The organism is Pseudomonas sp. GXZC (genome assembly GCF_026967615.1).
Classification (GTDB): Bacteria; Pseudomonadota; Gammaproteobacteria; order Pseudomonadales; family Pseudomonadaceae; genus Aquipseudomonas; species Aquipseudomonas azotoformans_A.
This window is the reverse complement of record NZ_CP114115.1, coordinates 6,480,123-6,702,887: the sequence shown is the minus strand read 5'-3', so window position 1 is coordinate 6,702,887 and position 222,765 is coordinate 6,480,123. Positions and strand designations below refer to the sequence as shown.

Below are 222,765 nucleotides of genomic sequence, written 5' to 3'. Positions count from 1 at the left end.
CGGCATAACAGATCAGGCTCCGCCTCGGCGACGATCCGGTAGTGCGCCTGGCAATGAACGCTGGTGACGGCCCACGCATCGACGCGGGTAACAGTGTGAGTGGTTTCGACGGCGTGCATGGGAAAGCTCCAGATTCGACTGGAGAAATTTTTACATTCGACAAAGGAGATTTCTTATCTAAGATGGGCCTGTTTGAAGGTTGATTGAATTAATCAATTCAAGATAAGCGTCATAGAAGGTATTTATATGCACAGCGAGTTGGACGTCTACGATCGCCGTATCCTGGCCCTGCTGCAAGAGGACGCCTCGCTGTCCAGCGCGCAGATCGCCGAGCAGGTCGGCTTATCCCAGTCACCGTGCTGGCGGCGTATTCAACGTCTCAAGGAAGAGGGGGTGATTCGCGGTCAGGTGACGTTGCTGGACCGCAAGAAGATCGGCCTCAACACGCAGATTTTCGCCGAGGTCAAACTCAACGCCCACGGCCGCTCCAACTTCACCGAGTTCACCGACGCGATTCGCGGGTTTCCGGAAGTGCTGGAGTGTTATGTGTTGATGGGGGCGGTGGATTTTCTACTGCGCATCGTCACCTCGGACATCGAGGCGTATGAGCGGTTTTTCTTCGAGAAGCTGTCGATGGTGCCGGGGATTCAGGAGGTCAATTCGATTGTGGCGTTGTCGGAGATCAAGTCCACCACCAGCCTGCCAGTATTGCGCTGACAGGCTGGAGACAGCGATTTTACAGGCGCAGCAGCGTTTTCCACGCACGGTTCTGATACACCGCAATCGCTTGATGCATCCGCGCATCCAGCGACTCATCGGTGATCGGCTGGTTGGCCAGTTGCGCCAACTTGTTCAGCTCGCCGTACAAACGGTCCAGCTCCGGGATGTCGACCACCTGACGTGCATGGTGCAGCCAGGCTTGGATGCGTTCGATGCGCGGCAGCTGCTCGGCCAGGTCTTCCGGCTGTTGCTGGTAACGCGGCAGTTGCAGGGCGACGGCATCGTCGGCCAGCAGGCGTGGCAGCCAGTTGGTGATTTGCGCAGCGCCTTGACGGTTGCCACGTACGTTGCGGTCGGCAGTCCAGGTACGGGCCATCAGCCAGCGCGAAGCGTTCAGTGAGAACAGGCCCCAGCGCACGTCATCCAATTCTTCAGCGAATTGTTCCGGTGCGGCTTTGCGGATGTCTTCGTCGTCGTCACCGGCTTGTACCAGTGGGCGCCAGTCTTCCAACAGGGCATCCAGTGCGCTGCGCAGTTCGCTGGTGGATTGACGCGGCGCGGCTTGGCCGAGGCTGCCGATCAGGGCGCGCAGTTCGCCAAGGTTATCGACCCAGTCTTGCAGCAGGCGCCAATGGCCATTAAAACGGTATTGCTCAGCCAGGCGCTGGCTGCTGCCCAGCAGGTGCCACATGATGGCGGCGAAGGCGTCGTCCAGCGGCATTTCAGCGTGGATCTGCGGCGCCGGCAGGCTCAGGGAATAGCTGCTGGCGTCGTACAGGCGGTAGCCGCGCTCGGCCTTGCTGATATCGCACGGCATCAGGGCCAGGGTGGCGGCCAGTTCGGCGGCCAACTCCAGCAGTGCAGCCGGTTCGCCTTCGCGCAGTTCCAGTTCCAGCTCGCAGATTTCTTCTTTTTGCTTGCCCACCACCACGTGGCCCAGGTCCAGAGCGGCTTCGATGACCACCTTGGCCTTGCCACGGCCCCAGGCGATTTCGGCGCGTTCACGCACGAAGTCGGTGGTGAAGATCGGCTTGAGAGTCTTTTTGTCCAGCTCGGCCAGTTGCTCGGGCCAGCATTCGCCGTCGAGTTTCTTCACGTCGAGCTTGGCTTTGGGCAATTCCCAGTTGTACTCGTTGCGTTCCGACAAGCCGGCGACGCTCTGGCCACGGGTCTTGAGGGTCTGGATGACGTCGTCACCGTCCTTGCGCAGGCGCAGGGCGACTTTGGCCTGGGCCAGGTCGCGCTCGGGGGTGTCGAAATACTGGTTCATCAACTCACGGCGTTCCCAGCCACTTTTGTTGCGTTTTTTCAGCAGCGGGTGCTCACGCAGCGCGGCGAGGGTCTCGCGGCTGACGCGAAGCTTGATTTCAGTTTCTTTTTGCATGGCCGGTACATCCAGGATCGGGAGCGCAGCCGGGGAAAAGAGTGGCTGCCAAGGTCGTGCAGTGTACAGGACTGAGCCCGGCAACGTGCCGCAACGGTTTATTGTGTCGTGCAGATGGCTCTATAGTGGGGCTCATCCGGGAAGTCGAGAGGCCGCGCATGCCATTACCGTCCATGAAAGAGCAGTTCGCCGCGCTGATTGCCGCGCCGTCGGTCAGTTGCACCCAGGCCTCTCTCGACCAGACCAACCGCCCGGTGATCGACTTGCTCGCCAGTTGGCTGGGCGACCTGGGTTTTGCCATCGACATCCAACACGTCAGCCCCGGCAAGTTCAACCTTCTGGCCAGTTACGGCAGCGGCCCCGGCGGGCTGGTGCTGGCAGGCCATAGCGATACCGTGCCCTATGACGCCGCGTTGTGGAAGACCGATCCGCTCAAGCTGACGGAAGTCGACGGTCGTTGGGTAGGACTGGGCAGTTGCGACATGAAGGGCTTTTTCGCCCTGGCCATCGAGGCGGTGCTGCCGTTGCTGGACCAGCCGTTCAAGCAGCCGCTGTTGATCCTCGCCACCTGCGATGAAGAAAGCTCCATGTCCGGCGCCCGCGCATTGGCCGAAGCAGGGCGCCCGCTGGGCCGCGCAGCGGTGATTGGCGAGCCGACCGGGCTCAAGCCGATCCGCTTGCACAAAGGCGTAATGATGGAGCGCATCGACATCCTCGGCCAAAGCGGCCATTCGTCGGATCCCAGCCTGGGCCACAGCGCTCTTGAAGCCATGCACGACGCCATTGGCGAACTGCGTGGCTTGCGCCTGGCCTGGCAGCGCGAATACCGCAACCCGCAGTTCAGCGTGCCGCAGCCGACCCTGAATTTTGGCTGCATCCACGGTGGCGACAACCCCAACCGCATCTGCGGCCAGTGTTCCCTGGAGTTCGACCTGCGGCCGCTGCCGGGCATGGACCCGCAAGTACTGCGCGACGCTATCCGGCAGAAGCTCGTGCCCTTGGCCGAGCGCCATCAGGTCAAGATTGATTACGCGCCGCTGTTCCCCGAAGTACCACCTTTCGAGCAGCCCGAAGATGCCGAACTGGTGCGGGTGGCGGAACGATTGACCGGCCATCGTGCCGAAGCAGTAGCGTTCGGCACCGAAGCGCCTTATCTTCAGCGCCTTGGGTGTGAAACCCTGGTGCTCGGCCCTGGCGATATCGCCTGCGCCCACCAACCGGGCGAGTACCTCGAAATGTCACGCTTGACGCCTACAGTGCGTCTATTGCGGGAACTGATCGAACATTACTGCCTGAAACCTGCATAAATTAACCCCAACCTGTTCGTACATAGAAAGGAGAGTGAGCGTGTCGCCAAGCCTGTTCCGACGATAACCATCAGCCCGCTGTGCGCTTTCACGATTCATCCTTTTTCGGCTGCTTTTTATTACAGGCCCAGGTTTTATGCCCGACTACGTTAATTGGCTTCGTCACGCGTCCCCTTACATCAACGCCCATCGCGACTGCACCTTTGTGGTCATGCTGCCTGGCGACGGTGTAGAGCATCCCAACTTCGGCAATATCGTCCACGACCTGGTGCTGCTGCACAGCCTGGGCGTGCGCTTGGTGCTGGTCCACGGTTCGCGCCCACAGATCGAAGTGCGCCTTGAAGCACGTGGCCTGATCCCGACTTATCACGAAGGCATGCGCATCACTGATGCGGCGACGCTGGAGTGTGTGATCGACGCGGTCGGCCACCTGCGCATCGCCATTGAAGCGCGCCTGTCGATGGACATGGCCTCGTCGCCGATGCAGGGCTCGCGCCTGCGGGTAACCAGCGGTAATTTCGTGACCGCACGCCCCATCGGCGTATTGGACGGCGTGGACTACCACCACACCGGCGAAGTGCGCCGCGTCGATCGCAAGGGCATCAACCGTCTGTTGGACGAACGCTCTATCGTGCTGCTGTCGCCGTTGGGCTACTCGCCGACCGGTGAAATCTTCAACCTGGCCTGCGAAGACGTTGCCACCCGCGCGGCCATCGACCTGGGTGCCGACAAGCTGTTGCTGTTTGGCGCAGACATGGGCCTGATCGATGAGAACGGTCGCCTGGTCCGCGAGCTGCGCCCCCAACAAGTGCCGGCTCACTTGCAACGCCTGGGCAGCAGCAACTATCAGGCTGAACTGCTCGATGCGGCCGCCGAAGCGTGCCGGGGTGGGGTAGGGCGCAGTCATATTGTCAGCTACGCCGAAGACGGTGCCTTGCTCACCGAACTGTTCACCCGCGACGGCGGCGGTACGCTGGTGGCCCAGGAACAATTCGAGCAGGTGCGCGAAGCCGCGATTGAAGACGTGGGTGGGTTGCTCGACCTGATCAGCCCGTTGGAAGAGCAGGGCATCCTGGTGCGCCGTTCGCGGGAAGTGCTGGAGCGTGAGATCGAGCAGTTCAGCGTGGTGGAGCGCGAAGGCATGATCATCGCCTGTGCGGCGCTGTACCAGATCGCGGATTCGGATGCGGGTGAGCTGGCGTGCCTGGCGGTGAACCCGGAATACCGTCATGGTGCGCGTGGCGATGTGCTGTTGGAGCGCATCCAGGCCCGTGCTCGTGCGCAGGGGTTGAAGACCTTGTTTGTGCTCACCACCCGCACCGCCCACTGGTTCCGTGAGCGGGGGTTTGTGCCGAGCAGCGTGGATCGTCTGCCGTCGGCGCGGGCGTCGCTGTATAACTATCAGCGTAATTCGAAGATTTTCGAGAAGGCCCTGTAACACTCCATTCTGTAGGCGCCATCCTGGCGCCTACAGATGTCAGGGCTTGATGAATTTATCGGTCACAAAGGCCGAATAGTCCGGCAACACCGCTTCAACCTTCCCCTGTTCCTTCAAGAACTTCGCCGTCTCCCCAATCGCCTTCGCCGTGCCGCCTTTGAGCAGCGCGTCAGTTTGCTGTGCCTGGGCATCGGGGAAGGTGGTACCGGCCAACAACTCCGGAATGTCGGCAGCATTCGAGCCTGTCAGTTTCGCGATTTTCTGCACCTGCTCGGAATCCACCGTCCACCCGTCTTTATGGGCCGCATACTCGGCAAACGAATCCAGGGTGACCTTGGCAAACTTGGCCACTACGTCAGGATGTTTTTCCGCGAAATCCTTGCGTGCTACCCACACTTCAAACGTCGGCGCACCCCACTGACCCACCTGGGCCGCGTCTGTCAGGGTCTTGCCGGTCTTGCGGATTTCGCCCAAAGCCGGCGACCACACGAAGGCACCGTCGATATCGCCGCGTTTCCACGCGGCGGCAATTTCGGCTGGTTGCAGGTTCACCACCTTGACCTGCTTGGTGTCCAGTCCCCAGTGCTTCAGCGCGCCGAGCAGGCTGTAATGAGAGGTTGAGACAAAGGGCGTGGCGATGGTTTTGCCGATCAGATCCTTGGGTGCGTCAATGTGGCTGCCGTTACGCACCACCAGAGCTTCAGAAGTATTGATCTGCGCCGATACGATGAACGCGACGATGGGTAGATTCCGTGAAGTCGCCGCCGCAAGGGGGCTGGAACCGAGGTTGCCGATCTGTACATCGCCGGAGGCAATGGCGGTGACGACTTCCGGCCCACTGTTGAACCGGCGCCAGGCGATTTTTTCACCGATGGCCTTCTCATAGAGGCCGTCGGCCTGTGGGACTTTGCTGGGGTCAATGCCGGTTTGATAACCGATGGTTAAATCGGCGGCTTTGACACCAAAAGAAAGTATTAGTGACACAAAAACTGTAACAAATTGACGGGAGGATGTGCGTTTGGCCATGATGGCGTCGCCTTTTTGATCGTGGGTGACGTATGCAACAGTACGGCCACACTAATCGATCTAAAAAAGCGCTAACAAATACCCTTTAGGAATTAGCTTATGGAGCGGTTCGTCTACCCTGACTTGTCCGCATCATGGAAAGGCTTATTCCCAAATCGTATGAAAAAGAATGAAACAATTCTTTTTGGGTGTATGAAAAACTCATTACCCTGCAGGGACCAAATCAACTGCGATTAGACGAAGGTAGTAGACACACAAGGTTACGATTGACTTGGTAGTCACTATCTGGCGCTAATCGCGCATCTGTGGATCGAGGGCGTCAGACCCGAGACCAAAGAAATACAAAAATTAGAAATGAGAGGAGCGGTACATGAAGAAGTCAACATTGGCGTTGGCCGTAGCTTTGGCTGCGGTTGCCCAGCAGGCAAACTCCGCCGGTTTCATCGAAGACAGCAAGGCAACACTGGGGCTGCGTAACTTCTACATCAACACAGATAACCGTGACGGTCACCGTGGCACTTCCAACTCGGCGAGCAAAAACGCTGAATGGGGCCAGGGATTCGACCTGCGTTTCATCTCGGGTTACACCCAAGGCACCGTCCAATTTGGTGTTGACGCTATTGGCCTGTACGGCGTGCGCCTCGACTCCAGCCATGCAGAACATGGTAACTACACCGGCACCGCTTCCGGCGGTACCGTGTTCCCAAGCGATGGCAACAAAGCCGTCAACGATTACGCCAGCCTGGGCGTGACCGGTAAGGTGAAAATCTCCCAGACCGAACTGAAGCTGGGCACCTTGCAGCCTAAGCTGCCGGTTATCGTGACCAACGATGGTCGTTTGCTGCCGCAAACCTTCCAAGGTGGCCAGATCACTACCAACGACATCAAGGATTTGACCCTGGTGGCCGGTCAGGTGGAGAAGGCCAAGGGCCGTAACTCCAGCAACAACGAAAACCTGTCGATCGGTGGCGCCAACGGTAGCTCCAACTACAACGCCGGCAAGTTCAGCAACAAGTTCTACTACGCCGGTGGTGACTACAAGCTGACCAAAGACCTGACTGCCCAGTACTACTACGGCAACCTGGAAGACTTCTACAAGCAGCACTTCCTGGGTCTGACCCACAACTGGTCAATCGGCCCGGGCGTTCTGAAGTCTGACCTGCGTTATTTCAACAGCTCGGATGATGGCAAGAACGGCAACACCGCCGCTTACTACTCCAGCGGTAACTACAACAACTTCAATGCCGGTAAAGGCAAGGTCGACAACAACCTGTACAGCGGCCTGTTCCTGTACACCGTTGCCGGTCACACCTTCGGTGGTGGTTACCAGGTCAGCAATGGCAGCAGCGACTTCCCTTGGTTGAACCAGGGTGACGGCTCGTCGGCTTACATCACTACCGACATGCAGATCCAGAAGTTCGCCCGTGCCGGCGAGCGTACCTGGCAAGCTCGCTACGCCTATGACTTCGCGAAAGTCGGTGTACCTGGCCTGACCGCTGGTGTTGTTTACCTCAAAGGTAGCGACATCGACACTATCGCCAACAACGCTGGTCGCGCCGAAACCACCGGTCAATCCGAGTGGGAACGCGACATCACCGTTGCCTACGTGATTCCAGAAGGCCCGCTGAAAAACCTCGGCTTCGCCTGGAAAAACGCTATGTGGCGTACCGATCTGGCGAACACCCGTTCCCAGGACGAAAACCGTCTGATCGTCAGCTACTCGCTGCCACTGTTCTAGTAGCGTGAAGCTGTTGTAAGTGTGTAATGCCTTGCCCGGTGCAACACCGGGCAAGGTGTTTTACTTTCAAGTCGGGCTAAACCCCCGCAAGCCCTTCCTGAACCCCTCTTTGTACAGCGTCTCAAGGCCTTCTCGAACCTTGGAAACGATGGTGCTCCTCGCCTTCGACTACGTCCAATGAACAGATTTTTAATATTCCTTTATCGTCTAGATAAATCGATATTTATTCTTTTTAAATAATCCCTATTGCATGCACAGTGGACTCCATAAGCACTCACCAGGAGCCACACCATGAGCCTAAGACTGGGCGATATCGCCCCCGACTTCGAACAGGATTCCAGCGCCGGCAAGATTCGTTTCCACGAATGGCTGGGCGATAGCTGGGGTGTGCTGTTTTCCCACCCGGCGGATTTCACCCCGGTGTGCACCACCGAGCTGGGCTTCACCGCCAAGCTCAAGGACGAATTCGACCAGCGTGGCGTCAAGGCCATCGCCCTCTCGGTCGACCCAGTGGATTCGCACCACAAGTGGATCGAAGACATCAACGAAACCCAGAACACCCTCGTCAACTTCCCGATCCTGGCCGACGCCGACCGTAAAGTGTCCGACCTCTACGACCTGATCCACCCCAACGCCAGTGACACCCTCACGGTGCGTTCCTTGTTCGTGATCGACCCGAACAAGAAGATCCGCCTGACCATCACCTACCCGGCCAGCACCGGGCGCAACTTCCACGAAATCCTGCGGGTCATCGACTCGTTGCAGTTGACCGACAACCACAAGGTCGCCACGCCCGCCAACTGGCAGGACGGCGATGAAGTGGTGATCGTGCCGTCGCTCAAGGATGAGGAGGAGATCAAGAAACGCTTTCCGAAGGGGTATCGTGCGGTGAAGCCGTACCTGCGCCTCACGCCACAACCGAATCGCTGATCACATAGCAGGGGTTTTGAGGCCGTTTCGACGGCCTTTTTTTTCGCCTGCGATTTCATATCTCGTATATGCAATTAAAGAATAAACACATGAAAAAATAAGATTTAAAGATATATGAATCTGCTGATAAGGTCTGTTCCATCTTGGCGCCATCGCCACACAGCGAACCGCCGACACCTGCTCAAGGAATTCCTGCATGTTGGTCGTAACACTTGGAGGCAGTCCCAGCCAGCGTTCCCGCTCCGGGGTGTTGCTGGATAAAACCCGTCAGTGGTTGCAAGACAAAGGCGTAGAAGTGGTGAGTTACCAGATACGGGACTTCCCGGCTGAAGACCTGCTGCATGCACGCTTCGACAGCCCCAAGGTTATCGACCTGTTGCAGCAAGTGGCTAACGCAGATGGCTTGGTAATCGCCACGCCGGTCTACAAGGCCTCGTTCTCCGGTGCGCTGAAAACCGTGCTGGACCTGCTGCCCGAACGCGCCCTGGCCCACAAGATCGTGTTGCCGATGGCCACCGGCGGCAGCATCGCCCACATGCTGGCGGTGGACTATGCCTTGAAGCCGGTGCTGTCGGCGCTGAAGGCCCAGGAATTGCTCCACGGCATCTTTGCCGAAGACAGCCAGATCGCCTACGGCGAAGGCAGCGCCCAGGCGCAACTGGTGCCGGTACTTGAACACCGTTTGCACGAAGCCCTGGAAACGCTCTACGGCGCCATGGCCCGTCGCCCGAAACCGCTGGACCCCCATGTGTTGAATGAACGTTTGTTGAGTGCTCGCTGGAGCATTTAAGCCACACCGAAACGTAAAAAACTCACCTTACTCAGCCGCCAACGGCCAAGCAGGTGCAGCCAACCCCCTGAACGCACTATTTGGAGAGAGCGCCATGCGCACTGTCATCTTGCGTCGTGGTCTGGTCGCACTGTTTGCTGCGGCTGTGTCCTTCGGCGCCATTGTTCAAGCTCAAGCCGCCGAAACCCTGCGGATCGGTTATCAGAAATACGGCACGCTTGTGCTGCTCAAGGCCAAAGGCACGCTGGAGAAGCGCCTGGCGGCCCAAGGCGTGAACGTGCAGTGGACCGAGTTCCCCGGCGGCCCGCAGTTGCTGGAAGGCCTGAACGTCGGCTCCATCGACTTCGGCGTGACCGGCGAAACCCCGCCCGTCTTCGCCCAGGCCGCCGGTGCCGACTTGCTCTACGTCGCCTACGAGCCACCCGCACCGACCAGCGAAGCGATCCTGGTGCCGAAAGACTCACCGATCAAATCCGTGGCCGAACTCAAGGGCAAGAAAATCGTCCTGAACAAAGGCTCCAACGTGCATTACCTACTGGTACGTGCCCTGGAAGACGCCGGCCTGAAATACACCGATGTGCAGACCGTGTTCCTGCCGCCCGCCGATGCGCGTGCGGCCTTCGAGCGCGGCAGCGTCGACGCCTGGGTGATCTGGGACCCGTACCAGGCCGCCGCCGAGAAACAACTGCAAGCGCGCACCCTGCGTGACGGTACTGGCATTGCCGACAACCACCAGTTTTACCTGGCGACCAAGCCTTACGCTGAAAAACACCCTGAAGTGGTCAAGGCGCTGATCGAAGAAGTGCGCGCCGTGGGCGAGTGGTCCAAGGCCAACCCGCAGGAAGTGACTGAACAAGTTGCCCCGCTGCTCGGCCTGCCAGCCGACATCACCCTGACCTCGGTGAAACGCCAAGGCTACGGCGCGCTGTTCCTGACGCCGGAAGTGGTGGCCGCCCAGCAGAAAATCGCCGACAGCTTCTACCAGCTCAAATTGATCCCCAAGCCCTTGAACATCAAGGACGTGATCTGGACACCACCCGCCGCCGTGGCCAAAGCGCCGTAATCCGACTTCTTCAGGAGACAACTCCATGAGCCTCAATATTTTCTGGTTCCTGCCTACCCACGGCGACGGCCATTACCTTGGCACCGCCGAAGGCGCTCGCGCCGTCGATCACGGTTACCTGCAGCAAGTGGCCCAGGCCGCTGACCGCCTGGGTTTCGGCGGGGTGCTGATCCCTACCGGTCGCTCCTGCGAAGACTCGTGGTTGGTGGCGGCCTCGCTGATCCCGGTGACCCAGCGTCTGAAGTTCCTGGTTGCCCTGCGCCCCGGGATCATTTCCCCGACGGTGGCCGCGCGTCAGGCCGCGACCCTGGACCGACTGTCCGGCGGCCGTGCCCTGTTCAACCTGGTCACCGGGGGTGACCCGGAAGAATTGGCCGGCGATGGTTTGTTCCTCAGCCACGAAGAGCGCTATCAGGCCTCGGTGGAATTCACGCGCATCTGGCGCCGTGTGCTGGAAGGCGAAACCGTGGATTACGACGGTGAGCACATCAGCGTCAAAGGCGCCAAGTTGCTCTACCCACCGATCCAGCAACCGCGTCCGCCGCTGTATTTCGGTGGTTCTTCCGAGGCGGCCCAGGACCTGGCGGCCGAGCAAGTGGAAATGGTGTTGACCTGGGGCGAGCCGCCTGCCGCGGTTGCGGAAAAGATCGCACAGGTGCGGGCCAAGGCCGAGAACCTCGGCCGTACCCTGCGCTTCGGCATTCGCTTGCATGTGATCGTCCGTGAAACCAATGAAGAGGCGTGGAAAGCCGCCGACAAATTGATCTCCCATGTGGACGACGACACCATCGCCCGCGCCCAGGCCTCGTTGTCGCGCTTTGACTCGGTAGGCCAGCAACGCATGGCCGCGTTGCACGGCGGCAGCCGCGACAACCTGGAAGTCAGCCCCAACCTGTGGGCCGGCGTCGGCCTGGTGCGTGGCGGTGCAGGCACCGCGCTGGTGGGTGATGGCCCAACCGTGGCGGCACGCGTGAAGGAATACGCCGCCCTGGGCATCGACACGTTTATCTTCTCCGGCTATCCACACCTGGAAGAGTCGTATCGCGTCGCGGAGTTGCTGTTTCCGCACCTGGATATCGAACGTCCCGAGTTGCCGAAAAGCGCCGGCTACGTCAGCCCGTTCGGCGAAATGGTCGCCAACGACATCCTTCCCAAAGCTGCGTCGGCGAGCTGAGGCAGCCCATGAACTATGAAAAATTGAGTCATCGCGTGGCGCCTTGGGTGCTGCCGATTTTGTTACTCGCGGTGTGGCAGCTGTCGGTGTCGGCGGGTTGGTTGTCGACCCGCATTCTGCCGGCACCCAGTGCCGTGATCGCCGCCGGTGTCCACTTGGTCGCCAGCGGCGAAATCTGGACTCACCTGGCCATCAGTGGCTGGCGCGCGGGCCTGGGTTTCGTGATCGGCGGCAGCATCGGCCTGGCCCTGGGCTTTATCACTGGCCTGTCGAAGTGGGGCGAACGCCTGCTCGACAGCTCGGTGCAGATGATCCGCAACGTGCCGCATTTGGCGCTGATTCCGCTGGTGATCCTGTGGTTTGGCATTGATGAGACGGCGAAGATTTTCCTGGTCGCCCTCGGCACGCTGTTCCCGATTTACCTCAACACCTACCACGGCATCCGCAACGTCGACCCGGCGCTGGTGGAAATGTCGCGAAGCTACGGCTTGTCCGGGTTCAGCCTGTTCCGGCAGGTGATCCTGCCAGGCGCGCTGCCATCGATTTTGGTGGGCGTGCGCTTTGCCCTGGGTTTCATGTGGCTGACGCTGATCGTGGCAGAAACCATCTCCGCCAGCTCCGGTATTGGCTACCTGGCGATGAACGCCCGCGAATTCCTGCAAACCGACGTGGTGGTACTGGCCATTGTCATGTACGCGATCCTCGGCAAGCTGGCCGATCTGGCGGCGCGCGGTCTGGAGCGTGTGTGGCTGCGCTGGCATCCGGCGTATCAAGTAAATAAAGGAGGTGCGGCATGACAGCTCAACAACCCCCGCGCCTGCTCAAGGGCATTCCCCTGGCGGTACGCAAGCTGCGCAAGGCCTTTGGTGCGCGCGAAGTGCTCAAGGACATCGACCTGCATATTCCGGCCGGTCAGTTCGTGGCTGTGGTCGGGCGCAGCGGTTGCGGCAAAAGTACTTTGCTACGCCTGCTGGCTGGCCTGGATAAGGCCAGCGGCGGCGAACTGCTGGCCGGTTCCGCGCCCTTGAGCGAAGCGATTGAAGACACGCGGTTGATGTTCCAGGAGGCGCGCCTGCTGCCCTGGAAAAAAATCATCGACAACGTCGGCCTGGGCCTTAAAGGCAACTGGCGCCCCAAAGCGTTGGAAGCCCTGGAAGCGGTCGGCCTGGCCGAGCGCGCCAATGAATGGCCGGCGGCGCTGTCCGGCGGGCAGAAGCAACGCGTGGCCTTGGCCCGTGCGCTGATCCACCAACCGCGCTTGCTGCTGCTGGATGAGCCGTTGGGTGCGCTGGATGCCTTGACCCGTATCGAGATGCAGCAATTGATCGAAAACCTCTGGCAGAAGCACGGCTTCACCGTGTTGCTGGTCACCCACGACGTCAGCGAAGCCGTGGCGATTGCCGACCGGGTAATCCTGATCGAAGACGGCGAAATCGGTTTGGACCTGATCGTCGACCTGCCACGCCCACGCGCCCGCGGCTCACACCGCCTGGCCGCGCTGGAAGCTGAAGTGCTCAACCGTGTGTTGTCCTTGCCGGGCTCACCGCCGGAACCTGAACCTGTTTCACCGCTGCCTACGCAATTGCGCTGGGCTCAATAACTCACTTGTCCTACGAAGAGAGAACGACATGACTATTAAAGCGATCAACGTGCGTAACCAGTTCAAAGGCACCATCAAGGAAATCGTCGAAGGTGACGTGCTGTCGGAAATCGACGTGCAGACTGCGTCCGGTATCGTGACATCCGTGATCACTACCCGCTCGGTCAAAGAGCTGGAGCTGGTGATTGGCAGTGAGGTGATTGCCTTTGTGAAATCGACTGAGGTGTCGATCGCCAAGTTGTGATCACGCTACCTCCTGTAGGGGCCGGCAAACCGGCACCTACAGTTGTGTGCGTTTGGACAGGTAGGGCGGCAGGTACAGCCCCACATACGCATCAAACACCCGCATCCCTTCCTCCGCCATACGCGGCGTGATCAACCCATGCTGATGCACCGAGCGTGCATACACGCGGTCGCTCAGCTCCAGGGCCAACGCAAACACGTCCACATCATTCGGTAGCGTCGGCACTTCAAAGTGACGGTTGAACACCGTGAGCATCAAATCGCCCAATTCCAGATCGTGCTGACGATCCGCCTGGGTCACTTCCGTCAGCCCATGCTGGGCCAGGATCAACTGGCGAGCAGCGGCATCCTGATCGTAGACCGTGAGCATGCGTTGCTCGACGATATAGGACAGGTCGCGCCAATGCTTGAGTGAGTCATGGTCGATGGGCGCCTGGATAGCGGCCCGAAATGCGCCGTGAACGTCAGCGGTCAAGGCTTCCAACAACGCCGGCACACTGGCGAAAAAGTGATACACCGACGACGGCGGGATCTGCGCCCGCTCGGCCACGCTATAGATCGACAAACTCGCCACGCCTTCGGCGGCCAGCAAAGTGCGGGCGGCGTCGAGGATCGCGTCGATCCGGGCCTGGCTGCGGGCGCGGGGTTTGCGAGGGGCGGCGGGGCGGGTGGTCATGGAAGTCTCCTACAAGGCAGCGGGCATTGTATTAGAGAACACCATAAAAAATGCCGCAGGCCATTCAGCCTGCGGCATTCTTTTATTGCAGCCGCCGTTTAGACGGTATGCAGGTACCAGTTGTACTCAAGGTCGGAGATGGAGTGTTCGAACTCCTCCAGCTCACTTTCCTTACAGGCGACGAAGATATCGATGTATTTAGGATCGATGTACTTGGCCATCACCTCGCTGTCGTCCAACTCACGCAGGGCATCGCGCAGGTTGTTCGGCAGGCTCTGTTCGTTCTGCTCGTAGCTGTTGCCTTCCACGGGTGCGCCAGGCTCGATCTTGTTGGTCAGGCCGTGGTGCACGCCTGCCAGGACCGAAGCCATCAGCAGGTAAGGGTTGGCGTCGGCGCCGGCCACGCGGTGTTCGATACGTACGGCATCGGACGAGCCGGTCGGTACGCGGATCGCCACGGTGCGGTTATCCAGGCCCCAGCACGGCGAGTTCGGCACGTAGAACTGTGCGCCGAAACGACGGTAGGAGTTGACGTTGGGGCACAGGAACGCCATTTGGGCGGGCAGGGTCTCGAGCACACCGCCGATCGCGTGACGCAATGCGGCGTTCTGCTCGGGATCCTCGCTGGCAAAGATGTTCTTGCCGTCCTTGTCCAGAATGGAGATGTGTACGTGCAAACCGTTGCCTGCCTGGCCTGGGTAAGGCTTGGCCATGAAGGTGGTGTCCATCTCATGGTCGTAGGCGATGTTCTTGATCAGGCGCTTGAGCAGTACCGCGTAGTCGCAGGCCTTGATCGGGTCGGCGACGTGGTGCAGGTTCACTTCGAACTGCGCCGGGGCACTTTCCTTGACGATGGCGTCGGCCGGGATGCCTTGCTCTTTGGCACCTTCCAGGATGTCCTGGAGGCAGTCGACGTATTCGTCGAGGTCGTCGATCAGGTAGACCTGTGTCGAGTGCGGGCGTTTGCCGGAGATCGGCGAGCGGGGCGGTTGTGGGCGGCCGTTCACGTTCTCCTGGTCGATCAGGTAGAACTCAAGCTCGAAGGCGGCGCAGATGGTCAGACCGAGGTCGTCAAATTTGCTTACAACTTGGCGGAGCACTTCGCGCGGATCGGCGAAGAAAGGTTCACCTTCAAGTTCGTGCATGGTCATCAGCAGTTGCGCGGTAGGGCGCTTTTGCCACGGCTCATTGCACAGGGTGTCGGGGATCGGATAACAGATTCGGTCAGCATCACCGATGTCCAGGCCCAGACCGGTGCTTTCCACCGTAGAGCCGTTGATATCCAGGGCAAATAAAGAGGCAGGCAGGTTAATGCCCTTCTCGTAAACCTTGTGGAGGCTGGTGCGTTCGATGCGCTTGCCGCGCACCACACCATTCATATCCGCAATTAGAAGGTCTACGTACAGAACCTCAGGATGATCCTTAAGGAACGCGTTCGCTTCGTTAAGCTGAACGGCACGCGGGGGTACCGACATGATGCAACACCTTTGTTGTTAAAAATATCAATCATTGATCTTTTCTGGTTTCAGTCAACCCGAACGGCATGCCGAAGTCAAGCGAGGCCTTTTTTGCCCTAAAAAAGCGCTGCGATGGCTTTTTTGGGGCTTTTTGGGGCGGTTTTTCGGGTTTGAGGGACTTGGGACTAGCAGGCTTGAGCGGCCCGTGTTGTATTTTTTACGGGGGTGTTGTGTAAAAAAATGAACAAGGCTAAGCTCGATTCAAACCCATAACAGCAATAATACCGGGGTGCTTCATGTTTCACCTGCCGCCCAACGGCGTCTTGGCCTGCTTCAGCCAGGCTGTGTCATCCGTCCATTCCTCCCGCGTGAATGCCTGCGCACCGGCCATTATTCTTGACGCCCGGGCCGACCTCTTTTTTGCCTCCTCATTTGCCACCGAACGGCCTGCGCCTCGCATGCTGCTCAAGATTGCGCACAACTTTGGCGTGAGGAATGCAACGCTGCAGCAAATGGCAGGTAAGCTCCTACCCTGAATGAAAAAACGACGCGGATGCTGCGTCAACCAACGCCTGGCCTTTAACGGACGCCAGGAAACCCAGCCCAGAGGCATTTATGAGTAACAACCTCGACCAGCTCACCGATTGGTTGAAAGACCACAAGATCACAGAAGTCGAATGCATGATTGGCGACCTCACCGGCATCACCCGGGGCAAGATCTCGCCGACCAACAAGTTCATCGCCGAGAAAGGCATGCGCCTGCCCGAGAGCGTTCTGTTGCAGACCGTGACCGGCGACTATGTCGAAGACGACATCTACTACGAATTGCTCGACCCGGCCGACATCGACATGATCTGCCGCCCCGACCAGAACGCGGTGTACCTGGTGCCTTGGGCCATCGAGCCTACCGCCCAGGTGATCCACGACACCTACGACAAGCAAGGCAACCCGATCGAGCTGTCGCCGCGCAACGTGCTCAAGAAAGTCCTCAAGCTCTATGCCGACCGCGGCTGGCAGCCCATCGTGGCGCCGGAGATGGAGTTCTACCTGACCAAACGCTGCGAAGACCCGGACTTCCCGCTGCAACCGCCGATTGGCCGTTCCGGTCGCCCGGAGACTGGTCGTCAGTCCTTCTCTATAGAAGCCGCCAACGAATTCGACCCGTTGTTCGAAGACGTCTACGACTGGTGCGAACTGCAGGAGCTGGACCTCGACACCCTGATCCACGAAGACGGCACCGCGCAGATGGAAATCAACTTCCGTCACGGCGATGCGCTGTCCCTGGCCGACCAGATCCTGGTGTTCAAGCGCACCATGCGTGAAGCCGCGCTCAAGCACAACGTGGCCGCCACCTTCATGGCCAAGCCTATGACCGGCGAGCCTGGCAGCGCGATGCACCTGCACCAGAGCATCATCGACATCGCCACCGGCAAGAACGTCTTTTCCAATGAAGACGGGACCATGAGCCAGCTGTTCCTCAACCACATTGGTGGCCTGCAGAAATTCATCCCTGAATTGCTGCCGCTGTTTGCCCCCAACGTGAACTCGTTCCGCCGCTTCCTGCCCGACACCTCGGCGCCGGTCAACGTGGAATGGGGCGAAGAAAACCGCACCGTCGGCCTGCGTGTACCGGATGCCGGCCCGCAGAACCGCCGTGTGGAAAACCGCCTGCCGGGCGCCGACGCCAACCCATACCTGGCGATTGCCGCCAGCTTGTTGTGCGGCTACATCGGCATGGTCGAAGGCCATAACCCGAGCGCGCCAGTGGTGGGTCGTGGTTACGAGCGACGCAACCTGCGCCTGCCGTTGACCATCGAAGACGCCCTGGAACGCATGGAAAACAGCAAGACCATCGAGAAATACCTGGGTCAAAAATTCATCACAGGCTACGTCGCGGTCAAGCGGGCTGAGCATGAAAACTTCAAGCGCGTGATCAGTTCGTGGGAGCGGGAATTCCTGCTCTTCGCCGTCTGATGCGCCGGGCGCGCCCTTTAAACGGCGCGCCCTTCACTGAAAAGTCTAGGAGATTGGTATGTCCAGCAACAACCCGCAAACCCGTGAATGGCAAGCCTTGAGCAGCGATCATCACCTGGCGCCGTTCAGCGACTTCAAGCAATTGAAAGAGAAAGGCCCGCGCATCATTACCAAAGCCCACGGCGTTTACCTGTGGGACAGCGAAGGCAACAAGATCCTCGACGGCATGGCCGGCCTGTGGTGCGTGGCGATCGGTTACGGTCGCGATGAACTGGCTGACGCCGCCGCCAAGCAGATGAAAGAACTGCCGTACTACAACCTGTTCTTCCAGACCGCTCACCCGCCGGTGCTGGAACTGGCCAAGGCCATTTCCGACATCGCGCCTGCCGGCATGAACCACGTGTTCTTCACCGGTTCCGGCTCCGAAGGCAACGACACCATGTTGCGCATGGTCCGCCACTACTGGGCGATCAAGGGCCAGCCAAACAAGAAAACCATCATCAGCCGCAAGAATGGCTACCACGGCTCCACAGTAGCCGGCGCCAGCCTGGGCGGCATGACGTATATGCATGAGCAGGGCGACTTGCCGATCCCTGGCATCACCCACATCGCCCAGCCTTATTGGTTTGGCGAAGGCGGCGATATGAGCCCCGAAGAATTCGGCGTGTGGGCCGCCAACCAGCTGGAAGAAAAGATCCTGGAACTGGGCGTGGACAACGTCGGTGCCTTTATTGCCGAGCCGATCCAGGGCGCCGGTGGCGTGATCGTACCGCCGGCCACCTACTGGCCGCGCATCAAGGAAATCCTCGCCAAGTACGACATCCTGTTCATCGCCGACGAAGTGATCTGCGGTTTCGGCCGTACCGGTGAGTGGTTCGGTAGCGACTTCTACGACCTCAAGCCACACATGATGACCATCGCCAAGGGCCTGACCTCGGGTTACATCCCCATGGGCGGCCTGATCGTGCGGGATGAAGTGGTGGACGTCCTTAATGAAGGCGGTGATTTCAACCACGGTTTCACCTATTCCGGTCACCCGGTTGCCGCCGCGGTGGCGCTGGAAAACATCCGCATCATGCGCGATGAAAAAATCGTTAACCGTGTCCACGACGAAACGGCACCGTATTTGCAGAAACGTCTGAGGGAATTGGCGGATCATCCGCTGGTGGGCGAAGTGCGTGGCGTGGGTATGCTTGGTGCCATTGAACTGGTGCAGGACAAAGCCACCCGCAAGCGTTACGAAGGCAAGGGCGTCGGCATGATCTGCCGTACGTTCTGCTTCGAAAATGGCCTGATCATGCGCGCCGTGGGCGACACCATGATCATTTCGCCACCGCTGGTGATCAGCAAGGCAGAAATCGACGAGCTGGTGACCAAGGCTCGCCAGTGCCTGGACCTGACTTTGGCGGCATTGCAGGGCTAAGTGCTAGGCTCAGAACGCAGCGGCTTCGGGCGCTGCGTCTGAGTGGTTATAAAAATGGGGGCATTGGTTGAAAGCCGGCCCTCGAACTTGCCAGACTGTCGCCCTGTTTTGTTGCCCTTTGGCTGGGCCTCGAAACATATGAAGCTTGTGGCCCAAAAAAGAAAAAATTGGAGCATCACCAAATGAAGGCATTAGGTTTGAAGAACGCTGGCAAGACCCTCCTCGCCTTGTCCCTGATGGGCGCAATGGCGGGCGCGGCCCAGGCTGACGATAAAGTGCTGCACGTCTACAACTGGTCCGACTACATTGCACCGGACACCATCGCCAACTTTGAAAAAGAGTCCGGCATCAAAGTGGTGTACGACGTTTTTGACAGCAACGAAACCCTGGAAGCCAAGTTGCTGGCAGGCAAGTCCGGTTACGACATCGTCGTACCGTCGAACAACTTCCTCGCCAAGCAGATCAAGGCCGGTGTCTACCAGGAGCTGGACAAGTCCAAGCTGTCCAACTACGACAACCTGAACAAATCCCTGCTCAAAGCCGTGTCGGTCAGCGACCCGGACAACAAGCACGCCTTCCCGTACATGTGGGGCTCGATCGGCATCGGCTACAACCCGGAGAAGGTCAAGGCCGCGCTGGGCGTGGACAAGATCGATTCGTGGGACGTGCTGCTCAAGCCAGAGAACATCGCCAAGCTGAAAAGCTGCGGCGTGAGCTTCCTCGATTCGCCAACCGAAATGCTGCCGGTAGCGCTGCATTACCTGGGCCTGCCGACCGACACCCAGAAGAAGGCCGACCTGAAGCAGGCCGAAGACCTGTTCCTGAAAATCCGTCCTTCGATCGGCTACTTCCACTCATCCAAGTACATCTCCGACCTCGCCAACGGCAACATCTGCGTGGCCGTGGGCTACTCGGGTGACATCGAACAGGCCAAGTCCCGCGCGGCTGAAGCCGGTGGCAAGGTCAAGGTGGCCTACGACATTCCGAAAGAAGGCGCTGGCAGCTTCTTCGACATGGTCGCCATCCCTAAAGATGCCGAGAACGTCGACGCCGCGTACAAGTTCATGAACTACCTGCTCAAACCGGAAGTCATGGCTGAAATCACCAACAGCGTGCACTTCCCGAACGGTAACGAGAAGGCCACCGCACTGGTCGACAAAGAAATCACCAGCGACCCGGGCATCTACCCGCCAGCGGACGTACAGGCCAAGCTCTATGCCATTGCTGACCTGCCGGCTGCCACCCAGCGTGAAATGACACGCAGCTGGACCAAGATCAAGTCCGGGAAATAACCGGTCTTTGTTAACCACCGCGCCTGGCGCGGTGGTTATCGAAACAATTAAATGACAGAAAGTTTTGCCGGATCGGTTTATCGAGGGTAAGTTGCGCGCCGGTTTTGTTGCCGGGCAACAACTTTGGGCCCAACTATTTAAGAGGACCTCCACTTGCCAATTTCTTTATTTCGCAAAGCCATGCTGGTGGGTGCAGGTATCACGCTGACGTTGAGCGTGCAGGCCGCACCGACGGTGCATATTTATAACTGGTCGGATTACATCGGCACCGACACCCTGGCCAACTTTGAAAAGGCCAGCGGCATCAAGCCCGTGTATGACGTGTTTGATTCCAACGAAACCCTGGAAGGCAAGCTGCTGGCCGGGCGTACCGGCTACGACGTGGTGGTGCCGTCCAACCACTTCCTGGGCAAGCAGATCAAGGCCGGGGCGTTCCAGAAGCTCGACAAGTCATTGCTGACGAATTACGCCAACCTCGACCCGGCGCTGCTCAAGCGCCTGGAAAAGAATGACCCTGGCAACCAGTACGCCGTGCCGTACCTGTGGGGCACCAATGGCATCGGCTACAACGTCGATAAGGTGAAGGAAGTGCTGGGCGTCGACCATATCGATTCCTGGGCGGTGCTGTTCGAGCCGGAAAACATGAAGAAGCTGGCGACCTGCGGCGTGTCGTTCATGGACTCGGCGGATGAAATGCTGCCGGCGGTGCTCAACTACATGGGCCTGAACCCCAACAGCACGAACCCGGATGACTACAAGAAGGCCGAAGAGAAGCTGCTGAAAGTGCGGCCGTACGTGACCTACTTCCATTCTTCCAAATACATCTCGGACCTGGCCAACGGCAACATCTGTGTGGCGGCGGGTTTCTCCGGCGATGTGTTCCAGGCCAAGGCCCGTGCGGCCGAGGCTGGCAAAGGCGTGAACATCGCCTACACGATTCCCAAAGAAGGCGGCAACCTGTGGTTCGACGTGCTGGCCATCCCCAAGGATGCCACCAACGTCAAAGAGGCCCATGCCTTCATCAACTATTTGCTGCAACCTGAGGTTATCGCCCAGGTCAGTGATTACGTCGGTTATGCCAACCCTAACCCAGGGGCGGACAAACTGATGGAGCAATCGATACGCACGGACGAAGCGGTTTACCCACCGCAGGCGGTACTCGACAGGACCTTTGTCAACTTCGAGCTACCCCCGAAAGTGCAACGTTTGATGACCCGTAGCTGGACCAAGGTCAAGACGGGCAAATAAAGCTTTAACGCTCAAACTATCCTGGGTTCGCCTGCATCGGGCGAACAGCAATTTTGTTGGGAGTTTCGTAAATGGCAGTTGCCTCCGGCGCCTATAAGAAAGCCCTCGAAGGGGACCAGACACCGAAGAAGGTGCTGGTCAAAATCGACCGGGTCACGAAGAAGTTCGACGAGACGATTGCCGTGGACGATGTGTCCCTGGAAATCAAGAAAGGCGAGATCTTCGCCCTGCTCGGCGGTTCGGGTTCGGGCAAGTCCACCTTGCTGCGCATGCTCGCGGGTTTCGAGCGCCCGACCGAGGGCCGCATCTACCTCGACGGCGAAGACATCACCGACATGCCGCCCTACGAGCGGCCGATCAACATGATGTTCCAGTCCTACGCCTTGTTCCCGCACATGACCGTGGCGCAGAACATCGCCTTCGGCCTGCAACAGGACAAGATCCCCAAGGCCGAGGTCGACGCCCGCGTGGCCGAGATGCTCAAGCTGGTGCAGATGAGCCAGTACGCCAAGCGCAAGCCGCACCAGTTGTCCGGTGGCCAGCGTCAGCGTGTGGCCCTGGCGCGTTCCCTGGCCAAGCGTCCGAAACTGCTGCTGCTCGATGAGCCCATGGGCGCCCTCGACAAGAAACTGCGTTCGCAGATGCAGCTGGAACTGGTGGAAATCATCGAGCGCGTCGGCGTGACCTGCGTGATGGTGACCCACGACCAGGAAGAGGCCATGACCATGGCCGAGCGCATCGCGATCATGCACCTGGGCTGGATCGCCCAGATCGGCAGCCCGATCGACATCTACGAAACGCCTACCAGCCGCCTGGTGTGCGAGTTCATCGGCAACGTCAACATCTTTGACACCCAAGTGGTTGACGACGCCGAAGGCCACGCGGTGCTCAAGTGCGCCGACCTGGACCGCGACATCTACGTGGGCTACGGCATCGCCACGTCGGTGGAAGACAAGTCGGTGACCTACGCGATTCGCCCGGAAAAACTGCTGGTCACCACCGAAATGCCGACCTGCGAACACAACTGGTCCAGCGGCAAGGTGCACGACATTGCCTACCTGGGCGGCCACTCGGTGTTCTACGTGGAGCTGCCGAGCGGCAAGCTGGTGCAATCCTTCGTCGCCAACGCCGAACGCCGTGGCCAGCGGCCAACCTGGGGTGACCAGGTCTACGTGTGGTGGGAAGACGACAGCGGCGTGGTACTTCGCTCATGAACATGAAGAAGCTCAAGCGCCGCCTGCAACGAATAACGCCCAGTGGCCGTCATGCGGTCATTGGCATTCCCTTCCTGTGGCTGTTCCTGTTCTTCATGCTGCCGTTCTTCATCGTCCTGAAGATCAGTTTTGCCGAAGCCGACGTCGCGATCCCGCCGTACACCGAGATCTACACCTTCGTTGAGCAGAAACTGCAGTTGGTGCTCAACCTGGGCAACTACGCGATGCTCGGCGACGACGAGTTGTACATCGCCGCGTACCTGGGCTCGCTGAAAATGGCGTTCTTCAGCACGCTGCTGTGCCTGCTGATCGGCTATCCGATGGCCTACGCCATTGCCAGTGCGCGCAAAGAGATGCAGACCGTGCTGGTGCTGCTGATCATGATGCCGACCTGGACCGCGATCCTGATCCGCGTGTATGCGTGGATGGGCATTCTCAGCAACAACGGCTTGCTCAACGGCTTCCTGATGTCCATCGGGTTGATCAACGAACCGCTGCAGATCCTCAACACCAATATTGCGGTGTATATCGGCGTGGTCTATTCGTACCTGCCGTTCATGATCCTGCCGTTGTACGCCAACCTGGTGAAACACGACCAGAGCCTGCTGGAAGCCGCATCCGACCTGGGTTCGAGCACCTTCAACAGCTTCTGGAAGATCACTGTGCCGCTGTCCAAGAACGGCATCATCGCCGGCTGCATGCTGGTGTTCATCCCTGTGGTGGGCGAGTTCGTGATCCCGGAACTGCTGGGCGGCCCGGAAACCCTGATGATCGGTAAAGTGTTGTGGCAAGAATTCTTCAACAACCGTGACTGGCCGGTGGCGTCTGCCCTGGCGGTGGTGATGCTGGCGATCCTGATCGTGCCGATCATCCTGTTCAACCGCAGCCAAGCCAAAGAGATGGAGGGCAAGATATGAAGCGCTTCAGATTCTCCAGCTTTATGCTGGTGGCGGGGTTGTTGTTCATCTACCTGCCGATGTTGATCCTGGTGATCTACTCGTTCAACGAATCCAAACTGGTGACGGTATGGGGCGGTTGGTCGATCAAGTGGTACGTGGGCCTGCTGGACAACACCCAGTTGATGGGCTCGGTGGCACGCTCCCTGGAAATCGCCTGCTACACGGCGGTGGCCGCGGTGGCGCTGGGTACGCTCGCGGCCTTCGTGCTGACGCGCATCAGCCAGTTCAAGGGTCGCACGCTGTTCGGCGGCCTGGTGACTGCGCCGTTGGTGATGCCGGAAGTGATCACCGGTCTGTCGCTGTTGCTGCTGTTTGTTGCCATGGCGCAGATGATCGGCTGGCCCCAGGAGCGTGGCATCGTCACCATCTGGATCGCCCACACCACGTTCTGTGCGGCGTACGTGGCGGTGGTGGTGTCGGCGCGCTTGCGTGAGCTGGACCTGTCGATCGAAGAAGCGGCAATGGATTTGGGGGCGAGGCCGTGGAAGGTGTTCTTCCTGATCACCATCCCGATGATCGCGCCGTCGTTGGCGGCGGGCGGCATGATGTCGTTCGCGCTGTCGCTGGATGACCTGGTATTGGCCAGCTTCGTGTCGGGGCCGGGTTCCACCACCTTGCCGATGGAAGTGTTCTCGGCGGTACGTCTTGGGGTTAAACCCGAGATCAACGCCGTGGCCAGCCTGATCCTGTTGGCGGTGTCGCTGGTGACCTTCCTGGTGTGGTTCTTCAGCCGTCGTGCCGAAGAGATGCGCAAGAAGGCGATCCAGCAAGCCATCGAAGAAGCGGCGGCGGATGGCTGGCAACAGCCGGACAAGCGCCGGGCGCCTGCACCGGTCTAACACCCACCTATGGGAGCAGGCTTGCTGTAGGAGAGGGCTTGTGTGGTGAGCGGGCTTGCCCCGCGCTGGGCTGCGCAGCAGCCCCAAAACCAGGCACCGCATTCGTTCTGAATGGATGCGATACCTAAGGAGGGGCTGCTACGCAGCCCAGCGCGGGGCAAGCCCGCTCACCACATTGATCGAGTTAGCCTTATTGGTTACGCAGTCCACGGCGATTTACGAATCACCTCCACAAAATTCATCGGCTTGAACCCCGGCTCCTGATCCACCAGCACATCCGTCTTCACGTTGCCAAACGTGGTCTGCGGACGATGACGCAAGCCGTCGGCAAACGCGCAGATGATGCACTCCTTGAACCCTTCGCCACGTGGATGCGCATGCACCACAGCTTCGCGCTGCACGGTGGAAAATGCGGCGTAGTCCATGCCCAGCACGTCCATTTCCACACCGGCTGTCACCAGCGCCACGGTCGGACGCAGATGCTGCGGCACGCCCGGTGTGGTGTGCAGGGCGATGGACAGCCACACCTGTTCGATATCGTCATCGCTCAGCCCGTAAGGCTTGAGAAAGGCCGCCGCCGCGTTGGCGCCGTCGACTTCGAAGCGTTCGTTTTCACTGCGGTGGCCTTCCACCAGGCCCAGGTCATGGAACATCGCGCCGACGTAGAGCAGCTCCGGGTTGTAGGCGAGCTGCTTGCGTTCGCCGCTCAACGCGCCGAACAGGAAGACCCGGCGGGAGTGGTGGTAGAGCAGGTCGGATTCGACGTCGCGAATGTATTCGGTGGTGGCCTTGGCCAGGGCGCTGTCCGGGATCTGGATGCCGGCGATGGTGGTGCTCATGGTCGTTCTCCTCAACAAAGCGCCGGGGGTGGCGCCGATGAGTCCAGTCTGGTCGCGTGCCCGCGAAGGGGCTATGGCGGCGAGGATGCGATCCCGGCCAATGTGCCGCTACATCGTGCCAAGTGGCATGTTGGTGGGTGATTCGCTAGGGTGAGGCGATCGTCTACCGTCGATTCATCACAAGGTTATTTCCGACCATGGGCAAAACCGTCGCCATCCTGATCTTCCCCGGCGTCCAATCACTGGACGTGACCGGCCCCATGGACGTGTTCTGCGAAGCCAACCGCTTTCTACCGTCGCAAGACCATTACCAACTGGAAGTAATCGGCTTCTGCCACGGCAGTATGGCCGCCTCAAACGGCCTCGCGTTGCAGGCCCACCGGCATTACAGCGAAGCGCTTGAGCCCTACGACCTGCTGCTGGTCGCCGGCGGCCCGCAGTTGCCCTTCGAAGACTTCGGCGTCGAGTTCGACGACTGGCTGCGCGGCGCCACTGACCGTGCGCAACGTTTCGGCTCGATCTGTAATGGCGCCTTCATGCTGGCGCGCGCGGGGCTGTTGGACGGCAAAACCGTGACCACCCACTGGAATGACGCAGCGGACCTGGCGCGCTTGTGCCCCACGGCCCAGGTCGACGCCGACCGCCTCTATGTGCAGGACGGCAATCTCTACACCTCGGCCGGGGTCACGGCGGGCATCGATCTGTCGCTGTATTTGCTGGCCCAGGATCACGGCCCGGAAGTCGCGTTGAGTGTGGCCAAGCGCCTGGTGGTGTTTACCCAGCGCTCGGGCGGGCAGTCGCAGTTCAGCCCGTTCCTGACACCCCACGCCGAAACCACTTCGGCGGTGGCGCTGGTGCAGTTGTACGTGTTGGCGAACCTGACGGGGGATTTGACCATTGCTGACCTGGCCAAGGCGGCCAATATGAGCGCGCGTAATTTCTCTCGGGTGTTTGCCCGAGAGGCGCGGATCACACCCGCGGAGTTTGTCGAGCGGGCGCGCGTAGACGCGGCGCGGGTCATGCTTGAAAGCAGCCCCGCACCGCTCAAGACTGTCGCCTATCAATGCGGCTTTCGCGACGCCCAGCACATGCGCAGTGTGTTCAACCGCCGGCTGGGCGTGACGCCGCAACAGTTCCGGCTTAACTTTGCGGCGCCGGTTTGAGGGTGTCGTAGGCTTCCAGGGCGCGCAGCGAGTAGATGTACGCCGCGCCCGCATTCAGCGAGATGGCGGTGGCCAGGGTTGCGGCGACTTCTTCACGGGTGGCGCCGGCCTTGATCGCCGCGTCGGCATGCACGCCGATGCAGCCATCGCAGCGGGTGGTGATGGCCACGGCGATAGAGATCAGTTCACGGGTCTTGGCGTCGAGCACGTTGTTTTCTTCGGCGGCTTCGCCCAGCGCCATGTAGGCTTTGACCATCTTCGGGTTGCTCTTGCCCAGCGCGCCAAAGGCTTTCTTCACGGTAGGCAGCAAGTCGGACCAGTTATTGAACATTGCGGTAACTCCTGAACAGGTGTGGTGGGTGTGAAGCCAGTCTCTTCCGTTCGGAGGTAGCGTTATTGTTCAATCCGCTCATCTTTTTGACCGATGCTCGCAAATGAATTCGATCGACACACTCATCGCGCTGGCCAACCTGCGCGGCAGTCTGGATCTACGCTGTCAATTCCAGGGGGACTGGGCCCTGGACCACGCGCCGGAGTGCCTCGGCGTGGCGCCTTACCACATTGTGCTCAGCGGCAACTGCCGCGCCGAGTTGTCAGGCGGGCAGCAAGTGACGCTGGAGGAGGGCGATATTCTGCTGATGCCCGGCGGCGCTACCCATTTATTACGCAGCCAGGGCGCGCGCATCCGGCCGATGCAGCCCATGGTGATCGAGGGTGGCCTGCTCCCGGTGCATCGCCTGGGCGGCGACCGGCCGGAGCTCGACATGCTTTGCGGCAGCTTCCACTACAACCGCCAGTCATTGCTGCTCGGCGCGTTGCCGGAGTACCTGGTGGTGTCCAGCCGCGAGTGGCAAGGCGACGGCCAACTGGCGGCGTTGATTGCGCTGCTGCGCAGTGAAGCGGACAGCCAGCAACTGGGCGCGCGCTCCTTCATCGATGCGTTGTCGTCGGCGCTGTTCACCCTGATCCTGCGCACCTGGCTGGCGCGCCAGGCGCCCGTGGCCGGCACCTTCGCGCTGCTTGCCGACAAGCGCCTGAGCAAGGCCTGGCAGGCGATGCTGGCCGATCCGGGGCATGAGTGGACCATCGACAGTCTGGCGTCGGCTGCGACGATGTCACGCGCCACCTTCATGCGTGCGTTCGTGAAAGTCGCGGGCGTGTCGCCGTGGGTGCTGCTGACCCAGTTGCGCATGGAACTGGCCTTCAACCTGTTGCGCCAGTCGCACCTGAGCCTGCTGGATATCGCCGCCCAGGTGGGTTACCAGTCCCAGGCGGCATTCAGTAAGAAATTCAAGGAAACCTATGGCGAGGCGCCGGGGCGCCTGCGGTCATCGGGCGGGTAGCAGCTTGAGGGTGCCACGGGTGTTGGCGGTGACTTCCTCGTCGGTGAAGTGCGCCTGTTCGTAGCCGCCTTCGATGTAGGTTTCTGCCTGGTCGCCGTAATGCCGGTCAAACGGCACCCCGCTTTGGCCGACCGGGTTGATGGTCAATGCGTGGGCCGCGTCGGCGAAATCGATCAGACGGCGGGTCGAAGGCCCATAGGTGACGGGCCACGGTGCCGGGCCGATGTTGGCCGATTGGTTATTTGGCACTTCGTGGGTGCCCGGCGCCGGGAACGGGCCGACATTGACGATCAGGTCCAAGGGTTTCTGCGAGCCCAGCGGGTGGCCGTGGGTCAGGGTATGGGCCTTGCCCCATTGCCATTGGCTTGGGTCATCGCCGAAGGTGGCCTTGAGGTGTGCGAGGCTGTTGTCCCAGGCGAGCTTGACGGTGTCGGCGCGCTTGCCGTCCCACCACGGCGAATCCGGCGCGGCGGCCAGGCGTGGCAGGGCGGCGTCGATCACGCGGGTGCCGAGCAGGGTCTTGAACATGCCGTCGCCGAGTTTCGGATGGAAGGCGGCGTCGGCCAGGTTGAACAGGAACTGATTGAACAGCGTGGCGCTGGTCGAGTCCAGCGGGTAGTCACCCTTCCAGCTTGCAAGCTGCTCCACCAGTTTCAACTGCGCCGGGTCCTTGACCACCTCACGCAGCACCGGCAACAGCGGCGCCAGCAGGCGCGGGCCGAAGGCGGTGGTGGTGCCGAGCTGCAAGGCCTGGCTGTTATTCACATCCCACTTCACGCTCTTGTCGCTCAACTGCGCGTTCAACTGTTGACCACGGTCGGCCAGGTTGTAGTAACCGGGAATCTCCATGCCGGTCGGTGAGACCGGCTGGGCATTGGCTGACACCACGTAGCCGCGCGCCGGGTTTTCTTCCTGGGGGTTGGCGCTGAAGGGATAGAAGCCCAGCTTGTCGGCCTGGGCGGTGCTGCCGTCAAGGATAAATCCGGCGTTGACGCCGGTTGGCCGGATCGGCAACTGCGCCGCCGCCCACCAGCCGATATCGCCCTTGGCATTCGCCCATACAATGTTCAGCCCCGGCGCCGACACCTTGGCCGCCGCCGCACGGGCCTTCACCAGCGTGTCGGCGCGGTTGAGCTGGTAGAAGCCCTCAAGAATCGGGTTCTGGGTATCGAGGAATGCCCACCACATGGCAATCGGCGTCTTGCCGGCGTTTTCGCCCAGCACATCATTGATGATCGGGCCGTGGGGCGATTGACGCAGGGTCAGCGTCACCGGCGCCTGGCCCTTCACTGCGATCTGTTGCTCGGTGCTGCTCATGTCGACCCACTGGTCGTGGTACCAGACCTGGTTGGGGTTGTCCGGGTTGACCTTCTCGGCGATGAGGTCGAGGTCATCGTTCTGGAACATGGTCAGGCTCCAGCCGAAATCCAGGTTGTGCCCCAGGAACGCCACCGGCACCAGTGCATTGTGATAGCCATACAGCTCGAAACCCGGCGCCGACAACTGCGCCTCGTACCACACCGACGGCACCGAGAAACGGATGTGCGGGTCACCGGCGAGCAAAGGCTTGCCGCTCTTGGTGCGGTTGCCGCTGATGGCCCAGGCGTTGCTGCCTTCGAACTGCGGCAGGCCGTTGTCGGCCAGGGCCTGTTCGCTCAGGGAGGCGAGGGCGCCGAAGGCCTGCCAATCGCTGGTGGCGAGGTTGAGGGCGCCTTTGGGTTGCCAGTCCAGGTCAAAGACTTTCAGGTAGTCGCTGCCCAGTTGGTCGCGGATGTAGGTCAGCACGGGCTCGGTACGAAACGCGGCGGCAAAGCTGTAGGCCATGTACCCGGCGACGCTGATGGTGTCCTCGGCGGTAAACGGCCGCCTGGGGATGCCCAGCACGTCGAACTCCATCGGGCTGGCGTGGCTGTCCTGATACTGGTTGATTCCGTCCAGGTAGGCTTGCAGCGCCTTCCAGTGCGCCGACTCGTGGTCGAGTTGCGCCACATAGGTGGCCGCACGGTCGCGAATGCGCAGGCTGCGGAACAGCTTGTCGGTCTCCAGCACCTTGGGCCCCAGCACCTCGGCCAGTTCGCCTCGGGCCAGGCGCAGCATGATCTCCATCTGGAACAGGCGGTCCTGGGCGTGCACGTAGCCCAGGGCGCGATACAGGTCGGTTTCGTTCTCGGCTTGGATGTGCGGCACGCCACGGTCGTCGTAACGCACCGTGACCGAGCCTTGCAGGTTGGCCAGTGTGACCGTGCCCTGGCGGGTGGGCTGCTTGCTGTAAACGTACCAACCGGCGCCGAGGGCGACCAGTACGACAAGAACCGCGAGAACCCGCAAGACGCGCTTCATGAACATTCCTTACCAAGAGTGGGGTGGCGAGTTACGAGCCTTTTGGCCACGAACAATAGCAGCCCACCGCCAGGGTGTGCGTGGCATTTACCTCACGTCCTGTTTCAAGGGCCTTCAAGATCGGCTCAATAAAACTGTTGCTGGAATTGCACGTGAGGCCTTCGCTGTAGGGCCCGAAGTACGCGAGCTTGCCGCTGCGATCCCAGATGCCCACGGCCGGGCTGGCTGGCACCTGCTCGGCGCCGGGCAGGGCGGTGAGGGTTTTCATGCTGCGCAGGTTGTCGGGCAGTTGGCCGTGGCTGCCGGGTTTTTGCAGCGCGTAGAACTCGACGCCTTGGGGCGCGTACTGCTCGATCAGCTCGCCCAGGTGCTGCTGGTTGCCGACGTTGCACGGGCACGCCGGGTCCCAGAAGTGCACCAGGCGGATCGGGCCGGGGCCGGCAAGGTCGGCGGGTAGCTTCAACGGGTCGCCGGAAAACACCGCCGTGTGCTCGCTGAAGGCGCGCAGGTAGCGGCCTTGGAACCAGTCATACGCCGCCCACAGCACGCCGGCGCAGATCACCAGGATCAGGCTCGCGAACAAGGCGGTGCGGTAGGGCTGTCGCATTCAGATGTATCCTCGAAGGTCGCGTAGCTTGCCATGCTTGTCCTGACAGATGAATATCGCAGCTCGATATTCATCTTTGCCGCAAGTCTGGAAGCCTTTATGCCCGTTACCTTTGACCCCGATCATCTGCGCGAAAGCTTGCGGCCCCTGGTGGATGCGCAACCGCTTTCAGCCGAGGCGCGGGTCTACCAGCGTTTTTACGGGCTGGACCAGGCCATGAGCCGCCTGGGGCGTTTCGAGGTGGAGGGGTTTGAGGTGGTGGCCCAGGTGTGGTGGCCGCAATCGCCGGTGGCGACGATGTTCATGTTCCACGGCTTCTACGACCACATGGGGCTGTACCGTCATGTGGTGAAGTGGGCGCTGGAGCAGGGCTTCGTGGTGATCGCCTGCGATCTGCCGGGGCATGGCCTGTCCAGCGGCGCGCGTGCCAGCATTGATGATTTTGCGGTGTATCAGCAGGTGGTGAAGGCGCTGTTTGCCCAGGCGCAAGCACTGCAACTGCCGCAACCCTGGCACCTGTTCGGGCAAAGTACCGGTGGTGCGGTGGTGGTGGATCACCTACTCAACCATGGCGCCGACAGCCCGGCCCAGGGAAAGACTTTTCTGCTGTCACCGCTGGTGCGGCCACGTGCCTGGGGGTGGTCGCAGGTCAGCTATTACCTGCTGCGTCCGTTCGTCAAAGGCATCGCACGGCGATTCAGCGAAAACACCCACGACCCGGCATTCAAGCCGTTCCTGGAGGCCGACCCGCTGCAACCGCGCCAACTGCCGACTGCCTGGGTGGGCGCTTTGGCGCGCTGGATCAAACGCATCGAAGCCGCACCGCGCAGCACCCGGCGGCCGGTGATCGTTCAAGGCGAGGAAGACATGACGGTGGACTGGCAGCACAACCTGCAGGTGTTGCGCGGCAAGTTCGACCAGCCCGAGGTGTTGATGCTGCCGCGTGGCAGGCATCACCTGGCCAATGAGATTCCGGAGATTCGCGAGGTGTACTTCAAGTACCTCACCGACCGTGTGTGATGGCGATCAGGGCGCCAGGCTTGAGGTGCTCTGGCCGACTGCCAGTCCGGCGCGAATGGCAGCGAGGGCAGCCTGGTAATACGCCTTACCTTCCGGCGACTCGGCAAACGTCGCGAATTCTTCCAGCTCCGGGTCGGACAAATCCCGATAGACGTACAGCAGCGTGTTGTTCAGATCCTTGTCGATCTGCTGCATCAACCGCTCACGCTGGCCGTTCAACATGCCTTGGGCCTGCCCACCGCCCAGCAGGCCGGGAATCATCTGGCTCAAGCTATCGGCCGCGACTCCGGCAATCGCCAGGCTGACTTCCGCACCGGCTTCTCGGGCTGGCAGGGCCTGGGCCAGGTGGCCGATGATCAGGCTGCGAGTCGCGTCGGCTTCGATTTTCGGCAGGCCCTGGGCGTTTTTCGCCAGTTGATCACGGCGCGTGGCGAGCAACTCGGCGGCGACAATCTTGCGGCCCAGGGGCGATTGGAAAAACGCCAGGGCCGGTTTGGGATCCGCCAGGTTCTTGCGCAATTGCGCTTCGGCACGCTGGTCCACAGCCTGGGCGGCGAAGCGTTTATTGCTGTTGTCCACCAGCGCCTGGTACACCGCCGGTGGCAAGCTGTTGCGGTAACGCTGCTGGGCGGCACTGAGGGCATCATTGAAATGCGCACGTTGTTCGGCCCAGCCGGCGACCTTGTACAACTGGTCATGGCCGTCTGCCCAGGCGGGCAAAACGCAGAACATCAGCAAGGAAAAAAACAAACGACGCATATGGACTCCTGTCAGTCGGCCACTATTGTCCGTGTCGGGCGTAGGATTTGTCGAGAAGTCCTATCAGTCACCTGACTAAAGTGCAGTCAGACGCTCGGCGGCTCTGTCGGATTCACAGGCGTATGGATACTATGCGCGCCATGCAAATACCCCTCGATCACCCCTTGCTGCAACGTATTGTCGACGACCTGGCCGAAAAGGGCTGGTCCCGGCAGGACGGCTTCCTGCCCCAGGCTCTGACCCTGGAACTGGCGGCTGAGTGCCGTAAACGTGCGGCCGAGGGTGAACTGGCCCCGGCGGCGGTGGGGCGCGGCCCGGCCCAGGAAATTCGCGAAGGCATTCGCGGTGACCATATCCAGTGGTTGGAGGACGGTGACGCGGCGGTCTGCGACACCTACATGGCGCTGATGGACAGCCTGCGTTTGGCGATGAACCGTGGCCTGTTCCTCGGTCTGGAAGATTTCGAAAGCCATTTCGCGATGTACCCACCGGGGGCGTTCTACCTCAAGCACCTGGACCGTTTCCGCGACGATGACCGGCGCATGGTCTCGGCGGTGATCTACTTGAACGATGCCTGGCTGCCCGAACACGGCGGCCAATTGCGCATGTACCTCAAGGACGGCGTCGAATACGATGTGGTGCCCACCGGCGGTTGCCTGGTGGTGTTCCTGTCGGGCGAAGTGCCCCACGAAGTCATGCCCGCCACGCGCGAACGCCTGTCCCTTACCGGCTGGTTTCGTCGGCGGGGCAACGAGCCGTTCTGAACATGGAAAAAATACTGATCAGCCGCTGCCTGCTGGGGCACAAGGTGCGCTATGACGGTGGGGCGAGCGGGCCGTTTGACCAACTGGCGGTGTGGCAGGCCGAAGGGCGGGTGGTGGCGATCTGCCCGGAAGTGTCGGGTGGTTTGCCGACGCCACGACCTGCTGCCGAAATTCCAGGCGGGCAAGGCGTGGATGTCTGGGAGGGCCGCGCCCAGGTGCTCACCGCCGAGGGCGAAGACTTCAGCGCGGCGTTCCTTGAGGGGGCGCGCCAGGCTTTGGCGCTGGTGCAGCGCCACCATATCCGCATTGCCGTGCTCAAGGCCAATAGCCCGTCGTGCGGCAACCTGCTCACCTATGACGGCACGTTTTCGGGTGTGAAAGTGAGTGGCGAAGGTGTGACGGCGGCGCTGTTGAGGCAGCATGGCGTTCAGGTATTCAGTGAATTGCAATTGCCCGAAGCCGCCGCCGCCCTGGCGCACCGCTGATTATTGGGCTTTGGCCACCGGCTCGGTTTCCAACCATTTCTGCGCCAACGCCTTCAACCGGCCATCCGCCTTCACGCGCTGCAAGGCCTTGTCCAGGCTCGCCTTGAACGCTGGATTGCCCTTCTGAAAGGGAATCGCCAGCGCTGGCTTCTCGTTGTAAAGCTCACTGAAATCGAACCGATCCTGCAGCGCGGCAGTCATAGCGATATGGTTGATGGCCACGTCGTATTTGCCGGTTTCCACGCCCGGGAGCAGGTCGGCGTCATCGGTGGTGATGAACGAGGGGCGCACGTCCATTTCCTTGGCCAGTTGTTCGCCCAATTCCACTTCGAAGCCGGTGAGTTTTTCGCCTTCCTTGAAGTTGTACGGTGGGGTGTTGGCTTCAAGGGCGATGCGCAGTTCGCCACGGTCGAACACATCATCGACCAGTTCGGCATGAGCCAAAGGGCTCAGAAGGGGCAGCAACAGTAACAGGCCAGGCGAAAAGCGCATGGTCACTCCTAGAGATTTTTAATGTGCGAGGCGCCGTTCAGCATCGCTTTGCTATGGTGTTGAGTGCCTTGGACAGCAATTTGTCGCGAAGTTGTCATAACCCTACAGATTTCACAGAAAAACTGGAGAAGCGAATGAAAGCCCTTTTGTCCCGTGCAACCCTTGCCAGCCTGTTGCTGGGTGCCTCGATGTTGGCGAATGCTGCTGATGTCCCTCGCACGCCTGCTCCCAAAGGCGCCGAGGTGTTTATCGTCTCGCCCAAAGACGGCGCAACCGTCGACAAAACCTTCACCGTCAAATTCGGCGTCAAGGGCCTGGACCTGGAACCGATCGACAAGCAAGTACCGGGCGCCGGTCATCATCACCTGCTGGTCGATCAGGACGTGACGTCGCTCAAGGCCGACGAAGCCATTCCAGCCACGGCCACGTCGATTCACTTCGGCAAGGCACAAACCGAGACCGAGCTGACCCTCGCACCTGGCAAGCACACCTTGCAGCTGGTGGCTGGCGATAACGTGCACCGCCAGTTCGAGCCCACTGTAGCCTCGAAAGTGATCACGGTTAACGTTAAGTAAGATTTGTTCAGATGCAAAAAAGGGAGCCCCGAGGGGCTCCCTTTTTCATGCTGCGGCGAAACCTTAGAACAACACGCGGCTACGAATCGTGCCGTTGATGTGCTGCAGCTTCTCTTGCGCCAGGTCTGAGTACTCGGCGTCGACGTCGATCACCACGTAGCCGACCTTCTCGTTGGTCTGCAGGAACTGACCGGAGATGTTGATGCCGTTTTCCGCGAAGACCTTGTTGATCTCCATCATCACGCCAGGGATGTTCTGGTGGATGTGCAGCAGACGGTGCTTGCCAGGGTGAGCCGGCAGGGCCACTTCCGGGAAGTTCACGGACGACACCGACGTACCGTTGTCGCTGTACTTGACCAGCTTCTCCGACACTTCCAGGCCGATGTTGGCTTGGGCTTCGGCAGTGGAACCGCCGATGTGCGGGGTCAGGATCACATTGTCCAGGCCACGCAGCGGGCTTTCAAAGATGTCGTCGTTGGAGCGCGGCTCCACCGGGAACACGTCGATGGCGGCGCCGATCAGGTGCTTGTCCTTGATCGCGTCGGCCAGGGCGTCCAGCTCGACCACGGTGCCACGGGCAGCGTTGATCAGGATGCCGCCTTTCTTGATGGCGCGGATTTCCTTCTCGCCGATCATCCACTGGGTCTCAGCGGTTTCCGGGACGTGCAGGGTCACGATGTCGGACATGCCCAACAGCTCGGTCAGGCTGGCCACTTGCGTGGCGTTGCCCAATGGCAGCTTGGTCAGGGTGTCGTAGAAGAACACCTGCATGCCGAGGCCTTCGGCCAGGACTGACAACTGAGTACCGATCGAGCCGTAACCGACGATACCCAGCTTCTTGCCGCGGATTTCGAAGGAGTTGGCTGCGCTCTTGATCCAGCCGCCACGGTGGCAGGACGCGTTCTTCTCAGGAATGCCGCGCAACAACAGGATGGCCTCGGCCAGCACCAGCTCCGCAACGGAACGGGTGTTGGAGTACGGTGCATTGAACACCGCGATGCCGCGCTCGCGCGCTGCGTTGAGGTCGACCTGGTTGGTGCCGATGCAGAAACAGCCGACCGCCACGAGTTTCTTGGCGTGATCGAAGATCTCTTCGGTCAGCTGAGTGCGGGAGCGAATGCCGATGAAGTGCGCGTCGGCGATCTTTTCCTTGAGTTGGGCTTCCGGCAGAGAACTGGTGATGTACTCAATGCTGGTGTACCCGGCGGCTTTCAGAACGTCGACAGCCGATGGGTGGACGCCTTCCAGAAGAAGGAACTTGATCTTGCTCTTATCGAGAGAAGTCTTGCTCATCTGCGTAAACCTGTATCCCGGAGAAAAATGGCAGGGAATCGGATCACGTAAGCTGACCCGGACGGCAGGAAAGCCGTCACCGCAGAAACGCCCTTGGGCTCTGTCCTGCGGGGGCGGTATGCTAGCATACGCGCCCCGCAAACACTCATTCCTGCGACGTGAAGCGTTCTCAGGATGACCATGAATTGTTCGAGAGTTCTGTCGATGACCCATCCTGCCCTGATTGATGAGCTAAAGACCCTGGTTGAGCCCGGCAAAGTGCTGACCGATGCAGACTCCCTGGAGGCTTACGGCAAGGATTGGACCAAGCACTTCGCACCCGCGCCGACCGCCATTGTCTTCCCCAAGACCACTGAGCAGGTCCAGGCCATTGTGCGTTGGGCCAATGCCCACAAGGTGGCGCTGGTGCCATCGGGCGGGCGTACCGGCTTGTCCGCCGCTGCCGTGGCGGCAAATGGCGAAGTGGTCGTGTCGTTCGACTATATGAACCAGATCCTCGACGTGAACCTCACCGACCGCACCGCCGTGTGCCAGCCGGGCGTGGTCACCAAGCAATTGCAGAACGTCGCTGAAGAAAAAGGCCTGTACTACCCGGTGGACTTCGCATCGTCCGGTTCCAGCCAGATTGGCGGCAATATCGGCACCAATGCCGGCGGAATCAAGGTGATTCGCTACGGCATGACTCGCAACTGGGTGGCCGGCATGAAGGTCGTCACCGGCAAGGGTGACGTACTGGAATTGAACCGCGACCTGATCAAGAACGCCACCGGCTACGACATGCGCCAGCTGTTCATCGGCGCTGAAGGCACCCTCGGCTTTGTGGTCGAAGCCACCATGCGTCTGGACCGTGCGCCGAAAAACCTCACCGCCATGGTGCTCGGTACGACCGACTTCGATTCGATCATGCCGGTCTTGCACGCGTTCCAGAGCAAGCTGGACCTGACTGCCTTCGAATTTTTCTCCGACAAGGCCCTGGCCAAGGTCATGGGCCGTGGCGACGTGCCTGCGCCGTTCGAAACCGAGTGCCCGTTCTACGCGCTGCTGGAATTCGAAGCCACCACCGAAGAAGTCGCCAATCATGCGCTGGAAACCTTCGAGCATTGCGTGGAGCAGGGCTGGGTGCTGGACGGCGTGATGAGCCAGAGCGAAACCCAACTGCACAACCTGTGGAAACTGCGCGAGTACATCTCCGAGACCATTTCCCACTGGACTCCGTACAAAAACGATATCTCGGTGACTGTCTCCAAAGTGCCGGCGTTCTTGAAGGAAATCGACGCGATCGTCGGCGAACACTACCCCGACTTCGAAATCGTCTGGTTCGGTCACATCGGCGACGGCAACCTGCACCTGAACATCCTCAAGCCGGAAAACCTGAGCAAGGACGAGTTCTTCGCCAAGTGCGCCACCGTGAACAAGTGGGTGTTTGAAACCGTCGAGAAGTACAACGGTTCGATCTCCGCCGAACACGGCGTGGGCATGACCAAGCGTGACTACCTGACTTACAGCCGCTCGCCGGTTGAAATCGAATACATGAAGGCCGTCAAAGCCGTGTTCGACCCGAACGGGATCATGAACCCTGGCAAGATCTTCGCTGTTTAATCGCCCTGAAGGAGTCGTTCCATGAGCTACCAGCACAAGTATGTCGACGGCACCAACATCCACTTTCCGGTCGGTAAAGTGGTGTGTATCGGGCGTAACTACGCCGAACACGCCAAGGAATTGGACAACCCGGTGCCGACCGAGCCGCTGCTGTTCATCAAGCCGGGCAGTTGCGTAGTGCCGCTGGAAGGCGGTTTCAGCATCCCGACCGAGCGCGGTTCGGTGCACTACGAGGCGGAAATCGCGGTATTGATCGGCAAACCCTTGTCGACCAAGCCCAGCCGTGAAGAAGTGCTCGACGCCATTTCCGGCTTCGCCCCGGCCCTGGACCTGACCCTGCGCGACAAACAGGCCGAGCTGAAAGCCAAGGGCTTGCCGTGGGAAATCGCCAAGTCCTTCGACGGTGCGGCGGTGATCGCGCCGTTCGTGGTGGGCAGCACCTTCCCGGACGTGACCGACATCGGCATCCGCCTGAGCATCAATGGCGAAGTGCGCCAGGATGGCAACAGCGCGCAGATGCTCAACCCGATCATCCCGATGATCCAGCACATGGCCGGCTGCTTCTCGCTGCAAGCGGGCGATGTGATCCTCACCGGCACCCCGGCTGGCGTGGGCCCGCTGAACGTGGGCGATGAGCTGGTGTTGGAACTGTCGGGTGTGAACCGCTTCGAAAGCAGCGTTCGCTGAACCCGTTCTTGTAGGCGCTGGCTTCTGTGGTGAGCGGGCTTGTCCCGCGTTGGGCTGCGAAGCGGCCCTAAAACCTGACGGCGCGGTTTGTCAGGAAGAATGCGCCGGCCTAATTGGGGCCGCTTCGCAGCCCAACGCGGGACAAGCCCGCTCGCCACAACAAGCCCGCTCGCCACGGGCGTTTGGGTGCTTTTGCATTTTTTTCACACGCCATCCGGATAATTCCCAGCCTCTTGCGCGCGGGCCTGTCATTCCTGTGCTATCACCTAACGCTGACTTTCCGGAAAAAGCGCCCAATGGCCGTGTCCTTGCACTCCGCTACACCCAAGCCGCGTTCTCGCTTTGCCTTACGCTGGTATTCCTGGCTGTTGCTGGTGGGGGTGATCTCCTATGGCGTTGCCTGGGCCATGCACTGGGATGATCGCGGTGTGCTGTGGGTGCTGGAGCGTTTTGAAACACCGGCCGAACGCCAGGAAAGCGTCTGGCTGCCGGACTACCAGGCTGTGATCGACGGTAAGCCTTTACCGGGTATGGAGAAGGACGAAGCGTCCGACGTCTCCTACAACCCTCAGACCAAAACCCTGTTTTCCGTGATGGGCAAGAACCCGTTCCTCGCTGAGTTGAGCCTGCAAGGCGACGTGCTGCGCAAGATGCCGCTCAACGGCTGGGATAACCCGGAAGGCGTGACGGTGATGGAAAACGGCCTGATCGCCGTGGTCGATGAGCGCCAGCACACACTGACCATCGTCAAGGTCGATGCCACCACCGTGGCGTTGAACAAGGCCGATTTCCCGAGTTATGACCTGGGCCCGTCCAAGGACCAGAACAAAGCCTTTGAAGCCATCACCTGGGACAAGCGCAACCAGCAACTGGTGCTGGGCGAGGAGCGCCCGCCGGCGTTGTTCACCTGGAAAAGCGACGGCGGCCCAACCCTGTCTGGTGATAAGCAGAAGCTGGCCAGCAAGGAATTGGACATGCGTAACCTCTCGGCCCTGGCCGTCGACCCGCGCACTGGGCATTTGCTGGTGCTGTCGGCCGACTCCCACCTGCTGCTGGAGCTGGACGAGAAGGGCGAGCAAGTCAGCTTCATGACCCTGCTCGGCGGTTTCAATGGTCTCAAACACACCATTCCTCGGGCGGAAGGCGTGACCATGGACGAGAACGGCACGCTGTACATCGTCAGTGAACCCAACCTGTTCTATCGTTTCGAAAAACAGAAATAGCGGACAATTTACGTCGGATATTTCTCTATCAGCGGCATTCGCCAGACACCGGGGCGCGTTTAAGTTTAAATTCAGACAGGCGTGATATTCATTCGCCACTTTTGAATTTGAGCCCCCCCTGATGCGACGACTAGCCCGCCCCAAACCTATGCTCTTTATGCTTGCGCTGATCGTCCTGATCGGCGCTGGGGTCGTTGCGCAGCACTTTCGGCTGTTCGAGCGCGCCTGGTTCAACTGGCAAGTGTGGCGCCAGCCGGCGGACGAACGCTCCATCGGTCTGGCGGATTATCAAGTCGCCGTGGAAGCCCGGGTGATCGACGGTCTCAATGACGATGTCTCAGCCCTCACCTATGACCCCATCCGCAAAAGCCTGTTTACCGTCACCAATCAAAACGCCGAACTGATCGAGCTGTCCCTGGAGGGCAAGATCCTGCGGCGCATTCCTTTGGTCGGGTTTGGCGACGCCGAGGCCGTGGAGTACATCAGCGAGAACATCTACGTCATCAGCGATGAGCGTCAGCAACGCTTGATCAAGGTGCATGTGGACGACGACACCCAATTCCTCGACGCCGCGGATGCGGAGCAGATGACCCTGGGCCTGCATGTGGGTGGCAACAAGGGTTTTGAAGGCCTGGCCTATGACTCGGTGGGCAAGCGCCTGTTCGTGGCTAAAGAGCGCGATCCGATGCTGATCTACGAGATCCATGGCTTTCCCCACTTCAAACCGGAAAAAACCTACTCGGTACACGTGGTCAACAACCCCAAGCGTGATGCCGGGTTGTTTGTGCGTGACCTGTCGAGCCTGCAATACGACGAGCGCAGCGGCCATCTGCTGGCGCTGTCGGATGAGTCATTCCTGGTGCTGGAACTGGATATCGACGGTCGCCCGCTGAGCAGTCTGTCACTGCTGAACGGGCGCCATGGCCTGAAAAAGCGGGTGCCTCAGGCGGAAGGGATCGCGATGGACGATGACGGTAACCTCTACCTCACCAGCGAGCCGAACCTGTTTTACGTGTTCAAGAAGCCTTGAGGGTTTTCACGCCTTCGGCGGTGCCCAGCAACAGCACATCCGCTGGGCGCGCGGCGAACAGGCCGTTGGTGACCACGCCGACGATCGCGTTGATCTGAGTTTCCAGTTCCACCGGATTAGTGATCTGCATGTTGAACACGTCGAGGATGATGTTGCCGTTGTCGGTCAACACGCCTTCGCGGTACACCGGGTCGCCGCCCAGTTTCACCAGCTCGCGGGCCACGTGGCTGCGGGCCATCGGGATCACTTCCACCGGCAGTGGGAACGCGCCGAGTACGGGCACCAGCTTGCTGGCGTCGGCGATGCAGATAAAGGTCTTGGCCACGGCCGCGACGATTTTCTCGCGGGTCAGGGCTGCGCCGCCGCCTTTGATCAGGTTCAGGTGTTCGTCGCTTTCATCGGCGCCGTCGACGTAGAACTCCAGGTCGCTCACGGTGTTGAGTTCGTACACCGGGATGCCATGGCCTTTCAGGCGCGCGGCGGTGGCTTCGGAGCTGGCCACGGCGCCGTCGAACGCGCCTTTGTGCTGGGCCAGTGCGTCGATGAAGCAGTTGGCAGTGGAGCCGGTGCCGACACCGACGATGCTCTTGTCGTCGAGTTTAGGAAGGATTAAATCGACAGCGGCCTGGGCCACTGCCTGTTTGAGTTGATCCTGGGTCATGCGGGCTCCGGAACGGGCGGGGAGTTAACGAGGGGCGCGAGTATAACCCAACAAAACCTCTGGATTCGTGTGGTCGCCCGGCCAAAAGCCGGGTTAGACTCCTTGGCCCTGCCAAACCGTGAAAGTAGATGCCCGCCAATGCTTGAACAGTACGTCAAAAAGATCCTCACCTCGCGCGTTTATGACGTTGCCGTAGAAACCCCGTTGCAGACCGCCCGCCAGCTCTCCGAGCGGCTGGGCAACCAGGTCTGGCTCAAGCGTGAAGACTTGCAGCCGGTGTTCTCGTTCAAGATTCGCGGCGCCTATAACAAGTTGACCCAACTGACGGCTGAGGAGCGCGCACGTGGCGTGGTCACGGCGTCGGCGGGCAACCATGCCCAGGGCCTGGCCCTGGCGGCCAAGGTGCTGGGGGTCAAAGCCACCATCGTGATGCCCAAGACCACCCCGGAGATCAAGGTCGAAGGTGTGCGCTCCCGTGGCGGCAAAGTGGTGCTGCATGGCGATTCCTTCCCGGAAGCCCTGGCCTACTCGCTGAAACTGGTCGACGAAAAAGGCTACGTCTACATTCACCCCTACGATGATCCGCACACCATTGCCGGGCAGGGCACCGTGGCGATGGAGATCCTGCGCCAGCATCCGGGGCCGCTGGACGCGATTTTCGTTCCGGTGGGCGGCGGCGGGCTGATTGCCGGGATTGCGGCGTACGTGAAGTACCTGCGTCCGGACATCAAGATCATCGGCGTCGAGCCGGACGACTCCAATTGCCTGCAAGCCGCGCTGGCGGCAGGCGAGCGCGTGGTGTTGCCGACTGTCGGTATCTTTGCCGATGGCGTGGCGGTGGCGCAGATCGGCCAGCACACGTTTGATATCTGCAAAGACTATGTCGACGAAGTGATCACTGTGAGCACCGATGAAATCTGTGCGGCGATCAAGGACATCTACGACGACACCCGTTCCATTACCGAGCCGGCAGGGGCATTGGGTGTGGCGGGGATCAAGAAGTACGTCGAGACCCGTGGCGTCACCGGGCAGACCCTGGTGGCGATCGACTCTGGCGCCAACGTCAACTTCGACCGCCTGCGCCATGTGGCCGAGCGCGCCGAGTTGGGTGAGGGCCGCGAAGCCATCATCGCCGTGACCATCCCCGAGAAACCTGGCAGCTTCAAGGCGTTCTGCGAGGCCGTGGGCAAGCGCCAGATCACCGAATTCAACTACCGCTTCCACTCCGGCAGCGAGGCGCACATCTTTGTCGGCGTGCAGACCCACCCGGAAAACGACCCGCGCAGCGCGCTGATCGCCAGTCTCACCAGTCAGGGTTTCCCGGTGCTGGACCTGACCGAGAACGAACTGGCCAAGCTGCACATCCGCCATATGGTCGGTGGCCATGCGGCCCACGTCAGCAATGAAGTGGTGTTTCGCTTCGAATTCCCGGAGCGTCCGGGGGCCTTGTTCAACTTTCTTAACAAATTGGGCGGGCGCTGGAACATCTCGATGTTCCACTATCGCAACCACGGTGCGGCCGACGGCCGTGTCGTCGCTGGCCTGCAAGTGCCGGCGGACGAGCGTCACCTGGTACCGGCGGCCCTGGAAGCCATTGGCTACCCGTATTGGGATGAAAGCGATAACCCGGCCTACAAACTGTTCCTCGGTTGAGCGACTACGCTGATGGGGGCGGCCTTTAAGGAAGACGAGACATGGAAACCCTGATCACCCTGAAAGTTATCCACATCGCGGCCACGGTATTGCTGCTGCTTAGCGGCCTGGGCCTGGCGATACTGGCCTGGCGCAAACGCAGCGCGGGCCCCGCGGTGACCGTGCGGCGCCCCTGGGCGTTCGTCTGGTTGTTGATGGGCGTGTGTGTGGTGAGCATGCCGTTTACCGGCTGGTGGCTGGTGCACCTGATCGGCTGGCCGCTGGGGCAGACCTGGATCCTGGGTTCCAGCCTCCTCTATACCGTGGCGGCGCTGGCCTGGTTCTGGCTGGTGGCGCGCCTCAATCGCCTGCGCAAGGGCGAGGGCGGTAGCCTGAACTTCACGCTGGTGCTGGCGGTGGTCAGCCTGGTGGGGTTCGTCGCGATTGCCGGGTTGATGGGTGCCAAGCCCGTCTAGATGAGCGCTTACCTGCTGCTGAAAACCCTGCATATCCTGTCGTCGACCGTCCTGTTCGGGTTGGGCGCGGGCTCGGCTTACTATGCGCTGCGCGCCTGGCGCACGGGCAATGTGGAAGTGATCGCCGCGACCTTCAAGCACCTGGTGTTCGCCGACTGGGCGTTTACCGCGACCACGGCGGTGTTCCAGCCGTTGAGCGGGATCGGCTTGATGCACCTGGCAGGGTGGTCGTTGCAGCAGAGTTGGTTGCAGTGGACGTTCGGTTTGTATGTGTTGGCGGGGATCTGCTGGTTGCCGGTGGTATGGCTGCAGATTCGTGTGCACACGATGGCAGAGCAGGCGCTGCGGGACGGCACGGCGATGCCGATCAAGGCCGCGATCTATATGCGCTGGTGGTTTGGCCTGGGGTGGCCGGCGTTTTTGGCGTTCATGGTGATTTTTTATCTGATGGTGGCCAAGCCGATGTAGGGCTTGACCACCACTGATCATCAGCTTCGCAATGTGATCACCGGCCAGCCACGCTTCTCGGCTTCAGCCCGTAGATTCGGATCCGGATCCACCGCCACCGGGTGAGTCACCTGCTCCAGCAGCGGCAGGTCATTCATCGAGTCGCTGTAGAAGTAGCTGTCTTCCAGGCTATACCCGGTCTCTTCCAGCCAACGGCTCAAGCGCGTCACCTTGCCCTCGCGAAAGCACGGCACATCAGTGCTGCGCCCGGTGTAGCGGCCGTTTTCCATCTCGCACTCGGTGGCGATCAAGGTTTCCACGCCCAGGCGTGCGGCAATTGGCGCGGTGACGAAACGGTTGGTGGCGGTGATGATCACCAGCTTGTCACCGGCGGCGCGGTGCTTGGCCAGCAGTTCGGCGGCCAGGGGCAGCATCAGCGGCTCGATGCAGTCGCGCATGAAGTCGTGGTGCCACTCGTCTAACTGAGCCATCTCGGTGCGGCCAAGAATTTCCAGGCTGAAGTTCAGGTAGGCGGCGTTGTCGAGCTTGCCGGCCAGGTAATCCTGGTAGAACTCGTCGTTGCGGGCCTTGTAGGCGATCGGGTCGAGAATCCCGCGTTCACAGAGGTAATCGCCCCAGGCGTGATCGCTGTCACCGCCGAGGAGGGTGTTGTCCAAGTCGAATAAAGCCAGGCGCATTGCAGTTACTCGCTGAAATGTCTGTAAAAAGGCGTCCAGAATACGGTCTTTTCACAAGAGTGCACATAAGGTAAGAAGCCTCGTTGCCGCTTCATCAACCTTTGTGGAACAATGCGGCGACATGCGTTTGCGAGGTTGTTGCCGTGATCGACCCCGATGGTTTCCGTCCTAATGTCGGGATTATTCTTACGAATGATGCCGGACAGGTGCTATGGGCTCGCCGAATCAACCAAGATGCCTGGCAGTTTCCTCAAGGCGGAATCAACCCCGACGAAACCCCTGAAGACGCCTTGTACCGTGAGTTGAATGAAGAAGTCGGCCTTGAGCGCGAAGATGTACAGATTCTGGCCTGTACCCGTGGCTGGTTGCGCTATCGTTTGCCGCAACGCCTGGTGCGTACCCACAGCCAACCGCTGTGCATCGGCCAGAAGCAGAAATGGTTTCTCCTGCGCCTGATCTCCAACGAGCAGCGGGTGCGGATGGATTTGACCGGTAAACCGGAGTTCGATGGTTGGCGCTGGGTCAGCTATTGGTATCCGTTGGGCCAGGTGGTGACATTCAAGCGCGAGGTTTATCGTCGCGCTCTCAAAGAGCTTGCCCCGCGCCTTTTAGCGCGCGACTGACGACGGAGTTCGACCCCGAGCCATGCTCAATACGCTGCGCAAGATCGTCCAGGAAGTTAACTCCGCCAAGGATCTCAAGGCGGCGTTGGGGATTATTGTGTTGCGCGTCAAGGAAGCCATGGGCAGCCAGGTCTGCTCGGTTTACCTGCTGGACCCCGAGACCAACCGTTTTGTGCTGATGGCCACCGAGGGCTTGAACAAGCGCTCGATCGGCAAGGTCAGCATGGCGCCCAATGAAGGTCTGGTGGGCCTGGTGGGGACGCGTGAAGAACCCCTGAACCTTGAAAACGCGGCCGATCACCCGCGTTATCGCTACTTTGCCGAAACCGGTGAAGAACGTTACGCCTCGTTCCTCGGTGCACCGATCATTCACCACCGCCGTGTCGTCGGCGTGTTGGTCATTCAGCAAAAAGAACGCCGCCAGTTCGACGAAGGTGAAGAAGCCTTTCTCGTGACCATGAGCGCGCAGCTCGCAGGCGTAATCGCCCACGCTGAAGCCACCGGCTCGATTCGCGGCCTGGGGCGTGAAGGCAAGGGCATCCAGGAAGCCAAGTTCGTCGGCGTGCCGGGTTCGCCGGGCGCGGCTGTCGGTACGGCGGTGGTCATGTTGCCGCCGGCAGACCTGGATGTGGTGCCGGACAAGACCGTCAGCGACATCGACGCTGAAATCAAACTGTTCAAGACCGCCCTCGAAGGCGTGCGCGCCGACATGCGCAACCTGTCGAACAAGCTGGCCACTCAGTTGCGCCCCGAAGAGCGCGCACTGTTCGACGTGTACCAGATGATGCTCGATGACGCGTCGCTGGGTAACGAAGTCAAGACCGTGATCAAGACCGGCCAGTGGGCCCAGGGCGCGCTGCGCCAGGTGGTCACCGATCACGTCAATCGTTTTGAAATGATGGACGACGACTACCTGCGCGAGCGGGCCTCGGATGTGCGCGACCTCGGTCGCCGCCTGCTGGCCAAGCTGCAGGAAGACCGCACCACCAACCTGGTCTACCCCGACAACACCATCCTGGTCAGTGAAGAGCTGACCGCCACCATGCTCGGCGAAGTGCCAGAGGGCAAGTTGGTGGGCCTGGTCTCGGTACTGGGTTCGGGTAACTCCCACGTCGCGATCCTGGCGCGTGCCATGGGCATCCCGACGGTGATGGGCCTGGTCGACCTGCCGTACGCCAAGGTCGACGGCATCGGCATGATCGTCGATGGCCATCGCGGTGAAGTGTTCACCAACCCCAGCGAAGTGTTGCGCAAGCAATACGCCGAAGTGGTGGAAGAAGAGAAACAACTGGCGCTGGGCCTCGATTCGTTGCGCGAGCTGCCTTGCGTGACCACCGATGGTCATCGTGTGCCGTTGCTGGTCAACACCGGCCTGCTGGCCGACGTGGCCCGGGCGCAACAGCGCGGCGCCGAAGGGGTGGGGCTGTACCGCACCGAAGTGCCGTTTATGATCAACCAGCGTTTCCCGAGCGAGAAGGAGCAGCTGGCGATTTATCGCGAGCAACTGCAGGCCTTCCATCCGTTGCCGGTGACCATGCGCAGCCTGGATATCGGCGGCGACAAGTCACTGTCTTATTTCCCCATCAAGGAAGACAACCCCTTCCTGGGCTGGCGCGGCATTCGCGTAACCCTCGACCACCCTGAAATTTTCCTCGTACAGACCCGCGCCATGCTCAAGGCAAGCGAAGGCCTGAACAATCTGCGCATCCTCCTGCCGATGATCTCCGGCACCCACGAGCTGGAAGAGGCGCTGCACCTGATCCACCGCGCCTGGGGCGAAGTGCGCGATGAAGGCGCTGACGTACCGATGCCGCCGATTGGCGTGATGATCGAAATCCCGGCGGCGGTGTACCAAGCCAAGGAACTGGCGCGGCAGGTGGACTTCCTCTCGGTGGGTTCCAACGACCTGACCCAATACCTGCTGGCCGTGGACCGTAACAACCCACGGGTCGCCGACCTCTACGACTACCTGCACCCGGCGGTGCTGCAAGCCCTGCAACACGTGGTGCGCGACGCCCATGCCGAAGGCAAGCCGGTGAGCATCTGCGGTGAGATGGCCGGCGACCCGGCGGCGGCAGTGCTGTTGATGGCGATGGGTTTTGACAGCCTGTCGATGAACGCCACCAACTTGCCGAAAGTGAAGTGGATGTTGCGCCAAGTTGAGTTGAGCATGGCCAAGGATCTGCTGGCGGAGTTGATGACCATCGACAACCCGCAAGTTATCCACAGCTCGTTGCAGTTGGCGCTGAAGAATCTGGGGCTGACCCGGATGATCAACCCGGCCTCGGCGAAAACCCTCTAGACCGAGTCGTCTTCATCGCAGGCAAGCCAGCTCCCACAGGGGAATGCATTCCAAATGTGGGAGCTGGCTTGCCTGCGATAGCGGTCGCTCAGGCGCCGCTAAATGCTCAGTTCTACCTCGCCAAGTCGCCCACCATGCGGCCCAAAACTGCGCTCCACCATCCGCCGTGTGCCGTCGGCATTCACAATCAATGCCGTACTCGCCCTCGTCCCATAACTGGGGCTGGCAATAAACACGCTCGATAACAAACTCTCCGTCGCCAACCCCACGCCGGTATCCGGCAGGTCTGCAAACGGCGCCGTCTGCGGGTCGCTCAATATCTCCAGCAACGCCTCCGGCTGCGGATCATCCAGCACCGCACTCAACGCCGCCTTGGCCTTGAGCAGCTTGGGCCACGGCGTATCCAGCCCGGCGTTGGACAACCCATACACCCCAGCCTCCAATCGCGTCGGCTCAGTGTGGTTGGCGTTGTAATGCCACAGCTCATCGCGCGTGCCCACCAGCAGGTTAAACCCGGCATATTCAATCGAACGGCCGTTAACGTCGGCCAAATATTGTTCAATCGGCAGCGAACCGTTGAGAAAACGCGCCACTAACTCGCCACGGGATTTGCGCGCCGGTGGTTGATGCGGGTCACGGATATTGGTCAGGGCGGCAAAGCGCCCATCGGCATTCACTCCCAACCAGGTACCACCGGCTTCCTGATCGCGGCCGGCGTAGACCTCGGGCGCATCCAGCCACTGGGCCAGCGGCAGGCTGGGGCGGGCGTAGAACTCATCGCGGTTGGCCGCGACGATCAGCGGCTGGGCGTGGCCCGGCCGCCAGGCGAAAACAATCAGGCACATCAGGCGATCCCTTTTGTGTTTTTAGCCACTCTACCCACTCAAGCCGAGGCGTTCCATCGTATCCAGTTGGGTCGCATGCCTTCCATCCGTTAACATGCCGGACTTGGTTCGGGGGCTCCCATGGAATTTCTGCTGTATTTGCTGCTCGGCGCCTGTGCGGGTGTACTCGCCGGGCTGTTTGGCGTGGGCGGCGGGATCATCATCGTGCCGGTGCTGGTGTTCAGCTTCACCTTGCAGGGCTTCGACCCGCAGGTGCTGACCCACCTGGCTGTGGGCACTTCGCTTGCGACCATCATCTTTACCTCGGTGAATGCCGTGCGCGAGCATCACCGGCGGGGCGCGGTGCGTTGGCCGATCTTTGTGTGGATGACCGTGGGCATCCTGATCGGCGCAGGCTTTGGCGCACTGACCGCCGAGGCGATTTCCGGCCCGCACCTGCAAAAGATCATCGGCGTATTCGCCTTGCTGGTGGCCGTGCAACTGGCACTGGACGTCAAGCCCAAGGCCAGCCGAACGGTGCCGGGCAAGTTTGGCTTGACCGTCGCCGGTACGTTTATCGGCTGGGCCTCGGCGATTTTCGGGATTGGCGGCGGCTCGCTGACAGTGCCGTTCTTGACCTGGCGCAGTGTGCCGATGCAACAGGCAGTGGCCACTTCATCGGCCTGCGGCCTGCCGATTGCGCTGGCCAGTGCATTAAGTTTCATGATTCTGGGCTGGCATGACCCGCTGTTGCCCGCTCATAGTCTAGGGTTCGTGTATTTGCCGGCGCTGCTGGGCATTGCCCTGACCAGCATGGTGTTTGCCCGCTTCGGCGCACGCTTGGCACATCGATTGTCGCCGCGTCTGCTCAAGCGCTTGTTCGCCGGGCTGTTGTTCTGTGTCGGTCTGAACTTTTTGCTTTAAAGAATTTGAATAATGCAGGCTTAATCGCGGCCCGGCATGGTCCGGGCGCTATAACGAATGATTAACGAGGAGTCGCAATGCTGCCTTACCCGCAGATCGACCCGGTGGCCCTGGCCATCGGTCCGCTGAAAATCCACTGGTACGGGTTGATGTACCTGATCGGCATCGGCGGTGCCTGGTTCCTGGCTTCCCGTCGCCTGAACCGGTTCGACCCGACCTGGACCAAGGAGAAACTCTCCGACCTGATTTTCTGGCTGTCGATGGGGGTGATTGTCGGCGGACGCCTGGGTTATGTGCTGTTCTATGACCTCTCCGCGTACATCGCCAACCCGACGCTGATCTTCGAGGTGTGGAAGGGCGGCATGGCGTTCCACGGCGGCTTTATCGGCGTGATGATCGCCGCCTGGTGGTTCGGTCGCCGCAACGGCAAGTCGTTCTTCCAGCTGATGGACTTCGTCGCACCGATGGTACCGATTGGCCTGGGCGCCGGGCGTATCGGCAACTTCATCAACGCCGAACTGTGGGGCAAGCCGACTGACGTGCCGTGGGCCATGGTGTTCCCGCCGTTCAGCGACCCGGCGCAACTGCCGCGCCATCCGTCGCAGCTTTACCAGTTCGCGTTGGAAGGTGTGGCGCTGTTCCTTATCCTGTACCTCTTTTCGCGCAAACCGCGCCCGACCATGGCGGTTTCCGGCATGTTCGCGCTGTTCTACGGGATCTTCCGCTTCATCGTCGAGTTCGTGCGCGTGCCGGATGCACAGCTGGGCTACCTGGCGTTCGGTTGGGTGACCATGGGCCAGATCCTTAGCTTGCCGATGATCCTCGGCGGCCTGGGCTTGCTGTGGTGGGCGTACAATCGCCCGCAACCTTTGAAGAACACCGCGCTTTAAATTCGAATGCCGAGGCGGTTGCGCAGCCTCGGCTTCAACGATACGGGTAAAAAAATGAAGCAATATCTCGAACTGCTGAACGACGTCGTGACCAATGGATTGACCAAGGGCGATCGCACCGGCACCGGCACCAAGGCCGTGTTTGCCCGTCAGTATCGGCATAACTTGGCCGACGGCTTTCCGCTGCTGACCACCAAGAAGCTTCACTTCAAAAGCATCGCCAACGAGCTGATCTGGATGTTGAGCGGCAACACCAACATCAAATGGCTGAATGAAAACGGCGTAAAAATCTGGGACGAATGGGCCACCGAAGACGGTGACCTAGGCCCGGTGTACGGCGAACAGTGGACCGCCTGGCCGACCAAGGACGGCGGCACGATCAACCAGATCGACTACATGGTCCACACGCTGAAGACCAACCCCAACAGCCGGCGCATCCTGTTCCACGGCTGGAACGTCGAGTACCTGCCCGACGAGACCCAGAGCCCGCAGGAAAACGCACGCAACGGCAAGCAAGCCCTGCCGCCGTGCCACCTGCTGTACCAGGCGTTTGTGCACGACGGTCACCTGTCGATGCAGTTGTATATCCGCAGCTCCGACGTGTTCCTCGGCCTGCCGTACAACACCGCCGCGCTGGCCTTGCTCACCCATATGCTGGCCCAGCAGTGCGACCTGATCCCTCACGAGATCATCGTCACCACCGGCGACACCCATGCTTACAGCAATCACATGGAACAGATCCGCACCCAGCTGGCGCGCACGCCGAAGAAGCTGCCGGAGCTGGTGATCAAGCGCAAACCGGCATCGATCTACGACTACAAGTTCGAAGACTTCGAAATCGTCGGTTACGACGCCGACCCAAGCATCAAGGCCGACGTGGCGATCTGATCAATGCCCATGGCTGCGCCCTACATGTGAGGGCTCAGCCTCGCTGGCTGCCACACTCCCGCTGACTTCCAGCCGCTGCAAAATCCCACACTCCGGCCCGCCACCACAACGTTGGCGCAGGTCCAGCAATTGCTCTTGCAACGCCAACAGCCCATCGATCCGCGCTTTCACATGGTGGATATGCTCGTCGATCAACGCATTCACGTTTTCGCACTGGTCCTGGGGACTGTCGCGCAAGCCCAGCAGGCTGCGGATTTCTTCCAGGGTCATGTCCAGGCTGCGACAGTTGCGGATAAACACCAGTCGCTCGGTGTGCGCCTGGGTGTACACGCGGTAGTTGGCGTCGGTGCGCGCCGGGGGCGGCAGCAGGCCTTCCTTCTCGTAGTAACGGATGGTTTCCACCGGGCAGTCGGTCAGTTTGGCCAGTTCGCCGATCTTCATCGCAGCAATCTCCAAATGGGTGCTTGACCCTATAGTGGCTACAGGGTCTTTACTTGGCAACAGGCACCTTTACGGACGCGACAGAATGAGCGATTCCATCCACACCCCGCATAAACACGAGCATGATCACGACCACGATCATGGCCCGAAAAAACTCACGCCTGTGCATGACCACGGCCACGGCGGCTCCTGCTGTTCCGGAACGCCGGCCCCGGCGTTGGTGCAACTGAGCGAGGCGGCCACCGCCGGCTCGCGGTTGAGCACCTTTCGCATCGAAGCCATGGACTGCCCCACCGAGCAGACGCTGATCCAGAACAAACTGGGCAAGCTGGCCGGCGTGCAGCAACTTGAGTTCAACCTGATCAACCGCATCCTCGGCGTCACCCATGACTTGCCAAGCACTGCGCCGATCATCGACGCCATCAAATCCCTGGGGATGCAGGCGGATCCCATCGAAGAAGGCACCCCAGTCGCTGAGCCGCCGGCCAAGAAACACTGGTGGCCGCTGGCGTTGTCCGGCGTGGGTGCGTTGGGGGCCGAAGTGCTGCACTTCAGCGGCGTCGCGCCCACTTGGGTGATCGCGCTGGTGGCGCTGGTGTCGATCCTCAGCGGCGGCCTTACCACGTATAAAAAGGGCTGGATTGCCCTGAAAAACCTCAACCTGAACATCAATGCCTTGATGAGCATCGCCGTGACCGGTGCGATCCTGATCGGGCAATGGCCGGAAGCCGCCATGGTGATGTTCCTGTTCACCGTGGCCGAGTTGATCGAAGCCAAGTCCCTGGACCGCGCGCGCAATGCCATCAGCGGCTTGATGCAGATGACGCCGGAGCAGGCCACGGTACAGCAGGCCGATGGTTCATGGGCTGAACAGGAGGTCAAAAGCATTGAATTGGGTGCGATTGTGCGGGTAAAACCCGGCGAGCGCATCGGCCTGGACGGTGAAGTCACCGCCGGCCAATCCACCATTGACCAGGCGCCGATCACCGGTGAAAGTCTGCCGATTGAAAAGACTGTGGGCGATAAAGTCTTCGCCGGCACCATCAACCAGGCCGGCTCCCTGGAATACAAAGTCACCGCCGCGGCCAACAACTCCACCCTGGCGCGCATCATTCACGCGGTGGAACAGGCCCAAGGCGCCCGCGCGCCGACCCAGCGCTTTGTCGACAGCTTCTCGAAGATCTATACCCCGGCGGTGTTCCTGTTCGCCCTCGGCGTGGCGCTGATTCCGCCGCTGTTCATGGCGGGCGCCTGGTTTGACTGGATCTACCGCGCCCTGGTGCTGTTGGTGGTGGCGTGCCCATGTGCGCTGGTGATTTCCACCCCGGTCACCATCGTCAGCGGCCTCGCAGCGGCGGCGCGCAAAGGCATCCTGATCAAGGGCGGCGTGTACCTGGAGGGCGGTTACAAGCTCGACTACCTGGCCCTCGACAAGACCGGCACCATCACTCACGGCAAGCCGGTGCAAACCGACTACCTGGCGCTGTTCCCCAACGTCGCAGACAGCGCGCCGGCTTTGGCCGCCAGTCTGGCCGGGCGTTCCGATCACCCGGTGTCGCTGGCGATCGCCAACGCGGCTGTGGATAAAAACCTGCCCACCCATGTTGTGGATAACTTCGAGGCCCTGGCCGGTCGAGGCGTGCGTGGCGACATCAACGGCGAAACTTACCATCTGGGCAATCACCGCCTGGTGGAAGACCTGGGCCTGTGCTCGCCGGAGCTTGAAGAAAAACTCTTCGCCCTGGAAAAGCAGGGCAAGTCCGTGGTGCTGTTGCTCGACAAGTCCGGCCCGCTGGCGTTGTTCGCCGTGGCCGACACGGTCAAGGACAGCAGCCGCGAAGCCATCCAGCAACTGCACGAGCTGGGCATCAAGACCCTGATGCTCACCGGCGACAACACTCACACCGCCCAGGCGATTGCCGCCCAGGTTGGCATCGACCAGGCCCAGGGCGACCTGTTGCCGACCGACAAACTGCAAGCCATTGAAACCCTCTATGGCCAAGGCCATCGCGTGGGTATGGTCGGTGACGGCATCAATGACGCCCCGGCGTTGGCCCGTGCCGAGATCGGTTTTGCCATGGCCGCAGCGGGCACCGACACTGCCATCGAGACCGCCGACGTGGCGCTGATGGACGATGATTTGCGCAAGATTCCGGCATTCATTCGTCTGTCGCGGCAAACGTCGAGTATCCTCAAGCAGAACATCGCCCTGGCGTTGGTGATCAAGGCGATTTTCCTGGCGGTCACCTTCCTGGGCTTGGCCACCATGTGGATGGCGGTGTTCGCCGACATGGGCGTGAGCCTGCTGGTGGTGTTCAATGGCCTGCGCCTGTTGCGCAAATAGAGATTGAGAGGGTGGTGTGCTGAGTGCCGAGCTGAAGGCTTTTTTCATGGTCGCCCGCCTGGGCAGCATCACCCAGGCGGCGAAAAAACTCGGCCTGAGCCAACCCACGGTCACCACCCAGATCCGTAACCTCGAAAGCCAGTACGGCGTCGAGCTGTTCTACCGCGGCGGTCGCCGCCTCACCGTCAGCGACGAGGGCGCGCGCCTGCTGCCGATGGTCAAGGCGCTGTTGCAGCAAGAAGCGGACATCGAATTTTTCCTACGTAACAATGGCCAGGTCCAGGGTGCATTGAGGATTGCTGCCACGGCGCCTTACTACATCCTCGACCTGGTCAAAGCCTTTCGCGAACGCCTGCCGCAAGTGGAGGTGTCGGTGGAAATCGGCAACTCCCAGCAGGTGCTCGAAGCGCTGGATGATTACCGCGTCGATGTCGCCGCCTCCTCGCAACTGCTGGAAGACCCGCGCCTGATTCGTCGTGTGCTGGGCACCGACCCGCTGGTGCTGGCGGTGCATCGCAACCATCCCCTGGCCAAGCTGGATCACGTGCCGCTCAGCGCTTTGGCCGGGCACACCCTGCTGATGCGTGAAGCGGGCTCAACCACGCGACGCCTCACCGAAGAACTCCTGCAAAGCGCCAACGTGAGCTACGGCCCGTTGCTGGAAATCGGCAGCCGCGAGTCGATCCGTGAGGCGGTGCTGCGCAACATCGGCATCAGCATCATTGCGCGTCAGGAAGTGCCCCATGATCCGCAACTGCGGGTGCTGACTTTCGAGAATGCGCCGCAGATACCGGAGTATCTCTACTGCCTCAAGGAACGCAAAGGCGCACGATTGCCGGCGGCATTTCTGGGGTTGGCGCAGGAAATGTCGCCGCTCTAACGATCAAGCGATATCTCCGTGGCGAGCGGGCTTGTTGTGGTGAGCGGGCTTGCCCCGCGTTGGGCTGCGAAGCGGCCCTAATAAGGCCACCGCATTTCTACTGGTAGAACTGAGGGCCTGGTTTTAGGGCTGCTGCGCAGCCCAGCGCGGGGCAAGCCCGCTCACCACAAAAAACCGCTCACCACAAGGGTGTCCGCGTCCTACCCAAATCCACCAATACCACTATCACCGCGTTTTGCCTTTCTGCCACATGAGGGACGCATTGCCTGCCTAGCATGGGCTTCATCAGTTCGATGAGGTGCCTTGCATGAACACAGCCCTGACCCAACCCGGCGCGCCGATGAAAGTGCGCGGTATCCAGAAACGCTTCGGCGCTTTTACTGCGCTGGACAACGTCTCCCTGGACGTCGCCGCCGGCGAGCTGGTGTGCCTGCTGGGCCCGTCCGGTTGCGGCAAGACCACTTTGCTGCGCTGCATCGCTGGCCTGGAGCGCCAGGACAGCGGCGAACTGTACCTGGGCAGCCGTGATGTTTCCCTACTGCCGCCCCAGGCGCGGGACTACGGCATTCTGTTCCAGTCCTACGCGTTGTTCCCCAATCTGACTGTCGAAGCGAATATCGGCTACGGCCTTACCGGCAGCGGTCGCGATGAAGTGCGCAAGCGCGTCGGGCAGATGCTGGAATTGGTCGGCCTGGTCGGCAGTGAAAAGAAATACCCCGGCCAACTCTCCGGTGGCCAGCAACAACGTGTCGCCCTGGCCCGTGCTTTGGCGCCTGCCCCTTCGTTGTTGTTGCTGGATGAACCGATGTCGGCCCTCGACGCCCGCGTCCGTGAGCATCTGTGCACCGAGCTGCGCCAACTGCAACGTCGCCTGGGTATCACCACGTTGATGGTCACCCACAACCAGGACGAAGCCATGCTGATGGCCGACCGCATTGCCGTGATGAACAACGGCAAGGTCGAGCAATACGCCACGCCCCAGGAAATCTACGACCGCCCAGCCACGCCGTTCGTGGCGGAGTTTGTCGGCCAAGGCAACTGGCTGCCGTTCAGCCGCAACAGTGCCAGCCACGCCCAGGTCGGTGGGATGAACATGCGCCTGGCCGACGATGCTGGCGTAGCCAAGTCCGGCCGCTTGTTCTGTCGCCCGGAGGCGATCAGCGTCAACCCGCCGGTGCATGAAGAAAACCTGTTCCCGGCCAAAGTCCGCGAGATCACCTTCCTCGGCAATCGCTGCCGTATGAGTTTCGAGTTGGAGCAATTGCCCGGCCATGCACTGTTGGCCGAGTTGGCCCCGGAAGCCATGCCGCGCCTGGGCGCCCAGGACATCTGGGTGGCCTTGCCGCCGCGCAGCCTGCAGGTGTTTGCCTGAGATGGCCGCTGTCATGACGCTGCCACGACCGGTGTCCCGCGCCGAAACCGGCGACAAAATTTTCGTCGTCGGCGGCAAACTGCTGTGGCTGTTGTTGCTGGGCCTCGCGGTGTTGATGCCGTTGCTGGCGATCTTCTGGCGCGGTTTCAGCAGTGAAGCCGGGCAGGGCGGTGGCCTGGTGGCTGCACAGGAACTGATCACCAGCGCCAACTTCCATTGGTTGCTGGGCAATAGCCTGAAAGTTTCCCTCAGCGTGGCGGCTATCGTCGTACCGCTGGCCTACCTGTTTGCCTACGCCCTGCAACGCACGTTGATCCCCGGCAAGGCGATCTGGCGCGGCATGTCGTTGCTGCCGTTGATGGCGCCATCGATGTTGCCGGGCATTGCGCTGGTCTACCTGTTCGGTAACCAGGGCATGCTGCGCGGGTTGCTCTCGGACAATATCTACGGCTTCTGGGGCATTGTGCTGGGTGAGGTGATCTACACCTTCCCACATGCCTTGATGATTTTGCTGTCGGCGCTGTCCCTGGCGGATGCGCGCCTGTTCGATGCGGCCTCCAGCATGGGCGCCAGCCCGGCGCGGGCGTTTCGCAGCATTACCTGGCCGGCCACGCGTCAGGCGGTGTTCGCTGCGTTCTGCCTGGTGTTCACCCTGACCATCACCGACTTCGGCGTGCCCGTGGTGGTCGGAGGCGATTATCAGGTGCTGGCGCTGGAAGCCTACAAGGCAGTGGTCGGCCAGCAACAGTTCGGCCGCGGCGCGTTGATCGGCATGGTGTTGCTGCTGCCAGCGCTGTTCAGCTTTGGGGTGGATGCCTGGCTGCGCCGCCGTCATGGCGACTCCATGAGCGGCCGTGCCCAAGTGTTCCAACCGGCGCCATCGCGCATGAGGGACGGCTGCTACCTGGCCATCGTGCTGCTGATCTGCGCCGTGTTGCTGCTGGTGTTCGGCATGGCGGTGTATTCGTCGCTGGTGAAGTTCTGGCCGTACAACCTGTCGTTGTCGCTCAACCACTACCAGTTCGAAGACACGGCCGGCGGCGGCTGGCTGGCCTATCGCAACAGCCTGACCATGGCGCTGTGCACCGCATTGATCGGCAGCGTGTTGATTTTCACCGGCGCCTACCTTATGGAAAAGACCAAGGGCCAGAAGGGGCTAAACCTGGCCCTGCGCATGCTCAGCTTTGTGCCGATGGCCGTACCGGGCTTAGTGCTGGGCTTGGGCTACGTGTTCTTTTTTAACCTCAACGGCAACCCGCTGCATGTGTTCTACGGCACCATGACGTTGCTGGTGGTGTGCACCATTGCTCACTATCTGACCACCGCGCAGATGACCGCCACCACGGCACTGCGCCAGCTGGACGCCGAGTTCGAAGCCGCCGCCTTGTCCCTCAAGGCGCCGCTGTACCGCCATTACCTGAAAGTCACGGTGCCGATTTGCCTGCCGGCATTGCTGGACATCGTGCGCTACCTGTTTGTGTCGGCGATGACCACGGTGTCCGCCGCGATCTTCCTCTACAGCCCCGACACCATCCTCGCCGCCGTCGCCGTGTTGAACATGGACGACGCCGGCAACGTGGGCGGCGCGGCGGCCATGTCGACCTTGATTCTGTTCACTTCGGCCGGCGTCTCGCTGCTGCTGGCGTGGGCCTCACGTGGCGCGTTGCGCCGCTCCCAAGCCTGGCGCCAGAGCGCACCCGGCCAATAAATATCCCTGAAGGAGGTGCTCCATGTTCAAGCCCCTGGCGCTGGTCGCTGCCGTACTGACTGCATTCAGCCTGAATGCCTTCGCCAAGACCGAGTTGACCGTGTACACGGCCCTCGAAGCCGAGCAGTTGAAGACCTACAAAAAGGCCTTTGAACAGGCCAACCCCGATATCGAAATCAAATGGGTGCGCGACTCCACCGGCATCATCACCGCCAAGCTGCTGGCCGAGAAAGACCGCCCGCAAGCCGACGCCGTCTGGGGCCTGGCGGCTTCCAGCCTGGCGATCCTCGACCAGCAGGGCATGCTGGACAACTACGCACCGAAGGACCTGGACAAAATCGGCAAAAACTACCGCGACGCCGCCAACCCGCCGGCCTGGGTCGGCATGGACGTATGGGCCGCGACCATCTGCTTCAACACCGTCGAAGCCGAAAAGCAGGGCCTGACCAAGCCGGTGAGCTGGCAGGACCTGACCAAGCCTGAGTACAAGGGCAAGATCGTCATGCCCAACCCGGCCTCGTCCGGCACCGGTTTCCTGGACGTCAGCGCCTGGCTGCAGACCTACGGCGAGAAGCAGGGCTGGCAGTACATGGACGACCTGCACCAGAACATCGGCCAGTACGTTCACTCCGGCTCCAAGCCGTGCAAGCTGGCGGCTTCGGGTGAGTTCCCGATCGGTATTTCCTTTGAATACCCGGCTGTGCAGTTGAAGCGCCAGGGTGCGCCGCTGGATATCATTCTGCCGAAAGAAGGTTTGGGCTGGGACATCGAAGCCACTGCCGTCATGAAAGGCACCCACAACGCCGACGCCGCGAAAAAACTCGCGGATTTCTCCGCCAGCCCGGCTGCCATGGACCTGTACAAGGACAACTTCGCCGTCCTCGCCCAGCCTGGCATTGCCAAGCCGCAGACCGAATTGCCGGCCGACTATGAACAGCGCCTGATCAAGAACGACTTCGCCTGGGCTTCGAAAAACCGCGACAGCATCCTGACCGAATGGCGCAAGCGCTATGACGGCAAGTCGGAGAAGGTGGCACCTTAGGATGAACTATCAAAGCGACCTACTGATCATCGGCGCCGGCATCCTCGGCCTGTCCCACGCCTTCGCCGCCGCCAAGCGCGGCCTCAAGGTCAAGGTGTTCGAGCGCAGCGCCACGCCACTGGGCGCCTCGGTACGCAACTTCGGCCAGGCCCTGGTCACCGGCCAACCACCAGGTCCGATGCTCGATCTGGCACGAGAAAGCCGTGAGATCTGGGGCTATTGGGCGCAGGTCGCGGGGCTGCAACTCAAGCGTAACGGCGCGTACCTGTTCGCCCGCACCGAAGCGGAAGAGCACTTGCTGGAAGCCTTCTGTGAGGGGCGGGCGAAAGAGCACGGCTACAACGTCGAACTGCTGCAAGGCGCGGCGATGAAAGACTTATATGGCGGCCAGTTCAGCCATCACCGCGCCGCGCTGCATGGCAAGGACGACCAGCAACTGTATTCCCGTGAAGCGATCCCGGCGCTGATCAACTACCTGGCGCAAGAACTGAAGGTGGAGTTTTACTTCTCCACGTTGGTGCGCGACGTCGAGCCGGGTCAGTTGCACAGCACGGCGGGAAGCTTTCGCGGTGAGCAGATCATCGTGTGCGCCGGTCACGACTATCAAACCTTGTTGGCCGACGCGATGGCCGAACTCAACCCGAGCATCTGCCGCCTGCAAATGCTGCGCGCGCGGCCAGCGGTCAACCTGAACCTGCAACACGCGTTGCTCACCGGCTTGAGCTGCGTGCATTACGGCGCTTTCGCCGACCTGCCCGAGGCGGCGCCGGTGCAGGCGCAGATCTTGCGCGATGCACCGCATCTGCACGAACACGGCATTCACCTGCTGATCAGCCCCACGCCCCATGGCGAACTGATCATCGGCGACTCCCACGACTACGGCAGCGATGCCTCGCCGTTCAATGCCGAGAGGGTCGATGACTGGATGATCGAACTGGCTGAACAGACCTTGGGCTGCAAGATCCAGGTGGTGGAGCGTTGGCAGGGTGTGTATGGCTCGCGGGGGCCGGGACCGTTTTCATTCCTGCGCGCGGCGCCGGGAGTGAGCGCGGCGTTGATGCACACCGGCGTGGGCATGAGCGTGGGGCCGGCGATGGCCGAGCGCAATATCAGTACCTTGTGGGGAGCGGCGTGATGAACCCGGAACAGACCATCTCCGAAGTCTTCGGCTTGTATGAACAGCACGGCACCGCGGATTACATCGGCGAGCCGGTGTCGCAGATCGAGCACATGTCACAGGCTGCGCAGTTGGCCATGGCCGAAGGCTTTGATGACGAGGTGGTGTTGGCGGCGTTTTTCCACGACATCGGGCACATCTGCGGCCAGGGCGGGGAAAACATGGGCGGTTATGGCGTGGTCAGCCATGAACGGCTGGGCGCGGATTATCTGCGTCGTGCAGGGTTCAGTGAGCGCATGGCCAAGTTGGTGGAGTATCACGTGCAGGCCAAGCGCTACCTGACCTTCAGCCAGCCGGACTATTACGCGCGCCTGAGCGAAGCCAGCCGCCGCACCCTGGCGTATCAAGGTGGCGTGATGAGTGCCGAGGAGGCCCAATTGTTTGAACAGGACCCGTTGTTCACAGTGAGTTTGCGCATGCGCCATTGGGATGAGCAGGCCAAGGCAATGCATGTGCCGGTGCTGGATTTGCAGGTGCTCAAGGCCAAGGCCATACGGCTACTTGCTGCGTAGAGTGGCCTTACGCAAAACGCAGACGCGCCGCCTAGAGTCTCGTTTGGCAGGTTACTAAGGTATTTGCTTCTTTAGTCAAAGGAGCAATGCGATGCGTTATTTGAAAGCCACCGCCCAGGATCTGTGCGGGAATGGGCGCGCCGATACGGTGATTCTGCACTTCTATCAGCAGCAACCCGCTGCCCCCGACGCGTTGATCTACGAAACCGTCGGCCTGGATATGACCGTGGATGGCAAGGTCGACCTGCAGCTGGCGGGAGAACGTCAGCCTGACAGTCTGGATTTTGACAAACGTCTGCTGGCGAGTTTCGCCGACAGCTTTTTGAAGCTGAACTGGTTCAACCCGGCCAGGCAGTGGCAGCGCACATTGATCCTGTACGTCGACCATTTCGGCAAAACGGGTAAGCCGAACGCGATCAAGCTGGATTTTCACGAGCCTGCTGCCTCTGGGGGCGCCGTTCCGCTGATCTACAAGGTGGCGGCCTATGACGGCGACAGCGACGGCGTACTGGAATCGTTCACCAACAGCGACGTTGACCGCAATGGTGTGGCTGACAAGGCCGACAAGGAACTGATCCGCTCGTTATGCACGACCTTCTTGGCCTTGAACTGGTATGAGGTGTAATCGGTTTACGCCTCGTCGAGTCGGGTGGCCAATGCCTCGACCTGTTCCTGGCGCTCAGCCTGGCTCAGCTTGGCGTGCGGATTAAGGGACGACCATTGCGGGTGGGCGCGCGCCTTGTGCAGGGCGTCCGGTAACTTGCCTTCGCGCCAGGTCTTGTCCTGGGGCGTGTCGACCTTAATGCTGTGCATCGCCGCATGGCCGCGCAGGTTCAGGGCCTTGAGCAACTGGCGCTGACGCAGGGCGAGCAGGCGCAACACACTGTCGTCGACGGTCAGCTCGCGTTGGCCTTTGATTTTGCCCAGCAACCGGCTGCCATAGCTGCGTGCGGTTTGCAGTGCGCCACCGGCAATTGCACCGGCCAGGGCGGCGGCGCCCAGCGTTAATCCACCGACCAACAAATCCACGCCCGCACCGGCCGCCGCCCCTGCGGCGATCCCGCCACCGACACGCACGCCCAGTTGCTTGAGGGTTTCCGGGTTGAACAGGTCATCGCCCCAGCGCCCGTCGAGCAGGGGCAAGTCGCTGGCGGCGGCGTCCTGCGGTCGGAAGCCGAAGAGTTTGAGCAGGGCTTCCACGCATTTCTGTTCACGTTGGCGCACGGCTTTGCGCAGGTCGCTGATGGCTTGTTGCTCATCTTCGGTAACCACACTGCGGCGACAGGCGGCGCAGTCGATCAGCAATTCTGCGATCAATCGAGCAGCACTTTGCTGGCGGGCCTGGCGCTGGGCCTCCTGATCAAGAATCAAGCGCTCCAACTGTGGCCGCGCGTTTTCCAGCAGCAGGGCGAGGCTTTCATACAGCCGACGTCCACCGTCTTCCGGGGGCGCCACGCTGTCGAATCGCACCAGAGCATGCAGGCCCAGGCGAGCCAGGGCTTCGCGCCAGTCCGGCTCGCGGTGGTCGCTGCTACTGACGAAATTAAGCACCGGCAGCAACGGCTTGCCGCAACTGGCCAGCACTTGCAGTTCGTCACGGTACTTGGCCAGCACCGGCTCGCGGGCGTCGATCACGTACAGGCCGGCGTCGGAGGCCTGCAGTTGGCGCAGCACCTTGGCTTCCTGTTCGAAACGCTGGCGGGCTTCACTGCCATCGAGGAAGCGCGCCAGGCGGGCCGGGCCGTCGAGGCGTTCGCCGGGGCGATCCAAGCGCTCCAGGTAATCGAGCAGGGCGATGGCGTCTTCCAGGCCGGGTGTGTCGTACAACTCCAGCAGGGCTTCGCCGTCCACCGACAAGCGCGCGCCTTCGACATGCCGGGTGGTGCTGGGGCGATGGGAGACTTCGCCGAAGCCTACGTCTCGGGTCAGCGTGCGCAGCAACGAGGTCTTGCCGACATTGGTGTGGCCGACCACGGCGAGTTTCAGCGGCTTAGTCATGACCCGTCTCCAGCCAGTTCAACGGCGCGCAATCGGCGAACGGCAGCTCAAGTTGCTGCAACGCGGCGTGCCAGTCGCCCAGGCGTTCGGCGTCCAGCGCCTGGCTGGGCGGGGCTTGCAGCAACCAGACGCGGGTATCGGTGGCGCTGCGCGCGAGTTCGGCGATCAGCGCGAGGCTGCCACGATCCGGCGAGCGGCGTGGGTCGCAGGCGATGGCCAGGCGGGCGGGCGGGAAGCGCGTGAGTTGTTCCAGCAGCTTGTGGCGTGACTCGCGGCTGTCGAGGATGCCGGCGTTCTTCACGCTGGGGGGCAGCTTGGGTGGCCAGGGATGTTGGTCGTCCAGTTCGATGGCAACCAGCAGGGCGCCGTCGCTTTCCAATTCACTGACGCCGCCACTGATGGGGTGCAGTTGTTCGGGGGCGGCATCGTTGACCCCAAGGCGCTCGCTGCTCGGCATCAGGCGTTCGCGCAATTGGCTATAGCCGGGCAGGTTGAGGTCCAGGCGCAGGGCGGCGCGCCCGCGTTTCCAGCGCCACAGGCACAGCAACGCGAGGATCAGACGGGGCAGCAGGCCATAGACCAGCAGCACGCCGACCAGCCAGGCGGCCCAGGCTTGTCGGGCGCTTTCGATATTCAGGGCGGAGTCGCCGCTGGCGCGGATCATCCCGACGGTCGGCACGTTGAAGCCCAGCAGCGCGGGCAGGGTGCCGAGGGCCTGGGTGACAGCGACAAAGGTGTCGGCACCGAGAATGGTGGTTTCCCACACGAAGCCATAGCGACGGGTGGCGAGTAGCGTAAGAAGAATCACCAAGGCGCTGAGCAACGCCAACAACCACACGCTGTTGACCAGCACGCCCACGGCCCAGCGATTGAGCTTTTGCCGTTGCAGCAACAGTAAAAGTGCTGGCGCCAACTGTGCAGCCTTGGCATCACGGGCGAGCTTTTCGCTTAGCCACAACCACAGTCGCCCGAGGCTGGCGCTGTGTTCACCGGCAAACAGCAGGCCCAGGGCCCAACTGATCAACAGGATGAGATTCAACCCGAGCAAGCTGCCGAGCGCCCAGAACACGTTGACCGGCGTCAGGCCGTTGCCCAATGCGGCAAACGCCAGCCCAGCGCCGCTGATCACCGCGACAATTGCCAGCAACACCAATGCCAGACGTGCACCTTGCAACCAGCGGGTGAGGGCATTCGTGAGCCCATCGCGCTCGGCCAGGTGCAAGGCGCGTTGCTGGATGCGCGTCGGCAGATCGCCGCCGGCCGTGCGGGCCAGGCGATTGGCCTCCAGGTCTTCCAGCGGGCCTGCGTGTTCTTCGCGCAGGCGCACGGTTTCTGTCAGCCAGAGAGTGTGCAGAGGAGTCACGCGCTGTCCTGTTGTGTTTGTGAGCCTGGAGCATAACCCCTGGCTCGGGGCTCTGGTATTCTCGTCGGCATGAAAAAAACTCTCCCTTTAAGCCTGATCGCAGCCCTCGGTGAAAACCGTGTGATCGGCGTCGACAACAGCATGCCCTGGCATTTGCCGGGGGATTTCAAATATTTCAAGGCTACCACCCTGGGCAAGCCGATCATCATGGGGCGCAAGACCTGGGACTCCCTCGGTCGACCGCTGCCAGGGCGCTTGAACCTGGTGGTTAGCCGTCAGACTGATCTGGCGCTGGAAGGTGCGGAAGTTTTTCCGTCGCTGAAGGCTGCGGTGGAACGCGCCGAGGCGTGGGCACTGGAGCAGGGTGTGGATGAGTTGATGCTGATCGGCGGTGCGCAGTTGTATGCGCAGGGGCTGGAGCAGGCTGATCGCCTGTATTTGACGCGGGTGGCGTTGAGTCCGGAAGGGGATGCTTGGTTTCCGGAGTTTGATGCTGGCCAGTGGAAGCTGGTGTCGAATGTCGAGAATGCGCCTGAGGGTGAAAAACCGGCGTACAGCTTTGAGGTTTGGGAAAAGGCCTGATCGGTACCGGATAAGCCTGACTTGCAAAAGCAACTTTTATGCCTCACTGTAATGACTAATGTCTTTACAGTGAGGGCTGTCCCATGGCCTCTATTAACGTACGTATCGACGACGATCTTAAGGCTCGTGCTTATCACGAGCTGGAAAAACTCGGCGTCACCCCATCGGAGTTAATGCGCCAAGCTTTGCAGTACGTGGCAGAGCGCGGTCAGTTACCCTTCAAACCTGTGCTCATGACTGAAGATGACGAGGCTTTGTTGGCAACTGTTCGGGAGCGGTTGGCTGCGCCTCAACGAGTGAAGGTCTCATTGGATGACCTATGAACTCGACTTCGATGCGCGCGCTTTAAAGGAATGGCACAAACTTGGCGATACCGTTCGCCAACAGTTTAAAAAGAAGTTGGCCGCAGTCTTGATCAACCCACGTATCGAAGCCAGCCGTCTGTACGGCTTACCCGATTGCTACAAGATCAAGCTTCGCAGCAGTGGCTACCGGTTGGTGTATCAAGTAATTGATCAGGAGATCACGGTATTTGTCGTTGCTGTCGACAAGCGTGAACGTGAAGAGGTCTATCGGAAGGCTGCCGACCGGTTGAGCTAGCAGGGAGCAAGATCCCTGCTAGCCGATTTCATTAAGCCTGCGCTAACTCCGCATGCTCATCCGCATTCAACAACGTCTTATCCGTCTGCCCCATGACCTGGCTGGTAATCGCCCCCGCCGTCATCGAACCATTCACGTTCAGCGCCGTACGACCCATGTCGATCAGCGGCTCTACGGAAATCAGCAACGCCACCAGTGACACTGGCAAGCCCATGGCCGGCAGTACGATCAGCGCGGCGAAGGTTGCACCGCCGCCCACGCCGGCAACGCCTGCCGAACTCAAGGTCACAATCGCCACCAGGGTCGCGATCCACAGCGGGTCCAGCGGGTTGATGCCCACGGTCGGCGCCACCATCACCGCCAACATCGCAGGGTAAAGCCCCGCGCAACCGTTCTGGCCAATCGTCGCGCCGAACGAGGCAGCGAAACCGGCGATGGACTGTGGGATGCCCAGGCGACGGGTCTGCGCTTCGATGCTCAGCGGGATCGCCGCCGCGCTGGAGCGGCTGGTGAAGGCAAAGGTCAGCACCGGCCACACTTTGCGGAAGAAACGCAGCGGGTTGATCCCGGCCAGGGACAGCAGCAGGCCGTGCACCACGAACATCAGGCCGAGCGCCAGGTACGACACCACCACAAAACTGCCGAGCTTGATGATGTCTTGCAGGTTGGAACCGGCCACCACCTTGGTCATCAGCGCCAGTACGCCGTAGGGCGTGAGCTTCATCACCAGGCGCACCAGGCGCATTACCCAGGCTTGCAGGGTGTCGATGGCGTTAAGGACTTTCTGGCCTTTTTCCACGTCATCCTTGAGCAATTGCAGCGCGGCAACCCCCAGGAAGGCGGCGAAAATCACCACGCTGATGATCGAGGTCGGCTTGGCCCGTGCCAGGTCGGCAAACGGGTTGGCTGGCACGAACGACAGCAGCAGCTGCGGGATATTCAGGTCAGCGACCTTGCCCGCGTAATCACTCTGGATTACTTGCAGGCGCGCCATTTCCTGGGTGCCGGCCACCAGGCCCTCGGCGGTGAGGCCGAACAGGTTGGTCAGGCCGATACCGATCAGCGCCGCAATCGCCGTGGTGAACAGCAGCGTGCCGATGGTCAGGAAGCTGATCTTGCCCAGGGACGAGGCATTGTGCAGGCGTGCCACGGCGCTGAGGATCGAGGCAAATACCAACGGGATCACGATCATTTGCAACAGTTGCACATAGCCGTTGCCGACCAGGTCGAACCAGCCGATGGAGGCCTTGAGCACCGGGTTGCCGTCGCCGTAGATCGTGTGCAGGACGGTGCCGAACACCACACCGAGCACGAGGGCGAACAACACCTTCTTGGCGAGGCTCCAGTTAGTACGACGGGTTTGTGCCAGGCCCAGCAACAGGGCCACGAACACCAGTAAGTTGAGAATCAGGGGCAGATTCATTGAAGCTCCGTTGAGAAGGCAGCCAATCGCGTGAGCCTGCGATTGCGAACCGGAAAGCCTAACAGCTTGAAATATATTGATTTAATACCGATATGGAATGGCGACTGTCGTTTTTGGAATAAGCGTTTGACGCTCAGGCACATGCCGTTGGCGCGATCACGACGCAAGCGGTCGCGCTCGGGCGATAACTGTCACAGGGATTTGTTAGCGTCGATGTCTTTCACTCAGGGAGAAACGTTTATGAAGCTCGCTTCGAGATTGTTTGCCGCCGCGCTGTGCCTTGGCCTTGCCGGCCAAACCATGGCCGCCACCGAGTTGAAACACTGGCCGGCCCCGGCCGCCAAGCAACTGAACGAAATGATCGCCGCCAACGCCAACCAGGGTAACTTCGCGGTGTTCGACATGGACAACACCAGTTACCGCTACGACCTCGAAGAATCCCTGCTGCCCTATATGGAAAACAAAGGCCTGATCACCCGCGACAGCCTTGATCCTTCGCTCAAGCTTATGCCGTTCAAAGACACCGCCGACCATAAGGAAAGTCTGTTCAGTTACTACTATCGCCTCTGCGAAGTGGACGACATGGTCTGCTACCCGTGGGTCGCCCAGGTGTTTTCGGGGTTCACTCTCAAAGAACTCAAAGTGCAGGTCGATGAGTTGATGGCTTCCGGCAAGCCCGTGCCCGTCAGCTATTTTGAAGGCGATGTGGTGAAGAAGTCCGAGGTGCAACCGCCCAAAGTCTTCACCGGCCAGGCCGAGCTGTACAACAAGCTGATGGAAAACGGCATCGAGGTGTATGTGATGACCGCCGCCTCGGAAGAACTGGTGCGCATGGTGGCCGCCGATCCGAAGTACGGCTACAACGTCAAACCCGAGAACGTCATCGGCGTGACCACCCTGCTCAAGGACCGCAAGACCGGCGAACTGACCACTGCGCGCAAACAGATCAGCGCTGGCAACTATGACGAGAAGGCCAACCTCGGTCTGGAACTCACCCCGTACCTGTGGACCCCGGCGACCTGGATGGCCGGCAAGCACGCGGCGATCCTCACCTACATCGACGAATGGAAAAGGCCGGTACTGGTGGGTGGCGACACGCCGACCAGTGACGGCTACATGCTGTTTCACGATGTGGACGTGGCCAAGGGCGGCATCCACCTGTGGATCAACCGCAAGGACAAATACATGACCCAACTCAACGGCATGATCGCCAAGCATGCGGCGGCGCAGGCCAAGGAAGGGTTGCCGGTGACGGCGGACAAGAACTGGGTGATCGTCAAGCCTGACGAGATTCAGTAACACCGAGTCGCCCGCATCGCAGGCAAGCCAGCTCCCACACTTGATCGGGTTCACACGGTCAAAATGTGGGAGCTGGCTTGCCTGCGATGGCTCCCTAAAGAACACTCCAAAACCCACAGTAAAAAATAGATATCAATTGCGAACCAATCTCATCCTCTGCTAGCGTGCGCACTTCCTGAACCCTCCGTTCTTCTCAAGGTAGTGCTGTGCCCTCCTGGAATTCGCAGATCGCGCGCCTGTTCGCGGAGCAGAAGAAAGCCCTCGAAGCCTTCGTCACCCGCCGCACCGGCAGTGCCCAGGTGGCTGCCGACCTGACCCAGGAATCGTTCCTGCGCCTGGCGCGCCTGGATTCCGGCGAGAAGATCGACAACCTCCCCGCGTTCCTCTTTACCATCGCCAGCAACCTGGTGCGTGATCACCAACGCCAGGCCATCCGCCGCGAGCGCCTGGATGCCGGTGAACCCAGTGAAGAACTGCCGTGCACCAACCCAGGTGCCGATGAGCAGTTGGCCGCCTATCAGCAGGAGCAACTGATGCAGGACGCTATCCTGGCGTTGCCCGAGGCGACTCGGCAGATCTTCCTGCTCTATCATGTCGACGAACTTTCCTACCGCGAGATTGGCGAACGCCTGTCGATCACCCCGCGTAGTGTGGAATACCAACTGCGTCGCGCCTTGATTGAATGCCGCGCCTACATCAAGACGCGGCTCGCCAGCGACACACAAGGACGTCGGTCATGACTGCTACACACCCTGCCGACGAGCTGTTCGAAGAAGCCTCCGGCTGGTATTTCCGCCTGCAGGCCGAAGATGTCACGGCAGCCGAAATGGACGCCTTTGCCGCCTGGCTCGGGCAGGGCCAGCCTCAGGATGACGCCTGGCAAGAAGTGCAGGCCATGCTCGGCGGTTTGCGTGAGCCAGCACGGGTGATCCGCCGTGCCGAACAGGCGGCCTGGCGCAAGCCGGTGCGACGCTGGGCCTGTGCGGCCGCCGTGCTGCTGGCGGTGGGGCTGACCGTACAGAACACCCCCTGGCTCGACCGCCTGCGCGCGGACTACGCCACCCGCACCGGCGAGTCGCGCACCGTCGAACTGGCCGATGGCTCCCAGTTGCAACTCAACACTGACAGCGCGATTCAAGTGCGCATGAGCGGCGGTGAACGTCAGATTCGTCTGCTGCGTGGTGAAGGGTTTTTCAGCGTGACCAAGGACCCGGCACGACCTTTCGTGGTGCAGTCCGGCGATGGCTGGGTGAAGGTGGTCGGCACCCAATTCAGTGTGGCGCGGCGCGATGCGCAGACGCGGGTGCAGGTGGCGCAGGGCAAAGTGCAGGTCAGTGCGGGCAGTGGTGATCCAGTCTATCTGGAGCCGGGCCGGGCGGTGGAATATCAGGACCATCGCCTTGCCGAGGTCCACGGCTTCGACCCGGCCAGCGGTTTCGCCTGGCGCCAACGGCAACTGGTGTTCCGCCAGCAGCCACTGTCGGAAGTGGTCAGCGAGTTGAATCGCTACTGGCCAGGCAAGACTCTGGTGCTGGGGGATGCGCTGCGCAATCGCGTGGTGTCCGGCGTGTTTGAAATCGACAAACCCGACGCCGTGATCAAGGCGCTGGAATACACCCTCAACCTGCAGGCCGAGCACTACACCCCGTATTTACTGGTGCTGCGCGAAGGCAAAGCGTCCTGAGCACAATTTTCTCAAAATAGTTTCAGGGTTTTCCCACAGGGCATCGTCCTTGATCACTGAGGCGTAAATAGTAAGCACTCTCAAGTAGTGCGGCGCCGATCACAGACTTTTTTGCACCGGGGAGCACCATCCATGGCACACCGATACGCCGCACGGCCCTTGCTGGCACTGGCCATTTCCTTGGCCTGCGGCACTGCGCCGCTGTATTTGCAGGCCGCCGAGACCACCCAGGCCCAGACCTATCGTTTTGATATTCCGGGGCAAAGCCTGGACGGTGCGCTGGCGGCGTTTTCAGCAGTGACACGGGTGCAGGTGTTGGTATCGGGGGAGTTGACCCAGGGGGTGGTGTCACCGGGCGTGAAGGGCAATTTGGGGCAACGTGAAGCCTTGGGCCAACTGCTGGGCGGCACGGGGTTGAGTGCAGCGTTTATCAATGCCGACACCGTTACTCTGGAAAAACGCGTGGACACAGGCGGCGCCCTTGAAGTCGGTGCCACCACCATCAGCGCTGAGCACCTGGGTACCACCACCGAAGGGACGGGTTCCTACACCACGGGCGCCGTGACCCTGGGCAAGGGCGAGCAGAAACTCAAGGACATCCCGCAGTCGGTCAGCGTCATGACCCGCAAGCAGATGGATGACCAGAACACCACCAAACTGTCCGAAGTGGTCAAGCGCACGCCCGGCCTGACGGCAACCAAATCTCCCGGCCCCGGCATGTTCATTTTCTCCCGTGGCTTTGAAATAGGTACCCTGCAATACGATGGTGTAGGTATCCCGCGCAATACCTACACGCTGGGTAGCTACCTCACCGAAAACATGGCGATCTACGACCGCGTCGAAACCCTGCGCGGCCCGGCCGCTTTGCTGCAAGGCGCCAACAGCCCCGGTGGCACCCTGAACCTGGTGCGCAAACGCGGCCAGCAGGCGCCGACCGTGACCATCACCGCCAAGGCCGGCTCATGGGACCACTACGGCACCCAAGTCGATGCTGGCGGCCCGCTCAACCCGGAAGGCACGTTGCGCGGCCGGTTTGTGGCGGATTACGACACCACCAACTCCTTCGTCGACTACGCGGGCGGCTGGAACCAGACCGTCTATGGCGCCGTCGACTACGACTTCACGCCAGACACTACCGTGGGCGTGGGCATCAGCAACCAGAAAGGCCACTCGCGCCCCAACTTCATGTCGTTGCCCCGCTACGCCAATGGCAGCGATATCGGCCTGCCACGTTCGACCTTTGTCGGCGCCAGCTGGAACCGTGCCGTCAACAACCAGACTCAGGTGTTCGCCGACCTGGAGCATCGTTTCAACGATGACTGGAAAGTGAAGGCTGCGCTGGTGGCAATGGACGAACACAACGACGCGACCTACCAGGCGACGTGGGATACCGTCCCCAACCCCGGCGACACGGGCAATGTGCGCTACATCGACTGGGTGACCGACTTCAATACCAAAAGCCGCGGCGCGGATGTGTATGTCAACGGCAAGTTCGACGGCCTGGGGTTCCAACAGGAAATGGTCCTTGGCGCCAACTATTCCAAACTCACCACCGACGACCAGTGGGCGCGGGCGGCAACGAATGGCGCGGATATTTTCAACATCGACCACAACCGTGTGCAGCGCGACAAATACCAGTTGTTTCAGGCTGGGAACGCCTCGAAGAGCTGGTATGACATTCGCCAGAAAGGCATCTACGGCACCTGGCGCGTCAAGGTGCTGGACCCGCTGACGCTGATCCTCGGCGCGCGCACCAGTTGGTACGACTACTCCTACATCGGTCAGGCTGGTCGCCAGGGCGTATACGGCGCCGCCGAGGATAGCACCACGCAAACATCCGGCAAGGTCACCCCGTATGCAGGCCTGGTCTATGCCCTGAACGATCAATGGTCGGCCTACGCCAGCTACGCCGATGCGTTCGAGCCGCAAACCAACCTGACCACCTCCGGCTCGCTGCTCAAGCCTATCGAGGGCAAGAACTACGAGCTGGGCATCAAGGGTGAACTGGCCGATGGTCGCCTCAACACCTCGTTTGCGATCTTCCGCTATGACCAGGAAAACCGTGCAGTCCAGGACCTGCAAGGGCCGATGAACTGCAATGGTTGGTACTGCTCGGTGGCGTCGGGCAAGGTCCGCAGCCAGGGCTTTGAAGCCACATTGGGCGGTGAAGTGCTGCCGGGTCTGCAACTGGTCTCCAGCTACACCTACAACACCACCAAGTTCCTCAAGGACGACACCTACGAAGGCAAGGTCTTCAGCACCTGGACGCCCAAGCACTTGCTCAAGGTCTGGGGTGATTACCAGTTGCCGGGGGATTGGCAGAAATTCAGCGTCGGTGCCGGCGTGACGGCACAAAGCAGCACCGTCGCCTACGATCGCACCTTTAGCGTACCGGGCAATGCGTTGTGGGACTCGCGGGTGGCCTACAAGATCAACCAGGAATTCACCGTTGCGGCGAACCTGAACAATATGTTCGACAAGAAGTACTACATCCCGGCTTACAACGCGAACTGGGGCAGTAACTACTATGGCGACCCGCGCAATGTGATGTTCAGCATGACCTACACGCCGCAGTTCTGATTACGACCGGCAAAAAAATGCCCCGCACGTGGCGGGGCATTTTTATGAGCGCAGCTTACAGACCGTCAAGCATCGCCTTGTTGCGCACAGCACCCTTGTCGGCACTGGTGGCCAGCAGGGCATAAGCCTTCAACGCGGTCGTCACTTTGCGCGGACGCTTCTCCACTGGCTTCCAGCCTTTCTTGTCCTGCTCGACCCGGCGTGCCGCCAGTTCTTCATCGCTGATCAACAGGTTGATCGAACGGTTCGGAATGTCGATCAGCACCTTGTCGCCATCCTGCACCAGGCCAATCGCGCCGCCGGCAGCGGCTTCTGGCGAAGCGTGTCCGATGGACAGGCCCGAGGTGCCGCCGGAGAAACGGCCGTCGGTCAGCAAGGCACAGGCTTTGCCCAGGCCTTTGGATTTCAGGTAGGACGTCGGGTACAGCATCTCCTGCATACCTGGGCCGCCTTTCGGGCCTTCGTAGCGGATGATCACGATGTCGCCTTCCTTCACTTCGTCGGCGAGGATGCCGCGAACCGAGCTGTCCTGGCTTTCGTAGATCTTGGCGCGACCTTCGAAGACGTGGATGGACTCATCCACACCGGCGGTTTTCACCACGCAGCCGTCGAGGGCGATGTTGCCGTACAGCACAGCCAGGCCGCCTTCTTGGGAGTAGGCGTGCTCGACACTGCGGATGCAGCCGTTTTCACGGTCGTCGTCCAGGGTGTCCCAACGGGTCGACTGGCTGAACGCGGTTTGCGTCGGGATACCGGCTGGGCCTGCCTTGAAGAAGGTGTGCACGGCTTCGTCGTCCGTCTGGGTGATGTCCCACTTGGCGATGCCTTCGGCAATGGACTTGCTGTGCACGGTCGGCAGGTCGGTATGCAGCAGGCCGCCACGGGCCAGCGAGCCGAGGATCGAGAAGATCCCGCCAGCGCGGTGCACGTCTTCCATGTGGTACTTCTGGATGTTCGGCGCGACTTTGCACAACTGCGGCACGTGGCGGGACAGGCGGTCGATGTCGCGCAGGTCGAAATCGATCTCGGCTTCCTGGGCCGCGGCCAGCAAGTGCAGGATGGTGTTGGTGGAACCGCCCATGGCGATGTCCAGGGTCATGGCGTTCTCGAACGCCTTGAAGTTGGCGATGTTGCGCGGCAGCACCGACTCATCGTTGTCGTGGTAGTAGCGCTTGCACAGCTCGACGATGGTACGGCCGGCCTGCAGGAACAGTTGTTCACGGTCGCTGTGGGTGGCGAGGGTGGAACCGTTGCCCGGCAAGGCCAGGCCCAGGGCTTCCACCAGGCAGTTCATCGAGTTGGCGGTGAACATACCGGAGCACGAACCGCAGGTTGGGCAGGCGCTGCGCTCGTATTCCGCGACCTTCTCGTCAGAAGCGCTGGAATCGGCGGCGATGACCATGGCGTCGACCAGGTCCAGGCCGTGGGAGGCGAGCTTGGTCTTGCCGGCTTCCATCGGGCCGCCGGACACGAAGATCACCGGGATGTTCAGGCGCAGGGAGGCCATCAGCATACCAGGGGTGATCTTGTCGCAGTTGGAGATGCAGACGATGGCGTCGGCGCAGTGGGCGTTGACCATGTATTCCACGGAGTCGGCAATGATCTCGCGGCTCGGCAAGGAATACAGCATGCCGTCGTGGCCCATGGCGATGCCGTCATCCACGGCGATGGTGTTGAATTCCTTGGCGACACCGCCGGCGCGTTCGATCTCGCGGGCGACCAGCTGGCCCAGGTCCTTGAGGTGGACGTGGCCTGGTACGAACTGGGTGAACGAGTTGGCAATCGCGATGATCGGCTTCTTGAAGTCGTCATCTTTCATCCCCGTGGCACGCCACAGTGCGCGCGCGCCGGCCATGTTGCGGCCGTGGGTGGATGTTTTCGAGCGGTAATCAGGCATTGGAGCACTCCGGGCGGCTAATCGGTATCAAAGGGGAGTGAGCTTCTAATTGACGTCAGGAACACCCGAAAAATGGCCGTGTGTCCGGAAGTTGCCACTCGCGTCGCGGGATCGCCGCTTGCTTGGGCCTTGAGCTCATAAACCCGCCGGGGGATGACTGGCGATGAATAAGGCCGATTCTACACCGCTGGCGGCTGGAGGGAATGGCCGAAACCGTGAAGATAGCGGCTACGGGACGTGCGGGTGGCACCGTGCCCATGCGTTCAAGACCAGGGCGACGATGCTCAGGATCAGAAAGCACAGACCCAGCGCCGTGCTCAGGTGGTGGGTAAAGGTGCTGATGAAGGCACTGATAAGGCCACCGGCAATGAACAGCACCGCTGCAACGGCTGATGCCGCCGTACCTGCATTGTCTGGAAACAAGCTCATGGCCTTGGAGTTAGAGATGGGCCGGGTGATGGTGGTGCCCGCCGTGCAGAGCAGCATGGGCACCAGCACGGTCGGGATTGATAAGCCGAACTGATAAGCCAGGAACAACATGACCCCGCCCGAGATTGCGATCAGCACCAGCCCGATGGCCATCTGGGTCGCAGCCGGTAGCCGTTTGTGCAGGAAACCTGCACAGATTCCGCCCATTACGTAAGCGGCGCCGTAGAGGAGCAAGGTCAGGGAGTACTCATGGGGCGACAGCTGCAGCTGGTCCATGAAAATCAGCGGTGACACCACGATGAACGAGAAATGGCAGGCGAACGTAATGGCCGAGATCGTGGCATAGCTGGCGAAGTGGCGGTTGGCGAAGACCTTGGCGTAGGCCTTGAGCAGGCTCTGGTGGCTCGGTGCTGCTTGAGGCAAGCCGCCGTGGAGCAGCCGATGCGCCATGATCAAGGTTGCGGCACACAGCGCGATAAACACATAGAAGCTGGCCTGCCATCCCCAGTGCAGTTGCAGCCACGCGCCCAGCAGCGGGGAGATCGATATGAAGATGCCTCCGGCCGTGACCATTGCGATCCGCAACCGCTCCTGTTCTCTGCCGAAGAACAGGTCTTGCACCAGTGCTTGGGACAATATGAAACCGCCGCAGCCCATGGCTTGGATAATACGGAAGAACAGAAATTGCGGCGTGTTGCTGGCCGCCAGGCACCCGGCCGCGCCAATGATTGCAACGGCCATGCTGGCCAATAGCAGCTTCTTGCGGCCGATCCGGTCGGACAGTGGGCCGATCAACAGCATGGAGCAGGAAAAACCGATGGCGAACAGGCTGACTGAGCGGGCGATCTGGGTGGTCGAGGTGGAGAAGTGTTCCGCCAGGGCGGGAAAGGAAGGCAGCACGACGTCTAGCGGGAAGACGCCCAGCAAGGTCATGGTCATCAGCCAGAAAACAATGAAGGGTTTTTCAGCGTGCGTGATTGCCGTCGACATGGGCGGGCCTCGATTCCGTGAGGCGGTCGAGGATCAAGTTTATGTAAGGGAAAGTCAAAGACTGGAGAGGTACGAGCTTTCATAAAAGCCTGTAGGAGCCCTAAAGCGCCTACAGGCCAACGGCATCAGCTATTCGGCAGCAACCGGCACGTAATGCTCTTGATGTAACGCGTCTCGTCGATCGCGGGGTGAACCGGATGATCGGGACCCTGGCCACCGCGCTCCAGCATCTGGATATTGCGGTCGAGGTGACGGGCGCTGGTCAGCAGGATGTTTTGCAGGCTGTCTTCCGGCAAGTGCATGGAGCACGATGCGCTGACCAGGATGCCGTCCTTGCTGAGCAGGCGCATGGCTTGCTCGTTCAGGCGGCGGTAGGCGCCTTCGCCGTTCTTCATGTCTTTTTTGCGTTTGATGAAGGCCGGTGGGTCGGCGACGATCACGTCGAAGCGTTCTTCGCTGGCTTTCAGTTCTTTCAAGGCTTCAAACACGTCGCCTTCGATGCAGGTCATCTTCTCGGCAAAGCCGTTCAGCGCGGCGTTGCGCTCTACGCCGTCGAGGGCGAAAGCGGAGGCGTCGACGCAGAACACTTCACTGGCGCCGAAGGCCGCAGCTTGCACGCCCCAGCCGCCGATGTAGCTGTACAGGTCGAGTACGCGCTTGCCTTTGGCATACGGGGCCAGGCGTGCGCGGTTCATGCGGTGGTCGTAGAACCAGCCGGTCTTCTGGCCCTGGATCACCGGGGCTTCGAATTTCACACCGTTTTCTTCCAGCGCAACCCACTCCGGCACCAGGCCGAACACGGTTTCGACGTAGCGGTTGAGGCCTTCGGCGTCGCGCGCGGCGGAGTCGTTCTTGAACAGAATGCCGCTCGGCTTGAGCACTTGGGTCAGCGCGGCGATCACGTCTTCTTTATGGGCTTCCATGGTCGCCGAGGCGATCTGCACCACCAGGATGTCGCCGAAACGGTCGACCACCAGGCCTGGTAACAGGTCGGAATCGCCGTAGACCAGGCGGTAGAACGGCTTGTCGAACAGGCGATCACGCAGGGACAGGGCGACGTTCAGGCGGTGCACCAGCAGCGACTTGTCCAGCGGCAACTTGATGTCGCGCGACAGCAGGCGGGCGCAGATCAGGTTGTTAGGACTCATGGCCACGATGCCCAGGGTCTTGCCGCCAGCCGCTTCCAGGATAGCCTGGTCGCCTGCCTGGAAGCCGTGGAGTGGGGTGGCGGCCACGTCGATTTCGTTGCTGTAGACCCACAGGTGGCCGTTGCGCAAACGACGATCGGCGTTGGCTTTGAGACGCAGGCTTGGCAGGGACATGACGTCGCTCCGGAAAAAAGAGCGGGAGTATACCCTGTTGTGTAGGAAATGGCCGGGTAGCCGGATGTGCGGGAAGGTGTCGGCATGCGGCGGATAAGGGTTAGAATCCCCGCCTAGCCCAGAGTGTGTACTTATGTCCCAAGAGCTTTCCGCCGAACAGATCCAACAGGCCCTGCAAGGCATCAGCGTGCCGCCCCAACCGCAAATCATGGTGGATTTGCAGATGGAGCAGTACATGCCCGATCCGGATCTGGAAGTGATCGCCCGGCTAATCGCCCAGGACCCAGGCTTGTCCGGCGCGTTGCTGAAGATCGTCAACTCGTCGTATTTCGGCCTGAGCAACAAGATCGCCTCGATCCAGCGCGCGGTGAACCTGCTGGGCAGCCGTTCGATCATCAACCTGATCAACGCGCTGTCGATCAAGGGCGAAATGAGCGACGACACCATCGTCACCCTCAACCGCTTCTGGGATACCGCCCAGGATGTGGCGATGACCTGCCTGACCCTGGCCAAGCGCACCGGCGCCCAGGCGGTGGACGAGGCTTATGCCCTGGGCCTGTTCCACGATTGCGGCGTGCCGCTGATGCTCAAGCGTTTCCCCAACTACATGTCGGTACTGGAGCAAGCGTATGCCAATGCCGGCCCCGACTGCCGCGTGGTCGACACCGAGAACAACGCGTTCAACACCAACCACGCCGTGGTCGGTTACTACACCGCCAAGTCCTGGCGTCTGCCGGAGCACGTGACCGACGCCATCGCCAACCACCACAACGCCTTGGCGGTGTTCAGCGATGAGTCGTCGCGCAATTCACAGCTGAAAAACCTGCTGGCGATCCTGAAGATGGCCGAGCACATCTGCTCGTCCTATCGCGTGCTGGGCAACCAGGCGGTGGACCATGAGTGGAATGCCATCGGCCATCTGGTGCTGGACTACGTGGGCCTGTCGGACTACGACTTCGAAAGCATGAAGTTGTCGATCCGCGAGCTGGGCGCTCACTGACCCTTTCTTCAAAGAGGTACACATGCCCGAGTTACCCGAAGTCGAAACCACCCGGCGCGGCATCGCGCCACACCTGGAAGGCCAGCGGGTCAGCCGCGTAGTCGTGCGTGAACGGCGCCTGCGCTGGCCGATCCCGGAAGACCTCGATGTGCGCCTGTCCGGGCAGCGCATCGTGCTGGTGGAGCGGCGGGCCAAGTACCTGCTGATCAATGCCGAAGTGGGCACTTTGATCAGCCACTTGGGCATGTCAGGCAACCTGCGCCTAGTGGAAGTCGGCATGCCGGCGGCCAAGCATGAGCATGTGGACATCGAGTTGGAGTCGGGGCTGGCGCTGCGTTACACCGACCCTCGGCGTTTCGGCGCGATGCTCTGGAGCCAGGACCCGCACAACCACGAGCTGCTGATCCGCCTGGGGCCGGAGCCGTTGACGGATCTGTTTGATGGCGAGCGGTTGTTCCAATTGTCCCGTGGCCGTTCGATGGCGGTGAAGCCGTTCATCATGGACAACGCGGTGGTGGTGGGCGTGGGCAATATCTACGCGACCGAAGCGCTGTTTGCGGCGGGGATCGACCCGCGTCGCGAGGCGGGTGGCATTTCGCGGGCGCGTTACTTGAAGCTGGCAATCGAAATCAAGCGCGTGCTGGCGGCTGCCATCGAGCGCGGCGGCACCACGCTGCGCGACTTTATCGGCGGCGACGGGCAGCCGGGGTATTTCCAACAGGAACTGTTTGTCTATGGCCGTGGCGGCGAGGCGTGCAAGGTCTGCGGGAGCGAGTTGCGCAATGTGGTGCTGGGCCAACGCGCGAGCGTGTTTTGCCCCAAGTGCCAGTCTTAGGCTTTACCGGTAATCAACCGGTACTTGGCCATCAACTGTTCTTCCGTCTCCGGATGGGCTTCATCCAGCGGGATGCAATCCACCGGGCACACTTGCTGGCACTGAGGCTCGTCGTAGTGGCCGACGCACTGGGTGCACAGGTTGGGGTCGATCACGTAGATCTCTTCGCCTTGGGAAATCGCAGCGTTCGGGCACTCGGGTTCGCAGACGTCGCAGTTGATGCAATCGTCGGTGATGATCAGGGACATGGAAACTCCTGCCAGGGCCGTCAGCCAAGGCATCTGAAAACTAATGCGCGCAATTGTGCCGCATTGGCGCCCGCAGTGCGAGCAGGCGCCGATTGAACGGTGTTACTTCTTGAAGCGCAGCGTCAGAGCATCTGCTACAGCCGGATGCACGAACTTGGTGATATCCCCGCCCAAAGCGGCGATTTCACGGACCAACGTCGAGGAAATGAACGAATAACGTTCCGACGGGGTGAGGAACAGGCTCTCCACGTCCGGCGCCAGTTGGCGGTTCATGTTGGCCAGCTGGAATTCGTATTCGAAGTCCGACACCGCACGCAGGCCGCGCAGAAACACATTGGCGTTCTGCTCTTTGGCGAAATGCGCCAGCAGCGTCGAAAAGCCCACCACTTCGACGTTGGGCAGGTGCTTGGTGACCTCACGCGCCAGTTCCACGCGCTGTTCCAGGGGAAACAGCGGGTTTTTCTTGGGGCTGGCTGCGACCGCGATGATCACATGGTCGAACAAGCGTGAGGCACGTTCGACCAGATCGCCATGGCCTTTGGTAATCGGGTCGAAGGTTCCTGGGTACAACACTCGGTTCATCGCGTCGTCCTGGCGGAGTCCGTTGGGGAACCGGATGGTATCGCAGCCATCCCGGTCGGCCAAGTCGACTTATGTAGATACATACCGCTAATCGCGCGTTTTTTCATGCCGTTTTCAGACGTTCGGCCAATGCTGTCGCCAGTTGGGCGGTCAAACCGTACACCGATAATTGTGGATTGGCCCCAATGCTGGTGGGGAATAAAGACCCATCGTGGATCGACAGGTTGCGCAACTGATGGTGGCGACCAAGGCTGTCGGCCACTGCATTTTTCGGGTCTTCGCCCATGGCACAACCGCCCATCACATGGGCGCTGCCCAGGCAGGTGCGGTGCAATTCCAGGTTGAGCTCCTCGATCATCGTTCGGGCTTCGCCCAGTGTTTTCACGTAGCGCGCATCGTGATGCAGCGGCTTGACCGACTTGGCGCCCGCGGCGAACTGGATCTCGGCCATGCTGTGGAACGCACGGCGCAAGCCATCCCAGGCGTAGTCCGACACTTGATAGTCGAGCACCGGCGTACCATCACCGCGCAGTTCCACGCTGCCGCCGGGGCTGTCGGGGTGGAAACCATCGCGCAGCAGCGCCAGCATCGCGTGGGTATTGGGCAATTGACTCATGTCCAGGGCGTTCTGGGTGCCATAACCACCGAGCAACGTACTGGCCAGCGCAGGATGTAAGGGCGGCGCCTCCAGCTTGTAAGACATTTTGCCAGTGGTGCCATCCTGCCACTGGAAATGGTCGGAATAGATTGACTGCGGCGCGCCGTAGAACGGGTTGATCACCTCGTCGAACAACCCAGCGGAAAAATTCACCAGGTGCAGGAAGGTGCGTTTTCCCAACCGTTTGTGCGGGTCTGGAGCGTCCGAGCGCATCAGCAACGCCGGGCTGTTGATGCCGCCGCCGGAGAGCACATAGTGCTTGGCTTTCACGGTGATTTTGCGGCCAGTCGGCGTCACGCACAGGTTATCCATGGCCACGCATTCCAGGCTGCTGATCGTGTCGCCGCTGTAGATCAGGCGTTCGGCGCGGGCCAGGTAGAGCAGTTCGCCGCCCTTTTCCAGGGTGGACGGAATCGTGGTTACCAACATCGACTGCTTGGCATTGACCGGGCAACCCATGCCGCAATACCCCAGGTTGAAGCAGCCGCGCACATTGCGCGGGATCACGTGCCAGCTGTAGCCGAGCTTCTCGCAGCCTTTGCGGATCACATCGTTGTTGGGGTTGGGCGGCAGGGCCCAAGGTGCGATGCCCAGGCGCTGCTCCATCTTTTCGAACCACGGTGCCATTTCGGCGCTGCTATGACCCTTCACCGCATATTCGCTGGCCCAGTGGCTGAGGGTGGCGTCCGGGGTACGGAAGCTCGACGTCCAGTTGATCAGCGTCGTGCCGCCCACTGCACGGCCCTGAAGGATGGTGATCGCGCCATCCTTGCTCATGCGGCCGATGCCCTCCTGATACAGGCTGGTGTAGGCCTCGTCTTCCAGCAACTTGAAATCGCTGCTGGTCTTGAGCGGCCCCTCTTCGATCAGCAGCACCTTGTAGCCGGCGGCGCTGAGGATTTCGGCGGTGGTGCCGCCACCGGCACCGCTGCCGATGATCGCCACGTCAGCTTCCAGCGTCAGGTCGTTGTCGAGGGCGGCGCCATTGTGGGTTTTCCAGCCACGGGCCATGCCGTCGCGGAAGGGATCGGGTACGGGCATCAGGGTCGTCTCTAGTTTTTATTGTGGGGGGAGGCGATTCAAATTTTCGGCGGGCCGGGGTAACCGCAATGGGCCCAGGACGCCGGCTGGAAGTACCAGGCCATGATCACCAATTTGAGCAACGAGCCCTGGCCCATGCGCAGCAGGTTGAGGTAGCTGTTTTCCCAACGGTGCAGGAAGTTGCGGATCTGCTCGCTGCTGGCATTTTCCCAACTGCCCCAGATCCCGGTCAGCGGGCCACGGGTGATGGCCATGCCCAACACGTCGAACAGTTGCTGGGTGAGCTTGAACATCTCCGGCGACAGGCGTTGCAGGCTGAAGTCGAGTTTCTTGAGAGTGTCTTCAATGCCGCTGGCAACGGCCTGGGCACTGGCCACTCCTTCCAGCAACACCGGGATCACGGCGCGCAGGAACGGCAGATCACTGCTGCGCAACATCACGAAACCGCTGGCCGGCGTGCTGCTGGAACAACCACTGAGGCTGGCGCCCAGCCCAGCGGTAGCCAGGAAGGCGCTGGCACACAGGCCGATTTTCAGGACGCCGCGCCGCGACAGCGCGGGTGTTTCAGTCAGGCTAGGGTTCATTGTTATTGTTATCCCGTGGGTGGCGGTTTCAGCGGACGAACAGCTTCTGGATCAACTTCTGGATCGATTTGCCGTAAGGCGGATAGATCAACTTCGCCGCGTTCAGGCGCTGTTTCACCAGCACGCCTTTGGCTTTGCTGAAGGTAAGGAAGCCTTCGTGGCCATGGTAATGGCCCATGCCCGACGGGCCGATGCCGCCGAACGGCATGTCGTCCTGGGCCACATGCAGCAAGGTGTCGTTCAGGCACACGCCGCCGGAATGGGTTTCGTGGAGCACACGATCCTGCTCGCCCTTGTTGTAGCCGAAGTAATACAGGGCCAGTGGGCGAGGGCGTTGGTTGATGTAGGCAAAGGCCTGGTCGATGCCGCGATAGGGCACGATCGGCAGCACCGGGCCGAAGATTTCGTCCTGCATCACGATCATGTCATCGCTGACATTCAACAACAGGCTGTGGGCCATGCGCCGCGCTTGGCCTTGGTCGTACAGCGGAATCAGGGTGGCGCCTTTGTCGGTGGCGTCCTTGACGTAGGCGTTGAGCCGGGCCAGTTGCCGTTCGTTGATGATGGCCGTGTAGTCCGGGTTGTCGACCAGGGTCGGATAGAACCCGCGAACGGCCTGGGTGTAGGCCTCGACGAAACCCTCGACGCGATCTTCCGGCACCAACACGTAGTCCGGTGCCACGCAGGTTTGCCCAGCGTTCAGCGCTTTGCCGAAGGCGATGCGTTCGGCGGCGTCCTTGAGCGGTACATCGGCGGACACGATGGCGGGCGACTTGCCACCCAATTCCAGGGTGACCGGCGTGAGGTGTTCGGCGGCTGCACGCATCACATGCTTGCCAATGCTGGTGGCGCCGGTAAACAGCAGGTGGTCGAAGGGCAGCTTGGAGAACGCCATGCCGACTTCGGCTTCACCCAACACCACGCACACCAGGTCTTCCGGGAAGATCTTTGCCAGCAGCGCCTTGAGCAACTGGCCGGTAGCGGGTGTCGACTCGCTGAGCTTGAGCATCACCCGGTTACCCGCCGCCAATGCGCCGACCAGCGGTCCGATGGCCAGGTACAACGGGTAGTTCCAGGGCACGATCACGCCCACCACGCCCAGGGGTTGATAGATGACTTTGGCTGACGCGGGCTGGAAGGCAATGCCTACGGCGCGACGGGAAGGTTTCATCCAGCCCTTGAGGTGTTTGCTGGCGTAGTGAATGCCATGCAGGCTGGGCATCAGTTCGGCGAACAGGGTTTCGTCAGCGCTGCGGTGGCTGAAGTCCTGGCTGATCGCGTTGATCAGCGCCTGGCGCTCGTCGCTGAGCAGGTCGCGCAGGGACTTGAGCCATTGCTGGCGTTGTGCGGCCGGCGGCATCGGGTTGGCGGCGTAGGCGCGGCGCTGGGTGTCGAACAGGTCTTGGAGCTGGTCCAGCACCTGGGAATCTTGCAGATAGGCAACGTTGGCAGACATGGCGGCGTTCCCGATTGTTATAGGTCTGCCTGGATTTTTAGAGTCATTGCTCTAAATTGTCAAATGTCATTACGCAGTTGCGGATTTATCCTCGCAAGATTAGGCCGTAAGATGCCCCATCACGTGTACAGAAGCTGATCCCCTATGGCACCACGAGTAAAGACCAGCGAGCGCATTGTGCAAACCAGCCTGGAGCTTTTTAACCAGCAGGGCGAACGCAGTGTGAGCACCAACCACATCGCCGCCCACATGGAAATTTCGCCGGGCAACCTGTACTACCACTTCCCCAACAAGCAGGCGATCATCGCCGTGCTGTTTCGCGAATATGAAGCGCTGGTGGACAGTTTCCTGCGCCCGCCCCAAGGCCGTGCCGTCACCGTCGAAGACAAACGTTTCTACCTGCAGGCCGTGCTGGCTGGCATGTGGCGCTACCGTTTCCTGCACCGCGACCTCGAACATCTGCTGGAAAGCGACCCGGAACTGGCGACCGGCTATCGGCGCTTTTCCCAGCGCTGCCTGACCCAGGGCGGGGCTATTTACCAAGGGTTTGTCGATGCCGGCATCCTCAACATGGACCCGGTGCAAACCGAAGCCCTGACCCTCAACGCCTGGATCATCCTCACCTCCTGGGTGCGTTTCTTGTGCACCACCAATGAAAACTCTGCCCATTTGAGCGCCGAGGCGATCAAGCGTGGGGTGTATCAGGTGCTGGTGCTGGAGGCCGGGTTTGTCACCCCTCAAGCCAAAGACGCCGTGGATGCATTGTTTAAAGAGTTTTACGTGCCGTTGAATCAGGCATTGGAAGAAGTGAAGTAGGACCTTTCCCGAATCTGTTCACTAGGAGTCCGTCATGCCGCTTGCCCAACTGATCAGCCCCCAGCAACTGGCCGAGCGCCAGAAGGCCGGCGGGGTGGTGATCCTGGATTGCCGTTTTGCCTTGGAAGACCCGGACTACGGGCGTTGCAGCTATGCCGAAGGGCATATCGAAGGCGCGCAATACGCCGACCTGGAGCGCCACCTCAGTGGCCCGGTGACCAAGGGCGTCACGGGACGTCACCCATTGCCAGCGGCGGACACCTTGGGCCAGCAATTGCGGGCGTGGGGCATCAACGCCGATACCGAAATCGTGCTGTACGACGACGGCCCCGGCGCCTATGCCGCCCGCGCCTGGTGGCTGCTGGCCTGGCTGGGCAAGCGCGATGGCGTGTTTATCCTGGATGGCGGCCTCAAGGCCTGGCACGCCGCAGGTTTCCCGCTGAGCCTGGACACGCCGCTGGTTGAGCCTGGGACGTTCGCTGGTATGCCGGACAACCGCTTGTTGCTGGACGCCGAACACCTGCAAAAACGCCTGGGCCAGCCGGGATTGACGCTGATCGATGCCCGCGCTCAACCACGCTTTCGTGGCGAAGTGGAGCCGATTGACCCGATCGCTGGGCACATCCCAGGCGCGCAATGTGCGGCCTTCAACGAAAACCTGGGCGCGGACGGCCGCTTCCTGCCGGCTGAACAGCTCAAGCAGCGCTTCGCCGCGCAACTGCAAGGTCGCTCGCCGGATGAACTGGTGGCGTATTGCGGTTCCGGCGTGACGGCGTGCCACAACCTGTTCGCCCTGAGCTTGGCGGGTTACCCGTTGGGCAAGTTGTATGCGGGGTCGTGGAGCGAGTGGATTACCGATCCGACGCGGGCAATCGCTACCGGCGACTGAGCAACCAGGCGGGAATACGGCGCTCCAGGTAATAACCGGGGCGCTTGAGGGTGCCATCGACAAAGCCGACATGCCCCCCCTTGGCCAGCAGCTCAAACTCCGTGCACGCCGATAATTCGCTCGCCTCGGGCAGGCTGTGGGCGAATACAAACGGGTCATCGGCGGCCTGGATGATCAGGGTGGGCGTGCGGATCTCGCCCAGGTAATAGCGGCTTGACGCGCGGCGGTAATAGTCCTCGGCACTCAGAAACCCGTGGAGCGGCGCAGTCACCCGGCCATCGAAATCCCAGAACGTACGCATCTTTTCCAGTGAGCCCAAGGCTTCCAGGGTTTTGAGCCCATCTGCCTGGCCGTCCTGCAGAAAGCGACGCTGCTTGACGCGGATATACGCCAGCATTTCACGCATGAAGTGCTTCTGATACACCCGCGAAAAGCCCAGGCCGATACGGTCTGCACACTGGTCCAGGCGAAACGGCACCGACACCGCCGCCGCGCCTTGCAGTCCCGATGCATCGCCGGTTTCACCCAGATGCTTGAGCAGCACATTGCCGCCCAGCGAATAACCCACGGCATACAGCGGCGCCAACGGCCGCTTGGTGCGCAGGTGGGCAATCGCTGCCGCGAGGTCTTCGCTGGCACCGGAGTGATAGCTGCGCGCCAACAGATTCGGTTCGCCCGAGCAGCCACGCCAGTTCAACGCGGCGCTGGCCCAGCCTTGCGCAGCCAGGGCTTTTTGCAGGCCGGCCACGTAAGGCGAGTTGGATGAACCAGTCAGGCCGTGCAGCACCAGCACCAACGGCGCTTGCGCGTCGTGGGGGCCATGCCAGTCGAGGTCGAGGAAGTCGCCGTCGTCCAGCCACAGGCGTTCGCGTTGGCGGTCGATGTGGGTGGTGGGACGCCACAGCGGCCCCCACAGTGTTTGCAGGTGGGGGTTGCCGAGGCCGAAGGCGGGGGTGAACAGGTGGGTAGAAGGCTTCATGAAACTCTCGGTGGCAAACGCACTTTATTGTGGTGAGCGGGCTTGCCCCGCGCTGGGCTGCGAAGCAGCCCCACCAAGAACACCGCGACTGGTCAGTTAGAACATCATTGCTGGTTTTGGGGCCGCTTCGCAGCCCAGCGCGGGGCAAGCCCGCTCACCACAACAAGCCTGCTCACCACAAAAAGCCCGATCACCACAACACAAGCCCTGCTGCTACAACCGGGGATCAGGCGACGCTGCGATGCCACAACGCGTAATACACCCGTCCGGACTTCTGTTCCCGGTGCAGGCGCCAGCTTGCCGGCAGGCCCAGGGTCGAAGGCGCGGTCTCGCTTTCAGTGTAGATCCATGCATCCGGCGCCAGCCACTGACGTTCTTCCAGCAGCGTACACACGGTCGGCAGCAGGTTCTGGTTGAACGGCGGGTCGAGGAATACCACATCGAACTGGCTGGCTGGCTGGGTTTCCAGATAGCGCAGCGCGTCGGCGGTTTGCACCTGGCCATTGGTGCAGCGCAGGGTGCCCAGGTGTTCCTTGAGGCTGGAGACTGCGATATTGCTCGCATCCAGCGCCTGAGCCTGGGCGGCGCCACGGGACAGCGACTCCAGGAACAACGCGCCACTGCCGGCAAACGGGTCCAGCACCTTGGCGCCCGCGATGTACGGCGCGAGCCAGTTGAACAGGGTTTCACGCACGCGGTCCGGCGTCGGGCGCAGGCCTACCACGTCGGGGAAACTCAGCTTGCGGCTGCGCCATTCGCCGCCAATGATGCGCAGCTGGCCCACACCGTTATGCACGTTGTGGACAGGTTTTTTCGGGCGAGATGAACTGGCCATTAATGCTCCGGAACCCCGAGCGGCTGCTCGGCGGGTTTGTCAGTGGGGGGCGGTAGTGGCTTTTGCGCAATCGTCGGGCCGGCGGTCACGATGACCATCTTGTCGGCGCTCAAGTGTTTGTTCATGGCAGCCTTGACCTGCTCTACGGTCAGGGCCTGGGATTGTTTCATGAAATCTTCCAGATAGGTCAGCGGCAGGTTGTAGAAACCCATCGCACCCAACTGCCCGACGATATCGGCGTTGCTCGCGGTGGACAGTGGGAAGCTGCCAGCCAGCTCACGCTTGGCGTCATCCAGTTCTTTTTGCGTCGGGCCGTTGTCGAGGTAGTCCTTCACCACGTCTTCCACCAGGCGCAGGGTGCCGCCGCTCATTTCGGCGCGGGTCTGCAGCTGGATCATGAACGGGCCGCGCACCTGCATCGGTGAAAAGCCGGAGTACACGCCGTAGGTCAGGCCGCGTTTTTCACGCACTTCGCTCATCAGGCGGGTGCCGAAACCACCGCCGCCAAGGATCTGGTTACCCAGGGACAAAGCCGCATAGTCCGGGTCGGCACGGTCGATGCCCAGTTGGGCGAACAGCAGGTGCGTCTGCTTGGACGGGAATTCGATGCGGTTCAAGCCTGGCTTGGGTTCGGTCGGCTGGGCGATTTTCGGCAAGGCCGGGCCTTTAGGCAGCGAGGCGGAAATCTTGCCGGTCATGGCTTCGGCCTCGGCGCGGGTCAGGTCACCCACCACCGCGATCACCGCGTTGCCGGCCGCATAGGCCTTGGCATGGAATGCCTGCAACTGCGCCAGGGTAATCTTCGGAACGCTCTCTGGCGTGCCTTCGCTCGGGTGTGCGTAAGGGTGATCGCCGTACAGGCGCTTGAACAACTCAAGGCTCGCCAGCTTGCCGGGGTTCTGCTTCTGGTACTCGAAGCCGGCGAGGATCTGGTTCTTGATCCGCGCCAGGGAGTCGGCGGGGAAGGTTGGCTTGCCGATCACCTGATCAAACAGGCTCAGTGCGGCGTCGCGTTTATCGCTGTCGCTGAGGCTGCGCAGGGACACCAGCGCCATGTCGCGGTACGCGCCATTGCCAAAGTCCGCGCCCAGGCCCTCGAAATCACGGGCGATCTGGCTTACATCCTTGCCCGGCACGCCTTCGTTGAGCATGGCGTTGGTCATCAGCGCCAGGCCCGGCACGTTGCCGTCCTGGCTGCTACCGGCGGCGAACAGGATGCGCACGTCGAACATCGGCAGTTCATGGGCTTCGACGAACAGCACCTTGGCGCCTTCGGCGGTGGTCCAGGTTTGTACGTCGAGCTTGCGGTTGGTCGGTGCCTTGTCGTCCAGCTCTGCCAGGGATTGCAGTTTGTTGCTCGACTGGGCTTTTTCCAGCGCCGGGCTGGCGACGGAGTCGCTCGGGCGCAGGAAATACACGGCACTGGCGGCGATCAGGGTGACAACGATCAGGCCGGGGAAAATCAGGCGGCTGCTTTTGCGATCACTCATGAGCGGTCTCCAGAGGCAAGACATGGGCGACGTTGAGACGTTCGCGGGTGAAATAGGTGCGTGCGGCTTTCTGGATATCGTCCGGGGTCACGCTTTGCAGGTCGGCAAGCTCGGTGTCCATCAGTTTCCAGGACAGGCCAACGGTCTCCAGGGAGCCAATGGCCGTGGCCTGGCTGGTGATGGAATCACGCTGGTAGACCAGGCCGGCAATCACCTGGGCGCGGATACGTTCCAGTTCTTCGGCGGTCGGCGGCTTGGCCTTCAGCTCTTCCAGCAGGCGCCACAGGCCGGCTTCGGCTTGGGCGACGGTCTTTTTCTTCTGCTGGTTGGGGGTGGCGGTCAGCATGAACAGGGTGTCGCCACGGGTGTAGGCGTCGTAGTTGGTGGAGGCGGCGGACACCAGCTCTTCACCGCGCTCCAACTGTTCGGAGATCCGTGCACTGTAGCCGCCGTCCAGCAACGCCGAGATCAGGCGCAGCGCCTGCACCGACCGTTTGTCTTCTGCGGTGGCCAGGCCTGGCACGTTGAAGCCCAGGATCACGCTCGGCAGTTGGGTCTGCACTTTCATGGTCAGCAGGCGCTCGCCGGGCTCGGCCAGTTCCATCGGGATCTTGGCCGGTGGCACGTCACGCTTGGGAATCGGGCCAAAGTAGCGCTGGGCCAGGTTTTTCACCTCGTCCGGGGTGACGTCACCGACCACCACCAAGGTGGCATTGTTCGGCACGTACCAGGATTGGTACCAGTGGCGCAGCTCTTCGACCTTCATGCGGTCCAGGTCGGCCATCCAGCCGATGGTCGGCGTGTGGTAGCCGCTGGCCGGGAAAGCCATGGCCTTGAAGCGCTCGTAGGCCTTGGACATCGGGTTATCGTCGGTGCGCAGGCGGCGCTCCTCTTTGATGACCTCGATTTCGCGGCTGAACTCGTCGGCCGGCAGGCGCAGGCTGGCCATGCGGTCGGCTTCCAGCTCGAAGGCAACGCCCAGGCGATCACGGGCCAGTACTTGGTAGTAGGCGGTGTAATCGTCGCTGGTGAAGGCGTTCTCTTCGGCGCCCAGGTCGCGCAGGATCAGCGAGGCTTCGCCGGGGCCGACTTTGGCGCTGCCCTTGAACATCATATGTTCCAGGGCGTGGGACAAACCAGTCTGGCCCGGGGTTTCGTAGCTCGAACCGACCTTGTACCAGACCTGGGAAACCACCACAGGCGCGCGATGATCTTCGCGTACGACCACCTTCAGGCCGTTATCCAGGGTGAATTCATGGGTGGGTTGTGGGTCGGCAGCCAAGGCTGAAAGAGGCAGACAAACTGTGCTGAACAGCAGGCCTGCGGCGCGGCGGGCTAGAGCATTCATTCGTTTTTAAACCTGTTGGGCTGCCCGCTTGGTCTTAGCGTCGGCGGGCGAGGAGGTGCTAGGATACTGATCCGACTGAGTGACGGCCACTGCGGCTGTCTTGTTGAGGCCCTATTTTGGCCTTCAAAATGTTGCGCATGAACGAGCTGGCTAAAAAACAGTCTGTTACGCATCGAATTTTATTTACCGACGCGCCTACTGGCGCGTCGCTACCTTGAGATAGCCGTCTCCATGTTTGGTTCCAACGACGACAAGAAGACCCCAGCTGCGGCTGGCGAGAAAAAAGGCCTGTTCGGATGGCTGCGCAAAAAGCCGCAGGAAACCGTCGACGAACAGCCGCCGGTTCAGCCTGAACCCATCCCTGAGCCTGTAGTAGAAGCCGAACCGGTTGTTGAAACCCCGGCGCCAGTGGTGTTGCCGATGGCCGAGCCGGTGTTGCAGCCGGTGGTCGAAGCTGAGCCTGAGCCTGAGCCTGAGCCAGAACCAGAGCACAAGCCGTGGCTTGAACTGCCGGTGGCCGAAGAGCCCGTGGCCCTGGTCGAAGATGTGCAGGCTGAGCACGTGACTCCGCCGATTCCGGCTGTGGTCGAGGTCGCTGCGCCCGCGGTGATCGAGCCAGAACCTGTGGCAGCTGCCGTCGAAACCAGCAAGACCGGCTTCTTCGCCCGTCTCAAGCAAGGGCTGAGCAAGACCAGCGCCAGCATCGGCGAAGGCATGGCCAGCCTGTTCCTCGGCAAAAAGGTCATTGATGACGAACTGTTGGAAGACATCGAAACCCGTCTGCTCACTGCCGACGTGGGCGTCGAAGCCACCGCCGTGATCATCCAGAGCCTCACCCAGAAGGTCGCGCGCAAGCAGCTGACGGACGCCGATGCGCTGTACAAATCCCTGCAGGCCGAGCTGGCCGCCATGCTCAAGCCTGTTGAGGCACCGCTGGTGATCACCCCGAACAAGCCGTTCGTGATCCTGGTAGTGGGCGTCAACGGCGCTGGCAAGACCACCACTATTGGCAAGCTGGCCAAGAAGCTGCAATCCGAAGGCAAGAAAGTCATGCTGGCCGCCGGTGACACCTTCCGCGCCGCAGCGGTTGAGCAGTTGCAGGTGTGGGGCGAGCGCAACAAGATCCCGGTGATCGCCCAGCACACTGGCGCGGATTCCGCCTCGGTGATCTTCGACGCCGTGCAAGCCGCCAAGGCCCGCAACATCGACGTGTTGATCGCTGATACCGCCGGTCGCCTGCACACCAAAGACAACCTGATGGAAGAGCTGAAGAAAGTCCGTCGCGTGATCGGCAAGCTCGATGCAGACGCGCCGCACGAGGTTCTGTTGGTGCTTGACGCCGGCACTGGCCAGAACGCCATCAGCCAGGCCAAACAATTCAACCAGACGGTGCAACTGACCGGCCTGGCATTGACTAAGCTCGACGGCACGGCCAAGGGCGGCGTGATCTTTGCCCTGGCCAAACAGTTCGGGTTGCCGATTCGTTATATCGGCGTCGGTGAAGGCATCGACGACCTGCGCACCTTTGAAGCCGAACCCTTTGTACAGGCACTGTTTGCCGAGCGGGAGCGTTCATGATTCGATTCGAGCAGGTCGGTAAACGCTATGCCAACGGGCATGTGGGCTTGCATGAGCTGAGCTTTCGAGTGCGTCGCGGCGAGTTTCTGTTTGTAACCGGGCACTCCGGTGCCGGCAAAAGTACCCTGTTGCGCCTGCTGCTGGCCATGGAACGCCCGACTACCGGCAAGTTGTTGCTGGCGGGCCAGGACCTGGCCACCATTAGCAATGCGCAGATTCCGTTCCTGCGCCGCCAGATCGGCGTAGTGTTCCAGAACCACCAGTTGCTGTTCGACCGCACCGTGTTCAATAACGTGGCGTTGCCGTTGCAGATCCTCGGGCTGTCCAAGGCCGAGATCGTCAAGCGCGTGGATTCGGCCCTGGAGCGTGTGGCGCTGTCGGACAAGACCGATCTCTACCCCGGCGACCTGTCCACCGGCCAGCAACAGCGCGTCGGCATCGCCCGCGCCATCGTCCACCGCCCAGCCCTGCTGCTGGCGGACGAACCCACCGGTAACCTCGACCCGCGCCTGGCGGCCGAGATCATGGGCGTGTTCGAAGACATCAACCGGCTGGGCACCAGCGTGCTGATCGCCAGTCACGACCTGGCGCTGATCGCGCGGATGCGCCATCGCATGCTCACCTTGCAACGCGGCCGCTTGATCGGTGACGGGGAGGCTGGCGTATGAGTGCGACCCGCAGCCCTAAAGTCTCCGAGCGCGTGGCGCCGAAACCGGCCGACCCGCAACCGCCGAAGAAAAAACACGATCACGACGATGACGGCCCGGACTTCAGCACCCTGCTGCGCGCTTGGATCGAAAGCCATCGCGCCAGCCTGGTCGACAGCCTGCGCCGCCTGGGCAAGCAGCCGATCGGCAGCTTTTTCACCTGCCTGGTGATGGCAGTCGCCCTGAGCCTGCCGATGGGGTTGTCGCTGCTGCTCAATAATGTGGAGCGGCTCGGCGGTTCCTGGCAGCGCGCGGCGCAGATCTCGCTGTACCTGAACATCGACGCCAGCGCCAAAGACGGCGAAGCGTTGCGCGACGACATCAAGAACATCCCAGGTGTGGCGGATGCCGAGTACATCAGCCGCGACCAGGCCCTTGAAGAGTTCCAGCAACAATCCGGCCTGGGCGAGGCGCTTAAAGAGCTGCCACAGAACCCGCTGCCGGGCGTGGTGCTGGTGACGCCGAATGAAGTCGACAAGCCGGCGCTGGAAGCCCTGCGACAAAAACTCGCAGAGATGCCCAAGGTGCAACAGGCGCAACTTGATCTAGTCTGGGTAGAGCGCCTGGCGGCGATCCTCAAGCTGGGCGACCGCTTTGTGTTCGGTCTGACGGTGCTGTTGGTGTCTGCATTACTTTTGGTGATAGGTAATACCATTCGTCTTCATATTGAAAACCGTCGCACCGAGATAGAAGTGATTAAACTGGTCGGCGGCACGGACAGCTATGTGCGTCGTCCTTTTCTGTACATGGGCGCGCTTTATGGCTTTGGTGCCGGGATTTTGTCCTGGGGCGTGCTGGCTTTCGGCCTGGACTGGCTGAACGACGCGGTGGTCGGGCTGGCCGGACTCTACGGCAGTGATTTCGCGCTGGCCGGCGTGCCGGTAGCCGATGGTCTGAGTCTCTTGCTTGGCGCGGTATTGTTGGGGTATATCGGTGCTTGGATTGCGGTCGCTCGTCATTTACGCGAGTTGGCACCGAAGTAGTTAATGTCAGATTAATGTGGTTTCGTTTGTATTGACCGTATTGGTGGTTTAGGGAACTTGTCCTACGGTTCCCGGTCAATTTTCGCAGTGCTTCACTGCACGAGTTATGTAAGTCGGAGGTTTTGTATGACCACTTCTTTGCAACCTGCATATGCCTTGGTCCCGGGTGCGAACCTGGAAGCCTATGTGCACACGGTCAACAGCATTCCCTTGCTGACGCCCGAGCAGGAGCGTGAACTGGCCGAGAGTCTCTACTATGAGCAGGATTTGGGGGCGGCTCGGCAGATGGTGCTCGCCCACCTGCGTTTTGTTGTACATATCGCCCGTAGCTATAGCGGCTACGGCCTGGCCCAGGCTGACCTGATCCAGGAAGGCAACGTCGGCCTGATGAAGGCTGTGAAACGCTTCAACCCGGAAATGGGTGTGCGTCTGGTGTCGTTTGCTGTGCACTGGATCAAGGCGGAAATCCACGAGTTCATCCTACGCAACTGGCGCATCGTCAAAGTGGCGACCACCAAGGCCCAGCGCAAGTTGTTCTTCAACCTGCGTAGCCAGAAAAAACGCCTGGCGTGGCTGAACAATGAGGAAGTCCACCGCGTGGCCGAAAGCCTCGGCGTGGAGCCCCGTGAAGTGCGCGAGATGGAAAGCCGCCTGACCGGCCATGACATGGCCTTCGACCCGGCCGCTGAAGCGGACGACGACAGCGCCTTCCAATCGCCGGCCAACTACCTGGAAGACCACCGGTACGACCCGGCGCGTCAACTGGAGGATGCGGACTGGAGCGACAACTCCAACCACAACCTGCACGAAGCGCTGGAAGTGCTGGACGACCGCAGCCGTGACATCCTCTACCAGCGCTGGCTGGCAGAAGACAAAGCCACGCTGCACGACCTGGCGCAGAAGTACAACGTGTCGGCCGAGCGGATTCGTCAGCTTGAGAAAAGCGCGATGAACAAGCTGAAGTTGTCGATCGCTGCCTAAAACGCAGCGAAAAGACAAAAAAAATGCCCCGATCGAAAGATCGGGGCATTTTTTGTTTGGGACTTAGGGTCAGTCAGACCATGGTGCTTTGCGCGAGTTGTTCAGTTCGACCAAATAGCCATCCCCACCCAACTGACTCATCTGCTGCCGAATCCACGCCGCGCGCCGCGCCACATACGCCGTCGGATGACTGGCACTCCACACCCGAGGGTTAGGCAACACTGCCGCCAGATAGCTGGCCTGCTGCCGCGATAACCCCTTGGCACTCACGCCGAAGTGATGCCGAGCCGCCGCTTCCGCGCCAAACACCCCCTCATCCCACTCAACACTGTTGAGATACACCTCAAGAATCCGCTGTTTGGGCCACAACACCTCGATCAAGCCGGTGAACCAGGCTTCCAGGCCTTTGCGCAAATAACTGCGGCCGGCCCACAGGAACAGGTTCTTCGACACCTGCTGGCTCAACGTACTGGCGCCGCGAATCGAGCCGCCGCGCTCGTTGTGCAGGATCGCCGCCTGGATCGCACCGAAGTCAAAACCCCAATGCTGCGGAAAGCGCTGGTCTTCGCCGGCCATCACCGCCACTTTGAGGTCGTCGGAGATCTCATCCCACGGCACCCAGCTGCGCTGCAGGTCAATGGGTTCGCCGTCGAACCAGGATTCAACCTTGCGTTCCACCATCAGCGCGGTGAACGGCGGCGGGACGACACGAAACAGCAACACCAGCAGCACACTGCCGATGGCAAACCATTTCACGACGTTGAGAAAGCGTTTGAAGAGGAGACGCAGCATAGAGATGGCTTGGCCGAACCCGTTGAGCGGGCCATTATACAGACCCGGCCCTTTGAGTCTGACTGGAGTTCCTCATGTTGCGTGGCTTTCTGATGTTGGCTGCCTTTTTCGGCTTTACCGGTGTCGCGCTCGGCGCGTTTGCTGCCCATGGCCTGAAAAATCGCTTGAGCGCCGAGTACCTGGCTATCTTCCATACCGGCGTGACCTACCAACTGGTGCATACCCTGGCGTTATTCGGTGTGGCGTTGCTGGCGGCGCATATTCCTGGCCGGTTGGTCAGCTGGGCGGGCATCTCGTTTACTGTCGGTATCCTGTTGTTCTCCGGCAGCCTGTATGTGCTGACGCTGACGGGTTTCAGCAAGCTAGGCATCATCACGCCGTTTGGTGGGCTGGCGTTCCTTTTAGGTTGGTTTTTCCTCGGTCTGGCGGCATGGCGCCTGCAGGCCGCCTGACCAAGGGGCTTGGGCCGGCAACGTCAATCGGGCTAGAATGCGGGCCCCTTAAAACGATGGCGGCCCGTGGCATGCGCATTCAGTTGAACGGCGAATCCTTTGAACTGCCCGACGGTGAAACCGTTGCGGCCCTGCTGACCCGTCTGGACCTGACCGGGCGTCGCGTCGCAGTGGAACTCAACCTGGATATCGTCCCGCGAAGCCTGCACGCCGAAACTGCGCTCACCGAAGGTGACCAGGTCGAAGTGGTCCACGCCATCGGCGGCGGCTAGTCGCGCAGCTTCCTGAATTCTGCAGAACCTCACCCCATTTCGAGGATTTCCCATGAGCATCGTTCGTAGCGACAAGCCCTTCGTCCTGGCCGGTCGTACCTTCCAGTCCCGTCTGCTGGTCGGCACCGGCAAGTACCGCGACATGGAAGAAACCCGCCTGGCCATCGAAGCCTCGGGCGCCGAGATCGTCACCTTCGCCGTGCGCCGCACCAACCTCGGCCAGATCGAAGGCGAGCCGAACCTGCTCGAAGTGCTGTCGCCGGATCGCTACACCTTCCTGCCGAACACTGCCGGTTGCTACGACGCCATCGAAGCCGTGCGCACCTGCCGCCTGGCGCGTGAGCTGCTCGACGGCCATAACCTGGTGAAGCTGGAAGTGCTGGCCGACCAGAAAACCCTATTCCCCAACGTGATCGAAACCCTCAAGGCCGCCGAAACCCTGGTCAAGGAAGGTTTCGACGTGATGGTCTACACCAGCGATGACCCGATTATCGCGCGCCAACTGGCAGAAATCGGCTGCATCGCCGTCATGCCACTGGCCGGCCTGATCGGTTCCGGCCTGGGTATCTGCAATCCGTACAACCTGCAGATTATCCTGGAAGAAGCAAAGATCCCGGTGCTGGTGGATGCCGGCGTGGGCACCGCCTCCGACGCGACCATCGCCATGGAGCTGGGCTGCGACGCGGTGCTGATGAACTCGGCCATCGCCCATGCCCAGCAGCCGATCATGATGGCGCAAGCCATGAACCACGCCATCGTCGCGGGCCGCCTGGCCTACCTCGCCGGTCGTATGCCGAAAAAACTCTACGCCAGCGCCTCCTCGCCGCTGGATGGTCTGATCAAGTAAGAGCCATTGATGACTGAATCAAACGAAACGCCGAACACCCTGGAAGAAGGCGACGAGTCCAAGCACCGCCGCATCAAGAGTTTTGTGATGCGCGCCGGTCGCATGACCGAAGGCCAGCAAAAGGGCCTGGAGCAAGGTACGCCGCTGTTCGTGTTGCCGCTGGCCGATGCGCCGGTGGATTACGACCAGGTGTTCGGCCGTTCGGCCCCGCGTTCCCTGGAAATCGGCTTCGGCATGGGCCATTCCCTGCTGGAAATGGCCGCCGCCGCGCCGGACCAGGACTTTATCGGTGTGGAAGTGCACCGCCCAGGTGTAGGTGCGCTGCTCAATGGCGTGCTGACCCAAGGGCTGACCAACCTGCGCGTGTATGACTGCGACGCGATCGAAGTGCTCAACCGCTGCATCGCCGACAACAGTCTCGACCGCCTGATGTTGTTCTTCCCGGACCCATGGCACAAAGCCCGTCACCACAAACGCCGCATCGTCCAGGCCTCCTTCGCGGAGCTGGTACGTAGCAAGCTGAAAGTGGGCGGCATCCTGCACATGGCCACCGACTGGGAACCGTATGCGGAATACATGCTGGAAGTGATGAACGTCGCGCCCGGCTACCGCAACATCGCCGAAGACGGCAAATGCGTGCCACGCCCGGCTGAGCGTCCGATCACTAAGTTCGAGCGTCGCGGCGAGCGACTCGGGCATGGCGTGTGGGATTTGAAGTTCGAGAAGGTTGACTGACTAAACTGGTTTGCTGTGGCAGGCGGGCTTTTGTGGTGAGCTGGCTTGTTGTGGTGAGCGGGCTTGCCCCGCGCAGGGCTGCGAAGCGGCCCTAAAATCCAACAGCTAGTTTTGTCTGAAGAAACTCGGTGACTTTGTTGGGGCGGCTTCGCCACCCAGCGCGGGGCAAGCCCGCTCACCACAACAAGCCAGCTCCCACATTTGTTTTGTGTCGGGCTTTAAGTCAGCGGCGGTCTGCTACTACGCCAATCAACACCAATACGACCACCAGAACTGGCGCCAGGCTGTAGTTATTGAACTGGCTCAACCCCCGCACAATCCACGGCGTGGCGTAGATCAACGCGGCGCCGCTGCCGATCATGCACACCAGCGCCATCAGCGGTACGCGCAACGCGCCCGCGATGCTGCCCAGGCGCGCTTCCACCCAGCCTTTGATATCTGCGCCGAACAGCACCAGCAGGCAGCCGACGAGAGCCAGTGAGATTTCCGACAGGTTGCTACGGCTCCAGCGGGATACGGTGGCGAGCAGGTCGAGTACCAAATCCATTCGATTTCCTTAAGAGCGATCAGCTCAAAAACGTCTGCAACAGGTCATTGAGAAAGAGTTGCCCACGGTCGGTCGCCGCCAGGCGTGACGGTTCGACCTGCATTAAGCCACTTTGTTCGGCCTCGCGGCGGCCTTCATCGAGGCTCGCCAGATCGAGGCCGGTACGCTCGGCGTAGAGCCTGGCCTCGACGCCCTCGGTGAGGCGCAACGCGTTCATCAGGAACTCGAACGGCAGTTCTTCGTTGGTCAGTTCCTTCGCGCCAGCCTGAAAGCTTTTGGCCGGGTTGAGGTAGTCCTTCGGTGCGCGGGTCTTCCAGGTGCGCACAATGCGCCCGTCTGGATGGCTGAGCTTGCCGTGGGCGCCGGCGCCGATGCCGATAAAGTCGCCAAAGCTCCAGTAGTTCAGGTTATGCCGCGCCGGGCGACCCGGTTGGGCATAGGCCGACACTTCGTATTGCGCGTAACCGTGTTCGGCAAGCAGCGCCTGGCCGGCTTCCTGGATATCCCACAACGTGTCGTCTTCCGGCAGCGTGGGCGGCTGGTTCCAGAATACGGTGTTGGGTTCCAGAGTCAGCTGGTACCAGGACAAGTGCGTTGGCTTCAACGCGATGGCCTGGCGCAAGTCGCTCAGGGCGTCGTCCAGGGACTGATCGGGCAAACCGTGCATCAGGTCCAGGTTGAAGTTATCAAACCCGGCCTGGCGCGCCATGCCGGCGGCACGCACGGCTTCATCGCCGTTGTGGATACGCCCCAACGCTTCAAGTTTTTCCTGCTGGAAACTCTGGATGCCGATGGACAGCCGGTTGATCCCCAACTTGCGGTACGCCACGAACTTCTCTTGTTCGAAGGTGCCGGGGTTGGCTTCCAGGGTGATCTCGATATCACTGGCAAACGGGATGCGCGCTTCCACACCCTTGAGCAGGCGGCCCAATGCGGCGGCGCTGAACAGGCTTGGCGTACCGCCGCCAAAGAAGATCGAACTCAGCTCGCGACCGTACACAGCGTGCAGATCCTGGTCGAGATCTGCCAGCAAGGCGTCCACATACTCCTCTTCCGGCAGCACCTTGCTGGCGGTGTGGGAGTTGAAGTCGCAATAGGGGCATTTGCGCACGCACCACGGGATGTGGATATACAGCGCCAGGGGCGGCAGTACCGGCAAGGCCGCCCGAGGTGTTTGCGCACCGCCGTGGATCAGCGGCTGCGCAGAGGTGTTCTGGGTCATTTCAGGCTCAGGCGTTGGCGCAGCAAATCCATTGCGCGAGCACGGTGGCTGATCTGGTTCTTGTCGGTCGGGCTCAATTCGGCACTGGAAACATTGCGTTCGGGCACCCAGAACAGCGGGTCATAGCCAAAACCATGTTCGCCACTGGCCGCATGCAGGATGCGCCCGTGCCACAGGCCTTCGCACAGGATCGGCAGCGGGTCATCGGCGTGGCGTACCAGTGCCAGCACGCAGACGAACTGCGCGCCGCGCTCTTCATCCGGCACGTCCTTGAGCGCGTCCAGCAGCTTGGCGTTGTTGGCCGCGTCGCCCTTGCCATCGGCATAACGTGCCGAGTAGATGCCAGGCGCGCCGCCGAGGAAGTCCACCGCCAGGCCCGAGTCGTCCGCCAGCGCTGGCAGGCCGGAGATGCGTGCGGCGTTGCGTGCCTTGAGGATGGCGTTCTCGACGAACGACAGGCCGGTCTCTTCCGGCTCTACATGGCTGAACTCGCCAATGGAGCGCAGGTGCACGGAGTCGCCGAGCATCGCCTGCAATTCTTTGAGTTTGCCGGCGTTATGGCTGGCCAGTACGAGTTGGGTGAGTTTCATCATTCGGCCGGGAACAGTTCTTGGTTGAATTGGAAGCTATGGGCTTTGCCACCGGTTTCAACGTTGATGGTAAACGTCTTGTATTCCCGCTGGGTCACGGAGTAGGGCGCGAGATAATTGACGCCGCCTTTCTCGTTGATTTGCTTGAAGGTCAGGATCTCGCTCTTGCCGCCCAGGTCCTTGATGGTGCCGGTGACTTGCGCGGCCACCGGGGTCACGCCCTTGATCACGGTCACGTTGATCAGGCCCTTCTCCTTGCTGCGCACCACGCCGACAGCCTGGGCCGTTTCCGGTTGCAGGAAGCTGGAGGTGAAGGTGTTGTAGTGCACGGTGATGTCACCGAAGTCTTTCTTGCGGTTAGCGTCTATTGCGTCTGCGGCCACGGCGCTGGCGCCCAGGCAGGCGGTCAATAGAAAAATAGCCAAACGACTCATGAGCGTCCCTCTTGAAGATGATTAGACGGCAATCTTGTGGTCGGTCAGGCCAGGACTGCTGACCCGGTAAATACCAATTTCGCCCAACAGGTTGGGCCATAGTTTACTCGCCCAGCCGTGGCGGTGCTGTTGATCGACGGCAAGGCGGTTGATCACCTTGGCTTCACGCTCGCCACACAGGGCTTCGAAGTCTTCGAAGGTGCAGAAGTGGATGTTCGGCGTGTTGTACCAGGTGTAGGGCAGGAAGTCCGATACCGGCATGCGGCCCTTGGTGGCCAGGTACCAGCGGCAGCGCCAGTGGCCGAAATTCGGGAAGGTGATGATGCACTGGCGGCCGACGCGCAGCATCTCGTCGAGGATGCGGTCCGGGTAGTGCACGGCTTGCAGGGCCTGGGTCATCACCACGATGTCGAAGCTGTTGCTGGCAAAGTTGCCCAGGCCCTTGTCCAGGTCCTGCTCGATCACGTTGATGCCCTTGGCCACGCACTGGGCGATGTTGTCCGGGTCGTTTTCCAGGCCGTAGCCGGTGACTTGCTTGTTGTCGCGCAGCCAGCTCAGCAGTTCGCCATCGCCGCAGCCCAGGTCGAGCACGCGGCTGCCGGCGGGGATCCATTCTTGGATGATTTCCAGGTCGGCTCTCATGGCGTTCTCACACAGTAATCCGGTTCATGTAATTGCCGAACGCCTGCAAGTAACGCGGGATCGGAATCAGGAAGGCGTCGTGGCCTTGCGGCGCATCGATTTCCAGGTAGCAAACGTCTTTGCGCGCGGCCATCAGCGCGTCCACCAGCTCACGGGAGCGGGCCGGCGAGAAGCGCCAGTCGGTGGTGAACGACATCACGCAGAACTTGGCGGTGGCACCTTCGAAGGTTTTCGCCAGGTCGTCGTCGTGATTGGCGGCCGGGTCGAAATAGTCCAGGGCCTTGGTCATCAGCAGGTAGGTGTTGGCGTCGAAACGCCCGGAGAACTCCTCACCCTGATAACGCAGGTAGCTTTCCACCTGGAACTCGACGCTGTGGAAGTCGTAGTTGAGCTTCTCACTCTTGAGGCCACGGCCGAATTTCTCGCCCATGGAGTCATCGGACAGGTAGGTGATATGCCCCACCATCCGTGCCAGCATCAGGCCGCGCTTGGGGATCACCCCGGCTTCCTGGAACGAACCGCCGTGGAACTCCGGGTCAGTCAGGATGGCCTGGCGCGCCACTTCGTTGAAGGCGATGTTCTGCGCCGACAACTTGGGCGCCGAGGCGATGGCCAGGCAATGGCGCACACGGTCCGGGTAAGTGATGGTCCATTGCAGCGCCTGCATGCCGCCCAGGCTGCCACCGATCACGGCGGCCCACTGGTGGATGCCGAGCAAGTCGGCGAGGCGGGCCTGGCTGTGCACCCAGTCTTCCACGGTCAGTACCGGGAAATCGGCGCCGAACGGCTTGCCGGTTTCCGGGTTGATACTGCTCGGGCCGGTGGAACCGTTGCAGCCGCCGAGGTTGTTCAGGCTGACCACGAAGAACTTGTTGGTGTCGATGGGCTTGCCGGGGCCGATGCAACTGTCCCACCAGCCGGGCTTGCGCTCGTCAACCGAGTGGAAACCGGCGGCGTGATGATGGCCGGACAAGGCATGGCAGATCAGCACGGCGTTGCTCGCCGTGGCGTTCAGTTGGCCGTAGGTTTCATAGATCAGGTCATAGGCAGGCAGCGAACGCCCGCAGGCCAGGGCCAGCGGTTCGCTGAAGTGCGCCACTTGGGGCACGACCAGTCCAACAGAATCGGGGGGAAAGGCAGCTGGCATCGACCCTGCTCTCGTTTAAATGAGGCGTAAGTCTAAAGACCGCTGCACCTAGCGGCAAGCAATGGCGAGGGAGGGGCCTCCCTCGCCATGGAACATCAGATCAGCAGGCGCAGAATCTCTGGCATGCCGGTCATGGCTGCCAGGTTGTTGATCACCAGCATGTCGAGCAACTTGAGCACCATGAACGCCAGGATCGGCGAAATATCCAGGCCGCCCAGGTTCGGCAGCAGACGGCGGAACGGCGCCAGGGCCGGCTCGCAGATCTGGTTCACCAGTTCGGCGCCAGGGTTGTGGCTGCCGGGGGCGACCCAGGACAGGATCACGCTGATGATCAGGGCGAAGAAGAAGATCTTCAGGAACAGCGCGGTCACGCCGATGATGGCCCAGACCAGCAGTTGTACGAAGTTGCCGGTGGTGCCATAGGTCAGCAGCAGGGTCAGCGCCATCAAGGCCAGCTGTACCAGGATTGCCAGCACCAGCGACGACATGTCCAGGCCAAACAGGCTCGGGATGATCCGGCGTAGTGGCTTGAGCAGCGGCTGGGTGGCCTTGACGATGAACTGGCAGAGCGGGTTGTAGAAGTTCGCACGCACCAGCTGCAGCACGAAGCGCATCAGGACGATCAGCAGGTACAGACTGCCGAGGGTTTGCAGCACATAGACGGCTGCGGTGTTCAAACCAATCATGTTGGCTCCTTATTTGCCCAGTTGTTCGGCGAGTTCCGCCGAGCGGTGCGCAGCGGCACCCAATGCTTTTTCCACCAGGGCTTCAAAGCCCCCGGCCTGGAACGACTCGATGGCCGCCTGTGTGGTGCCGCCTGGCGAGGTCACGCGACGGCGCAACTCGGCGGCGTCCACATCGCTGGCCACCGCCATATGCGCGGCACCCAGGGCAGTCTGCTCGGCCAGTTGCTCGGCCACGTCCTTGGACAGGCCCAGTTTCACGCCAGCGGCAGTCATGGCCTCGATCAGCAGGAAGAAGTACGCCGGGCCGCTGCCGGATACGGCGGTGACCGCGTCCAGTTGCTGCTCCTGCTCCAGCCACAGCGCGAGGCCCACGGCGGACAGCAGCTCTTGCGCCTGGTTGCGCTGCTCGGCGCTCACTTCGGCGGTGGCATACAGCCCGCTCACACCTTGGCTGACCAGTGCTGGCGTATTGGGCATGCAGCGCACGATCGGCTGGGCACCGAGCCAGGTGTTCATGCTGGCGCAGGTGATGCCGGCGGCGATGGACACCACCAGTTGCTGCGGCTGCAGGCTCGGACGCAGGCTTTCGCACACGGCTTTCATGGCCTGCGGCTTAACGGCCAGCACAATCACATCGACGCCCTGGATGGCCTCGGCGTTGTCGGCAAAGGTTTCAATGCCGTGCTCGGCGCTGACGCGGGCACGGGTGTCGGCGCCTGGGTCGCTGGCGCGGATTTGCGCGGCGTCCAGGCCCTTGGCCCGCAGGCCACCGATCAGGCTGGCCGCCATGTTACCGGCGCCGATAAAGGCAATACGCGTGTTGCTCATGACAGGTCCTTACTCAGAGGGAAGTCAGCCATTTCATGGCTGGCCGTAGTCGCGGGCACCAAACAGGGCGGTACCGATCCGCACCCAGGTGGCGCCTTGGGCAATGGCCGACTCAAGGTCGTGGCTCATGCCCATGGAAAGTGTGTCCAGCGGCAGGTTCAGGCTGTTTTGCAGGTCGCGTACCGCGGCGAACGCTGCGTCTTGCGCGGTCCGATCTTCAGTCGGCTCCGGAATCGCCATCAGGCCACGCAGTTTCAGGCGCGGCAGGGCGTTGATCGCATGGGCCAGGGCCGGCAGGTCGGCGGGTGTACAGCCGGACTTGCTGGCTTCGCCACTGACATTGACCTGGATGCAGATATTCAGCGGTGGCAGGTCGGCCGGGCGTTGTTCGGACAAGCGTTGAGCGATTTTGAGGCGGTCCACGGAATGCACCCAAGCGAAGTTCTCGGCGATAGCGCGCGTCTTGTTCGATTGAATGGGGCCGATGAAGTGCCAACTCAAGGGCAGGTCAGTTAATTCGGCCTGTTTGCCCAGGGCTTCCTGCAGGTAGTTCTCGCCAAAGTCGCGCATGCCGGCGGCATAGGCTTCGCGCACGGCTTGCGCGGGTTTGGTCTTGCTCACGGCCAGCAGGTGGATGCTGCTTGCGTCACGTTGCACGGCGTCGGCAGCGGCGCGGATGCGCTGGCTAACCTGGCCGATGTGGTCTGCTATCGTCGACATTCAAGATGCGCCCGTGGATATGGAGTCCGCGGCATTCTACTGGAAATGGAAAGCCCTATGGATATCACTGAATTACTCACGGCCAGCGTGCGCCGTGGTGCCTCCGACCTGCATGTGTCTGCCGGCCTGGCGCCGATGCTGCGACTGGATGGCGAGGTCTGGCCGCTGGAGGGGCCGGTGCTTTCACCTACGCAAGTAGCGGACTTATTGAGTCCTTTGCTCACTCAGCACCAACAAAAGGATTTCGAAACATCTCTTGAAACAGACTTTGCCTTCGAACTGCCCGGCGTGGCGCGCTTCCGGGCCAATGTGTTCCGGCAGGATCGCGGCATGAGTGCGGTGTTTCGCACCATCCCTTCTGAGGTCCAGAGCCTGGAAAGCCTCGGTCTTGGCGAAGTGTTCCAGCGTATCGCCCAACTGCCACGTGGTCTGGTGCTGGTCACCGGCCCGACCGGCTCGGGCAAGTCTACGACTCTGGCGGCGATGATCGATTTTCTCAATCAGCATCGGCGTCAGCACATCCTCACCCTTGAAGACCCCATCGAATTTATCCACACGCCGAAAATGGCGTTGATCAACCAGCGCCAGGTGCATCGCGATACCCATGGTTTTTCCACTGCCTTGCGCTCGGCACTGCGCGAAGACCCGGACGTGATCCTGGTGGGCGAACTGCGCGACCTGGAAACCATCCGCCTCGCGCTGACGGCGGCTGAGACCGGGCACCTAGTGTTTGGCACCCTGCACACCAGTTCGGCGGCAAAGACTGTCGACCGGCTGGTGGACGTGTTCCCGGCCGGGGAAAAGGCCATGGTCCGCTCGATGCTGTCGGAGTCGTTGCAGGCGGTGGTGTCTCAGGTACTGGTGAAGAAAGTCGGCGGCGGACGCGTGGCGGCTCATGAAATCATGCTGGGCACGCCGGCCATTCGGAATTTGATCCGGGAGGACAAGGTGGCGCAGATGGTTTCAGCGATACAGACGGGTGGGGCGTTGGGGATGAAGACGCTGGACATGAGTTTGAAGGCGTTGGTCGGCGCGGGGGTGATCAGCCGGGAGGATGCGAGGGAGAAGGCGAGGGTGCCAGCAGACATATGAGGCTGGTTGGAACGGGTTTTTATGGGCAGCAGGCTTGTTGTAGTGGTGAGCTGGTTTTTGTGGTGAGTGGGCTGTTGTGGTGAGCGGGCTTGACCCGCGCTGGGTGGCGAAGCCGCCCCAAAACCAGGCAGCGAGTTGTATCTGTAGGAATGCGGTGGCCTTATTGGGGCCGCTGCGCGCCCCAGCGCGGGGCAAGCCCGCTCACCACAGAAGCCCGCTCACCACAACAAGCCGCCCATAGCTTTGACGCCGGCTTAGCGTTGGACGACCCGCAGGTTGTTGTTCTGCTCTTTCGGAAGCACCCGCTTGGCAATCACGTAATTCTTGTCCCAGAACGGCTTCTTCAGGGTGTCGATACTCACCGACTTGCCACGACGCGGTGCGTGGATGAAACGGTCATTGCCCAGGTAGATGGCAACATGGTTCACCTGGCGGCTCTTCAGTTTGAAGAACAGCAGGTCGCCGGGTTTCAGGTCCTTGCGATCAACCTTCTGCCCGTGGCCAGCGGCCATGGCGTTGGACGTGCGCGGCAAATCCACGGCGGCTACGTCGTTGAACGCATATTTCACCAAGCCGCTGCAGTCGAACCCTTTACTTGGGCTGCTGCCGCCCCAACGATAAGGGGTACCGAGCACGTTGACGGCGCGGCTGAGGACGGTGCTGCTCTGCTTGGTGTTGACGCCAACCAGGCCTGGGACTGCTTTGCCGTTATGGGCCTTGCTCAGTTGAGTCGGGCGATTGACGGTCAGCTTTACCGACTTGGCGGTGCTTGGCGTGCTGTGGACTTTAGGGGTGAAACCGTTAACGTTAGGAAGTCGTTGCTCACGATTGGTGGCGTGGGCGGCCAGTGGCATTAATAGGCAAATGGTTAGCCATGTCTTGAAAAATGGTCGCATTAGGCGTGGCTCTTATGGGTTTGCGCGCAACTTTATAACAGCTTTTTGTGCCGTTCTCAGGCCGTTTGTCGACTGAACCTTGACGTCAAAATCAGGAAAAACGCGACGATTCGCCGCAATTGTCCTACACAAGCCAGGTGGCATAAGGCTTTCAGGGCAGGGAAGATACCATTTGCCGTACGTCGGGCGCCTGTAAAAAAGTCACAAAGAAAATGAAAAAATTTATCTATCGAGGCAAAAGAGGTACGCGATGAACACCTATCAGCAGATTGGCCCGCAGCAAGACACCCACAGTAAGGTGATCGGTTACCTGCTGTGGATTTTCGGTTTTACCGGGGCGCATCGCTTCTATTACGGCAAACCCATCACCGGCACGATCTGGTTTTTCACCCTCGGTCTGTTGGGTATTGGCTGGCTGATCGACTTTTTCCTGATTCCGGCCATGGACCGTGAAGCGGACCTGCGTTTTACCGCCGGGCCCATCGAATACAACGTGGCCTGGATCCTGTTGGCGTTTCTGGGGGTATTTGGCGTGCACCGCATGTACCAGGGCAAATGGATCACCGGCTTGATCTACCTGCTGACCGGCGGCTTGTTCCTGGTGGGGGTGCTGTATGACTTCTGGACATTGAATACGCAGATTTCGATCCGCAATGCTGAACGCAATTCCGGGCGATAAATCACCTGTAGGGGCGAGCTTGCTCGCTCCTACAGGTTTGTAGCGTCAAGCCTGGTAGCTGATGCGTCCGTCGACCAGGGTGTAGCGCACCGTCGCCGGCAGGCTGTGCCCAATGAACGGGCAGTTTTCACCCTTGGATAACCACTGCTCCCCGGCAACCGTGGAGTTGGCCGGGTCGAACAGCACCAGATCCGCCGCCGATCCCACCGCCAACTTACCCGCCGGCAGGCGCAGGGCCTCGGCCGGGCCAGCGCTCAGGCGTGCCAGCAAGGTCGGCAAGTCCAGCAATCCGTCTTCCACCAACGTCATCGCCAACGGCAGCAACAGTTCGACACTGCTGATGCCCGGCTCTGTCGCGCCAAACGGTGCCAGCTTGGCATCCCGCTCATGGGGCTGGTGATGGCTGGAAATTGCCGAGACCACGCCGGACTTGACCGCCGCGCGCAAACCTTCGCGGTCGGCCAGGGCGCGCAGCGGCGGCTGCACGTGGTACAGGCTGGAGAAGTCGATCAGCGCTTCATCCGTCAGAATCAGCTGATACAGCGCCACATCCGCCGTTACCGGCAAACCACGGGCCTGGGCCTGGGCGATCAGGGCGACGCCGCGAGCGCTGGTCAACTGGCTGAAGTGCGCGCGCACGCCGCTTTGTTCCACCAGCAACAGGTCACGGGCCAACGCCACCGTCTCGGCGGTTTCCGGAATGCCCGGCAGGCCAAGGAAGCTGGCCACGGCGCCTTCATGGGCCAGGCCGCCTTCGGCCAGGTCGCGGTCCTGAGAATGGAAAATCACCGTCAGGTCGAAGGTGGCTGCGTATTCCAGGGCGCGTAACAGCGTGCGGGTGCTGCGAAAGCTTTCCAGGCCATTGCCGAAGGCCACACAACCGGCGTCGCGCAGGGCGATCAGTTCGGCGAGTTGTTCGCCTTCCAGGCCTTTGCTCAGGGCGCCGATAGGGAACACCTTGCAATTGCCGGCTTCACGGGCGCGGTCGAGGATCAGTTCGGTCACGGCCGACGTGTCGAGGATCGGCTTGGTGTGCGGCGGGCAGCACAGGCTGGTCACGCCACCGGCAGCGGCGGCGCGGGTTTCGCTGATGATGTTGCCTTTGCGGCTGTAGCCTGGCTCGCGCAGGGCGACGTTCAGGTCGACCAGGCCCGGCGCGGCCACCAAGCCTTTGGCGTCGAGGGTTTCAGTCGCGCTGAAACCCGCCGGAGCAGCGCCGATGGCGATAAGCTTGCCGGCTTCCAGATGCAAATCAGTAACTTGATCCAGGCCACTGGCCGGATCGATAACGCGAGCGCCAAGAATGCTGAGCTTCACTGGGCGTTCTCCTGCTCGAATTGACGTTGCGCGGTTTGCCCGCTCATGGCCATGGACAGCACGGCCATGCGGACGGCGATGCCGTAGGTGACCTGGTTCAGGATCACCGACTGAGGGCCGTCGGCCACCGCCGACTCAATCTCTACCCCACGGTTGATCGGGCCCGGGTGCATGACGATGGCATCCGGCTTGGCGCCGGCCAGGCGCGCAGTGGTCAGGCCGAACAGGCGGTAGAACTCGCCTTCGCTCGGCAGCAGGCCACCGGCCATGCGCTCGCGTTGCAGGCGCAGCATGATCACTACATCCACGTCCTTGAGGCCTGCGGCCATGTCGGTGTAGACCTTCACGCCGTACTGTTCGATGCCGATCGGCAGCAGGGTTTTTGGTGCGATCACGCGGATATCCGGGCAACCCAGGGCTTTGAGGGCCAGCATGTTGGAGCGTGCAACCCGCGAGTGCAGGATGTCGCCGACAATGGCCACCGAGAGGTTTTCAAAGCTGCCCTTGTGCCGACGGATGGTGAGCATGTCGAGCATGCCCTGGGTCGGGTGGGCGTGACGGCCGTCGCCGCCGTTGATGATCGCCACCTGCGGGCACACGTGTTCGGCGATGAAGTGCGCGGCGCCGGAGTCGCCGTGGCGCACCACGAACATGTCGGCGGCCATGGCTTCCAGGTTGCGCAGGGTGTCGAGCAGGGTCTCGCCCTTGCTTGCCGACGAGGTGGACACGTTCAGCGTGATCACGTCGGCCGACAGCCGCTGGGCCGCCAGTTCAAAGGTGGTACGGGTGCGCGTGGAGTTCTCGAAGAACACATTGCAGATGGTCTTGCCGCGCAGCAGCGGGACCTTCTTCACCGCGCGGCCACCGACTTCGAGGAACGAGTCGGCGGTGTCGAGGATTTCGGTGAGCAGTTCGCGGGGCAAACCGTCGAGGGACAAGAAGTGTTGCAACTGGCCCTGAGCATTGAGCTGCAGCGGGCGCTTGGCATCGAGAGGCGTCATCGCGGGGACTCTTTACAAGGCGGTTTAAAGGGCGAGGTCTTGCAGTTCGAGTTCGAGCGGCGTGGGACCGGACAATTTTACCCGCTGGTGGGCTGAAAGCGACAGTGTGGCGCCGACCACATCCGGGCTGATCGGCAGTTCGCCGGCATCCAGGTCGAGCAGGCACACCAAGGTCACGCTGGCCGGGCGGCCGTAGTCGAACAGTTCGTTCATGGCGGCACGGATGGTGCGGCCACTCATCAACACGTCGTCGATCAGCACCAAGTGCTGGCCTTCGATCTCGAACGGCAGGGCCGACGGGCGCACTTGTGGGTGCAGGCCGTTCTGGCTGAAGTCGTCACGATAGAAGGACACGTCGAGGGTGCCGAGGGGCGAGTCGCTGCCCAGTGCTTCCAGCAATGCCTGGGCCACCCACACACCACCGGTGCGAATGCCGATGAAGCGCGGCTCGCTGATGTTGCGGTGTTGCAGATGGGCCGTGAGGCTTGTGGCCATCTGGCTGATCAGTTCGGCGGGGTTCGGCAGGCTCATGCAGGCTCCTTCAGGACCTTGGCGCAGGCAAGGTCCGGGCTCAAACGTAAAAAGACGCGGCAAGCCGCGTCAGTCAGGATTCAAATAAAGCAGTGTTTTCATCCAACCATCCCTGCAACAACAGGGCGGCGGCGATGGCGTCCACGGGGTTGTCGCGGTAGCTGCCCTTCTGCCCGCCACGGTCACGGCGCTCACCCTTGGCTTCAAAGGTGGTGAGGCGTTCATCGTGGGTATAAAAGGGCAGGTTGTAGCGGCCATTGAGGCGGCGGGCGAATTTTTCGGCGCGCAGGCACATGTCGCTGGGGGTGCCGTCCATGTTCAACGGCAGGCCGACCACCACCGCATCGGGCTTCCACTCTTTAATGAGGGCTTCGACCTGGTTCCAGTCCGGCACGCCGTTCTGGGCTTTCAAGGTGCACAGCTCGCGGGCCTGGCCGGTGATGACCTGGCCGACGGCGACGCCGATCTGTTTGGTGCCGTAGTCAAAACCCAGGATCAGTCGCAAAGCCATCAGGCGTGCCCCGCCTGGCTGGTCAACAGGCTGAGGTTGACCCGCAGCTTGGCCGCAGCCGCTTCCAGACGCAGTTCGCTGGGCGTGTTGAACAGGATGTCGGCGTCGAAGGGGCACGTCAGCCAGGCGTTGCTGGCCAGTTCGGCTTCCAATTGGCCCGCTTCCCAGCCCGCATAACCGAGGGTGATTACACTCTGCTCGGGGCCCACACCGTCGGCGATGGCGAACAACACGTCCTGGGAGGTGGACAGTGACACACCGTCCAAGTCGACCGTGGCCTGGAATTTCGGCCCCGGCGGGTGCAGCACAAAACCGCGATCGGTCTGTACCGGCCCGCCGATGTAGATCGGCACACCCTGGCAGCGGGCGGGTGGATCGAGTTCCGGGCGCAGTTGCTCAAGAATATCCGCCAGGTTCAGCTCCTGCGGGCGGTTGACCACCAGCCCCATCGCACCATTGGCCGTGTGCTCGACGATGTAGGTCAAGGTCTGCGCAAAGTTCGGGTCGGCCATATGGGGCATGGCGATCAGGAATTGATGCTTGAGGTAGGTCGGGCTGACGTTTTTCATGTTCGATAGTGTGGCGGTGGAGGGGCGAACTGACAAGCTGGTGATGTGCCACAGGGGGCAATTGTCATCAATTGCTCGACAACCGATCGCCCTTGGCGAACTTCCAGGTGCGGATGATTTCCAGGCGATCGACGTCGTTCAAATCACCGCTGAACGGCGCGAAAGGCGCGGCCAGGCGCACGATGCGCTGGGCGGCCTGGTCCAGCAACGGCTGGCCGGACGACTCCAGTACCTGCACTTCATATAACGTGCCGTCGCGGTTGATTGAAACCAATAGACGCAAATTGCCGTAAATCTGCTGGCGCCGGGCTTCTTCCGGGTAGTTGAGGTTGCCGATGCGCTCGACCTTCTTGCGCCACTCGTCTTTGTACCAGGCACCTTTGTCGCGCATGGTCGAGGCGGCGTTGAGCCGGTAGATGCGCGGGCGCTTGGCGTACAGCTGCTGTTCGTTGGCCAGTTCGGCTTCGAGGCTGGAGATCTCGTCGGAGAGCGTCGAACTGTCGAACGTCGGCGCCGGCTTTACGGGCTCGGGCGTGGGTTCGCTCTTGGTCTTTTCGCGCTGGGTCGGGGCTTTTTGCGGCTTGGGTGCGACGGTAGTCACCGCCGCCTTGGGCGCGGCCTGCTTGACCTCCGGCTTGGGCACCGGTGGTGGGGTGACTTTATTCACCTTGTTGTCCTGGAACGGCGCCACTTCAGTGGTCTTGGGCACGGCTTTCTTGTCGAGGGTGCCGCTGCCTTGCTGATTGTCCTGGGCGAGAAAGTCGGCTTTTTCCGGCTTTTTCTCGCTTTTGAACGTGGCGAGGGTGATTTCCAGGGTTTTGCTGATCTGCTTGGGCTCGACCAGGGTGAAACCCACGCCGAGGATCAGGGCCAGGTGAATCAACGCGGCCAGGAACAGGGTAAATCCGAGCCGATCAGCCGGGCGCACGCCGCTGTGGGAGAGTTCGGGGGGCAGCTCGGACGGGAGTGTCATGACAAAAAAACCAACATCGCGCGTTTCACAGGTGGGGCATGATAGCGCAATGTTGGTGCGTGTCCGGCTGTTCTATATCACTTGGCCTGCAGCTTGCGCTCAATGGCGGCCATCAACATTTCGCCGATGTTGGTGCCAAATGCGTTGTCGATCTCGCGGATGCAGGTCGGGCTGGTGACGTTGATTTCAGTCAGGTTCTCGCCGATCACGTCCAGGCCGACAAACAGCAGGCCCTTTTCACGCAGGGTCGGGCCGACCTGGGCTGCAATCCAACGGTCCTTGTCCGACAGCGGGCGTGCTTCACCCCGACCACCGGCCGCCAGGTTGCCACGGGTCTCGCCCGCCGCTGGGATGCGCGCCAGGCAGTAATCCACCGGCTCGCCGTCGATCATCAGGATGCGCTTGTCACCGTCCTTGATTGCCGGCAGGTAGGCCTGGCCCATGATCTGCTGGGTGCCCAGCGCGGTCAGGGTTTCCAGGATCACCGACAGGTTCGGGTCGCCTGCGCGGTGACGGAAGATCGAGGTGCCGCCCATGCCGTCCAGCGGCTTGAGGATCACATCGCCATGCTTGGCGGCGAATTCACGCAGCACATCGGCGCGGCGGCTGACCACGGTCGGCGGCGTGCACTGTGGGAACAGGGTAGCGAACAGCTTTTCATTGCAGTCGCGCAGGCTCTGCGGCTTGTTGACGATCAGCACGCCGGCGCGCTCGGCCTGCTCCAGCAGGTAAGTGGAGTAGACGAACTCCATGTCGAACGGTGGGTCCTTGCGCATCAGGATCACGTCCAGATCGCTCAGCGGGCTGTCGATTTCATCTTGCAGTTCGAACCACTTTTCAGGGTTGGCAAACACCTGCAGCGGGCGCATGCGTGCACGGGCCTCGCCGTCGCCCTGGTAAAGGTCGCGCTGCTCCATATAGAACAGGGTCCAGCCGCGGGCCTGGGCGGCCAGGAGCATGGCCAGCGAGCTGTCCTTTTTATAGGAAATGCTGGCGATAGGGTCCATGACAATGCCGACGCGAACGCTCATGGGGGATTTCCTCTAGCAAATAAGGGCGCATAAAAGTGGCGTCAGAGTGGCGCTGCGGCTGTTGTGGGTCAAGGAAAAACCACCTGGCCGGTTGCTCGATAGATTGCGCCCGGAGACTGTGCTAAAAAGACTGCCACGGCGCAGCAGCCCTTGAATTCCAAGGCCCGCGGCGCTCATCCTGTGCAACATCAGGCAGTACACACCGAAAACCGATTCGCTGTGGCGATGGCAGAGCAGATATGGAACAGCATTCCAACGCCTTGAGAGTGATGGTGATCGATGATTCGAAGACGATCCGCCGCACCGCTGAGACCTTGTTGAAGAACGTCGGGTGCGATGTCATCACGGCCATCGACGGTTTCGATGCCCTGGCCCGGATTGTTGATCATCACCCGCACATTATTTTTGTCGACATCATGATGCCGCGCCTGGATGGCTATCAGACCTGCGCGCTGGTGAAGAACAACCCGGCGTTCAAGTCGATCCCGGTGATCATGCTGTCGTCCAAGGATGGCCTGTTCGACAAGGCCAAGGGGCGCATCGTGGGGGTCGATCAGTTTTTGACCAAGCCTTTCAGCAAGGAAGAACTGCTGGGCGCGATCAAGGCCTACGTGCCGGGGTTCGCCGCAGTAGAACAAGCACACTGACGCCGCCTCACAAGGGCAGGCGTCCACCTATGTAGTGGGGAAAAACATGGCACGTGTTCTGATCGTCGACGATTCGCCGACCGAAATGTACAAACTGACCGGCATGCTGGAAAAGCATGGCCACCAGGTCCTCAAGGCCGAAAACGGCGCGGACGGCGTGGCCCTGGCCCGCCAGGAATTGCCCGACGCCGTGCTGATGGACATTGTGATGCCGGGCCTCAACGGCTTCCAGGCCACCCGCCAGCTGTCCAAGGAGCCGGAAACCAACGGCATCCCGATCATCATCATCACCACCAAGGACCAGGAAACCGACAAGATCTGGGGCGCGCGCCAGGGCGCCAAGGATTACCTGACCAAGCCGGTGGATGAAGAAACCCTGATCGCCACCCTGAACAAGGTGCTGGCCGGCTGACGGCTCGCCATCATGACCGAGTCGCAAACCGCCTTCGAGCTGCTGCTGGACATCGACCGCCGCTGCCGCCTGCTGGCCGCTGACCTGCCGTCCCAGGAAACCCGCCTGCAACGCTGGAGCGGAATCGGCTTTCGCTTGGGCCAGCACTGGTATGTGGCGCCCATGGGCGAAGTCGCCGAAGTCCTGCACGAACCACGCTGCACGCTGATGCCCGGGGTCAAGGCCTGGGTCAAGGGCGTGGCCAACCTGCGTGGGCGCCTGTTGCCGGTGATGGATTTGGGTGGGTTCCTCGGCCTTGAGCTGTCCAAGGCGCGCAAGCAACGGCGGGTGCTGGTGGTGGAGTTCAACGACGTGTTTGTCGGGCTGCTGGTCGACGAGGTGGTGGGGATGCAGCATTTCGCACAAGACGCCTGGCGGGCGAACACCGCGCCCGACGCAGCGTTTATTCAAGGCCGGTTCGACGGCGACCCGTCGTGGCAGGTGTTCAGCCCCTTCGCCCTGGCCCAGGCCCCTGGCTTCATGGATGTTGCCGCATGACCACCGCTACCGCACTCAAACCCCAGGCCGGCTCGCGCAGCCGCTCGCAGATCATCGTGCTGTTCATCGCACTGATCGTGTTCATCATGTTGCTGTTCGCCAACTTTGCGTACCTCAACACCCAATCCACCTACGACAAACAGTACATCGGCCATGCCGGTGAGTTGCGCGTGCTGTCCCAGCGTATCGCCAAGAACGCCACCGAAGCCGCCGCCGGCAAGGCTGCGGCGTTCAAGCTGCTGGGCGATGCGCGTAACGACTTCGCCCAGCGCTGGGGCTTCCTGAAAAAAGGTGACCCGCAAACCGGCCTGCCCGCCGCGCCCAGCGCAGTGCGTGCCGAAATGCGCGCGGTGCAGACCGACTGGGAAGCACTGCTGAAAAACACCGACGCGATCCTCGCCAGCGAGCAGACCGTGCTGTCGCTGCATCAGGTGGCCGCGACCCTGGCCGAAACCGTGCCGCAACTGCAGATGGAATCGGAAAAGGTCGTCGATATCCTCCTGCAACGCGGTGCTCCGGCCAGCCAGGTAGCGTTGGCCCAGCGCCAATCACTGCTGGCCGAACGTATCCTTGGCGCGGTGAACACCGTGCTGGCCGGCGACGAAACCGCCGTGCAGGCCGCCGATGCCTTTGGTCGCGACGCCAACCGCTTCGGCCAGGTGCTCAATGGCATGCTCCAGGGCAACCCCGGTTTGCGCATCACCCAGGTCGAAGACCGCGACGCCCGCGCGCGGTTGGCGGAAATCGCCGAGCTGTTCGAGTTCGTTTCCGGCTCCGTGGATGAGATCCTCGAAACCTCGCCGCAGCTGTTCCAGGTGCGGGCCTCGGCGAGCAACATCTTCAACCTCTCGCAAACCCTGCTCGATGAAGCCTCGCACCTGGCCACCGGGTTCGAAAACCTCGCCAGCGGGCGCAGTTTCGACACCATCGGCGGCTATGTCCTGGGCCTGCTCGCCCTGACCTCGATCATTCTGATCGGCCTGGTGATGGTGCGCGAGACCAACCGCCAGCTGCACGAAACCGCCGAGAAGAACGAACGCAACCAGAACGCGATCATGCGCCTGCTGGATGAAATCGAAGACCTGGCCGACGGCGACCTCACCGTGACCGCCTCGGTGACCGAAGACTTCACCGGCACCATCGCCGATTCCATCAACTATTCCGTCGACCAACTGCGCGACCTGGTCGCCACCATCAACCTTACCGCCGGGCAAGTCGCCGGCGCCGTGCAGGACACCCAAGCCACCGCGATGCACTTGGCCCAGGCCTCGGAGCACCAGGCCCAGCAGATCGCCGAGGCGTCCACCGCGATCAACCAGATGGCCCAGTCCATCGACCAGGTCTCGGCCAACGCTGCCGAGTCCTCGGCGGTGGCAGAGCGCTCGGTGGAAATCGCCAACAAGGGCAACGAGGTGGTGCACAACACCATCCACGGCATGGACAACATCCGCGAGCAGATCCAAGACACCGCCAAGCGCATCAAGCGCCTGGGCGAGTCGTCCCAGGAAATTGGCGACATCGTCAGCCTGATCGACGACATTGCCGACCAGACCAACATCCTCGCCCTCAACGCAGCAATCCAGGCAAGCATGGCCGGTGATGCCGGACGCGGCTTTGCGGTGGTGGCTGACGAAGTGCAGCGCCTGGCCGAGCGCTCATCGGCGGCGACCCGGCAGATTGAAACGTTGGTGCGGGCGATCCAGGCCGACACCAACGAAGCGGTCATTTCCATGGAACAGACCACCACCGAAGTGGTGCGCGGCGCGCGGCTGGCCCAGGACGCCGGGGTGGCGCTGGAAGAGATCGAAGGCGTATCCAAGACCCTGGCGGCGCTGATCCAGAGTATCTCCAACGCAGCGCAGCAACAGACCTCATCGGCCGGGCAGATCTCCCTGACCATGAACGTGATCCAACAGATCACCACCCAGACCTCGTCGGGCTCCACGGCCACCGCCGAAAGCATCGGCAACCTGGCGAAAATGGCCAGCCAGTTGCGGCGGTCGGTGTCGGGCTTCACCTTGCCACCGCCCAAGCAGGTCAATGATTAAAATGCTATCTGAAGAACACCACAGTCCAACTGTGGGAGCTGGCTTGCCTGCGATAGCGGTCTGTCAGATACAGATGTGTTGCTGACCCACCGCTATCGCAGGCAAGCCAGCTCCCACAGTTGATCTCCACCAGTCGGGAGATCTTGGCAACATCAGCAATCCACGAATTCTAAGCGGAGCAGTTATGGTTGATCGGCACGACTACGTGGCCCTCGAATGGGTCAAGGGCGACATTGCCGAAACCCTGAAACAGGCTCGCTCGGCGCTCGACGCTTATGTCGAGACTACAGACGCCGAAGCGATCAGCGAGTGCCTGGCGTGCGTCCATCAAGTGCATGGCGCGTTGCAGATGGTCGAGTTCTACGGCGCGGCGCTGCTGGCCGAGGAAATCGAAGAATTGGCCCTGGCCCTGCAAGCCGGGAGTGTCGGTCAGCGCGACGAAAGCATCCGCCTGTTGCAACAGGCCCTGACTCAATTGCCGTTGTACCTGGACCGCGTGCACAGCGCCCGCCGCGACCTGCCACTGGTGGTGTTGCCACTGCTCAATGACCTGCGCAGCGCGCACGGCGAAAGCCTGTTGTCGGAAACCAGCCTGTTCAGCCCGCAACTGCTGACCATCGCGCCACTGCCGGATGAGGCCCTGGCCCAACGCGCGGTACCCGACCTGAAAGAGCAACTGCGCCAGTGGCACCAGCTTTTACAGCAGGCGCTGGCCGGGCTGCTGCGTGAAGACCATGGCCCCAGCAACCTGGAAGACATGGCGCGGGTGTTCGCACGCCTCGAAGCACTGTGCCAAGGCGCGCCGCTGTTGCCGCTGTGGCAAGTCACCTCGGCACTGGTCGAAGGCATGCTCACTGGCGTGATCGCCAACAGTCCGGCGCTGCGCAGCCTGCTCAAGGCCAGCGACAAACAACTCAAGCGCCTGCTGGCCCAAGGCATTGGCGGCATCAACCAGCCGGCGCCGGATGAGCTGCTCAAGAGCCTATTGTTCTATGTCGCCAAGGTCACCCGGCCAACGCCGCGCATGCAAAGCCTGAAGGAGCGCTACGGCCTGGATGAAGCCTTGCCTGACAGCGCGGTGGTCGACGCCGAGCGCGCACGCCTGGCTGGGCCCGATCGCAACGCCATGGGCTCGGTGCTGGGGGCCTTGTGTGAAGAGTTGGTGCGGGTCAAAGAACGCCTCGACTTGTTCGTACGCAGCGACCGCCAGCACACCAGCGACCTTGATGCGCTGCTCGCGCCGCTGCGGCAAATCGCCGACACCCTGGCGGTGCTGGGCTTCGGCCAGCCACGTAAAGTCATCATCGACCAACTCGCCGTGGTGCTGAGCCTGGCCCAGGGCCATCGAGCACCCAACGACGCCGTGCTGATGGATGTCGCCGGCGCCTTGCTCTACGTCGAAGCCACGCTGGCGGGCATGGTCGGCACCGTCGAGCCGGAAAGCCGCGAGGAAAGCCGCCTGCCCACCACCGACCTGACCCAGATCCACCAGTTGGTGATCCGTGAATCCTGCCAGTGCCTCAAGCAAGCTAAGGAACTGGTGATCGACTGCATCGAAGCTGATTGGGACCGCCAGCGCCTGGAGTCCCTGCCGGAGCTGCTCAGCCAGGTGCGCGGCGCCCTGGCGATGATCCCGTTGCCCCGCGCGGCCAGCCTGATGCTCGGCTGCACGGATTACGTCGACGAGCAGCTGATGGGCAACGATGCACCGCCCTCCGAGAGGCAACTGGCGCATTTCGCCGACGTGATCAGCAGCCTGGAGTATTACCTGGAGCGCATGCTCCAGGATCCGGATGCGGCGGGTGAGCGTGTGCTGGAACTGGCCACCCAAGGCTTGGCCGCACTGGGTTACCTGCCCGCCGAAAAACCCTGGCGCCAGGCCCTGGTTGCACCGGATGGCGCGCTCTCGGCCGAGGTTACGCCGAGCCAATCCCAGTTCGACGCACTCGCCAGCCCCACGTCGCGCCTGAACCCGCCGGCCCTGCAACGCCCCGGCAGCCTGTTGCCGCCGCCGGCCGATGAAGAACCCATCGACGATGAACTGCGCGAAGTCTTCCTTGAGGAGACCGACGAAGTCCTCGAGGTGCTGCACCGTTACCTGCCCAACAGCGCGGACAAAACCGCCCAGGCCGAAATGCGCCGCGCCTTCCACACCCTCAAAGGCAGCGGCCGCATGGTGCGCGCCCTGGTCTTGGCCGAGCTGGCCTGGGCGGTGGAAAACCTGCTGAACCGTGTGCTGGAGCGCAGCGTGAACCTTGGCCCCGACGTGCAGCAGGTGCTGGACGAAGCGGTGGCCTTGCTGCCGGAGTTGATCGCTGACTTTGCCATCGACGACCAGCGTCAACGCGATGAAGTCGACGCCCTGGCCGCCCGTGCCCACGCCTTGGCCAGCGGTACACCCGCGCTGACCGCCGAGCCTCATGACCCGATGCTGCTGGAGATTTTCCGCAACGAAGCCCAAAGCCATCTGGACAGCCTCAACCACTTCCTGCACCAGGCCGCCGAGCATGTGCCGCTGCAAGTCAGCGATGAACTTCAGCGCGCCCTGCACACCCTCAAGGGCAGCGCCTACATGGCTGGCGTGTTGCCCATCGCCGAGCTGGCGCGCCCGCTCGACCACCTGACCCGCGAATACAAGGCCCACCGCCTGCCGCTGGACCTGGACGAAGTGGAGTTGCTGCTGGAAGCCGAAGGCCTGTTCCAGCGAGGGCTGCGTGACTTGGACAGCGATCCCCTGGCGCCGATCAACGGCGCAGAGGACCTGATCAACCGCACCCAGAGCCTGCTGGATCAGCAGCTTGAAGCACTGCTCGACGTGCGCATCAAGCGCGACCCACAGTTGATCGCCAACTTCCTGGCGCAGGGCATGGACATCCTGCTCGACGCCGAAAGCCTGCTACGTCGCTGGCAGCAACACCCCGGCGAACGCCAGGAACTCACCGCGCTGCTGGATGAATTGACCACGCTGGGGGAGGGCGCACACGTTGCCGACCTGTACGCCATCGACGCACTCTGCGAAGCGTTGCTCGACCTGTACGGCGCCGTGGAGGAAAGCAGCCTGGCGGTCAGCGAGCGGTTTTTCCATGAGGCCGAACAGGCCCATGAAGCGCTGATCAGCATGCTCGACCAGCTGGCCGCCGGCCAGGAAATCAGCCCGGCGCCGGCCCGTGTCCAAGCCTTGCGCGAGTTATTGGACGAAGCCCTCGACCCGTCCGCCACCGGCCTGATCAAAAGCGATGGCAGCCGCGCGTTGAGCATTGCCGAACTGGGCGCCGCCACACAGCAGTTGGATCAGCAAACCACGATGGACGACGAGATCGTCGAGATCTTCCTCGAAGAAGCCGTGGACATCCTCGACAGCGCCGGTCAGTCGCTCAAGCGCTGGTTGCTGGAGCCCGACAACGCCGCGCCGCTGTCGTCGCTGCAACGCGATCTGCACACCCTCAAGGGCGGCGCGCGCATGGCGGAAATCGAGCCGATTGGCGACCTGGCCCACGAGTTGGAATGCCTGTACGAAGGGCTGGTGGACCGCCGCTACAGCTACTCTGCCGAGTTGTCCCAAGTGCTGATGGCCAGCCATGAACGCCTCGCCTTACAGCTTGAAGAGCTGCACCATCACCAACCTTTGAGCGACAGCGCCGAGCTGATCGCCAGGGTGCGCGCATTGCGCCAAGGCAGCGCGCCAGCGGCACCGGTCGCCGCGCCGCCCGCGTCCGGCGCCGACCCTGAGCTGTTGGATATCTTCCTCGAAGAGGCCGCCGACATCCTCGACAGCTCCAGTGCTGCGCTGTCGCGCTGGCAGGCCGAGCCCGGCAATCGCCAGGAAGTGGAGACTCTGCTGCGCGACCTGCACACCCTCAAGGGCGGCGCGCGTATGGTCGAGATTGCACCCATCGGCGACCTGGCCCATGAGCTGGAATTTCTCTATGAAGGCCTGTCCGCCGGTTTGCTCGCGCCATCCCCGGAATTGTTCGCGTTGCTGCAAGGCTGCCATGACCGCCTGGCGCAGATGATCGACGCGGTGGCGGACGGCTTGCCGGTCGGCTCGGTGGACAAGCTCATCGAGCGCATCAAAAGCCTGGTGCACCCGAGCGACGAGCCGGTGACGCCATTGGCGTTGCCGGCGGGCAAGGCGGAGGCCGTCGTCGATCCGATGGCCGATATGGTGAAGATCTCTGCCGAGCTGCTCGACGACCTGGTCAACCTGGCTGGTGAAACTTCGATCTTCCGTGGCCGTATCGAACAACAAGTCAACGACGCACGCATTGCCCTGACCGAAGTGGAAACTACGATTGAGCGCATGCGCGACCAACTGCGCCGTCTCGACACCGAGACCCAGGGCCGTATCCTCAGCCGCCAGCAAGCCGAGGCCGAGCGTCTGGGCTATGAAGACTTCGACCCGCTGGAAATGGACCGCCATTCGCAGTTGCAGCAACTGTCGCGCGCGTTGTCCGAATCTGCCTCTGACCTGCTCGACCTCAAGGACACCCTAGAACGTCGCAACGAGGACGCCCACGATCTGTTGCAGCAGCAGGCACGTATCAACACTGAGTTGCAGGAAGGCCTGATGCGCACGCGCATGGTGCCGTTCGAACGCATGCTGCCGCGCCTCAAGCGCATCGTGCGTCAAGTGGCGGGCGAGTTGGGCAAGGACGTGGAGTTCATCGTCGGCAACGCTGAAGGCGAGATGGACCGCAACGTGCTGGAACGCATGGCGGCGCCGCTGGAACACATGCTGCGTAACGCCGTCGACCATGGGCTGGAGTCCCGCGATGCACGGCTGCTGGCCGGCAAACCGGAGAAAGGTCGCATCACTCTGGACCTGACCCACGAAGGCGGCGACATCGTCTTCGACATGCGCGACGACGGCGCGGGTGTGCCGCTGGAGGCGGTGCGGCGCAAGGCAATCAAGCGCGGTTTGCTCGATCCGAATCAAGAGATCAGCGACCGCGACGTGTTGCAGTTCATCCTGCAACCGGGCTTCTCCACGGCGGAAAAGATCACGCAGATTTCCGGGCGTGGTGTGGGCATGGATGTGGTGCATGAAGAAGTGCGTCAGTTGGGCGGCTCGATGTTCATCGACTCGACGCCGGGTATGGGCGTGCACTTTCGTATTCGCTTGCCGTTCACCGTGTCCGTCAACCGTGCGCTGATGGTGCAATGTGCGGACGATCAATATGCGATCCCGCTCAACACCATCGAAGGCCTGGTGCGTGTGTTGCCCCATGAGTTGGCCGGGCATTACCAGCAGGATCCGCCGCGTTATGAATACGCCGGCCAGCGTTACGAGCTGTTTTACCTGGGCGACCTGCTGCACACCGTCAGCCGCCCGAAGCTGTTGGGCCAATATCAACCGGTGCCGGTACTGCTGGTGCAGTGCAATGAGCGGCGCGTGGCGATCCATGTGGACGCCATGGCTGGCACGCGGGAGATTGTGGTCAAGGGCCTGGGGCCGCAGTTTGCCGGCGTGCAGGGTTTGTCTGGCGCGACGATTCTGGGCGATGGCCGCGTGGTGTTGATCATCGACTTGCTGGCGCATATCCGTGCGCGCCAACCGGCCTTGCCGGCCCAGTCGGTGGATGCGCCGCTGATCCTCAACGACCCGCTGAAAAAGCGCCCGTTGCTGGTGCTGGTGGTGGACGACTCGGTCACCGTGCGCAAAGTCACCAGCCGCCTGCTGGAACGCAATGGCATGAACGTGCTCACCGCCAAAGACGGTATCGACGCCCTCGCCGTGCTGGAAGAACACACCCCGGACCTGATGCTGCTCGACATCGAAATGCCGCGTATGGATGGCTTCGAAGTCGCCACCCAAGTGCGCAACGACCCTCGACTGATGCGCCTGCCGATCATCATGATCACCTCGCGCACCGGCCAGAAACACCGCGACCGCGCCATGGCCATCGGCGTGAATGACTACCTCGGCAAGCCGTACCAGGAATCGGTGCTGCTCGAAAGCATCGCCTACTGGAGCAAGTCCCATGCTTGACCACCGCGCCAGCCAGCTCACCGGCCTGCTGCTACCCCTGGCCGACCGCCTCCTGGTACTGCCCAACGTCGCCATCGCCGAACTGATCGATTTCCAGCGCGGCGAACCGGCCAGTGATGCACCGCCGTGGTATTTGCGGCAAGTGACCTGGCGCGATCGGCAAATCCCGCTGATCAGCTTTGAAGCGGTGTGCGGCGAAGCCAGCGTGACCGGCGAACGCTCGCGGATCGTGGTGTTGAACGCGTTGGGTGGGCGGCCGACGCTGAAGTTTATTGCGCTGGTGATCCAGGGGATTCCCCGGTCGTACAAGCTTGATAGTGAATTGAGCTACGTGGATGTGCCGCTGTGCCCGCTGGAGCTGGCGGCGGTGCAGGTGGGCGAGCATGTGGCGAAGGTGCCGGATTTGATGGGACTTGAGGCACTGTTGGTAGAATCCGGCCTGGCCTGATCGTAAGCCCTGTGAAAATCCAATGTGGGAGCTGGCTTGCCTGCGATGGCGTTGGATCAGTTGTTGATGCAGTGACTGATAAACCGCCATCGCAGGCAAGCCAGCTCCCACCCTGAATTGTGCTCGCCTCCAGACCTCAATCAATCCGCGCAAACCGCTCAATCACCGGCTGCTCCCGATGCTCGGCCTGCCACAAGTCATAGGCGCTTTGCATCGACAGCCATAACTGCCCAGTGCTCACTCCTGCCCGCTCAAGCCGGACCGCCAAGTCAGGACTGACAGGCGCACGCCCATGCAAAATCCTCGAAAACGTCTCACGGGCGAATCCCAGGCGCCGGGCCATTTCGGTGATGGTAATGTCCAGGGCAGGGATTACATCTTCAAGCAGGATTTCACCTGGGTGAGGGGGGTTGTGCAGGGTCATATCAGGCTTAGTGTTTGGATTCATGACGTTCGACCGTGGCGGGGTTCGGAAAAAAAATGCTAGAGAAACGGGTTCCGAGCAACAACCTGAAAACGCTGTCAGAACATTCCTTGTTGCTTGTCGGGACGACAACCGTAGGTAGGGCTCGGACTGATAGCGTGTCTGAAATTTCTGTAAGTCTCACCTTCGTATTTTTACTGATTTTTGAGTGCTAGTTTTTATCGCTCAACCCCATCAGCAAGGATTCGCAAATGGCCGTCCCTCCCATACCCTCGGGCGTTTCGCTGCAAGACAATATCGCCTTGGCCAACAACCGCAGGATGCATTTGAAGCCTGGTTCGGCCTTCGCCTATTCGTGGTTTTACTCACAGGTTCGGGGGCGTGGCCCTTGGGATTACAAACAGAAAAGCCGTGAGTACGAGGCGTTCGGTAACTTCAACTACGGCGTTACCGGCATTGTGCTGGGTATTCCGGAGAGTGTGCTGTTGAGAGCGGCTGGTGCGGCGCAAAAGGCAGCAGGGACTTCTCGGGCGGGGTTCGGAGACTGGTGGGGCGATGCGCCGTATGGTGATGATCACAGTGACCAGCATTGGATCAAGGAGGGTATCGAATATGCCAGAGCTCAAGGGTATTAAGTGGCCGGTCCAGGGCTTGTTCAATGGGCTGCTGGTGGTGTGTCTCGGGTACTTGGGTGTTGGTTGGTTGATGAGCCCAGGTCCACCGGAATTGGATGAGGTTGTGCTCAAGTATTCCCTGAATAACGGGAGCTCCATTTACGGTGCGCGAAACAATCAGGGTGGCGCTACGGTGGGCTTTTCCTACCTGTACTACGTCCACAAGGATCTGGGTAATGATCGGGAAATACTCACGACACTGGTGTCGGCACATCCCTTTCTGAAAACTAAAGAGCCGGATGTTCAAGTCACCCGACAGGCTGGCCTCATCCGCCTTACTGTTCGTGGGGAGGTTTATGAATACCGTAGTTACCCGCTCGAAGGTTTGGGGGCTGTGAGAATAGACATGAAGTTGTAGACCGGCTGGCTTCGGATTTTTCCTGCAAGATTTTGGGCTGTGCATGAACTTGTCGCGTGCCGTCAGCGCGCCTAGTCTTCGTCCTGTCATCGCAAAAAACGGTGACACGGACGTGCAAGTCCGACGAAACTGTTTAGGCGTACAAACGCCCAGCCAACCAACGGGCGTTTTTTGTGCTCGCTGCTTTATGGCGGCTGCGCGCAGGAGGTCTTCGGACCTGCTGGGTGTCCTAAACAGGCCCGGTCTTGCACACCTGCGCACGGTCGCCACCCTCATTCGCGTGCAAGCGAAAGGTGGCGCTCCTTACTCACTGTTTAGGAGCTTCATCATGGTCAAACCTACCCCCAACCCGCCGCTCTTCACCGTAAACCCGCACGAAAACACCGAAACCCTGCTGGTCAACGCCAGCGAAACCCTGTCTTCCCTTAACGCACTCACCTGCAATCTCGCCTTCGACCTGGACACCTCCCAGCGCGCGATCATGCTCGGCATCCAGCAAATGGCGGAGCTGGGGCAGCTATTAGTGGATCGGGCCCTGGAACAGATTTCCCCTTCTGCAGTCGCTTAAAACTTGATCGTTCCCAAAAAGGGACCTATCGTTCCCTTTTTGGGACTCTTTGGCCGCTGCCATGCACACCTTGCCGCTCAGTACTGCACTCTTCACAGTCACCCAACAAAAAGTACTGGGCCTGCTGTTCGGCAAACCCGAGCAAAGCTTCTTCACCAATGAAATTGCGCGATGGGCCCAGGTGGGCAAGGGCAGCCTCACCCGCGAGCTTGAACGTCTGCAGTTGGCGGGCATCTTGAGCATGACGCGCCAAGGCAACCAGACCCATTATCAAGCCAACCCCCAATGCCCGATTTATTCGGAATTGTTGGCCATCGTGCGCAAGACCCTGAGCCTGGATGAACCATTGCGCAGTGCACTGGCGCCCTTCGCCAAGCAGATAACCTGGGCGTTTATCTACGGCTCCATCGCCAAAGGCGAGGCGCACTCATCCAGTGACATAGATCTCATGTTGATCGGCGAAAGCCTCAACTACAGTGACGTCATGGAGCAGCTCATGCCGCTGGAAGAGCGACTGGGCCGCACCCTCAACCCGACGCTTTACACCCCTGAAGACTGGATCGGCAAATGGAATGCCGGGAACAGTTTTGTGCAGCGGGTCGTGCAGCAGGACAAGATCAACCTGATGGGGAGCAACCCCCTGGAATCCACGGATGGACAACAAGGTAAACCTGGAAAATCTGCAACGTAGCGGCGGCTTGAAGGCTGAGCCATCGGATCGCAAGGAGTGTGAGGGGCTGATTCGTTCAGCCAGGGATCGTTTGAGGGATGCTGGCAATCCACAGTTATCATTCGCCAGTCGTTTCGACCTGGCTTACAACGCTGCTCATGCTATCGCCCTTACGGCCTTGCGCTTGCAAGGGTATCGCTCGGACAAACGCTATCTGGTCTTTCAATGCCTGGTTCATACCGCAGACGCCGGCAAGGTGCAGGTGAGGTTGTTGGCGTTGTGTCATGAACGTCGGAACCTGGCGGAATATGAAGGGTACATGGATGAAGATGAGGCGCTGCTGGGCCAGTTAATGGAAAGTGCTAAGACATTAATGAGCAATATGGAAGCATTGCTTGCTGGTCATAGGTGGGAATGAATCACCGGTCAACTGTAGGAGTTGGCAAGCCAGCCCCTACAGGAGGCTGCATGTTTGTTGGTGCTCTGTTACTCCAACCGTAACGATCCACCGCCCAGCTTGATTGATGGCCCTCTCAATCACTCCTAAGGTAAGCCCCACGACAGCAAACCCGTGGAGCGACCATGACAACAACAATCACCCCCGACTCGCGCTGGACGCGGCGGCGCGACGAGAAGCAGCGGCGGCTCGGGCTGGTCAAAAAATACGCAGACGGGGCGGTGTTGCCCAGCGACAAGATCGTCGAGGCGCTTGAAGCATTGATCCTCCCCGGCGACCGTGTGGTACTGGAAGGCAACAACCAGAAACAGGCGGATTTTCTATCGCGCTCCCTGGCGAAAGCCGACCCCGCCAAGCTCCACGATTTGCACATGATCATGCCCAGTGTCGGCCGTTCAGAGCACCTGGACCTGTTTGAAAAAGGCATCGCGCGCAAGCTGGACTTCTCCTTCGCGGGCACCCAATCCCTGCGCATCAGCCAGTTGCTGGAAGACGGCCTGCTGGAAATCGGCGCGATCCACACCTACATCGAACTCTACGCGCGGCTGGTGGTGGACCTGATCCCCAATGTGGTGCTCTCCGCCGGGTTCATGGCCGACCGCGCCGGCAATATCTACACCGGCGCCAGCACCGAAGACACCCCGGCGCTGATCGAGCCCGCCGCGTTCAGCGATGGCATCGTGATCGTGCAGGTCAACCAGTTGGTGGACGATGTTACGGACTTACCCCGCGTGGACATTCCGGCGAGCTGGGTGGATTTTGTGGTGGTGGCCGACAAGCCGTTCTACATCGAACCGCTGTTCACCCGCGACCCGCGCCACATCAAGCCAGTGCATGTGCTGATGGCGATGATGGCGATCCGTGGCATCTACGAAAAACACAATGTGCAGTCGCTCAACCATGGCATCGGCTTCAACACCGCCGCCATTGAATTGATCCTGCCCACCTACGGCGAATCCCTCGGCCTCAAAGGCAAGATCTGCCGCAACTGGACCCTCAACCCGCACCCCACCCTGATCCCCGCGATTGAAAGTGGCTGGGTGGAAAGCGTGCACTGCTTCGGCACTGAACTGGGCATGGAAAACTACATAGCCGCCCGGCCGGATGTGTTCTTCACCGGTCGCGACGGCTCGATGCGCTCCAACCGGATGTTCTGCCAACTCGCCGGCCAATACGCGGTGGACCTGTTTATCGGCGCCACCCTGCAAGTCGACGGCGACGGCCATTCCTCCACCGTGACCCGTGGACGCCTCGCCGGGTTTGGCGGCGCACCGAACATGGGCCACGACCCGCGTGGTCGTCGCCATGGCACGCCCGCCTGGCTGGATATGCGCTACGACGATGCACCGGAAGCGCTGTTGGAACGCGGCAAAAAACTCGTGGTGCAAATGGTCGAGACCTTCCAGGAAGGCGGCAAACCCACCTTCGTCGACACCCTCGATGCCGTGGAAGTCGCACGCAAAAGCGGCATGCCCTTGGCGCCGATCATGATCTATGGCGATGACGTCACCCACTTGCTCACCGAAGAGGGCATCGCCTATCTGTACAAGGCGCGCTCCCTCGAAGAGCGCCAGGCGATGATCGCCGCCGTCGCTGGCGTCACCGCCATCGGCATGCGCCACAACCCCAAGGACACCGCGCGCATGCGCCGCGAAGGTTTGATCGCCTTGCCCGAAGACTTAGGGATTCGCCGTACCGACGCCACCCGCGAACTGTTGGCCGCCAAGAGCGTGGCCGACCTGGTGGACTGGTCCGGTGGCCTGTACAACCCGCCTGCCAAATTCAGGAGCTGGTAAATGCGCGCACTCAAACTGCATGAATTGAGCCTCGCTGAACGCCTGGCGGATATGGCCGTCGATGCGCTGATCGATGAAGCCGACCTGTCGCCCAAACCGGCCTTGGTGGACCGCCGCGGCAACGGCGCCCATAGCGATTTGCACCTGGGCCTGATGCACGCCTCGGCGTTGTCGCTGTGGCCGATGTTCAAGGAAATGGCCGAAGCCGCGATTGAGTTCGGTGAAGTCGGCTTGCCCCTTCGCGAAGCCCTTGGGCGTATTGGCCGCGAAGGTGAGCAAGCAATGCTCGTCACCACCCACGGCGTGAACACCCATCGCGGTGCAATCTGGGCCCTCGGTTTGCTCACCGCAGCGGCAGCGCTGGAACCGCGTTCTATCACCCTGAACGCCGCCAGATTAGCCCTGCTCAACGACCGCTACGCGCCGCAACCCATGAGTCACGGCGCCCAGGTTGCCCAGCGCTACGGCGCACGCGGCGCCCGTGAAGAAGCCCAGCTCGGCTTTCCCTCGGTGGTGCAACGTGGCTTGCCGCAACTGCACAAAAGCCGCCAGCACAATGCAGGCGAACAGAACGCCCGCCTGGATGCCTTGCTGGCGATCATGACCGAACTGGCCGATACCTGCGTGCTTTACCGTGCCGGTCCCGAAGGCCTGCTAGCGATGCAGCAGGGTGCTCGAGCGGTGCTCGATGCAGGTGGCAGCGCAACGCTGGCCGGGCGTCGCCAATTGCATGAGTTAGACCTTCAACTGCTGGCCCTGAATGCCTCCCCCGGCGGCGCCGCCGACCTGTTGGCCGCCTGCCTGTTTATCGACCGCCTCGACGGAGCGTTGTGATGGAAACCTTATCCTTTGAATTCCCCGCCGGTCAGCCGCCAAAAGGCCGTGCGCTGGTGGGTTGCGTCGGCTCGGGCGACCTGGAGGTGCTGCTGGAACCGGGCACGCCGGGCACGCTGACCATCCAGGTTCAGACCTCGGTGAATGGCGCCGAGCAACGCTGGCAGCATCTGTTCGAACGCATCTTCCAGGAACAGACGCCACCGGCCTTGAACATTGATATCCACGATTTCGGCGCCACCCCCGGCGTGGTGCGCTTGCGCCTGGAGCAGGGTTTCGAGGAGATCGGCCATGACTGACTTACTCGCCAAACACAGCTTCGTTGAATTGGGCGCGCGGCAGCGGGCCAAGGCGTTGCTGGACGCCGGGTCCTACCGTGAATTGATCGACCCGTTCCAGCGCGTCATGTCGCCGTGGCTCAGCCGTCAAGGCGTGGTGCCCCAGGCCGATGATGGGGTGGTGATTGCCAAGGGCAGCATCGACGGAAAACCGGTGGTGGTTGCCGCCATCGAAGGCAACTTCCAGGGCGGCAGCCTCGGTGAAGTCGGCGGTGCAAAAATTGCGGGCGCCCTGGAACTGGCGGCCGAGGACAATCGCACGGGCATTGCGACCCGCGCTGTCCTGTTGCTGGAAACCGGAGGCGTGCGCTTGCAGGAAGCCAATCTGGGCCTGGCAGCCATTGCGGATATCCACGCGGCGATTGTCGATCTGCGCCAATACCAGCCAGTGATCGGCGTGGTGGCGGGCAGTGTCGGTTGCTTTGGCGGCATGTCCATCGCCGCTGGGTTGTGCAGTTACCTTGTTGTCACCCGCGAAGCACGCCTGGGTTTGAATGGCCCGCAAGTCATCGAACAGGAAGCGGGGCTTGAGGAGTACGACTCCCGCGACCGGCCTTTCATCTGGAGCCTTACCGGCGGTGAGCAACGCTTCAACAGCGGCTTGGCCGACTGTTATGTGGCGGACGATGTGGCCGAGATTCAACACACCGTCAGCGCATTGCTGCAACAAGGCCTGCCCACCCAACAACGCAGCCGTCAGGCCGAGCATTACCTGGCGCGCTTGGCTGAACTGGACACCACCCCGCAAATCGACCCGGCGACGGTACGTGCGCTGTATCAAGGAGAACGCTCATGAGAGGTTTGCAGTGGTTCAACGCATTGAGCGCCGGAGCGACAGCTGTTGAGGGTTTGCCACGCTCGTTGAAAGTCGCTGAGGGTGTGTTGGGTGAACAGCCCGTGCGCTACATCGCCGTGGTCACCGACGCGCAAAACCGCTTCCCCCGTGCACGCAACGGCGAAGTCGGCCTGCTGGAAGGCTGGGGGCTGGCGAAGGCCGTCGATGAAGCCATCGCCCGTGGCGATAAACGCCCGATCATCGCCATCGTCGATGTACCGAGCCAAGCCTATGGCCGTCGCGAAGAAGCCCTCGGCATTCACCAAGCCCTGGCCGCCGCCGCCGACAGCTATGCCCGTGCGCGTCTGGCGGGGCACCCGGTGATTGCGCTGTTGGTCGGCAAGGCGATGTCCGGTGCCTTTCTCGCTCATGGGTACCAAGCCAATCGCCTGATTGCCCTGCGCGATCCCGGTGTGATGGTGCACGCCATGGGCAAGGCCTCGGCCGCGCGCGTGACGCTGCGCAGCGTTGAAGAGTTGGAAGCCCTGGCCGCCAGCGTGCCGCCCATGGCCTACGACATCGACAGTTACGCCAGCCTGGGGTTGCTGTGGGAAACCTTGTCGGTCAGCCAGATTGAACAACCCACGTCGGAGGATGTGGCGCGGGTCAGCGATTGCCTGGTGAGTGCGATCAAGGATATTGGCAGCACCGACTTGAGCGTCCGCCTTGGTGCGACCAATCGCGCGGCTTCCAGCCACGTACGCCAACTGCTGCGGGAACAATGGTGAACGCCCACGATTTGCTCTGGGGCATGACCCCGGCGCATCTGCCTGCTGACGCTCCGGCGTGGGCGGTGGAGGCGGTAGGCACGGTGGTGGTGCGTCGCGCAATCGCCACGCCGGGCTGGGTCGCGGTGGGCGTGCGCGGACGTTTGCGCGAGCAGCGGTTTGCCGCCCAGATGCCGATTGCCGCTGTACAGCGGCGAGTCACGCCGCAAGCGCTGCGTGAGGTTACCTCGACACGGGACTTACCGGCCTTGCACGCACTCGAACAACTGCGGCCGGTGCTGGCGCCCTTGAATTGGGGCATCACCGGCAGCGCGGGGTTTGAGCTGGCCACGGGCATTGAAGCGTTGCATGTCCAGAGCGATCTGGACTTGATGCTGCGCACGCCCGAGCCGCTGGATCGCAACGATGCACGCGACTTGCTGGCAATCTTGGACAACGCCGCGTGCGCTGTGGATATGCAACTGCAAACACCTTTCGGCGCCGTCGCCTTGCGCGAATGGGCCGGTCCATCGCGGCGGGTGCTATTGAAAACCGCCCGCGGTGCGCACCTCGTCATTGATCCTTGGCAGGCCGTGGCATGAGCAGCCTTTTGGTGTTCCCAGGGCAAGGCGCCCAACGTCCGGGCATGCTCCAGGCGTTGCCGGCCGACGTGTTGGAACACGCCAGCGATGCCTTGGGCGAAGACGTTCGCGCCTTGGATTCGGCGCAGGCCCTGGCGAGTACCCGCGCCGTGCAGCTTTGCCTGCTGATCGCTGGCGTGGCCCACGCGCGCCTGCTGCAACACACGCCGGATTACGTCGCAGGGTTGTCCATCGGTGCTTACCCGGCAGCGGTGATTGCCGGTGCGCTGGATTTCGCCGACGCGATCCGACTGGTCAGCCTGCGCGGCGAGCTGATGCAGAACGCTTATCCACAGGGCTATGGCATGACCGCAATCATCGGCCCCGAGTTATCCACCGTCGAAAACCTGCTGGCCGAAATCCATAGCCGCGAAACCCCGGTGTACCTGGCCAATATCAACGCCGACAACCAGACGGTGATTGCCGGCAGCGACCAGGCCATGAAGCTTGTCGCCAGTCGCATCAAAGGCAACGGCATCGCCAAGCGCCTGGCCGTCAGCGTGCCGTCCCATTGCGCATTGTTGGAGCAACCGGCCCAGGCCTTGGCGCATGCCTTCGTGCCACTCAAGGCACCGCGCATCACCTACCTGAGCAGCACCCGTGCGCGGCCGATCCACAACCCTGAACAACTGCGCGACGACCTGGCCTTCAACATGTGTCGCATCGTCGACTGGCGCGGCACCGTGCAAAGCGCCTACGAGCGCGGCGTGCGCCTGCAGATCGAACTGCCACCGGGCGCCGTGCTCACCGGCCTGTCACGCCGCGTATTCGAACAAGGCACGGTGATCGCCTGCGAAGGCGCGCGCCTGGACACCTTGCAGGCCCTGCTGCAAGAGGAGGAGCACCGCCACCGATAAAGCAGCACCCAAGGCTTTCGAAGCACAACAACAACAATTTCGATCGAGCACTTTGAGGACAACAACAATGATTATCTACGGTGTGGCATTGCTGGCGATCTGCACGCTCGCGGGCGTGATCATGGGCGACATGCTCGGCGTGTTGCTGGGCGTCAAATCCAACGTGGGCGGGGTGGGGATCGCGATGATCCTGCTGATCTGCGCTCGCCTGTGGATGCAGAAACGCGGCGGGATGACCAAGGATTGCGAAATGGGCGTGGGCTTCTGGGGCGCGATGTACATCCCCGTGGTGGTGGCGATGGCTGCGCAACAAAACGTGGTGACCGCTCTGCACGGTGGCCCTGTGGCGGTGCTCGCGGCGATTGGGTCAGTGGTGGTGTGTGGTTGCACCATTGCGCTGATCAGCCGTACCCACAAGGGCGAACCGCTGCCCGATGAAGAACCGCTGATCGTTCCTGCGGGAGGCCGCTGATATGTGGGATCTCATTGAAAAAGGCTTGGAACACAATGGCCTGATTACCGCGTTCGCCTTCGTTGGCGTGGTGATGTGGATTTCGGTGGTGCTGTCCAAGCGCCTGACGTTCGGGCGCATCCATGGCTCGGCGATTGCCATTGTCATCGGCCTGGTCTTGGCCTGGGTCGGCGGCACCATTACCGGCGGCCAGAAAGGCCTGGCGGACCTGGCGCTGTTCTCCGGCATCGGCCTGATGGGCGGCGCAATGCTGCGGGACTTCGCCATCGTCGCCACGGCGTTTGAAGTGCAAGCCACCGAGGCGCGCAAGGCCGGAATGATCGGTGTGATCGCGTTGCTGCTGGGCACGATCCTGCCGTTTATCGTCGGCGCGAGCATGGCCTGGGCCTTTGGTTATCGCGATGCGATCAGCATGACCACCATTGGCGCGGGCGCCGTCACCTACATCGTCGGCCCGGTGACCGGCGCGGCGATTGGCGCGACGTCGGATGTGATGGCGCTGTCGATTGCCACCGGGTTGATCAAGGCGATCCTGGTGATGGTGGGTACGCCGGTCGCGGCGCGTTGGATGGGGCTGGACAACCCGCGCTCGGCGATGGTGTTTGGTGGGTTGGCCGGTACGGTGAGCGGCGTGACCGCTGGCTTGGCGGCGACAGATCGGCGGTTGGTGCCGTATGGCGCGCTGACGGCGACGTTCCACACCGGGCTTGGGTGTTTGCTTGGGCCTTCGTTGCTGTACTTCATCGTGCGCGGCCTGGTCGGTTAATGTGGTGAGCGGGCTTGCCCCGCGCTGGGCTGCGCAGCAGCCCCATCAAAAACACTGATTTATTTCAGGCCAACTGCTGTGTCAGGCCTTAGGGCTGCTTCGCAGCCCAGCGCGGGGCAAGCCCGCTCACCACAAGGAATGTCTCAAGCCTGGCGATTGGCGTACATCCGGCACTCCGCCAACAACGCCAACAAGTTCGGGTCCCTTTCCTTGGCCTTCAAGAACACCACGCCAATATGCTGCTGCAACCGATACCGGGGTTGCAGCGGTATCAACTTCACGCGGTTCTCATACACCGCCGCAATCCGCCCTGGCAGCAGCGCATAACCCACGCCTGAGCTGACCATGCTCAGCAACGTGAAGATGTCATTGACCTGCATCGCCACCTTCGGCTCGAACCCCGCCTGTTTGAACACGCGATTGCCATCCTGGTGCGTGGCGAAGCCTTGGGTGAGGGTGATGAAGGTCGCGTCACGCACATCTGCGAGATCGATTTGCTGGTCGCGGTCGAACGGAGAATCCGCCGGGGTGGCGAGGAAAATATCGTCGGAGAACAGCGCGATCTGTTCGCAGTCCGGGTCGTTGGCGTGCTCGTCGAGGGAGATGAGGATCGCGTCCACTTCCATGTTCTTGAGCTTGTAGAGCAGGTCGAAGTTGGAGCCCAGGATCAGGTCGATGTTGAGTTCGCTGCGACGGATCTTCAGGCCCATGATCAGTTGCGGCACGGTCTTCACCGTCAGCGAATACAGCGAGCCGAGCTTGAAGCGTTCGGCCGAGAAGCCAGCGGCTTCGCGGGTGAGGCGCACGCTGTCGACCACATCGGCCACCAGTTTCTGTGCGCGTTCTTCCAAGACGTAGGCGCTTTCCAGCGGCGTGAGGTTGCGGCCTTCGTGTTTGAACAGCGGGCAGCGCAAGGCGTTTTCCAGGGAGTGGATGGCGCGGTGCACACTGACGTTGCTGGTTTGCAGCTCGGCGGCGGCACGGGCAAGGTTGCCGGTGCGCATGAACGCCAGGAAGATCTCGAGCTTTTTGAGGGTGAATTCTTCGTCGATCAGCATGGCCGTGGCTCTGGTTCGAATGCTGTCGATTGTGCCCCTAAAACCAGTCCGCTCCCAGCCATGCACTGCACAGGCCCAATAGCACGCCGAGGAGGATCAGCCAGATCGCATTCAGCCGCGTGTAATACACCACGGCGGCGCTGGCCAGGGTCAGCACCAGGCTGGTGGCGTTGTTTTCCAGGCTGTTCATCAGGATGTAGCTGGCGGCGAGGATCAGGCCGATGGAAATCGGCAGCAAGCTGCGCTTGACCCGCTGCACCCACGGCGTTTCGGTATGGCGCTCCAGCCAGCCGGCGCCGAGGTAAGTCACCACCGAGCAGGGCAACAGCTTGGCGGCCAGTGCCACCAGCGCGCCGGGCAGTCCTGCGGCTTGCTGGCCGATGAACACCAGGAACATGCCATTCGGCCCCGGCAGTGCCTGGGACAAGGCAAAGAACGCCACGAATTGCGCGTCAGTGATCCAGTTCATGTCGGTGACGGTGTAGCGGTGGATATCGCTGAGCGCCACGGTATTGCCGCCAATCGCCATCAGCGACCACAGCGCGCATTGGATCATCAGGTGCAGCAGGACGGTTTGCATCAGCCGGCCACCTTGCCTGATCCGATAAAGCTCAAGGCCAGGGAACTGGGGATACAGATCAGCAGCACCATCCACAGCGGCAGCACGAAGATGGCCATCAAGACAAAGGTCAGCACGAAGGCGCTGTAGTTGGCCAGCGTACGCGGCATGGCCTTGAGCAGGCGCAAGGTGGTGCCCAGCATCAATCCAGTGGCAATCGGCATGACGGCGCCGAAGATCTGCTGCACCACATCGTGGCTCCACCACTTGGCATAGGCGAAGCCGGCCAGCACGGTGATCAACGAGGGGAACAGGTACAGCCCGCACACCGCCGCCAACGCGCCGCGCAAGCCATGCAGACGCCGGCCATAGATGATGCCGACGTTGGCAATGTTGGGGCCAGGAAAGAACTGGCCGGTGGTCAGCAGTTCGTTGAACGCGGCCTCAGTCAGCCAGCGCCTGCGGTCGACCATCATCTGCCGCGCCCAGGGCAATACGCCGCCGAAACCACAAAGGCCAACCCAGGCAAAGTTGTAAAACAGTTGCCACAGCCTGGGTGGCGGGGCGAGAGGGGGCTCGGACATGTTCGGTTCCACTGGCAGGAGCGCTCAGACAATCACCCCATGGCATTCGGCTAGTTGTTTTTGGAAGCGTAGGGTACTCGCCGTGGGCTGCCACCCTTGATAACCCCCGCGAAGCGTCGCGGCCTCCGTGCGGCCGTAGGCCTGGCGAAACGCCTGGGGCAACGGGCGACTGAAGGGCGTCGCGAACCATTGGCGGAACAGGTGGCGTTTGTCATCCAGTGGCCCGATATCGGTGAACGGCGTGCGGGCATGGCAGACCACGTGGTTATTCAACAGGTGCAGGTCGCCTGGCTGCAAGTGAATTTCCAGACAGTTTTCCGGGGCCGATGCCAATTGCTCGAAAGCATCGACAGCGTCCCAGGTGGCGTCGGAGAGCTTGGGTGCACCCGGTAAATGGCGGCAGGCGAGGATTCGTTTACGGTAGAAGCGGCCTGCAAAAACGCCGTGGTGGACGGCGAAAACCGGGCAGCGGAAAAAACCTTGGCGTGCCAGGTCCAGGAACGGCAAGGGTTGATAGAGTGCCTGGAGCCAGGCAAGGTTTTGCCGGGCGAGTTGATTGTGCACCGTGAGCATATTGGTCACCCAGGTGTGCCCGCCATAAGCAGCCTTGCGTCGGCAGAGCAGGGCGGACAGGTCGCAGGCGTCGACGTGAAACCCCATGGCCGCGTTGGTGATGTTGTCGCGCAGCCGGTGTTCTCCGGCGCTGATATCGCGCACATCCACCAGCAATTGCCCTGCGTCGTTCTGGATCAGCGGCACCCCCAGGTGCAGCCCGATGCCCCAGGCCAGCCAGCGTGCCTGGGTTTCATTCAGGTGAGCGATGGGGAGCCCACGGATCAAAAAGAGACCCAGGCGGGTCTCACAGGAGAGAACGGCTCTTTGCAGCATGGCGTGCAAGGTGGGCAGAGGAAAGTCCAGCGGCGTGCAGCGCAAGGCCGGTTTTGCGCAACGCTGAATCTGTTCCAGGGCTCGTTCCACTTCGTGGATTTGCGGCGTGGAGAGGGTGTAGACCCACTGGCGGTGAGCGTCGCGCAAGCTGGCGGCATTCCACGGTTCGTTGGACTCGGGCAACAGCTCGCCGACACCTGGAGGCTTGGGAGGCATTTTTCGAACTCCTGGCAGACGGGGTTCGAGCTACATAGTCCAACGGTTGCGCGGGGTCAAACGGCGGTGCGTGCGGTAGCTGACCCTTTACGTCTGTCGGTAGGAGGCAAGCACTTTGGCTTGAGGGGCCTTTCTTTGTTAACAGACGAATACTCCTTTTGCTTCGACTGAAACAAAGAAACCGACAGGTCGACCAATGCGCTGTGTTGCCGATGCGAAAAACGTTGTCACATATGCGTCAGATAATCACATCGGGTGTTTTTTCTTGAGTTGCACAAGGCTGGATCTGGTCTAGCAGCGGTAATTCAGAGGTGAGTGACACATGTATCACGGGGAACGATTCAACGCCTGGAGCCATTTGCTTGGGGCGGTTGCGGCCTGTATCGGCGCGGTGTGGATGTTGGTGGTGGCGAGCCTGGACGGCAGCCCCTGGAAGATTGTCAGCGTGGCGATCTATGGCTTTACCCTGATGGTGTTGTACAGCGCCTCGACCGTGTACCACAGCGTGAAGGGGCGGCGAAAAGAGATCATGCAGAAGGTCGATCACTTTTCGATCTACCTGCTGATCGCCGGCAGCTACACGCCGTTTTGCCTGGTGACCTTGAGAGGGCCGTGGGGCTGGACGCTGTTTGGCATCGTGTGGGGGCTGGCGGTGATCGGCATTCTGCAGGAGATCAAGCCGCGCTCCGAGGCGCGCATCCTGTCGATCGTGATTTACGCGGTGATGGGCTGGATCGTGCTGGTGGCGGTCAAGCCGCTGCTTGCCGCATTGGGCACGGCGGGGTTTATCTGGCTGGCGTCGGGCGGCGTTTTATACACCGTCGGTATCATCTTTTTTGCCTTGGAGGACCGCCTGCGCCACTCCCATGGGATCTGGCATTTGTTTGTGATCGGCGGGAGTTTGCTGCACTTCGTGGCGATCATGCACTACGTCCTATAAACGCTCCAGAAGCTCACGGGCACGCTGGCCAAAGATCTGCAGCAGATTGGCCAGCATGTGCGGCGGCGGTTCATCGGCGCGGGTCAGGGCGTACAGGGTGATCGGCAGTGGCGGCGTGAGCGTGCGGATGCACGTGGTGGCCGTCGAGGCACCCAGGGCCGTAAAGGGGTCGATGACGGTGAGGCCGGCGCCGGACTCCACCATGGCGCGGGCCAGGGAGTAGGTTTGCACGGCGATTGTCACCCGTGGCGGTGGGTCGACGTTTTCCAGGTAGCTGTCGAGTTTCGCGGCCAGCGGGTCGGCGCTGGACAGGCCAATCAGCGGCGTGCCTGCCAGATTCGCCAGGGGCAATGGCTGGCTCAATTCGGCGTCGGACCAATAGCCTTTGGACGCCAGCGCCACCAGCACACCGTTGGCCAGCACCTGCGTGGTCAACCCCGGATGGCCGGAGAAGTTGAGCGTCAGCGCCAGGTCGATCTCACGCATCAGCAGCTTCTGCACCAGCTCGCGGCTATGGTCGCTGGACAGTTCGCAGGCCATGTCCGGGTAGTCGCGCTTCCATTCCAGAATCGCCGGCGGCAGCAGTGACAAGGCCAGCGCCGGGATCGCACCGATGCGTACGCTCTGGCCTGGTGCACGGCGCAGACTCTTGGCCAGGCGTCGCACGCCTTGCAGGCTTTCGGTGACTTTCTCCACTTCGCTTTCCAGCGCCAGGGCTTCCGGGGTGGGCTGCAATTTGCCGCGCACTCGCAGGAACAGCGGGAAGCCCAGCTGCAATTCAGCGTGTTGCAGCACCTTGGTCACCGCCGGTTGCGACACATGCAACAACTGCGCGGCGGCGCTGACGGAGCCGGTCTGGCGGATGGCCTGGAAGATTTCGATATGACGCAAGCGCATGGCACGTCCATAACCTTTGTTTATAGGCGAGCCATCTTTATTCATTGTCGGCGGCCTGTCACCTGCCCCTAGGCTTGAGACTTCTGGATTCAACGGCGGACGGCGCAAATGGTGTGCATTATCGGGGGTGGGGTGATTGGCCTGGCCAGCGCCTATGCGTTGGTGCGTGCCGGTCATGAGGTGACGGTGATCGACGCGCGCGAGACCCTGGGCAGCGAGACCAGCTTCGCCAACGGCGGTCAACTGTCCTATCGCTACGTGGCGCCACTGGCCGATGCGGGTGTGCCGCTGCAAGCCATCGGTTGGTTGTTGCGCGGTGACTCTCCGTTGAAGCTGCGCCCGCGCCTCGATCCCCAGCAGTGGCGTTGGATGGCGGCGTTTCTGGGCGCCTGCCGTGGCTCGGTAAACAAGCGCAATGCCGCGCATCTGCTGCGCCTGGCTTCGCTGAGCCAAGACACCTTGCAGCAATGGCGCGAGGATGATCGCCTGGACGGCTTTGACTGGCGACGCAACGGCAAGCTGGTGACCTTTCGCAGTGGCGCTTCCTTTGAAAAGGCGCGCAGCAAGGTCACCGATATCCTGCAACAGCAAGTGGTCTCAGCCGCCGATTGCGCACGCCTCGAACCCGCGCTGGCGGACGGTGGTTTTGTCGGCGGGATCTACACGCCGAATGAAGAAGTCGCTGATTGTCATGCCTTCTGCCAGCAGTTGGCGGCGCGGCTGGAAGCGTCGGGACGTTGCCGGTTTTTGCTGGGCCGCAAGGTCACCGGTATTCGCCACGCCGCGGGCACAGTGCAGGCCATCGAGTTAGGGGATGAGGTGATGCCCGTTGAGCATCTGGTGCTGGCGGCCGGATATCGTAGCGCCGAGTTGGGTGTGCCGTTGCCGCTGTACCCGCTCAAGGGTTACAGCCTCAGCGTACCGATTGGTGCTCAACACCAGGCACTGAACGTGAGCATCACCGACTACGACCGCAAGATCGTCTACGCACGCATCGGTGAACAGCTGCGGGTCGCGGCCATGGTGGATATCGTCGGCTTCGACGCCAGCCTCGAGCCCAAACGCCTCGCATTGATGAAGCGCCAGGCACTGGAGACATTCCCGCTCGCCGGCGATTATGCCCACGCGGTGGAGTGGGCCGGTATGCGTCCGGCGACGCCGACCGGCGTACCGTTGATTGGCGCCAGTACCTGCCGCAACCTGTGGCTGAACCTTGGCCACGGCGCGCTGGGTTTTACATTGGCCTGTGGCAGCGGGCAGTTGCTGGCCGAGCTGATCAGCCAGCGCGCCCCTTCCATCGATATGCAAGGCCTTGAGCCAGCGCTGATTTGATCGAGTTGCAGAAGAAAGCGTTAGAAATCGCCCCACAACTGCTGGGCGACTGCCAACGCCACCACGGGTGCCGTCTCGGTGCGTAACACACGTGGGCCGAGGCGGGCCGCGTGGTAGCCGGCGGCTTGGGCGGTGTCGACTTCATTGTCGGTCAGCCCACCTTCAGGGCCGATCAGAAAGGCCAGGCTGGAAGGCTTGGCGTGACTGATCATCGGCTCGGCCACCGGGTGCAGCACCAGCTTCAAGTCCGCTTCGGTCTGTTTCAACCAGTCCGCCAACAGCAGTGGTGGGTGAATCACCGGCACCGTGGAGCGCCTGCATTGTTCGCAGGCGCTGATCGCCACCTGGCGCCAGTGCAGCAGGCGTTTGTCGGCGCGTTCGTCCTTGAGCCGCACTTCGCAGCGCTCGCTGAAAATCGGCGTGATGGCGTTGACGCCCAGTTCGGTGGCTTTCTGAATAGCCCAATCCATGCGCTCGCCCCGGGACAAGCCCTGGCCCAGGTGGATGTGCAGCGGCGATTCAGCTTGGCCGGCAAAGCTTTCGGTGAGTTGCACGCTAACGCGTTTCTTGCCGACTTCCAGCAGGCTGCCCCGGAACTCCTGGCCGGAACCGTCGAACAATTGCACGGCGTCACCTTCGCCCATGCGCAGCACACGGCTGATGTAGTGCGCCTGGGCTTCCGGCAGTTCGTGATCGCCAAGGCTCAGCGGGGTGTCGGTGAAAAAACGGGACAGTCTCATTTCTTTTCTCTGCAAAATTCTGTGTAGGCGCGAGATAACGCAGGAGCAAAATAACTGTGGCGAGGGAGCTTGCTCCCGTTCGACTGCGCAGCAGTCGCCTGCTTTTGGGGGCGCTTCGCACCCCAGCGGGAGCAAGCTCCCTCGCCACAAATCAACCGGGGTCGCGGAAGCCTGGGTGGAAATCTTTTGGTACCGCAACACTGACACTGCTGTTAGTGGCGATATCGATGCCTTCGCTGGCCACTTCGGCGAGGAAGTCGATCTGCTCCGGCGTAATCACATAGGGCGGCAGGAAATACACCACGCTGCCCAGTGGCCGCAACAGTGCACCACGTTCCAGGGCATGCTCGAACACCTTCAGACCACGGCGTTCCTGCCACGGGTAGGCGGTCTTGGTGGCTTTGTCCTGGACCATTTCGATAGCCAGCACCATGCCGGTCTGGCGCACTTCCGACACGTGTGGATGGTCCACCAGATGCGCAGTGGCGGTGGCCATGCGCTGGGCCAGGGCCTTGTTGTTTTCGATGACGTTGTCTTCTTCGAAGATATCCAGGGTGGCCAACGCTGCCGCACACGCCAGTGGGTTGCCGGTGTAGCTGTGGGAGTGCAGGAAGGCGCGCAGGGTCGGGTAGTCGTCGTAGAACGCGTCGTACACGTCATCGGTGGTGACCACGGCGGCCAACGGCAGGTAACCACCGGTGAGGGCCTTGGACAGGCACAGGAAGTCCGGGCGGATGCCGGCCTGCTCACAGGCAAACATGCTGCCGGTGCGACCGAAGCCTACGGCGATTTCGTCGTGGATCAAATGCACGCCGTAGCGATCGCAGGCTTCGCGCAGCAATTTGAGGTACACCGGGTGGTACATGCGCATGCCGCCGGCGCCCTGGATCAGCGGTTCGATGATCACGGCGGCAACGGTGTCGTGATGCTCGGCGAGGGTCTGTTCCATTACCTGGGCCATCGTGCGCGAGTGGTCTTCCCAGCTCACGCCTTCGGGGCGCAGGTAGCAATCGGGGCTTGGCACTTTGATCGTGTCGAGCAGCAGCGCCTTGTAGGTCTCGGTGAACAGCGGCACGTCGCCCACCGACATCGCAGCGATGGTTTCGCCGTGGTAGCTGTTGGTCAGGGTGACGAAGCGCTTCTTGTTCGGCAGGCCGCGGTTGAGCCAATAGTGGAAGCTCATCTTCAGCGCGACTTCGATGCAGGACGAGCCGTTGTCGGCATAGAAGCAGCGGGTCATGCCTTCAGGCGTCATTTGCACCAGGCGCTCGGACAGCTCGATCACCGGCTGGTGGCTGAAACCGGCCAGGATCACGTGTTCCAGCTGGTCGACCTGGTCCTTGATGCGCTGGTTGATACGCGGGTTGGCGTGGCCAAACACGTTGACCCACCAGGAACTGACGGCATCGAGGTAGCGCTTGCCTTCGAAGTCTTCCAGCCACACGCCTTCACCGCGCTTGATCGGGATCAGCGGCAGTTGCTGGTGGTCTTTCATTTGGGTGCAGGGATGCCACAGCACCGCCAGGTCGCGTTGCATCCACTGGTTGTTCAAGCCCATCGGTGATCTCCTCGAAGCGGTCCTGCGGCGGGCGCAGGTAAAACAATCGCGCAAGCCTATGCAATGCATGGCTGTGTCACAAGCCATTACCTATGAATTGACGGTAAAGGCAGGACGGTCTGTCACGTTTCTTCTGGATAGTCCTTAATCCGATGTTAATTTACGCTTCATACCCTCAAGATCGTATTTCTCGATATTTCAAAGCGAAATTTTCCGCTTTAATTCGATAGGTAAATCGCTAGTCTTGGGCGCACTACTACGGGATTAAGTACATGCAGTTACGTAATTCACCGGCCCGCTATGGCTGGGTCAGCATGGTTTTGCACTGGGGCGTGGCCCTGGTGGTGTTTGGCTTGTTCGCCCTGGGCCTGTGGATGGTCGGTCTCGACTACTACAGCGCCTGGCGTAAAGACGCGCCGGACCTGCATAAGAGCATTGGCATCACGCTGTTCGCCATCATGCTGGTGCGTATTGTCTGGCGCCTGGTGAGCCCGCCGCCGCCACCGCTGGCCAGCTACAGCCGCATGACCCGTATCGGCGCTGCCTTTGGCCACGGGTTCCTGTATCTCGGGTTGTTTGCCGTGATGATCGCCGGTTACCTGATTTCCACCGCAGACGGTGTCGGTATCCCGGTGTTTGGCCTGTTTGAGATTCCTGCCGTGGTTTCCGGACTACCGGACCAGGCAGATAACGCCGGCCTGGTGCATCTGTACCTCGCTTGGGTGTTGGTGGTCTTCGCCGGCTTGCACGGCGTGGCTGCGTTGAAACACCACTTCATTGACCGTGATGTGACCCTGCTTCGTATGCTGGGCCGCAAAGCCTGATGTTCAACCTCGACTCACAAGGAATAGAACGCATGTTGAAAAAGACCCTCGCCGCTCTGGCAATCGGTACTGCCCTGCTGTCTGCAGGTCAGGTGATGGCTGCTGACTACAAGATCGACAAGGAAGGCCAGCACGCCTTCATCGACTGGAAAATCAGCCACCTGGGCTACAGCTTCATCCACGGTACTTTCAAGGACTGGGATGGCACCTTCAGCTGGGACGCCGCCAAGCCTGAGGCCAGCAAAATCGCGGTCGATGTGAAAACCGCCAGCCTGTGGTCCAACCACGCAGAACGTGACAAGCACATCGCCAGCAAAGACTTCCTGGACGTTGCCAAGTTCGCTGACGCCAAGTTCGTCTCTACCGCCGTTAAATCGACCGGCGAAAAAACCGCTGACGTGACCGGCGACCTGACCTTCCACGGCGTGACCAAGCCGGTGACCTTCAAGGCCACCTTCAACGGTGAAGGCAAAGACCCGTGGGGCGGCGAGCGTGCCGGCTTCAACGCCAAGACCACCGTCAACCTGAACGACTTCGGCATCAAAGGCCCTGGCCCGTCCTCGCAGACTGTGGACCTGGACATCTCGCTGGAAGGTGTTAAGCAGAAGTAATTTCTGCCTGCACAAAAAAATGCCCCGCATCGAAAGATGCGGGGCATTTTTTATTGGGCTACAAAACTCAGCGGTTGCGGGTCAGCAACGCTGGCTTTTCACCACGAGGACGGCCTGGCAACTGATCCAACTGCTCGGGTGTCGGGAAGCGATCCGCTTTCGACTCCTTGTGGATGATCTTTGGTGCAGGGCCACCGCGTGGGTTCTGCACGGCCGGTTCGGACGAGCGAGGCTGGTCGTCACGGGCTGGGCGACGGTTGTTGCTGCGCGAGTCTTCGCGGCGCGCCTGGCCGTCACGGGGTGCACCGTTGCGCGGGCCGTTGCGCTTGGCAGGTGGCGTACCCGTGGTGCCGCCGCTGCTGTTGCGTGGGCCATTCTGACGGCCACCTTGTGGCTGACCGCCACGTGGAGCGCCTGCGCCCTGTGCCGGGGCACCTGGACGACGGCCACGGCCTTGGGCCGGTTTGGCCTGTGGCACGTAGTCAACGCGGTTACCGAAGTTATCCACGTCGTCGTCGAGGAACTCGTCCGGCGCACGGTCGGCAGCGGCGCGTGGCGGTTGGCTCGGCTGGCGCTGTTCGCGGGCCGGGGTACCTTCACGGGGTTTCTGCTCACGGGCTGGGCGTTCGCCACGGCCGCTGGTCGCAGATTTTTCCTTGCCTTTATCTTTGCCCTTGTCGCGACGACCACCGCCACCACCGCCGCCGTTCGGGCCATCACCCTTCGGACCGCGTGGGTTGCGCGGATTACGCACGTCTGGACGCTCGCGCGCTTCAGGCTTCTCGGCCTCCACGGTGCTGGCATCGAAGCCCATCAGGTCGCCATCGGCGATTTTCTGCTTGGTCATGCGTTCGATGCTTTTCAGCAGTTTTTCTTCGTCCGGCGCCACCAGGGAGATGGCTTCACCCGAGCGACCGGCACGGCCAGTACGGCCGATACGGTGCACGTAGTCTTCATCGACGTTCGGCAGCTCGAAGTTGACCACGTGTGGCAACTGGTCGATATCCAGGCCGCGGGCGGCGATATCGGTGGCGACCAGGATGCGTACGGTGCCGGCCTTGAAGTCAGCCAGGGCCTTGGTGCGCGCGTTCTGGCTCTTGTTACCGTGGATGGCGACGGCGGTGAGGCCGTGCTTGTCCAGGTACTCGGCCAGGCGGTTGGCGCCATGCTTGGTGCGGGTGAAGACCAGCACCTGTTCCCAAGCGCCGGCGGTGATCAGGTGGGCCAGCAGCGCACGCTTGTGGCTGGCAGGCAGGCGGAACACACGTTGCTCGATACGCTCGACCGTGGTGTTCGGCGGCGTGACTTCGATGCGCTCCGGGTTGTGCAGCAGCTTGCCAGCCAGGGCCGTGATGTCCTGGGAGAACGTGGCCGAGAACAGCAGGTTCTGGCGTTTGGCCGGCAGGCGCGCGAGGACCTTTTTCACGTCATGGACAAAGCCCATGTCGAGCATGCGGTCGGCTTCGTCCAGCACGAGGATTTCCACGTGGGACAAATCGACGCTGCCTTGGCCGCACAGGTCGAGCAAGCGACCCGGGCAGGCGACCAGTACGTCCACACCACGGGACATGGCCTGAACCTGTGGGTTCATGCCGACGCCGCCGAAGATGCAGGCGCTGACGAACTTCAAGTCGCGGGCATACAGCTTGAAGCTGTCGTGCACTTGGGCGGCGAGTTCGCGGGTGGGGGTCAGGACCAGTACGCGCGGTTGGCGCGGGCCGTGACGCTGGGATTTGTCCGGGTGACCATTGGGAAACAACCGCTCCAGAATCGGGAGGGCGAAGCCGCCGGTTTTACCAGTACCTGTCTGAGCCGCGACCATCAGGTCGCGACCTTGCAACACGGCGGGAATGGCCCGCTGTTGCACCGGAGTAGGCTCGGTATAGCCCGCTGCCTCGATGGCGCGGACTAAAGCCTCGGAGAGACCGAGGGAAGCAAAGGACATGAGTAATCCTGTTTTAGTTAGGGCTTGGCCCAAAGGGATAATCTTGCCGGGCGTGAATGACGCTTAGGGGAGCGTTATCCCGTCCGGTCCTGCTGCGTCTGGCGGGCACTCCACCGGCTCGCGCGGGCTGGAAGCTGCGCTGTAGCGGGGTTGGGTGCCTTTTTCAAGACCTCAGCGGCCGGGCGTGAGCCTGGCGGAAAGGCCGGAGTATAACAGAGCAATCACGGCGCGCTGCTTTCCTGCTGCTCAACGGTGCGTCCAGACCCCGTAATCGCTTGGATTCCACCATATTTGGCGCTCAAGGCGCTATAGGCCGGTTCTTGTTTGAAGCGTTTGAGCTCGGCGGCAAAGCGCTGTACCAACAGGTCCATGCCCGCGCCACGACGCACCGCAAGGAACTGCTGCTGGCGGCTGACCACCAACGGCGCCTGGCTGACCTTGCCTTCCAGGCCCAGCGTCTTGATCACATGCTGGCCTACGCGGCGGTCGGTGATCACCAGATCGATACGCCCGAGCATCAATTTGCCGAAGTTGGCTTCATGGCTGGGGGCGGGCTCACGGTTGAACAGGGTGGAATCGCTGAATGCCGCGCCGTACAGATACCCCGGCGACGTACCGACAGTCAGGCCGCGCACCTCTTCGAGGCTTTGAACGGGATGGGGGCGCTCATTGGCGTAGAACAGCACGAACTCCACCTCCGACAGCGGTTCGCTGGGGTACAGCAGCAAGGCGTCGCGCTCATGGCTGTGGAAAATATCCAGCGCCCCGTCGGCATGGCCCTGGTCGAGCATGGCCAGGCAGCGCTTCCAGGGCAGGAACTGCCATTGCACATCCACACCCAGGCGTTGGAACACGATCACCGTGGTTTCGTAGTCCAGCCCCTGCATGGTGCCCTGTTCTTCATACACATAGGGCGCCCAGGGCTCGGTGACAATGCGCAGTTTCTCGCCGTAAGCGGCCAGGCTCAGGCAAGTCAAAAGGGCAGCGGTCACAAGCTTCAGAATGATGGGCATGCCCTGAGGTTACGACGCTCCTGCCTTAAAGAGAAGCTCTGGCGCACGCATCTGCGGGCGATGCTATTTGGCCTCTGAGCTCATCAGGTGTTCATGGATGGCTGCGCGCCGCTCGCCGAGAATCAGGCGTACCAAGGGGTTGGCGAACCAGTGTTCCAATTGGTGCGCATCCACCGGGCATTTCTGGCGTTCTTCCTGGTTCTGCCGGGCTTTGTCCCACCAAACCGGGCCACAGGCTTGGTCGAATTCGTTTTCGTGTTCGTAGCAGCCGTAGAGAATCTCGCGGATGAACTGCTGCTTGCGCTTGGGCAATGCCAGGGTGATCAGCTTGTACATCTGGCGCTGCAGGCGCGGTGGGCGCGGCAGGTGGGCGGAGACTTTGCGTGTGTCGGCCAACGCCTCGGCGCTGATGGGGGCGGCGGCGTGCTTGGTGATCCAAGCCTTGACCTTGGCGCGGAACAGTTGCTTGCGGCTCCAATAGTGGTGGATCAGGTCCGGGCACTGGCGCACGTTGACCGTGCGGTAGGCAACCACCGACAGGCAGAACTCCTCAAGGGTGTACGCACCGCCCGCCAGCAGGAACAGGTCGTCCATCAGTGTGATGGAGTGATCCAGCAGGTGCGCGTCCTCTCGGGCCAGGCCCATGACGCCGGAATTGAGCAGCGGCATGTCGTCATCGGCCAAGCCTTTTTCTGCCAATACTTTCGCCAGGGAGCCGTACAGCGGGCTTTCGCGGTTATCGCCGTACTTGGCGTGGAACGCGTTGCACAGCAGGGTGCCGGGGGCGACGCGTTCGAACAGTGCCATGGGCGAGTCGTGGAAAAACGTGTCCGTGTCGATCAGCAGCGCGCGTTCCGAGGTTTCGAGGACTTGGCGCAACAGCACGTGCTTGGTGCGGAAATGGTAGCCGTGGGGTTCGCTCCAGCGTTGGCGCGTGGCGTCGTCCAGTGTGTGGACCTGCACCGGCAACCCCGCGTAGGGCGTTGGGTTATCGCTGAACACCTGGATGTCCAACGGCATGTTCTGAGTACCGCCCAGATGCGCGAGTGCGCTGGCGATGCTGAATACCGCTTCCTGATGGTAGGTCTCGGCGCCAAATACCAGGTAAACCAGCTGTGGGCGAGGAGTCGGGGACGCTGTATTCATTTACTGCTGGCTTCCATTCCGGGAGTGTGTGAACAAAAAAAGCCCCCGTATAAACGAGGGCCTGGGTACTGCTTGAACAACCTCAGCGCGGCAGCTTGAGGTTGTTCCAGATCGCAAGGCTCGGTTCGGCCTGGTTAAGGGTATAGAAATGCAGCCCCGGCGCACCACCGTTCAACAATTCTTCACACATATTTGTGATGACCTGTTCGCCAAACGCCTGGATGCTCTTGACGTCGTCGCCATAGGCTTCCAATTGCTTGCGCACCCAGCGTGGGATCTCGGCACCGCAGGCGTCGGAGAAGCGCGCCAGCTTGCTGTAGTTGGTGATTGGCATGATGCCCGGCACGATCGGGATGTTCACACCCATGGCACGTACACGCTCGACGAAGTAGAAGTAGCTGTCGGCGTTGAAGAAGTACTGGGTGATCGCGCTGTCGGCGCCAGCGTTGGCCTTGCGCACGAAGTTCTGCAGATCGTCTTCGAAGCTATGTGCCTGGGGGTGCATCTCCGGGTAAGCCGCCACTTCGATATAAAAGTGATCGCCGGTTTCTTCACGGATGAAGCTCACCAGGTCGTTGGCGTGGCGCAGCTCACCGCTGGCCATGCCCATGCCGGACGGCAGGTCGCCACGCAGGGCGACGATGCGCTTGATGCCGGCGGCCTTGTATTGCGTCAGCAGGCCGCGCAGGTCGGCCTTGCTGTCGCCCACGCATGACAAATGCGGAGCGGCGGGAACTTTGACTTGGCTTTCCAGCTGCAACACGGTGTTGATCGTGCGGTCACGGGTCGAGCCGCCGGCGCCGTAGGTGCAGGAAAAGAAGTCGGGGTTGTAGCTGGCCAACTGCGTAGCAGTCGCCATCAGTTTTTCATGCCCAGCATCGGTCTTGGTCGGGAAGAACTCGAAGCTGTAGCGACGGTCTTGGGACATGGTCGTATCCTTGGAAACTCAAAAAACCGGAAGGTGTTCACCGTCAATGTGGGAGCGGGCTTGCCCGCGATTGCAGTGGGTCAGTCGATACATTCTTCAACTGACCTACCGCCATCGCGGGCAAGCCCGCTCCCACACAAGCCCGCTCCGACAAGGAGAGAGCGGGTTACTTAGTAGCGGTAAGCGTGCGGCTTGAACGGACCTTCGACGGTCACGCCGATGTAGTCGGCCTGGGTCTTGGTCAGTTGAGTCACTACGCCGCCAAAGCCGCGGACCATTTCCAGGGCCACTTCTTCGTCGAGTTTCTTCGGCAATACTTCCACGGTCAGGCGCTCGGCTTTCTGGGCAGGCGACAGGTCGGCATACTTCTGGCCGAACAGGAAGATCTGCGCCAGTACCTGGTTGGCGAACGAGCCGTCCATGATGCGGCTTGGGTGGCCAGTGGCGTTGCCGAGGTTAACCAGGCGACCTTCAGCCAGCAGGATCAGGTAGTCGTCGTTCTGCGGGTCGAAATCGCCTGCACCGGTACGGTGAACCTTGTGTACCTGTGGCTTCACTTCTTCCCATGCCCAGTTTTTACGCATGAAAGCGGTGTCGATTTCGTTGTCGAAGTGGCCGATGTTGCAGACAACCGCGCGCTTCTTCAGGGCCTTGAGCATGTTCGCGTCGCAAACATTCACGTTGCCGGTGGTGGTCACGATCAGGTCGATCTTGCCCAGCAGGGCCTTGTCGATGCTGGCTTCAGTGCCGTCGTTCTGGCCGTTGATGAACGGCGAAACCACTTCGAAACCGTCCATGCAGGCTTGCATGGCGCAGATCGGGTCAACTTCGGAGACTTTTACGATCATGCCTTCCTGACGCAGGGACTGGGACGAACCCTTGCCCACGTCACCGTAGCCGATCACCAGGGCTTGCTTGCCCGACAGCAGGTGGTCGGTACCGCGCTTGATGGCATCGTTCAGGCTGTGACGGCAGCCGTACTTGTTGTCGTTCTTGCTCTTGGTCACCGAGTCGTTGACGTTGATGGCCGGGATTTTCAGCTCGCCCTTGGCCAGCATGTCCAGCAGGCGGTGCACGCCAGTGGTGGTTTCTTCGGTCACACCGTGGACGCGGTCCAGGATCTGCGGGTACTTCTTGTGCAGCAGCTCGGTCAGGTCGCCGCCGTCGTCGAGGATCATGTTGGCATCCCATGGCGCGCCATCCTTGAGGATGGTTTGCTCCAGGCACCACTCGTACTCTTCTTCGGTCTCGCCTTTCCAGGCGAATACCGCGATACCGGCAGCGGCGATAGCGGCAGCGGCCTGGTCTTGAGTCGAGAAGATGTTGCACGACGACCAACGTACTTCGGCACCCAGGGCAACCAGGGTTTCGATCAGCACGGCAGTCTGGATGGTCATGTGGATGCAGCCGAGGATCTTGGCGCCTTTGAGCGGCTGCTCAGCGGCGTACTTGCGGCGCAGACCCATCAGGGCAGGCATTTCAGATTCGGCGATAAAGGTTTCGCGACGGCCCCAGGCAGCGAGGGACATGTCGGCGACTTTGTAGTCGTTGAAATCTGCAGGCGTGTTTACAGCGCTCATGAAGAGCCTCCATTCGTAGTGTGCGAATGGGCGCCGTTGTGCGTTTAGTATCCAGCTGGCTAACCAGGCCGGACAACGCCCCATCCGAGCCTGACAGGTTGAACCTGCTGCAGCGCCCCTCGGACAGGTGGCGGGAGAACGGTATCAACTAGAGATGACCGTTTTGAAACGGCGCCGATTATAGCCGTGTGCGCCAGACTTCCCAAGCCTTTCCGTCGGCCATATGAAGATCGCTGATGGGGTTGATAGGCAATGGCGCATAGAGCTTGAGCCCAGGCTCTGCCATGATGTTGCCCATCATTCGGCAAGACGCTTTGGAGTGACCATGAACTTTCACACCCGCAAATGGGTAAAACCCGAAGACCTCAACCCCAACGGCACCCTGTTCGGCGGCAGCCTGCTGCGCTGGATCGACGAAGAGGCGGCGATCTACGCCATCGTCCAACTGGGCAACCAGCGCGTGGTAACCAAGTACATCTCCGAAATCAACTTCGTCAGCGCTTCGCGCCAGGGCGACATCATCGAACTGGGCATTACCGCTACCGAATTTGGTCGCACCTCCATCACCTTGACCTGTGAAGTGCGCAACAAGATCACCCGCAAAAGCATCCTCACGGTAGAGAAAATGGTCTTCGTCAACCTCGGCGAAGATGGTCTGCCCGCGCCCCACGGCCGCACCGAGATCCGGTACGTGAAGGACCAGTTCAAGGACGATAGCCTTCCCGAGTAACCCTGCTGCGCTGTGATTTGCTTTACCAAATCATTCCGCACGGATCTTTCCCAGGCGCTCTCATCACTCAGGACCACACCCTGTAGAGAGAGCCCATGGATGAAAGTGTTTAACTCGATCACCAAGATTCAACCCTCAGTGACTGAAGAGGCGTATGCCCCGACCCAACCAGCGGTGGAGACGCCGCTGGTGGAGGGGTTGGGCGCGCGCAATGTGACACTCATGCGTGATCAGCAGGGACGGGTGGACGTGTTTTTATCGGCACCCCCTGTCACCAGCCTGGTACTCAGCGGCGGTGGCGCCAAGGGCGTTGCTTTCTCGGGGGTGGTGCGGGCACTTGAGGACGCCCAGAAGCTGCAAGGTATCCAATCGATCTCCGGCTCATCTGCCGGCGCCATTTCGGCGGCACTGATTGCCAGTGGCATGGGGGCTGAAGCGTTCGACAAGTTGTCGGATGGTATCGATTTGCCCAGCCTGCTCAATAGCAAAGACGCCGTGACGGCCTGGATGCAGGATGCCAGTACGATACTGGGCAAGCTGGTTGGGCGTTTGCCCGGCGCCGTCGGCAGTACCTCTCAATTGTTGATGACCTTGCTGCCGCGCTTGCAGACCGAGGCACTTCCCCTTGAAGAACTGATTCGCAATGAGTCGCGCCAGTCGATTCTGGGTCATATCGCGCAAACCCCTCGGGAAACCCGCTCGGCGCAAATCATGCGCATTGCTGACAGGTTGAGTGCCGGCGGCGCCCCTACGTTTGGTGATCTTGAGGTGCTGAGTCGGGATATACCTGCGATCAAGCAACTCAACATCACCGGCACCGGTATGTTTGCCGACCGTCCACAGCTGGTGGTGTTCAATGCGAGCCTGACGCCGCAGATGGACATCGCCAGGGCGGCGCATATTTCCGGCGCGTTGCCACTGGTGTTCAAGAGCCCCGTGGAACAAGGTCATGGCTTTCAGGCGTCAGCTGAAAGCACCGCGTTCAAGGATGGTGGCCTGCTGCTCAATACTCCGGCGCCAGGTGTGGTGGATCGGGCGTTTCCCGAGAGCCCCCTGGCCAAGTCCGAGGCGTTGATCGTCAAGTTCGAGTCAGATGCCTCTGGTGAGCGAGCGCGCAGTGGCAGTTTTTTGAGCCACTTGGCAGATCGCATCACGGGCGTTGCGCATTCGGCTGCTGGGGCCTTCCAGGACAAAAAGCTCGAAGCGTTCGCCGAGCAGATCGTGACATTGCCCCTCAAGACTGAAAAAGGCGATTTTCGAGGCCTGCTCACGGGCACGGTCAACTTCACGATGCAGGATGAGCAGAAGCAACACCTGCAAGCGAAGGCGCGCCAGGCGGTAGACGCGCATTTGGAGCGTCGTACCACTGCACTTGAGCACCACGCTTTCCAATCGCTGGATGACGCCGTGTTGGCCATGGACGATTCGATGCTCGCCAGCGTGCAATCGACGCTGCAAAAAGACCCCGCCGCCTCGGATGTACTGATGTTTCGGGAAAGCGCAAAACAGGCGTTGCAAGTCCTGGATGTCGCGATTGCCGAGGCTAACCAGGCACAGGGCGCGCTGGTGTTCACGCCGAGAATCTTATCGGCCCTGCGTAACCTCGACGCCCTGGCCGAGCGGCCTGAGCACATCGATTGGTTGGGACGGCGCCTCAATGTCGCCCGTCAGCCCAACTTTCAGCAGTTGTTGCAAGCGGCGGCCAAGCAGATCGCAGGCGGTGCATCGCCGATGTCCAAGGTCATTGGCCGTGCTGTCGCTGAGATGAGCGTGCGTGATATTGCGACGAAAGCTGAAAACTTCACGCGTGAGGTGATCTACCCGTCGCTGTTCCGACCCGGCCAGCCCGAGTCTAACGTTGAACTGTTGCACCGTGCGGCCCAAGACCTGGCATGGTCCACCACGGCCACCGAATTCAACCGGGTACTCGACACCCTCGTGAACAGTTACAAGGCACGCAACAAGCCTTGGGACAAGGCCTCCAGTTCCACCACCGTGGAGATGGCCAAGGCCTGGAAGCTAAAGGTTTAGTTGCCTGGCCACTGAACAGCCATCGCGGCGGCGTGTCGTAGCTACAGGCACCCCTTGGACTCCGGATAATCATGGCCACCGACGAATCAGGCAAAACCCCCAACCTGTCGCAGGAAGAGCAGCAGGACGTCGACAAAAACCAGCCGCCCCGCGCGGCGGTACTGCATGAAATCATCCGTACCCAGGGCGACCAGGAGTTGGAGCGCAGCGTCGCCGCCTTGTGGTGGTCGGCGTTGGCCGCCGGGTTGACCATGGGACTGTCGCTGATGGCGATGGGGTTGCTCAACTCGCGCCTGCCGGATGGCGAAGCCTTCAAGGTGATCGCCAGCTTCGGTTACTGCGCAGGCTTCCTGGCGGTGATCCTCGCGCGTCAGCAGTTGTTCACCGAAAACACCCTGACGGCCGTTCTACCGGTGATGAGCAAGCCCACCCTGGGCAACGCCGGGCGACTGTTGCGATTATGGACGGTGGTACTGGTCGGCAACCTGTGCGGCACCCTGCTGGTGGCTTATGTGATGTTGCACTTGCCGATTTTCGATACCCGGACAGACCAGGCTTTCCTCGAAATCGGGCGCAAGATCATGGAAAACGACGCCAGCCAGATGTTCGCCAAAGGCATCATCTCCGGCTGGATGATCGCGACCATGGTGTGGATGATCCCGTCGATGGAAAGCGCCAAGATGTTCATCATCATCCTGATCACTTACCTGATGGCGCTGGGGGACTTTACCCATATCGTGGTGGGCTCGGCGGAGGTGTCATACCTGGTGTTTGCCGGCGAACTGGCGTGGAAGGACTTCTGGCTGGTGTTCGCCGGGCCGACGCTGGCGGGCAATATCATTGGCGGCAGCTTTATCTTTGCGCTGATCAGCCATGCGCAGATTCGCAGCGAAAGCAGCCTGCCAGGCAAGAAGGCTGCGGACCCCAGGCATCCGCAGCGGATCGATAAGGATCAGTGAGTATCAGGTGCGGCCTGTGGCTCATCCCGGGTCACGCGCTTGACCAGCTTGCCGATGCTCAACCCCTGCAACAGGATCGACGAAAGCACCACGATGTAGGTGATGCTCAGCAGCAGGTCACGCTCCGGTCCCAGCGGCAGTGCCAGGGCCAACGCTACCGATACACCACCACGCAAACCGCCCCAAGTGAGGATGCGGATGGTGCCGCGTGGCACCGTGCGCCAGCGCCGTAGCAGCAGGATCGCCGGGGCCACCGTCAACAGGCGCGACAGCAGGATTGCCACGGCCAGCAGGCTGGCGGCGAATACGTGCAACCAGTTGAACGGCAAGAGCAGCAGTTCCATGCCGATCAGGGCGAACAGCAGGGCATTGAGCATGTCGTCGAGCAACTCCCAGAAACCGTCCAGGTAGCGGCGGGTCATGTCGTTCATCGCCAACTTGCGGCCCAGGTTGCCGATGATCAGACCGGCGACCACCATCGCAATCGGTGCCGAGACGTGCAGCTCGGTGGCCATCGCCGAGCCGCCGATTACCAGGGCGAGAGTCAGCATCACTTCGATCTGGTGCTGCTCGATGCTCTTGATCATCAGGTAGACCAAGTAGCCGATCAGACCGCCGAATACCACGCCGCCGATGGCTTCATGGGCGAACAGCAGGGCAGTGGCGCCGACGGTCGGGGTTTCGCCCAGCTGTGCGATGCCCAGCAACACGGTGAAGACCACGACTGCGGTGCCGTCGTTGAACAGCGATTCGCCCACGATGGTGGTTTTCAGCGGTTTCGAGGCATTGGCGGTACGCAGCACGCCCAGTACCGCAATCGGGTCGGTGGGTGAAATCAGCGCACCAAATAGCAGGCAGTAAAGGAAGCTCACGTGCCAGCCAAACAGGGCGAAGATGTAATACGCCAAGCTGCCGATCACCACGGTCGCGATCAATACGCCGAAGGTCGCCAGCAGGCCGATGGGCCAGCGGTAGCTGCGCAGGTCGTTCAGATTCACGTGCAGGGCGCCGGCGAACAGCAGGAACGACAGCATCCAGTTCATCAGCAAATCGCCGAAGTCGATCTGGCCGATCAACTGCTGGATACGCTCTTCCAGGCCTGGGTAGCCGAGAACGCTCAAGCCTTGCAGGATCAGCGAAAACACCAGGGCCGTGACCATCACACCGATGGTGGGCGGCAGGCCGATAAAACGGAAATTCACATAGGTGAGCAGGGTGGTGAGGCAAATAAAGGCGGCGACAAGTTCAAGCATCCGGGGTCCTTGGAAGTTGGGTGGCAGTGCAGGGTTGGGTGGATGGACCGCGCCAGTGGCACGATGTTGCAAGGCATTGGATAAAACACCATAGAACCTTTGGGCCAGCCAGGGCTCATAGCGGGTGAGTGCGGTTTGGTATTTTTAGTGCTAAAACTCTAATCGCTGTTTAAAACTACAAAAGGAATGTGTGATGACGGTCGCTTTCTGGTGTGTGTTGATCGCAATTTTTCTACCTTACCTGTGCACAGGTGTGGCCAAGTTCAGCGGCGGCAAGTTCGGCCCACGGCAGAACCACGACCCTCGCGCTTTTCTGGACACCCTTGAAGGGTTTGCCAAGCGTGCCCACAGTGCCCAGCTCAACAGTTTTGAAGTCACGCCGGCCTTCGCGGCGGCGGTGATCATCGCGCACCTGGCCGGTACGGCCGAATTGGTGACCATCAATGTACTGGCGGTGCTGTTTATCACCAGCCGCCTGCTGTACATCATCTGCTACCTGGCGGACTGGGCGATGCTGCGTTCACTGGTGTGGTTCGTGGGGATGGCATTGATTGCGAGTTTCTTCTTTGTCTCGATCTGACGGTTGATAAAGGTCCCTGGGGGAGTGGGCTTGTGTGGTGAGCCCGCTCACCACAGCCCCACTACATTGAGTTGGGCAGAGCGTCTTTAGCTCCCCGCAGGTGCATCCGGGACCTGTGGCAACGCTGCACCCTTTGGCCACAACATCCAGATCTGCCCCTGCTGCTTCATATTCCCCGCCAGTTCACCCGCCGCATCGCCGGTGCCCCAGAACAGATCCGCGCGCACTTCACCCGTGATTGCGCCGCCAGTGTCCTGTGCAGCGACGGGCCGTGCGATTGGCGAACCGTCCGGCTTGGTGGTCGACAGCCACAACAGACTGCCTAACGGAATCACCTTGCGATCCACGGCCACGCTGTAGCCAGCGGTCAATGGCACGTTCAAGGAGCCGCGCGGGCCTTCATTGCTGTCGGGGCGCGCGCTGAAGAACACATAGCTCGGGTTGCTCGCCAGCAGTTCCGGTATGCGCTGCGGGTGCGCCTTGGCCCAGGCGCTGATGGCGCCCATGGTCACGGCTTCTTTCTTCAATTCGCCTTGTTCCACCAGCCAGCGGCCGATAGGACGATAGGGGTAGCCGTTCTGGTCGCCATAACCGACGCGCAGTTGACGCCCACCGGCCAGTTGGATGCGCCCTGAGCCCTGGATTTGCAGGAACTGCAGGTCCATCGGGTCCGTGAGCCAGGCAATCGGCTTCGCGGTGGAGCCCTGGCCGTTGATGGCGCTGGCATCGTCGTAAGGCTTGAGCACACGACCATCCAGGCGACCGCGCAGGCGCTTGCCCTTGAGTTCGGGGTAGATGCTTTCCAGGTTGACGATGATCAGGTCGTCCGGCACGCCGTATACCGGCACGTGGGCGCTGGCGGTTTTAGTCAGGCTGCCGGGGTAGACCGGTTCGTAGTAGCCGGTGATCAAGCCGTTGGGCGTGTTGTCGGCAGAGCGCAGGCCGAACACATCCAGGCGCTCCTTGAGGAAGCCACGCACCGCCGTAGCATTCGCGGGTACGGTCGCGGCGGCTGCACAAGTCGCTCCCCAGATCGGGTCGGCCTTGAGGCGCTGGCAAGCACTGCGCCAGGATTCAAAGCCGGCCAGCAGGTCGCTGTCGGACACCACCGGCAGGGCTTCCCACTGTGCGCTGACATAGGTGGCGATAGCATGGGGCTTCGAAGTTTCATCTTTGGCTGTTTCTTTGCCCGCATCGCAGCCGGCCAGCAGCGCGATCATCGGCAGAGCCCACGCCAGGCGGCGGCTCCAGGGTTTCAACGTGACATGCATACAAACAATTCCTGAAGCGATTGCCCACGCGGTAGTGCAATTGGGCAACCCTTATTATTAATAGGGCTATTGGTCTTTACGGGCGGGGCGAGGATACTGGCCGCCGTTTCCCGTGACCTCGAAGCCACCATGACTTTTAAAAGACTGACCGTTGTATTGCTGGCCTGCCTGACACTGTCCGCCTGTGGCGGCGTAGATCCCAATTCTCCGCTGGGCCAGCGCAAGGCTATCTTTAAGCAGATGCTCAAGACCGGCGAAGACCTGGGCGGCATGCTGCGCGGGCGCATCCCCTTCGACGGCGCTAAATTTGCCGAAGGCGCGGTCAAGCTGGATGCGTTGTCCCATGAGCCGTGGAAGCATTTCCCGAGCGTGCGCGAGGAAGATCACACCAGCGCCAAGGACGATGTCTGGCAGAAACAGGCGCAATTCCAGCAACTGGCCCGCAACCTTGAAGCGGCAACCGGTGAATTGGTGACCATCAGCCAAGTGCAGCCTTATAAGGCCAGCAACCTGGGGCCGGCGGTGCAGAAAGTCGAAGATGCCTGCAGCGCCTGCCATAAACAGTTCCGGGACCACTGACCGGTTTTACTGGTCGAGCTCTTCCACCGCGTCCTGCAGTTCTTTGCGGGACTCGGCGAGTTTGTCCTTACGTTTGTTGATCTTGTCCGCGTCGCCTTTTTTCATGGCCTTGTCGAGGTCGGCCTGACGGCGGCTGACTTCATGCTTGGCATCGAGCACCTTGTTTTCCCGCTCCTTCTTCAAGGACGCGTCGGTGCAGTTGGCGGTGACTTCGCTCAGGGCTTTTTCCAGACCAGCTTGTTGCGCACTGTTGCCGGCGGCCTTGGCCTGCTCGATCTGGGTGCTGATGGCTTGGCGCTTGGCGGCGCAGCCGGTGAGCTGTGGTGCTTGTTCGGCGGCCAGCAACGGTGTGGCCATGAAGCTTGCAACGGTCAGGGCAACGGGGGCTAGAAATTTCATGTGGGGCTCCAAGGTCGCAATCTGGTGGTCGGCTTGGGTTCAGAACCCGTCGATGCCGGCCACGCGTAATGTGTCTGCCAAGGCCTGTACTTGCGGGTCGCGGAAAAAAGCGCTCAATTGCGCCGCGCGGCCCGGGCCGATGCCATCGATGGCCAGCCAGGCCTGGGTGTCTCTCGCGACCAGCGTCTGCCAGTCGCCTTCCAGGTTGTTGCGTGCCGCAGGCGGTACGCCCAAGGCTTTGAGCCATTGAGCAAAGGGCCGTTGCCGCGCGCTGTGGAGACTTTCGATCACGCGTGCGCGGCTGCGATCACCGAAGCCTTCAATGTTAGCAAGCTCTGCCGCTTCCAGGGTTAACCAATCGAGAAAGCCTGCGATTAGACCGGCCTGGATCAATACGTTCCAGGTTTCGCGACCTATATGGGGTAACGCAAGGCCTTGATTGCTGCTCAGCCAGGTGAGGCGCGCGAGTAACTGCTCTTCGCAGCCGGGGTCCAGTTGCCAGCAGCTCAAGGCATGGAAGTCCCGTGGGTCAGGCACTTTCAGGTCTGCCCTGTGGGTGTTTCGCAGGATGACTTCGTCCAGTCGAGGAATCACCTGGCCGGCCAGGCTGATGGATATCTGGTCGCCAGGGCGGATATCCAGCGCTTGCCAACGTTTCAATGAGCCGGCGCTCACCCGGCTGATCTGTCGGTCATCCAGTCGCACCGGTTCCAGCTCCAGCATGGGGGTTATGCGTCCGGTGCGGCCGATCTTGAATTGCACGTTGCGCACCAGTGCCAGGGCCTTGCCTGCCGGGTACTTCCAGGCGGCGGCCCAATAGGGCTCGCTGGCTTGCCAGCGTTCGGCGGGCGCGCGCTGAGCTTGGTGCACCACCACCCCGTCGCTGGCGAATGGCAGTGGGTGGTTGTACCAATAGGCACGCCAGTGCGTGGCTTCGGCGATGTCGCGGATGGGTTGGCTGAAGCGACGACTGTCGGTGAAACCCCAGCGTGCCAGTGTGGCCAGGCGCTCGGTAAAGGAAGCTGGCCCCTTTGGCCACGCCCAAACGAACAGGCCAATGCCGCTGGCATCGGTGTCGCTCAGTTGCAGGCGGTTCATTAGGCCGGCCACTTTGCTGCGGGCATTAAGCCCGCCGTTTGCCGATTGCACATGGCCGTCGAGCCGCCAATAGAGTTCACCTTGCAGCACCAGGTCGATGGGTTCCGGCAACTGTTGGACGATGCCAGGGATCTTGCGTGCGGAGGCGGACCAGTCGTGGCCCATGAGGCCGTCGCCCCGGCTGATGACTTGTCGCAGGCGACCTTGTTGATAGATCAGGGTCACCGCCACGCCGTCCACTTTGGGCTGAATCCAGACATCTTCGCGTGTTCGCAGCCAGGCGCCGACGGCCTGTTCATCCTGCAGTTTCTCAAGGCCCGTATGGGCAATGGGATGAGGCAGGGTGCCGCGTGAACTCGCCAGTGGCTTGTCGGGTCTCGTGGTGGATTCGGGGAAGCATTGGCGCCAGTGGGCCAGGCGCTGGCGTGCCTGGTCATAGAGTTCATCGCTCACGGGGGATTGGTTGAGCCGATGGTAGCTGTCGTCCCAGAGGCGTATCTGTTCGGCCAGGGTGTTGATCTGTGCCCGGGCGGCGTCTGGGCACTCTTCGGCCCACCCGCTGAGAGGTAAAAGGCTGAGTACAAACGCTATCAGTAAAGGCATCGTGAGCATCCTTGCCCGGAAAGGGTGCCCAGCCTAAATGATCCTCTCAGCCACAAAAAAGCCCCGACGCTGCGGGGCTTTTTACTGGGTGTTTCTATTTACTTGAACAGGCCGCCCAAGGCTTTCACGGCGTCGGGCTTATCGGCCTTGGCCTCCTGTGTTTGCTGCTTGGCGTCGGCTTTGGCCTGGGCTTCAGAAAGTTTGTCACAACCTTTGTTGATCTGGTCCTGGGCGGCTTTGAAGGCCTTTACTTTCAAGGTGTCCTTCTGGGCTTCGGCAGCATCGATCTTGGTTTGCAGATCTGCAGCTTGTTTCTGGCAGTCGCCGGAGTTGCCGCCACCCAGTTGGGCGCTTAGGGCGCCGCTCAGTGCGCTCAGGTCCGCGGCGTTAACCGGCAGGGCGAACAGGCTGAGCAGCAGGGCGGCAGGGGCGAGCGTGGAAATGCGCATGAAAAACCTCAATGTTCGATTGCCTGCGCGCTGATGAATCCCGGGCTGGCGCAGGGCAATATCCAAATAAGGTGAAGGGCCCGAGAGGGCGCGGATTCTAAGGGGCCATCATTGGGCCTGCAAGCTTTGGATCCAAAAACTGTGAAGGTCGTCGCGCCATTCAGGCGGCAATAAAAAGCCCCGCCGAATGAACCCGGCAGGGCTTTTGTGTACCGAGAGCGATTACAGGCCGGCGGCAGTCCGCAGGTCGTTGGCGCGGTCGGTCTTTTCCCAGGTGAAAGTGGTGAAGGTATCGTCGCCGACCGTCTTCTGCGCAGGGGTACGACCGAAGTGGCCGTAGGCTGCGGTTTCCTGGTACATCGGGTGCAGCAGGTCGAGCATGGTGGTGATCGCGTAAGGGCGCAGGTCGAAGATCTCACGTACCAGCTTCACGATTTTGTCATCGCTGATCTTGCCAGTGCCGAAGGTATTCAGCGAGATCGACGTAGGCTGGGCCACACCAATCGCGTAGGAAACCTGGATCTCGCAACGCTCGGCCAGGCCGGCAGCGACGATATTCTTGGCCACGTAACGACCGGCATAGGCTGCCGAACGGTCAACCTTGGATGGATCCTTACCGGAGAACGCGCCACCGCCGTGACGGGCCATGCCGCCGTAGCTGTCGACGATGATCTTGCGACCGGTCAGGCCGCAGTCGCCCACCGGGCCGCCGATGATGAACTGGCCAGTCGGGTTGATGTGGAACTGGGTGTCTTTGCTCAGCAGTTCGGCCGGCAGCACGTGCTTGACGATCAGCTCCATCACGCCTTCGCGCAGGTCGGCGTAGGACACGTCCGGGTTGTGCTGGGTCGACAGCACGACAGCGTCGATACCGACAACCTTGCCGCCTTCATAACGACAGGTCACTTGGGACTTGGCGTCCGGACGCAGCCAAGGCAGCAGGCCGCTTTTGCGGGCTTCGGCCTGGCGTTGTACAAGCTGGTGCGAGAAGGTGATCGGTGCAGGCATCAGCACGTCGGTTTCGTTGCTGGCATAGCCGAACATCAGGCCCTGGTCGCCGGCGCCCTGATCTTCAGGCTTGGCACGGTCGACACCTTGGTTGATGTCCGGGGATTGCTTGCCGATGATGTTCATCACGCCGCAGGTCGCGCCGTCGAAGCCAACGTCGGAGCTGGTGTAGCCGATGTCGGTGATCACGTCACGAACGATCTGCTCCAGGTCAACCCAGGCGGTGGTGGTCACTTCGCCAGCGATGATCGCTACACCGGTTTTCACCAGAGTCTCGCACGCCACACGGGCGAACTTGTCTTCAGCAATGATGGCGTCCAGCACCGCGTCAGAAATCTGGTCGGCGATTTTGTCCGGATGCCCTTCAGACACGGACTCGGAGGTGAAAAGGGAGTATTCGCTCATCTCGATGTTTTCCTGATATTTACCGATGGTGAGTGTCGCCAGCCGGCCGCTGAAAATGGCGGACCTGGATCTGGAAACCATTACGTAAACCTACATAGAGGCTTTCCCCGGGAACGAGTCCCGCAGCGGTGGCCCAACGGGCCAGATCATCCTGTTCAAAACCCAACCAGAGATCACCGCAGGCCTCCCTGGCCCAATTCTGGTTGTGGCTGCATAAATCCGTAACCAACAGGCTACCGCCGGGGTGCAGCAGCCCGGCCATTTGCTTGAGGGCGTCGGCGGGGGCGGCGAAATGGTGCAAGACCATGTTCAGCACCACGCAGTCGGCCTTTAAGTTTGTGCCGTTCAGTGCGTCGGCCAGTTGGAGGCTGACGTTGTCCAGCGACTCACGCTCGCAGAGCTGGCGCGCCAGTTCGAGCATCGCCGGGCTGTTGTCCAGCGCGGTGACTTGCTGGAAGCGCCGCGCCAGTTCCGGCAAGAAACCGCCATCGCCTGGGCCGACTTCCAGTGCCGTGGCGTCATCACTGAAGCTCAATTTGTCGAGCAGCGCCAATACGCTGTCGCGGTATTGGGCAAGGCCGGCAATCAAGTCTTGCTGGGCGCGAAACTTCTCGGCAACCCGTGCGAAAAAATCCTGGCTGGCGGCGGCGCGTTGCCCATGCACCTGGCCGATGCGCGACTGTACGTCGCCCGGCAGGTTCAGGTTGTCCACTTCCTCAAGCAGGGCCGCGTGCAGCTTGCCACCCAGCTGTTCGGTATGGGGCAGGGCGCGGCGGTAGAAGATCGCATTGCCTTCACGGCGGGTCGCCACCAGGTCGGCCTGGGCCAGCACCTTTAAGTGGTGGCTCATGCCGGATTGGCCGATGGCAAAGATCTGCGCCAGTTCCAGTACGCCGAAGGAATCGTTGGCCAGTGCGCGCAACACGTTCAAACGCAACGGATCGCCAGCGGCCTTGCACAAGGCTGCCAGTTCATCGCCGTCGTCGGGGCGCAGTGAGGGCATGGGTAGATTCATAAGGCCAGCAGTCTAGTGACGGGTGGAATGCATCGCAAGGGCAATATCAAAAAGTTTTGATATTGATCGATAAGTGGCGGTTATAAGCCGCCGCTATAACCTTTAGACGAATCGGTTAAAGGTTTCTGCAAGGGATTGATGCCCAAAGCACAGGAAAAACGTCCTCAAGTGACTATCTGTCATTGCCCGCAGGCGGTGGCTGAGGGAAAATGCCGGTCCTTTTTTCCGTTTCTTTTCAGCAAACCCCAGGAGATCAGCGATGCCCAGCCGTCGTGAGCGTGCCAACGCCATTCGTGCCCTCAGCATGGATGCCGTGCAAAAAGCCAACAGCGGCCATCCCGGTGCCCCGATGGGCATGGCGGATATCGCCGAGGTGCTTTGGCGTGACTACCTGAAACACAACCCGAGCAACCCGTCGTTTGCCGACCGTGACCGCTTCGTCCTGTCCAACGGCCACGGTTCGATGCTGATCTACTCGCTGCTGCACCTGACCGGCTACGACGTCACCATCGATGACCTGAAAAGTTTCCGTCAACTGCACAGCCGCACCCCGGGCCACCCGGAATTCGGCTACACCCCTGGCGTGGAGACCACCACCGGTCCCCTGGGCCAAGGCCTGGCCAACGCTGTTGGCTTCGCGCTGGCTGAAAAAGTCCTGGGCGCGCAGTTCAATCGCACCGGCCACAACATCGTCGATCACCACACCTATGTGTTCCTGGGTGATGGCTGCATGATGGAAGGTATTTCCCACGAAGTCGCTTCCCTGGCCGGCACCCTGGGCCTGGGCAAGCTGATCGCTTTCTACGATGACAACGGCATCTCCATCGACGGCGAAGTCGAAGGCTGGTTCACCGATGACACCCCGAAGCGTTTCGAAGCCTACAACTGGCAGGTGATCCGCAACGTCGACGGCCACGACCCGGAAGAGATCAAGACCGCCATCGACACCGCCCGCAAGAGCGCGCAGCCGACCCTGATCTGCTGCAAAACCACCATCGGTTTCGGTTCGCCGAACAAGCAGGGCAAAGAAGACTGCCACGGCGCCCCACTGGGTGACGCGGAAATCGCCCTGACCCGTGAAGCCCTGAAGTGGAACCACGGCCCGTTCGAAATTCCGGCCGACATCTACGCCGAATGGGATGCCAAGGAAAAAGGCCTGGCGGCCGAAGCCGAGTGGGACCAGCGTTTCGCGGCCTACTCCGCCGAATTCCCTGAGTTGGCCAACGAGTTGGTACGCCGCCTCGCCGGTGACCTGCCTGCCGACTTCTCGGAAAAAGCCTCGGCCTACATCGCCGAAGTTGCGGCCAAGGGCGAGACCATCGCCAGCCGTAAAGCCAGCCAGAACACCCTGAACGCCTTTGGCCCGCTGCTGCCTGAGATCCTCGGCGGTTCGGCCGACCTGGCCGGTTCCAACCTGACCCTGTGGAAAGGCTGCAAAGGTGTGTCGGCTGAAGACGCCAGCGGCAACTACATGTACTACGGCGTACGTGAGTTCGGCATGAGCGCCATCATGAACGGCGTGTCCCTGCACGGTGGCTTGGTGCCTTACGGCGCGACCTTCCTGATGTTCATGGAATACGCCCGCAACGCTGTACGCATGGCCGCGCTGATGAAGAAACGCGTGATCCATGTGTACACCCACGACTCCATCGGCCTGGGTGAAGACGGCCCGACGCACCAGCCGGTCGAGCAACTGACCAGCCTGCGTACCACGCCGAACCTGGATTGCTGGCGCCCTGCCGATGCGGTGGAATCCGCCGTGGCCTGGAAGCACGCCATCGAGCGTAACGACGGCCCTTCGGCGCTGATCTTCTCGCGTCAGAACCTGCAGCACCAAGTGCGCACCGACGCGCAGATCGCCGACATCAGCCGTGGCGGCTACGTGCTCAAGGACTGCATCGGCGAGCCGGAGCTGATCCTGATCTCCACCGGTTCCGAAGTGGGCCTGACCGTTCAGGCGTACGACAAGCTGACTGCCCAAGGCCGCAACGTACGTGTGGTGTCCATGCCGTGCACCAGCGTGTTCGAAGCCCAGGACGCCGGTTACAAGCAGTCGGTGCTGCCGTTGCAGGTCAGCGCGCGTATCGCCATCGAAGCGGCGCATGCCGACTACTGGTACAAGTACGTGGGCCTGGAAGGCCGCGTGATCGGCATGACCACCTACGGTGAGTCGGCGCCGGCGCCAGCGTTGTTCGAAGAGTTCGGTTTCACCCTGGAAAACATCCTGGGTCAGGCTGAAGAGCTGCTGGAAGACTAAGTCAGTCTGCGTTGTCTGTACTGGCGCTATCGCGGGCAAGCCCGCTCCCACATTTTGATCGCGGTCTAATGTGGGAGCGGGCTTGCCCGCGATAGCGTCAGAACTTTCAACACCGAACTAACCTTGATCGAGAACCCCATGCCTCAACCGCGTCCCTACAAAGTTGCACTCAACGGCTACGGCCGCATTGGTCGTTGCGTCTTGCGTGCTCTGTTCGAGCGGGGGGCGGCGGCCGGGTTTGAAATTGTCGCGATCAATGATTTGGCCGACATGGCCAGCATCGAATACCTGACACGCTTTGACTCCACCCACGGCCGCTTTCCAGGCGAAGTGCGGGTCGAAGGCGATTGTCTGCACATTAATGGCAACTGCGTGCAGGTCCTGCGCAGTGCCACCCCCGAAGGCATCGACTGGAAAGCACTGGGCGTCGACCTGGTGCTGGAATGCTCCGGTGTCTACCACACCCGTGCCGACGGCCAGCGTTTCCTCGACGCCGGCGCACCGCGTGTGCTGTTTTCCCAGCCGATGGCGAGCGAGTCGGACGTCGACGCCACCATCGTCTACGGTATCAACCAGGATTGCCTGACCGGCGCCGAGTTGCTGGTGTCCAACGCCTCCTGCACCACCAACTGCAGCGTGCCGCTGTTGCGCTTGCTGGATCAGGCGATCGGCCTGGACTACGTGTCGATCACCACGATCCACTCGGCGATGAACGACCAGCCGGTCATCGACGCCTATCACCACGAAGACCTGCGCCGCACGCGCTCGGCGTTCCAATCAGTGATTCCGGTGTCCACCGGCCTGGCGCGCGGCATCGAGCGATTGCTGCCGGAACTTGCCGGGCGAATCCAGGCCAAAGCCGTACGGGTGCCGACGGTGAACGTGTCCTGTTTGGACATCACCATGCAAACCGTCAGCGACACGGATGCGACGGAGGTCAACCGGATCCTGCGCGACGCCGCCACCAGCGGTCCGCTCAAGGGCCTTTTGGCCTACACCGAATTGCCCCACGCCAGTTGTGATTTCAACCACGACCCGCATTCGGCGATTGTCGATGCCAGCCAGACCCGCGTTTCCGGCCCAAGGCTGGTGAACATCCTGGCCTGGTTCGACAACGAATGGGGCTTTGCCAACCGAATGCTGGATGTTGCGGAACATTATCTGCACATCGCCTCTAAACAACCTCAACAGTAATTCAGGAACTGCGACCCATGACCGTGTTGAAGATGACCGACCTCGATCTGCAAGGTAAGCGCGTACTGATCCGCGAAGACCTCAACGTCCCAGTCAAGGACGGTGTTGTCACCAGCGATGCGCGAATCCTGGCCTCGCTGCCGACCATCAAGCTGGCCCTGGAAAAAGGCGCGGCCGTGATGGTCTGCTCCCACTTGGGTCGTCCGACCGAAGGTGAGTTCTCCGCCGAAAACAGCCTCAAGCCTGTTGCCGATTACCTCAGCAAAGCCCTGGGTCGCGACGTGCCGCTGGTGGCTGACTACCTGGGTGGCGTTGACGTTAAAGCCGGCGACATCGTGCTGTTCGAAAACGTGCGCTTCAACAAGGGCGAGAAAAAGAACAGCGACGAACTGGCCCAGCAGTATGCGGCGCTGTGTGACGTGTTCGTGATGGACGCGTTCGGCACCGCTCACCGCGCCGAAGGCTCGACCCACGGCGTGGCCAAGTTCGCCAAGGTTGCCGCTGCCGGTCCATTGCTGGCCGCTGAACTGGACGCACTGGGCAAGGCGTTGGGCGCTCCAGCCCAGCCAATGGCCGCCATCGTCGCTGGCTCCAAGGTGTCTACCAAGCTGGACGTGCTCAACAGCCTGAGCCAGATCTGCAACCAGCTGATCGTCGGCGGCGGTATCGCCAACACCTTCCTGGCCGCCGCCGGTCACCCGGTGGGCAAATCGCTGTACGAGCCGGACCTGCTCGACACCGCCCGTGCCATCGCCGCCAAAGTCAGCGTGCCATTGCCGGTCGACGTGGTGGTCGCCAAGGAATTTGCCGAAAGCGCCGAAGCCACCGTCAAGCTGATCGCTGATGTGGCCGCCGACGACATGATCCTGGATATCGGCCCGCAAACCGCGGCCAACTTCGCCGAATTGCTGAAAGCCTCCCAGACCATCCTGTGGAACGGTCCGGTGGGTGTGTTCGAGTTCGACCAGTTCGGCAACGGCACCAAAGTGCTGGCCAAAGCCATCGCTGAAAGCTCGGCGTTCTCCATCGCGGGCGGTGGCGACACCCTGGCGGCCATCGATAAATATGGCGTTGCTGACCAAATCTCCTACATTTCTACCGGTGGCGGCGCGTTCCTCGAATTCGTCGAAGGCAAAGTACTGCCCGCCGTGGAAGTGCTGGAAACCCGAGCCAAAGGCTGAGGCTCGTGATCCGGAAAAGGAGTGTTCCCATGATCAAGTCGTTGGCAATGGTGATCGCAGCGGGCCTGTTGGCCGGCTGCGGCAGCACGCCAAACGCAGAGCCGGACGCTGGCAAGCCTGCAGCGCAGCAAAAAAAGAGCTGCTACCAGGCGGACTGGCAAGCCGAGACCATGCCGGTGATCAACAAGCGCATCGGCAATGAACGGCTGGAGAAATACGACGCCGCGCCCAACGGTCAGGAACAGGGTTGCCCTTGACGGGTCTGATCAACTGGCGGCCATCGGTCGCCTCACGAGGATTGGCAATGAAAGGCGTTTTCGCCCTGGCAGCCCTGGCCCTGTTGGCCGGCTGCAGCAGCATGAACATGTTCAGCAACAAGGCAGAAACTGCCGACAAGTGGACCACCTGGACCTGCGACAGCAAGGCTGAGGTCAACTGGCGTTTCGCCAACCCGGCTAAATCTGAAGTCGATGTGCGCCTCGGCGGCTCCGATCAGGTTTACCGCTTGAAACAGGACGTCGCTGCGTCGGGCGTGCTGTACGCCAACGACCAATTGGCGTTTCACACAAAAGGTGAGGAAGGCCTGGTTTACTGGGTTGCCACCGATGATTTGATCGGGCGCGGCTGCAAAGCGCAGTAAGCCTGACAGCAATAACGATTCAGCAGGCCAGGCCTACAAACCCTGACCGGCAATAACTTGAATAGCAGCCGCCGCTACGGCAGGCTTGCACGATTAACGACCCTCGACCGGGAGAGACAACACAATGGCACTTATCAGCATGCGTCAAATGCTGGACCACGCAGCCGAGTTCGGCTACGGCGTCCCAGCCTTTAACGTCAACAACCTTGAGCAGATGCGCGCCATCATGGAAGCCGCTGACAAGACTGACTCCCCCGTGATCGTCCAGGCTTCGGCCGGTGCGCGCAAATACGCCGGTGCCCCGTTCCTGCGTCACCTGATCCTCGCCGCAATCGAAGAATTCCCGCACATCCCGGTGTGCATGCACCAGGACCACGGCACCAGCCCGGACGTGTGCCAGCGCTCCATCCAACTGGGCTTCAGCTCGGTGATGATGGACGGCTCCCTCGGCGAAGACGGCAAGACCCCAACCGACTACGAGTACAACGTACGCGTGACCCAACAAACCGTGGCCATGGCCCACGCCTGCGGCGTATCGGTTGAAGGCGAGCTGGGCTGCCTGGGTTCCCTGGAAACCGGCATGGCCGGCGAAGAAGACGGCATCGGCGCCGAAGGCGTGCTGGATCACAGCCAAATGCTGACCGACCCGGAAGAAGCCGCCGACTTCGTCAAGAAGACCCAAGTCGACGCCCTGGCCATCGCCATCGGCACCAGCCACGGCGCCTACAAGTTCACCAAGCCGCCTACCGGCGACGTACTGGCCATCGACCGCATCAAGGAAATCCACAAACGCATCCCCAACACCCACCTGGTGATGCACGGTTCTTCCTCGGTGCCGCAAGAGTGGCTGGCGATCATCAACCAGTACGGCGGTGACATCAAAGAAACCTACGGCGTACCGGTTGAAGAAATCGTCGAAGGCATCAAGTACGGCGTGCGCAAGGTCAACATCGACACCGACCTGCGCCTGGCATCCACCGGTGCGATGCGTCGCCTGATGGCCACCAACCCGAGCGAGTTCGACCCGCGTAAATTCTTCGGCGCGACCGTGACGGCGATGCGTGATGTGTGTATCGCTCGCTACGAAGCCTTCGGTACTGCGGGTAATGCTTCGAAGATCAAGCCGATCTCGTTGGAAGCGATGTACCAGCGTTATTTGAAAGGTGAGTTGAACGCTAAGGTGAACTAAGCCTTAGGTGTTTAAAAAGAAGCCCGCAGAGATGCGGGCTTCTTTTTGCCTTAAATTTGATCAGGCGGCATTGGGCTTATCAAAACCACGATGTTCGATCACGCGAAACACATCACTGACGTCCTGCACCAGAATGCGCGCCGTGTTCGTCACATTGTTCAGGTCGCGCTCGGCAAAGTCCGGCAGGCTGGTGCAGGCCATCAGGTTGAGGTGTTCGAGGGCGGCGTTGAGGCGTTCGCGCAGGCAGGCGTGAAGGTCCAGCAATGGGGCGTTGCTGTCGATCAGTAGGACGGGGTTGTCGGTAGCGTTTTCGGTGCACGGGTAGAAACGGCAGGGCGGTAGTTGGTTCTTCACGGCAAATCCTTAACTCAAGAGAAGAATGGCCACCGTTTGCTGCGAAACAAATAGGGTGGCAGCTGTGCGCGGGTTCGCAGACCGAGGAGTTAAGACCCGGCAGACCCGAAGGTCTCCCACGCACAACCGCCATAACAAAGACGGCCGTCGGCAAGAATACCGGGGCTGCTTTAACGGTTGTGGTTTTAACTCTGAAGGGCTGCGAAACCCTATCGCCGTTCAATGCCGGCGACGGGGCGAACTATAAGCGTGGCCCTGGCTCACCGCAACGGCCCTGTAGGACGCCGTACCCCTGTGGGAGCCGGGCTTGCCCGCGATGGCGGTGGGCCAGTCACAGAATCTGTTGCCTGATACACCGCCATCGCGGGCAAGCCCGGCTCCCACAGGGATCATTGGCGTGTTCAAAAAGGTGATTGATCTCTGGCTCGTTCGGATAAGGCCTACACGATAGTGAGCGATGCTCAGTCGTGATCAATATCCAACTTCGCAAACGTCACCCGCGCGCCTTCCTTGCTGTCCCCGCTGTTGTCCTGCACATAGGCGCCTGCCTTGAAGTACAGCGGCTTCGCGCCCCACGCCGCGCCAATGCGCTCATTCCACTCCCCGTCCGCCGCATACACACTGAGCAGCCCGGCTTTGTTGAGGTTGATCACGTAGGTGAAGCTCTTTTCCAGCGGCACATTTGACGCCACGATGATCACCCGCCCTTCACCATCATCCGGTCGCATGCGCACCTTGGCGACGATATTCCCGGTCTGGGTTTTTTCCTTGAATTGATACTCCAGCTTGATCAGTGGTTTCTGGCTGTCATAGGCATGAATCTGCCCAATCACGATCTTGCCGCTGGACGGCACCTGATTGACCTCTAACGTGGCGCGCAGAAAGTTGTCCGCATCCGGGTAGGTCCAGTTACGCAGGCGCCCATCGGCAAAGGTCTCACGCAGTTCACTGCGCGGGTACACAGCGTTTTCGGTGCGGGTGCCGGTCACGGGGGTCCAGAATTGCACGCTGCTGCCTTCGGCCTGGAAGTATTGGTCGTTGAAGCCGCTCATCAGTCTGGGGGTTTCGATGGTCGCGGGCGGGGAGCCGACCGGGATGCTGAGGTTCCAAGTGGATAGGTCGATCATGGCGTAGGCCTTTTTACAGAGGGGTGTAGGCTAAGGCCCTTGGGCCAGACAGGTTCTTTATAGGTGGTGTTAACCGTCTTGTTAAACGTTTGCTGGCAATTTATTGGCGTCAAGCAAGTGTCAAAAAGCCATGTTTCCCATGATCCGTGGGCTCCAGGCATTGACCGTTAGTCGGCTTCCTGAAAATTGGCGCAATGATGGCACTGCCATTACTTCTGATTTTCCGGAACCGGGGCTAGAGTGAGGCCTCAGTGTTTGTCCGGGTTTTCTCCCAGAATTGACCGGAGTGGCTCCCAAGGAAGAGACGTAGCATGGAATGCGCTCCACACCACGGCGATGGTCGTTCGGTTCTTCTGGTGGTCGATGACTATCCGGAAAACCTGCTCAGCATGCGCGCGCTCTTGCAGCGCGATGACTGGCAGGTCATCACCGCAGCGTCTGGCCTGGAAGCCTTGGAGCTGTTGCTGCAGCATGATGTCGACCTGGTGCTGCTGGACGTGAAGATGCCCGGCATGGACGGCTTCGAAGTGGCTCGCCTGATGCGCGGCAGCCAGCGCACACGGATGACGCCGATCATCTTCCTCAGCGCCAACGCCCAATCCCCCGCCGCCGTGCTGGAAGGCTACGCCAGCGGCGCCATCGATTACCTGTTCAAACCCTTCGACCCGCATATTCTCAAGCCCAAGGTCCAGGCATTGCTGGAGCACCAGCGCAATCGCCGGGCCTTGCAGCGCCTGAGTCATGACCTGGAGTCCGCCCGCGCGTTCAATGCGTCGGTGCTGGACAACGCCGCCGAGGGCATTCTGGTGGTGGGCGAGGGCAGTGTGATCGAGTACGCCAACCCGGCTATTTCGCGGCTGCTGAATGCCACCATGACGGAGTTGCAGGGTGAGAGCTTCCTGAGTTTCCTGCAAAAACCTCACGTGCCGGCCTGGCTGGGGTTCGCGATGTTCGAGGCGTACCGCAAAGGCGAAACGTGGCGCCAGCATGACGCCATTTTACGCACCGGGCGTGGTCAGCAGGTGCCGGTGGCGCTGTCCTGCGCGCCGTTGCCCGCCGAGCAGAAGGCCATGGTGGTGACGGTGCTGGACATGTCCGAAGTGCGTCATTTGCACCAGCAACTGGAGTTCCAGGCGGTGACCGATCCGTTGACCGGGCTGTTGAACCGGCGTGGTTTCCATCAGGCAGCAGAGAGCACATTGTTGCGCAGCGAGCGGAGTGAGCACTCTCTGGTGCTGCTGTACCTGGACCTGGATGGTTTCAAGCGGGTCAATGACTCATTGGGCCACGACGCAGGCGACCGGGTGTTGCGCTGGGTGTCGGAGCAGATGCAGGCGTGTTTGCGGTCCGGCGACATGCTCGGGCGCATGGGCGGGGATGAATTCACGGCGTTGCTGGAGCTGGAGTTTCCGGAGCAAGCCGCGAAGATTGCGGAAAAACTGATCGAACGCGTGTCGGTGTGCCAGCAGATCGACGGCCTGGATGTGATGCTCGGCGTCAGCATCGGCATCGCCACGTTCCCAGATTGTGGTTCGGATTTGAATGGCCTGCTCCGCGCCGCCGACATTGCCATGTACGAAGCCAAGCGCGCGGGCCGTCAGCAATATCGCTATTACGACCAGGAAATGAACGGCCGCGCCCGCTCTCGGCTGATGCTGGAAGACAGTGTGCGCACGGCGATCCAGAACAAGGATTTCACCCTGGTCTATCAGCCTCAAGTTTCTCTGGACGATGGGCGCCTGCGCGGTGTCGAAGCGCTGTTGCGCTGGCAGCATCCGAGTGTTGGCGATGTGCCGCCGGGGCTGTTTCTGCCGTTGCTGGAGGAGGCGCGGTTGATCAGCCAGCTCAGCACCTGGATTTATCAACAGGTCGCCGCGCAACGCCAGGCCTGGAAAACCACGTTTGATGATGAATTGGTGCTGAGCGTGAGCCTGAGCAGCAACCAGTTCAATATGCCCAACCTGGCCAGCCAACTGCAGCAGGTACTGGAGCGACATGGGTTGCAGGGGCGGCAGTTGGAGGTGGAAATCAGTGAAGACTGCCTGATGAGTAACCTCGAAGAGTCGACCAAGCAGCTCAAGTTGTTGCGCCAGATCGGCGTGCGCACCGCGCTGGATGACTTTGGCTTGGGCAATTGCTCCCTGGCGCATCTGCGCGACCTGGCGTTCGATACGCTCAAGCTCGACCCGCAATTGGTTGCGCGCCTGCCGGGTTCCGCGCGGGACGCGGTGATGGCGCGCAGCATCATCGAACTGTGCGGGCATTTTGAGGTGGTGGTGGTGGCGGAGGGCGTCGAAACCCAGGAGCAAGCCCAATGGCTCAAGGCCAATGGTTGCCCGTTTATCCAAGGCCCGTTGGCGGCGCAACCGTTGATGGCCGAGGAAGTGACCGACTGGTGCCGCGCTCGCCTGGGCTGAATTCGTTACACTGGCGGCTATCCGAACCTGTTGCAGACCCCATGACCGCGCTGAAATACCTCCAGGCCTATCCCGCCGCCCTCCAGGAACAAGTGCGCCAGCTGATCGCCAAGGACCAGTTGGGTGCCTACCTGGAGCAACGTTACCCCGAACGCCACGCCGTGCAGAGCGACAAGGCCCTGTACGCCTACGCCCTGGCCTTGAAGCAGGAGCACTTGCGCAATGCGCCGGCCATCGACAAGGTGTTGTTCGATAACCGCCTGGACTTGACCCACCGCGCCCTCGGCCTGCACACCACGATTTCGCGGGTGCAGGGCGGCAACCTTAAATCCAAGAAAGAGATTCGCATTGCCGCGCTGTTCAAGGAGGCCGCGCCGGAGTTTCTGCGCATGATCGTCGTGCACGAACTGGCGCACTTCAAGGAATCGGACCACAACAAAGCGTTCTACAAACTCTGTGAGTACATGATGCCGGGCTACCATCAGGTGGAATTCGACCTGCGCGTCTACCTCACGTACCGCGACCTGCAGGGCAAACCCTGACCGCACAAGGCGACCGACCATGGATGTGAGCAAGACCAAGAGCAGCTTTTATCGCCGCCTGTACGTGGCCTACCTGATCGACAGCGGCCAGGCCAGCAGCGTCCCAGCATTGACCGACGCCACCGGCATGCCCCGGCGCACGGCGCAGGACACGATTGCGGCGTTGGCCGACTTGGACATTGTGTGTGAATTCGAGCAGGAAGACGGTGCCCGCAACCATGCCGGGCACTATCGGATTCGCAGCTGGGGGGCGATCGATCGGCGCTGGATCGAGGCGAACCTCGGGCAGATCAAGCAGGTGCTGGGTTACCCCTAGTCCTTTCTCATGCCAATGTGCGGAATATCATCTTCCAGGTATTCCTCACCGGCGACGACAAACCCATAACGCCCGTAGTAGCCCTGCAAATGCGCCTGGGCTGACAGGAAAATCGGTGTTTGTGGCCAGATATCCTCAATCCGCTTGAGTGTTTCTTCCATCATCCGATGCCCCAGCCCGGTGCCACGCGCTACCGGCGCCACAATCACGCGGCCGATTACCACGTCACCACCTTGGGTTTCTGGGTCCAGCAGCCGCAGGTAGGCCACCAACTGGTCATCCTGCCAGGCCATCAAATGGTGGGTGTCGCCCGACAGATCCTGCCCGTCGAGGTCCTGGTAAACGCATTTCTGCTCGACAACGAAGACCTCGTTGCGCAGGCGCAGGATGGCGTAGAGCTGCTCCTTGCCCAGGTCATCGTGGTGCTTGAAAACCCATTCAACGGTCATGGCGTGTTCTCTTATAGATGTCTGCTGCGGATAGTAAGCGCGGCAGCCGATTGTGTCTAAATCGACTATTTTTGTGAGTGAAATCAATTTGCCATCATTGAGTGCGTTCGGTGCCGGTTTCTTTGTGTAATCTGAGCTACTGTTAGAACCTCAGGCCCCACCTGAGCTCAGGATAACGCCTGCCTGCCAAGGACTTTGAGCATGCCGCGATTCTCTCGTGCCGTTGCTTTGATTGGAGTGTTGTTGCTGGCCCAGCCGGCCCTCGCACAGCGTCTGCGCCTAGTAGCGGATGCCTGGCCACCCTTTACCGATGCCACCTTGATCAATGGCGGGCTGGCCACCGATATCGTCAGCACCGCCCTGGCCCGCGCGGGTTATGCCAGTGATTTCGAACAGGTGCCCTGGGCCCGGGCATTGATGGGGGTGGGCGACGGGCGTTATGACGTGTTGGTGAACGCCTGGTACGACGATGCGCGCACGCACCTGGGGCAGTTTTCCGGCGAATACCTGCTCAACCGCGTGCGTTTCATCAAGCGGCGTGACGATCCCATTGCATTCCAGAACCTTGAGCAACTGCACGACTACCCCATCGCCGTGGTGCGCGGGTATGCCTATTCGGCGGCGTTCGATGGCGATGCGCAGTTGCAGAAAGTGCCGGTGCATAACTTCGCCATGGCGGTGCGCATGCTTGCGGCGCAGCGGGTGCGGCTGACCGTGGAGGATGAATATGTGGCGCGTTATTACTTGTCCCGCGAGTCGGCGCGGGTGCGCAATGCGGTGGAGTTTTTACCCAAGCCGTTGAGTGAAAACAGCCTGCATATCTTGGTGAGCTTGAAGAACCCCGAGCATGAACAGATCGTCGCCAGCTTTGACCGGGAGATTGCCAAGATGAAGGCGGATGGGAGTTATGCGCGGTTGATGAAGCAGCATGGGATGTAGTGGCTGCCTCTTGTGGCAAGCCCGCTCACCACAGGTCAGGCCGCGCTGGTGTCTTTGATCAGATGCGCCGCCAGCGTGCGCAACGGCCCCAACTGCCGACAAATCAACGCCAACTGTGTCTGCACCAATCGCTGCCCTTCATCAATCTCATCCGGCATCTGCTCCAGGTCGGCCGCCAACGCTTCCTCGGCGTCGCTCTGAATCGCAATCGGCTGCTTGTTCGCAAGCCCCGTGGCGATCTCATCAATACTCGCCGCCAAGGTATTCCCGGCGCCATCGATCAGATGCTCGCGCACCTCCGCTGGCAACTGGGTTTCGCGGTGCGCGCCGAGGCCTGACAAGTAACTGAGCAAGGTATGGGACAACACCAGGAAGCGGAAGCCCACGTCAGCCTCCTTACGGAAGTGCCCCGGCTCCATCAGCATATTCGCCAGGGTGGTCGACAGCGCCGCATCGGCGTTGTGCGCGTTGCGTCGGGCCAGGCGATAAGCCAGGTCGTCGCTTTTGCCGGCGGCGTATTGCTGCATGATCTGGCGCAAATAGATGCTGTTGCAGGTCAGGGTGTTGGCCAGCACTTTGTTCAGGCGACGGCCCTGCCAATCCGGCAGGAACAGGAACACCGCCAGGCCCGCAATCAAGCTGCCGAGCAAGGTATCGAACAGACGCGGCAGGAACAGGCCGTAGCCGTCACCCACCTGGTTGAAGCAGAACAGCACCATCAACGTGATGGCGGCGGTGGCCAGGGTGTAGCGGGTGGTGCGGTTGATAAAGAACACCAGGCCGGCGGCGATGGCGAACATCGACTGTACCAGCGGGCTCGGGAACAGGTCGAACAAGGCCCAGGCCACGGTAAGGCCGATAGCGGTGCCGATGATCCGCTGGCCGAGCTTGCGCCGTGTGGCGCCGTAGTTGGGCTGGCACACGAACAGCGTGGTCAGGATGATCCAGTAGCCTTGGGAGGCATGAATCGCATGCAACATGCCGTAGCCCACGGTCAGCGCCAGGGACAGGCGCAGCGCGTGACGGAACAACAGTGATGTGGGCGTCATCTGCGTGCGCAGGCGCGTCCACATTTCCTTGAGGTTGCGCGGGGCGCGGTCCAGCAGGTTGCTGTCGGTGGCGTCGGCCAGGCTGTCGGGGTTGCTGGCGTCGCCCAGCAGGCGGTCCAGCGTCGACAGGTTGGCTGCCAGCGCGCGCAACGAGCGCAGCAGGCCGCGCCAGGCTGGGTTGCTCTGGATGCGCAAGTGTTCCAGGGAGGCGTTCAAATCGCCCAAGGCTTCGGCGAAGCTGTCGTCATAGATGAACGGCTGGCGCAGCTGGATCGACTCGGCCAGGGTCTGGCACGCCTTGCCCTGTTGACGCAGCAGGCGTTGGCAGCGGAACAGCACGTCACTGTGGAAGAAGGCTTCGGCCAATGCGTTGTAGGGATAGTGGGATGAGCTGGCACGCTCATGGATGTCTTGGGCGAGGAAGTACAGCTTCAGGTAGCGGCTGACTTTCGAGCCAGGGCGGCCATTGCCCACGCGATGCAGGATGATTTCCTTCGCCGCATTCAGCGCGGCAACCACCCGCCCATTTTGCTGGGCCAGTTCCAGGCGACGCGCTTCCACATCCAGTTGGCGAATCGGTTCGAACAACGACGACTTGAGCTTGAGGTAACGTCCCAGCTCGCGAAACAACCGCGCCAGGCTTTGCTGCACCGGCTGGTTGGAAAACAACGCTTGCCACAGCACCGACAGCGCGCCGTACCAGGCGGCACCGGCCACCAGCAGCAGCGGCTCATGCCAGAAATCCGAGACGGCACCACCACGCTGGTCCACGCCGATCATGGTGTACACCGACAGGATCAGTGTCGCGGAGGCAATCGCCCCATAACGTTCGCCCAACGCGCCAAGCATGGTCAGGCAGAAGGTGGCCAGGGCCAGGGAGATCGCGAAGACCCAGGGATAAGGGAACAGCAGCTCCACCGACAGCGCGGCGATGCTGAAACACACCAGCGTCACCGCCAGGGCGTTTAGACGGCCTTGCCAACTGTCATCTGTCTCGGCCAGGGCGCTGGCGATAATCCCCAGGAACAACGGGATCAGCAGCGTCATTTCATCCTGATACCAGCACAGCGCCATGCTGCCGGTGAGGGCGATGAACACCCGGATGCTGTAACTGAATTTATCCAGCGCCCACAGGCGCCGCATGGACTGCTTGAACGAGGTCGATGACATGAAGTCTGGAGTCTTCCGGGACGATGCCGCTAAATTGAGCTATCAAGGACGCCACGGCAAGCGTGGCGATCACATCCAACAGCAAAATTTATTCCACTGCGCCGATCAGGCGTACTGCGCCGCCGCGTAACCCGAAGCCCAGGCCCACTGGAAGTTGAAGCCGCCCAGGTGACCGGTCACATCCAGCACTTCACCGATAAAGTACAGGCCGGGGCTTTTCAGGGATTCCATGGTCTTGGACGACACTTCCCGTGTGTCCACACCGCCCAGGGTCACTTCGGCCGTGCGATAGCCTTCGGTGCCTGCCGGCACCAATTGCCAACTGCCGAGTTTTTGCGCGATGTCGGCAATTTCAGCGTGGGTGTACTGCTTCATCGGCTTGGACGCAAACCAGGTGTCCGCCAGCAGGTTGGCCATCTTCTTGGTGAAGATCTCGCCCAGCAGCGTTTTCAGCTCGCTGTTCGGGCGTTCGGCCTGTTGCGCTTGCAGCCACTCGTGGGCGTCATGGTCGGGCAGCAGGTTGATTTCCACCGTGTCGCCGGATTCCCAGTACGAAGAAATCTGCAGGATCGCCGGCCCACTCAGACCGCGATGAGTGAACAGGATGTTCTCGCGAAAGCTCTGGCCGTTGCAGGTCACCAGGCAATCCACCGAGGTGCCAGACAGCTCGCCGCACAAGTCTTTGAGCTGATCGGTGATGGTGAACGGCACAAGACCGGCGCGGGTTGGCAGCAGTTCGTGGCCGAACTGCTTGGCCACTTGATAACCAAAACCGGTGGCGCCCAGTGTCGGAATCGACAGGCCGCCGGTGGCAATCACCAGGGATTCGCAACGCAGTTCACCCAAGGTGGTCTGCAACTGGTAGCCGTTGTCAAGCTTGGCGATCTCTTCGATCGAGGTGTCCAGGTGCAGGCTCACGCCGACCTGAATGCACTCGTCCAAGAGCATGCCGAGAATGTCGCTGGACTTGTTATCGCAGAACAGCTGGCCGAGCTTCTTCTCGTGATATGGCACGCCGTGCTTGGCCACCAGCCCGATGAAATCCCACTGGGTATAACGCGCCAGGGCGGATTTGCAGAAGTGCGCATTGTGCGAGAGGAAGTTGGCAGGCTCGGTGTACATATTGGTGAAATTGCAGCGGCCACCGCCGGACATGAGGATCTTCTTGCCGGCCTTGTTCGCATGGTCGATCAACATCACTTTGCGCCCACGCCCGGCGGCGGTCAGTGCGCACATCAAGCCTGCGGCGCCGGCGCCAATGATCACAACTTCGGTCGAGCGCAAAACGGTGTCCTCACAAAACTTGATCTGAAATGCAATTGAATGTGAGAGGGGCTGTTGTGGTGAGCGGGCTTGCCCCGCGCTGGAGTGCGTAGCGCTCCCAATATTTTGGGGCTGCTTCGCAACCCAGCGCGGGGCAAGCCCGCTCACCACAACAAGCCCGCTCCCACATTTTTGATCTCTGTAGAGCTTGAATGCTTTACAGAATCCGAACGCGCAACGAACGGCCTTTGATCTTGCCGTCGTTCAAACGCTGCAACGCCTGCTTGGCGATCCCGCGTTCCACGGCCACGAAGGCCTGGAAGTCAAAGATCGCGATCTTGCCGACCTGGGCGCCCGGAATACCGGCTTCGCCAGTCAGTGCACCAAGGATATCGCCTGGGCGAACCTTGTCTTTGCGGCCGGCGGCGATGCACAGGGTGCTCATCTGTGGCAGCAACGGGCCACCGCTTTGCGGCTTGAGGTTGTCCAGTTGGTCCCAGTTCAGCGGCGACTTCTGCAGTTGCTCGATGGCCTGGGCGCGGTGCGCTTCGGACGGCGCCACCAGGCTGATGGCAATGCCGGTCTCACCGGCACGACCGGTACGGCCGACGCGGTGGATGTGGATTTCTGAGTCGCGGGCCAGTTCGACGTTGATCACCATGTCCAGCGAATCAATGTCCAAACCACGGGCAGCCACGTCGGTGGCAACCAGCACTGAGGTGCTGCGGTTGGCGAACATGGCCAGCACCTGGTCACGGTCGCGCTGTTCCAGGTCGCCGTGCAGGCCGACGGCGGAAATGCCCTTGGCCGTCAGGTGATCCACGGTTTCCTGCACTTGCTGCTTGGTAAAGCAGAACGCTACGCAAGACGCTGGGCGGAAGTGCGCCAATACCTTGGTCACTGCGTCCATGCGCTCTTCCGGCGAGATCTCGAAGAAACGCTGCTCGATCTGGTCATCGGAGTGGAAGGCTTCGGCTTTCACTTGCTGCGGCGCGCGCATGAACTTGGAGGCCAACTGCTTGATGCTCACCGGGTAGGTGGCCGAGAACAGCAGGGTCTGGCGGCGCGGCGGGGTCTTGCTGATGATGTCTTCGATGGCGTCGTAGAAGCCCATGTCGAGCATGCGGTCAGCTTCATCGAGGATCAGCGTGTTCAGGCCGTCGAGGACCAGCGAACCCTTGCGCAGGTGCTGCTGGATACGGCCCGGCGTGCCGACGATGACGTGGGCGCCGTGTTCCAGGGAGGCGATCTGCGGGCCGAGGGACACGCCGCCGCACAGGGTCAGTACCTTGATGTTGTCTTCGGCACGGGCCAGGCGGCGGATTTCCTTGGCGACCTGGTCGGCCAGCTCACGGGTCGGGCACATCACCAGGGCCTGGCAGCCGAAGTAGCGCGGGTTGATCGGGTTCAACAGGCCGATGCCGAAGGCGGCGGTCTTGCCGCTGCCGGTCTTGGCCTGGGCAATCAGGTCCAGCCCCTTGAGGATCACCGGCAAGCTTTGCGCCTGGATCTGCGTCATCTCGACATAACCCAGCGAGTCGAGGTTAGCCAGCATGGCGGCGGACAGGGGCAAAGTATTAAAAGCGGTGGCGATGGTAGTCACGGGACTGGCTCTGCAAAACAAAATGTCGCGCAGTGTACCAGCCCTGTGGGATTTTCCCCGCAAGTTCTAGACGAGAAGCCTGTTAATGCTCGATATGCTGCTCGGGGCTGGCGGCACGCTTGCCGTCTTTTGGCGACAGTTGCAGGAAGATCGCGGCCGCCAGCATCGCCATGATGCCCACCGTGAGGAAGGTCAGCTGGAATGCGCCGAGGACCGTGCTGACGCCGTCGTTGCCGGTTTCGGCGGTAAACCCGCCGAGCAGCGCGCCGGCGCAGGCGACCCCGAGGCTCAACGACAATTGCGCCACCACCGACAGCAAACTGTTGCCGCTGCTGGCTTGGGCGTCATCGAGGTCGATCAGGGTGACGGTGTTCATCGCGGTAAATTGCAGCGAGTTGATCGCCCCCAGCACCGCCAGCATTCCCAGCAGCAGCGGGTAGGGCGTGTGTTCCGTGACCAATCCCATGCTCGCCAGCATGATGCCCAGGGCCAGAGTGTTGCCAGTCAACACGATGCGGTAGCCCAGGCGTTCGATCAGCGGGCGTGCCACGGACTTGGCAAACATCGCCGCCGCCGCCAGGGGCAACATGCTCATGCCGGCTTCCGACGGTGAGTACCCCAGCGCCACCTGTAACAGCAACGGCACCAGGAACGGCAGGGCGCCGCTGCCCAACCGCGCGAACAGGTTGCCAAGGATGCCCACGGCAAAGGTGCGGGTCTTGAACAGCACCGGTGAAAACAGTGGATTATCGATGTGCCCCGCCCGCAACCAATACGCCGCCAGGCACGCGAGCCCGCCGAACAGCAGCAACATCACCCTCAAGTGCGGCAAGTGCAGTTCGCCCAGGCCTTCCATGGCGATAGTGATCAGCACCATCGCGGCGCCAAACAGCAAGAAGCCGATCCCATCGAAGCGCGTGCGCTCGCTGCCGCGCAGGTCGGGGATGAATTTCCACACGGCGTAGCAGCCAATCATGCCCACCGGCAGATTGATCAGGAAGATCCAGTGCCAGGTCAGGTATTGCACCATCCAGCCGCCCATGGTCGGGCCGAGCAATGGGCCGAGCAAACCGGGGATGGTGATGAAACCCATGATGCGCACCAGCTCGGAGCGCGGGTAGGCGCGCAGCACCACCAGTCGCCCAACGGGCAGCATCAATGCACCGCCCAGGCCTTGGATCACCCGTGCGCCCACCAGCATGGTCAAGCTGCTGGACAGGGCGCACAGCAGCGAGCCAATGCTGAACAGCATGATTGCGCCAAAGAAGATTTTCTTGGTGCCGAAGCGGTCGGCGATCCAGCCCGACGCCGGGATCAGCAAGGCGACGGTGAGCATGTAGGCGATCACCACCCCTTGCATACGCAGCGGGTTTTCCGCGAGGTCCCGGGCCATCGCCGGTAATGCCGTGTTGAGGATCGTCCCGTCCAGCGACTGCATGAAGAAGGCAATCGCGACCACCCAGGGGAGCCAGCGGGCGGTCTTGGCATCGAGCGGGACGCGGTTCGGCATGGAAACCCTTTTGGTTAGCAGGCTATGTGTTGGCGATTATGCGCCATTCGTCGCGCCTTTTCCCACCAGGAAATCCAGCAGTTCACGGTGCACCGCCACCGCGGCTTCGTTGGATTCAAGGTCGAGCAAGTGGCCAGTGTGTTCGGCGACGGCAAAGCTGCTACGCCCCACGTACTGCTTGAACAACCGGGCCTCGGCGGCGGGGGTGTATTCGTCGAGGGCACCGTTGAGGAAGTGCACCGGCGTTTCAATCTGCCGCAGTGCCGGCAGGTAGTTGCCATCGCCCAAGGCCAACACTTGGTGGATATGAAAACGCGCCTGGCGGTATTCGGTGGTAGCCATGGTCGACAGGTGACGGTGGTTGTTGCGTTTGAGCCGGGGCGACAAATATTGGCCCACGGTTTCATTGAGCAAGTGGCCGACGGCGGACTTGTCATCGGCCTCGATCAATACGCGTACGCGTTCCACATAGTCGAGCATGGCCTGGTTGAGGTTGGGTGCCAGGGCCATCACCACCGAGCTTTCGATGGAGGGTGGGTTGTGCGCCAGGGTCAGCAACGTCGAGATGCCGCCCCAGGAGGCCGACACCAGGTGGTTGACCTGGAAGCGCTCGACCAGGGCGCGCAGCATCTGCACCTCGTCGTCCTTGGTCACCAGGTCGAGGTCAGTGTTGTGTTCGCGGGAATAGCCGGAGAACGGCAAGTCAAACAGCAACACATTGAAATGCTCGGCCAGGCATTTGCTGGTGCGAGCGAAGGAGCGCGTGGTGGACAGCGCGCCGTTGACCATCAATACGGTCTTTTTTCCAGAATCGTTTCCTAGCTGCTCAACATGAACGTTGTAGTGCTTGAACAGCTTTTCAATGACAAAACTTCCATGGTTCATGTCAACGCTCCAGCTTGCCCTTCCCGGGCAAGGTCGTGCTCTCGTGGGTGGGGGTGGCGGGATGCCATTAACCCTTATAACGAGGATTCTGGAGGAAAGGAAGGTGTCCTACGGTGGAGGAGAAACACCTGTAGGAATGCCTCTGCCTACAGGCGTAAGACGCTTACAGAGTAAGTGTCAGGCGTTTTACCAACGCTCCTGGCAGCAGATTTGAGGCGGTATTGCGCTGACTGTAAGTGCTGGCAGAAAGCAGCAACTCCCGATCAGCGGTCAGGGCTTCGAGCTGCGAACCGAGCAGGCTGTAGACACTGTCATCAAAGCGCATGGTGCTGACCGGCGCCTTGATCTCGCCGTCTTCCACCCAGAAGGTGGCGAAGCGCGTCATGCCGGTCAGACGTGCCGCCGGCAGGTCGGAATAGTTCAGGTACCACAGGTTGCTGATGTACAACCCGGTGCCCAACTGCTTGAGGATATCGGCCTGGGCCAGGCTGCCGGCGGCCATCTGCAAGGCGCTGGGCGATTCATCGCTGCTTGCGCCATTGGTGCTCAAGCCGTATTCGGCCGCGCTGCGCGAATTGATCAATTGGCCCTCGGCGTTTCCCGCCTTGATCAGCGTGACGTCGCCGCGCGGGTAACCTTCGGTGGAAAACGCCTGGCTCAGGGAACCGCTGATCTGTTCCGTCAGCGTCACCAGCGGGCTCAGGGACTGTTCGCCGGCGTACAGCTTTTGCAGCGAACTGCCCTTGCTGGCGATGGCCTGGGCTGAAAAACCACCCCAAGTGATGATGCTGATGATCTCTTCAATCGCCGCCGGGGCGAGGTAGGCGCGGTATTGCCCAGGCGCCAGTGTGTGCAGTGGCCGGCCGAGGAACTCCAGCTGTTCGCGGGCCTGCTGGAAGCGCGCGGCAAACTCGGCGCTGTCCCAGGTGTGCCCGGCGTAGCTGGCTTTCACCGCTTCGCCATTGGCGTGAAACAGGCTGAAATCGAAGTTGAAGCTATTGGCCTGGTGCCAGCCGAAGGCGCCCGACGAGCTGGCAAAGCCCCGGCTGATGGGGCCGGCCGCATAGAAACCGACCAGGTCGACGCCGTGGGCGGCCTGGCTGATGTCTTCCAGTACCTGGGCCAGTTCCGGCAGCGGGCGGGTTTGTTCGTTGCTGCTTTGCCAGGCATTGTGGTTCAGCAGCAGGTACGGATCCTGAGGCAGCAGCGGCAGGGTTTCACGCAGCTGTTGCAGGCCATCGGCCAAACGCTGGCGGTCCAGCTCGGGCTCGCCGGCCAGGGTGATGCCCAGGTCAGCATGGCGGCCGTCGTTGATCAGTTTCAGGTTGAGGCTGGCCTGTTGCACCTGGCCGGCCTGGCGCACCTTGGCGTGATTGAAACGCACGAATTCGGACGCTTCATCCGCATAGCCCAGGTGGAACTGTTCGTTGTCGGTGATGGTGTGCTTGAGCCATTCCACCAATGCCTTGAAGTTGTTCATCAGGCGTCTCCCCCAAATACGTCGACATCACTGAATACGCAGGCCGGCGACGCATGGCCGACGCGGATCACTTGGTTGGGTTCGCCTTTGCCGCAGTTCGGCGTGCCCAAGACCTTGAAGGTGCTGGCGTCACCGACTGCGCTGAGGTTGCGCCAGAAGTTGGCAGAAATGGCGCGGTAGTTGGGGTTCTTCACCACGCCTTTCAGCTCGCCGTTCTCGATCAATTGGCCCCATTCGCAGCCGAACTGGAATTTGTTGCGCGCATCGTCGATGGACCATGAACGGTTGGTCGACATCAGCACACCGTTTTCGATACCGCCGATCAGTTGCGCCAGGCTCTTGTCGCCCGCTTCGATGTTCAGGTTGGCCATGCGGTCGATGGGCGCGCGGTTCCAACTGCTGGCCCGGCTGTTGGCTACGCCGCTCATACCCGAACGGAACTGCGACAGCGCACCGCCCAGCGGTTTGAGCAGCAGCCCTTCGCGGATCAGGAACTGCTTGCTGGCGGGCGTGCCGTCATCGTCATGGCTGTAGCTGGCGAGTTGCTCGGGGATATCCGGGTCGAAGGTCACGTTGAGCAAGGGCGAGCCATAGTGCAGATGGCCGAAGTCGCTGGCCTTCACAAAACTGGTGCCAGCGTAATTGCGCTCGTCACCCAGAATGCGATCCAGCTCCAGCGGGTGGCCGATGGATTCGTGAATCTGCAGGATCATCTGGTCGGGCATCAGCAGCAGGTCGCGTGGGCCGTTGGGGGTGTTCGGCGCGAGCAGCAGTTGCAGGGCTTCGTCGGCAATGCGTGGCGCGGCGCCGACCAGGCCGAAGCGGCTGATCACATCAAAGCCGCCTTGCTGGCCGAAGTTGCTGCCGCCCAGGGTGCGGCTCTGGCTATCGTTGCCGTCGTAGGCGGTCACGTTGACGCCGGGGAACACGAAACGCTGGGCCTGGCGCAGTTCGGCGCCGGCGTTGTTGAGGTAGATCTGCTCGACGTGGGCCAGGCCGAGGCTGACTTCCCAGCTCACCAGGCGCTCGTCCTTCGGCACAGCGGCAGACTCATCGCCCAGCAGCTGGTAGCAGTCGCTCAAGGACGGGAAGGGCTGGTTGAGCTCAGGGGACAAATAGTCCGCCACATCGCTGGAGACATGCTGGTCGCGCAGGTCGAGCAGGGCGTGGGGCTTGATCAACCGGGCTTGCTGTTCGGCACGCTCAAGGGCGGCTTGCAGGCCGGGCAGGGAAATATCGTTGGTTGCCGCGTAGGCCTCCACACCGTTGACACGCACGGTGAGCATGGCGCCTTCGTCGTGGTTCAGGTGCGGTGGTTCGGCGACGTTCTTGCGTACGGCCAGGTAGTGGCCTGATTCGCGTACGTAGCGCAGCGAGAAGAATTCGGCGGTGGTGCGCAGGGCACTGAAGTGTTTTTTGAGTGTGGCGTGGTGGTCGAACATGGGGCCTTCCTTGTGGGCGGCTCGGCGCGGGCAGGCCAACAGAGTAGGCCTGGGCTAGGAGCTGATCAAGGAAAGGCAACCATTTGTGGCAGGTGAACTATTGTGGCAAGCGGGCTTGTTGTGGTGAGCGGGCTTGCCCCGCGCTGGAGTGCGAAGCGCTCCCAAGATTTTTGGGGCCGCTGCGCAGCCCAGCGCGGGGCAAGCCCGCTCACCACACACAAAGCCTGTTTACCACAAGGTTTAGCGTTATTGCGCGGTAGGCCCCACTTCACGCATCGGCTTGCCACGCACTGGCGCATCGCCCGCCACGTAGTAGTCGGCGGTGCTGCGCGGCAGCGGCTGGCGGCCGCGGATCTTGTCGGCGATTTTCTCGGCGATCATGATCGTCGGCGCGTTCAGGTTGCCGGTGGTGATGATCGGCATGATCGACGCATCCACGACGCGCAGACCCTGCATGCCATGCACGCGGCCTTCACCGTCCACTACGGCCATCTCGTCGGTGCCCATCTTGCACGAGCAGGACGGGTGGAACGCAGTCTCGGCGTGCTCACGGATGAACTTGTCGAGCTGCTCATCGGTTTGCACGTCAATGCCGGGGCTGATCTCGCGGCCACGGTACTGGTCGAGTGCCGGCTGCTGCATGATTTCACGGGTCAGGCGGATGCCGTCGCGGAATTCCTGCCAGTCCTGTTCGGTGGCCATGTAGTTGAAGAGGATGCTCGGGTAGTCCCGTGGGTTCTTCGACTTCAGCTGGATGCGACCACGGCTCGGCGAACGCATGGAACCCATGTGCGCCTGGAAACCGTGCTCTTTCACACCGTTGCTGCCGTTGTAGTTAATCGCCACCGGCAGGAAGTGGTACTGGATGTTCGGCCACTCGAATTCTTCACGGGTACGGATGAAACCGCCCGCTTCGAACTGGTTGCTGGCGCCGATACCGGTGCCGTTGAACAGCCACTCGGCACCAATGGCCGGCTGGTTGTACCAGAGCAGCGACGGGTACAGCGAGACCGGCTGGGTGCACGCATATTGCAGGTACAGCTCAAGGTGATCCTGCAGGTTTTCGCCGACGCCTGGCAGGTCGTGGACCACTGGGATGTCCAGGCTTTCCAGCAGTTTGGCCGGGCCCACGCCGGAGCGTTGCAGCAGTTGCGGCGAAGCGATTGCGCCGCTGCACACCAGCACTTCTTTACGGGCGCGGGCTTCAACGCGCTCTTCGGCGGCGCCGATCAGGTAACGCACGCCCACGGCACGCTTGCCTTCGAACAAGACTTTGTCGGTCAGGGCGTGAGTGACGATGGTCAGCGTGGAGCGCTTCTTGGCGGTATCCAGGTAACCGCGCGCGGTGCTGGCGCGACGGCCTTTAGGCGTGACGGTACGGTCCATCGGGCCGAAGCCTTCTTGCTGGTAGCCGTTCAGGTCGACGGTGCGCGGGTAACCGGCCTGTACGCCGGCTTCAACCATGGCGTGGAACAGCGGGTTGTTGCCAGCCTTTGGCGTGGTCACGCTGACCGGGCCATCGCCGCCGTGCCAATCGTTGGGGCCGATGTCGCGGGTTTCGGCTTTGCGGAAATACGGCAGGCAGTCCAGGTAAGTCCAGTTTTCCAGGCCTGGCAATTTCGCCCAGTTGTCGTAGTCCATGGCGTTGCCACGGATGTAGCACATGCCGTTGATCAGCGAAGAACCACCCAGGCCCTTACCGCGACCGCACTCCATGCGACGGCCGTCCATGTGTGGCTCTGGATCGGTCTCGTAGGCCCAGTTGTAGCGGCGGCCTTGCAGTGGGAACGCCAGGGCGGCTGGCATTTGCGTGCGGAAGTCGAAACGGTAGTCGGGGCCACCGGCTTCCAGCAGCAGGACGGTGACGCCTTCGTCTTCGGTCAGGCGGGTCGCCAGGGTGTTACCGGCGGAGCCGGCACCCACAATGATGTAATCGTATTCTTGGGACATTGGATGCACCCTCATATAAGTGGTTCAAGCTGCTTTTGTGGCGAGGGAGCTTGCTCCCGCTCGACTGCGTAGCAGTCGCAAAACCAGCGAACGAGTTCGGTCTGAAGAACTGCGGTGCCTGGGGTGGGGCTGCTTCGCAGCCCAGCGGGAGCAAGCTCCCTCGCCACAAAGGCGCACCCCAGGGCTCCTGTGGGTTAGAACACCGAGGCGTAATCGCCCAGCTCAACCTGTACCGATTTGATGCGGGTAAAGTTGTTCAGCGAGCTGATGCCGTTCTCACGGCCCACACCCGACTGCTTGTAGCCGCCAACCGGCATCTTCGCGTCGGACTCGCCCCAGGCGTTGATCCAGCAGATACCCGCTTCCAGCTGATGAATCACGCGGTGGGCGCGGTTCAAGTCCTTGGTCACCAAGCCAGCCGCCAGGCCGAAGTCGGTGTCGTTGGCGCGGCGGATCACTTCTTCTTCGGTTTCGTAGGTGAGGATGCTCATCACTGGGCCGAAGATTTCTTCACGCACGATGACCATGTCGTCGGTGCAGTCGGTGAACACGGTCGGGGCCACGAAGGCGCCTTTGGCGAAGTCGCCGTCGGTCAGGCGGTCGCCGCCGCACAGCAGGCGGGCGCCTTGCTCTTTGCCCTTGGCGATGTAGCCCAGCACGCTTTCCATGTGGGCAAAGCTGACCAGCGGACCGAAGTTGGTGTTTTCGTCTTCCGGGTTACCAACGCGAATGCGCGCGACACGCTCAACGATCTTGGCTTCGAACGCAGCTTGCAGGTGCTTGGGTACGAATACACGAGTGCCGTTGGTGCAGACCTGGCCGGAGCTGTAGAAGTTGGCCATCATCGCGGTGTCGGCGGCGCGGTCGAGGTCGGCGTCGTCGAAGATGATCAGCGGAGACTTGCCGCCCAGTTCCATGGTCACGTCTTTGAGCGAAGAGCTGGAAGCGCTGGCCATGACTTTCTTGCCGGTGTCGGTGCCACCGGTGAACGAGACTTTCTCGATGCGCGGGTGTTCGGTCAGCCAGGTGCCGACTTCACGGCCACTGCCGGTCAGTACGTTGAACACGCCCGCCGGAACGCCGGCTTCGGTGTAGATCTCGGCCAGTTTCAGGGTGGTCAGCGAAGTGACTTCGCTCGGCTTGAAGATCATTGCGTTACCGGCAGCCAGGGCCGGTGCGGATTTCCACAGGGCGATCTGGATCGGGTAGTTCCACGCGCCGATACCGGCGACCACGCCCAGCGGCTCGCGGCGGGTGTAGACGAACGAAGTGTCGCGCAGTGGGATCTGCTCGCCTTCGATGGCTGGCACCAGGCCTGCGTAGTATTCCAGCACGTCAGCGCCGGTAACGATGTCGACGTACTTGGTTTCGGAGAAGGATTTACCGGTGTCCAGGGTTTCCAGGGCGGCCAGCTCGTCGTTGCGCTCGCGCAGGATGTCGACGGCACGACGCAGGATGCGCGAACGCTCCATGGCGGTCATGGCGGCCCAGATTTTCTGGCCTTTTTCGGCGCTGACCACGGCACGTTCAACGTCTTCTTTAGTCGCGCGTTGCACTTGGGCGAGAACTTCACCGTTAGCCGGGTTGATGGCTTCGAAGGTGGCATCGCTGCCAGCGTCGCTGTAGCCGCCGTCAATGTAGAGTTTTTGCAGGTCGAAACGGGCCATAAAGTCCTCGCAAGTGCATAAGTGGTTGGCGTTAACCGCCGAACAGTGAGCCATAAGGGTGTGGCAACACTGAGCGACAGCAGTTCAGGGGTTGAGCGGTTATGTGTGCTCTAACTCACCTGCTTGGCCAATTGGAAATCCATGTATTCGTAAGCGATCCGTTGCGCCTGCGCCGTGTCGAAAGCGTCTCCCGACAGGGCGCCGCGCAACCATAAACCGTCGATCAGGGCCGCCAGGCCTCGGGCTGCTTTGCGTGCGTGCGGCAGCGGCAGCACTCGGCGGAACTGGCAGCACAGGTTGGAATACAGACGTTGATCGTTGATCCGCTGCAACCTGTGCAATGACGGGTGATGCATGCTGGTGGCCCAGAAGGCCAGCCAGGTTTTCATTGCCGGGCCGTTGACCTGGCTGGCATCGAAGTTGCCCTCGATGATCACCTGAAGGTGTGCCCGTGGGCTGTCGTCCTTCAGTGCGAGCCTGCGTTCGTGGACGTTCTCGATCAGCGCATTCATCAAGTACCGCATCGTCGCGGCGATCAGGCCGTTCTTGTCCTGAAAGTAGTGACTGATGATGCCGTTCGAAACGCCGGCCAAACGGGCGATCAGCGCAATGCTGGCATCTCCCATTCCGACCTGATCGATGGCCGTCAGCGTGGCTTCGATCAACTGCTGGCGGCGTATGGGTTGCATACCGACCTTGGGCATGTAGCACCTCTCCTTAGGCCTGCCGATGGGCGATCAACGTCCGTCGGCTTGAGGGCCAGTCTATTTTGTTTTGATTGAACGTTCAATCAACAAAGAATAAGATCTGCGACAAATGGTCGCGTCCTACAGGCATTTCCTACTTGTAGGCGCGACATCTGGCACCTGGTTAAACCCCTGAAACGTCCCTGGGCACTGCGCTCATGGGGTGCAGGGATTTAAGGGGTGTCTTTATAACACCCGTCCGTCGACTGCCGAAAAATCGATGTCCCGGGATAACCGTTGCCTTGTGTTTCTCTCTCGCACTGCCCGGAGCATCTGCGCCATGAGTTCTGCCTCTCTTATAAAGACCCCACCGGAAAAGGTGCGGGTCAACGGTTGGGTGTTCTACACCTCCACCGCGTTGATTCTGTTGTTGACTGCCATCCTGATCATCGCCCCGCAGGAGGCCGGGCGCATGCTCGGTGTCGCCCAGGCGTGGCTGTCGAAAAGCTTCGGCTGGTACTACATGGTGGTCATCGCCGCCTACCTGGTGTTCGTGGTCGGCCTGGCGTTTTCTTCCTATGGCAAATTGAAACTGGGCAGCAAGGACGACACCCCGGACTTCAGCTACGGCGCCTGGGCCGGCATGTTGTTCTCATCGGGCATCGGCATTTCGCTGTTGTACTTTGGTGCTTCCGAGCCTTTGGACCACTACTTCAACCCGCCCGAAGGCGCAGCCGCCAGCAATGGCGCCGCACGCCAGGCGCTGCAACTGACCTTTCTGCACTGGGGCCTGCACGGCTGGGCGATCTATGCCTTGGTCGGCCTGGCCGTGGCGTACTTCGCTTATCGCCATAACCAGCCGCTGGCCTTGCGTTCGGCGTTGTACCCGCTGGTGGGCGAGCGCTGGGTGAAAGGCGCGGCCGGCCACGCGGTGGACGGTTTCGGCATGTTCGTGACCCTGTTGGGCCTGGTGACGAACCTGGGGATTGGTTCGATGCAGGTGTCGTCCGGGTTGGAAAACCTGTTCGGCATGGAGCACAGCAACACCAACCTGCTGATCGTGATCATCGTGATGAGCACCGTGGCGACCATCGCCGCCGTGTCTGGCGTGGAGAACGGCATTCGCCGCCTGTCCAACCTCAACATCGTGTTGTTCAGCGGCCTGTTGATCTTCGTGCTGCTGTTCGGCCCGACTCTGCATTTGCTCAACGGCTTGGTGCAGAACACCGGTGACTACCTCAACGGCATCATCCTGAAAACCTTCGACCTCTATGTGTACGAAGGCGACGCTGACAAGACCGAACGCTGGATGGGCCTGTGGACCCTGTTCTATTGGGCGTGGTGGATTTCCTGGGCGCCATTCGTGGGCATGTTCATCGCGCGTATTTCCCGTGGTCGCACGGTGCGTGAACTGGTGGCCGGCGTGCTGCTGATCCCGCTGGGCTTTACCCTGGCGTGGTTGTCGATCTTCGGGAACTCGGCCTTGGACCTGGTGCTGAACCACGGCGCGGTGGAGTTGGGCAAGACCGCGCTGGAACAGCCGTCCATGGCGATTTACCAGTTGCTTGAGCATTACCCGGCGTCGAAAGTCGTCATCGGTGTATCGATCTTCGTGGGCTTCGTGCTGTTCCTGACCCCGGCGGATTCCGGCGCGGTGATGATGGCCAACCTGTCGTGCAAAGGCGGCAATGTGGATGAAGATGCGCCGCACTGGCTGCGGATCTTCTGGTCGGCGGTGATCACCCTGGTGACCATCGGCCTGTTGTTCGCCGGCAACTTCGAAGCCATGCAGACCATGGTGGTGCTGGCGGGGCTGCCGTTCTCGGTGGTGTTGATCTTCTTCATGTTCGGCTTGCACAAGGCGATGCGCCAGGACGTGGCTATCGAACAGGAGCAGGCGCAACTGGCCGAGCGTGGCCGCCGTGGTTTCAGCGAGCGTTTGACCGCGCTGGACCTGCAACCGAGCCAAGGCACCGTGCAACGTTTTATGGACAAGCACGTCACCCCGGCACTGGAAGAAGCGGCGACGGCGTTGCGTGACCAGGGGCTGGAAGTGCAGACGCTGCTGGGTAAATCCAAGCGCTGCATCGGTGTGCGCATCGAGATGGAAGAGGGCAACCCGTTTGTCTACGAAGTGAGCCTGGATGCTTACTCGTCGGCACCGAGCGACTTGCCCGAGGAAGAGCGCACGCGTTACTACCGTGCCGAGGTCTACCTGCACAACGGGCCTCAGGAATACGACCTGATGGGCTTCGCCCAGGAACAGATCACCCGGGACGTGCTCGATCAGTTTGAAAGCCATCGGCAGCTCCTTGGCCGTGTCTATAGCTGAAGGTTGATCATCCACCTGTAAAACAAAACGCCGCGATCCTCGCGGCGTTTTTGTACTCGGGGGATTACCCCAGGTTTTTGCCCAGCAGGGCGTGGTACAACTCGCTGTCTCCGAGAATCCCCACCACCTGGTTGTTGTCATGCAACACCAGCTTGTTCCCGGTGTGATAACGAATCTGCAACGCGTCGCGCATGCCGATATTCGAATCCACCAGCGTCGGCACTCGGCCCAAACCTTCCACCGCTTGCCCCGGCGCCCAGTTCTGCAGGTTCATCACCGCACCATTCTGGCGGGCACCCTTGATAGTGTTGCCTTCGGCCAGGTCCAGCCACGAGTCGCCGCCCGGGTCCAGGCACACCGAACCGTTGACGCGCTTGCAGTTGTCCAGCGTGCGCATCAGGCTGCGGCCGCACAGTACGTTCAGCGGGTTGGTATGCGCCACGAAGGTACGCACATAGTCGTCCGCCGGGTTCAGCACGATCTCTTCCGGCACGCTGTACTGGATGATCTTGCCGTCTTTCATGATCGCGATGCGGCTGCCCAGTTTGAGCGCCTCGTCGAGGTCGTGGCTCACGAAGACGATGGTCTTGCTCAGCTTGCGTTGCAGTTCCAGCAACTCATCCTGCAGGCCTTGGCGGATCAGCGGGTCGAGGGCGGAGAAGGGTTCGTCCATCAGCAGGATGTCGGCGTCCATCGCCAACGCGCGGGCCAGGCCGACCCGTTGCTGCATGCCGCCGGAGAGTTCGTCCGGCTTCTTGTTGCGCCATTGGGTCAGGCCCACCAGCTCAAGTTTTTCATCCACCAGCTTGCGTCGGTCTTTCTCCGGGCGGCCCTGCATTTCCAGGCCGAAGCTGATGTTTTCGCGCACTGTCAGCCAAGGCATCAGGGCGAACTTCTGGAACACCATGGCGATGCGTTTGGTGCGCATCATTTTCAGCTCGGCGGGTGTGCAGGAGGCGATGTCGATCTGGCGACCTTCATGCTCCACGAACAACTGGCCACGGCTGACGGTGTTGAGGCCGTTGATGCAGCGCAACAGACTGGATTTGCCGGAGCCCGACAGGCCCATGAGCACACAGATCTCGCCTTTCTCGATGTCCAGGCTGGCTTTTTCTACGCCGACAATCTGCCCGGTCTTTTTCAGGATTTCATTACGGCTCATGCCTTGGTCCAACAGCTTGAGCGCCTCGCGTGGGTCTTTGGAAAAGATCACGTCGACATTGTCGAATCGGATAATGCTCATGCATCACCCCCTACTTTAGCGTCGGGTTGTTTGCAGATGCGGTCGAGCATGATGGCCAGCAGCACAATCGCCAGACCGGCTTCAAAGCCCAAGGCGATATCGGCGGTGTTCAGCGCGTTGACCACCGGTTTGCCGAGGCCGTCGGCGCCCACCAGGGCCGCGATCACTACCATCGACAACGACAGCATGATGCATTGGGTAATGCCGGCGGCAATGCTCGGCATGGCGTGGGGCAGTTCAATGCGCGAGAGCAACTGACGGCGCGAGCAGCCAAAGGCCTTGCCGGCGTCCATCAACTCTTGCGGTACATCACGGATACCCAGGTAGGTCAGGCGGATCGGCGCGGCAATCGCGAACACCACCGTGGAAATCAGCCCAGGCACCACACCCAGCCCGAAGAGGGTCAGGGTAGGGATGAGGTAGACGAAGGTCGGTACGGTCTGCATCAGATCGAGCACCGGCCGCATCATGGTGTAGAACAACGGTTTGTGCGCGGCAACAATGCCCAGCGGCACACCGATGACCACGCAGACCAGAGTGGCGAACAGCACTTGCGCCAGGGTCTCCATGGTTTCCTGCCAGTACCCCAGGTTGAGGATCAGCAGGAAGGAGGCGATGACAAAAACAGTCAGTCCCCATTTACGTTGGATAAAGTGAGCCAGCAGCGCAATCAGACCGATCAATGCCAGCGGATTGAACCAGGTCAGCGCGAACGTCACGCCGTGGATCATCGTTTCCAGTGTCGATGCGATTGCGTCGAAGTAGTTGGCGCCGTGTTGGGTCAACCATTCGACGAAGGCAGCGATGTACTGGCCTAGTGGGATTTTCTGTTCAGTCAGCATGGTAGTGAATGTCCACATGCGAAGAGGGAAAACATCCCGGGGCAGCGCACCGCCCCGGGGACAACATTACTTGGCGAGGTAGGCTTTAACGGCGTCGAGTCCTGGTTTGCCATCTACGGTGGTGACACCGGCGAGCCAGGTGTCGAGGACTTGCGGGTTGGCTTTCAGCCAGGCCTTGGCGGCGGCGTCAGGCTTTTGTTTGTCGTCCAGGACTTTACCCATCAGGGTGCTTTCCATGTCCAGGGTGAACACCAGGTTTTTCAGCAACTGGCCGACGTTGCTGCATTCCTGGGTATAACCCTTGCGGGTGTTGGTGTAGATGGTGGCCTGGCCGTAGTTGGGGCCGAACGAGTCGTCACCGCCGGTCAGGTACTTCATCTTGAAGCGGGTGTTCATCGGGTGCGGTTCCCAGCCGAGGAACACGATGGCCTGGTCACGCTTGGAGGCGCGTTCGACCTGGGAGAGCATGCCGGCTTCGCTGGATTCGACCACTTTGAAACCGGCGGTTTTCAGGCCGAAGGCGTCTTTGTCGATCAGCGTCTGGATGGTGCGGTTGCCGTCGTTGCCCGGCTCGATGCCGTAGATCTTGCCGCCCAGCTCATCCTTGAATTTGGCGATGTCGGCGAAGTCCTTGAGGCCTTTGTTGTACAGCGCTTCCGGGACGGCCAGGGTGTACTTGGCGTTCTCCAGGTTGGCGCGCACGGTTTCCACGGTGCCGGCATCACGGTACTGCTTGATGTCGTTTTCCATGGTCGGCATCCAGTTGCCGAGGAAGATGTCCATGTTCTTGCCGTCGGCCAGTGACTTGTAGGTCACGGGTACCGAAATCATCGTGGTGCGCGGCTTGTAGCCCAGGCCCTTGAGGATCTCGCTGGTGGTCGCGGTGGTGACGGTGATGTCGGTCCAGCCGACATCGGAGAAGTTGACGGTCTGACATTGTGCCGGTTCTGCGGCGTGCGCCATGACTGGCAGACTCAGCATGGCGGCCAACAACAACGAGGGTGAACCTTTCATCTGGGTAGACTCCTGTGTTTTTTCTGGCGGCATTCGCCGCGCTTTATAAGTGTTGCGGTTGGTGCGTGCGACAACAGCTCTGGCACGGTGCCTTGCAAACGAGTCGAGACTGATCATGTACCAGTGAAAATCTGACGCCTACAGGGGGCGTCGTATCCAGTACAGGGATGGTCGTATCCAGTGTCGGTGACGTCGCTTACAGATTTTTCCAGAGGCGAAACTGCAGTTTTCGTCCATCTGCACCGCTAAAAACGGCCAAAACAGGTGATCGTACGCAAGCGACGCTGGTGAGCATGGTTACGTCGGTGTGAGACGCCGTGGCGGTCAGCAAAAGCTTGATGATGCCGCCATCTGGGCGATTTGAGCGTAGCAGCTCCTTGGTGCCCGGTTTGCTCACCTGCGGAGTTCCACGGCAATGGCTATCAGTGTTTTCGACCTGTTCAAGATCGGCATCGGGCCTTCGAGTTCTCACACCGTCGGCCCCATGCGCGCCGCGGCGTTGTTCGTTCAAGGCTTGCGTGAACGTGAACTGTTGGAACAAGTGCGGCGCGTCGAAGTTCAGCTCTACGGCTCCTTGTCCGCCACCGGCATTGGCCACGGCAGCGACACCGCGACCATCATGGGGCTGATGGGCGAGTGGCCGGACGCGATCGATCCTTCGCAAATCGGCCTGCGCATTCACACCCTGCGCGAGACCGACACCTTGCTGCTGGACGGGCGCCTGCCAGTGCCCTTCGTCTGGGCGCGGGACATGCGCCTGCTCGACGAAAACCTGCCGTTCCACCCCAACGCCATGACACTGGTGGTGTACGGCGATAGCGCTGAACTGCACCGCGACACCTACTATTCAGTGGGTGGCGGTTTCGTGGTGGATGAGGCCCAGGCGCAAAGCGGCGTGGCCGATATGGACCGGACCGAGTTGCCTTACGATTTTTCCAGCGCGGTCGAGCTGTTGCAGCTGTGCAAGACCCACAACCTGCGCGTGGCCGAGTTGATGCTGGCTAACGAAAAAACCTGGCGCTCCGAAGAAGAAATCCGCAGCGGCCTGATGAAACTCTGGCGCGCCATGCAGGATTGCGTGGAGCAGGGCCTCAAGCACGAAGGCATCCTGCCTGGCGGTTTGAACGTGCGCCGGCGTGCGGCCAAGTTGCATCGCAGCCTGCAAGAGTTGGGTAAGCCGAACGTGATCGGTTCGACCTTGAGCGCCATGGAATGGGTCAACCTGTTCGCCCTGGCGGTCAATGAAGAAAACGCCGCGGGTGGACGCATGGTCACCGCACCTACCAACGGCGCGGCGGGGATTATCCCGGCGGTGTTGCACTACTTCATGAAGTTCAGCGAGGAAGTCACCGAAGCCAACGTCGTCGACTACCTGCTGGGTGCGGCGGCGGTGGGGATCCTGTGCAAGAAGAACGCGTCGATCTCCGGTGCCGAAGTCGGTTGCCAGGGCGAAGTCGGTTCGGCGTGCGCCATGGCCGCCGCCGGCTTGGCCGAGATCCTCGGCGCTACGCCGGAGCAACTATGCAATGCCGCCGAGATCGGCCTGGAACATAACCTGGGTCTCACCTGCGACCCCGTGGGTGGACTGGTGCAAGTGCCGTGCATCGAGCGCAATGCGATTGCGGCGGTGAAGGCGATCAACGCCGCGCAAATGGCGCTGCGTGGTGATGGCCAGCACTTTATCTCCCTGGACCGGGTGATTCGCACCATGCGCGATACCGGGGCGGATATGCATGACAAATACAAAGAGACATCGCGGGGTGGGTTGGCGGTGAGTGCTGTGGAGTGTTGATGGTTTTGTAGTGAGCGGGCTTGCCCCGCGCTGGGTGGCGAAGCCGCCCCAATAAAGGCACCACATAGTGTCAGCTAATAACGAGTCGCCTGATTTTGGGGCGGCTTCGCCACCCAGCGCGGGGCAAGCCCGCTCACTACAAGTGAACACCCGGATCCAAAAGCGCCACCTTTTAGCGCGTCGCAAACAGATAAGTAGCTACCGAACGATTTCCCGCCGGACCACCGGTCACCCGTGCTTGGGGTGACAGACTTCTCCCATACCCGCAAAGCGCCTTCCCACAAGTGCTACCGATCTGCTCACGCCTCGTGGGCAGACTCTTTCCTACAGCCGATTCCGGCTATATCCGTACTCGCGGCGCGGGCTTATCTAGACGCGTCATCAGGTCGTTTTTAGGAGTTATTGGACGGCCATTCAATTTTAGGCATGGCATTTGCTCTATCAATTCAAAGCCTCTCTCCTGGCTGGATGAAGAGCGCAATAACAAGAGCCTCGCCTGAGGCCATCACCCGCTTTGTGTGAGGAGATACCGCGATGACGTCGTTCAACTCCGGGGCCCAACCCCAGAACCGTGCGCCTCAATCCATCGGCTTTTTGCTGCTGGACAATTTCACGCTGATTTCCCTGGCCTCCGCAGTCGAACCCCTGCGCATGGCCAACCAGCTCTCCGGTCGCGAGCTGTATCGCTGGACGACCTTGAGTGTCGACGGAAACCAGGTGTGGGCCAGCGACGGTCTGCAAATCACCCCCGATGCTTCCATGCACAAAGCCCCAGCCCTGGACACCGTGATTGTGTGCGGCGGCGTGGGTATCCAACGTACTGTGACCCGTGAACATGTGTCGTGGCTGCAAAGCCAGGCGCGCCAATCGCGCCGCTTGGGCGCTGTATGCACCGGCAGTTGGGCACTGGCCTGCGCCGGTTTGCTCGATGGTTTTGATTGCAGCGTGCACTGGGAATGCCTGGCCTCGATGCAGGAAGCCTTCCCCCGCGTGGCCATGAGCACACGCCTGTTCACCCTCGACCGCAACCGCTTCACCAGTTCCGGCGGCACCGCGCCACTGGACATGATGCTGCACCTGATCAGCCGCGATCACGGCCGTGAACTGTCGGCCGCCATCTCCGAGATGTTCGTGTACGAACGCATCCGCAACGAACAGGATCACCAGCGTGTGCCGCTCAAGCACATGCTCGGCACCAACCAGCCGAAGCTGCAGGAAATCGTCGCGCTGATGGAAGCCAACCTGGAAGAGCCGATCGACCTGGACGAACTCGCGGTGTACGTCGCCGTGTCCCGTCGCCAGCTGGAGCGCTTGTTCCAGAAATACCTGCATTGCTCGCCGTCGCGCTACTACCTCAAGCTGCGCCTGATCCGCGCGCGGCAGTTGCTCAAGCAAACGCCGATGTCGATCATCGAAGTGGCGTCGGTGTGCGGGTTTGTCTCCACGCCGCACTTCTCCAAGTGCTACCGCGAATACTTCGGCATTCCGCCACGGGATGAGCGTGTGGGCTCCAACACCACCCAGCAAGTGGCGATGATGCCGATTCCGCAGGCGCTGGTGTTGTCACCGTTGTCGGGGCCGATGTCGGCGTTGAGTCAGGCGCGTAACGAATCGACGTTTGCCAGCGTTCGGCTCTAGACCTTTTGGTGAGCCGGGCTGTTGTGGTGAGCGGGCTTACTGTGGTGAGCGGGCTTGCCCCGCGCTGGGCTGCGCAGCGGGCCTAAAATCTTGGGAGCGCTTCGCACTCCAGCGCGGGGCAAGCCCGCTCACCACAACAAGCCCGCTCGCCACAGTGATCTATTCAGGCGCCGGAGTTCTGTTTGAACTGCACCAACGCCGGCAATAGCTGCTTGTCGATCGCCTGCCTCACGGCCGGCAGGATCGTCGCGCTACCGGTGTACATCTGCTCAACCATCCCCTTGAGCGCCTTGGCCCGAGCCTCGCTCAACCCACGCACCGCACACTCGCAGGCCTGCTCGGCGGTGGCGCCGCTGGAGACTTCAAAACCCAGTGAGCGCAGTTGGCCCAGCAGGTCATCCTGGTCAATCAAGTCCGCGTGCATCATGACGTTTATCCTGGTGAAGGGAACGGGGTTTGACCTCGATTCTGGTAGCCGCCCAAGCGGTCGGCAAGGCCAGATTGCACGAATGCCTCAGATGGCTACGAGCATGTCGTTTTCGGGCCATTTACCGAGCGCATTAATGGGCACACTGAACCCAAGCACTCAGCTTGAAGGTTTGGTCACCCTCAGGATGTCACGCTCACACAAGGCACTCTGCCCCGATTCAGTCACGGCTGGATCGGGGCTTTTTTTAACGCTGCAATACCAGGATCCGCGAGAGCAATTCATCTCGATCAATGTAGCAACCCTGGAAGTGCCGCGCCCCTGAAGTGGGGTCAAATGCATTACGCGCATGCAAAGTGCGGCGGTTATCGAAGCACCACAGTTCCCCCGGATTCAGGCGCTTGACCACACGAAAGCGATCCTCCCGCGTCATGGCGATAAAACGTCGATACGCGCGATACAGCAATGGCATCTGCGCAACGCTGGCCTCGAACGGCCCACGCAGAAAGTTGGCCATGCGAATCTCCGCCACATCCCCCAGCGCATCCAGCGCAATGATCGGCGCCAGGCGGCGATAGTCGCTGTGCCGGTCCTTGTTGCGAAACTCCACCGGGATCTCACACAGTGCCCGGAACGCTTCGGGCTCTTCCGTGCGCAGGGCGTTGGCGATGGCAAACCCGTCGACAAAAATGCTCTCGCCACCGCTGGCATCGTTCACCAGGCAATGCAGGAATTGCAGGCCCGGTTGCAGCTCCCGCGTGGGCAGATCGGTGTGCAAGGGCAGGTTGAAAGCGGTGTAGGCATTGCTGTCGGCATCGGCCTTGGATTGCACATTGAACAGCACGCCGAAGTTGCTCTCGCGGATGAAGGCAATGCGCTTGGCGATCAGCGCCAGGGAGCCAGGCTCGGTTGGGACGCCCCGGATTTGCGTCAGGCCTGAATCGCGCAGCGCCAGCAACCATTGCAGCAGCGTGTTCGGGTCTTCCATGACCGTCGAGTAGTCGAACACCGGCAGTTGGAAGCGACTGTCCCACAACTGCGATTGGGGTTTTGCCGCACGGCGTTCGGCACGGGATTCGTCGTCATAGGCATGGGCCCGCAACCAGCCGGGATCGTACTGGCTGCGGTGGCCGCCGCTCCATTCCACCCACAGATTGCCTTGATCAAGACGGGCCGAGGCAGCCCTGAGATTGGCGTCTACGTCGACAATCTCCAGCACTTGCTCACGGGTCACGCTGTACACGCATTCTGCACAGGGGCAGTTGTCCCGCAGCCATTGGTGATGAAACGGGCTGACCCGCCCATCGGCCCAATGCACGAGGATTTGATCGTCCAGCACCCGCACGTCCGCGATGTCGCAGATCTTCGGGTAGGTACGGAAATCGGCGACAGCGGCGGCGGTTTGCATGGTGGCTCCTTATTGCTTCTTGGGGGGCAGTCCAATCACTCGGCCAAGCAGGGCGGGGCGCGGCAGGTCGGCCTGCTCGGCACTGATGGCCGTGAGTTTTTCCAGCGTGGCCTCGGTGAACGGCGCCGAATTCGGGCCGGCCAGATCAACGTGCAGCAGCATCTGCTCGTTGCCCGCCAGCTCCTTTTCATCGCCCACTAGATGCAGGCTGTGATAGAGGTGCAGGCGCTTGGCATCAAAGGCGATCAGTTGGGTATGCACCTCCACGTCGGCGCCCAGTTTCACTTCGTGCAGGTAGTTGAGGTGCAGCTCCAGGGTGAACAGTGAATGGCCGCTGGCTTCGCGGTTTTCACTGTCCAGGCCGAGGGTGTCCATCAGCGCGTCGGTGGCGTAGCTGAAGATCAGCAGGTAGAACGCGTCGCGCAGGTGGCCGTTGTAGTCCACCCAGTCGGGGTGGACCTGGGTGGTGTAGGTGGTGAGTGCGGGCATGTCAGGGGTTCCGTTATTCGGCGAACGTCATGCCGTGCTTGGCCTTGGTGGTTTTCACCGCTTCCAGCACCGCCAGCAGGCAATCATCACGATAGCGCTCCAGCGCCGAAATGCTGTGTTTGCCCAGTTGATCGCTGGTGCCGTCGACCACATCGTCGATCAGCTTGTCGGTCAGCTCCGGCGCCGGCAGGTAGGTCCACGGCAACTGCAGCGCCGGGCCGAACTGCGCCATGAAGTGGCGCATGCCGGCGTCGCCGCCGGCCAGGGTGTAGGTCAGGAAGGTGCCCATGAACGACCAGCGCAAGCCCGCGCCAAAGCGGATCGCGTCGTCGATTTCGCCGGTGGTGGCGACGCCGTCATTGACCAGGTGCAGGGCCTCACGCCACAGCGCTTCAAGCAGACGGTCGGCGATAAAGCCCGGGACTTCCTTGCGTACGTGCAGAGGGCGCATGCCGAGGGATTCATACACCTTGATCGCGGCTTGGATTGCCTCTGGTGCGGTGTTCTTGCCACCGACCACTTCCACCAGCGGCAGCAGGTAAACCGGGTTGAACGGGTGGCCGACCACGCAGCGCTCAGGGTGGGTCGAACCTTCGTAGAACTCGCTCGGCAACAGGCCGGACGTGCTCGACCCAATCAACGCATTCGGCTTGGCGGCGGCGCTGATCTTGCTGTGCAGGTCGAGTTTCAGTTCCAGGCGCTCCGGGGCGCTTTCCTGGATGAAGTCGGCGTCTTTCACACACTCTTCGATGGTGGCGACAAAGCGCAGGCGATCCTGGGACGCACCCGGCGCCAGGCCTTGTTTTTCCAAGGCGCCCCAGGCATTGGCAACCCGCTTGCGCAGTGCGGCTTCGGCACCGGGCGCCGGGTCCCAGGCGACCACATCCAGGCCATGGGCCAGGGCGCGGGACACCCAGCCGCTGCCGATGACACCGCTGCCGAGGGCGGCGAAGGTTTTGATTTCGGTGATAAAGCTCATGGCAAATTCCTAAAAAAAGTGGTGGCTACGATCAACCGCGCTTGGTCAAACCCATCTTGATTCGACCTTCAGCCGGGGTCATGACCCGTGCACCCAGGCGGCTGAGAATTTCACTGGCGCGCTCCACCAACTGGCCGTTGGTGGCGAGTACGCCTTTGTCCAGCCACAGGTTGTCTTCCAGGCCGACCCGCACGTTGCCGCCCAGCAGCACCGCTTGCGCCGCCATCGGCATTTGCATGCGGCCGATGCCAAAGCCCGCCCACACCGCGTCGGCGGGCAGGTTGTCGACCATGGCTTTCATGGTGGTGGTGTCCGCCGGTGCGCCCCATGGGATGCCCAGGCACAGTTGGAACAGTGGGTTGTCGAGCAGGCCTTCCTTGATCATCTGCTTGGCGAACCACAGGTGACCGGTGTCGAAGATTTCCAGCTCAGGCTTAACGCCCAGTTCCTGGATGCGCTTGGCGCCGGCCCGCAGTTGCGCCGGGGTGGAGACGTAAATGGTGTCGCCATCGCCAAAGTTCAGGGTGCCGCAGTCCAGGGTGCAGATTTCCGGCAGCAGCTCCTCGACGTGAGCCAGGCGGGTCAACGGGCCGACCAGGTCGGTGTTGGGGCCGAACTCCATCGGGTTCTCGCCGCCGCCGATCTCCAGGTCGCCGCCCATGCCGGCGGTGAGGTTGACGATAATGTCGATGTCGGCCTCGCGAATGCGCTCCATCACTTCGCGGTACAGGGCGACGTCGCGGCTGAACTTGCCGGTTTCAGGATCACGCACATGGCAGTGCACAACGGTGGCGCCGGCCTTGGCCGCTTCCACGGCGGCGGCGGCGATTTGTTTGGGGGTGACCGGCACGTGGGGGCTGCGGCTGGTCGTGTCGCCAGCACCGGTGAGTGCGCAGGTGATGATGACGTCGTGGTTCATTTGGCGGTTCCTTACAGGCGTGGTGGTGCCGTTCGCAGCCCGGTTGGGCTGCGAAACGGTGGTTCAGAAAAGGTTATTGGCTGGTCAATTGCAGGTTGGTCGCGGCCGGCTTGCCGTCGAAGGTGGTCACCCCTTCCAGCCAGCGCGCCTGGTCTTGCGGGTGATCCTTGAGCCACTGCTTGGCGGACTCGATGGCATCCTTGTGATCCAGCAATGGCTGCATCATCCGGCTCTCGTCGGCGGCGGTGAAGGTCAGATTGGTCAGCAGTTTGTGCACGTTGGGGCACTGCTCGGCGTAGTTCGGCGCGGTGACGCTCCACACGGTGGCCATGCCTTCGTTCGGGCCCAGGGCGTCGTCGCTGCCGGTGAGGTAGGTCATGGCGACGTTGACGTTCATCGGGTGCGGCGCCCAGCCAAAGAACACCACGGCTTCCTTGCGGCGCACCGCGCGGTCGACGGCGGCGAGCATGCCGGCTTCACTGGACTCGACCAGCTGGAACTTGCCCAGGCCGAACTGGTTCTTGGCGATCATTGCCTTGATCTGGGTGTTGGCGCCCGAGCCTGGCTCGATGCCGTAGATCTTGCCGCCCAGTTCTTTTTCGAACTTGGCGATGTCAGCGAAGGTTTTCAGGCCCTTGTCCGCCAGGTAAGTCGGCACGGCGAGGGTGGCGCGCGCGTCTTCCAGGCTGGGTTTGTCGAGGACCTTGACTTGCTTGGCGTCGACGAACGGCGTGATGGTCTGGGTCATCAGCGGGTTCCAGTAGCCCAGGAATAAATCCAGGCGCTGGTCGCGGATGCCGGCGAAGATGATTTGCTGGGAGGCGCTGGTCTGTTTGGTCTTGTAGCCGAGGCCGTCGAGCAACACTTGGGTCATGGCGCTGGTGGCGATTACGTCGGTCCAGTTCACCACGCCCATGCGCACGTTCTGGCAAGATGCCGCGTCGGCAGCCAGTACGTTCGTGCTCAAGATGGCGCTGGCGCTGAGTGCAAGCACACAGCGGCTGATCAGTCGGTTCATGGTGGATCCCTCGGCAGGTCGTTATTGTGGGGTCCGGCGTCTTTGTGCGCCGTGGGATCAAGTTACGCAGCTTGAGGGCCTATAAAACGCACGGCGGCGACCAGCTCTTGCACTGCAGCGACCTGCCCCCTTGAATCCACCCGAGAACGGGAGTATCACAGTGCCACGCTGCCCGTCCGACGAGAGCGCCACCATGTCCCAGGATTTCTACTTTCTGCTGATGCCGGGCTTCTCGGCCATTGGCTTTATCTCCGCGCTGGAACCGCTGCGGGTGGCCAACCGCTTTCGTGGCGAGCTATACCGCTGGCACGTGCTGAGCGCCGATGGCGGCGCGGTGCTGGCGAGCAATGGCATGTCGGTCAACGCCGACGCCGCGCTGGAACCGTTGAAAAAAGGCGCGACCTTGCTGGTGGTCGCGGGCTTCGAACCGCTGCAATTCGCCACCCCCGCGCTGGAACACTGGCTGCGCCGCCTCGACCACGACGGCGTGACCCTCGGCGCCATCGACACCGGCGCCTGCGTCCTCGCCGAAGCCGGCCTGCTCGACGGCCACCGCTTGACCCTGCACTGGGAAGCCATCGACGCCTTCAAGGAATCTTATCCACAGCTCACCGTGACCCAGGAGCTGTTCGAGATCGACCGCCGCCGCATCACCTGCGCTGGCGGTACGGCCTCCATCGACCTGATGCTTGACCTGATCGCCCAGGCCCACGGCCCTGAACTGGCGATCCAGGTCTCCGAACAATTCGTGCTCGGCCGCATCCGTCCACGCAAAGACCACCAGCGCATGCAGATCGCCACGCGCTACGGCATCAACAACAAGAAGTTGGTGCAAGTGATCGGCGAGATGGAGCAGCACACCGAGCCGCCCCTGAGCACATTGGCGCTGGCCGAAGCGATCAAAGTGACGCGCCGCCAACTGGAGCGCCTGTTCCGCCTGCACCTGAACGACACCCCCAGTAACTTCTACCTCGGCCTGCGCCTGGAGAAAGCCCGGCAACTGCTGCGCCAGAGCGACATGAGTGTGCTGGAAGTGAGCATTGCCTGTGGGTTTGAGTCGCCGTCGTATTTCACCCGCAGTTATCGGGCACGGTTTGCGAAGTGCCCGAGGGAGGATCGGCGAAGGGAAGTGGTTTGACGGCCAATTATAGTCAATTATACTCGTTACTATAATTTATAGTCCTTTCAATAATTGAGTATAAAACCATGTCCAAGCACAGCGGCTTTGTATTCCGCCGTCCCGCGCTGGCAAGCAGCATTGCCGACGGCCTGGTGGGGGCCGGTATTCAGGATTTCACCTCTGGCCTGTTTCTCGCGGCGCCGCGTCGCACGGGCAAAAGTACTTTTTTGCGCGAAGACCTGATCCCGGAGTGTCAGCTTCGAGGGTGGCTGGCGGTGTACGTCGACCTGTGGGCCGACAAAGAGAAAGACCCTGCGGAGTTGATTGCCAGCGCCATTGGCGCAGCGCTGGTGCCCTATGAAAAGGGCATTCGCAAGCTCGCCAAGAACCTTGGGATCGAGAAACTGAGCTTTCTGCGTACGCTGTCCTGGGACTTCAGCAAGCCTCAATTGCCGGTCGGCGCGACCTTGACTCAAGCCTTGGAGTTATTGCATCACGCGGCGGAAAAACCCGTCGTCCTAGTGATTGACGAGGCGCAGCACGCCTTGACCAGCGATTCAGGCATCAATGCGATGTTTGCGCTGAAGGCCGCCCGGGATCAGCTCAACCAGGGGCGTGACGAGGAGGGCAGCGGTTTGCATCTGGTGTTCACCGGCTCCAACCGCGACAAGCTGGCCCACCTGGTATTGGGTAAAAGCCAGCCGTTCTTCGGTTCCAGCATTACGCCGTTCCCGTTGCTGGGCAAAGCGTTCACCCAGGCCTACACCGCGCACCTCAACGCGCACTTGGCGAAAACCAACCAATTCAACGCGGCCGATATTGATGAGGCGTTTGAGCTGGTTGGCCGGCGCCCCGAGATGTTGCGCACGATCATCGGTGAAGTGGCGCTGGAGCTGGGCGAGGCGAGCAATTTGGGCCAGCTGCTGCACAGTCGCGCCGAACTGTTGCGCGCAGGTGTGTGGACCGAATTCGAAAGCGCCTGGAACACGCTCACCATCCCCCAGCGCGCCGTGCTGCAAGTGATGGTAGAGCGCTCTCAAACCAACGAACCCTTCGCGCCGTTCACCGACAGCACCCTCGCTGCGGTCAGCAAAGCGCTGGAAGACATGGGCAGTGACGTGGTGCCGGGCACCCAGACGATTCAGGCTTGCATCGATGCCCTGCGCGACAAGGAACTGGTGTGGAAGTCGAGCCGGGGCGGTTATGCCCTGGAGGACAAGACCTTTGGCGATTGGCTGCAACACAGGGGGCGTACAGCCAGCTCCCACAGTGGATAGGGGGTTTCTTATTTCTTTAGCAGGGCCGAGCACGCCGCTTTGTAGGCTTCGTGCTGATACTTGTTCAGCGTCGCCGGCAGTTCAAAATTGTGCTTCTTGTTCTGCGCATTGAGGGTCTGCGGTGACAGCAGCGTCACCTCAACCGCATCCAGCAACTGAAACACCCCTTCAATCTTGAACGTGGTCGGGCCACCGGCGAATTCACCCTTCTTGCTGCGTTTCTTGATGGCGATACGGGTGATGGCGTTTTCCTGCACAAACGCTTTCACTTGAGCGGCGAAGGTTTTGACGTTGGCGGCCTCATCGTCGTCTTCAAGTGCGATCTTCTTGGTCGCGAGGGCGACATGGCTCAACGCCTGATTGTCCAGGGAGGCGACAGCGATGATGGCTTCGCTGCCTTTGATTTCGATGCCGCAAATAGTCATGAATAGCCTTGGTTCAGAGAAGAGTGGCGGTGATTGTCGTTTATTCCTGCCCAATCGACTCCAAAAACTCCGACCGCTCATCGCTCATTCGTGCCAGGCAGTCATTCTGCGCAATCGCATACGCCTTGGTGCCGTTCACTGCCGGGAAGGTGTCCACGGCGCAATCAGCATCCCGTAACTTTTCCCACTTCTGCTGGGCATCCTTCAGACGAGCGGTAATGTCCGCCAGCTTGGTCTTGTCGCTGCCATAGGTCGAAGCCATGCGTTCCAGCAGACCTTGATAGTTGTCTTTGAGCAGTTGTTCGGCGGTGGTTTTGTTGTAGGAGGCGCATTCCAGGGTTTGCTTGTCGTTTTCGATGCCGTCGCACGGCGTGCTGTCGGTGTCTTCGGCCGCGTGGACGCCGGTTGCGATGAGTGCCAAAGCCAGGAAAATCGATTTCATTGCGCCGTCTCATATCAGGTGATGCGGGAATTCTGGCTCAAGCGTAGGACAAAGAACAGCCGCCAGTCAGACCTCTCATAACAGCCTTTGTCGCGGATTGACGCTTTCGGCAATTCCCCTGTCGTTTTTGCACCCGGCTCTGTCGGCCCCTGGGCATATGCTGGCCCCAAAGCGCCGGCAGACGATTCGGCGCATGAATCGCCAATAAGGGGACGCCTGATGAGCCCAGCCGAATTGCACGCCGACAGCATCGTTATCGACGGGCTGATTATTGCCAAGTGGAACCGCGACCTGTTCGAGGACATGCGCAAAGGCGGCCTCACCGCTGCCAACTGCACCGTGTCGGTGTGGGAAGGGTTCCAGGCCACCATCAACAATATCGTGGCCAGCCAGACCCTGATCCGTGAAAACAGCGACCTGGTGATCCCGGTGAAAACCACCGCCGACATCCGCCGCGCCAAGGAGCAGGGCAAGACCGGCATCATCTTCGGCTTCCAGAACGCCCATGCCTTCGAAGACCAGCTTGGCTATGTCGAGATCTTCAAGCAGCTCGGCGTCGGTGTGGTGCAGATGTGCTACAACACCCAGAACCTGGTCGGCACCGGTTGCTACGAGCGTGATGGCGGCCTGTCGGGTTTCGGCCGTGAAATCGTTGCTGAGATGAACCGCGTCGGCATCATGTGCGACCTCTCACACGTCGGCTCCAAGACTTCCGAAGAAGTCATCCTCGAATCGAAAAAGCCGGTGTGCTACTCCCACTGCCTGCCGTCCGGGCTCAAAGAACACCCGCGCAACAAGTCCGATGAAGAACTCAAGTTCATTGCCGACCACGGTGGTTTTGTCGGCGTGACCATGTTCGCGCCGTTCCTGGCCAAAGGCATCGATTCGACCATCGACGACTACGCCGAAGCCATCGAATACACCATGAATATCGTCGGCGAAGACGCCATCGGCATCGGCACCGACTTCACCCAGGGCCATGGCCAGGATTTCTTTGAAATGCTGACCCATGACAAGGGCTACGCCCGCCGCCTGACCAGCTTCGGCAAGATCATCAACCCGCTGGGCATCCGCACCGTGGGCGAATTCCCCAACCTCACCGAGACCCTGCTCAAGCGCGGCCACCCTGAGCGCGTGGTACGCAAGATCATGGGCGAAAACTGGGTCAACGTCCTCAAGGACGTCTGGGGCGAATAAGCCACCGCCAACGCATCTTTTTCCCCGGCCATTCGCGCCGGGGGCATCAACAAGAATTTTTCTGGAGTTAAGTTTCCATGGCCAAGATCGCCCCGCAATTGCCTATCGAAGTCGACAGCGAAACCGGTGTCTGGACCTCCGACGCCCTGCCGATGCTGTACGTGCCGCGCCATTTCTTCGTCAACAACCACATCGGCATCGAAGAAGTGTTGGGCGCTGACGCCTACGCCGAAATCCTCTACAAGGCCGGCTACAAATCCGCCTGGCACTGGTGCGAGAAAGAAGCCGAATGCCACGGCCTGGAAGGCGTCGCGGTGTTCGAACACTACATGAAGCGCCTGTCGCAACGCGGCTGGGGCCTGTTCAAGATCCAGGATATCGACCTCGACAAAGGCACCTGCAGCGTCAAGCTGGAACACTCCGCGTTTGTGTACGTGTACGGCAAGGTCGGGCGCAAGGTCGACTACATGTTCACCGGCTGGTTTGCCGGCGCCATGGACCAGATCCTGCAAGCCCGCGGCAGCCAGATCCGCACTGTCGCCGAACAAGTCTACGGAGGCTCCGAAGAGGGCCACGATGACGGCCTGTTCACCGTCAAGCCGTTGTAAGCCGAGGACCGTGCCATGGCTTTCGAAGCAATGTTCCAGCCGATCCAGATCGGCAAACTGACCATCCGCAACCGCGTGCTCAGCACCGCCCACGCCGAGGTCTACGCGACCGACGGCGGCATGACCACCGACCGCTATGTGAAGTACTACGAAGAGAAAGCCAAGGGCGGTATCGGCCTGGCGATCTGCGGCGGTTCCTCGGTTGTGGCTATCGACAGCCCGCAGGAATGGTGGAGTTCGGTCAACCTGTCCACCGACCGCATCATCCCGCACTTCCAGAACCTGGCCGACGCCATGCACAAGCATGGCGCCAAGATCATGATCCAGATTACCCACATGGGCCGTCGCTCGCGTTGGGACGGCTTCAACTGGCCGACCTTGATGTCGCCTTCCGGCGTGCGTGAGCCGGTGCACCGCGCGACCTGCAAGACCATCGAGCCGGAAGAAATCTGGCGCGTGATCGGCAACTACGCCAGCGCCGCCAAACGCGCCAAGGCCGGTGGCTTGGACGGTGTGGAACTGTCTGCGGTGCACCAGCACATGATCGACCAGTTCTGGAGCCCGCGGGTCAACAAGCGTACCGACGAGTGGGGCGGCAGCTTCGAAAGCCGCATGAAGTTCGGCCTGGAAGTGCTGAAAGCCGTGCGCGCCGAAGTCGGTGACGACTTCTGCGTAGGTATGCGCCTGTGCGGTGATGAATTCCACCCGGACGGCTTGTCCCATGAGGACATGAAGCAGATCGCCAAGTATTACGACGACACCGGCATGCTGGACTTCATCGGCGTGGTGGGCTCGGGTTGCGACACGCACAACACCCTGGCCAACGTGATCCCGAACATGAGTTATCCACCGGAGCCGTTCCTGCACTTGGCCGCCGGTATCAAGGAAGTGGTCAAGGTCCCGGTGCTGCACGCGCAGAACATCAAGGACCCGAACCAGGCCACGCGCATTCTGGAAGGCGGTTATGTGGACATGGTCGGCATGACCCGTGCGCACATCGCCGACCCGCATCTGATCGCCAAGATCAAGATGGGCCAGATCGACCAGATCAAGCAGTGCGTCGGCGCCAACTACTGCATCGACCGCCAGTACCAGGGCCTGGATGTGTTGTGCATCCAGAACGCCGCGACTTCCCGTGAATACATGGGTGTGCCGCACATCATCGAAAAAACCTCCGGCGTCAAACGCAAGGTTGTGGTGGTCGGTGCCGGCCCGGCCGGGATGGAGGCTGCGCGCGTGGCCGCCGAGCGCGGCCATGACGTGACCCTGTTCGAAAAGAAAGAGTTTATTGGTGGGCAGATCACCACGGCGTCCAAGGCGCCGCAGCGTGACCAGATCGCCGGTATCACCCGTTGGTACCAACTGGAGCTGGCGCGGTTGAAGGTCGATCTGCGCCTGGGCGTGGCCGCTGATGCCGACACTATCCTGGACGTGCGTCCGGACGTAGTGGTGCTGGCGGTGGGCGGACATCCGAACGTGGAACAGAACGAACACTGGGGCGCGGCCGAAGGCCTGGTGGTGAGCAGTTGGGACGTGCTCGACGGCAAAGTCGCGCCAGGCAAGAACGTACTGGTCTACGACACCATCTGCGAATTCACCGGCATGTCGGTGGCGGATTTCCTTGCGGACAAAGGCAGCCAGGTCGAGATCGTCACCGACGACATCAAGCCCGGCGTGGCCATCGGCGGTACGTCGTTCCCGACCTACTACCGCAGCATGTACCCGAAAGAAGTGATCATGACCGGCGACATGATGCTGGAAAAGGTCTACCGCGAAGGCGACAAGCTGGTGGCGGTGCTGGAGAACGAATACACCGGTGCCAAAGAGGAGCGGGTGGTGGACCAGGTGGTCGTCGAGAACGGCGTGCGTCCGGATGAAGCTATCTACTACGCACTCAAGGAAGGCTCGCGCAACAAGGGCCAGATCGACGTCGAAGCCTTGTTCGCGATCAAGCCGCAGCCATGCTTGAGCGAGGCGGGTGACGGGTACTTGCTGTTCCGTATCGGTGACTGTGTGGCACAGCGTAATACCCATGCTGCGATCTATGACGCCCTGCGCCTTTGCAAGGATTTCTGACGGCTTGCCTGCATCCCCTGTGATGAGAGGTTGTCATTGTGGTGAGCGGGCTTGCCCCGCGCTGGGCTGCGCAGCAGCCCCAATCCGGTCCCCGAGTTCTTTCTGACAGAACCGAGAGGCAGGGTTCAGGGCCGCTTCGCAGCCCAGCGCGGGGCAAGCCCGCTCACCACAGACAGGCTCCTTGTCACAACCTGAACCCGTGCAAGACCCGAGGTCTTTGGGAGCTTCACCATGTTGAACACCTTGCTGCCTATCCTGCTGTTCGCCGCCCTGGGCCTTGCCGTCCTCGGCGCCCTGCGCCGGGTGAACATGTGGCGCCGTGGCCGCGCGTCCAAGGTTGACCTTTTGGGCGGCCTGCTCGCCATGCCCAAACGCTACATGGTCGACCTGCACCACGTGGTCGCCCGCGACAAATACATCGCCAACACCCACGTCGCCACCGCGCTGGGTTTTGTGCTGTCGGCGTTGCTCGCCATTCTGGTCCACGGCTTCGGCCTGCAGAATCGCATCCTTGGTTACGCCTTGCTGCTGGCCTCGGTACTGATGTTTGTCGGCGCCACCTTCGTTTACCTGCGCCGCCGCAATCCGCCTGCACGTCTTTCGAAAGGCCCATGGATGCGCCTGCCGAAAAGCCTGATGGCGTTCTCGGTCGGTTTCTTCCTGGTGACCCTGCCGGTGGCCGGGATTCTGCCAGCGGATTTCGGCGGCTGGTTGCTTGCCGCGTTGCTCGGGGTGGGTGTGTTGTGGGGCGTGTCCGAGATGTTCTTCGGCATGACGTGGGGCGGCCCGATGAAGCACGCCTTCGCCGGTGCCTTGCACCTGGCCTGGCACCGTCGCGCCGAGCGCTTTGGCGGCGGCCGTTCCACCGGTTTGAAACCGCTGGACCTCAGCGATAAATCCGCGCCGTTGGGTGTGGAGAAACCCAAGGATTTCACTTGGAACCAACTGCTCGGCTTCGACGCCTGCGTGCAGTGCGGCAAATGCGAAGCCGCGTGCCCGGCCTTCGCCGCTGGCCAGCCGCTGAACCCGAAAAAGCTGATCCAGGATATGGTGGTCGGCCTGGCCGGTGGCACCGATGCCAAGTTCGCCGGTAGCCCATACCCAGGCAAACCGGTGGGCGAACACAGCGGCAACCCGCATCAGCCGATCGTCAACGGCCTGGTGGACGCCGAGACCCTGTGGTCCTGTACCACCTGCCGCGCTTGCGTGGAAGAGTGCCCGATGATGATTGAGCACGTGGACGCCATCGTCGACATGCGCCGTCACCTCACCCTGGAAAAAGGCGCCACGCCGAACAAAGGCGCGGAAGTCCTGGAAAACCTGATCGCCACCGACAACCCCGGCGGTTTCGCACCGGGTGGTCGCCTGAACTGGGCGGCAGATCTGAACCTGCCGCTGCTCAGCGAGAAAGGCAGTGCCGACGTGCTGTTCTGGGTCGGCGACGGTGCCTTCGACATGCGTAACCAACGTACCCTGCGCGCCTTCGTCAAAGTGCTCAAGGCGGCCAAGGTCGACTTCGCTGTGCTGGGCCTGGAAGAACGCGACAGTGGCGACGTGGCCCGTCGTCTCGGCGATGAAGCGACCTTCCAGTTGCTGGCTTCGCGCAATATCCAGACCCTGGCTAAATACAGCTTCAAGCGCATCGTCACCTGCGATCCGCACAGCTTCCATGTGCTAAAAAACGAGTATGGCGCCTTCAACGGCAACTATCGGGTGCAACATCACAGTACGTTCATGGCCGAACTGATCGGCGAGGGCGCGCTGAACCTGGGCCAGCACAAAGGCAACAGCGTGACCTACCACGACCCTTGCTACCTGGGCCGCTACAACGGCGAGTACGAGGCGCCGCGCCAAGTGCTGCGGGCGTTGGGCATCGAGGTCAAGGAGATGCAACGCTCGGGCTTCCGTTCACGCTGCTGCGGGGGCGGGGGCGGTGCGCCGATTACCGACATTCCCGGCAAGCAACGCATACCGGATATGCGCATGGAAGACATCCGCGAAACCGGCGCCGAGCTGGTGGCCGTGGGTTGTCCACAGTGCACGGCGATGCTCGAAGGCGTGGTCGAACCACGCCCCTTGATCAAGGACATTGCCGAGTTGGTGGCCGACGCATTGCTCGAAGACGCTGCGCCGAGTAAAGCCCCCATTAAGCGTGAACCTGCGGAGGTGCACTGATGAGCGACATTATCCGCCGCGATCCACGCGCCGAGTGGATCGCCCGCAACCGTCTGCACCCGCTGCATGCGGCCATGCAACCGGTGCAACACAGTTGGATGGGCCCCAATGGCGTCATCCGCAAAAATGTACATGGTGTTGGCTTCATCGGCCCCAATGGCATCAAGCGTATCGACCGCAGCGGCGCCCAGCAGGGCGGCGCGGCCAAGCGTACAGCGGCAGTGGAAGTGCAGTTGCCGCTGCATCAGGTGGCGGCGCCTGCGTTCTACATCAACGTGGTGCCGGACATGGTCGGCGGCCGCTTGAGCAGCCACGACCGTGACTTGCTCGGCCTGGCCCGGCAATTGGCGGGCAGCGACGGTGCGGTGCTGGCGGTGGTGTTTGGCGAATACAAGGAAGGTGCATTTGCCACCGCAGGCGTCGATCGCCTGCTGGTGCTGGAAGGTCACGAATTCGACGGTTATTCACCGGAACAACGGGTGCAAGGTTTGCGCGCTGTGGATAACCAGTTCAATCCGCGTCACTGGTTGCTGCCTGACAGCCGTAGCGGTGGCGGCGAACTGGGCCGACGTTTTGCCGCCAGCCTCAAGGAACGCCCGGCCACGCGGGTTTGGCAGATCAAGGGCAGCGAGTGCATCGGCCGCGCCGGTGCGGGCCAGGAAGACTTGGCCCGCCCGCTGCCACGCCTGATTCTGGCCGCTGCCGAATGCGCCGATCCTGTCAGTGAGACACGGCATGAAGTGCTCCCCGTGGAGTTATCCACAGCCCTGGCACGCAGCCTGCCGCGTATCGAAGACCTCGGCGCGGTGGCGGTGGATCCGGCGGCGATTCCCATGGCTGAGGCGGAATTCATTTTCTCTGGCGGCAACGGCGTGAAGGACTGGGCCCTGTTCCACCAGACCGCTGCGGCCCTGGGTGCCACCGAAGGCGCCTCGCGGGTGGCGGTGGACGATGGCTTCATGGCGCGTGATCGCCAGGTCGGCGCCAGCGGCACCTGGGTGACGGCGCGGGTCTACGTGGCGGTGGGTATTTCCGGGGCGATCCAGCACCTGCAAGGCATCGGTGCCTGCGACAAGGTGGTGGCGATCAACCTCGATCCTGGTTGCGACATGATCAAGCGGGCCGATCTCTCGGTCATTGGCGAAAGTGCCGCGATTCTGCACGCCTTGATCGCTGCGGTAGAGGCCTACCGCAACGGCGCCAAGCGCGATGCGGCTTGAGGATATGAGCATGAACACGAATGTTATCAGCCTGGTATCCATCGGCGCCCACCCGACCTCCGGTCGCCCGCGCCGCGCCGAGCAAGACGCGCGCGCAGTGGAATTGGGCCTGCAAATGGCTGGGGATAAGTTGCAGGTGCTGCACGCCGGCAACATTGCTGAGCCGACCCTGCGCAGCTACCTGGGCATGGGGTTGCCGCAGTTGCACGTGCTGGAGCAACCGGCGGGCAGCGATGCCTTGCCGGTGCTCAGCGAATACCTGCGCGACGCCGGTGCCCAAGTGGTGCTTGCCGGCAGCCAGGCCGAAACCGGTGAAGGCTCGGGCATGTTGCCGTACCTGCTGGCCGAGCAATTGGGTTGGCCGCTGATTGTCGGGTTGGCGCAGGTCGAGTCCATCGACGGCGGTGTGGCCCATGTACTGCAAGCCTTGCCACGCGGCCAGCGGCGACGCCTGAAGGTGCGCCTGCCGTTTCTGGCGACAGTGGATAACGCCGCGCCCAAGCCTCGGCAGAGTGCGTACGGCCCGGCGCAGCGCGGTGAGCTGGCGGCCCATGAAGTCGAAATCGAACAGGACGAGTTATTCACGGGCGCCGTGCTGCAACCAGCCAAGCCACGCCCAAAGCGCCTCAAGGTGATCAAGGCCAAGAGCGGTGCTGACCGCATGAAAGCCGCCACGGCCAAGGCCAGTGGTGGTGGCGGGCAAGTGCTCAAGGGCCTGAGCCCGGAAGCGGGCGCCGAAGCTATCCTCAAGCTGCTGGTTGAGGAAGGTGTGGTTCGCTGAAGCTGAACAGGGAATGTGGCTTACCCACAATCCCTGTTGACCCGTCTGTGGATAACCTGTTCGCGGTTGTCCACACCCCCTGTGAATCAAGCCCTCCAGCCCTCTGTACGAAAAACAACCAAGCTAACTGACGGTTTTTACTTGGGTTTTTCGCTACTCCTGGCATTTCTCCGGCCCGACTTGCCCCCATAGTCTGTTGGCGCTTCTGTGGATAACATGTTCGCTGTCGGCTGAAGCCCTTATTAATCAAGGCTTTCACCGGATTGATCAAAATGTGATCGATTTGGTTTTTTTACCGGCTAAAAACCCTGGGAACCCCGATTTGTGAAGGTTTGAGGTGGTTTTCCACAGCACTTTCCAAGTTGCCCCCAAAGTCTGTTGGTGCTTCTGTGGATAAGGTGTTCGCGTACCGCTACAGCCCATGTAAACCGTGGCTTCTGATGGATTGGTCAATAAATGAACAAAGCCGAGCCAAACCGACTGGCTTGAATAAGTCACGGATTTTCTTCACTTAATTTCAGGAGGCAAGCGTAGTTGCCCACAATTGCTGTGGGTGGCTTTGTGGATAAGTTGTTGGGTAAAGGCTGGAGGGCAGGGGAATCAAGGGTTATCAGGGGGTTGGATGTTTTTTGTACAACCCAGCCCCCCGAAGATCAGCAGGTTATTCGTGAACCGCAACGCCCTTGAGGTACGGCGCCGGAGCGGCCCCCAGGTTGCTCAACAGGCGCTCGCTGTACCAGTCCACGAAGTTCACTACGCCGAACTCATAAGTCTTGGAGTACGGGCCAGGCTGATAGGCGGTGGAGTTGATGCCGCGCTGGTTCTCTTCGGCCAGGCGACGGTCCTGGTCATTGGTGGCGTCCCACACCTGGCGCATGCGCTCCACGTCGTAGTCCACGCCTTCCACGGCGTCCTTGTGCACCAGCCATTTGGTGGTGACCATGGTTTCCTGAGCGCTGATTGGCCACACGGTGAACACGATGATGTGATCGCCCATGCAGTGGTTCCAGGAGTGCGGCAGGTGCAGGATGCGCATCGAACCCAGGTCCGGGTTCTTGATGCGGCCCATGAGCTTGGCGCAGCCTTGCTTGCCGTCGAGGGTCATCGACACGGTGCCCTTGAGCAGCGGCATGCGCACGATACGGTTACGCAAGCCAAAGCTGGCGTGGGCGTAAGGGATCTTCTCGGCATCCCAGGCGGCGGCGGAGGCGGCCACGTGGTCCTTGAACGCCTGGTCGGCGCGCGGGTCGGTGACGTCGTCCCATTCCAGCAGGGTTTTCAGCAGTTCCGGGTGCGACGCGTTGCAGTGGTAGCACTCGCGGTTGTTTTCCAGCACCAGCTTCCAGTTGGCTTTCTCCATCAAGGTGGTGGTAATCGCCACCTTGGTGTTCTCCATGTCGTAGGGTTCCATGTAATGGTTCAGCGTCGACAGGAAGTCATCGATGGCCGGCGGGTTCTCCGCCAGGCTGATGAAGATGTAGCCACCGGCCGTCTTCACGTTGACCGGCTTGAGGCCGTACTGCTTCATGTCGAAGTCGGCGCCCATCTCGGTGCCGGCGAACAGCAGGCGGCCATCCAGTTCGTAGGTCCACTGGTGGTAATGGCAGACCAGTTTGGCGACCTTGCCCTTGTCGCTGGTGCACAAGCGCGAGCCACGGTGACGGCACACGTTGTGGAACGCGTGAACCACGCCTTCGGCGCCCCGGATCACGATGATCGGGTTTTTGCCGATTTGCAGGGTCAGGTAGTTGCCCTTGGCGGGGATTTCGCAGGTCATGCCGGCGATCAACCACTCTTTCTGGAAGATCTCCTGCATGTCGATATCAAACAGCCGCTCATCAGAGTAGAACGGCTGCGGCAGCGAGAAAGTGCGCTCGCGCTCTTGCAGCATTTGCGCGGTGGCCTTGCGTGCGGGTTCCAGCGGATCGCCCAAGCTTAAGGTTGCGGTGACGTCCATCGTGTGTGTCCTCATGGCCATTCTGTGTGGCCGAGATAAGTGGCTAATCAGGTTTGCAGCAAGGCGTAAAGAAAGCGTCTGTGTTGGGAGCGAGTGTGGGGCCGACGATGCGCCGAACCTTATCCATGGGCGACATGGCCCAATCTGTTCCCGACGCGCAACCCTAGGTCGTTGGGGGCTGGTCGCGATAAGTATGTGAATGTCGCAGATAGGTAAATGGGTGGTTCTGGCGTTACGCAGAATCGCCACCATAAGGCCGATGTCGGCGGTGGAGAACAACATGTCCAATAATTTCCTGAATCCGGTAACCACCCAGACCTGGGCCAATGGTCGGCACATTGTCCGTTGCGTCAAAGTCATCCAGGAAACCTGGGACGTGCGCACCTTCTGTTTCATGGCCGACCAGCCGATCCTGTTCTTTTTCAAGCCGGGGCAATTCGTCACCCTGGAGCTGGAGATCGAAGGCCAGCCGATCATGCGCTCCTACACCATTTCCAGCTCGCCGTCAGTGCCATACAGCTTTTCGGTGACCATCAAGCGTGTGCCGGGCGGCAAGGTGTCCAACTGGCTGCACGACACCCTTCATGAAGGGCAAGAGTTGGCGGTGCATGGGCCGGTGGGTTTGTTCAACGCCATCGACTTCCCGAGCCCGAAAGTGCTGTACCTCAGCGGCGGCGTGGGCATCACGCCAGTCATGTCCATGGCCCGCTGGTTCTACGACACCAACGCTAACGTCGACATGACGTTTATCCACAGCGCCCGTTCGCCCAAGGACATCATCTACCACCGCGAGCTGGAGCACATGGCGTCGCGGATCGACAACTTCAGCCTGCACCTGATCTGCGAGAAACACGGCTTGGGTGAGCCTTGGGCGGGGTATCGCGGCTACCTGAACCACAAGATGCTCGAACTGATGGTGCCCGACTTCTTGGAGCGCGAAGTGTTCTGCTGCGGCCCGACGCCGTACATGAACGCGGTGAAGCGCCTGCTGGAAGTGGCGGGTTTCGACATGACGCGTTATCACGAGGAATCCTTCGGTGCTACACCGCCGGAAGCCCGTGCCGATGCGGTGGAGCAAGCCGAGCAGGCGGCCGACGCGCCGGAAATCGACCTGGCGGATCTGCACCAGGTGGAGTTCATCGCATCGGGCAAGAGCATCCGCGTCGCCCCTGGGGAAACCGTGCATGCCGCGGCCGCCAAGCTTGGCCTGTTGATCCCGAAAGCCTGCGGCATGGGCATCTGCGGCACCTGCAAGGTGATGAAGCTGGGCGGCGAGGTGGAGATGGAGCACAACGGCGGCATCACTGAAGAGGATGAAGCCGAAGGCTACATCCTGTCGTGCTGCAGTGTGCCCAAGGGTGATGTGCGCATTGAGTTCTGATGGTCAGTACAATTCTGGCCGGCGATCCTGATGAACGTCGTTATGGGCGCTGATTGACTTGTTCCGGGCCTGTTCCAGGGGCAGGTCCGCTACCAGTTGCTGTTCCTCGTGATGTGAGGCTGCCCCGGCCAGCGGGTAGCCATCCGCATCGACAATGACTGAGCCGCCCACCCAGTTGACGCCGCGTTCTTCGCCATGGCGGTCGCACGCCGCAATAAACAGGCGATTGACCGCCGCGTTGGCCTGGATCCTTACGATCTCAGCCGGCCGCTCACCCACAGGGCGCGGACCGTCCGGCCAGTTCACCGGGACGCAAAGCAGCTCCGCTTGTGCCAGTGCCGGCAGGCGCACCCATTCGGGCAGTTCCAGGTCATAGCAGATCATCATGCCGATCCGCCCGACGGCGGTGTCGACCACTGGAGGTGGCGCATCACCGGGGGTGAAGATCAGTTTCTCGCGGTCCCACAGGTGGGCCTTGCGATACACCGTCAGCCGTCCGGTGGGTTCGATCAGCGCCGCACTGTTGGCAACGCGTCCCCCGCTCAAGCGCTCGCAAAACCCCGCAACCACGATAATCCCAAGTTCACGCGCCAGGTTTTTCCACAGGCTCAGGGTCGGGCCGTCGAGTGTTTCGGAGGCCGTGTGGGCTTCCTCGCGGTCGGAGAACGCGTAGCCACTCTGGATCAGTTCCGGCAGGACAATCAGCTGGGCCTTGAGGCTGGCCGCTCCACGAATCGCGCGCTCGGTCAGCGCCCGGTTGTACTCGGCATCGCCGATACGCGGCGCCAGTTGATGGCAAACGACGCGCAGCTGTGTCACGACAGGTCTCCTTCCAAGACCCGCTCACTCGCTTGCATGGCCCGCGACTCGGCGGCGTGGTCGAGTTGGCGGCTCATCACGCAGTAAATCACTGCCGAGACCAGCAAGCCGACGACAAACGCAATATCGGCGCCGTCCAGCATCACACTGATCGGGCCTTGATAAAAACCCAGCGACATAAACGGAATCATTGCCGCCAGGCCGAGGAAATACGCAACCAACCCAGCACTCGACCAGCGACCATAGATGCCGGCGGGATTGAAAATATCGCTGATGGCGTAGCGTCCTTGTCGCACGACGTAGAAGTCCGCGAGGTTGACGGCCGTCCAGGGCACCAGGAAATACAGCATCAAGAGCACGAAGGTGTTGAAGCTGCTCAGGTAGCTCTCAGGAATGCTCAAGGCGATCACGAAAATGACGGCGGCCACCAGGCTGATCCCGACGATGCGGCTCTTGATCTTGGGTTTGATCGGGACAAAACCGTCAATGGCGCTGATCCCGGTGAGCATCGCGCCATAACAGTTGACGGCCATGATGCCGACCAGCGCCGGCACTGCAACGAGCACGGTAAAGGTGCCAAACCCGGGCAACAGTTGGTTACCCACGGCCTGCACACTGCCAATGGCGTCGGGCGAGGGCAACGCCGAGGCGAGGAATGCCCCCAACGACATCAACCACAGCGCCGAGCCGGCAGCCCCCAGGTAGGTCCAGAGGATGACACTGCGCGACGGGGTGTTATGAGGCAGGTAGCGCGAGTAATCCGAGACATACACGGCGTAGCTGATCTGGTAGCCCGCAGCGGCTGACAATTGGATCAGGAAGGCCGACCAGGAAAAATGTGCGTCGGCCACGGCTGAATCGGCTTGCAGGTGCAGCAAGGCCGCGACGGTCAGGACCGCGAACACGCTGATCATCACGTAGGTCAGCCAGCGTTGCACGGTGTGCAGGAGGTCGTGGCCGATGACCGCGATCACGACGGCGAGGATGATCATCAACGCATACCAGGGCGCGCGGTTGCCGGGCAGCACGGTATTGATGGCGTCAGTGGCGAGGATCACGTTGAACACGTTGAAACCGATGTACACGAAAACCACCGCGATAAACGGCACGATGGCACCCCGCAGGCCGAACTGGGCGCGTGACTGGATCATCTGCGGCAAGCCCATGCGCGGTCCCTGGTTGGCATGGAACGCCATGGCAAACGTGCCCAGGCATACGCCGATCACGATCGCCAGGATCGCGTACACCAGGCTTAGCCCCAAGGCCGCACCGGTAAACCCGGTGACCATGGTGGTGAGCACGAAGTTGCCGGTGAACCAGAACGGCGCCTGATGCCAGACCTTACCGTGGCGTTCATTGCGCGGCACGTAGTCGATGGAGCGGGTTTCGATTTTCAGCGTGCTGGAAGGGGGAGCAGCCGATCGGTCAGAGGGCATGTTCATAGGTATCACGGTCTGTTTTTTATTGAGTGAGCTGTGCAGAGTCTTGTAAGCAAAAAAACAATTGAATCGGCATTCTCAAATAATCACTTTATGAATCTCTGAACTGAGTGCGCAAAACCCTCTGGAATAAGGTTTGCCTTACCGATGCACTTTTTATTTCTAAGGGATATAGAGACATTTCCTACAAGTGACTACGCTGATGAACACATTCGTCGTAGTCGCCCTTCGCAGTGAAGCAGTAGGCGGACGTCCTGTTTACATACCAAGGATGATTGCCATGTCTGCTATTCCCTCCCGCAGTAAAGGCGCTGCGCGCTTGCTTGCCAATGATGTCACTGCACTGGCTCCTGACTTTCCTTTTCATTACCGCCGGTTCCTTGATACCGCCGTCAGTAACGGCACGCCGTTGGCGCAGGTTTCCAGCCTGGCGTATGGCAGCAAGGTATTGATCGTCGGCGCAGGCGTCGCGGGAATGGTGGCGGCCTATGAAGCCATGCGCATGGGGTTGCACCCAGTGGTGGTGGAGGCCAGTGATCGTATCGGCGGGCGGCTGTATTCCTATGTGGCGGGTGATCCGTTGGATCCTGCTAACAGTGTGATCTGTGAAATGGGGGCGATGCGCTTTCCTATTTCAGGCAAGGCGTTGATGCACTATTTCGAGAAGGTCGGCATGACGGCCAACTCGGCGGATTTCCCTAACCCAGGCTCGGCTGCGACCCCCAGTACGGTGGTCGACTACCAGCAAACCCAGACCTATTACGAAGGCAATAACCTGCCGCCGGAATACGCGGAGATTGAGCGGCTGTTGTTTGAGGTGTTCCTTGAGCAGGACCCGATCAAGTTCACCGAAATGGAAGCGGCAATGTCCGAGGGCAGCATTGATCAGGCCAAGATCAAGACTTTGTGGAACTCGATTCTGGACGCTGACTGGGACAATCTCAGCTTTTTTTCGGCACTGGTCGAGAAGGCGGGTTGGACGCGCCCGCAGATCTACCTGTTCGGCCAGATCGGCTTTGGCACGGGTGGCTGGAATACCGATTATCCGAACTGTTTCCTGGAGGTGTTGCGGGTGCTTTATACCGGCCTAGATACCAACCACAAGTTGATGTACGACGGTTCCAGCGAGTTGCCGCGCCGACTTTGGGAGGTTAGCCCCGGTACGTTTGGCGACTCTGTGGTCTATTGGTCTGCGACCGATACGGTCAAGAGTTTGAGCACGCAGGTGATTGCCCAGACGTTCAAGCAGGAAGTGCGGCAAATCCTGCGCCGGGGCGATGGCACCTTCGATGTGAATATCTATGACGGCAACACGCAGCAACTCACCCAGCACACCTTCAGTGCTGTGGTCTATACACCGCATAAACGGATATTGGACAAGTTTCGCTATATGGATGGCGCCGTTAACTTTGGCGCAATGGACAGCCTGCTTGATCAGCCGACTTGGGAAGCGGTGATGTACACCCACTACATGCAATCCGCAAAAATCTTCGCGCAGACGAAACGGCCTTTCTGGACCGATGTGGAAGCAGATTTCCAACACAAGATGAGCGTGACCCTGTCGGATCGCATCACCCGTGGTACCTACCTGCTGGACTACAGCCAAAGCCCTGGGCCATACAGGGGGAGCGGTATGTTTTTGTCTTACACCTGGAATGACGACAGCCTCAAGTTCCTGGGGGATCGCAGTGCGCCGCTGCCGTCCCATGTGCAGGTGTGCACGAGCTTGCTGGACAGCGTGTATGCGCCTCATCAGTTGAACCTGGCCGCTGAATTCGGCATGACCAACCCCTTTGTCGAAATCAATTGGGAGAAGCAACCGTTTTTCCTGTGCGCGTTCAAAATGAATCTGCCGGGACAGTACGAGTACCAGAGCTTGCTGTTTTCCCAGTTCATGAATGGCGTAAAGGGGCCTAATCCCGATGGGTTCATTCTGGCGGGTGACGACGTTTCGTTTACGGGAGGCTGGGCGGAAGGAGCGGTGACGACAGCCTTGAACGCCGTAAATAAGCTGGCGGTGAAATTTAACGGTGGGACCTATCCCAACAACCGCGGCCCCATTGATGATTGGCAAGTGCTTCAGCCGAAGGCGTTGTGAGAGCCATCACCTGATTCCCGCGTCGCAGGTCATGAGTCTGCGACGCGGGCCTTAGGGGTTAGCGGACGAAAAGGTTGATGAGGTACCCGCCGGATGCTGTCATTTCGAACTCTTTACCAGTGACGGTAAAGGTTCTGGATGGCTCGATAATGGTGTCGCCGACATTCGCCAGCTTCCTCAGATCGTCCAGGCCGACGAGCGTGGCGTTGACGTCGGCGCGCAGTTGCGAATCAGTGGTGTAGCATTGAATTTCCATGATGTTGCCCTCGATAGGATTTCCATTTCCAGCCGACTATTCGGCAGGCAGTCAGCCCCGAAGTGACGCGTCCGTTTGTTCGGGGTGACAAGATCCTATCCAAGGCAGGGGGTAGATAGATACTGTCAGAAACACCTACAAACAGTCTCTGAAAAGTCGC

Annotated in this window: 216 protein-coding genes and 1 riboswitch (1 of these 217 cut by a window edge); of the genes, 118 read left to right on the top strand and 98 right to left on the bottom strand. The window is 61.1% G+C overall.

Features of this window, described 5'->3' with window-relative positions:
• Window positions 1-119 carry the 5' end (the start) of a hypothetical protein gene (locus OZ428_RS31755; protein WP_133075509.1) on the bottom strand. The gene continues 220 nt to the left of window position 1, outside the view, so 119 of the gene's 339 nt are visible here — the first part of the coding sequence; its start codon is at window positions 117-119; its stop codon lies beyond the left edge, outside the window.
• A 127-nt stretch (window positions 120-246) separates the two neighbouring features.
• Here OZ428_RS31755 and OZ428_RS31750 point away from each other — a divergent pair, with 127 nt between their 5' ends.
• Entirely contained in the window at window positions 247-717 is a 471-nt protein-coding gene (locus OZ428_RS31750) for an Lrp/AsnC family transcriptional regulator (protein ID WP_033897555.1), read from the top strand.
• Between the two features lie 19 nt (window positions 718-736).
• Here OZ428_RS31750 and OZ428_RS31745 read toward each other — a convergent pair whose 3' ends face one another.
• Window positions 737-2,104 (bottom strand): CYTH domain-containing protein, encoded by a 1,368-nt coding sequence (locus tag OZ428_RS31745; RefSeq protein WP_133075508.1) that lies wholly within the window; start codon window positions 2,102-2,104, stop codon window positions 737-739.
• Between the two features lie 158 nt (window positions 2,105-2,262).
• Between OZ428_RS31745 and argE the strand changes: the two genes are divergently transcribed.
• Together argE and argA are read left to right on the top strand one after the other, a co-directional pair.
• Window positions 2,263-3,411, top strand: coding sequence for an acetylornithine deacetylase (gene argE, locus OZ428_RS31740; protein WP_016978984.1), 1,149 nt, complete (start codon window positions 2,263-2,265; stop codon window positions 3,409-3,411).
• Between the two features lie 136 nt (window positions 3,412-3,547).
• Window positions 3,548-4,849 (top strand): amino-acid N-acetyltransferase, encoded by a 1,302-nt coding sequence (argA, locus tag OZ428_RS31735; RefSeq protein WP_016978985.1) that lies wholly within the window; start codon window positions 3,548-3,550, stop codon window positions 4,847-4,849.
• Between the two features lie 39 nt (window positions 4,850-4,888).
• Here the strand turns inward: argA and tauA are convergent, their stop codons facing one another.
• The gene (gene tauA / locus OZ428_RS31730) at window positions 4,889-5,875 is read right to left on the bottom strand and encodes a taurine ABC transporter substrate-binding protein (RefSeq protein ID WP_133075507.1); all 987 of its coding nucleotides are present in this window, start codon (window positions 5,873-5,875) and stop codon (window positions 4,889-4,891) included.
• 370 nt (window positions 5,876-6,245) lie between these two features.
• Here tauA and OZ428_RS31725 point away from each other — a divergent pair, with 370 nt between their 5' ends.
• The 8 genes from OZ428_RS31725 to OZ428_RS31690 all read left to right on the top strand — a co-directional run bounded on the left by OZ428_RS31725 (window position 6,246) and on the right by OZ428_RS31690 (window position 13,414).
• Window positions 6,246-7,613: an OprD family porin gene (locus tag OZ428_RS31725; RefSeq protein WP_269132260.1), complete on the top strand. Its 1,368-nt coding sequence runs from the start codon at window positions 6,246-6,248 to the stop codon at window positions 7,611-7,613.
• A 291-nt stretch (window positions 7,614-7,904) separates the two neighbouring features.
• The gene (locus OZ428_RS31720; protein ID WP_269132259.1) at window positions 7,905-8,543 is read left to right on the top strand and encodes a peroxiredoxin; all 639 of its coding nucleotides are present in this window, start codon (window positions 7,905-7,907) and stop codon (window positions 8,541-8,543) included.
• A 196-nt stretch (window positions 8,544-8,739) separates the two neighbouring features.
• Complete coding sequence (gene ssuE, locus OZ428_RS31715; RefSeq protein WP_015886424.1) at window positions 8,740-9,333, top strand: NADPH-dependent FMN reductase; 594 nt, start codon at window positions 8,740-8,742, stop codon at window positions 9,331-9,333.
• A 94-nt stretch (window positions 9,334-9,427) separates the two neighbouring features.
• The gene (locus tag OZ428_RS31710) at window positions 9,428-10,396 is read left to right on the top strand and encodes a sulfonate ABC transporter substrate-binding protein (protein ID WP_016978990.1); all 969 of its coding nucleotides are present in this window, start codon (window positions 9,428-9,430) and stop codon (window positions 10,394-10,396) included.
• Between the two features lie 25 nt (window positions 10,397-10,421).
• Complete coding sequence (gene ssuD / locus OZ428_RS31705; RefSeq protein WP_033897561.1) at window positions 10,422-11,570, top strand: FMNH2-dependent alkanesulfonate monooxygenase; 1,149 nt, start codon at window positions 10,422-10,424, stop codon at window positions 11,568-11,570.
• 8 nt (window positions 11,571-11,578) lie between these two features.
• Window positions 11,579-12,367 (top strand): aliphatic sulfonate ABC transporter permease SsuC, encoded by a 789-nt coding sequence (gene ssuC, locus OZ428_RS31700; protein ID WP_016978992.1) that lies wholly within the window; start codon window positions 11,579-11,581, stop codon window positions 12,365-12,367.
• Entirely contained in the window at window positions 12,364-13,170 is an 807-nt protein-coding gene (gene ssuB / locus OZ428_RS31695) for an aliphatic sulfonates ABC transporter ATP-binding protein (RefSeq protein ID WP_016978995.1), read from the top strand. The genes ssuC and ssuB overlap by 4 nt, the downstream gene beginning before the upstream one ends.
• A gap of 28 nt (window positions 13,171-13,198) precedes the next feature.
• A complete protein-coding gene (locus tag OZ428_RS31690; protein ID WP_003213899.1) occupies window positions 13,199-13,414 on the top strand; it encodes a TOBE domain-containing protein in 216 nt (71 codons plus the stop codon).
• A 36-nt stretch (window positions 13,415-13,450) separates the two neighbouring features.
• Here the strand turns inward: OZ428_RS31690 and OZ428_RS31685 are convergent, their stop codons facing one another.
• Entirely contained in the window at window positions 13,451-14,089 is a 639-nt protein-coding gene (locus tag OZ428_RS31685) for a TetR/AcrR family transcriptional regulator (RefSeq protein WP_133075503.1), read from the bottom strand.
• A gap of 98 nt (window positions 14,090-14,187) precedes the next feature.
• Window positions 14,188-15,564: a glutamine synthetase family protein gene (locus OZ428_RS31680; protein ID WP_003213894.1), complete on the bottom strand. Its 1,377-nt coding sequence runs from the start codon at window positions 15,562-15,564 to the stop codon at window positions 14,188-14,190.
• A gap of 278 nt (window positions 15,565-15,842) precedes the next feature.
• Between OZ428_RS31680 and OZ428_RS31675 the strand changes: the two genes are divergently transcribed.
• The 8 genes from OZ428_RS31675 (at window position 15,843) to OZ428_RS31640 (ending at window position 24,495) form a co-directional block, all read left to right on the top strand.
• On the top strand, window positions 15,843-16,082 hold the full coding sequence (locus OZ428_RS31675) for a hypothetical protein (protein WP_133075502.1): 240 nt from the start codon (window positions 15,843-15,845) through the stop codon (window positions 16,080-16,082).
• 79 nt (window positions 16,083-16,161) lie between these two features.
• Window positions 16,162-17,520 carry a glutamine synthetase family protein gene (locus OZ428_RS31670; RefSeq protein WP_028618371.1) on the top strand — a complete coding sequence of 453 codons (1,359 nt, stop codon included), beginning with the start codon at window positions 16,162-16,164 and terminating at the stop codon, window positions 17,518-17,520.
• Window positions 17,521-17,578: 58 nt separating this feature from the next.
• Entirely contained in the window at window positions 17,579-18,943 is a 1,365-nt protein-coding gene (locus OZ428_RS31665; RefSeq protein WP_016978998.1) for an aspartate aminotransferase family protein, read from the top strand.
• Window positions 18,944-19,140: 197 nt separating this feature from the next.
• On the top strand, window positions 19,141-20,235 hold the full coding sequence (locus tag OZ428_RS31660) for a polyamine ABC transporter substrate-binding protein (RefSeq protein ID WP_028618369.1): 1,095 nt from the start codon (window positions 19,141-19,143) through the stop codon (window positions 20,233-20,235).
• 153 nt (window positions 20,236-20,388) lie between these two features.
• On the top strand, window positions 20,389-21,483 hold the full coding sequence (locus OZ428_RS31655) for a polyamine ABC transporter substrate-binding protein (RefSeq protein WP_010207338.1): 1,095 nt from the start codon (window positions 20,389-20,391) through the stop codon (window positions 21,481-21,483).
• 71 nt (window positions 21,484-21,554) lie between these two features.
• Window positions 21,555-22,697: an ABC transporter ATP-binding protein gene (locus tag OZ428_RS31650; protein WP_033897564.1), complete on the top strand. Its 1,143-nt coding sequence runs from the start codon at window positions 21,555-21,557 to the stop codon at window positions 22,695-22,697.
• Window positions 22,694-23,614: an ABC transporter permease subunit gene (locus OZ428_RS31645; protein WP_016979002.1), complete on the top strand. Its 921-nt coding sequence runs from the start codon at window positions 22,694-22,696 to the stop codon at window positions 23,612-23,614. The genes OZ428_RS31650 and OZ428_RS31645 overlap by 4 nt, the downstream gene beginning before the upstream one ends.
• On the top strand, window positions 23,611-24,495 hold the full coding sequence (locus OZ428_RS31640) for an ABC transporter permease subunit (protein WP_065931819.1): 885 nt from the start codon (window positions 23,611-23,613) through the stop codon (window positions 24,493-24,495). Before OZ428_RS31645 ends, OZ428_RS31640 begins: the two co-directional genes overlap by 4 nt.
• A gap of 197 nt (window positions 24,496-24,692) precedes the next feature.
• Here OZ428_RS31640 and OZ428_RS31635 read toward each other — a convergent pair whose 3' ends face one another.
• Window positions 24,693-25,334 carry an HD domain-containing protein gene (locus OZ428_RS31635; protein WP_269132258.1) on the bottom strand — a complete coding sequence of 214 codons (642 nt, stop codon included), beginning with the start codon at window positions 25,332-25,334 and terminating at the stop codon, window positions 24,693-24,695.
• A 197-nt stretch (window positions 25,335-25,531) separates the two neighbouring features.
• Here OZ428_RS31635 and OZ428_RS31630 point away from each other — a divergent pair, with 197 nt between their 5' ends.
• Window positions 25,532-26,497, top strand: a complete 966-nt coding sequence (locus OZ428_RS31630) for a GlxA family transcriptional regulator (protein ID WP_269132257.1) — start codon at window positions 25,532-25,534, stop codon at window positions 26,495-26,497.
• On the opposite strand, the gene OZ428_RS31625 is transcribed toward OZ428_RS31630, so the two are convergent.
• The gene (locus OZ428_RS31625) at window positions 26,475-26,828 is read right to left on the bottom strand and encodes a carboxymuconolactone decarboxylase family protein (protein ID WP_016973032.1); all 354 of its coding nucleotides are present in this window, start codon (window positions 26,826-26,828) and stop codon (window positions 26,475-26,477) included. The genes OZ428_RS31630 and OZ428_RS31625 overlap by 23 nt on opposite strands.
• A 103-nt stretch (window positions 26,829-26,931) precedes the next feature.
• On the opposite strand from OZ428_RS31625, the gene OZ428_RS31620 reads away from it, so the two are divergent.
• The gene (locus OZ428_RS31620; RefSeq protein WP_269132256.1) at window positions 26,932-27,840 is read left to right on the top strand and encodes an AraC family transcriptional regulator; all 909 of its coding nucleotides are present in this window, start codon (window positions 26,932-26,934) and stop codon (window positions 27,838-27,840) included.
• Here the strand turns inward: OZ428_RS31620 and OZ428_RS31615 are convergent.
• Both OZ428_RS31615 and OZ428_RS31610 read right to left on the bottom strand, forming a co-directional pair.
• The gene (locus tag OZ428_RS31615; protein WP_269132255.1) at window positions 27,826-30,180 is read right to left on the bottom strand and encodes a penicillin acylase family protein; all 2,355 of its coding nucleotides are present in this window, start codon (window positions 30,178-30,180) and stop codon (window positions 27,826-27,828) included. The genes OZ428_RS31620 and OZ428_RS31615 overlap by 15 nt on opposite strands.
• Before the next feature lie 31 nt (window positions 30,181-30,211).
• Window positions 30,212-30,787 (bottom strand): DUF6436 domain-containing protein, encoded by a 576-nt coding sequence (locus tag OZ428_RS31610; protein WP_028618361.1) that lies wholly within the window; start codon window positions 30,785-30,787, stop codon window positions 30,212-30,214.
• Between the two features lie 99 nt (window positions 30,788-30,886).
• Here OZ428_RS31610 and OZ428_RS31605 point away from each other — a divergent pair, with 99 nt between their 5' ends.
• Window positions 30,887-31,807, top strand: a complete 921-nt coding sequence (locus OZ428_RS31605; RefSeq protein ID WP_269132254.1) for an alpha/beta hydrolase — start codon at window positions 30,887-30,889, stop codon at window positions 31,805-31,807.
• A 6-nt stretch (window positions 31,808-31,813) separates the two neighbouring features.
• Here OZ428_RS31605 and OZ428_RS31600 read toward each other — a convergent pair whose 3' ends face one another.
• Window positions 31,814-32,566 carry a DUF2059 domain-containing protein gene (locus OZ428_RS31600; protein ID WP_095013917.1) on the bottom strand — a complete coding sequence of 251 codons (753 nt, stop codon included), beginning with the start codon at window positions 32,564-32,566 and terminating at the stop codon, window positions 31,814-31,816.
• Window positions 32,567-32,697: 131 nt separating this feature from the next.
• On the opposite strand from OZ428_RS31600, the gene OZ428_RS31595 reads away from it, so the two are divergent.
• Both OZ428_RS31595 and OZ428_RS31590 read left to right on the top strand, forming a co-directional pair.
• Complete coding sequence (locus tag OZ428_RS31595) at window positions 32,698-33,330, top strand: 2OG-Fe(II) oxygenase (protein ID WP_025999959.1); 633 nt, start codon at window positions 32,698-32,700, stop codon at window positions 33,328-33,330.
• 2 nt (window positions 33,331-33,332) lie between these two features.
• Complete coding sequence (locus OZ428_RS31590; RefSeq protein WP_269132253.1) at window positions 33,333-33,815, top strand: DUF523 domain-containing protein; 483 nt, start codon at window positions 33,333-33,335, stop codon at window positions 33,813-33,815.
• On the opposite strand, the gene OZ428_RS31585 is transcribed toward OZ428_RS31590, so the two are convergent.
• Window positions 33,816-34,307, bottom strand: a complete 492-nt coding sequence (locus OZ428_RS31585) for a transporter substrate-binding domain-containing protein (RefSeq protein WP_133075494.1) — start codon at window positions 34,305-34,307, stop codon at window positions 33,816-33,818. It abuts the gene before it with no gap.
• A 134-nt stretch (window positions 34,308-34,441) separates the two neighbouring features.
• Here OZ428_RS31585 and OZ428_RS31580 point away from each other — a divergent pair, with 134 nt between their 5' ends.
• On the top strand, window positions 34,442-34,882 hold the full coding sequence (locus OZ428_RS31580; RefSeq protein ID WP_033897576.1) for a DUF4399 domain-containing protein: 441 nt from the start codon (window positions 34,442-34,444) through the stop codon (window positions 34,880-34,882).
• Window positions 34,883-34,945: 63 nt separating this feature from the next.
• Here OZ428_RS31580 and serA read toward each other — a convergent pair whose 3' ends face one another.
• On the bottom strand, window positions 34,946-36,175 hold the full coding sequence (gene serA, locus OZ428_RS31575; RefSeq protein WP_003195214.1) for a phosphoglycerate dehydrogenase: 1,230 nt from the start codon (window positions 36,173-36,175) through the stop codon (window positions 34,946-34,948).
• Window positions 36,176-36,379: 204 nt separating this feature from the next.
• Here serA and OZ428_RS31570 point away from each other — a divergent pair, with 204 nt between their 5' ends.
• From OZ428_RS31570 to OZ428_RS31555, 4 genes are all read left to right on the top strand, one after another.
• Window positions 36,380-37,774 (top strand): FAD-binding oxidoreductase, encoded by a 1,395-nt coding sequence (locus OZ428_RS31570; RefSeq protein WP_122675396.1) that lies wholly within the window; start codon window positions 36,380-36,382, stop codon window positions 37,772-37,774.
• Between the two features lie 21 nt (window positions 37,775-37,795).
• Window positions 37,796-38,461: a fumarylacetoacetate hydrolase family protein gene (locus OZ428_RS31565; RefSeq protein WP_061434528.1), complete on the top strand. Its 666-nt coding sequence runs from the start codon at window positions 37,796-37,798 to the stop codon at window positions 38,459-38,461.
• Between the two features lie 296 nt (window positions 38,462-38,757).
• Window positions 38,758-39,684, top strand: a complete 927-nt coding sequence (locus OZ428_RS31560; RefSeq protein WP_269132252.1) for an SdiA-regulated domain-containing protein — start codon at window positions 38,758-38,760, stop codon at window positions 39,682-39,684.
• Between the two features lie 121 nt (window positions 39,685-39,805).
• Entirely contained in the window at window positions 39,806-40,714 is a 909-nt protein-coding gene (locus tag OZ428_RS31555) for an SdiA-regulated domain-containing protein (protein WP_133075492.1), read from the top strand.
• On the opposite strand, the gene rpiA is transcribed toward OZ428_RS31555, so the two are convergent.
• Window positions 40,701-41,375, bottom strand: a complete 675-nt coding sequence (gene rpiA / locus OZ428_RS31550; RefSeq protein WP_033897580.1) for a ribose-5-phosphate isomerase RpiA — start codon at window positions 41,373-41,375, stop codon at window positions 40,701-40,703. The two genes, OZ428_RS31555 and rpiA, sit on opposite strands and share 14 nt — an antisense overlap.
• Window positions 41,376-41,513: 138 nt before the next feature.
• Here rpiA and ilvA point away from each other — a divergent pair, with 138 nt between their 5' ends.
• Genes ilvA through OZ428_RS31535 form a run of 3 tightly spaced genes read left to right on the top strand, consistent with a single transcriptional unit; the run spans window position 41,514 to window position 43,951 of the window.
• Complete coding sequence (gene ilvA, locus OZ428_RS31545; RefSeq protein WP_033897581.1) at window positions 41,514-43,028, top strand: threonine ammonia-lyase, biosynthetic; 1,515 nt, start codon at window positions 41,514-41,516, stop codon at window positions 43,026-43,028.
• A gap of 41 nt (window positions 43,029-43,069) precedes the next feature.
• A complete protein-coding gene (locus tag OZ428_RS31540) occupies window positions 43,070-43,483 on the top strand; it encodes a DUF2269 family protein (protein ID WP_269132251.1) in 414 nt (137 codons plus the stop codon).
• Entirely contained in the window at window positions 43,484-43,951 is a 468-nt protein-coding gene (locus OZ428_RS31535; RefSeq protein WP_133075490.1) for a DUF2269 family protein, read from the top strand.
• Between the two features lie 20 nt (window positions 43,952-43,971).
• On the opposite strand, the gene OZ428_RS31530 is transcribed toward OZ428_RS31535, so the two are convergent.
• On the bottom strand, window positions 43,972-44,628 hold the full coding sequence (locus OZ428_RS31530; RefSeq protein WP_269132249.1) for an HAD family hydrolase: 657 nt from the start codon (window positions 44,626-44,628) through the stop codon (window positions 43,972-43,974).
• A gap of 143 nt (window positions 44,629-44,771) precedes the next feature.
• On the opposite strand from OZ428_RS31530, the gene OZ428_RS31525 reads away from it, so the two are divergent.
• Window positions 44,772-45,251 (top strand): RNA pyrophosphohydrolase, encoded by a 480-nt coding sequence (locus tag OZ428_RS31525; RefSeq protein WP_003176750.1) that lies wholly within the window; start codon window positions 44,772-44,774, stop codon window positions 45,249-45,251.
• Between the two features lie 22 nt (window positions 45,252-45,273).
• Complete coding sequence (gene ptsP / locus OZ428_RS31520; RefSeq protein WP_010207299.1) at window positions 45,274-47,553, top strand: phosphoenolpyruvate--protein phosphotransferase; 2,280 nt, start codon at window positions 45,274-45,276, stop codon at window positions 47,551-47,553.
• 98 nt (window positions 47,554-47,651) lie between these two features.
• Here ptsP and OZ428_RS31515 read toward each other — a convergent pair whose 3' ends face one another.
• Window positions 47,652-48,398: an NRDE family protein gene (locus OZ428_RS31515; RefSeq protein ID WP_133075488.1), complete on the bottom strand. Its 747-nt coding sequence runs from the start codon at window positions 48,396-48,398 to the stop codon at window positions 47,652-47,654.
• A 120-nt stretch (window positions 48,399-48,518) separates the two neighbouring features.
• Between OZ428_RS31515 and OZ428_RS31510 the strand changes: the two genes are divergently transcribed.
• From OZ428_RS31510 to OZ428_RS31500, 3 genes are all read left to right on the top strand, one after another.
• Complete coding sequence (locus tag OZ428_RS31510; protein ID WP_133075487.1) at window positions 48,519-49,301, top strand: sulfite exporter TauE/SafE family protein; 783 nt, start codon at window positions 48,519-48,521, stop codon at window positions 49,299-49,301.
• Window positions 49,302-49,378: 77 nt separating this feature from the next.
• Window positions 49,379-50,191 (top strand): prolipoprotein diacylglyceryl transferase, encoded by an 813-nt coding sequence (gene lgt / locus OZ428_RS31505; RefSeq protein ID WP_133075486.1) that lies wholly within the window; start codon window positions 49,379-49,381, stop codon window positions 50,189-50,191.
• Between the two features lie 54 nt (window positions 50,192-50,245).
• Complete coding sequence (locus OZ428_RS31500) at window positions 50,246-51,079, top strand: thymidylate synthase (protein ID WP_025999960.1); 834 nt, start codon at window positions 50,246-50,248, stop codon at window positions 51,077-51,079.
• On the opposite strand, the gene cadR is transcribed toward OZ428_RS31500, so the two are convergent.
• Complete coding sequence (gene cadR, locus OZ428_RS31495; RefSeq protein ID WP_016979028.1) at window positions 51,080-51,520, bottom strand: Cd(II)/Pb(II)-responsive transcriptional regulator; 441 nt, start codon at window positions 51,518-51,520, stop codon at window positions 51,080-51,082. It abuts the gene before it with no gap.
• Window positions 51,521-51,605: 85 nt separating this feature from the next.
• Between cadR and OZ428_RS31490 the strand changes: the two genes are divergently transcribed.
• The 8 genes from OZ428_RS31490 to OZ428_RS31455 all read left to right on the top strand — a co-directional run bounded on the left by OZ428_RS31490 (window position 51,606) and on the right by OZ428_RS31455 (window position 61,180).
• On the top strand, window positions 51,606-53,864 hold the full coding sequence (locus OZ428_RS31490) for a heavy metal translocating P-type ATPase (RefSeq protein ID WP_269132248.1): 2,259 nt from the start codon (window positions 51,606-51,608) through the stop codon (window positions 53,862-53,864).
• A gap of 16 nt (window positions 53,865-53,880) precedes the next feature.
• Window positions 53,881-54,744, top strand: a complete 864-nt coding sequence (locus OZ428_RS31485) for a LysR family transcriptional regulator (RefSeq protein ID WP_016979030.1) — start codon at window positions 53,881-53,883, stop codon at window positions 54,742-54,744.
• Between the two features lie 307 nt (window positions 54,745-55,051).
• Window positions 55,052-56,116, top strand: a complete 1,065-nt coding sequence (locus OZ428_RS31480) for a putative 2-aminoethylphosphonate ABC transporter ATP-binding protein (RefSeq protein ID WP_033897017.1) — start codon at window positions 55,052-55,054, stop codon at window positions 56,114-56,116.
• Window position 56,117: 1 nt separating this feature from the next.
• Window positions 56,118-57,824, top strand: coding sequence for a putative 2-aminoethylphosphonate ABC transporter permease subunit (locus OZ428_RS31475; RefSeq protein WP_133075484.1), 1,707 nt, complete (start codon window positions 56,118-56,120; stop codon window positions 57,822-57,824).
• Between the two features lie 22 nt (window positions 57,825-57,846).
• Window positions 57,847-58,866 (top strand): putative 2-aminoethylphosphonate ABC transporter substrate-binding protein, encoded by a 1,020-nt coding sequence (locus OZ428_RS31470; RefSeq protein ID WP_033897019.1) that lies wholly within the window; start codon window positions 57,847-57,849, stop codon window positions 58,864-58,866.
• A gap of 1 nt (window position 58,867) precedes the next feature.
• Window positions 58,868-60,001: a TIGR03364 family FAD-dependent oxidoreductase gene (locus tag OZ428_RS31465; protein ID WP_269132246.1), complete on the top strand. Its 1,134-nt coding sequence runs from the start codon at window positions 58,868-58,870 to the stop codon at window positions 59,999-60,001.
• A complete protein-coding gene (locus OZ428_RS31460; RefSeq protein ID WP_133075482.1) occupies window positions 60,001-60,555 on the top strand; it encodes a phosphonate degradation HD-domain oxygenase in 555 nt (184 codons plus the stop codon). Before OZ428_RS31465 ends, OZ428_RS31460 begins: the two co-directional genes overlap by 1 nt.
• A 91-nt stretch (window positions 60,556-60,646) precedes the next feature.
• Window positions 60,647-61,180, top strand: a complete 534-nt coding sequence (locus OZ428_RS31455; protein ID WP_133075481.1) for a hypothetical protein — start codon at window positions 60,647-60,649, stop codon at window positions 61,178-61,180.
• A 5-nt stretch (window positions 61,181-61,185) separates the two neighbouring features.
• On the opposite strand, the gene OZ428_RS31450 is transcribed toward OZ428_RS31455, so the two are convergent.
• Window positions 61,186-62,553, bottom strand: a complete 1,368-nt coding sequence (locus tag OZ428_RS31450) for a DUF3482 domain-containing protein (RefSeq protein WP_269132245.1) — start codon at window positions 62,551-62,553, stop codon at window positions 61,186-61,188.
• Entirely contained in the window at window positions 62,546-63,916 is a 1,371-nt protein-coding gene (locus OZ428_RS31445; protein WP_269132243.1) for a DUF2868 domain-containing protein, read from the bottom strand. The genes OZ428_RS31450 and OZ428_RS31445 overlap by 8 nt, the downstream gene beginning before the upstream one ends.
• A 69-nt stretch (window positions 63,917-63,985) precedes the next feature.
• Between OZ428_RS31445 and OZ428_RS31440 the strand changes: the two genes are divergently transcribed.
• The 3 genes from OZ428_RS31440 (at window position 63,986) to OZ428_RS31430 (ending at window position 65,098) form a co-directional block, all read left to right on the top strand.
• The gene (locus OZ428_RS31440) at window positions 63,986-64,498 is read left to right on the top strand and encodes a dihydrofolate reductase (RefSeq protein ID WP_269132242.1); all 513 of its coding nucleotides are present in this window, start codon (window positions 63,986-63,988) and stop codon (window positions 64,496-64,498) included.
• Window positions 64,499-64,581: 83 nt separating this feature from the next.
• Window positions 64,582-64,821, top strand: coding sequence for a type II toxin-antitoxin system RelB/DinJ family antitoxin (locus OZ428_RS31435; protein ID WP_033897026.1), 240 nt, complete (start codon window positions 64,582-64,584; stop codon window positions 64,819-64,821).
• Entirely contained in the window at window positions 64,811-65,098 is a 288-nt protein-coding gene (locus OZ428_RS31430) for a type II toxin-antitoxin system RelE family toxin (protein ID WP_269132241.1), read from the top strand. The genes OZ428_RS31435 and OZ428_RS31430 overlap by 11 nt, the downstream gene beginning before the upstream one ends.
• Window positions 65,099-65,129: 31 nt before the next feature.
• Here the strand turns inward: OZ428_RS31430 and OZ428_RS31425 are convergent, their stop codons facing one another.
• Window positions 65,130-66,521 carry an L-cystine transporter gene (locus OZ428_RS31425; protein ID WP_177110227.1) on the bottom strand — a complete coding sequence of 464 codons (1,392 nt, stop codon included), beginning with the start codon at window positions 66,519-66,521 and terminating at the stop codon, window positions 65,130-65,132.
• A gap of 240 nt (window positions 66,522-66,761) precedes the next feature.
• On the opposite strand from OZ428_RS31425, the gene OZ428_RS31420 reads away from it, so the two are divergent.
• From OZ428_RS31420 to OZ428_RS31405, 4 genes are all read left to right on the top strand, one after another.
• Complete coding sequence (locus OZ428_RS31420) at window positions 66,762-67,820, top strand: haloacid dehalogenase-like hydrolase (protein WP_442964812.1); 1,059 nt, start codon at window positions 66,762-66,764, stop codon at window positions 67,818-67,820.
• Between the two features lie 206 nt (window positions 67,821-68,026).
• Window positions 68,027-68,560 carry an RNA polymerase sigma factor gene (locus OZ428_RS31415; RefSeq protein WP_133075476.1) on the top strand — a complete coding sequence of 178 codons (534 nt, stop codon included), beginning with the start codon at window positions 68,027-68,029 and terminating at the stop codon, window positions 68,558-68,560.
• Complete coding sequence (locus OZ428_RS31410; RefSeq protein WP_269132240.1) at window positions 68,557-69,504, top strand: FecR family protein; 948 nt, start codon at window positions 68,557-68,559, stop codon at window positions 69,502-69,504. The genes OZ428_RS31415 and OZ428_RS31410 overlap by 4 nt, the downstream gene beginning before the upstream one ends.
• Window positions 69,505-69,636: 132 nt before the next feature.
• Window positions 69,637-72,084 (top strand): TonB-dependent siderophore receptor, encoded by a 2,448-nt coding sequence (locus tag OZ428_RS31405; protein ID WP_269132239.1) that lies wholly within the window; start codon window positions 69,637-69,639, stop codon window positions 72,082-72,084.
• 55 nt (window positions 72,085-72,139) lie between these two features.
• Here the strand turns inward: OZ428_RS31405 and ilvD are convergent, their stop codons facing one another.
• From ilvD to OZ428_RS31390, 3 genes are all read right to left on the bottom strand, one after another.
• Window positions 72,140-73,981: a dihydroxy-acid dehydratase gene (ilvD, locus tag OZ428_RS31400; protein ID WP_016976011.1), complete on the bottom strand. Its 1,842-nt coding sequence runs from the start codon at window positions 73,979-73,981 to the stop codon at window positions 72,140-72,142.
• Window positions 73,982-74,209: 228 nt separating this feature from the next.
• Window positions 74,210-75,400, bottom strand: coding sequence for an MFS transporter (locus tag OZ428_RS31395; RefSeq protein ID WP_133075473.1), 1,191 nt, complete (start codon window positions 75,398-75,400; stop codon window positions 74,210-74,212).
• Between the two features lie 125 nt (window positions 75,401-75,525).
• Window positions 75,526-76,722: a class I SAM-dependent rRNA methyltransferase gene (locus tag OZ428_RS31390; RefSeq protein ID WP_033897037.1), complete on the bottom strand. Its 1,197-nt coding sequence runs from the start codon at window positions 76,720-76,722 to the stop codon at window positions 75,526-75,528.
• 187 nt (window positions 76,723-76,909) lie between these two features.
• On the opposite strand from OZ428_RS31390, the gene OZ428_RS31385 reads away from it, so the two are divergent.
• Window positions 76,910-77,722: an HDOD domain-containing protein gene (locus OZ428_RS31385; RefSeq protein ID WP_177002757.1), complete on the top strand. Its 813-nt coding sequence runs from the start codon at window positions 76,910-76,912 to the stop codon at window positions 77,720-77,722.
• A gap of 22 nt (window positions 77,723-77,744) precedes the next feature.
• Window positions 77,745-78,557 (top strand): bifunctional DNA-formamidopyrimidine glycosylase/DNA-(apurinic or apyrimidinic site) lyase, encoded by an 813-nt coding sequence (gene mutM / locus OZ428_RS31380; RefSeq protein WP_016976014.1) that lies wholly within the window; start codon window positions 77,745-77,747, stop codon window positions 78,555-78,557.
• Here mutM and OZ428_RS31375 read toward each other — a convergent pair.
• The 5 genes from OZ428_RS31375 to OZ428_RS31355 form a co-directional block, all read right to left on the bottom strand.
• Window positions 78,554-78,805 (bottom strand): YfhL family 4Fe-4S dicluster ferredoxin, encoded by a 252-nt coding sequence (locus OZ428_RS31375; protein ID WP_017139475.1) that lies wholly within the window; start codon window positions 78,803-78,805, stop codon window positions 78,554-78,556. The genes mutM and OZ428_RS31375 overlap by 4 nt on opposite strands.
• Window positions 78,806-78,907: 102 nt before the next feature.
• The gene (coaD, locus tag OZ428_RS31370; protein WP_003176711.1) at window positions 78,908-79,387 is read right to left on the bottom strand and encodes a pantetheine-phosphate adenylyltransferase; all 480 of its coding nucleotides are present in this window, start codon (window positions 79,385-79,387) and stop codon (window positions 78,908-78,910) included.
• Between the two features lie 103 nt (window positions 79,388-79,490).
• Window positions 79,491-81,086 carry a GMC family oxidoreductase gene (locus OZ428_RS31365; RefSeq protein WP_177074302.1) on the bottom strand — a complete coding sequence of 532 codons (1,596 nt, stop codon included), beginning with the start codon at window positions 81,084-81,086 and terminating at the stop codon, window positions 79,491-79,493.
• Window positions 81,087-81,124: 38 nt separating this feature from the next.
• Window positions 81,125-81,670, bottom strand: coding sequence for a hypothetical protein (locus OZ428_RS31360; protein ID WP_033897039.1), 546 nt, complete (start codon window positions 81,668-81,670; stop codon window positions 81,125-81,127).
• 28 nt (window positions 81,671-81,698) lie between these two features.
• On the bottom strand, window positions 81,699-83,126 hold the full coding sequence (locus OZ428_RS31355) for a coniferyl aldehyde dehydrogenase (protein WP_269132238.1): 1,428 nt from the start codon (window positions 83,124-83,126) through the stop codon (window positions 81,699-81,701).
• 144 nt (window positions 83,127-83,270) lie between these two features.
• On the opposite strand from OZ428_RS31355, the gene OZ428_RS31350 reads away from it, so the two are divergent.
• Both OZ428_RS31350 and OZ428_RS31345 read left to right on the top strand, forming a co-directional pair.
• Window positions 83,271-83,942 carry a TetR/AcrR family transcriptional regulator gene (locus OZ428_RS31350; protein WP_010207263.1) on the top strand — a complete coding sequence of 224 codons (672 nt, stop codon included), beginning with the start codon at window positions 83,271-83,273 and terminating at the stop codon, window positions 83,940-83,942.
• Window positions 83,943-83,976: 34 nt separating this feature from the next.
• Window positions 83,977-84,831, top strand: a complete 855-nt coding sequence (locus OZ428_RS31345; RefSeq protein ID WP_133075471.1) for a sulfurtransferase — start codon at window positions 83,977-83,979, stop codon at window positions 84,829-84,831.
• On the opposite strand, the gene OZ428_RS31340 is transcribed toward OZ428_RS31345, so the two are convergent.
• The 4 genes from OZ428_RS31340 to OZ428_RS31325 all read right to left on the bottom strand — a co-directional run bounded on the left by OZ428_RS31340 (window position 84,818) and on the right by OZ428_RS31325 (window position 89,483).
• Complete coding sequence (locus tag OZ428_RS31340) at window positions 84,818-85,810, bottom strand: hydrolase (RefSeq protein WP_133075470.1); 993 nt, start codon at window positions 85,808-85,810, stop codon at window positions 84,818-84,820. The two genes, OZ428_RS31345 and OZ428_RS31340, sit on opposite strands and share 14 nt — an antisense overlap.
• A 226-nt stretch (window positions 85,811-86,036) precedes the next feature.
• Window positions 86,037-86,645, bottom strand: a complete 609-nt coding sequence (gene rsmD, locus OZ428_RS31335; RefSeq protein WP_133075469.1) for a 16S rRNA (guanine(966)-N(2))-methyltransferase RsmD — start codon at window positions 86,643-86,645, stop codon at window positions 86,037-86,039.
• Window positions 86,645-88,135, bottom strand: a complete 1,491-nt coding sequence (locus OZ428_RS31330; protein WP_061434497.1) for a M16 family metallopeptidase — start codon at window positions 88,133-88,135, stop codon at window positions 86,645-86,647. The genes rsmD and OZ428_RS31330 overlap by 1 nt, the downstream gene beginning before the upstream one ends.
• Window positions 88,128-89,483, bottom strand: a complete 1,356-nt coding sequence (locus OZ428_RS31325) for a M16 family metallopeptidase (protein WP_269132236.1) — start codon at window positions 89,481-89,483, stop codon at window positions 88,128-88,130. The genes OZ428_RS31330 and OZ428_RS31325 overlap by 8 nt, the downstream gene beginning before the upstream one ends.
• Before the next feature lie 231 nt (window positions 89,484-89,714).
• On the opposite strand from OZ428_RS31325, the gene ftsY reads away from it, so the two are divergent.
• The 4 genes from ftsY (at window position 89,715) to rpoH (ending at window position 93,732) form a co-directional block, all read left to right on the top strand.
• Window positions 89,715-91,061: a signal recognition particle-docking protein FtsY gene (gene ftsY / locus OZ428_RS31320; RefSeq protein ID WP_095013883.1), complete on the top strand. Its 1,347-nt coding sequence runs from the start codon at window positions 89,715-89,717 to the stop codon at window positions 91,059-91,061.
• Window positions 91,058-91,729, top strand: a complete 672-nt coding sequence (ftsE, locus tag OZ428_RS31315; protein ID WP_003234627.1) for a cell division ATP-binding protein FtsE — start codon at window positions 91,058-91,060, stop codon at window positions 91,727-91,729. The genes ftsY and ftsE overlap by 4 nt, the downstream gene beginning before the upstream one ends.
• Window positions 91,726-92,751 carry a permease-like cell division protein FtsX gene (ftsX, locus tag OZ428_RS31310; protein WP_016976026.1) on the top strand — a complete coding sequence of 342 codons (1,026 nt, stop codon included), beginning with the start codon at window positions 91,726-91,728 and terminating at the stop codon, window positions 92,749-92,751. The genes ftsE and ftsX overlap by 4 nt, the downstream gene beginning before the upstream one ends.
• Before the next feature lie 126 nt (window positions 92,752-92,877).
• Entirely contained in the window at window positions 92,878-93,732 is an 855-nt protein-coding gene (gene rpoH, locus OZ428_RS31305; RefSeq protein ID WP_016972967.1) for an RNA polymerase sigma factor RpoH, read from the top strand.
• 69 nt (window positions 93,733-93,801) lie between these two features.
• Here rpoH and mtgA read toward each other — a convergent pair whose 3' ends face one another.
• The gene (mtgA, locus tag OZ428_RS31300) at window positions 93,802-94,524 is read right to left on the bottom strand and encodes a monofunctional biosynthetic peptidoglycan transglycosylase (RefSeq protein WP_016976027.1); all 723 of its coding nucleotides are present in this window, start codon (window positions 94,522-94,524) and stop codon (window positions 93,802-93,804) included.
• A gap of 74 nt (window positions 94,525-94,598) precedes the next feature.
• On the opposite strand from mtgA, the gene OZ428_RS31295 reads away from it, so the two are divergent.
• The 4 genes from OZ428_RS31295 to trmB all read left to right on the top strand — a co-directional run bounded on the left by OZ428_RS31295 (window position 94,599) and on the right by trmB (window position 96,830).
• The gene (locus OZ428_RS31295; protein WP_105697151.1) at window positions 94,599-94,976 is read left to right on the top strand and encodes a DUF423 domain-containing protein; all 378 of its coding nucleotides are present in this window, start codon (window positions 94,599-94,601) and stop codon (window positions 94,974-94,976) included.
• A 71-nt stretch (window positions 94,977-95,047) separates the two neighbouring features.
• Window positions 95,048-95,248, top strand: coding sequence for a sulfur carrier protein ThiS (gene thiS, locus OZ428_RS31290; protein WP_015886354.1), 201 nt, complete (start codon window positions 95,048-95,050; stop codon window positions 95,246-95,248).
• 52 nt (window positions 95,249-95,300) lie between these two features.
• The gene (locus tag OZ428_RS31285) at window positions 95,301-96,095 is read left to right on the top strand and encodes a thiazole synthase (protein ID WP_016976029.1); all 795 of its coding nucleotides are present in this window, start codon (window positions 95,301-95,303) and stop codon (window positions 96,093-96,095) included.
• 9 nt (window positions 96,096-96,104) lie between these two features.
• Window positions 96,105-96,830, top strand: coding sequence for a tRNA (guanosine(46)-N7)-methyltransferase TrmB (gene trmB, locus OZ428_RS31280; protein ID WP_033897051.1), 726 nt, complete (start codon window positions 96,105-96,107; stop codon window positions 96,828-96,830).
• Between the two features lie 223 nt (window positions 96,831-97,053).
• Here trmB and OZ428_RS31275 read toward each other — a convergent pair whose 3' ends face one another.
• The 9 genes from OZ428_RS31275 to OZ428_RS31235 form a co-directional block, all read right to left on the bottom strand.
• Window positions 97,054-97,377, bottom strand: a complete 324-nt coding sequence (locus tag OZ428_RS31275) for a DUF3392 domain-containing protein (protein WP_016972961.1) — start codon at window positions 97,375-97,377, stop codon at window positions 97,054-97,056.
• Window positions 97,378-97,396: 19 nt separating this feature from the next.
• Window positions 97,397-98,599, bottom strand: a complete 1,203-nt coding sequence (gene hemW, locus OZ428_RS31270) for a radical SAM family heme chaperone HemW (protein WP_133075465.1) — start codon at window positions 98,597-98,599, stop codon at window positions 97,397-97,399.
• A complete protein-coding gene (rdgB, locus tag OZ428_RS31265; protein ID WP_269132235.1) occupies window positions 98,596-99,192 on the bottom strand; it encodes an RdgB/HAM1 family non-canonical purine NTP pyrophosphatase in 597 nt (198 codons plus the stop codon). Before rdgB ends, hemW begins: the two co-directional genes overlap by 4 nt.
• Window positions 99,189-99,623 carry a DUF4426 domain-containing protein gene (locus tag OZ428_RS31260; RefSeq protein WP_016976033.1) on the bottom strand — a complete coding sequence of 145 codons (435 nt, stop codon included), beginning with the start codon at window positions 99,621-99,623 and terminating at the stop codon, window positions 99,189-99,191. The genes rdgB and OZ428_RS31260 overlap by 4 nt, the downstream gene beginning before the upstream one ends.
• 21 nt (window positions 99,624-99,644) lie before the next feature.
• Entirely contained in the window at window positions 99,645-100,265 is a 621-nt protein-coding gene (metW, locus tag OZ428_RS31255) for a methionine biosynthesis protein MetW (RefSeq protein WP_010207236.1), read from the bottom strand.
• Between the two features lie 7 nt (window positions 100,266-100,272).
• Window positions 100,273-101,412: a homoserine O-succinyltransferase MetX gene (gene metX, locus OZ428_RS31250; RefSeq protein WP_095013877.1), complete on the bottom strand. Its 1,140-nt coding sequence runs from the start codon at window positions 101,410-101,412 to the stop codon at window positions 100,273-100,275.
• Between the two features lie 95 nt (window positions 101,413-101,507).
• Window positions 101,508-102,098 carry a YggT family protein gene (locus OZ428_RS31245; protein WP_033897055.1) on the bottom strand — a complete coding sequence of 197 codons (591 nt, stop codon included), beginning with the start codon at window positions 102,096-102,098 and terminating at the stop codon, window positions 101,508-101,510.
• Between the two features lie 9 nt (window positions 102,099-102,107).
• Window positions 102,108-102,926, bottom strand: coding sequence for a pyrroline-5-carboxylate reductase (gene proC, locus OZ428_RS31240; protein ID WP_269132234.1), 819 nt, complete (start codon window positions 102,924-102,926; stop codon window positions 102,108-102,110).
• A gap of 33 nt (window positions 102,927-102,959) precedes the next feature.
• Window positions 102,960-103,646 (bottom strand): YggS family pyridoxal phosphate-dependent enzyme, encoded by a 687-nt coding sequence (locus OZ428_RS31235; RefSeq protein WP_133075462.1) that lies wholly within the window; start codon window positions 103,644-103,646, stop codon window positions 102,960-102,962.
• A gap of 57 nt (window positions 103,647-103,703) precedes the next feature.
• Here OZ428_RS31235 and OZ428_RS31230 point away from each other — a divergent pair, with 57 nt between their 5' ends.
• The gene (locus OZ428_RS31230; protein WP_269132233.1) at window positions 103,704-104,738 is read left to right on the top strand and encodes a type IV pilus twitching motility protein PilT; all 1,035 of its coding nucleotides are present in this window, start codon (window positions 103,704-103,706) and stop codon (window positions 104,736-104,738) included.
• Window positions 104,739-104,992: 254 nt separating this feature from the next.
• Here the strand turns inward: OZ428_RS31230 and OZ428_RS31225 are convergent, their stop codons facing one another.
• Window positions 104,993-105,634 carry a C40 family peptidase gene (locus tag OZ428_RS31225; RefSeq protein WP_028618303.1) on the bottom strand — a complete coding sequence of 214 codons (642 nt, stop codon included), beginning with the start codon at window positions 105,632-105,634 and terminating at the stop codon, window positions 104,993-104,995.
• 250 nt (window positions 105,635-105,884) lie between these two features.
• Here OZ428_RS31225 and OZ428_RS31220 point away from each other — a divergent pair, with 250 nt between their 5' ends.
• On the top strand, window positions 105,885-106,313 hold the full coding sequence (locus OZ428_RS31220) for an NINE protein (protein WP_442964811.1): 429 nt from the start codon (window positions 105,885-105,887) through the stop codon (window positions 106,311-106,313).
• Window positions 106,314-106,358: 45 nt separating this feature from the next.
• On the opposite strand, the gene OZ428_RS31215 is transcribed toward OZ428_RS31220, so the two are convergent.
• The 7 genes from OZ428_RS31215 to gshB form a co-directional block, all read right to left on the bottom strand.
• Entirely contained in the window at window positions 106,359-107,630 is a 1,272-nt protein-coding gene (locus OZ428_RS31215; RefSeq protein ID WP_269132232.1) for a dihydroorotase, read from the bottom strand.
• Complete coding sequence (locus tag OZ428_RS31210; protein WP_016976042.1) at window positions 107,627-108,631, bottom strand: aspartate carbamoyltransferase catalytic subunit; 1,005 nt, start codon at window positions 108,629-108,631, stop codon at window positions 107,627-107,629. Before OZ428_RS31210 ends, OZ428_RS31215 begins: the two co-directional genes overlap by 4 nt.
• A gap of 24 nt (window positions 108,632-108,655) precedes the next feature.
• Entirely contained in the window at window positions 108,656-109,162 is a 507-nt protein-coding gene (gene pyrR / locus OZ428_RS31205; protein ID WP_033897063.1) for a bifunctional pyr operon transcriptional regulator/uracil phosphoribosyltransferase PyrR, read from the bottom strand.
• A 73-nt stretch (window positions 109,163-109,235) separates the two neighbouring features.
• Complete coding sequence (gene ruvX / locus OZ428_RS31200) at window positions 109,236-109,673, bottom strand: Holliday junction resolvase RuvX (RefSeq protein ID WP_003195067.1); 438 nt, start codon at window positions 109,671-109,673, stop codon at window positions 109,236-109,238.
• Entirely contained in the window at window positions 109,673-110,242 is a 570-nt protein-coding gene (locus tag OZ428_RS31195) for a YqgE/AlgH family protein (RefSeq protein WP_133075458.1), read from the bottom strand. Before OZ428_RS31195 ends, ruvX begins: the two co-directional genes overlap by 1 nt.
• Before the next feature lie 67 nt (window positions 110,243-110,309).
• Window positions 110,310-111,215, bottom strand: coding sequence for an energy transducer TonB (locus OZ428_RS31190; protein WP_133075457.1), 906 nt, complete (start codon window positions 111,213-111,215; stop codon window positions 110,310-110,312).
• Window positions 111,216-111,292: 77 nt separating this feature from the next.
• Window positions 111,293-112,246, bottom strand: a complete 954-nt coding sequence (gene gshB / locus OZ428_RS31185) for a glutathione synthase (protein WP_028618297.1) — start codon at window positions 112,244-112,246, stop codon at window positions 111,293-111,295.
• 239 nt (window positions 112,247-112,485) lie between these two features.
• On the opposite strand from gshB, the gene pilG reads away from it, so the two are divergent.
• From pilG to OZ428_RS31155, 6 genes are all read left to right on the top strand, one after another.
• On the top strand, window positions 112,486-112,893 hold the full coding sequence (pilG, locus tag OZ428_RS31180; RefSeq protein ID WP_010564379.1) for a twitching motility response regulator PilG: 408 nt from the start codon (window positions 112,486-112,488) through the stop codon (window positions 112,891-112,893).
• 46 nt (window positions 112,894-112,939) lie between these two features.
• Complete coding sequence (pilH, locus tag OZ428_RS31175; protein ID WP_016976047.1) at window positions 112,940-113,305, top strand: twitching motility response regulator PilH; 366 nt, start codon at window positions 112,940-112,942, stop codon at window positions 113,303-113,305.
• A 12-nt stretch (window positions 113,306-113,317) separates the two neighbouring features.
• Window positions 113,318-113,842: a chemotaxis protein CheW gene (locus tag OZ428_RS31170; protein WP_033897068.1), complete on the top strand. Its 525-nt coding sequence runs from the start codon at window positions 113,318-113,320 to the stop codon at window positions 113,840-113,842.
• Complete coding sequence (locus OZ428_RS31165) at window positions 113,839-115,890, top strand: methyl-accepting chemotaxis protein (RefSeq protein ID WP_016976049.1); 2,052 nt, start codon at window positions 113,839-113,841, stop codon at window positions 115,888-115,890. Before OZ428_RS31170 ends, OZ428_RS31165 begins: the two co-directional genes overlap by 4 nt.
• A 184-nt stretch (window positions 115,891-116,074) precedes the next feature.
• Window positions 116,075-121,879 (top strand): Hpt domain-containing protein, encoded by a 5,805-nt coding sequence (locus OZ428_RS31160; RefSeq protein WP_269132231.1) that lies wholly within the window; start codon window positions 116,075-116,077, stop codon window positions 121,877-121,879.
• Window positions 121,872-122,327 (top strand): chemotaxis protein CheW, encoded by a 456-nt coding sequence (locus tag OZ428_RS31155; protein ID WP_133075455.1) that lies wholly within the window; start codon window positions 121,872-121,874, stop codon window positions 122,325-122,327. Before OZ428_RS31160 ends, OZ428_RS31155 begins: the two co-directional genes overlap by 8 nt.
• A 136-nt stretch (window positions 122,328-122,463) precedes the next feature.
• On the opposite strand, the gene OZ428_RS31150 is transcribed toward OZ428_RS31155, so the two are convergent.
• Complete coding sequence (locus OZ428_RS31150; protein WP_269134238.1) at window positions 122,464-122,751, bottom strand: HigA family addiction module antitoxin; 288 nt, start codon at window positions 122,749-122,751, stop codon at window positions 122,464-122,466.
• 251 nt (window positions 122,752-123,002) lie between these two features.
• On the opposite strand from OZ428_RS31150, the gene OZ428_RS31145 reads away from it, so the two are divergent.
• The 14 genes from OZ428_RS31145 to madM all read left to right on the top strand — a co-directional run bounded on the left by OZ428_RS31145 (window position 123,003) and on the right by madM (window position 132,724).
• The gene (locus tag OZ428_RS31145) at window positions 123,003-123,386 is read left to right on the top strand and encodes a polymorphic toxin type 44 domain-containing protein (RefSeq protein ID WP_269132230.1); all 384 of its coding nucleotides are present in this window, start codon (window positions 123,003-123,005) and stop codon (window positions 123,384-123,386) included.
• Window positions 123,364-123,783 (top strand): hypothetical protein, encoded by a 420-nt coding sequence (locus tag OZ428_RS31140; protein WP_177052690.1) that lies wholly within the window; start codon window positions 123,364-123,366, stop codon window positions 123,781-123,783. The genes OZ428_RS31145 and OZ428_RS31140 overlap by 23 nt, the downstream gene beginning before the upstream one ends.
• 328 nt (window positions 123,784-124,111) lie before the next feature.
• On the top strand, window positions 124,112-124,351 hold the full coding sequence (locus OZ428_RS31135; RefSeq protein WP_028618292.1) for a DUF6124 family protein: 240 nt from the start codon (window positions 124,112-124,114) through the stop codon (window positions 124,349-124,351).
• A gap of 61 nt (window positions 124,352-124,412) precedes the next feature.
• The gene (locus OZ428_RS31130) at window positions 124,413-125,042 is read left to right on the top strand and encodes a nucleotidyltransferase domain-containing protein (protein WP_133075453.1); all 630 of its coding nucleotides are present in this window, start codon (window positions 124,413-124,415) and stop codon (window positions 125,040-125,042) included.
• On the top strand, window positions 125,005-125,439 hold the full coding sequence (locus OZ428_RS31125; protein ID WP_133075452.1) for a hypothetical protein: 435 nt from the start codon (window positions 125,005-125,007) through the stop codon (window positions 125,437-125,439). Before OZ428_RS31130 ends, OZ428_RS31125 begins: the two co-directional genes overlap by 38 nt.
• A 164-nt stretch (window positions 125,440-125,603) precedes the next feature.
• Window positions 125,604-127,274, top strand: coding sequence for a malonate decarboxylase subunit alpha (mdcA, locus tag OZ428_RS31120; RefSeq protein ID WP_269132229.1), 1,671 nt, complete (start codon window positions 125,604-125,606; stop codon window positions 127,272-127,274).
• Window positions 127,275-128,108, top strand: a complete 834-nt coding sequence (locus OZ428_RS31115; RefSeq protein ID WP_269132228.1) for a triphosphoribosyl-dephospho-CoA synthase — start codon at window positions 127,275-127,277, stop codon at window positions 128,106-128,108.
• Entirely contained in the window at window positions 128,108-128,407 is a 300-nt protein-coding gene (locus OZ428_RS31110; RefSeq protein ID WP_015886328.1) for a malonate decarboxylase subunit delta, read from the top strand. Before OZ428_RS31115 ends, OZ428_RS31110 begins: the two co-directional genes overlap by 1 nt.
• Entirely contained in the window at window positions 128,400-129,242 is an 843-nt protein-coding gene (locus OZ428_RS31105) for a biotin-independent malonate decarboxylase subunit beta (RefSeq protein ID WP_269132227.1), read from the top strand. Before OZ428_RS31110 ends, OZ428_RS31105 begins: the two co-directional genes overlap by 8 nt.
• Complete coding sequence (gene mdcE, locus OZ428_RS31100; protein WP_269132226.1) at window positions 129,239-130,009, top strand: biotin-independent malonate decarboxylase subunit gamma; 771 nt, start codon at window positions 129,239-129,241, stop codon at window positions 130,007-130,009. The genes OZ428_RS31105 and mdcE overlap by 4 nt, the downstream gene beginning before the upstream one ends.
• Window positions 130,003-130,590, top strand: a complete 588-nt coding sequence (locus OZ428_RS31095) for a malonate decarboxylase holo-ACP synthase (protein ID WP_269132225.1) — start codon at window positions 130,003-130,005, stop codon at window positions 130,588-130,590. Before mdcE ends, OZ428_RS31095 begins: the two co-directional genes overlap by 7 nt.
• A complete protein-coding gene (gene mdcH / locus OZ428_RS31090) occupies window positions 130,587-131,486 on the top strand; it encodes a malonate decarboxylase subunit epsilon (RefSeq protein ID WP_269132224.1) in 900 nt (299 codons plus the stop codon). The genes OZ428_RS31095 and mdcH overlap by 4 nt, the downstream gene beginning before the upstream one ends.
• A 67-nt stretch (window positions 131,487-131,553) precedes the next feature.
• The gene (madL, locus tag OZ428_RS31085) at window positions 131,554-131,958 is read left to right on the top strand and encodes a malonate transporter subunit MadL (protein ID WP_061434475.1); all 405 of its coding nucleotides are present in this window, start codon (window positions 131,554-131,556) and stop codon (window positions 131,956-131,958) included.
• 1 nt (window position 131,959) lies between these two features.
• Window positions 131,960-132,724 carry a malonate transporter subunit MadM gene (gene madM / locus OZ428_RS31080; protein WP_010207194.1) on the top strand — a complete coding sequence of 255 codons (765 nt, stop codon included), beginning with the start codon at window positions 131,960-131,962 and terminating at the stop codon, window positions 132,722-132,724.
• A gap of 143 nt (window positions 132,725-132,867) precedes the next feature.
• Here madM and OZ428_RS31075 read toward each other — a convergent pair whose 3' ends face one another.
• From OZ428_RS31075 to OZ428_RS31060, 4 genes are read right to left on the bottom strand one after another with little or no spacing between them, the layout of a single operon-like run.
• Window positions 132,868-133,782 (bottom strand): LysR family transcriptional regulator, encoded by a 915-nt coding sequence (locus OZ428_RS31075; RefSeq protein ID WP_095013851.1) that lies wholly within the window; start codon window positions 133,780-133,782, stop codon window positions 132,868-132,870.
• 37 nt (window positions 133,783-133,819) lie between these two features.
• Window positions 133,820-134,362 (bottom strand): chromate transporter, encoded by a 543-nt coding sequence (locus OZ428_RS31070; protein WP_269132223.1) that lies wholly within the window; start codon window positions 134,360-134,362, stop codon window positions 133,820-133,822.
• Window positions 134,362-134,925: a chromate transporter gene (locus OZ428_RS31065; protein ID WP_133075446.1), complete on the bottom strand. Its 564-nt coding sequence runs from the start codon at window positions 134,923-134,925 to the stop codon at window positions 134,362-134,364. The genes OZ428_RS31070 and OZ428_RS31065 overlap by 1 nt, the downstream gene beginning before the upstream one ends.
• A gap of 24 nt (window positions 134,926-134,949) precedes the next feature.
• Window positions 134,950-136,029: a TauD/TfdA family dioxygenase gene (locus OZ428_RS31060; protein ID WP_269132222.1), complete on the bottom strand. Its 1,080-nt coding sequence runs from the start codon at window positions 136,027-136,029 to the stop codon at window positions 134,950-134,952.
• A 322-nt stretch (window positions 136,030-136,351) separates the two neighbouring features.
• Here OZ428_RS31060 and trhA point away from each other — a divergent pair, with 322 nt between their 5' ends.
• A complete protein-coding gene (trhA, locus tag OZ428_RS31055; protein ID WP_016976069.1) occupies window positions 136,352-136,969 on the top strand; it encodes a PAQR family membrane homeostasis protein TrhA in 618 nt (205 codons plus the stop codon).
• Here trhA and OZ428_RS31050 read toward each other — a convergent pair.
• Entirely contained in the window at window positions 136,964-137,866 is a 903-nt protein-coding gene (locus OZ428_RS31050) for a LysR family transcriptional regulator (RefSeq protein WP_133075444.1), read from the bottom strand. The genes trhA and OZ428_RS31050 overlap by 6 nt on opposite strands.
• Window positions 137,867-137,974: 108 nt before the next feature.
• Here OZ428_RS31050 and OZ428_RS31045 point away from each other — a divergent pair, with 108 nt between their 5' ends.
• Window positions 137,975-139,198: a D-amino acid dehydrogenase gene (locus tag OZ428_RS31045; protein ID WP_133075443.1), complete on the top strand. Its 1,224-nt coding sequence runs from the start codon at window positions 137,975-137,977 to the stop codon at window positions 139,196-139,198.
• Window positions 139,199-139,218: 20 nt separating this feature from the next.
• Here the strand turns inward: OZ428_RS31045 and OZ428_RS31040 are convergent, their stop codons facing one another.
• Window positions 139,219-139,938 carry a 16S rRNA (uracil(1498)-N(3))-methyltransferase gene (locus tag OZ428_RS31040; RefSeq protein ID WP_133075442.1) on the bottom strand — a complete coding sequence of 240 codons (720 nt, stop codon included), beginning with the start codon at window positions 139,936-139,938 and terminating at the stop codon, window positions 139,219-139,221.
• 151 nt (window positions 139,939-140,089) lie between these two features.
• The gene (locus tag OZ428_RS31035; RefSeq protein ID WP_269132221.1) at window positions 140,090-141,496 is read right to left on the bottom strand and encodes an adenosylmethionine--8-amino-7-oxononanoate transaminase; all 1,407 of its coding nucleotides are present in this window, start codon (window positions 141,494-141,496) and stop codon (window positions 140,090-140,092) included.
• Between the two features lie 272 nt (window positions 141,497-141,768).
• On the opposite strand from OZ428_RS31035, the gene OZ428_RS31030 reads away from it, so the two are divergent.
• Both OZ428_RS31030 and OZ428_RS31025 read left to right on the top strand, forming a co-directional pair.
• Window positions 141,769-142,320: a cytochrome b gene (locus OZ428_RS31030; protein ID WP_033897097.1), complete on the top strand. Its 552-nt coding sequence runs from the start codon at window positions 141,769-141,771 to the stop codon at window positions 142,318-142,320.
• Window positions 142,321-142,352: 32 nt separating this feature from the next.
• Entirely contained in the window at window positions 142,353-142,931 is a 579-nt protein-coding gene (locus OZ428_RS31025) for a YceI family protein (protein WP_016976077.1), read from the top strand.
• Between the two features lie 67 nt (window positions 142,932-142,998).
• Here OZ428_RS31025 and OZ428_RS31020 read toward each other — a convergent pair whose 3' ends face one another.
• From OZ428_RS31020 to ahcY, 5 genes are all read right to left on the bottom strand, one after another.
• Window positions 142,999-144,876 carry a DEAD/DEAH box helicase gene (locus OZ428_RS31020; RefSeq protein WP_133075440.1) on the bottom strand — a complete coding sequence of 626 codons (1,878 nt, stop codon included), beginning with the start codon at window positions 144,874-144,876 and terminating at the stop codon, window positions 142,999-143,001.
• A 221-nt stretch (window positions 144,877-145,097) separates the two neighbouring features.
• Complete coding sequence (locus OZ428_RS31015) at window positions 145,098-145,889, bottom strand: substrate-binding periplasmic protein (RefSeq protein WP_269132220.1); 792 nt, start codon at window positions 145,887-145,889, stop codon at window positions 145,098-145,100.
• A 63-nt stretch (window positions 145,890-145,952) separates the two neighbouring features.
• On the bottom strand, window positions 145,953-147,035 hold the full coding sequence (locus OZ428_RS31010; protein WP_269132219.1) for a hypothetical protein: 1,083 nt from the start codon (window positions 147,033-147,035) through the stop codon (window positions 145,953-145,955).
• Between the two features lie 82 nt (window positions 147,036-147,117).
• A complete protein-coding gene (gene metF, locus OZ428_RS31005; protein WP_269132218.1) occupies window positions 147,118-147,963 on the bottom strand; it encodes a methylenetetrahydrofolate reductase [NAD(P)H] in 846 nt (281 codons plus the stop codon).
• A 170-nt stretch (window positions 147,964-148,133) separates the two neighbouring features.
• Entirely contained in the window at window positions 148,134-149,543 is a 1,410-nt protein-coding gene (gene ahcY / locus OZ428_RS31000) for an adenosylhomocysteinase (RefSeq protein WP_016977735.1), read from the bottom strand.
• 21 nt (window positions 149,544-149,564) lie between these two features.
• Window positions 149,565-149,670: riboswitch (S-adenosyl-L-homocysteine riboswitch) on the bottom strand.
• A 198-nt stretch (window positions 149,671-149,868) separates the two neighbouring features.
• Here ahcY and OZ428_RS30995 point away from each other — a divergent pair.
• The 3 genes from OZ428_RS30995 (at window position 149,869) to OZ428_RS30985 (ending at window position 153,263) form a co-directional block, all read left to right on the top strand.
• Window positions 149,869-150,273, top strand: coding sequence for an acyl-CoA thioesterase (locus tag OZ428_RS30995; RefSeq protein ID WP_010207175.1), 405 nt, complete (start codon window positions 149,869-149,871; stop codon window positions 150,271-150,273).
• A 99-nt stretch (window positions 150,274-150,372) separates the two neighbouring features.
• Complete coding sequence (locus OZ428_RS30990) at window positions 150,373-152,304, top strand: patatin-like phospholipase family protein (protein ID WP_269132217.1); 1,932 nt, start codon at window positions 150,373-150,375, stop codon at window positions 152,302-152,304.
• A gap of 71 nt (window positions 152,305-152,375) precedes the next feature.
• Entirely contained in the window at window positions 152,376-153,263 is an 888-nt protein-coding gene (locus tag OZ428_RS30985; RefSeq protein WP_033897122.1) for a formate/nitrite transporter family protein, read from the top strand.
• On the opposite strand, the gene OZ428_RS30980 is transcribed toward OZ428_RS30985, so the two are convergent.
• A complete protein-coding gene (locus OZ428_RS30980; RefSeq protein WP_033897106.1) occupies window positions 153,257-154,516 on the bottom strand; it encodes a cation:proton antiporter in 1,260 nt (419 codons plus the stop codon). The genes OZ428_RS30985 and OZ428_RS30980 overlap by 7 nt on opposite strands.
• A gap of 193 nt (window positions 154,517-154,709) precedes the next feature.
• Between OZ428_RS30980 and OZ428_RS30975 the strand changes: the two genes are divergently transcribed.
• Entirely contained in the window at window positions 154,710-155,096 is a 387-nt protein-coding gene (locus OZ428_RS30975; protein ID WP_010207167.1) for an MAPEG family protein, read from the top strand.
• 86 nt (window positions 155,097-155,182) lie between these two features.
• Here the strand turns inward: OZ428_RS30975 and mltA are convergent, their stop codons facing one another.
• Entirely contained in the window at window positions 155,183-156,367 is a 1,185-nt protein-coding gene (mltA, locus tag OZ428_RS30970) for a murein transglycosylase A (RefSeq protein WP_269132216.1), read from the bottom strand.
• A 129-nt stretch (window positions 156,368-156,496) separates the two neighbouring features.
• On the opposite strand from mltA, the gene OZ428_RS30965 reads away from it, so the two are divergent.
• Window positions 156,497-156,946, top strand: coding sequence for a c-type cytochrome (locus OZ428_RS30965; RefSeq protein WP_133075434.1), 450 nt, complete (start codon window positions 156,497-156,499; stop codon window positions 156,944-156,946).
• A 6-nt stretch (window positions 156,947-156,952) separates the two neighbouring features.
• Here the strand turns inward: OZ428_RS30965 and OZ428_RS30960 are convergent, their stop codons facing one another.
• The 5 genes from OZ428_RS30960 to OZ428_RS30940 form a co-directional block, all read right to left on the bottom strand.
• A complete protein-coding gene (locus OZ428_RS30960; protein WP_033897111.1) occupies window positions 156,953-157,345 on the bottom strand; it encodes a DUF1090 domain-containing protein in 393 nt (130 codons plus the stop codon).
• A gap of 39 nt (window positions 157,346-157,384) precedes the next feature.
• Window positions 157,385-159,046, bottom strand: coding sequence for an NAD-dependent DNA ligase LigB (gene ligB, locus OZ428_RS30955; RefSeq protein ID WP_269132215.1), 1,662 nt, complete (start codon window positions 159,044-159,046; stop codon window positions 157,385-157,387).
• 98 nt (window positions 159,047-159,144) lie between these two features.
• Window positions 159,145-159,495: a DUF1090 family protein gene (locus OZ428_RS30950; RefSeq protein WP_033897113.1), complete on the bottom strand. Its 351-nt coding sequence runs from the start codon at window positions 159,493-159,495 to the stop codon at window positions 159,145-159,147.
• A 222-nt stretch (window positions 159,496-159,717) separates the two neighbouring features.
• Window positions 159,718-160,908, bottom strand: a complete 1,191-nt coding sequence (gene metK, locus OZ428_RS30945; protein ID WP_028618258.1) for a methionine adenosyltransferase — start codon at window positions 160,906-160,908, stop codon at window positions 159,718-159,720.
• A 19-nt stretch (window positions 160,909-160,927) separates the two neighbouring features.
• Window positions 160,928-161,923, bottom strand: a complete 996-nt coding sequence (locus tag OZ428_RS30940) for an ArsR/SmtB family transcription factor (protein WP_269132214.1) — start codon at window positions 161,921-161,923, stop codon at window positions 160,928-160,930.
• Window positions 161,924-162,182: 259 nt separating this feature from the next.
• Here OZ428_RS30940 and tkt point away from each other — a divergent pair, with 259 nt between their 5' ends.
• From tkt to fba, 6 genes are all read left to right on the top strand, one after another.
• Complete coding sequence (gene tkt / locus OZ428_RS30935) at window positions 162,183-164,180, top strand: transketolase (protein ID WP_269132213.1); 1,998 nt, start codon at window positions 162,183-162,185, stop codon at window positions 164,178-164,180.
• Between the two features lie 138 nt (window positions 164,181-164,318).
• A complete protein-coding gene (epd, locus tag OZ428_RS30930) occupies window positions 164,319-165,374 on the top strand; it encodes an erythrose-4-phosphate dehydrogenase (RefSeq protein WP_269132212.1) in 1,056 nt (351 codons plus the stop codon).
• Window positions 165,375-165,391: 17 nt separating this feature from the next.
• A complete protein-coding gene (locus OZ428_RS30925; RefSeq protein ID WP_025857657.1) occupies window positions 165,392-166,555 on the top strand; it encodes a phosphoglycerate kinase in 1,164 nt (387 codons plus the stop codon).
• A gap of 29 nt (window positions 166,556-166,584) precedes the next feature.
• Window positions 166,585-166,812, top strand: a complete 228-nt coding sequence (locus OZ428_RS30920) for a hypothetical protein (protein ID WP_016977755.1) — start codon at window positions 166,585-166,587, stop codon at window positions 166,810-166,812.
• 47 nt (window positions 166,813-166,859) lie between these two features.
• Window positions 166,860-167,195 (top strand): MliC family protein, encoded by a 336-nt coding sequence (locus tag OZ428_RS30915; protein ID WP_177110272.1) that lies wholly within the window; start codon window positions 166,860-166,862, stop codon window positions 167,193-167,195.
• Between the two features lie 124 nt (window positions 167,196-167,319).
• Complete coding sequence (gene fba / locus OZ428_RS30910) at window positions 167,320-168,384, top strand: class II fructose-bisphosphate aldolase (RefSeq protein WP_003177554.1); 1,065 nt, start codon at window positions 167,320-167,322, stop codon at window positions 168,382-168,384.
• Window positions 168,385-168,444: 60 nt separating this feature from the next.
• Here the strand turns inward: fba and OZ428_RS30905 are convergent, their stop codons facing one another.
• Window positions 168,445-168,738, bottom strand: a complete 294-nt coding sequence (locus OZ428_RS30905) for a fructose-bisphosphate aldolase (protein WP_269132211.1) — start codon at window positions 168,736-168,738, stop codon at window positions 168,445-168,447.
• A 461-nt stretch (window positions 168,739-169,199) separates the two neighbouring features.
• Complete coding sequence (locus OZ428_RS30900; RefSeq protein WP_133075429.1) at window positions 169,200-169,865, bottom strand: polysaccharide lyase family 7 protein; 666 nt, start codon at window positions 169,863-169,865, stop codon at window positions 169,200-169,202.
• Window positions 169,866-170,176: 311 nt separating this feature from the next.
• Between OZ428_RS30900 and OZ428_RS30895 the strand changes: the two genes are divergently transcribed.
• The 3 genes from OZ428_RS30895 to OZ428_RS30885 are packed head-to-tail and all read left to right on the top strand — an operon-like array spanning window position 170,177 to window position 173,140.
• The gene (locus OZ428_RS30895; RefSeq protein ID WP_269132210.1) at window positions 170,177-172,282 is read left to right on the top strand and encodes a putative bifunctional diguanylate cyclase/phosphodiesterase; all 2,106 of its coding nucleotides are present in this window, start codon (window positions 170,177-170,179) and stop codon (window positions 172,280-172,282) included.
• Between the two features lie 41 nt (window positions 172,283-172,323).
• Entirely contained in the window at window positions 172,324-172,824 is a 501-nt protein-coding gene (locus OZ428_RS30890) for a M48 metallopeptidase family protein (protein ID WP_010207148.1), read from the top strand.
• 19 nt (window positions 172,825-172,843) lie between these two features.
• A complete protein-coding gene (locus OZ428_RS30885) occupies window positions 172,844-173,140 on the top strand; it encodes a winged helix-turn-helix domain-containing protein (protein WP_033898013.1) in 297 nt (98 codons plus the stop codon).
• Here OZ428_RS30885 and OZ428_RS30880 read toward each other — a convergent pair.
• Window positions 173,137-173,589 (bottom strand): GNAT family N-acetyltransferase, encoded by a 453-nt coding sequence (locus tag OZ428_RS30880; protein ID WP_269132209.1) that lies wholly within the window; start codon window positions 173,587-173,589, stop codon window positions 173,137-173,139. The two genes, OZ428_RS30885 and OZ428_RS30880, sit on opposite strands and share 4 nt — an antisense overlap.
• A gap of 201 nt (window positions 173,590-173,790) precedes the next feature.
• On the opposite strand from OZ428_RS30880, the gene OZ428_RS30875 reads away from it, so the two are divergent.
• Window positions 173,791-174,528, top strand: coding sequence for a substrate-binding periplasmic protein (locus OZ428_RS30875; protein ID WP_269132208.1), 738 nt, complete (start codon window positions 173,791-173,793; stop codon window positions 174,526-174,528).
• Window positions 174,529-174,563: 35 nt separating this feature from the next.
• Here OZ428_RS30875 and yccS read toward each other — a convergent pair whose 3' ends face one another.
• The 10 genes from yccS to betI all read right to left on the bottom strand — a co-directional run bounded on the left by yccS (window position 174,564) and on the right by betI (window position 189,251).
• Entirely contained in the window at window positions 174,564-176,747 is a 2,184-nt protein-coding gene (gene yccS, locus OZ428_RS30870) for a YccS family putative transporter (RefSeq protein ID WP_033898017.1), read from the bottom strand.
• Between the two features lie 105 nt (window positions 176,748-176,852).
• The gene (locus tag OZ428_RS30865) at window positions 176,853-178,031 is read right to left on the bottom strand and encodes an NAD(P)/FAD-dependent oxidoreductase (RefSeq protein ID WP_133075426.1); all 1,179 of its coding nucleotides are present in this window, start codon (window positions 178,029-178,031) and stop codon (window positions 176,853-176,855) included.
• A gap of 196 nt (window positions 178,032-178,227) precedes the next feature.
• On the bottom strand, window positions 178,228-179,565 hold the full coding sequence (gene dbpA, locus OZ428_RS30860) for an ATP-dependent RNA helicase DbpA (RefSeq protein WP_235165500.1): 1,338 nt from the start codon (window positions 179,563-179,565) through the stop codon (window positions 178,228-178,230).
• 130 nt (window positions 179,566-179,695) lie between these two features.
• Window positions 179,696-181,123, bottom strand: coding sequence for a multidrug transporter subunit MdtD (gene mdtD, locus OZ428_RS30855; RefSeq protein ID WP_016977771.1), 1,428 nt, complete (start codon window positions 181,121-181,123; stop codon window positions 179,696-179,698).
• Between the two features lie 36 nt (window positions 181,124-181,159).
• A complete protein-coding gene (locus OZ428_RS30850) occupies window positions 181,160-182,008 on the bottom strand; it encodes an alpha/beta fold hydrolase (RefSeq protein WP_133075425.1) in 849 nt (282 codons plus the stop codon).
• 163 nt (window positions 182,009-182,171) lie between these two features.
• The gene (locus OZ428_RS30845; RefSeq protein WP_269132207.1) at window positions 182,172-183,488 is read right to left on the bottom strand and encodes a TldD/PmbA family protein; all 1,317 of its coding nucleotides are present in this window, start codon (window positions 183,486-183,488) and stop codon (window positions 182,172-182,174) included.
• Window positions 183,488-184,930, bottom strand: coding sequence for a TldD/PmbA family protein (locus OZ428_RS30840; RefSeq protein WP_269132206.1), 1,443 nt, complete (start codon window positions 184,928-184,930; stop codon window positions 183,488-183,490). The genes OZ428_RS30845 and OZ428_RS30840 overlap by 1 nt, the downstream gene beginning before the upstream one ends.
• A gap of 246 nt (window positions 184,931-185,176) precedes the next feature.
• The gene (gene betA / locus OZ428_RS30835) at window positions 185,177-186,880 is read right to left on the bottom strand and encodes a choline dehydrogenase (protein ID WP_269132205.1); all 1,704 of its coding nucleotides are present in this window, start codon (window positions 186,878-186,880) and stop codon (window positions 185,177-185,179) included.
• Between the two features lie 194 nt (window positions 186,881-187,074).
• Complete coding sequence (betB, locus tag OZ428_RS30830; protein WP_016977776.1) at window positions 187,075-188,547, bottom strand: betaine-aldehyde dehydrogenase; 1,473 nt, start codon at window positions 188,545-188,547, stop codon at window positions 187,075-187,077.
• A gap of 110 nt (window positions 188,548-188,657) precedes the next feature.
• Window positions 188,658-189,251: a transcriptional regulator BetI gene (gene betI, locus OZ428_RS30825; RefSeq protein ID WP_033898023.1), complete on the bottom strand. Its 594-nt coding sequence runs from the start codon at window positions 189,249-189,251 to the stop codon at window positions 188,658-188,660.
• Between the two features lie 379 nt (window positions 189,252-189,630).
• Here betI and OZ428_RS30820 point away from each other — a divergent pair, with 379 nt between their 5' ends.
• Window positions 189,631-191,565: a BCCT family transporter gene (locus OZ428_RS30820; protein WP_269134237.1), complete on the top strand. Its 1,935-nt coding sequence runs from the start codon at window positions 189,631-189,633 to the stop codon at window positions 191,563-191,565.
• A gap of 64 nt (window positions 191,566-191,629) precedes the next feature.
• Here the strand turns inward: OZ428_RS30820 and choV are convergent, their stop codons facing one another.
• From choV to OZ428_RS30800, 4 genes are all read right to left on the bottom strand, one after another.
• Window positions 191,630-192,808: a choline ABC transporter ATP-binding protein gene (choV, locus tag OZ428_RS30815; RefSeq protein ID WP_133075421.1), complete on the bottom strand. Its 1,179-nt coding sequence runs from the start codon at window positions 192,806-192,808 to the stop codon at window positions 191,630-191,632.
• Complete coding sequence (gene choW / locus OZ428_RS30810) at window positions 192,805-193,650, bottom strand: choline ABC transporter permease subunit (RefSeq protein ID WP_016972877.1); 846 nt, start codon at window positions 193,648-193,650, stop codon at window positions 192,805-192,807. Before choW ends, choV begins: the two co-directional genes overlap by 4 nt.
• Window positions 193,651-193,716: 66 nt before the next feature.
• Window positions 193,717-194,664 carry a choline ABC transporter substrate-binding protein gene (locus OZ428_RS30805; protein ID WP_033898028.1) on the bottom strand — a complete coding sequence of 316 codons (948 nt, stop codon included), beginning with the start codon at window positions 194,662-194,664 and terminating at the stop codon, window positions 193,717-193,719.
• A gap of 196 nt (window positions 194,665-194,860) precedes the next feature.
• Window positions 194,861-195,061 carry a hypothetical protein gene (locus tag OZ428_RS30800; RefSeq protein ID WP_133075420.1) on the bottom strand — a complete coding sequence of 67 codons (201 nt, stop codon included), beginning with the start codon at window positions 195,059-195,061 and terminating at the stop codon, window positions 194,861-194,863.
• 18 nt (window positions 195,062-195,079) lie between these two features.
• Here OZ428_RS30800 and OZ428_RS30795 point away from each other — a divergent pair, with 18 nt between their 5' ends.
• The gene (locus OZ428_RS30795) at window positions 195,080-196,456 is read left to right on the top strand and encodes an L-serine ammonia-lyase (RefSeq protein WP_269132204.1); all 1,377 of its coding nucleotides are present in this window, start codon (window positions 195,080-195,082) and stop codon (window positions 196,454-196,456) included.
• 534 nt (window positions 196,457-196,990) lie between these two features.
• Window positions 196,991-198,094 (top strand): GlxA family transcriptional regulator, encoded by a 1,104-nt coding sequence (locus OZ428_RS30790; protein ID WP_005792167.1) that lies wholly within the window; start codon window positions 196,991-196,993, stop codon window positions 198,092-198,094.
• Window positions 198,095-198,257: 163 nt separating this feature from the next.
• Here OZ428_RS30790 and OZ428_RS30785 read toward each other — a convergent pair whose 3' ends face one another.
• From OZ428_RS30785 to OZ428_RS30760, 6 genes are all read right to left on the bottom strand, one after another.
• Window positions 198,258-198,521: a hypothetical protein gene (locus tag OZ428_RS30785; protein ID WP_010207120.1), complete on the bottom strand. Its 264-nt coding sequence runs from the start codon at window positions 198,519-198,521 to the stop codon at window positions 198,258-198,260.
• 247 nt (window positions 198,522-198,768) lie between these two features.
• Entirely contained in the window at window positions 198,769-199,929 is a 1,161-nt protein-coding gene (locus OZ428_RS30780) for a gamma-butyrobetaine dioxygenase (RefSeq protein ID WP_133075418.1), read from the bottom strand.
• A gap of 9 nt (window positions 199,930-199,938) precedes the next feature.
• On the bottom strand, window positions 199,939-200,418 hold the full coding sequence (locus tag OZ428_RS30775) for a thioesterase family protein (RefSeq protein ID WP_133075417.1): 480 nt from the start codon (window positions 200,416-200,418) through the stop codon (window positions 199,939-199,941).
• A gap of 13 nt (window positions 200,419-200,431) precedes the next feature.
• Entirely contained in the window at window positions 200,432-201,397 is a 966-nt protein-coding gene (locus OZ428_RS30770; protein WP_033898034.1) for an L-carnitine dehydrogenase, read from the bottom strand.
• Window positions 201,398-201,428: 31 nt separating this feature from the next.
• On the bottom strand, window positions 201,429-202,316 hold the full coding sequence (locus tag OZ428_RS30765) for a 3-keto-5-aminohexanoate cleavage protein (RefSeq protein WP_033898035.1): 888 nt from the start codon (window positions 202,314-202,316) through the stop codon (window positions 201,429-201,431).
• Between the two features lie 73 nt (window positions 202,317-202,389).
• Entirely contained in the window at window positions 202,390-203,334 is a 945-nt protein-coding gene (locus OZ428_RS30760) for a choline ABC transporter substrate-binding protein (protein ID WP_033898036.1), read from the bottom strand.
• A gap of 193 nt (window positions 203,335-203,527) precedes the next feature.
• Here OZ428_RS30760 and OZ428_RS30755 point away from each other — a divergent pair, with 193 nt between their 5' ends.
• Window positions 203,528-204,472: a GlxA family transcriptional regulator gene (locus OZ428_RS30755; protein ID WP_016977789.1), complete on the top strand. Its 945-nt coding sequence runs from the start codon at window positions 203,528-203,530 to the stop codon at window positions 204,470-204,472.
• 68 nt (window positions 204,473-204,540) lie between these two features.
• Window positions 204,541-205,731, top strand: coding sequence for an AAA family ATPase (locus OZ428_RS30750; RefSeq protein ID WP_269132203.1), 1,191 nt, complete (start codon window positions 204,541-204,543; stop codon window positions 205,729-205,731).
• A gap of 8 nt (window positions 205,732-205,739) precedes the next feature.
• Here the strand turns inward: OZ428_RS30750 and OZ428_RS30745 are convergent, their stop codons facing one another.
• Window positions 205,740-206,156 carry a DUF3010 family protein gene (locus OZ428_RS30745; RefSeq protein WP_269132202.1) on the bottom strand — a complete coding sequence of 139 codons (417 nt, stop codon included), beginning with the start codon at window positions 206,154-206,156 and terminating at the stop codon, window positions 205,740-205,742.
• A 40-nt stretch (window positions 206,157-206,196) separates the two neighbouring features.
• Window positions 206,197-206,598, bottom strand: a complete 402-nt coding sequence (locus OZ428_RS30740) for a lysozyme inhibitor LprI family protein (protein ID WP_016977792.1) — start codon at window positions 206,596-206,598, stop codon at window positions 206,197-206,199.
• A 219-nt stretch (window positions 206,599-206,817) separates the two neighbouring features.
• Here OZ428_RS30740 and OZ428_RS30735 point away from each other — a divergent pair, with 219 nt between their 5' ends.
• From OZ428_RS30735 to etfB, 6 genes are all read left to right on the top strand, one after another.
• Window positions 206,818-207,795 carry a dipeptidase gene (locus OZ428_RS30735; RefSeq protein WP_005792153.1) on the top strand — a complete coding sequence of 326 codons (978 nt, stop codon included), beginning with the start codon at window positions 206,818-206,820 and terminating at the stop codon, window positions 207,793-207,795.
• 77 nt (window positions 207,796-207,872) lie between these two features.
• Window positions 207,873-208,403 carry a DUF5943 domain-containing protein gene (locus tag OZ428_RS30730; protein WP_033898043.1) on the top strand — a complete coding sequence of 177 codons (531 nt, stop codon included), beginning with the start codon at window positions 207,873-207,875 and terminating at the stop codon, window positions 208,401-208,403.
• A 15-nt stretch (window positions 208,404-208,418) separates the two neighbouring features.
• Window positions 208,419-210,479: a dimethylglycine demethylation protein DgcA gene (gene dgcA, locus OZ428_RS30725; RefSeq protein WP_269132201.1), complete on the top strand. Its 2,061-nt coding sequence runs from the start codon at window positions 208,419-208,421 to the stop codon at window positions 210,477-210,479.
• Between the two features lie 231 nt (window positions 210,480-210,710).
• The gene (gene dgcB / locus OZ428_RS30720) at window positions 210,711-212,654 is read left to right on the top strand and encodes a dimethylglycine demethylation protein DgcB (protein WP_269132200.1); all 1,944 of its coding nucleotides are present in this window, start codon (window positions 210,711-210,713) and stop codon (window positions 212,652-212,654) included.
• On the top strand, window positions 212,654-213,874 hold the full coding sequence (gene etfA, locus OZ428_RS30715) for an electron transfer flavoprotein subunit alpha (protein ID WP_269132199.1): 1,221 nt from the start codon (window positions 212,654-212,656) through the stop codon (window positions 213,872-213,874). Before dgcB ends, etfA begins: the two co-directional genes overlap by 1 nt.
• 10 nt (window positions 213,875-213,884) lie before the next feature.
• A complete protein-coding gene (gene etfB, locus OZ428_RS30710) occupies window positions 213,885-214,655 on the top strand; it encodes an electron transfer flavoprotein subunit beta (RefSeq protein ID WP_033898046.1) in 771 nt (256 codons plus the stop codon).
• 661 nt (window positions 214,656-215,316) lie between these two features.
• Here etfB and gbcA read toward each other — a convergent pair.
• Entirely contained in the window at window positions 215,317-216,612 is a 1,296-nt protein-coding gene (gbcA, locus tag OZ428_RS30705) for a glycine-betaine demethylase subunit GbcA (RefSeq protein WP_038848868.1), read from the bottom strand.
• Window positions 216,613-216,892: 280 nt separating this feature from the next.
• Between gbcA and gbcB the strand changes: the two genes are divergently transcribed.
• Window positions 216,893-217,993: a glycine-betaine demethylase subunit GbcB gene (gbcB, locus tag OZ428_RS30700; protein WP_033898152.1), complete on the top strand. Its 1,101-nt coding sequence runs from the start codon at window positions 216,893-216,895 to the stop codon at window positions 217,991-217,993.
• 3 nt (window positions 217,994-217,996) lie between these two features.
• Here gbcB and OZ428_RS30695 read toward each other — a convergent pair whose 3' ends face one another.
• Window positions 217,997-218,812: a nitrilase family protein gene (locus tag OZ428_RS30695; protein ID WP_269132198.1), complete on the bottom strand. Its 816-nt coding sequence runs from the start codon at window positions 218,810-218,812 to the stop codon at window positions 217,997-217,999.
• Complete coding sequence (locus OZ428_RS30690) at window positions 218,809-220,248, bottom strand: purine-cytosine permease family protein (protein ID WP_133075612.1); 1,440 nt, start codon at window positions 220,246-220,248, stop codon at window positions 218,809-218,811. The genes OZ428_RS30695 and OZ428_RS30690 overlap by 4 nt, the downstream gene beginning before the upstream one ends.
• Before the next feature lie 283 nt (window positions 220,249-220,531).
• On the opposite strand from OZ428_RS30690, the gene OZ428_RS30685 reads away from it, so the two are divergent.
• Window positions 220,532-222,349, top strand: a complete 1,818-nt coding sequence (locus tag OZ428_RS30685; protein ID WP_269132197.1) for a flavin monoamine oxidase family protein — start codon at window positions 220,532-220,534, stop codon at window positions 222,347-222,349.
• 58 nt (window positions 222,350-222,407) lie between these two features.
• Here OZ428_RS30685 and OZ428_RS30680 read toward each other — a convergent pair whose 3' ends face one another.
• Window positions 222,408-222,605 carry a hypothetical protein gene (locus OZ428_RS30680; RefSeq protein WP_038848858.1) on the bottom strand — a complete coding sequence of 66 codons (198 nt, stop codon included), beginning with the start codon at window positions 222,603-222,605 and terminating at the stop codon, window positions 222,408-222,410.
• Window positions 222,606-222,765: the final 160 nt, after the last annotated feature.

What these genes read in the sequence shown, in the direction of transcription:
- OZ428_RS30735 (WP_005792153.1), top strand. Translation starts at nt 206,818, where the DNA reads ATGAGCCCAGCCGAATTGCACGCCGACAGCATCGTTATCGACGGGCTG.
- OZ428_RS31260 (WP_016976033.1), bottom strand. Translation starts at nt 99,623, where the DNA reads ATGAGTCGTTTGGCTATTTTTCTATTGACCGCCTGCCTGGGCGCCAGC.
- OZ428_RS31125 (WP_133075452.1), top strand. Translation starts at nt 125,005, where the DNA reads ATGGACAACAAGGTAAACCTGGAAAATCTGCAACGTAGCGGCGGCTTG.
- OZ428_RS31035 (WP_269132221.1), bottom strand. Translation starts at nt 141,496, where the DNA reads ATGGGCTTGAACAACCAGTGGATGCAACGCGACCTGGCGGTGCTGTGG.
- OZ428_RS31710 (WP_016978990.1), top strand. Translation starts at nt 9,428, where the DNA reads ATGCGCACTGTCATCTTGCGTCGTGGTCTGGTCGCACTGTTTGCTGCG.
- OZ428_RS31420 (WP_442964812.1), top strand. Translation starts at nt 66,762, where the DNA reads ATGAAGCTCGCTTCGAGATTGTTTGCCGCCGCGCTGTGCCTTGGCCTT.
- OZ428_RS30745 (WP_269132202.1), bottom strand. Translation starts at nt 206,156, where the DNA reads ATGACTATTTGCGGCATCGAAATCAAAGGCAGCGAAGCCATCATCGCT.
- OZ428_RS30730 (WP_033898043.1), top strand. Translation starts at nt 207,873, where the DNA reads ATGGCCAAGATCGCCCCGCAATTGCCTATCGAAGTCGACAGCGAAACC.
- OZ428_RS30925 (WP_025857657.1), top strand. Translation starts at nt 165,392, where the DNA reads ATGACCGTGTTGAAGATGACCGACCTCGATCTGCAAGGTAAGCGCGTA.
- OZ428_RS31115 (WP_269132228.1), top strand. Translation starts at nt 127,275, where the DNA reads ATGCGCGCACTCAAACTGCATGAATTGAGCCTCGCTGAACGCCTGGCG.
- dbpA (WP_235165500.1), bottom strand. Translation starts at nt 179,565, where the DNA reads ATGCTGGCTAACCTCGACTCGCTGGGTTATGTCGAGATGACGCAGATC.
- OZ428_RS31375 (WP_017139475.1), bottom strand. Translation starts at nt 78,805, where the DNA reads ATGTCCCTGATCATCACCGACGATTGCATCAACTGCGACGTCTGCGAA.
- mdtD (WP_016977771.1), bottom strand. Translation starts at nt 181,123, where the DNA reads ATGCCGAACCGCGTCCCGCTCGATGCCAAGACCGCCCGCTGGCTCCCC.
- thiS (WP_015886354.1), top strand. Translation starts at nt 95,048, where the DNA reads ATGCGCATTCAGTTGAACGGCGAATCCTTTGAACTGCCCGACGGTGAA.
- OZ428_RS30750 (WP_269132203.1), top strand. Translation starts at nt 204,541, where the DNA reads ATGTCCAAGCACAGCGGCTTTGTATTCCGCCGTCCCGCGCTGGCAAGC.
- OZ428_RS31130 (WP_133075453.1), top strand. Translation starts at nt 124,413, where the DNA reads ATGCACACCTTGCCGCTCAGTACTGCACTCTTCACAGTCACCCAACAA.
- ilvA (WP_033897581.1), top strand. Translation starts at nt 41,514, where the DNA reads ATGCTTGAACAGTACGTCAAAAAGATCCTCACCTCGCGCGTTTATGAC.
- OZ428_RS31625 (WP_016973032.1), bottom strand. Translation starts at nt 26,828, where the DNA reads ATGTTCAATAACTGGTCCGACTTGCTGCCTACCGTGAAGAAAGCCTTT.
- OZ428_RS31210 (WP_016976042.1), bottom strand. Translation starts at nt 108,631, where the DNA reads ATGACGCCTCTCGATGCCAAGCGCCCGCTGCAGCTCAATGCTCAGGGC.
- OZ428_RS31235 (WP_133075462.1), bottom strand. Translation starts at nt 103,646, where the DNA reads ATGTCGACGATAGCAGACCACATCGGCCAGGTTAGCCAGCGCATCCGC.
- OZ428_RS31690 (WP_003213899.1), top strand. Translation starts at nt 13,199, where the DNA reads ATGACTATTAAAGCGATCAACGTGCGTAACCAGTTCAAAGGCACCATC.
- OZ428_RS31585 (WP_133075494.1), bottom strand. Translation starts at nt 34,307, where the DNA reads ATGCGCTTTTCGCCTGGCCTGTTACTGTTGCTGCCCCTTCTGAGCCCT.
- OZ428_RS31340 (WP_133075470.1), bottom strand. Translation starts at nt 85,810, where the DNA reads ATGAAGCCTTCTACCCACCTGTTCACCCCCGCCTTCGGCCTCGGCAAC.
- OZ428_RS31220 (WP_442964811.1), top strand. Translation starts at nt 105,885, where the DNA reads ATGAACACCTATCAGCAGATTGGCCCGCAGCAAGACACCCACAGTAAG.
- mdcH (WP_269132224.1), top strand. Translation starts at nt 130,587, where the DNA reads ATGAGCAGCCTTTTGGTGTTCCCAGGGCAAGGCGCCCAACGTCCGGGC.
- OZ428_RS31225 (WP_028618303.1), bottom strand. Translation starts at nt 105,634, where the DNA reads ATGCGACCATTTTTCAAGACATGGCTAACCATTTGCCTATTAATGCCA.
- OZ428_RS31680 (WP_003213894.1), bottom strand. Translation starts at nt 15,564, where the DNA reads ATGTCGGTACCCCCGCGTGCCGTTCAGCTTAACGAAGCGAACGCGTTC.
- rsmD (WP_133075469.1), bottom strand. Translation starts at nt 86,645, where the DNA reads ATGGCCAGTTCATCTCGCCCGAAAAAACCTGTCCACAACGTGCATAAC.
- OZ428_RS30850 (WP_133075425.1), bottom strand. Translation starts at nt 182,008, where the DNA reads ATGAACCATGGAAGTTTTGTCATTGAAAAGCTGTTCAAGCACTACAAC.
- OZ428_RS31405 (WP_269132239.1), top strand. Translation starts at nt 69,637, where the DNA reads ATGGCACACCGATACGCCGCACGGCCCTTGCTGGCACTGGCCATTTCC.
- etfB (WP_033898046.1), top strand. Translation starts at nt 213,885, where the DNA reads ATGAACACGAATGTTATCAGCCTGGTATCCATCGGCGCCCACCCGACC.
- OZ428_RS30680 (WP_038848858.1), bottom strand. Translation starts at nt 222,605, where the DNA reads ATGGAAATTCAATGCTACACCACTGATTCGCAACTGCGCGCCGACGTC.
- pilG (WP_010564379.1), top strand. Translation starts at nt 112,486, where the DNA reads ATGGAACAGCATTCCAACGCCTTGAGAGTGATGGTGATCGATGATTCG.
- OZ428_RS31510 (WP_133075487.1), top strand. Translation starts at nt 48,519, where the DNA reads ATGGAATTTCTGCTGTATTTGCTGCTCGGCGCCTGTGCGGGTGTACTC.
- metX (WP_095013877.1), bottom strand. Translation starts at nt 101,412, where the DNA reads ATGCCAGCTGCCTTTCCCCCCGATTCTGTTGGACTGGTCGTGCCCCAA.
- ssuC (WP_016978992.1), top strand. Translation starts at nt 11,579, where the DNA reads ATGAACTATGAAAAATTGAGTCATCGCGTGGCGCCTTGGGTGCTGCCG.
- OZ428_RS30990 (WP_269132217.1), top strand. Translation starts at nt 150,373, where the DNA reads ATGAAAGTGTTTAACTCGATCACCAAGATTCAACCCTCAGTGACTGAA.
- OZ428_RS31465 (WP_269132246.1), top strand. Translation starts at nt 58,868, where the DNA reads ATGAACTATCAAAGCGACCTACTGATCATCGGCGCCGGCATCCTCGGC.
- mtgA (WP_016976027.1), bottom strand. Translation starts at nt 94,524, where the DNA reads ATGCTGCGTCTCCTCTTCAAACGCTTTCTCAACGTCGTGAAATGGTTT.
- OZ428_RS31295 (WP_105697151.1), top strand. Translation starts at nt 94,599, where the DNA reads ATGTTGCGTGGCTTTCTGATGTTGGCTGCCTTTTTCGGCTTTACCGGT.
- choW (WP_016972877.1), bottom strand. Translation starts at nt 193,650, where the DNA reads ATGCTGACTGAACAGAAAATCCCACTAGGCCAGTACATCGCTGCCTTC.
- tkt (WP_269132213.1), top strand. Translation starts at nt 162,183, where the DNA reads ATGCCCAGCCGTCGTGAGCGTGCCAACGCCATTCGTGCCCTCAGCATG.
- OZ428_RS31435 (WP_033897026.1), top strand. Translation starts at nt 64,582, where the DNA reads ATGGCCTCTATTAACGTACGTATCGACGACGATCTTAAGGCTCGTGCT.
- OZ428_RS30900 (WP_133075429.1), bottom strand. Translation starts at nt 169,865, where the DNA reads ATGATCGACCTATCCACTTGGAACCTCAGCATCCCGGTCGGCTCCCCG.
- gshB (WP_028618297.1), bottom strand. Translation starts at nt 112,246, where the DNA reads ATGAGCGTTCGCGTCGGCATTGTCATGGACCCTATCGCCAGCATTTCC.
- OZ428_RS31245 (WP_033897055.1), bottom strand. Translation starts at nt 102,098, where the DNA reads ATGATTGGTTTGAACACCGCAGCCGTCTATGTGCTGCAAACCCTCGGC.
- ssuE (WP_015886424.1), top strand. Translation starts at nt 8,740, where the DNA reads ATGTTGGTCGTAACACTTGGAGGCAGTCCCAGCCAGCGTTCCCGCTCC.
- OZ428_RS31620 (WP_269132256.1), top strand. Translation starts at nt 26,932, where the DNA reads ATGAATTCGATCGACACACTCATCGCGCTGGCCAACCTGCGCGGCAGT.
- OZ428_RS31425 (WP_177110227.1), bottom strand. Translation starts at nt 66,521, where the DNA reads ATGAATCTGCCCCTGATTCTCAACTTACTGGTGTTCGTGGCCCTGTTG.
- OZ428_RS31390 (WP_033897037.1), bottom strand. Translation starts at nt 76,722, where the DNA reads ATGTCCCTGCCAAGCCTGCGTCTCAAAGCCAACGCCGATCGTCGTTTG.
- OZ428_RS31490 (WP_269132248.1), top strand. Translation starts at nt 51,606, where the DNA reads ATGAGCGATTCCATCCACACCCCGCATAAACACGAGCATGATCACGAC.
- OZ428_RS31230 (WP_269132233.1), top strand. Translation starts at nt 103,704, where the DNA reads ATGGATATCACTGAATTACTCACGGCCAGCGTGCGCCGTGGTGCCTCC.
- mdcE (WP_269132226.1), top strand. Translation starts at nt 129,239, where the DNA reads ATGAGAGGTTTGCAGTGGTTCAACGCATTGAGCGCCGGAGCGACAGCT.
- OZ428_RS31065 (WP_133075446.1), bottom strand. Translation starts at nt 134,925, where the DNA reads ATGTCCGAGCCCCCTCTCGCCCCGCCACCCAGGCTGTGGCAACTGTTT.
- ftsE (WP_003234627.1), top strand. Translation starts at nt 91,058, where the DNA reads ATGATTCGATTCGAGCAGGTCGGTAAACGCTATGCCAACGGGCATGTG.
- dgcB (WP_269132200.1), top strand. Translation starts at nt 210,711, where the DNA reads ATGTTGAACACCTTGCTGCCTATCCTGCTGTTCGCCGCCCTGGGCCTT.
- metF (WP_269132218.1), bottom strand. Translation starts at nt 147,963, where the DNA reads ATGTCCCAAGACCGTCGCTACAGCTTCGAGTTCTTCCCGACCAAGACC.
- OZ428_RS31720 (WP_269132259.1), top strand. Translation starts at nt 7,905, where the DNA reads ATGAGCCTAAGACTGGGCGATATCGCCCCCGACTTCGAACAGGATTCC.
- OZ428_RS30875 (WP_269132208.1), top strand. Translation starts at nt 173,791, where the DNA reads ATGCCGCGATTCTCTCGTGCCGTTGCTTTGATTGGAGTGTTGTTGCTG.
- ruvX (WP_003195067.1), bottom strand. Translation starts at nt 109,673, where the DNA reads ATGGCTTTGCGACTGATCCTGGGTTTTGACTACGGCACCAAACAGATC.
- OZ428_RS31275 (WP_016972961.1), bottom strand. Translation starts at nt 97,377, where the DNA reads ATGGATTTGGTACTCGACCTGCTCGCCACCGTATCCCGCTGGAGCCGT.
- OZ428_RS31020 (WP_133075440.1), bottom strand. Translation starts at nt 144,876, where the DNA reads ATGTCCTTTGCTTCCCTCGGTCTCTCCGAGGCTTTAGTCCGCGCCATC.
- OZ428_RS31360 (WP_033897039.1), bottom strand. Translation starts at nt 81,670, where the DNA reads ATGAACCCTAGCCTGACTGAAACACCCGCGCTGTCGCGGCGCGGCGTC.
- OZ428_RS31040 (WP_133075442.1), bottom strand. Translation starts at nt 139,938, where the DNA reads ATGAGACTGTCCCGTTTTTTCACCGACACCCCGCTGAGCCTTGGCGAT.
- OZ428_RS31140 (WP_177052690.1), top strand. Translation starts at nt 123,364, where the DNA reads ATGCCAGAGCTCAAGGGTATTAAGTGGCCGGTCCAGGGCTTGTTCAAT.
- OZ428_RS30895 (WP_269132210.1), top strand. Translation starts at nt 170,177, where the DNA reads ATGGAATGCGCTCCACACCACGGCGATGGTCGTTCGGTTCTTCTGGTG.
- OZ428_RS31685 (WP_133075503.1), bottom strand. Translation starts at nt 14,089, where the DNA reads ATGACCACCCGCCCCGCCGCCCCTCGCAAACCCCGCGCCCGCAGCCAG.
- OZ428_RS31135 (WP_028618292.1), top strand. Translation starts at nt 124,112, where the DNA reads ATGGTCAAACCTACCCCCAACCCGCCGCTCTTCACCGTAAACCCGCAC.
- OZ428_RS31160 (WP_269132231.1), top strand. Translation starts at nt 116,075, where the DNA reads ATGGTTGATCGGCACGACTACGTGGCCCTCGAATGGGTCAAGGGCGAC.
- OZ428_RS31580 (WP_033897576.1), top strand. Translation starts at nt 34,442, where the DNA reads ATGAAAGCCCTTTTGTCCCGTGCAACCCTTGCCAGCCTGTTGCTGGGT.
- OZ428_RS30785 (WP_010207120.1), bottom strand. Translation starts at nt 198,521, where the DNA reads ATGATGCACGCGGACTTGATTGACCAGGATGACCTGCTGGGCCAACTG.
- OZ428_RS30790 (WP_005792167.1), top strand. Translation starts at nt 196,991, where the DNA reads ATGACGTCGTTCAACTCCGGGGCCCAACCCCAGAACCGTGCGCCTCAA.
- OZ428_RS31045 (WP_133075443.1), top strand. Translation starts at nt 137,975, where the DNA reads ATGGTGTGCATTATCGGGGGTGGGGTGATTGGCCTGGCCAGCGCCTAT.
- OZ428_RS30920 (WP_016977755.1), top strand. Translation starts at nt 166,585, where the DNA reads ATGATCAAGTCGTTGGCAATGGTGATCGCAGCGGGCCTGTTGGCCGGC.
- OZ428_RS31150 (WP_269134238.1), bottom strand. Translation starts at nt 122,751, where the DNA reads ATGACCCTGCACAACCCCCCTCACCCAGGTGAAATCCTGCTTGAAGAT.
- OZ428_RS31395 (WP_133075473.1), bottom strand. Translation starts at nt 75,400, where the DNA reads ATGTCGACGGCAATCACGCACGCTGAAAAACCCTTCATTGTTTTCTGG.
- OZ428_RS31075 (WP_095013851.1), bottom strand. Translation starts at nt 133,782, where the DNA reads ATGCTGATCGACGAAGAATTCACCCTCAAAAAGCTCGAGATCTTCCTG.
- OZ428_RS31675 (WP_133075502.1), top strand. Translation starts at nt 15,843, where the DNA reads ATGTTTCACCTGCCGCCCAACGGCGTCTTGGCCTGCTTCAGCCAGGCT.
- OZ428_RS30965 (WP_133075434.1), top strand. Translation starts at nt 156,497, where the DNA reads ATGACTTTTAAAAGACTGACCGTTGTATTGCTGGCCTGCCTGACACTG.
- OZ428_RS30880 (WP_269132209.1), bottom strand. Translation starts at nt 173,589, where the DNA reads ATGACCGTTGAATGGGTTTTCAAGCACCACGATGACCTGGGCAAGGAG.
- OZ428_RS31350 (WP_010207263.1), top strand. Translation starts at nt 83,271, where the DNA reads ATGGCACCACGAGTAAAGACCAGCGAGCGCATTGTGCAAACCAGCCTG.
- OZ428_RS31095 (WP_269132225.1), top strand. Translation starts at nt 130,003, where the DNA reads ATGGTGAACGCCCACGATTTGCTCTGGGGCATGACCCCGGCGCATCTG.
- pyrR (WP_033897063.1), bottom strand. Translation starts at nt 109,162, where the DNA reads ATGAGCCTGCCGAACCCCGCCGAACTGATCAGCCAGATGGCCACAAGC.
- OZ428_RS31325 (WP_269132236.1), bottom strand. Translation starts at nt 89,483, where the DNA reads ATGAATGCTCTAGCCCGCCGCGCCGCAGGCCTGCTGTTCAGCACAGTT.
- OZ428_RS30845 (WP_269132207.1), bottom strand. Translation starts at nt 183,488, where the DNA reads ATGAACAACTTCAAGGCATTGGTGGAATGGCTCAAGCACACCATCACC.
- OZ428_RS31595 (WP_025999959.1), top strand. Translation starts at nt 32,698, where the DNA reads ATGCGCGCCATGCAAATACCCCTCGATCACCCCTTGCTGCAACGTATT.
- argA (WP_016978985.1), top strand. Translation starts at nt 3,548, where the DNA reads ATGCCCGACTACGTTAATTGGCTTCGTCACGCGTCCCCTTACATCAAC.
- metW (WP_010207236.1), bottom strand. Translation starts at nt 100,265, where the DNA reads ATGAGAGCCGACCTGGAAATCATCCAAGAATGGATCCCCGCCGGCAGC.
- trhA (WP_016976069.1), top strand. Translation starts at nt 136,352, where the DNA reads ATGTATCACGGGGAACGATTCAACGCCTGGAGCCATTTGCTTGGGGCG.
- OZ428_RS30890 (WP_010207148.1), top strand. Translation starts at nt 172,324, where the DNA reads ATGACCGCGCTGAAATACCTCCAGGCCTATCCCGCCGCCCTCCAGGAA.
- proC (WP_269132234.1), bottom strand. Translation starts at nt 102,926, where the DNA reads ATGAGCAACACGCGTATTGCCTTTATCGGCGCCGGTAACATGGCGGCC.
- OZ428_RS30885 (WP_033898013.1), top strand. Translation starts at nt 172,844, where the DNA reads ATGGATGTGAGCAAGACCAAGAGCAGCTTTTATCGCCGCCTGTACGTG.
- OZ428_RS31345 (WP_133075471.1), top strand. Translation starts at nt 83,977, where the DNA reads ATGCCGCTTGCCCAACTGATCAGCCCCCAGCAACTGGCCGAGCGCCAG.
- tauA (WP_133075507.1), bottom strand. Translation starts at nt 5,875, where the DNA reads ATGGCCAAACGCACATCCTCCCGTCAATTTGTTACAGTTTTTGTGTCA.
- OZ428_RS31060 (WP_269132222.1), bottom strand. Translation starts at nt 136,029, where the DNA reads ATGCCTCCCAAGCCTCCAGGTGTCGGCGAGCTGTTGCCCGAGTCCAAC.
- OZ428_RS31650 (WP_033897564.1), top strand. Translation starts at nt 21,555, where the DNA reads ATGGCAGTTGCCTCCGGCGCCTATAAGAAAGCCCTCGAAGGGGACCAG.
- OZ428_RS31145 (WP_269132230.1), top strand. Translation starts at nt 123,003, where the DNA reads ATGGCCGTCCCTCCCATACCCTCGGGCGTTTCGCTGCAAGACAATATC.
- OZ428_RS30950 (WP_033897113.1), bottom strand. Translation starts at nt 159,495, where the DNA reads ATGCGCATTTCCACGCTCGCCCCTGCCGCCCTGCTGCTCAGCCTGTTC.
- betB (WP_016977776.1), bottom strand. Translation starts at nt 188,547, where the DNA reads ATGGCCCGTTTCGACCTGCAAAAACTCTACATTGACGGCGGCTACAGC.
- betI (WP_033898023.1), bottom strand. Translation starts at nt 189,251, where the DNA reads ATGCCCAAGGTCGGTATGCAACCCATACGCCGCCAGCAGTTGATCGAA.
- OZ428_RS31745 (WP_133075508.1), bottom strand. Translation starts at nt 2,104, where the DNA reads ATGCAAAAAGAAACTGAAATCAAGCTTCGCGTCAGCCGCGAGACCCTC.
- OZ428_RS31440 (WP_269132242.1), top strand. Translation starts at nt 63,986, where the DNA reads ATGAAAAAAACTCTCCCTTTAAGCCTGATCGCAGCCCTCGGTGAAAAC.
- OZ428_RS30770 (WP_033898034.1), bottom strand. Translation starts at nt 201,397, where the DNA reads ATGAGCTTTATCACCGAAATCAAAACCTTCGCCGCCCTCGGCAGCGGT.
- mdcA (WP_269132229.1), top strand. Translation starts at nt 125,604, where the DNA reads ATGACAACAACAATCACCCCCGACTCGCGCTGGACGCGGCGGCGCGAC.
- betA (WP_269132205.1), bottom strand. Translation starts at nt 186,880, where the DNA reads ATGTCCCAAGAATACGATTACATCATTGTGGGTGCCGGCTCCGCCGGT.
- OZ428_RS30740 (WP_016977792.1), bottom strand. Translation starts at nt 206,598, where the DNA reads ATGAAATCGATTTTCCTGGCTTTGGCACTCATCGCAACCGGCGTCCAC.
- OZ428_RS31355 (WP_269132238.1), bottom strand. Translation starts at nt 83,126, where the DNA reads ATGTCTGCCAACGTTGCCTATCTGCAAGATTCCCAGGTGCTGGACCAG.
- lgt (WP_133075486.1), top strand. Translation starts at nt 49,379, where the DNA reads ATGCTGCCTTACCCGCAGATCGACCCGGTGGCCCTGGCCATCGGTCCG.
- OZ428_RS30795 (WP_269132204.1), top strand. Translation starts at nt 195,080, where the DNA reads ATGGCTATCAGTGTTTTCGACCTGTTCAAGATCGGCATCGGGCCTTCG.
- OZ428_RS31195 (WP_133075458.1), bottom strand. Translation starts at nt 110,242, where the DNA reads ATGAAAAACGTCAGCCCGACCTACCTCAAGCATCAATTCCTGATCGCC.
- OZ428_RS31190 (WP_133075457.1), bottom strand. Translation starts at nt 111,215, where the DNA reads ATGACACTCCCGTCCGAGCTGCCCCCCGAACTCTCCCACAGCGGCGTG.
- OZ428_RS30985 (WP_033897122.1), top strand. Translation starts at nt 152,376, where the DNA reads ATGGCCACCGACGAATCAGGCAAAACCCCCAACCTGTCGCAGGAAGAG.
- ilvD (WP_016976011.1), bottom strand. Translation starts at nt 73,981, where the DNA reads ATGCCTGATTACCGCTCGAAAACATCCACCCACGGCCGCAACATGGCC.
- dgcA (WP_269132201.1), top strand. Translation starts at nt 208,419, where the DNA reads ATGGCTTTCGAAGCAATGTTCCAGCCGATCCAGATCGGCAAACTGACC.
- rdgB (WP_269132235.1), bottom strand. Translation starts at nt 99,192, where the DNA reads ATGATGAAACTCACCCAACTCGTACTGGCCAGCCATAACGCCGGCAAA.
- OZ428_RS31750 (WP_033897555.1), top strand. Translation starts at nt 247, where the DNA reads ATGCACAGCGAGTTGGACGTCTACGATCGCCGTATCCTGGCCCTGCTG.
- OZ428_RS31560 (WP_269132252.1), top strand. Translation starts at nt 38,758, where the DNA reads ATGGCCGTGTCCTTGCACTCCGCTACACCCAAGCCGCGTTCTCGCTTT.
- OZ428_RS31665 (WP_016978998.1), top strand. Translation starts at nt 17,579, where the DNA reads ATGTCCAGCAACAACCCGCAAACCCGTGAATGGCAAGCCTTGAGCAGC.
- epd (WP_269132212.1), top strand. Translation starts at nt 164,319, where the DNA reads ATGCCTCAACCGCGTCCCTACAAAGTTGCACTCAACGGCTACGGCCGC.
- rpoH (WP_016972967.1), top strand. Translation starts at nt 92,878, where the DNA reads ATGACCACTTCTTTGCAACCTGCATATGCCTTGGTCCCGGGTGCGAAC.
- OZ428_RS31030 (WP_033897097.1), top strand. Translation starts at nt 141,769, where the DNA reads ATGCAGTTACGTAATTCACCGGCCCGCTATGGCTGGGTCAGCATGGTT.
- OZ428_RS31050 (WP_133075444.1), bottom strand. Translation starts at nt 137,866, where the DNA reads ATGCGCTTGCGTCATATCGAAATCTTCCAGGCCATCCGCCAGACCGGC.
- OZ428_RS30690 (WP_133075612.1), bottom strand. Translation starts at nt 220,248, where the DNA reads ATGCCCTCTGACCGATCGGCTGCTCCCCCTTCCAGCACGCTGAAAATC.
- OZ428_RS31365 (WP_177074302.1), bottom strand. Translation starts at nt 81,086, where the DNA reads ATGCCCGTACCCGATCCCTTCCGCGACGGCATGGCCCGTGGCTGGAAA.
- hemW (WP_133075465.1), bottom strand. Translation starts at nt 98,599, where the DNA reads ATGACCCAGAACACCTCTGCGCAGCCGCTGATCCACGGCGGTGCGCAA.
- OZ428_RS30840 (WP_269132206.1), bottom strand. Translation starts at nt 184,930, where the DNA reads ATGTTCGACCACCACGCCACACTCAAAAAACACTTCAGTGCCCTGCGC.
- OZ428_RS31430 (WP_269132241.1), top strand. Translation starts at nt 64,811, where the DNA reads ATGACCTATGAACTCGACTTCGATGCGCGCGCTTTAAAGGAATGGCAC.
- OZ428_RS30760 (WP_033898036.1), bottom strand. Translation starts at nt 203,334, where the DNA reads ATGAACCGACTGATCAGCCGCTGTGTGCTTGCACTCAGCGCCAGCGCC.
- OZ428_RS31155 (WP_133075455.1), top strand. Translation starts at nt 121,872, where the DNA reads ATGCTTGACCACCGCGCCAGCCAGCTCACCGGCCTGCTGCTACCCCTG.
- mltA (WP_269132216.1), bottom strand. Translation starts at nt 156,367, where the DNA reads ATGCATGTCACGTTGAAACCCTGGAGCCGCCGCCTGGCGTGGGCTCTG.
- OZ428_RS31725 (WP_269132260.1), top strand. Translation starts at nt 6,246, where the DNA reads ATGAAGAAGTCAACATTGGCGTTGGCCGTAGCTTTGGCTGCGGTTGCC.
- OZ428_RS31330 (WP_061434497.1), bottom strand. Translation starts at nt 88,135, where the DNA reads ATGAGTGATCGCAAAAGCAGCCGCCTGATTTTCCCCGGCCTGATCGTT.
- OZ428_RS31645 (WP_016979002.1), top strand. Translation starts at nt 22,694, where the DNA reads ATGAACATGAAGAAGCTCAAGCGCCGCCTGCAACGAATAACGCCCAGT.
- OZ428_RS31170 (WP_033897068.1), top strand. Translation starts at nt 113,318, where the DNA reads ATGACCGAGTCGCAAACCGCCTTCGAGCTGCTGCTGGACATCGACCGC.
- ptsP (WP_010207299.1), top strand. Translation starts at nt 45,274, where the DNA reads ATGCTCAATACGCTGCGCAAGATCGTCCAGGAAGTTAACTCCGCCAAG.
- OZ428_RS30775 (WP_133075417.1), bottom strand. Translation starts at nt 200,418, where the DNA reads ATGCCCGCACTCACCACCTACACCACCCAGGTCCACCCCGACTGGGTG.
- OZ428_RS31470 (WP_033897019.1), top strand. Translation starts at nt 57,847, where the DNA reads ATGTTCAAGCCCCTGGCGCTGGTCGCTGCCGTACTGACTGCATTCAGC.
- choV (WP_133075421.1), bottom strand. Translation starts at nt 192,808, where the DNA reads ATGAGCATTATCCGATTCGACAATGTCGACGTGATCTTTTCCAAAGAC.
- gbcB (WP_033898152.1), top strand. Translation starts at nt 216,893, where the DNA reads ATGTCCAATAATTTCCTGAATCCGGTAACCACCCAGACCTGGGCCAAT.
- OZ428_RS31530 (WP_269132249.1), bottom strand. Translation starts at nt 44,628, where the DNA reads ATGCGCCTGGCTTTATTCGACTTGGACAACACCCTCCTCGGCGGTGAC.
- coaD (WP_003176711.1), bottom strand. Translation starts at nt 79,387, where the DNA reads ATGAACCGAGTGTTGTACCCAGGAACCTTCGACCCGATTACCAAAGGC.
- yccS (WP_033898017.1), bottom strand. Translation starts at nt 176,747, where the DNA reads ATGTCATCGACCTCGTTCAAGCAGTCCATGCGGCGCCTGTGGGCGCTG.
- OZ428_RS31105 (WP_269132227.1), top strand. Translation starts at nt 128,400, where the DNA reads ATGACTGACTTACTCGCCAAACACAGCTTCGTTGAATTGGGCGCGCGG.
- OZ428_RS30755 (WP_016977789.1), top strand. Translation starts at nt 203,528, where the DNA reads ATGTCCCAGGATTTCTACTTTCTGCTGATGCCGGGCTTCTCGGCCATT.
- OZ428_RS30915 (WP_177110272.1), top strand. Translation starts at nt 166,860, where the DNA reads ATGAAAGGCGTTTTCGCCCTGGCAGCCCTGGCCCTGTTGGCCGGCTGC.
- OZ428_RS31570 (WP_122675396.1), top strand. Translation starts at nt 36,380, where the DNA reads ATGACCCATCCTGCCCTGATTGATGAGCTAAAGACCCTGGTTGAGCCC.
- OZ428_RS30765 (WP_033898035.1), bottom strand. Translation starts at nt 202,316, where the DNA reads ATGAACCACGACGTCATCATCACCTGCGCACTCACCGGTGCTGGCGAC.
- ligB (WP_269132215.1), bottom strand. Translation starts at nt 159,046, where the DNA reads ATGCCTTTACTGATAGCGTTTGTACTCAGCCTTTTACCTCTCAGCGGG.
- OZ428_RS31500 (WP_025999960.1), top strand. Translation starts at nt 50,246, where the DNA reads ATGAAGCAATATCTCGAACTGCTGAACGACGTCGTGACCAATGGATTG.
- OZ428_RS31540 (WP_269132251.1), top strand. Translation starts at nt 43,070, where the DNA reads ATGGAAACCCTGATCACCCTGAAAGTTATCCACATCGCGGCCACGGTA.
- gbcA (WP_038848868.1), bottom strand. Translation starts at nt 216,612, where the DNA reads ATGGACGTCACCGCAACCTTAAGCTTGGGCGATCCGCTGGAACCCGCA.
- OZ428_RS30995 (WP_010207175.1), top strand. Translation starts at nt 149,869, where the DNA reads ATGAACTTTCACACCCGCAAATGGGTAAAACCCGAAGACCTCAACCCC.
- trmB (WP_033897051.1), top strand. Translation starts at nt 96,105, where the DNA reads ATGACTGAATCAAACGAAACGCCGAACACCCTGGAAGAAGGCGACGAG.
- OZ428_RS30980 (WP_033897106.1), bottom strand. Translation starts at nt 154,516, where the DNA reads ATGCTTGAACTTGTCGCCGCCTTTATTTGCCTCACCACCCTGCTCACC.
- fba (WP_003177554.1), top strand. Translation starts at nt 167,320, where the DNA reads ATGGCACTTATCAGCATGCGTCAAATGCTGGACCACGCAGCCGAGTTC.
- ahcY (WP_016977735.1), bottom strand. Translation starts at nt 149,543, where the DNA reads ATGAGCGCTGTAAACACGCCTGCAGATTTCAACGACTACAAAGTCGCC.
- OZ428_RS31110 (WP_015886328.1), top strand. Translation starts at nt 128,108, where the DNA reads ATGGAAACCTTATCCTTTGAATTCCCCGCCGGTCAGCCGCCAAAAGGC.
- OZ428_RS30685 (WP_269132197.1), top strand. Translation starts at nt 220,532, where the DNA reads ATGTCTGCTATTCCCTCCCGCAGTAAAGGCGCTGCGCGCTTGCTTGCC.
- OZ428_RS31070 (WP_269132223.1), bottom strand. Translation starts at nt 134,362, where the DNA reads ATGCAAACCGTCCTGCTGCACCTGATGATCCAATGCGCGCTGTGGTCG.
- OZ428_RS30940 (WP_269132214.1), bottom strand. Translation starts at nt 161,923, where the DNA reads ATGAATCTACCCATGCCCTCACTGCGCCCCGACGACGGCGATGAACTG.
- OZ428_RS30975 (WP_010207167.1), top strand. Translation starts at nt 154,710, where the DNA reads ATGACGGTCGCTTTCTGGTGTGTGTTGATCGCAATTTTTCTACCTTAC.
- OZ428_RS31615 (WP_269132255.1), bottom strand. Translation starts at nt 30,180, where the DNA reads ATGAAGCGCGTCTTGCGGGTTCTCGCGGTTCTTGTCGTACTGGTCGCC.
- ftsY (WP_095013883.1), top strand. Translation starts at nt 89,715, where the DNA reads ATGTTTGGTTCCAACGACGACAAGAAGACCCCAGCTGCGGCTGGCGAG.
- OZ428_RS30960 (WP_033897111.1), bottom strand. Translation starts at nt 157,345, where the DNA reads ATGAAATTTCTAGCCCCCGTTGCCCTGACCGTTGCAAGCTTCATGGCC.
- madL (WP_061434475.1), top strand. Translation starts at nt 131,554, where the DNA reads ATGATTATCTACGGTGTGGCATTGCTGGCGATCTGCACGCTCGCGGGC.
- pilH (WP_016976047.1), top strand. Translation starts at nt 112,940, where the DNA reads ATGGCACGTGTTCTGATCGTCGACGATTCGCCGACCGAAATGTACAAA.
- OZ428_RS30780 (WP_133075418.1), bottom strand. Translation starts at nt 199,929, where the DNA reads ATGCAAACCGCCGCCGCTGTCGCCGATTTCCGTACCTACCCGAAGATC.
- ssuD (WP_033897561.1), top strand. Translation starts at nt 10,422, where the DNA reads ATGAGCCTCAATATTTTCTGGTTCCTGCCTACCCACGGCGACGGCCAT.
- mutM (WP_016976014.1), top strand. Translation starts at nt 77,745, where the DNA reads ATGCCCGAGTTACCCGAAGTCGAAACCACCCGGCGCGGCATCGCGCCA.
- OZ428_RS31640 (WP_065931819.1), top strand. Translation starts at nt 23,611, where the DNA reads ATGAAGCGCTTCAGATTCTCCAGCTTTATGCTGGTGGCGGGGTTGTTG.
- OZ428_RS31610 (WP_028618361.1), bottom strand. Translation starts at nt 30,787, where the DNA reads ATGCGACAGCCCTACCGCACCGCCTTGTTCGCGAGCCTGATCCTGGTG.
- OZ428_RS31600 (WP_095013917.1), bottom strand. Translation starts at nt 32,566, where the DNA reads ATGCGTCGTTTGTTTTTTTCCTTGCTGATGTTCTGCGTTTTGCCCGCC.
- OZ428_RS30805 (WP_033898028.1), bottom strand. Translation starts at nt 194,664, where the DNA reads ATGAAAGGTTCACCCTCGTTGTTGTTGGCCGCCATGCTGAGTCTGCCA.
- OZ428_RS31590 (WP_269132253.1), top strand. Translation starts at nt 33,333, where the DNA reads ATGGAAAAAATACTGATCAGCCGCTGCCTGCTGGGGCACAAGGTGCGC.
- OZ428_RS31410 (WP_269132240.1), top strand. Translation starts at nt 68,557, where the DNA reads ATGACTGCTACACACCCTGCCGACGAGCTGTTCGAAGAAGCCTCCGGC.
- argE (WP_016978984.1), top strand. Translation starts at nt 2,263, where the DNA reads ATGCCATTACCGTCCATGAAAGAGCAGTTCGCCGCGCTGATTGCCGCG.
- OZ428_RS31475 (WP_133075484.1), top strand. Translation starts at nt 56,118, where the DNA reads ATGGCCGCTGTCATGACGCTGCCACGACCGGTGTCCCGCGCCGAAACC.
- OZ428_RS31480 (WP_033897017.1), top strand. Translation starts at nt 55,052, where the DNA reads ATGAACACAGCCCTGACCCAACCCGGCGCGCCGATGAAAGTGCGCGGT.
- OZ428_RS31565 (WP_061434528.1), top strand. Translation starts at nt 37,796, where the DNA reads ATGAGCTACCAGCACAAGTATGTCGACGGCACCAACATCCACTTTCCG.
- OZ428_RS31010 (WP_269132219.1), bottom strand. Translation starts at nt 147,035, where the DNA reads ATGAATACAGCGTCCCCGACTCCTCGCCCACAGCTGGTTTACCTGGTA.
- OZ428_RS31455 (WP_133075481.1), top strand. Translation starts at nt 60,647, where the DNA reads ATGCGTTATTTGAAAGCCACCGCCCAGGATCTGTGCGGGAATGGGCGC.
- OZ428_RS31670 (WP_028618371.1), top strand. Translation starts at nt 16,162, where the DNA reads ATGAGTAACAACCTCGACCAGCTCACCGATTGGTTGAAAGACCACAAG.
- madM (WP_010207194.1), top strand. Translation starts at nt 131,960, where the DNA reads ATGTGGGATCTCATTGAAAAAGGCTTGGAACACAATGGCCTGATTACC.
- OZ428_RS31515 (WP_133075488.1), bottom strand. Translation starts at nt 48,398, where the DNA reads ATGTGCCTGATTGTTTTCGCCTGGCGGCCGGGCCACGCCCAGCCGCTG.
- ssuB (WP_016978995.1), top strand. Translation starts at nt 12,364, where the DNA reads ATGACAGCTCAACAACCCCCGCGCCTGCTCAAGGGCATTCCCCTGGCG.
- serA (WP_003195214.1), bottom strand. Translation starts at nt 36,175, where the DNA reads ATGAGCAAGACTTCTCTCGATAAGAGCAAGATCAAGTTCCTTCTTCTG.
- OZ428_RS31450 (WP_269132245.1), bottom strand. Translation starts at nt 62,553, where the DNA reads ATGACTAAGCCGCTGAAACTCGCCGTGGTCGGCCACACCAATGTCGGC.
- OZ428_RS31535 (WP_133075490.1), top strand. Translation starts at nt 43,484, where the DNA reads ATGAGCGCTTACCTGCTGCTGAAAACCCTGCATATCCTGTCGTCGACC.
- cadR (WP_016979028.1), bottom strand. Translation starts at nt 51,520, where the DNA reads ATGAAGATCGGCGAACTGGCCAAACTGACCGACTGCCCGGTGGAAACC.
- rpiA (WP_033897580.1), bottom strand. Translation starts at nt 41,375, where the DNA reads ATGACCCAGGATCAACTCAAACAGGCAGTGGCCCAGGCCGCTGTCGAT.
- OZ428_RS31555 (WP_133075492.1), top strand. Translation starts at nt 39,806, where the DNA reads ATGCGACGACTAGCCCGCCCCAAACCTATGCTCTTTATGCTTGCGCTG.
- metK (WP_028618258.1), bottom strand. Translation starts at nt 160,908, where the DNA reads ATGAGCGAATACTCCCTTTTCACCTCCGAGTCCGTGTCTGAAGGGCAT.
- etfA (WP_269132199.1), top strand. Translation starts at nt 212,654, where the DNA reads ATGAGCGACATTATCCGCCGCGATCCACGCGCCGAGTGGATCGCCCGC.
- OZ428_RS31165 (WP_016976049.1), top strand. Translation starts at nt 113,839, where the DNA reads ATGACCACCGCTACCGCACTCAAACCCCAGGCCGGCTCGCGCAGCCGC.
- OZ428_RS31285 (WP_016976029.1), top strand. Translation starts at nt 95,301, where the DNA reads ATGAGCATCGTTCGTAGCGACAAGCCCTTCGTCCTGGCCGGTCGTACC.
- OZ428_RS31630 (WP_269132257.1), top strand. Translation starts at nt 25,532, where the DNA reads ATGGGCAAAACCGTCGCCATCCTGATCTTCCCCGGCGTCCAATCACTG.
- OZ428_RS31015 (WP_269132220.1), bottom strand. Translation starts at nt 145,889, where the DNA reads ATGCCCATCATTCTGAAGCTTGTGACCGCTGCCCTTTTGACTTGCCTG.
- ftsX (WP_016976026.1), top strand. Translation starts at nt 91,726, where the DNA reads ATGAGTGCGACCCGCAGCCCTAAAGTCTCCGAGCGCGTGGCGCCGAAA.
- OZ428_RS31025 (WP_016976077.1), top strand. Translation starts at nt 142,353, where the DNA reads ATGTTGAAAAAGACCCTCGCCGCTCTGGCAATCGGTACTGCCCTGCTG.
- OZ428_RS31460 (WP_133075482.1), top strand. Translation starts at nt 60,001, where the DNA reads ATGAACCCGGAACAGACCATCTCCGAAGTCTTCGGCTTGTATGAACAG.
- OZ428_RS31635 (WP_269132258.1), bottom strand. Translation starts at nt 25,334, where the DNA reads ATGAGCACCACCATCGCCGGCATCCAGATCCCGGACAGCGCCCTGGCC.
- OZ428_RS31605 (WP_269132254.1), top strand. Translation starts at nt 30,887, where the DNA reads ATGCCCGTTACCTTTGACCCCGATCATCTGCGCGAAAGCTTGCGGCCC.